The sequence below is a fragment of the Streptomyces sp. NPDC040545 genome, from assembly GCF_055595065.1.
In genome coordinates this window covers 1-225,316 of the sequence record NZ_JBVIWA010000004.1, presented here as the reverse complement: position 1 = coordinate 225,316, position 225,316 = coordinate 1, and the positions used below count along the sequence as shown (strand labels likewise).

Below are 225,316 nucleotides of genomic sequence, written 5' to 3'. Positions count from 1 at the left end.
AGGGTCGCGACCAGCGCGGTGGCCGCTATGCCACGCCGCATATGAACTCCTTCGATGATCCCGGCCGCGCCCTCGCGGTCCCGAGTTGCCAGGAACGTAACAAGACTGAAAGAGGACCGAAAGACCTTGCGCAAACTTTCTGCAAGCGGAGGCGATCGTTACATCCGTGTGTCCGTACGGTTGCCGCAGCTTGCTGTTAGTTCGAGTCACCTTCGACCGACCGGGCCCGCAACCAGGGGGCATGTACCCGCGTTGACCCCGATATGACCCACGACTCGACGGCCGTCCAGCTTGCAAGCTCTTCCAGCAACGCGACCGCGAGCGGTGCCTGGTGGCGCGATGCCGTCATCTATCAGGTGTACGTGCGCTCCTTCGCCGACAGCGACGGAGACGGCATCGGCGACCTCCGCGGGGTCCGCTCCCGCCTCCCCCACCTCGCCCGCCTCGGGGTCGACGCCGTGTGGCTCACCCCCTTCTACGTCTCCCCGCAGGCGGACGGCGGCTACGACGTCGCCGACTACCGGGCCGTCGACCCCCTCTTCGGGGACCTCTCCGACGCCGACGAGCTGGTCCGGGCCGCGCACGCGCTGGGGCTGCGGGTCATCGTGGACGTGGTGCCGAACCACACCTCCGAGCAGCACCCGTGGTTCCGCGCCGCCCTCGCCGGGGATCCGGGGGCCCGCGAGCGCTACCACTTCCGCCCCGGACGGGGGCGGCACGGCGCCGAGCCCCCGAACGACTGGGAGTCGATCTTCGGCGGCCCGGCCTGGACCCGGGTCCCGGACGGCGACTGGTACCTGCACCTCTTCGCCCCTGAACAGCCGGACCTCGACTGGGACCACCCCGAGGTCGCCGAGGAATTCGCCTCCGTGCTGCGCTTCTGGCTCGACCTCGGCATCGACGGCTTCCGCATCGACGTCGCCCACGGCATGGTCAAGGCCCCGGGCCTGCCGGACATCGGCCGCGGCGCCCAGGCCACCCTCATCGGCACCGAGCCGCTCCCCTTCTTCGACCAGGACGGGGTCCACGAGATCCACCGCTCCTGGCGCCGCCTCCTCGACTCCTACGCGGGCGGGCGCATCGGGGTCGCCGAGGCCTGGGCGCCCACCTCGGAGCGGCTCGCCCTGTACGTGCGCCCCGACGAACTGCACCAGGCCTTCAACTTCCGCTTCCTGAACTGCCCGTGGGACCCCGCCGCGATGCGCACCGTCATCGACGAGTCCCTGGCCGCCACCACGGCCGTCGGCGCCCCGACCACCTGGGTCCTGTCCAACCACGACGTCGTACGCCATGTGACGCGCTACGGCGGCGGGGCCCGCGGCCTGGCCCGGGCACGGGCCGCCGCCCTGCTGATGCTGGCCCTGCCCGGGTCGGCGTACCTCTACCAGGGCGAGGAGCTCGGCCTCCCGGAGGTGGCTGACCTCCCGGACCAGGTCCGCCAGGACCCGGCCTTCCGCCGCGGGCGCCGTCAGCTGTGGGACACGGACGGCCCGGCGGCGCCGGAGGGGGAGGCCGACGGGGCGGGGTCCCCTGCCCCCGATTCCGCGACCGCGGCGGAGCCTGAGGGACAGGACGGGCTGCGCGACGGGTGCCGGGTGCCGCTGCCCTGGTCCGGCGCGGAGCCCCCGTACGGCTTCGGGCCGGCCGGCAGCTGGCTCCCGCAGCCCGCCGGCTGGGGAGGCCTCAGCGTCGCCGCGCAGACCGGCGACCCGCACTCCACGCTGGAGCTCTACCGCGCCGCCCTGGAACTGCGCCGGGCGATGCCGGGGCTGGGCGCGCCGGAGGCGGGGACGGGGACGGGGGCGGACGGCCTGGCCGAAGCCCCGTACGGCCCGTTCGCCTGCGGAATGCGCTGGCAGTCCGCCCCCGAGGGCGTGCTCCTCTTCACCCGCCCCGGCTTCGCCTGCACCCTCAACAGCCGCCCCGGCCCGGTGGAACTTCCCGCGCCCGGACGTCCCGTGCTCTCCAGCGCGCCGGTGGAGACGGACGGCCGCACCGTCCGGCTTCCCCCGGATTCGTGCACGTGGTGGTCATGGTGAACGTCCGACCGGTACAGTCCAATCCCGTGACCGCACGGCTAGCCGACATCGCAGCCCAGGCGGGGGTCAGCGAAGCCACAGTCAGCCGCGTGCTCAACGGCAAGCCCGGTGTGGCCGCAGGCACCCGCGAATCCGTGCTGGCCGCCCTCGACGTACTCGGCTACGAGCGGCCCGTGAAGCTGCGCCAGCGCAGTGCGGGGCTCGTCGGTCTGATAACTCCCGAACTGGACAACCCGATCTTCCCGGCGCTCGCCCAGGTCATCGGCCAGGCCCTGACCCGGCAGGGGTACACGCCGGTGCTGGCCACGCAGACGCCCGGCGGGTCCACCGAGGACGAGCTGACCGAGATGCTGGTCGACCGCGGGGTCTCCGGGATCATCTTCGTCTCCGGCCTGCACGCCGACACCACGGCCGACATGGGCCGCTACGACCAACTCCGCGGGCAGGGCGTTCCGTACGTCCTGATCAACGGCTTCTCCGAGAAGGTGCAGGCCCCCTTCGTCTCCCCCGACGACCGGGCCGCGATGCAGCTCGCCGTCACCCACCTCGCCGCGCTCGGGCACACCCGCATCGGGCTCGCGGTCGGACCGAAGCGCTTCGTGCCGGTCCTCCGCAAGATCGAGGGCTTCCGGCTCGGGATGAAGGAGCGGCTCGGACTCGGCGAGGCGGAGATCGAGGAGCTGATCCAGCACTCCCTCTACTCGCTGGAGGGCGGCCAGGCCGCCGCGGCAGCGCTGATCTCGCGCGGCTGCACGGCGGTGGTGTGCGCGAGCGACATGATGGCGCTCGGCGCGATCCGGGCGGCGCGGCAGCAGGGGCTGAAGGTGCCGCAGGACGTGTCAGTGGTCGGCTTCGACGACTCCCCGCTCATAGCGTTCACCGACCCGCCGCTGACAACCATCCGCCAGCCCGTGCAGGCGATGGGGCAGGCGGCGGTCCGGACCCTGCTGGAGGAGATCGGCGGCACGCCGGCCCCGCACAGCGAGTTCGTCTTCCTGCCCGAACTGGTGGTGCGCGGCTCCACGGCCTCGGGCCCGGGCCAGCGCCGCCGGGACTAGGCCCAGGCCGCCGGGGCACGTGTCCCTGCGGCGGTGGGGCGGTCCCGGTCCCGATACTGGGCAGATGCCCATGCCCGGCCGGCTTCGTGACAGGATCCTGCCCGACCACAAGCGACGTTCCCTGGAGGACCTCCAGGAGGATCTCGATCTGTCGTCGGGCGACAGCCGGGCGAAGCAGTCGGCCTTCTGGACCATGCTCACGCTGTCCTCGGTGATCGCCGCGTGCGGGATCCTGACGGACTCCACCGCCACCGTCATCGGCGCGATGATCATCGCTCCCCTCTCCACGCCGATCATGGGGATCGCCCTCGGGGCCGTGCAGCGACGCCGCTCCACCGCCCTCGCCTTCGTGGCGCTCGGCGGTCTGCTGGTGCTCGTGATCGGCGCGGTGGCCTCCCTCGTGGTGCCTCCCTCCTACGACTTGCTGTCGGACAGTCAGATCTCCAGCCGGACCTCCCCCGGGCTCCTGGACCTGATCGCCGCTCTCGCCACGGGCTTCGCCGGCGCCGTGGCGCTGTCCCGCAAGGACGTCGCCGCAGTCCTGCCGGGGGTCGCGATCGCGATCTCCCTGGTGCCGCCGCTCGTGGTGACGGGCGTGTGCGCCGGCCAGACGTCGTGGTGGCTCGCGCTGGGAGCGCTGGTCCTCTTCGTGTCCAACCTCCTCGCCATGGTCTTCGCGGGCATGGTGGTCTTCGCCGTCCTCGGGTACACCCGGGCCGCCGGACACCCCGGCCGGGGCCGGGCCACTCGCCGCGCCTACGTGATGCTCGGGCTGCTGTTCGCGGCGGTCCTGCTCCCGCTGGGCGCCAACACGGTGACCACGGTCCTGCTGAACGCGTGGACCTCGCGGACCTGGACCGCCGCCGAGCGCTGGCTCTCGGCCAGCCCCGGCGCGGCGGTCACCGGTGTCGACGCGCAGTCCAGGACCTTCTACGTCCACGTGCGCAGCCCCGGCGGCCTCCCGCCGATCGACGACCTGCTCGACGACCTCGAAGGTCAGCTCCCCGACGGCGTCCCGATCGTGGTCGACGCCACCCGCGGGCAGCAGATCGTCGCGGGGAAGGTGGGTGGCTGACGCGGCGGCGTAGTACCCAGGTCTGAGCGGCTGCGCCGAAGACCGTACCGAGGGATGATCGGAGGCGGGAAGGCATCTGGCAGACTCTGCCCATGGGTGAATCGAGCGTGAAGACACTGGAAACCCGGACGGACGTCTCATCACCCACCGTGGTCGAGACCGAGACCCGCCCGGGGTCCGAGCGCACCCTGCTCTCCCGGTTGCGTGCCCCGCGCCGGCCCCGGATCTGGTTCGAGGTCCTGCTCATCGCGATCAGCTACTGGACGTACTCGCTGATCCGCAACGCGGTGCCCGAGCAGAAGGCGGCGGCCCTCGCCAACGCCGACTGGATCTGGAGCGTCGAGCGGACCCTCGGCATCGCCGTCGAGCAGTCGGTCAACCATGCGGTGAACTCCGTGACGTGGCTGATCGTGGGGATGAACTACTACTACGCCACGCTCCACTTCGTCGTGACGATCGGCGTGCTGGTCTGGATCTACCGTTTCCATCCGGGGCGGTACGCCGCCACGCGTCTGGTCCTCTTCGCCACCACGGGCGTCGCCCTGGTCGGCTACTACTGCTACCCGCTCGCGCCGCCCCGGCTGATGAACGGGCAGAGCTTCGTCGACACCGTGCTGGTCCACCACACCTGGGGCTCCATGGCCTCCGGCAACCTCAAGCAGATGTCGAACCAGTACGCCGCGATGCCGTCCATGCACATAGGGTGGTCGCTCTGGTGCGGCCTGACGATCTTCGCGGTCGCCTCGGCCCCCTGGGCCCGGATCCTGGGCCTGCTGTACCCGACGGCGACCCTCGTCGTCATCGTGGCCACGGCCAACCACTTCTGGCTCGACGCCGTGGGCGGCATGCTCTGCCTGGCCTTCGGCTACACGGTCTCGCGGTCCTGGTACGGCTCCTTCGCCCACCACCTGCCCCGCCACCCCGTGCACACGGGTCCGCACCCGGCGTCGGACCTGCTGAACCGCGTCCTCGCCCGCCGCTAGGGCGTCTCGCTGTCCGTCATGCCGGTTACTGCTGCCCGAGGGCCATCCACTTCCCGGGCGTGGTGAGGGGCTCGAAGCCGGCCCGGGCGTAGACGGCGTGCGCGTCGGCGGTGGCGAGCAGCACCCGGCGCAGCCCGTACGGCTCCAGGTGCGCGCACACCGCGTCGACGAGGGCTCCGCCGAGGCCCTTGCCGCGGGCGCCCGGATCGACGTAGACGTCGCAGAGCCAGGCGAAGGTGGCCCGGTCGGTGACGACGCGGGCGTACGCGAGCTGGGCCCCGGAGGCCTGGTCGTAGAGGCCGAAGTTCAGGGAGCCCGCGATGGCGTCCTCCTGCTTCTGCCGGCTGCGCCCGATCGCCCAGTACGCGTCTTCGGACAGCCACCGGTGGACGAGCCCGACGTCCAGTCGGGCGGGGTCGGTGGAGATCTCGTATCCGTCGGGAAGGTCGTCGCTCATCCCGACATCCAAGCAGCGCCCGCTCCCCCGGAGAAGTCCGGGGGGGGCGGGCGCACTCGTCCGGTCAGGGGGTCAGCGGGGCCATCGGGTCAGGAGGACTGGTTCGTCAGGATCGCCGGGTCCGAGAGGCCGGCCGCGCCGGTCTCGACCTTGCCGGCGAAGCGGCGGCCGAAGTCCGCGATCTCGGACGCGGTGACGGTCACGTCGTACCAGCGTCGGGTGTTCTTCAGGGAGACGCTGTACGTGACGGTGGCGCCCTTGGCGACCGTGAGGCGCTTGGGGCCGCCGCCGTAGGCGTTGGTGACGGTGAGCGTCGCGGTCGAGGCCCCGGCGTTGGTGAGGGTGAGGTCGAGGTTGCCCGTGGTGGCGTTGTGGCGGGCGGTGACCTCGGGGCCGGGGGTGGTGCCCGGGTTGCGGAAGCCGCGCAGGAAGCCGTTGGGGCCGTGGACGGTCAGGTCGGTGACGCCGGCGGAGTAGCGGGTGTTCCAGGTGTCCGAGATCGACTTGCCGGCCTCGGTGGTGTACGTCCAGGGGGCGTCGGTCCGGTTGCCCGCGGTGATGTAGAACTGCGCGCCCAGGTCCGGGCCGCCGCTGAAGGTCAGCTTGAACTTGCCCTCGCCGGTGAGGGCGGCGCCGTCCACGTACGGGGCGTACTTCAGCGGACGGGTGCGGCACATGCCCTTCTCCTGGCGCGGCATGCTGCCGACGGCCGGCGGGGTGGCCCGGAAGTCGGGGTGGCGCTCGCGGTCCTGCGGCTCCCAGGAACCGGTGTCGGGCAGCGACACCGTGGCCGTGTCCCGGCGGGCGAAGTCGAAGGCCGAGGTCAGGTCGCCGCAGACGGCGCGGCGCCAGGGCGAGATGTTGGGCTCGTGCACGCCGAAGCGCTTCTCCATGAAGCGGATCACGGAGGTGTGGTCGAAGGTCTCGGAGCAGGAGTAGCCGCCGGTGCTCCACGGCGAGACGACGAGCATCGGGACGCGCGGTCCCAGCCCGTACGGTCCGGCGACGTAGCCGGTCTTGCCGGGGAAGACGTCGAGGGCGGTCGGCGTGGTGGACAGGCCCTGGTTGGCATCGGCCGGGGCGTACGGCGGGACGACGTGGTCGAAGAAGCCGTCGTTCTCGTCGTAGGTGATGAACAGCGCGGTACGGGCCCACACGTCGGGGTTGGAGGTCAGCGCGTCCAGCACCTGTGCGATGTACCACGCACCGTAGTTGGAGGGCCAGTTGGAGTGCTCACTGAAGGCCTCGGGGGCGGCGATCCAGGAGATCTGAGGCAGGGTGCCGGCGGCGACGTCGGCGCGCAGCCGGTCGAAGTAGCCCTCGCCGGTCCTGGCGTCGGTGCCGGTGCGGGCCTTGTCGTAGAGCGGGTTGCCGGGCTGGGCGCCGCGGTAGTTGTTGAAGTAGAGGAGGGAGTTGTCGCCGTAGTTGCCGCGGTAGGCGTCGTCGATCCAGCCCCAGGATCCGGCGGCGTCGAGGCCGTTGCCGATGTCCTGGTAGACCTTCCAGGAGATGCCGGCCTGCTCCAGGCGCTCGGGGTAGGTGGTCCAGCCGTAGCCGGCCTCGGCGTTGTTGAGGACCGGGCCGCCGCCGGTGCCGTCGTTGCCGGTGTGGCCCGACCAGAGGTAGTAGCGGTTGGGGTCGGTCGAGCCGATGAAGGAGCAGTGGTAGGCGTCGCAGAGGGTGAAGGTGTCGGCGAGGGCGTAGTGGAACGGGATGTCGTCGCGCGTGAGGTACGCCATGGTGGCGGGCGTTTTGGCGGGCACCCAGTTGTCGTACTTGCCCTTGTTGAAGGCGCTCTGGCCGCCCGCCCAGTCGTGGTTGAGGCCCTGGAGGAACTCCATGCCGAGGTCGTCGGACGGCGGGCGGAAGGGCAGCGTCTCCTTGCCCGCGTTATCGGCCTGGTGCCAGACGGACTTGCCGCTGGGCAGGGTCACCGGGCGCGGGTCGCCGAAGCCCCGGACGCCGCGCAGCGCACCGTAGTAGTGGTCGAAGGAACGGTTCTCCTGCATCAGGACCACGATGTGCTCGACATCGGCGATGGTTCCGGTCGTCCCCTGCGCGGGGATGGCGGCGGCGCGCGCGATGCTCTCGTTGAGCAGGCTCAGGGCGGCGGCGCCGCCGGTGAGCTGCAGGAAACGGCGGCGGTTGAGTTCTGCCATGGCGAGAGACCTCTGCTTTGTCGAGGGTGGTTGAGCGCTCCCAAGAACAGCGCCCCTGGAGTACCGGAGAGGGAGCCCGGTGTGACGGCAGCGGGTACGTAAGGCGAACGGCAGTCGGATTCTGCCGGAGTTCGCCGATGTCCGGCGGAGATCGGCGGAGTTCGGCGCGGTTCGGCGCAGTTCGGCGGGATGTCAGCACGCGCGCTCGCGTGCCACCGCGCTCGCCTGCTCCGTACGCCGTGTGCGGCGAACTCCGGATCGAAGAAGGGGGCGCAGGCCGCCTCCCAGGCCGCGGCGTGGATCTCCCCGGGACGGCGGACGGCCGCCTGCACCGGCACGGCCGGATGCCCCGCCCAGGCCGGATCCACCTCCGCCGGCAGCACCGGCACGGTGGGCTCCGGGTCTCCGGTGATCCGCCAGTACGCGTGCGCGGCGGCCACCCGGTCCACGCGCCGCCGTCCCGGCCGCAGCGGGACCGATCCGGCCGAGGACGCGCACGGCGTCGTAGGCGTACTCGGGGTCCAGGAACCGGCTCACCTCGGGCACAGGTCCGCCCGTGCCGCACGCCGAGGCGCCCGGTCGTGGGGACGTGCCGCCGGTCGTACGGTGGAGGGAGGCGCGCGCCCCCGCAGCAGCCTGCGGCGGTGCACGTGCCCGTACAGGCCGCGCAGCACCCCGGCCCCGAGAGGCGGGTGCCATGGCGGCTCCCCACGACCTCCGACGAGGGGAAAGCTCTGATGCGAACCAAGAACAGCCGGATCCGTCGTGTGTGCGCCGCTGCCTGTGCCGTCCCGCTGCTCGTACTCGGCGGCGCGGCCCTCGTCGCCCCCGCCGCCCACGCGGACATCCCCGCCTGTACGAACATGGCCGCGCAGACGGGTGCCGAGGTCACCGACGCCGTCACGGCGTCCTGCCGGCAGGGCGTGAGCGGCGATCTTCAGGGCTGCGTGAGCGGCCTGACCGCGGCCGGAGTCCCGGGTGGCTCCGCGAACGGCGCCTGCCGGGCGGCGGCCCTGGAACCGCGGTAGGGACCGAGAGATACCGGAAGCGCCCGTTTTCCTGCCGTACGGCGGGGAACGGGCGCTTCGCGCCGCATGGGCCCCGCCGGGCCACCCGGCCGGGAAACAGTGATATGCGTCACGGCCCGCACATCGGCGGCGGGCTTTCTTGACGGAGCGTTAACCCGCCGACATTTCGATATTTGTCCCTTTTGGAATTGACATTCCCCTCTCCGCCGGAAACGGAATGTGCGGTACCGGTGGACCCGCCGCCGACCGGCCAGGTCACAGCCGTTTCTGAGTACTCATCAGACGGTTGCGGGAGTGACCAAATCGTGATGATGCACGATCACGGTCCCGTTTCAAGCCACGTGCCGACCGCCCCAGGCTCGTGATCAGCGGAAACTTGCCAGGCCATTCAGAGGCTTTTAAGAATGGCGGCCTCTTCGGCGCCCTGCGATTCCGGTGCCGGAAGCTTCGCGATCACTGAATGAGGTCAGGCATGCAGAAGCATCGGAAGAAGTCGTCCTACAAGAAAATAGTCATCGGCGTCGGTGCGCTCGCCCTCGTGGGTGTTCCCACCGCCGCCATGGCCTGCTTCGACGGTCAGGACAACGGAAACGGCAGCGCCAACGGCTGGGCGCGGACCGCGAGCCACCAGCAGCAGCGCCCGTGGCAGTGGCAGCCCACGCCCTCGGCCACTCCGAGCACCCTGGCGCCCGTGGACGCCCCGCTCCCGGCCACGTCGCCGAGCAGCAGCCCCGCCGAGGCCTCCCCGGGCGGCCCCGCCGAGACCGCCGCAGCGCCCGTCGTGGAGACCACGCCGCCCGCGCAGCAGCCGAAGCCTGCGAAGCCGCCGGTCGCCACCAGGAAGCCGCAGGCGCCCGCGCCCTCGAAGCCGGCCGCCCCGCCGGCCTCCGGCGAGATCGCCCAGGTCCTCGCGCTCGTGAACCAGGAGCGCGCCGCGGCCGGATGCCAGGCCGTCTCCCTCAACGCGAAGCTCACGAAGGCCGCGCAGGACCACAGCGCCGACATGGCCTCCCACAGCAACATGTCCCACACCGGCTCCGACGGCTCGGACCCGGGCGCGCGGATCACCCGCGCCGGGTACACCTGGAGCACGTACGGCGAGAACGTCGCCTACGGCTACAGCACTCCCGAGAAGGTCATGGAGGGCTGGATGAACAGCCAGGGCCACCGGGAGAACATCCTGAACTGCTCCTTCAAGGAGATCGGCATCGGCCTGGCGCAGCCCGGCTCCTACTGGACGCAGGACTTCGGCACGGCGCGCTGACCCCGCGCCCGCCCGGCGGGGCGGCGGACCGCGGACCCACCAAGGGTCCGCGGTCCGCTGCGCCCGTTGCGGTCAGAGCCGGAACAGCACTCCGCGCCAGGTCCAGCCCGCCCTGAGGACCGTGTTCTGCAGGGGGTTCTTCATCAGCCCCGTGTCGAAGCGGAACGTCTCCACCTTGCGGCGGCGGCCGTCGGCACCCCGCTGGAACTCCCACTGCCGGTAGACCGCCTTCCCCGGCCCCCGGCCGTACTGCTCGCCGGAGTGCTCCAACGAGGGCTCCCACCGCTCTTCGAGTACGCGCACCTCGTGCTTCGCGGGGACCAGTCGCATGCTGGTCTTGAGGGTCAGGCGCATCTCGCTGATGCGGCACTCCACCACCAGCTCGGCACGTTCCCGCGGGGTGCCCTCACGGACGGCGAACAGCCCGTCCGGGCCCCCCAGCGCGAGCAGAGCGTCCCGGAGCTCCTCGGCGGCCCCCGGAGTGACGCCGCGGGCCGGGTACCTGGTGCCCGTCCGGTTGTCCCAGAAACCCACCGTCAGTTCCCCGCCCCGTCGTCCGGGCGCACCGAGCGTACGAACTCCTGAAATTGCTCCAGGACTTCGTCGTGCTGGGCCGCGGTGGCGGTGAGCGCCAGCCGGATCATCGCCCGCTTGCGCGGGTCCCCGGTGTCCACGAGGGACAGGTACACCTGGGACTGGACGAGCTCGTGGCGGACGCCGTCGGCCACGGCCGAGAAGCTCAGCCGCTGGGCCAGGGCGGGCGCGTCCTCGGAACCTACCTCGCGGCGGTGGACCACCTCCACCGACTCGGCGAACGTGCGCAGGTGCTCCACCGACGCGTCGGCGATCTCGGCCAGGGTCACCCCGTCCTTCGGGAAGCCGCCGTCGACGGTGATGTTGGCGGTGAACCCGGCGTCCGGGTGCGGATGCACCGCGGCGAAGGCCACTCCGGGGTCGAACCCCTCCGGACGGGCCGGGAGCCAGCCCTCGGGCAGCCGGAAATCGATCGGCACCGGCAGTGTCGTGGGCATCCGGGGCCCTCCTTCCATGGAATCGGACATCAGTCGAGCAACCAGTCCTTGAAGTCGCCTGCGGCGTCGCCGACCGCGTGCGCCGTATCGCCCACCGCGTCGGCCACGTCACCGGCGGTCTTGGCCACCTTCTCAGGATCGACGGTGATCTCCAGGCCTATGGAGCCTCCGAGGAGGGGCGAAGCACCGGCCTTGCCGCCGAGCTTCCACGCGCCCGTCTCCTCGTCCTTCTTGACGCCCCACCAGGCCTCGGCACCGGGGCCCGCCCATCCTTCGGCGGTCAGGCCGACGCCGATGCCGCCGGACTCCACGCCTCCGGTGAGGCTGCCCTTGGCCCCGGCGAACGCCTTCGCGCCGACGGTGAATTCCTCCTTGGTCGCCTTCGCGCTGACCCCGGCCTCACCACCGGCGAATCCCTCGGCCCGCCCGTAGGCGCTGTGGTACTCGCCTCCGGCCCGGCCCTCGGCCAGTGCCCGGATTCCCGCGGACGCCTCGGCCTTGCCGACCAGGCCCTTGTCGGTGATGCCGACGTTCGCGGTGGCCCGGGCTCCCTGGTAGATGTCGGCGACCCCGGTCAGCTTCAACGCCCCGAGGCTCCCTTCTCCCTTCGCGGTCTCGTGGAAGAAGTCGACGTAGGCCTTGACCGAGGCCTCCTTGCCGTACTGGCCCGGGCCGGTGGTGCTCACGCCGGCATCGAAGCCGTCGGTCTTCGTCCTGATCTTGGTCTCGTCGAGCTTCTTGGCCTTCGCCAGGTCGCCCTCGGCGTAGTTGTTGAAGCCGGTGAGGGTCTCGTCCGCGCCGCTGCCCTGCCCCAGGGCGTCCCTGTTGCTGTCGTTCACGGCCGCCACGAGGGCGTCCTTGACGTGCGTGTCGGCGTCGGAGGCGGCCTTGACCCGGTCGTCGATGTGCTTCTGCCACTTGCCGACCGCGGTGCGGACGGCCTCCTGGCCGTCGGGGTCGTGGTGGTAGGCGCTGCGCTCGGAGGGCGTCAGCTTCGAGTAGTCGAAGGCGACGCGCCCCTGCTCCGAGACGGTCATGCCGGCGGCGATCGCGTCGTCGCGGGCGCTCTCCAGCTTCTTCTTGAGGTCGACGAGCTGTTCGTGGGCGCCCCGCAACAGGCTCGCCACCGCCTTGGCCTGGTTCTGCGCGGCGGAGTACTCGTAGCGGGTCGCCGTGAACTTCGTCCGCGCCGCCGTGGCACTGACGCCGACCCAGTTGTCCCCCATGGTGATCTTCTGGACGGTGTCCCCGTAGCGGGTCTCGACCTTCTTCAGCTCGCCCGCCATCGCGTCCCACTTGGCGGCGGCCGTCGTCAGCAGGCCCAGGTCCGTGGTCATGATTTCGTAATAGGTCAGCACCGCAGCCCCCTACATGCCGTGCAGTTGCGACTGCGACGCGAACTGGCTGCCCGTGCTGATGTCGTTGCCGACGATGTAGCCCGACGCGCCGCGCAGCGCCATCTTCTCCCCGGCGAGACGGCCCATCAGGGTCTTCACCTGCTGGTCCCACGTGTCCGCCACCTTCTTCAGGCCGGCGGCCGTCTCCCAGCCCTCGAAGCCCTTCTGGGCGTTGCCGGTGGCGTCGTCCGCGTGCTCGGTCGCCTTCTTGGTGGCGTCCTCCAGCTCGTTCTCGATCGTGTCCGCCGCCGCCCTCTTCTGCGCGGGCGTCGAGGCGAAGTCCTTGGCGCCGCCCGGAGTGAACAGCCCCGACGACGGTGGGGTGACCCCCGGAGCGTAGGGGACCACCGACGGCGGCGCGGTGACGCCCGGAGCGTACGGACCGGGCGACACCGGGGTGACCGGAGTGACCGGAGTGACCGGGGTGACCCCCGGAACGTACGGACCCACCGGCGGCCCGCTGTTCAACCGCACGTCCACCTGGCCGAGATCATCTGACATGGTCACGCCTCCCCGTAGTTGAGGGTGATCATATGCAAATCGCGAAACCATAGGCCAGAGTTGGCGGGTCCGACGGCCCCGGCTACGCGCCGTAGAAGAGCTCGTCCACGACCGCCCGGGCCCGGCGGGTGATGCGGCGGTAGTCGTCCAGCAGCTCCCCGACCGTGCCCTCCGCGTATCCGAGGTAGCGGCCCACCGCCGCGAGTTCCCGGGCCTCGGTGGGGAAGGTGTCCCCGGCGCGCCCGCGCACCAGCATCACGGCGTTGCGGACCCGGGTCGCCAGCACCCAGGCCTCGTCCAGGATCTGCGCCTCCTCGGTCGGGATCAGCCCGGCCGCGTGGGCGGCCGCCAGGGCCTCACGGGTACGGGTGGTACGCAGGCCCGGTTCGGCCCAGGCGTGCCGCATCTGGATCAGCTGGACCGTCCACTCGACGTCGCTGAGACCGCCGCGGCCGAGCTTGGTGTGCAGCGTCGGGTCGGCCCCGCGCGGCATCCGCTCCGACTCCATGCGGGCCTTGAGCCGGCGGATCTCGCGTACGGCGTCCTCGCCGAGCCCCTCCATCGGGTACCGCAGCGGATCGATCAGCTCGATGAAGCGGGCGCCGATGTCGGCGTCGCCCGCGACCGGTTCGGCGCGCAGCAGGGCCTGGCTCTCCCAGGTCAGGGACCAGCGCCGGTAGTAGGCGGCGTAGGAGGCCAGCGTGCGCACCAGCGGGCCGGAGCGGCCCTCGGGGCGCAGGTCGGCGTCGATGAGCAGCGGCGGGTCGGTGGTGGGCAGCTGGAGCAGCCTGCGCATTTCGGCGATGACGGTCTGGGCGGCCTTGGCGGCCTCCTGTTCGTCGACGCCCTCGCGGGGTTCGTGGACGAACAGGACGTCGGCGTCGGAGCCGTAGCCGAGTTCGTGTCCGCCGAAGCGGCCGACGCCGATGACGGCGAAGCGGGTGGGCAGCGTATCGCCGTAGTGGCTGTGGACGGCGGCGCGCAGGGCTCCGGCGACGGTGGCGGCGGTGAGGTCGGAGACGGCCGCGCCGACCCGGTCGACGAGGGCTCCGTGGTCCTCCTCGGCCGGGTTGTCCTCCGTACCGTACGAGCCGATGATGTCGGCCGCGGTGGTGCGGAACAGCTCGCGGCGGCGCACACCGCGGGCGACGGCGACGGCGGCCTCGGGGTTCTCGGCGCGGCCGACGGCGGCGAGGACCTCCTGCTCCAGGGCCTCGTGCGTACGGGGCTGCAGGCCTTCGGGGTCGCCGAGCAGGGCCACGGCCTCGGGGGCGCGCATCAGCAGGTCGGGGGCGAGGCGCCCGGCGGACAGGACGCGGGCGAGGTTCTCGGCGGCGGCGCCCTCGTCGCGCAGCAGGCGCAGGTACCAAGGGGTCTTGCCGAGGGCGTCGGAGACCTTGCGGAAGTTCAGCAGGCCGGCGTCCGGATCGGCGGACTCGGCGAACCAGCCGAGCATCACCGGCAGCAGGGTGCGCTGGATGGCGGCCTTGCGGGTGACGCCGGAGGCGAGGGCTTCGAGGTGGCGCAGGGCCGAGGCCGGGTCGGCGTAGCCGAGGGCTTCGAGGCGCTGGCCGGCGGCGCGCGGGGAGAGCCGGGTCTCGCCGGGGGTGAGCTGGGCGACGGCGTCGAGCAGCGGCCGGTAGAAGAGCTTCTCGTGCAGGCGGCGGACGACGGAGGCGTGCCGGCGCCAGGCCTTGTTGAGCTCGGCGACGGGTTCGGTGCGCAGGCCCATGGAGCGGCCGAGGCGCCGCAGGTCGTTCTCGTCCTCGGGGACGAGGTGGGTGCGGCGCAGCCGGTAGAGCTGGATGCGGTGCTCCATGGCGCGCAGGAAGCGGTACGCGTCGTGCAGTTGGGCGGCGTCGGCGCGGCCGACGTAGCCGCCGGCGGCGAGGGCGTGCAGGGCGTCGAGGGTGGTGCCGGAGTGCAGGGTGGCGTCGCTGCGGCCGTGGACGAGCTGGAGCAGCTGGACGGCGAACTCGACGTCGCGCAGGCCGCCGGGGCCGAGTTTCAGCTCGCGGTCGACCTGGGCGGCGGGGATGTTGTCGACGACGCGGCGGCGCATCTTCTGGACGTCGGCGACGAAGTTCTCGCGTTCGGCGGCCTGCCAGACCAGCGGGCTTATGGCGGCGATGTACTCGGCGCCCAGGGCCTCGTCGCCGGCCACGGCGCGGGCCTTGAGGAGGGCCTGGAACTCCCAGGTCTTGGCCCAGCGCTGGTAGTAGGCCAGGTGGGAGGCGAGGGTGCGGACGAGGGGGCCGTTGCGGCCTTCGGGGCGGAGGTTGGCGTCGACGGGCCAGATCGTGCCCTCGACGGTGGTCTCCGAGCAGATCCGCATGAGGTGGGAGGCGAGGCGGGTGGCGGCCTGGAGGGCCTTGCCCTCGTCGGCGCCGGGCACCGAGTCGCCGACGAAGATGACGTCGACGTCGGACACGTAGTTCAGCTCGTTGCCGCCGCACTTGCCCATCGCGATGACGGCGAGGCGGCACAGGGCGGCGTCCTCGGGGGCGGCGGCGGAGGCGATCCGCAGGGCCGCGCGGAGGGTGGCGGTGGCCAGGTCGGCGAGCTCGGCGGCGGTCTGGGCGACGTCGATGGTGCCGCAGACGTCGCGGGCGGCGATGGAGAGCAGGCAGCGGCGGTAGGCGACGCGCAGGCCGACGGGGTCGTGCGCGTCGGCGAGGCCGAGCTCGAACTCGGGTAGTCCGGGGTGCAGGTCGGCGGCCTCGTAGGTGATGAGGCCGAGCCAGTCGCGGGGGTGGCGGGCGAGGTGGTCGCCGAGGGCCTCGGAGGCGCCGAGCACGCCGAGCAGCCGGTCGCGCAGCGGCTTGGCGCTGACGAGGGTGTCGAGGAGCCCGGGCAGCTCGCCGTCCGGCTGGGCCTCGGCGAGCCGGACGAGGCCGCGGAGGGCGAGGTCGGGGTCGGCGGTCGCGCCGAGGGCGTCGAGCAGCACGGGATCGGCGCGTACGGCCGCGAGCGCGTCGGCGTCGAGCAGCCGGGCGGCGGCGGAGGGGTCGGTGAAGCCGCTGCGGAGCAGCCGGATGAAGGTGCTGCTCCTGCGTCCCGGGACCGTCATCCCGCCGCCTCCCGCGGTTGTCGCTGCCACTGCCTGCGCTGCCCTGGCGGGCTCTGCTCCTGAGCCTAGGGGGTGTCTAGCCGATCCGGGCGCCGCGAGCCCGCCCTGATCGGCAAGACACCCCCGGACAGAACACCTAGGCCCTGGGACCGGTCGGCGGAGTCCCGCCCGGCCCGCGGCGTAGGTTTGGGCGTGTCCGGATCAAATGTTCGACCTGAGGCACTTACGATGCCAAGGATTCTCGGATCATCGGATTATTCATCGCGTCTTCGGGGTACACCCCGCCGTCCTGCCGGAAGGAGCCTCATGTCCGACTCCTGGCAGGGCCCCGGAGCCTGGGACCCGCAGGGTGCGCCGACCGGATCCGCGCGGGGGCAACAGGCCTGGCCGTCCGAGCAGGGGTACGAGGGGTACGGACACCTGGGGTACGAGGGGCGCCAGGAGCACCAGCAGCGTCCGGCACAACAGCCGCACCAGGGACACCCGCAACAGCAACCGCACGCGTACGCACACCCTCCCCAGCAGGTCCAGCAGGTCCAGCAGGTCCAGCAGGCCTCGCCGCAGGCGGACTTGACCGACGCGGCCGAACCGCCGGCCGGGGCCGGGGCCCCCGCGTCCACCGAAGCCCCCGAAGCCGCGGCCACCGACAGCCGCCGCCGGGCGCGCCGCCTCGCCCGCGGCAAGGACGGGGACGGGGACGGGGCCCGCCCCCGTCGCCGTCGCCGCCGGGCCGGCCTCATCAAGGTCGTCGCCTTCTGCGTGGTCACCGCCGCCGGGAGCCTTCTCCTGCTCCGGGGCAACGAACTCCTCGACCGCCTCGGCTCCCCCACCGTCCCCGACAAGGGGGCCGGCACCCCCACCCCCGCCCCCGAGCCGCCCGACCCCGGCCGGGTGCTCCAGGTCATCGCGCACCCCGACGACGACCTGTACTTCATGAACCCGGACCTGCGGTATTCCATATCCGCCGGCCACCCCGTCACCTCGGTCTACCTGACCTCCGGCGAGGCCGACGGCATCAACGCCGGCGCCGCCAAGGCGGCCACCACCAAGCCCGACAAGCCCGCCTACGCCGAGGCCCGCCAGAACGGCATCCGCGCCGCCTACGCCAAGATGGCCACCGGCGACCGCGACAGCCCCTGGACCCGCACCGTCGTCCCGACCAAGGGCGGCGGCCACGCCGAGGTCGACGTCCTCGTCGCCAAGCCCCAGGTCAACCTCGTCTGGTTGCAGCTCCGCGAGGCCGGCTCCGTCTACGACAACGTCCCGGACAGCCTGCACGGCCTGTGGGACGGCAAGGTTCCCCGCCTGGACTCCATGCTCGCGTCCGGCACCCCGGTCAAGGAGAGGTTCTCGTACTCCAAGGACCAGGTCGTCCAGACCCTCGTGGGCATCCTGGAGCAGTACCGGCCGACCACCGTCCGCTCCCAGGACCCGACCCCCGGCCGGCATCCCGACACCAAGCGCTACACCGACCACCAGGACCACTTCTACGGAGCCCGGTTCGTGCAGCTGGCCACCGCCGCCTACGCCAAGGACGTCACGGACCGCCCGCACTTCGCGGTGCAGAACTACTCCGGCTACATAAACGGCTCGCTCCCCAGCGCCCTGGACCCGGACGAGGCCAGGGAGAAGCTGGATATCCTGGGCACCTACGCCTGGCTCGACCGGCAGAACCACTGCAACAGCCCCGCCGGCTGCGGCGACCTCAAGGTCTCCGACCAGCCGGGCGGCAACCGGTGGTCGGACTCCATCAACTACACCCGCGGCACCAGCACCAGCTGGCTGACCTCCGACGCGGAACACGGCCTGTGGGCCTTCAAGGTGCTCGACGGCCAGGTGGCGCTCTGGCACCGGCCCGGTCCCGTCGGCCGCTGGAAGGGCCCGGACCTGCTCCCCGGCACCGGCATGGACCCGGGCGTGAGCACCGTGACCCTGGCGGACGGCCGGATAGCCGCCTTCGGCACCCGCACCTCCTTCGGCGCGAAGCCCACCGACTACAAGCGCGAGGTCGTCTACGTCGTCCAGAAGCGGCCGGGGGCCGAGGAGTTCACGGAGTGGCAGTCGCTCGGCACGCCCGAGACCGCGGACGAGACCTGGACCTCCGACGTCAGCGCGCCGGCCGTATCGGTCGACGGCACCGGACAGCTGGCGGCGTACGTCCGCGACGGTGCGTACAGCCTGCGCGGCCGGGTGCAGCGGGCGGACGGCAGCTGGGGGCCCTGGGAGAAGTACGGCGGCACCGACCTGCACGGCTCCCCGGCCACCGCGACCGACGGCGCCGGGCGGCGCATGGTGTTCTGCGCCACCTCCAAGTCGGTCGTGGGCTGGGTGCAGCCGAAGCCCGGCGCCCCGCTGGGCCAGGTCACGGCCACCGGGCTGCCGGACACCACGCTCCCGCTGACCGCGGACGGCCGCGAAGGCGGGGTACGGCTGTGGTTCCGCAAGCCCGGCTCCGGCAATGTCCGTACCGCCCTGATCACCGGTGAGGGCGGGCTGAAGGTCAGCCAGATGACCGACCTCGGCGGCCTCCAGGGCTTCGGCTCGGTGACGGCGAGCGGGCACCTGCTGGCGGGCCGTACGGCGGGCGGCCAACTGGGCTCGGAGGCCGGGCCGGGGCAGCCGTGGGAACGGTCCCCGCTGATGTTCGTCGGCGCGCCCTCCTCCACGATGACCGGCAAGAGCCTGGTCAGCCTGGCCGTGGTGGGGCTCGACGCGCGGCTGTACGTGACCTCCTCGGCCGATGCGCCGAACGCGCACCTGGCGCCGTGGCAGCCGGTGGGCCCACGCAACGCGCCTGCGTCGCCGTAGGCGGACGAACAACGTCCGCATTTTGTTCCGGAAAAGCGCCGGTCATCTGCGCATTCGGTGAACCAAGTCGGCCGATTCGCCCTCTCTCTGACTGTTCGACGCTTTCTCCCGACCAGAACACGACCCGAGGCGTGACCCGATGCCCGTGACCCGTCGCCGCTTCGCGGCCCTGCTCACCGTGCTGACAGCCGGCGCCACCGGTGTACTGTCCGTGGGCACCGGCCAGCAGACCACCGCCGAAGCCACCCAGGAGAAGAACCCGGCCACGGCCCGGCCCGCGAGCGTCACCGCCGGTTCGGTCGTCCAGATCGTCGCCCACCCCGACGACGACCTGTTCTTCATGAACCCGGACCTCAGCCGGTCCCTGCTGTCCGGCACCCAGGTCACCACCGCCTACCTCACCTCCGGCGAGTCCGACGGCCGCAACGAGGCCCACGGCGGCGCCGCCACCGACCCCCAACAGCCCGCCGACCGCGCCCACTACGCGGAGGCCCGGCAGAACGGCATCCGCTCCGCGTACGCGCAGATGGCCACCGGGGACCGCACCAGCGCGTGGAAGCGTACGGTCATACCCACCGCCGGGGGCGGTCGGGCCGAGCTCGACGTCCTCATAGCGAAGCCGCAGGTCAACCTGGTGTGGCTGATGCTGCGGGAGGCCCGCAGCACCGGCGGGGACACCCCCGAGAGCCTGCGCGGCCTGTGGAACGGCCGGATAGCCGCGCTGGACACCCAGCTCACCTCCGGCACCCCGGTCAGGCAGCCGTTCACGTACACGAAGGACCAGCTCGTCCAGGCGATAGCCGGGGTCCTGGACCTCTACCGGCCGACGACGATACGGATGCAGGACCCGACGCCGAACCGCTACGGCGAGGACGGGACCGGCCGGTACACCGACCACCAGGACCACATGTACGGCGCCCGCTTCGTGCAGGCCGCCACCGCCGCCTACGCCGCCCAGGTCAGCAGGCGCCCGCACTTCACGGTCCAGAGCTACCTCGGCTACCACAACAGCACCCTCCCGCACGCGCTGGACCCGCAGACAGCCGAGACCAAGACCGGCTTCCTGAGGACCTACGCCTGGCAGGACCACCAGAACTACTGCGGCAGCCCGTCCGGCTGCGGCGACCGCAAGGTCGCGGGCAATCCGACCGGGCGCAACTGGGCCCAGTCGCTGCGCTACACGCGCGCCGACAACACCTCCTGGCTGACGGAGGGAACGCCCGGCCGGCTGTGGGCCTTCGCCACGCTGGACGGCCAGACCGCGTACTGGACCCGCACCCCCGGCGGCGACTGGGCCGGCCCGCTCTTCCTCCCGGGCACGGGCATCGACCCGGGCGCCACCGCCGCCCGCCTCCCCGGCGGCCGCGTCGCCGTCCTCGCCACCCGCACCACCCTCGGCTCCGCGCCCGCAGAGTACCGGCGCGAGGTCGTGTACGCCGTCCAGTCCGTGCCCGACGGCCCGTTCGGCCCGTGGCAGTCGCTCGGCACGCCGGAGCGCACCGACGACGAGGGCACCTCGGCGATCAGCGCGCCCGCGGTGTCCGTGGACGCGCGGGGCCTCCTCACCGTCTACCTCCGCGACTCGCGCCGCACCCTGCGCGCGAGCACCCAGCAGCCGGACGGCGGTTTCTCCCCGTGGGAGCGGCTCGGCGGCGAGGACCTGCAGAGCGACCCGGTGACGGCGATCGACGCGGCCGGGCGGCGCCACGTGTACGCGACCACCACGACGTCCGTCCTGGCCTGGACCCAGCGCACCCCGGACACCCCGCTGCTCGGCCCCGCACCGACGGGCCTGCCCGCCACCACGGTCCCCCTGTCGGCCTGCCCGGACGGCGCGGGCGTCCGCCTCTACTTCCGCCGCCCGGACTCGGGGGTCGTCCGCACCGCCCTGGTGACGGCGGGACCCTCGGTCCGGCCCCACGTCTCCAGCGTCACGGAGGCGGGCGGCCGCGCGGGCTACGGCGCGGTCGGCGCCGCGGGCCGCCTCATGGTGGGCCGCGCGGACAGCGGCACCGTCAGCACCACGGGCCTCGGCGGCCCCCCGGCATGGGCGGAATCCCTCATGCTCTTCGCGGGCGCCCCGTCGGCCGTCCTCGAACCCTCGGGCACGACCACGACAGCGGTGCTGGGCCTGGACGCCGAACTCCACACGACGACGACCCCCACCACCCCCAACCGCCCCACCTGGCACCGCGCGGTCCACTGAAGCCGGCTGGGCGCCCGGACCTAGCCGCGGGGGCCGCGGGTCGCTTCGGCGCGGCGGAAGGCTTCTTCACAGGTGCGGCCGGAGCGGGTGGCCACCAGCGAGAGGGTGTCGATGAGGCCGCCGTTGGTGAATCGCAGACGCCAGGAGCCGCTCTTCAGGGCCACTGCCGGAGCGGGCCCGCCCTGGCGGGCCGTGACCTGCCAGCCGCGTTCCTCCAGAGCGGTTTCGAGAGCCGCCAGCCGGCCGTCGTCGGCGGGGCCGTCGCCCGTCCAGTCCGCGATGCAGTCGGCGAGCTCTCCCACCTCCGCGGGGTGCGCGGCGCCCGGGGTGAGCCCGGCGGCCGTCGCGGCGGCGGCGAGCTCCGCCGCGACCGTGCCACGCGACGGATCTCCTCCGGCGCGGCCCGGAACCTCCGCCCCGGCAGGCTCCCGAACCCAGCCGTCGAGCCCGTCCTCCTCGCCCGAAGCCAGCACGGCCCCACCGACGCCGAGCACCCCCGCAAGCGCCGCGATCCCCACAACGGCCACCCACACGCCGCCTCTGCTCCTGCTCACGCTCGTCCCCCACACCCGTATGACCCGCCACCCGGCCGGCGGCCACATGCTAGGGGGTTCCGCCCCGAGCGGACGAGACGACTCCGGGCCGGTGGTCAGTAACCACCGGCCCGGAGTGTCGTGCATGCCCCGATGGGGCTCTGACCTGCCCTTACAGCACCGGGAGGTTCTTGCGGAGTTCGAAGGCCGTGACCTCCGAGCGGTATTCCTCCCACTCCTGCTTCTTGTTGCGCAGGAAGAAGTCGAAGACGTGCTCACCGAGGGTTTCGGCGACCAGTTCGCTGCGTTCCATCAAGGCGATGGCCTCGCCGAGGTTCTGCGGGAGGGGTTCGATGCCCATCGCGCGGCGTTCGGCGTCGGAGAGGGCCCAGACGTCGTCGTCGGCGCCCGCCGGGAGTTCGTAGCCCTCCTCGATGCCCTTGAGGCCGGCCGCGAGGAGGACGGCGTAGGTGAGGTACGGGTTGGCGCCCGAGTCGATCGAGCGGACCTCGACGCGCGAGGAGCCCGTCTTGCCCGGCTTGTACATCGGGACGCGGATCAGGGCCGAGCGGTTGTTGTGGCCCCAGCAGATGTACGAGGGGGCCTCGCCGCCCGCGCCGGCGCTGCGGGAGGAGCCGCCCCAGATGCGCTTGTAGGAGTTGACCCACTGGTTGGTGACCGCTGCCGTCTCCGCCGCGTGCTTCAGCAGGCCCGCGATGAAGGAGCGGCCGACCTTGGAGAGCTGGTACTCGGCGCCCGACTCGTAGAAGGCGTTGCGGTCGCCCTCGAAGAGGGAGAGGTGGGTGTGCATGCCCGAGCCGGGGTATTCCGAGAACGGCTTCGGCATGAAGGTGGCCTGGACGCCCTGTTCGAGCGCCACCTGCTTCATGACCAGGCGGAACGTCATGATGTTGTCGGCCGTGGAGAGCGCGTCGGCGTAGCGGAGGTCGATCTCCTGCTGGCCGGGGGCGCCCTCGTGGTGGCTGAACTCCACCGAGATGCCCATCGATTCGAGCATGGTGATCGCCTGGCGGCGGAAGTCCATGCCCACGTTCTGCGGGGTGTGGTCGAAGTAGCCGGAGTTGTCGGCCGGGACCGGGCGGGTGCCGTCCAGCGGCTTGTCCTTCAGCAGGAAGAACTCGATCTCCGGGTGGGTGTAGAAGGTGAAGCCCAGGTCGGAGGTCTTGGCCAGGATGCGCTTGAGGACGTAGCGCGGGTCCGCGAAGGACGGCGAGCCGTCCGGCATCAGGATGTCGCAGAACATCCGGGCGGTCCCGGGGGCCTCCGCGCGCCACGGCAGTATCTGGAACGTGCTCGGGTCCGGCTTGGCGATCATGTCGGACTCGTAGACCCGCGCGAAGCCCTCGATCGCGGAGCCGTCGAAACCGATGCCCTCGTCGAAGGCCTGCTCCAGCTCCGCCGGCGCGACCGCGACGGACTTCAGGAAGCCCAGTACGTCGGTGAACCACAGGCGCACGAAGCGGATGTCGCGCTCCTCAAGCGTCCGGAGGACGAATTCCTGCTGCTTGTCCATGCCTTCATCCTCGCAGTTCAGACGGCCTGTGCACCACCGCCTCGACAGTCGGGGCACAGTCGGGCGGGCCCAGTATCGCCAGTCGTGGTTTCCGCCACATTACGCACCCGGGAAAGCTCGCGGCACCCCCGCACTGACCTGGGAGCCGTCATGAGCATTACCATCTGCGCCCATGGGGGGCCGGCAGCACACGCAGCCGGGGCGTCACGGACGTCCCGGGCTTCGGCGTGCCGCCCTGCTGATCGTCTTCGGGGTGCTGGCCGGCATGCTGCTGCTGTGTGCGCGCTCGGGCGAGTCGCACGTCCCGTCGCCGGGTGTGCGGGTACTGCAGGCGGGGGCGGAGGGGTCGGCGCACGCCGTCTGCGTGTCTCCGTACGACCTGCCCGGCTGCTCGCCGCTCACGCGCGTCACCCCGGGGGTACTGCCCGTGCCGCCGCCCGCCGTGACGGGCCCCATGGGCGGGCCGGCGCCCGCCGCGATCGCCTCCGGGGCGTCGCGGATCCGGCTGTACGGGGCTCCGCCGCGCGCCCCCGGCCTGTATGCCCTCCAGGTGCTGCGGACCTGAGCGGTCCGGTTCGGTTCCGCGTTCATTCCACCCCCCTCAGCAGAAGGAAACCAGGGCACATGGCCAGCAAATCCGGCAGGACCAACCAGCACACCGACCCGAACTCCCGTCAGGCCCGCATAGCCGAGATGCGCCGCGCCGAGCAGATCCGGGAGCGGCGCAACAAGGCGATCGCGATCACGGCGGCGTCGGCCGTCGTCGTCGGCCTCGTCGGCTTCGGCGCCTGGGTGCTGATCGACCAGAAGCAGGCCGAGCAGCGCAAGGAGGCAGCCGCGGCGAAGCTCCGCAAGGAGGCCGAGGAGATCCGCAAGCAGCCGGTCGAGGGCGAGCAGCTCTGGGACGTGAAGAAGCTGGGCCGCAACCACGTCGAGACCCCGGTGAAGTACGAGATGAACCCGCCGGTCGGTGGTGACCACCACCCGCGCTGGATGAACTGCAACGGTGACGTCTACAAGAACCCGGTGCCGGAGGTGAACGCCGTGCACTCGCTGGAGCACGGCGCGGTCTGGGTGACGTACAACGAGAAGGCACCCAAGGCCGACGTGGACAAGCTGGCCGCGACCGTCGGCAAGACCCCGTACACGCTGATGAGCCCGGTCAAGGAGCAGACCGGCTCGATCATGCTCAGCGCGTGGGGCAAGCAGCTGACCGTGGACAGCGCGGACGACCCGCGGGTGTCGACGTTCTTCACGAAGTACGTGCAGGGCGATCAGACCCCGGAGCCGGGCGCGGCCTGCACGAGCGGGCTGGCCGGCAAGTGAGCCGCCCGGTCCGCCCGGAACACCCGGAAAGCCTGGTCCGCCCGGAACGCCCCCTCCGCCCCGTCCCCCGTACGTACTGGGTCGCGGGCACCGCCGTCCTGCTGGCCCTGCTGTTCGCGGCGGCCGCCACGGTGGCCGCCGCGAACGGCGGCGGTTCCGCCGGCTCCGGTCCGTCGGACCCTGCGGCGGCGCCCCGCACTCCGGGGCTCCGGTCGCCGGACGCCGGCTTCGCCCGGGACATGGCGGTGCACCACCAGCAGGCGGTGGAGATGTCCTTCGTCGTCCGCGACCGCACCCAGGACGAGGCGGTACGCACCCTCGCCTACGACATCGCCAACACCCAGGCCAACCAGCGGGGCATGCTGCTCGGCTGGCTGGACCTGTGGGGGCTGCCGAAGGTGGTGGCCGGCGAGCCGCCCATGTCCTGGATGGGGACCTCGGGCGGCCACGGCGGGCACGCGGGGCACGGCGCCGGCGCGGGCGCGGACGCCGCCAAGCCCGGTGCGCTGATGCCGGGCATGGCCACCAAGGAGGAGCTGGACCAGCTGGGCGCCGCCTCGGGGCGGGACGCGGAGGTGCTCTTCCTCCAGCTGATGACCGACCACCACAAGGGCGGCGTCGCGATGGCCGAGGGCTGTGCGCAGCTGTGCGAGACCCCGGTCGAGCGGGCGCTGGCACAGGGCATGGTCGACGCGCAGCGCTCGGAGCTCACCTTGATGGCGGACATGCTGCGGCAGCGCGGAGCCGCGCCGCGCGGGTGAGGGGACACGCCCGTACCGTGGTGAGAGGCGCCCTCTCACCCGTACGGGCGTGGCTCCGCCGCACAGGACCCGTACCGGCCCGCGCAGGACCCGTACCGGGCTGGTGGGGACGCCGCCGCCGGACGCGTCCGCGCCCGGTGTCGAACGGCGTGCTCAGGAGGTTCGACGATGACCACCGCCGCAGACATCATGCACCCCGGGGCCCAGTGGATTCCCGCCACCGAGACCCTCGACCGGGCCGCCCAGCTGATGGCCCGGCTCAATGTGGGCGCCCTGCCCATCAGCGATGCCGAGGAGCGGCTGTGCGGCATCATCACCGACCGCGACATCGTCGTGAACTGTGTGGCCAAGGGCCACGACCCGGCGAAGGTCACCTGCGGTGACTTGGCCCAGGGCACCCCGCGCTGGATCGACGCGGGCGCGGACGTCGGCGACGTGCTGGAGGAGATGCAGAGCCACCAGATCCGCCGGCTGCCCGTGATCCGGAACAAGAAGCTGGTGGGCATGATCAGCGAGGCCGACCTCGCCCAGCACCTCTCCGACGACCAGATGGCCCACTTCGTGGAGAAGGTCTACGCGCGGGCCTGACCCTGCCCGGCCGTCGCCAGGACCGCCCGTGCCACCTGGCCCGGGCGGTCCAGCATGACCAGGTGGCCGGCGGGTTCGGCGACCTCGAAGCGGGCGCCGAGCAGGTCCGCGAGGTCCGCCTGCCGGGCCAGCCAGCGCAGGGCCGGGCGCCCGGCCGAGCCGTCGTGGCCGGCGAGGACGGTGGTGGGGGCGGCCAGCGGGTGCGTCCTGCGCAAGGCCTGCAGCTCGGCGGCCATGTCCAGGTAGCGGGAATTCTCCAGCAGGGCGCCGCGCCAGACCCGGCCGGTGCGGTAACAGCGGCGTACGAGGTCCGGTGCGGCCGGGTCGGGGCCGCCGGTGCGGGAGGCCCGTACGGTGGCCCGCCGGGCCAGCGGTCCCAGCGCGGCCGGCAGTCCGGCGGCGCTCACGGCCCGGCCGAGGGCGCGGGCGGCCCCGGTGCGCAGTGCGGCGGGCAGGATCGTGTGCGGGGCCTCCTCGACGCTGCCGTCGACCAGGACGAGCGCGGCGGTGCGCCGCGGGTACAGGCGGGCGAAGGCCTCGGCGTGGAAGGCGGCGATGGAGTGCCCGACGACGGTGACGGGACCGGCGGCCGGGGCGCCGAGCCCCAGTGCGTCGAGCAGCCCGGCGATGCGGTGGGCCTCCCCGGCGGTGGTGGGCGGCTCGGTGGCGGGGCCGCTGAGGCCGTGTCCGGGGCGGTCGAAGCGGACGACGGTGCGGCCCGCGGCGACGAGGGGTGCGACGACCGGGTCCCAGTCGAACCAGGCCATGGCGAGCCCGGCGCTGAGGACGCACACGGGTCCGCGGCCTTCGACGACGACGTGCAGCGGCACCCCGTCGACACGGCCGGCGGTGACGAACCGGCCGGTGACGCTCACGTACGGCCTTCCTTGTGGACGGAGTGGGCGAGCAGGCCGAGCCAGAGCGCGACGAGGAGGACCTGGAGCCGCTGGCCGGCGCCGAGGGCCCAGGTCCCGCGCCCGGCCGTGAACAGGGCGATCGCGGAGAGGGTCCAGACGGTGGCGAGCAGTTCGAGGGCGACGAGGGCGGGGCCGTAGCGGGCGAGCGGGGCGAACCAGCCGTAGCGGCGGGCGGCGACCGTGAGGGCCACCAGGCCGACGAGGGCCCCGGTCATGGCGAGGCTGCTGCTGACGGCGTGGGCCTGGTGGGTCGCGGGGACCAGTCCGGCGGTCTCCCGGGCGGCGCATTCGGGGTCCACGGTGGGCTGACAGCTCAGCGGCAGCCAGGCGTCGGCGGCGGTGGCCGCGCCGAAGAGGGCGACCCCGGACCAGCCGATGACCGCCCAGGCGCGGCGGGACTCCGCGTACTTCAGCAGCCGGACGAGCGCCAGGAGGCCTCCGCAGAAGGCGAGCAGCCCGGCGGTGAAGTCGGTGGCCCGGAAGAGGCCGCCGAGCGGCTGGTCCTGGGCGGCGAGTTCGCTGACGTACGTCTCGATCGGATTGAGGCCCGTGGAGAGGACCACTTCGAGCACCCACGCCGTGTAGGCGGCCGCGGCCAGACCGATCAGGGTGGCGACCGGCCAGGCGGTCCGCGGCGAGAGTCCATGTGGGGACATAGTGTGACTAATCCTAAGCAGACGCGGGGTCGGTCCTGCGATCGGATACCCACCCCCGGTAGGGTTCCCGTCATGACGCGCAGTGCTCAGCGAGCCGCCCCGGGGTCCCGGTTGCTGCTGCTCGCCGCGCTGTTGCTGGGCATCGTCACCATGCACACCCTGGGCCATCCGACTGAGTCCCACGCCCTGCAGGACGTGTCCCCAGCCCACTCCGTTGCCTCGGCGGGACACCCCGCCGAGGCTGGGCACGGTGGCACGGGCCACACCTCGGCCCCGGTCGCCGACGCGCCCTCCCCCACGGTCCCCGTGTGGGGGTACGCGATGCCGGCGACCGAGATGGACCCCACGTCGGTCTGCCTCGCCGTGCTCGCGGGGCTGGTCGTCCTGCTCATCGGCACCGGCCGGACCGGATCCCGTCGCGCCGCGCCGCTCGGGGGCGCGGCCCGCATACCGGTCCGGTCCGGCGGTGGTCCGGACCCGCCCTCGCCCCGCGAGCTCCTCACCCGGCTGGCGGTCCTGCGGGTGTAGGCCGACGCCGCCGCCCCCGCATGCCCGCGCATGCACGGGGCGGCGCCGAACCGTGCCCATGCATCCGTAACACCACACCCATGAGGTGCTTCCATGCGCTCTCTTCCCACCCGCCGCACCGTGCTCGGCGCATCCGCGGCCGTCCTCGGCTCCGGGCTGCTCGCCTCCTGCGCCAGATCCTCCGGCTCCGCGGGATCCGCCGGGGCCGCCGGCACCGGCCACGGACAGGGCTCGATGAACCACGGCGGCTCCGCCGCCGACGTGCCCGAGGGGTACGTGGACCCGGCCGGCCCCGAGGTGCAGGCCGCCGAGGCCGCCCGCAAGGCCACCGGCCCGCTCACCGAGCTCAAGCTGACCGCCACCGCCACCCCGCTCGACCTCGGCGCCGGCATCACCGTCCGCTCCTGGGCGTACGGGGACAGGCTGCCGGGCCAGGAGGTCCGGGCCACCGCGGGCGGCACCCTCGCCCTCACCCTGGCCAACCACCTCCCCGAGGCCACCTCCCTGCACTGGCACGGCCTCTCGCTGCGCAACGACATGGACGGGGTCCCGGGGCTGACCCAGCGGGACATCGCCCCGGGCGGGTCCTTCCCGTACAAGTTCGCCGTCCCGAACCCGGGCACGTACTGGTTCCACCCGCACACCGGGGTCCAGCAGGACCGCGGCCTGTACGGCGCGCTCGTCATCGAGGACCCCAAGGAGCCCCTCTCCTACGACAAGGAGTGGGTGGTGGTCCTGGACGACTGGATCGACGGGGTGGACGGAGCCACCCCGGACGCCGTCCTCGCCGAGCTCCGCAAGGGCATGAACGGCAACGGCGCAGCCCACGCGGCCCACGGCCGGAGCGGCTCCCCCTCCCCCTCGCCCAGCAGCACCAAGAAGCGCTCCTACGTCGCCATGGGCGGCCACAGCGACTACCTGGGCGGGGACGCGGGCGACGTCGTCTACGCGTACTACCTGATCAACGGGCGGGTGGCCGACGACCCTTCGGTGCTCACCGCCAAGCCCGGCGACCGGATCCGGCTGCGCATCATCAACGCCGGCGGGGACACCGCCTTCCGGATCGCCCTCGGCGACCACGAACTGACGGTCACCCACACCGACGGCTACCCGGTGGAGCAGACGACGACGGGGTCACTGCTGCTGGGCATGGGCGAGCGGTACGACGTCCTGGTCACCGCCAAGGACGGGGTGTTCCCCCTCACCGCGCTGGCCGAGGGCAAGGAGGGCTCGGCGCTCGCGGTGCTGCGCACCGGGTCGGGAACGGCGCCCACGGCCGCGACCCGGCCGTCCGAACTGGACGCGCCGCCGCTGATGGCGGACGCGCTGAGGGCCACCGAACCGGTCGCGCCGGCCCCGCGCGACCCGGACCGTACGGTGCAGCTCCGGCTCACCGGCTCCATGACCAACTACAACTGGGCCTTCGACGGCAAGCCGTACACGCCCGACCAGCGGCACCCGGTGAAGGCGGGCGAGCGGGTCCGGCTGGAGTTCCGCAACGCGACCCCGATGTGGCACCCGGTACACCTGCACGGGCACACCTTCGCGCTGGGCGGGCAGGAGGGCGGGCCGCGCAAGGACACCGCGATCCTCCTGCCGGGGCGCAGGCTGACGGTGGACTTCGACGCGGACAACCCCGGGCTGTGGATGACGCACTGCCACAACGTCTACCACTCGGAGTCCGGGATGATGACGGTGCTCGGCTACCAGCTGTAGGTCAGGGCCTGCCCGCCCGGCCTCCGGGCCGGGCGGAATTCGGGTGGGCTGCGGGCGCGGGCATGACACCCTTGCGGTGATCACGACTGCAGCGACAGAAGGACGACCCCGCCGGTATGACCACCCCGCCGAACCCGCCCAGCACTCCCGTCGGCGGACCGCCGGCCGAGCCGGCGGACACCCCGACACCCGAGACGGACTCCATACCGGCGCCCGCGCAGCCGCTCTCGCTGGAGAAGACCCCGGCCACCCCGGCGACCTCCGAGGCACCGCAGACCCCCGAGACCCCGGCGGCCTCCGCGTCTCCGGCGCCGGCGCCGGCCCCGGCCCCCGAGGCCCCTGCCGGGGCAGCGGCCGCGGCCGCCCCGGAGCCGGTTCCCATCCCGTCGGCCTTCGCCCCGCCGACGCCGCACGCTCCCGCCCCTGCGGCCGCAGGCTTCGGCGCACCCGGGGCCCCCGGGGCCACTCCCGGCGCCCCCGGCCACACGTGGGGTGAGCCCACCCCCGGGTTCCCCGGAGCCCGGTACCCCGCGTACCCGCAGGCCACCCCGACCGGCAACGGCCTGGCGGTCGCCGCCGTCATCACCGGTGGCTTCGGCATCTTCCTGGGCGTCATCCCGTTCCTCTTCTGGGCCGGCACCCTGATCGCCGCCGTCGGCGTGGGCCTCGGCATCGGCGGTATCGCCCGCGCCAACAAGGGCGCCCCGAACAAGTCGATGGCCGTCGTCGGCACCGTTCTCGCCGTGCTCGGCCTGCTCTCCTCGGTCGGCGGCTTCTTCCTCACCGCCCTGGTCGTCGACCGGGCCGACAGCCGCCTCGACCGGCAGATCGAGGAGGACTGGGAGGCGGACGGGCACCACCCCGGCATCGAGCCCTGGTCCTCCAAGTCCCCTTCGCCCACCCGGGTCCCCGGCCTGACCAGTGCGCTGCGGTTCGGCGAGACCTTCACCTACCCGAACGGCATCAAGGTGAGCCTCTCGGTTCCGGCGAAGTACGAGCCGAAGGACAAGTACGCCGGCGAGAGGGTCAAGAACGCGGTCGCGCTCACCGTCACCATCACCAACGGGTCGGCCACGCCGCACGAAGTGATCTACGCCGTGCCCAACGTCCGCGACGACCAGGGCATGACCGCCGAGATGGTCTTCGACAGCGGCAGAGTGCCGAAGATGATCAGCGGCTCGATCCTGCCGGGCGAATCCGCCAGCGGGATCGTGGCCTTCGAGGTCCCCGAGGGCACCGGGAGCATCACCGCGGACATCTCCGCCGGGACCGGGCTCGACAGGGTGAAGTACGCGGGCCCGATCGGCTGACGGAACGTCACAACGCAGGAAACAGGCGGGGCCCCGGACATCGCGTCAGAAAGACGATTACACTGGGCCCCGTGCCTCAACTTCGACTCGCTCTGAATCAGATCGACTCGCACGTCGGCGACATCGCCGCCAACGCCGACTCGGTCGTCCACTGGACCCGGCACTCCGCCGAGCAGGGCGCCCACCTGGTGGCGTTCCCGGAGATGATGCTGACCGGGTACCCCGTCGAGGACCTCGCCCTGCGCGGGTCCTTCGTGGAGGCCTCCCGTACCGCGCTGCGCGAGCTCGCGGAGCGGCTCGCGGCCGAGGGCCTCGGCGAGCTGCCGGTCGTCGTCGGCTACCTCGACCGCACCGAGCGGGCCACGCCCCGCCTGGGCCGCCCGGCCGGCTCTCCCGAGAACGCGGCCGCCGTGCTGCACCGCGGGCAGGTCGTCCTGCGCTTCGCCAAGCACCACCTCCCCAACTACGGCGTGTTCGACGAGTTCCGGTACTTCGTGCCGGGCGACACGCAGCCGGTGATCCGGGTGGGCGGGGTCGACGTGGCCCTGGCCATCTGCGAGGACCTCTGGCAGGAAGGCGGCCGGGTCCCGGCCACCCGCTCCGCCGGGGCCGGGCTGCTGATCTCCGTGAACGCGTCCCCGTACGAGCGCAACAAGGACGACCTGCGCCTCGAACTGGTCCAGAAGCGGGCCCAGGAGGCCGGCTGCACCCTGGCCTACCTGGCGATGATCGGCGGCCAGGACGAGCTGGTCTTCGACGGCGACTCGATCGTCGTGGACGCCGGCGGGCAGGTCATCGCCCGCGCCCCGCAGTTCTCCGAGGGCTGCGTCCTGGTCGACCTCGACCTGCCGGCCGCCCGCGCCGACGCGCCCGAGGGCGTGGTGGACGACGGGCTGCGCATCGAGCGCGTGATCCTCTCCGAGGAGCCCGTGGAGCCGTACGAGCCGGTGGTCACCGGCGGTTACGCCGACCGGCTCGACGACGACGAGGAGGTCTACGACGCGCTGGTCGTGGGACTGCGCGCCTACGTCAAGAAGAACGGGTTCCGCTCGGTCCTGATCGGGCTCTCCGGCGGCATCGACTCCGCGCTCGTCGCCGCCATCGCCTGCGACGCGATCGGCGCGCAGAACGTCTACGGCGTCTCGATGCCCTCGAAGTACTCCTCGGACCACTCCCGCAACGACGCGGCCGACCTGGCCGAGCGCACCGGGCTGAATTTCCGGACCGTCTCCATCGAGCCGATGTTCGACGCCTACATGGCCTCGCTGGGCCTGACCGGCCTGGCCGAGGAGAACCTCCAGTCCCGGCTGCGCGGCACCCTGCTGATGGCGCTGTCCAACCAGGAGGGCCACATCGTGCTGGCCCCGGGCAACAAGTCGGAGCTGGCCGTCGGCTACTCCACCCTGTACGGCGATTCGGTGGGCGCGTACGGCCCGATCAAGGACGTCTACAAGTCGGACGTGTTCCGGCTCGCGGAATACCGCAACCGTGCCGCCGCCGAGCGCGGTGAGGTCCCGCCGATCCCGGAGAACTCGATCGTGAAGCCGCCGAGCGCCGAGCTGCGCCCGGGCCAGGTGGACACGGACTCGCTGCCGGACTACCCGGTGCTCGACGCGGTCCTGGCCATGTACGTGGACCGCGACCAGGGCATGGACGCGATCGTGGCGGCCGGCTTCGACCCGGAGCTGGTGGCCAGGACCCTGCGGATGGTGGACACGGCGGAGTACAAGCGCCGCCAGTACCCGCCGGGCACGAAGATCTCCGCGAAGGGCTTCGGCAAGGACCGCCGGCTGCCCATCACGAACGGCTGGCGCGAGCGGGCGTAGCCGCGGCCGTGCGAGGGCCCCGGCCGCTCTCCGAGGAGAGTGGCCGGGGCCCTCGCGTACCCGCATCCGTCAGGGCTTCACGGTGACCCGGGCCGCGACGGGAAGGTGGTCGCTGCTGGTGCGGGGCAGGGTCCAGGAGGCCTCCGGCCGGATTCCGCGGACCATGATCTGGTCGATCCGCGCCATCGGGAACTGCGCCGGCCAGCTGAAGCCGAAGCCGTCGCCCGCCGCGCCCTGGGTGGAGCGCATCTGCGAGGTGACCTCGGAGAGGGCGCGGTCGTTCATGGTTCCGTTGAGGTCGCCGAGCAGGATGACCTTCTTCAGCGGCTCGGAGGCGAGCGCGGCGCCCAGCGCGTCGGCACTGTCGTCGCGCTGGTTGGCGGTGAAGCCGGCGTTCAGCTTGACCCGGACGGAGGGCAGGTGGGCGACGAAGGCGGCGACCTGCCCCTGGGGGGTGGTGACGGTGGCGCGCATGGCCCGGGTCCAGCCCATCCGGATGTCGACGGGCGCGCTCGCGCTGAGCGGGTACTTGCTCCACAGGCCGACGGTGCCCTCGACGGAGTGGTGCTTGTACGTGGCCGCGAGGGCCTTCTCGTAGACGGGGACGGCGCTGCCCTTGAGCTCGGTCAGGGCCAGGACGTCGGCCCCGGAGCGGGCCACCGACTCGGCGGTGCCGCGCGGGTCGGGGTTGTCGGCGTCGACGTTGTGGGTGGCGACCACCAGGTTGCCGCCGGCGCCGGACTTGTCGCTGACCAGGCCGCCGAAGAGGTTCGCCCAGACCGCGGCCGTCAGCAGTATCGCGAGGAGTGCGGTGGCCGACTTGCGGTAGAGCGCCCCGGCCAGCAGGAGCGGGACGGCCAGCCCCAGCCAGGGCAGGAAGGTCTCGGTGAGGCTGCCGAGGTTGCCCACGTGGTTGGGCAGATCCGCGTGGAAGATCATGATGAGCGAGAGCAGTGCGGCGATCGCGGCGAGGACCCAGCCCCGCCGCCAGATTCCGGGGTCCTTGCGCAGTGCGGTCAGCCGGCGCCGGAGGCGGGTTCCGGAGGGCTCGGGCTCCGAGCCGCCGTTCCCCGACTCCGTCATGTACGCCTGTGCCATCCCACTGCCCTCACTGCCGTGCTCGCGCTCCGTCCCCGCCCCTTGACCCTAGGCGATGAACCGCAGCCTTCCGTGCCGTACGTCACGACCGCCGGCGGCGGTCGTACGTCCGGGAGGACGAACGGCCGTGCGCAGGGGGTTCCGCTTGTCACGAAACGCGCACATTGGATCCCGTGGCCAGGCTCGCACTACGGACCACTTCCGCCTTTGCCCGCGCGGATGCCACCATGGGGGGTGAGTCCGGGGACGTCGTAAGGGCGCCTCGAGATGACACAAGGAGCAGTTGCAATGACGCATGCCGTTTCGCCTGCCCGCGAACACGCAGCAGCATCTCCGTCGGCCTCCCCCACCCTGTACGGAGGCACGGGCACCCGGCGCATCACCGTCCGCGACCTGACCCTCGCCAAGGAACGCGGCGAGAAGTGGCCCATGCTCACCGCCTACGACGCGATGACCGCGTCCGTCTTCGACGAGGCCGGTATCCCGGTCATCCTCGTCGGTGACTCCATGGGCAATTGCCACCTCGGCTACGAGTCCACCGTCCCGGTGACGATGGACCAGATGACCATGCTCTCGGCGGCCGTCGTACGCGGCACGAGCCGTGCGCTGGTCATCGGCGACATGCCGTTCGGCTCGTACCAGGAAGGCGCGGTGCAGGCCCTGCGCAGTGCCACCCGTCTGGTCAAGGAGGCCGGGGTCGGCGCGGTGAAGCTGGAGGGCGGCGAGCGCTCGCTGGCCCAGACCGAGCTGATCGTGCAGTCCGGCATCCCCGTCATGTCCCACCTTGGTCTGACCCCGCAGTCCGTCAACGCCATGGGCTACCGGGTCCAGGGCCGCGGCGACGAGGCCGCGCACCAGCTGCTGCGCGACGCGAAGGCGGCGCAGGACGCGGGCGCGTTCGCGGTGGTGCTGGAGCTCGTCCCGGCCGAGCTGGCCGCCGAGGTCACCCGCTCCCTGCACATCCCGACGGTCGGCATCGGCGCGGGCGCCGACTGCGACGCGCAGGTCCTGGTGTGGACCGACATGATGGGCCTGACCGGCGGGAAGATGCCGAAGTTCGTCAAGCAGTACGCGAAGCTCCGCGAGACCATGACGGGCGCGGCGAAGGCCTTCGCCGAGGACGTGGTCGGCGGAACGTTCCCCCAGGCGGAGCACGCCTTCCACTGATGCGGTGAGCAACGGCCCGACAGCCCGCCGACCTCGTGTCGGGGGGCTGTCGTATGTCTGTCGTACGTCTGTCGGTCGGCTGTCGGTGCTCTGTCAGTGGCGGCTGGTCCCATGAGGGCATGACGCGAAACGACAACAAGCCCAACGCCGTGGAGGTACGGGGGCTGGTCAAGCACTACGGCGAGACCAAGGCCCTCGACGGTGTCGACCTGGACGTACCGGAGGGCACGGTCCTCGGGGTCCTGGGCCCCAACGGCGCCGGCAAGACCACGCTCGTCCGCTGCCTCTCCACCCTGATCGTCCCGGACTCCGGGACGGCGACCGTCGCCGGCTTCGACGTGGTCCGCCAGCCGCGGCAGCTGCGCCGCACGATCGGCCTCACCGGCCAGTACGCCTCGGTCGACGAGAAGCTCTCCGGCTGGGAGAACCTCTACATGATCGGGCGGCTGCTCGACCTCTCCCGCAAGGACTCCCGCCGCCGCGCGGACGAGATGCTGGAGCGGTTCTCCCTGACCGAGGCGGCCAGGAAGGCCGTCATGAACTACTCCGGCGGTATGCGCCGCCGGCTCGACCTCGCCGCCTCCCTGATCGGCAGCCCGGCCGTGCTCTACCTGGACGAGCCGACCACCGGTCTCGACCCCCGCACCCGCAACGAGGTGTGGGACGAGGTCCAGCGCCTGGTCGCCGAGGGCGCCACCGTGCTGCTCACCACCCAGTACATGGAGGAGGCCGAGCAGCTCGCGAGCGAGCTGACGGTCATCGACCGCGGCAAGGTCATCGCCAACGGCAAGGTCGACGAGCTGAAGGCGCGCGTCGGCGGCCGCACCCTGAAGATCCGCCCGGTGGCCGCTTCGGACCTGCCGGGCATGGCCCGCGCGCTGGCCGAGGCCGGTCTGGACGGCGTGGCCGGCAGCCAGGCCGTACCGGACGAGGGCGTGCTGCTGGTCCCGATCCTCAGCGACGAGCAGCTGACGGCCGTCGTCGGTCTGCTGGCCGCCCGCGGGTACGCGATCGCCGACCTCGGCACCTACCTGCCCAGCCTCGACGAGGTGTTCCTGGCCATCACCGGCCAGAAGCCGGCCTCCGTCGAGGACTGCGTTCCCACCGAGAAGACCGAGGAGGTCGCGGCATGAGCACCGTAACCACGACGAAGCCCGCTCCCACCGCGTCCGGTCCGGCCCCGGTGGCCACCGCGCACGGCGAGGGCCGGATCGGCCTGCGGGGCAATCTGCGGCACATCGGCGCCCTGGTGCGCCGCAACGCCCTGCAGATCAAGCAGGATCCCGAGTCGATGTTCGACGTCGTGTTCATGCCGATCATCTTCACGCTGCTGTTCGTGTTCGTCTTCGGCGGCGCGATCTCCGGCAAGGGGAACCAGGCGGAGTACGTCAACTACGTGGTCCCCGGCCTCATGGCCATGATGGGCATGAACATCGCCATGGGTGTCGGCACCGGGGTCAACGACGACTTCAAGAAGGGCGTCATGGACCGGTTCCGGTCCATGCCCATCGCCCGGTCGTCGGTGCTCATCGCCAAGATCGTCGTCGAGCTCGGCCGGATGATGGTCGCCATCACCATCCTGCTCGCCGTGGGCTTCCTGCTCGGCCTGTCGATCAAGGGTTCGGTGCTGGGCCTGTTCCTCGCCATCGGGCTGTCGGCCGTCTTCGGCGCCTCGCTGATGTGGATCTTCGTCCTGCTCGGCCTCACCATGAAGACCCCGCAGGCCGTCCAGGGCATGGCGATGATGGTCCTGATGCCACTGCAGTTCGGCAGTTCGATCTTCGCCCCGCCCACCACGATGCCGGGCTGGCTGCAGTCCTTCACGGACTACAACCCGCTGTCGAACCTGGCGGACGCGGCCCGCTCCCTGATCAACGGCGTTCCGGTCGGCGACTCCGTGTGGATGACGCTGGTCTGGTCACTGGCCATCACCGCGATCACCATGCCGCTCGCGGTACGGAAGTTCCGCCAGAAGACCTGATCCGCGGACCGATCCGTTCGGATCGCGTCCCGGACGGGCACCGGCCGGGGGCCGGATCAGATGAGGGCGGTGGCCTCCTCCAGGGAGAGGCCACCGCCTTCGGCGTACGCCTTCTCGTAGACGGCGTCGCCCAGCGCCGCCCGGGCCAGCTCCTGCGCGCGGGCGTGGTCCTCGCGCTCCGTCGTGACCGGGAAGTGCGCGGGCGGCAGCAGCGCCGGGTAGGCGCCCAGCAGCCTGGCGGCGTCGTACTCCCGGCTCGAACCGCCGAGCGAGACCAGCGAGAGGGCCGCCATCAGCAGGTAGACCGCGGGCATCTGCGGGGCCACCATCCGCGCCATCGGGTCCAGGACGGTGTCCATGCCCTGGCGCAGCCGGTCGAGGGCCTCCTCGTAGCGCCCCTGGCGGTTGTCGAGCCAGGCCATCGTGCCGAGCAGGAAGCCGTCGAAGATGGCGAACGCGCCGAACGCGAACTCGTCCCGCAGGAGCTGCAGCTGGTCGCGCGCCTCGGCGATCCGTCCGGTGCGGCCGAGGATGCCCGCGAGGAACATCCGGGCGGCGGGCATGGCCTCGTTGCCGTACCGCTGCACCTTCGCGGTGATCTCCGTGAGGATCCGCTCGGCCTCCTCGATCCGGCCGGCCTCGGTCAGCGTCCCGGCCATCCGTACGCGCAGCACCGTCACCTGGGCCATGGCGCCCAGGCGTTCGGCGTAGGCGATCGCCTCCTGGTAGTCGCGGGCGGCCAGTACGTACTCGCCGCGCTTCTCCCGGGCCTCGGCGCGGGCGGACAGCGCCTCGGCGCAGCCCCAGGCGTCGCCGAGTTCGCGGAAGAGGGCCAGGCTCTCGTCGGCGTCGCGCGAGGCGTCCCCGGCCCAGTCGGCCCGGTTCGCGAGGATGTTGGCGCGCAGCTGGAGTCCGGAGGCCAGCTCCCAGCGGTAGCCGAGCTCGCGGGCGGTCCCGACGGTCGCGTCGACGACCCGCTGGAGCAGTCCGGGGTCGCCGGCGATCATGACGGCGTAGATCCACAGGGAGGCGGGGGGCCGGCAGGTCTGGGGCAGTCCGGGCCGGTAGGTGGCGAGGACCCCGTCGATCAGGGCGCGGACCGAGGGGGTGTTCCAGGTCTCGTTGGTCTGGTCGCGGGAGGCCAGCAGGACCAGGTTGAGGGCGCGCCAGCCCTCGGTGAGTGTTTCGCCGGAGTAGGGCGGCGGCGTGTCGACGAGCCGTTCGTAGACGGGCTCGGCGGCGACGAAGGGCGGATCGAAGGGGTTGGGGCCGAGGGCGGCGGTGGCTTCGGCCCAGTGCCGGGACTCGGAGCGCAGGTCGTGCATGTGCCAGTACCAGCCGAGCGAGTGGACCAGGCACAGGGCTTCGTCGGCGTCGCGCACGGCGACGGCCCGGCGCAGGGCGGTACGCAGGTTCTCGTACTCGGTGGCGAGCCGGTCGGCGGCCGCCCGCTGGCCGTGGCCGCGCAGCAGCGGCTCGGTGGTGCGGGCGAGCTCGCGGTAGTGGACGAGGTGGCGGTGCTCGGTGGCCTCGCGGTCGCCGGCGGTCTCGGCGAGGCGTTCGGCGGCGTACTCGCCGACGGTCTCCAGCAGGCGGTAGCGCATGCCGAGGCCGTCGGGTCCGGGGGCGGCCACGACGAGGGACTTGTCGACGAGGGAGCCCAGCACGTCGGCGGCGTCGTAGGAGGCGGGGTCGGACGGGTCGGCGCAGACGGCCTCGGCGGCGGCGAGGTCGCAGCCGCCCGCGAAGACGGACAGCCGGCGCAGGGCCGTGCGTTCGGCCTCGTCGAGCAGCTCCCAGGACCAGTCGACGACCGCGCGCAGGGTCTGCTGGCGGGGCAGGACGGTACGGGCGCCGCTGGTCAGGAGCCGGAAGCGGTCGTCGAGGCGGTCGGCGATCTGGCGCGGGGTGAGCAGCCGCAGCCGGGCGGCGGCCAGCTCGATGGCGAGCGGCAGACCGTCGAGGCGGCGGCAGATCTCGGCGGCCGCGGCCGGGTCCTCCTCGATGGTGAACCCGGCGCGGGCGGCGGCCCCCCGGTCGGCGAGCAGCCGCAGCGCTATGGGGTCGGGCAGCGGCTCCACCGGGCGCAGGGACTCCCCCGGGACGCCGAGGGGTTCGCGGCTGGTGGCCAGGATCCGGACGTCGGGGCAGTGCGTGAGGAGGCGTTCCGCGAGGGCGGCGGCCGCGCCGATGACGTGCTCGCAGTTGTCGAGCAGCAGCAGGAGCCGGCGCCGTGCGCAATGCTCGGCGAGCCGGTCGAGGGGGTCGTCCCCGACGCGTTCGGTGAAGGCCCGCAGTTCCTCGGCGGCGGCGCCGCGCAGCTTGGTCTCCCGGGCGCCGAGCGCGGCGAGGGTGGCTTCGGCGACGTCCTCCGGGTCGTCGACGGGAGCGAGTTCGACCAGCCAGACCCCGTCGGGCCAGGCGCTCTCGTCCTGGGCCTCGGCGGCCTCCTGGGACAGCCGCGTCTTGCCGGCGCCGCCGGGCCCGAGGAGCGTGACGAGGCGGGCCCGCGCGAGGTCGTCCCCGATGACGCGGATGTCGTCCTCACGGCCGACGAAGGTGGTCAGGCGCGCCCGCAGGTTTCCCGCGGACGCGGGGGCCGCCGCCGGGTGCACGGCGGCGCCGGGCGCGCCGGCGGCAGCAGCGGTCGGCGGATGCGCGTCCGAGGTCAGCAGTTCGGCGTGCAGGGCGCGCAGTTCCGGGCCCGGGTCGGTGCCCAGCCGGTCGGACAGCTCCCGGCGGAGGCTTTCGTACGCGGCCAGCGCCTGCGCCGGGCGGCCCGCGTCGCGCAGGGCCCGGATGCGCAGGGTGTGCAGCGGCTCGTCCAGCGGCTGCTGCGCGCACATCGCGGTCAGCTCCGGCAGGCACCGCTCCGCCTCGCCCATGGCCAGGGCCGTCGCGAGCCGCCCCCGGCGCGCCTCCATCCGTACGGCCTCCCAGCGCGCGGCCTCCGCGGCCGGGTCCGGCAGGTCGGCGAGGGCCGGTCCGCGCCACAGGGCCAGGGCCTCCTCGTACAGGGCCGCCGCCCCGGCCGGGTCCGGCGCCTGGCCTGCCGCCCGGACCAGCCGCTCGAAGCGGTACAGGTCGACGTCCTCGCGCTCGGCGGCCAGCTGGTAGCCGCCCTCCGCGGAGCGCACGGCCGGGTGCCCGAGCGCCCGCCGCAGCCGGGCGACCAGCGCCTGCAGGGCCGCCACCGCGTCGGCCGGCGGATCGCCGTCCCACACCTCGGCGACGAGCAGCCGGGAGGGCACCACCCGTCCCGGCCGCAGCGCGAGCGCTGTCAGGAGCGCCCGAAGGCGCGCTCCGCCGACGGCGACGGGGGTCCCGTCGTCGTGGATGGCCTGGGCGGTTCCGAGGATCGCGTAACGCACCGGCCCATTGTCCCCGCACCCGGCACCGGACCCGCACCCTTTTCCGCCGGGGCCGCGGGATAGGTTTCCCGGCATGGGTCATCAGGGCGGCCGCGGCGAGCGGCGCATCAGTTCGGTATTCCTCGGCATCTTCGCGATCATGGCCGTCACGGGCTGGGCGGTGTGGACGGGGTACGCGGCGAGCCCCGGACTCGCCGTGTTCCTCTTCGTGACGTCTGCGTGGATCGTCTCCCTGTGCCTGCACGAGTACGCGCACGCCCGCACCGCCCTGCACGGCGGTGACCTCACGGTGGGCGCCAAGGGGTACCTGACGCTGAATCCGCTCAAGTACACGCACGCGCTGCTCAGCATCGTGCTGCCGGTGATCTTCGTGATCCTGGGCGGCATCGGCCTGCCCGGCGGCGCGGTGTTCATCGAGCGGAACCGGATCCAGGGGCGCTGGAAGCACAGCCTCATCTCGGCGGCGGGCCCGCTGACCAACGTGGCCTTCGCCGTGGTGTGCACGGCCCCGTTCTGGCTGGACGCCCTCGACGGGGTGCCCCTGGCGTTCCGCTACGCGCTCGCCTTCCTCGCCATGCTGCAGGTCTCGGCGGCGATCTTGAACTTCCTGCCGGTACCGGGCCTGGACGGCTACGGGGTCATCGAGCCCTGGCTGTCGTACCGGGTGCGCCGCGAGATGGAGCCGCTGGCGCAGTTCGGGCTGCTGGCCGTGTTCGCGCTGCTGTGGATCCCGGGGGTCAACGCGTTCTTCTTCGGCGCGGTGGACGGCCTGATGTCCGCGCTCGGCGTCTCGGACCTGGAAACGTACTGCGGCCGCGACCTCTACAACTTCTGGCGGGACACCGACGGCGTCTGTGCCGTCCCGCAGGACTGACGGCCCGGCGCCGGGCGGAGAGCCCGGCCCGGCCCTCGGGGGCGCTCACCCGATCAAATGTCAGTGCGATCTGCTATTCCTTTCGGAAATACTGCGACTGATCCGACCGGTCAACAGCAGTGATACCAGGGGGATTTCGCACACATGCCACTCAGAACACCCTTGCGCGCCCTGCCCGCGGCGGCCCTGTCGCTGGCGCTCGGCCTGGCCGCCGCGGCGCCGGCCTCGGCCGCCGCCGACCCGGCGGCGCCCAAGGTCACGGCGCCCCGCACCGGCCCGACCCCCGGTTTCGCCGGCGAGGAGCAGTACTCCGGCTGCTACACCGACCCGTACTCAGGATCCGGAGCCGGCTGGATCGGCCTGGGCGACGTCACGACCAAGGTCACCGCCACCTCGGCGTCGCACGCCCAGCTGCAGACGACGTTCCAGCTGTGGGACACGTCGTACGGGGGCAAGCGCACCGACTTCCCGACCTCGTGGTCCACCTACCCCGAGGCCGCCACGATCCTCTCCCGCGACCTGCTGAAGGACGGCGGCCAGTACGCATGGCGGGCCCGGGCCACCGACGGGAAGCTGACCAGCCCGTACACGGCCTGGTGCTACTTCCGCGTGGACCACACCCCGCCGACCGCCGAGGTCACCACGGACGAGACCCCCAAGAAGGTCGGCGAGGAGGCCACCTTCACCCTGAAGGGCACCGACGGCGGCTCGGGAATCGCCTGCGCGCGCTGGCAGACGACCCCGGTCTTCGGCGTCGGCTGGAGCTGCGCGGACGAGGCGACCGACTCGCGCGTCGTCCGGCTGGCGGACGGCTCGGCCGACATCAAGGTCAAGCCCGCCACCTGGGGCAGCCAGGCGGTGTACGTCCAGACGATGGACAACGCGGGCAACCTCGGCCAGGCGCAGGCGTACTACTACGCGCAGGCCGCCACCAAGCCCGCCGCCTTCGGCGACATCGACGCCGACGGAAAGCCGGACGTCCTCGTCCCGGATGCGGCGGGCAACCTCCGCAAGCGGGGCGCGAACCCGCTGGACCCCGCGAACGCCCGCCGCCTGGCTGCCCCGGGCGGCGGCGAGAGCTGGGCCGGCGTCCAGTACACCCACCGGGGGTCCTTCGGTGAGCAGAGCGTCGACGACCTGATGGCCCATGCCCCCGGCGGGACCTACGTCTACCGGTTCGCCAACGACGGGGCGGGCCACTTCACGGACCAGGGCCCGACGCTCGTGGACAAGCCCACCCAGTGCCTGGACCCGGCGGGTTCGGTGATCGACTGCGCTCAGCACGGGTTCGGTCCGGACTGGTCGAAGGTCACGCAGATCGCCGCGTACGGATCGCCCACCGGCGACAGCACGGCCGACGGCCTCCTGCCCCGCACCTCCCTGCTGTTCGTCGAGAACGGGCGGCTGTGGCTCGCGAAGCGGGGCGGCATCCGGCTGCGGACGGCCACGCTCCTCTCCGGCGACGACACCCGCTGGGCCGGCTACGACCTGCTCACCCCGGGCCGGGCGCAGGGTACGGACTTCCCGACCCTGTGGGCACGCTCCCGGTCGGACGGCGCGATCCGCGCCTTCTCCGTCAAGGGCACCGCGGACGCACCGGATTTCTCCGCCTTCACGGACCCGGCCGCCGGGCCGGTCCTGTCCACCCTGACCCCGGCCGCGCACCCGCGCGTCGGCTCCGACGGCGACCTCACGGGTGACGGCCTGCCGGACCTGTGGTCCGCGGACGCCACCGGCCACGTCACCGTCTTCCCGGGTACGGGCACGACCGCCCCGCATCCCGCGGTCACCGGCTTCGGCCCGGCCGTCTGACCGGCCAGGGCAGTTCCTGGTGCTGTGGCCGGGAAGGTTCGCCGGGTCACAGCACTAGACGGCGTTGCGCGCGGCGGAGGCCTTCTCGGCCTTCGCCTTGCGCAGGTAGTACCAGGCCATGTTGGACGTGAGGCCGGCCAGCAGCACCCAGACGATCCCGAGGAAGCTGCCCTCGACGAAGGCGACGACGGCCGCGGCCACCGCACAGGCGCAGACGACAAGGGCGAAGACGGCAAGGCGGGGCATGGGAAGAGCTCCTCGAAAACACTGAACGGGGCCGAGCTCCTCCAGTGTCCCCCATGCCCCGCAGTGCTGCCGTAAGGGCGCCGTGATCGCATCCGGTCCGTTTCCCGGCGGTCAGGTCCGGCGGGCCGGGCCTGCGGGCCCGGCCCGCCGGGGGTGGCGTCGGGGCGGGTCAGAGGTCCGTGACGCGCAGGCCCGCGTGGGCCTTGTAGCGGCGGTTGGTGGAGATCAGGTTGGCCACCAGGGACTCGACCTGGTGGGCGTTGCGCAGGCGGCCGGCGAAGACGCCGCGCATGCCGGGGATGCGGGCGGCCAGCGCCTGGACGATGTCCGTGTCGGCGCGGACCTCGCCGAGGACCATCACGTCGGTGTCGATCTCGTCGATCGACTCGTCCTGGAGCAGGACGGCCGAGAGGTGGTGGAAGGCGGCCGTGACGCGGGAGTCCGGGAGCAGGGCGGCGGCCTGCTGGGCGGCGCTGCCCTCCTCGACCTGGAGGGCGTAGGCGCCCTGCTTGTCGAAGCCGAGCGGGTTGACGCAGTCCACCACGAGCTTGCCCGCGAGGTCCTCGCGCAGCGCTTCGAGGGTCTTGGCGTGGCCCTCCCACGGCACCGCGATGATGACGATGTCACTGCGACGCGCGCACTCGGCGTTGTCCGCGCCCTCCACGCCGAGGCCCAGTTCACCGGCCGCGGTCTGCGCGCGGTCGGCGGCGCGGGAGCCGATGATCACCTTCTGGCCGGCCCGGGCGAGCCGGTAGGCCAGGCCCCGGCCCTGGTCACCGGTGCCGCCGAGGACACCGACGACGAGGCCGGACACGTCCGGCAGCTCCCACGGGTCCTTGACCGGCGGCTTCTGCGTGTTGTCTGAGGAAGTCATGGGGGCGAGGGTACTGCCGGGTAGCCCACAGCCGAAGGGTGGCGAAGGGGAAGGAACCGCTCCCCGTGTCGCCCGCATGGTGCAGGATGCCGGTATGGACGCCGTGAGGGTCGCGCTGCTGCGTGAGGTGCTCGCCGGTACGCAGTGGCCGGGCGCCGCGCGCCGCTTCGCGGGATCGCTGCGCCGGTCCGTCGTGCCGGGCGGCGGTCACCTGCTGCTGGTGGGGACCGAGGGCTACGAGCCCTGGCATCTGGCGGCGCACCTGGTGGACGAGGCCGCCTGGTCGGGTCTGCCGGAGCTGGCGCCCACCCTCGTACGCCACCACGTGCGGCCCGGGGAGCCGCCGCACCTGTCGGTGGGGCTGGGCCGGCTGGCGGCGGCCCGGCACGGGCACACGCTGCTGGTGGTGGCACCCGGGGCACCGGGTGCGGGGCTGCTGGAGCGCGTCCACGACGCGCGGCGCGCGGGGGCGACCGTACTGTCCCTGGACGGCGGGGACCCGGATCTGGGCGCGCTCGCCCACGACGCGCTGTCGGTACCGGCACCGGTGCCGCAGGACGGGATGGATCTGGACACCGTGCAGCACCTGGTCAGCGCGGCGGCCGGGGAGAACACCGTGCCGGTGCGGCGCGGACCGCGCCGGTTCAGGGACCGGCTGGCGCGGCTGGCCGACCACCTGACCGCGCCGCCGCCCAGCCGCTGGTAGGGGCTACGCGCCCGTGCCGGTGGTGCCCTCTTCGTCCTCGCGGGTCTTGTCGTTCCACTTGGGGTCGTTCTGCCATTCGAGGTTGCGTTCCTGCGCCGTCTCCATGGCGTGGTTCGCCTCCTCCGGGGTGCCGTACGGCCCGAACCGGTCCTTGGCCGGGCAGTCGGGGCCTTCCTCGACCTTCTGGTGGACCAGGCAGTAGTACCACTCGCCGGGTTTGCCCACCTGGCGCTTCTTGAACAGGGCCATCGTCGTCGGGCTCCTCTCATACCTCTCTATCCCGCCATGCTGCCCCATCCCCGCTGGATACACTCGCTCGCATGTCTGGCCAGTCGCTGCTCGTACCAGGCGAGCTCTCTCCCGTCCGTTCCGTTCCCGGAAACATCCGCCGGCCCGAGTACGTGGGCAAGCCCGCGCCCGCTCCGTACACCGGACCGGAGGTGCAGTCGGCCGAGACCATCGAGGCCATGCGCATCGCCGGCCGGATCGCCGCCCAGGCGATGGAGGAGGCCGCGAAGCTGATCGCGCCGGGGGTGACCACCGACGAGCTCGACCGGGTCGCCCACGCGTACATGTGCGACCACGGGGCCTACCCCTCGACGCTCGGTTACCGGGGCTTCCCGAAGTCGCTGTGTTCCTCCGTGAACGAGGTCATCTGCCACGGCATCCCCGATTCCACCGTCCTGCGCGACGGCGACATCGTGAACCTCGACGTGACCGCCTACATCGGCGGCGTGCACGGCGACAACAACGCGACCTACCTGTGCGGGGAGGTGGACGAGGAGTCGCGGCTGCTGGTGGAACGCACCCGGGAGGCGCTGAACCGGGCCATCAAGGCCGTCAAGCCGGGCCGCCAGATCAACATCATCGGCCGGGTCATCGAGTCGTACGCGAAGCGCTTCGGCTACGGCGTCGTCCGGGACTTCACCGGCCACGGCATCAACACGTCCTTCCACTCGGGCCTGATCGTGCCGCACTACGACAGCCCGCACGCCACCACCGTCATCGAGCCCGGCATGACCTTCACCATCGAGCCGATGCTGACGCTGGGCACCCACGAGTACGACATGTGGGAGGACGGCTGGACGGTCGTCACGAAGGACCGCAAGCGGACCGCGCAGTTCGAGCACACGCTGGTCGTCACGGACTCCGGCGCGGAGATCCTGACCCTCCCCTAGCCGTTCCAGCGGTCCTTCCGCGATCGCGACCGGGCCCGGTGCACCTGTGCACCGGGCCCGGCCTGTTCCTGCAGACTGCAGACTGCAGACTGCAGACTGCAGACTGTCCGAGGACTGTCCGCGGACTCCCCGAGGGCTACGCGCTGAGCGGGAACTGCTCGCCCAGCTCCCGGAAGACCGCGCCGTTGAAGTCGAAGGCGCGCTTGCACTCGTCGATGATGCGCTGCTTCTCCAGGTCGTCCGCCGCTATGGCGTCCAGCAGCTCGCGGTAGGTCCGCTTGAAGGCCGCCGGGTTGGAGATGTCCGCGAAGACGTAGAACCGGACGCCGTCACCCTTGCGCTCGAAGCCCCAGGTGCGCTCGGCCTTGTCGCGGATGATCTGGCCGCCGGAGAGGTCGCCCAGGTAGCGGGTGTAGTGGTGGGCGACGTATCCGCCCGGCCACTGCGCCGCGCAGTGGGCCACCCGGTCGGCGTACGCACGCGTCGCGGGCAGGGCCACCACGCTCTCGCGCCAGTGCGGGCCCACCAGGTGGGCGAGGTCGCGCTCGATCTCGGCGACGCGCATGAGCTCGGGCTGGATGAACGGGCCTGCCACCGGGTCGTCCTTGAGGGATTCGGCCGCGTCCTCCAGGGCCCGGTACACGAACCACAGCTGTTCGGTGTAGCGCGTGTACGCGTCCACGCCGAGCCGTCCACCCAGCAGATCGCTCATGAAGGTCGACGTCTCGGCCTCGGTGTGCTGCTCGTGCGAGGCGACGCGGATGACCGTGGAGAAGGCGTCCAAGGCGGACCTCCTGGAAGAGGAAACAGGCGTGACGGCAGCACCGTCATGCCCGATCTTCCTACTTAGGCTTGCCTAAGTCAATGAGTTCCCGACGTCTTGTCGGTAAAAAATCCCGGCCCTCGCCCCCGTCAGCTGCCCGAGAAAGCCCACAGCGTGAGCCACCCGATGAGGAGCAGGTGGGGGTAGAGGAAGGCCAGGAGGCAGCCGGTGCTCCCCAGCGCGAGGCGCCGCCTGCGCTGCGCGTCCGTCCGGGGCGGGATCCAGGTGAAGGCCACCATCGCCAGCGGGAGGGCGTAGAAGAGGACGAACCCGGGCGGGAAGCCCGGCAGGTAGGAGCTCGCCCGGCCGCACCACACGGCCGCCGGGGCCAGTGCGGTGAGGAGCGCCGCCACCGGCAGCCACCGCTGCCGCTCGTCGGGGCGGCCGGTCACCGAAGTCTGCGTCATGGCGCCATCACACCGCGGCGCCGGCCGGCCGCGTCAGGGCCCGCGTACTCACTTCCCCCGTGCGGAATACCTAGTGCTGTGGCCGGGAAGGTTTGCCGGGTCGCGTCGTCCGGTGCGGTGGATCGCAAGGCGGAGGACCGCGGCTCGTACTGGACGTACTTGCGCGGTCCGACAACGCGGCGAGGCGCCGTGCCGGGCGTCGTGACCCGGTGAACCTTCCCGGTCACAGCACTAGGAAGGGGTGTGTCAGATCCTGACCGGGGTCGGGGCGAAACGGACGCGGCCGCCGATCTCCACGGTGCCGTCCGGGCCGGGGGCGGTGAGGATCTGGGATCCGGCGCCCTGGGTGATGTTCAGGGCGCGGTTCAGCTGGGCCGTCAGCAGGATCGCCGCCGAGCCGGTGGCCTCGTCCTCGGCGATGATCCCGTCGGGGCGGCGCGGGAAGCCCCGGGCCCGCACGCGGCCCGCGGCCTCGTCCTCCCAGGCCCAGGCGTACAGCCAGCCCTCGCCGGGCGGCGGGGCGGGCAGCGCCTCGACCTCGGCGACGGATCCGTACTGCTCGGTCCGCTTGCCCTCGACCCACTCGGGGCGGGCCGTGATCCAGGTGAACTCCCCGTCGTCACGGGCCCATACGGAACCGGCGGGCGGCTGGAGCTCCTCGATGTCCAGCAACCACGCGGCCCCGACCAGCGGGTGTCCCGCGAAGGACATGCGCGTGCCGGGAGTGCGGATGTCGACGACCCCGCGCTCGGGGTCGTCGACGAACACCGTCTCGCTGTAGCCGAGTTCGGCGGCCAGGGCCTGCCGCGACGCGTCGTCGGGGCAGGTCCGGCCGTCGCGTACGACACCGAGCAGGTTGCCGAAGCGGCCGTCACCCGCACAGAAGACCTTCAACACGTCGAGATCGTTCACGCGGGAATTGAAGCACGGCTCAGAGCTGGGCCGTACGGCGCCTGCGCGCGAAGTACACCGCGCCCGCGCCGGCCGCGATCACCACGCCGGAGGTGGTGAGCAGGGCCCCGGCCGGGATCTCGGCGCCGGTGTTGGCGAGGTTGCCGCCGACGGAGGAGGAGCCGCCGCCGACGGTGCCGCCCGTACCGCCGGTGGTGCCGCCGGTGGTGCCGCCGGTTCCGCCGGTGGTGCCTCCGTTCGAGCCGCCCGTCGAGCCGCCCGTCGTACCGCCGGTACTCGGCAAGGTGGCGTCCTTGTCCACCGCCACGGCGAAGGTGAGCGGGTCGATCGCGTCGCCCGCCTTGTACATGGAGCCGGTGGTGTCGTTGGCGAAGGCGGCCGCACCCTCGGCGGTGAAGACCGCCGGGACGGCGTTCAGCGCCAGGACGCCGTTCTTGGTCTTGTAGTCGGTCTTCGACAGGTCGAGCGTGGCGAAGCGAAGGCCCGTCTTGGTGCCGGCGGCGTTCTTGACGTCCACGTAGAGGGTGCCGGTCTTGCCGGCGGCCTCCACGCGGGGGCTGCCGAAGGTCATGTCGATGCCGTGGGCCGCGTACCGGAAGCGGAGGTTGCCCTCGAAGGAGGCGTTCAGCTTCTGCTTCTTGACGTCGAGGTCGCCCTTGCCGAAGGCGAAGTCGAAGGTGTCGCCGTTCTTGGCGGCGCCGCCCGCCGGGGTGATCGAGCCCGCGCTCAGCACGTACGTGCGGAAGGACTCCTTCACGCCCCACGTCAGCTTGCCGCTGAGCACCTTCTGCGTGTCGTCGGCCGGAGGGGTCGGGTTCTTGGTGGTGTTCTCCGGGGTGGGCTCGGGGTCGGGCTTCTTCTCGAACTCCAGCTTCGCGGTGAGCGGGTCGCCCGGCTTGTCCTTGTAGCCCGGCGAACCGAGCGCGTCCGCGGCCTCCTGGGTGAGCGTGGTCGCCAGACCGTTCATCGCCTGGCCCGTGAAGGCCACGGTGGCCATCGGCACGTCCTGGGTGGTGGCGCCGCCCTTGGTGACGTCCGCGGTGAGCTTCTTCGTGCCGGTGTCGATCCGGATGTCCGAAAGCTTGACCTCGAAGCCGTGGCCGGCCGGCGGGGCGGGCGAGGAGAAGGTGACGCTGCCCCTGAAGGCCGCCTTCACCACGTGCCCGTTGGCCGGCTCGTACGCACCGGCCGGCTCGACGAAGCGCAGGGTGCCGTCCTCGTTCTGCTTGGCGCCGTCCGCGACGGTGATGGTGCCCTTGGCCATGCCGGTCACGTAGGCGCGGTAGCTCGCGAGCACGCCCCAGTCGAGGGTGCCACCGGTGATCTTCATCGGTTCGGTGGGCGGGCCGCCCGCGGCGGTGGCGGGCAGGGCGAAGGCGGTGGCGCCGAGCGCCGCGGCGGTCAGGACCGCGGCCGCGAGGGAGATCGGGCGTCGGATGGACGACATGGCTGGGTACTCCTGAAGGAACCGGGGGAAGGGGCGAGGAGGGGGTGCCTACTGGGGCGCGTCGGTCGGGGCAGCCGAGGCGGCTGCCGTACGACGCTTGCGCACGACCAGGAACGTGCCACCGCCGGCCAGGACCAGGACGGCCACGGCGAGGGCGGCGAAGAGCCCGGCGTCCGAGGACTCGGCGGCCTTCGCGGCGGGGGCGGGCTCGGTGGACGGCGACGCGGACGCGGGGGCGGGCGAGGCCGTCGAGCCCAGGTCGGGCAGGGCGGTCAGCTGAGCGGTGGAGTCCAGGGCGACGGCGAGCGAGACGGGGTCCATCTCGGTGCCGGCCTTGTACATGGAGTTGAAGGCTTGGGAGCCGCCCTCGGTGAGGGTGGCCGGGGCTTCGGTCAGGGTGGCCAGCTTGCCTTCGGTCTTCAGACCCTTGGCGTCGAACTCCACGAGCGGGACGGCGTTCCTCGTGGCTCCGCCGGCGGTGACGTTCGCGGACAGGACGCCCTTGCCGTTCTCCACCTTCACGCTCATCTTGCCGAGCGTGAGGTCCAGGTGGGCGCCGGTGAACCGGACCGTACCGGCGAAGGCCGCGTCAAGAGTGCCCTTCGCGCCGTCGAACGAGCCCTTGCCCTGCGGGAAGCGAAACAGCGCGCCGCCGTCCTGGGCGCCCTCGGCGAGGGTCCACGTGCCCTGGCCGACCGAGCCGGTGACGTACTCGCGGAAGGTGCGGCGCACCCCCCAGTCGACGGCGGCGTCGGCGAAGGCGCCCGGCGCCTGCGGGGTCTCCGCGGCGGCGCTCGGCTGCGCGGCCGTGGCCGACGGCGCGGGCTCGGCGGCCGGGGCGGCCCTGACGTCGGCGGAGAGCGAGAGGGGGTCGAGCTGGGTACCGGCGCCGTAGTAGCCGGCGAAGGCCTTGGCGCCTTCCGCGGTGAGGGTGACCGGGAGGTTCGTGAGGGACAGCGGGCTCGCGCCGCCCTTCATGTTGATGCCGCCGACGCCGAGCGAGGCGAAGGCGACCTGCGACTGGCTGGTGACCGCGCCGCTGTCCTTGGCCTTGCTGGAGACATCGACGTACAGGGTGGCCTTGCCGCCGGAGATCTTGACGGTGGGGCGGCTGATCGTCATGTCCAATTCGTAGACGCCGTCGGGCTTCTGGTGGCCCTGGAAGGTCACCCCGCCCGAGTAGGAGGCCTCGAAGGTGCCGGAGTCGGGGTCGTAGGAGCCGGCCGCGGAGTGGAAGCGGAAGAGGCTGCCGCCCACGGTGGCCGCGCCGCTCTTCAGCTTGAAACCGCCTTTTGCCACCGGACCCGTGACATAACTCTGGAAGGACGATTTGATGCCCCAGTCGAGTCGACCCCCCTGCACGGTGCCCGCCCGGGCGGCGGTCGCCGGGAGCAGAGCGCCCAGCAGGGCCGCCAACAGGACGACGGCGAACGTACGGACGGGCCTCGTGGGCATGAATGCCCCCCTCAGGTCTAGCGAGCAAGGTTAGGCTAACCTAAGCTAGCCACGGCCGGATGAACACCCCCCGGTCTCCAGAACCTCAGTCGGACGACCAGGACGGTGCCTTCGTGCCTACGCCCGCCGCGTCAACCCGCCTTCCCCGTCTCGCAGTTGCCGTGGCAGCACTGGCGCTCGCGCTGACGGCCTGCGGAGGTACGGCCACCCCCCCGGGCTCATCCGCCCCCACCGCAGCCGCGGTCCCGGACCGGCTGGAGCCGCTCCCGGCGCCACAGCCCGCCCTGCCGGTCACCGCGCCCTCGGCCGACGGCGCCCAGGTCACGATCACGTCCGCGGACCGGGTCGTCCCGCTCAGCGGCAGCCTCAACGAGATCGTCCACACGCTCGGCCTCGGCAAGCAGGTCGTCGCCCGGGACATCACGGCCACCTTCGAACAGGCCGCCCAGCTGCCGGTGGTGACACGTGGACACGACGTCTCCGCGGAGAGCGTCCTGTCCCTCCGGCCGACCCTCGTCATCGCGGAGACCACCAGCGGCCCCGGAGAAGCGATTCAGCAGATCCGCGACGCCGGCGTCCCGGTCCTCGTCATCGCCCCGGCCAAGGGACTGGACGACGTACCGAAGCGCATCGGCGCCGTGGCCGCCGCCCTCGGCATCAAGGAGGCCGGCACGCAGCTGAACCAGCGCACCGCCGAGCGGATCGCCACCGTCCGCAAGGACATCCCGGCCGCCTCCGGCGAGAAGCCCCGGGTGGCCTTCCTCTACCTGCGCGGCACGGCCTCCGTCTACCTGCTGGGCGGTTCGGACTCCGGCGCCGCTTCCCTGCTGGAAGCGGCGGGCGCGGTCGACACCGGCAAGGACTCCGGACTCGGCAAGGACTTCACCCCGATCACCAGCGAGGCCCTGGCGGCCGCCGCGCCCGACGCGATCCTCGTCATGTCCAAGGGCCTCGAATCGGTCGGCGGCATCGACGGCCTGGTGAAGATCCCGGGCGTCGCCCAGACGCCGGCCGGCATGGACCGCCGGGTGGTCACGGTCGACGACGGCGTCCTCCTCAACTACGGCCCCCGCACCGACCAAGTCCTCTCCTCCCTGGTCACCCAGCTCTACGGCAAGGGCGCTTGAGGTGACCCTCTACGACCGGGAAGCCGAAGACCTGCCCGCCACCGACGGAACGGGAGTGCGAGCCGCACGCGGCAACGACGGCGCCAGGAGTGCGTCAGCGCAACCCGCACGTAGCTCCGAGGCGACCAGGAGCGTGCCAGCGCACCCGCCGCGCGGTTCCGGCGGGGACGGGTGTGTGCCGGGGCGCTCCCCGCAGGGCGCCGAATGCACTGCCGCCGCGCCTTCCGACCCCTCGTCACATTCGGCGCCCGAGGAGACGCCCCGGCGCGCGCCCGGCCCGGGCGGAACCGCCCCCGCCGATCCCGGCCCCGCCGAAACCGCCCCGCCCTCCGCGCCGAAGCCCCGCAGCGGCAACCGCCGACCGGCCCTCCTCACCCTCGCCCTCGTCACCGCCCTCGCCCTACTCGCCCTGCTCTCCGCAGGAGTCGGCGCCTACGACATCCCCCTCGCCGACGTCCTCGCCTCCGTCCAGTACCACCTCGGCCTCGGCGGAGCCCCCCTCGACCGGGTCGGCGAGAGCGTGCTGTGGAACGTCCGTCTCCCCCGCGTCGTGCTCGCCCTGCTCGTCGGCGCCGGCCTCGGCTGCGCGGGCGCGCTCATGCAGGGCGTCTTCGGCAATCCCCTCGCCGAGCCCGGCGTCATCGGCATCTCGGCCGGCGCCGCCGTCGGCGCGGTCGCCGCCATCGGCCTCGGCCTCAGCTTCTTCGGCAACTGGACCATCACCGTCTGCGCGTTCGCCGCCGGCCTGATCACCGTCAGCTCGGTCTACCTCCTCTCCCGCAACGGCGGGAAGACGGAGGTCGTCACCCTCACCCTCACCGGCATCGCCGTCAACGCGTTCGCGGGCGCCCTCATCGGCCTGTTCGTCTTCTTCGCGGACAGCGGCCAGGTCAACCAGATCACCTTCTGGCAGCTCGGCTCCCTCGCCCAGGCCACCTGGCCCAAGGTCCTGGCCGTCCTGCCCTGCGCCGTCGCCGGCCTGCTGACCGCCCCCTTCTACTCCCGCCGACTCGACCTCCTCGCGCTCGGCGAACGCCCGGCCCGCCACCTCGGCATCGACGTCGAACGGCTGCGCCTCTCCCTCATCCTGGTCGTCGCGCTGCTCACCGCCGCCGCCGTCGCCGTGGCCGGCGTCATCACCTTCATCGGCCTGCTCGTCCCGCACCTGCTGCGCATGGCCAACGGCCCCGGCCACCGCTTCCTGGTCCCCGGCAGCGCCCTCGCCGGCGCCGTCGTCCTCGTCGCGGGCGATCTGGCCGCCCGTACCCTCGCCCAGCCCGCCGAGCTGCCGCTCGGTGTACTGACCGCCCTGCTCGGCAGCCCGTTCTTCTTCTGGCTGCTGCGCCGCACCCGCCGCAAGCAAGGAGGCTGGGCGTGACCGACAGGCCGAACGGCAAGCCGACGAGCAAGCCGACCGACGAGCCGACCGACGAGCCGACGGGAGAGCCGACGGGCAAGCCGACCGACAGGCGGACCGCGCCGCTCACCACCGCCCTGACCCGGCTGCTCACCCGCTCGCGCAGGACCGTCCCCGCCCGCCCCGCCCGGGGCGAAGCGGTCGCCGAGGCCGTGGACCTGCACCTGCGGCTCGGGCAGCGCGAGGTCCTCACCGGGATCGACCTGACCGCCCGGGCCGGCGAGGTGCTGGCCCTGGTCGGCCCGAACGGCGCCGGCAAGTCCACGCTGCTGGGCGCACTCGCCGCCGACCTGCCGGCCTCCTCCGGCGTGATCCGGATCGACGGCCGTCCGGTGGGCGACTGGAGCGCCCCGGATCTCGCGCTGCGCCGCTCCGTACTTCCCCAGTCGGCCGCACTCTCCTTCCCCTTCCCGGTGGAGGACGTCGTACGGATGGGCCGCGCGCCCTGGGCCGGCACCCCCTTCGCCGAGGCCGACGAGGAGGCGGTGGCCGCCGCCATGGCCGCCACCGAGGTCACGGACTTCGCCGCCCGCCCCTTCTCCGCCCTCTCCGGCGGCGAGCGGGCCCGGGTCGCGCTGGCCCGCGTACTGGCCCAGCGGGCCCCGCTGCTGCTCCTCGACGAACCGACCGCCGCCCTCGACCTGCGCCACCAGGAGCTCGTGCTGCGCATCTGCCGGGAGCGGGCCGCGGCGGGGGACGCGGTCGTCGTCGTCCTGCACGACCTGGGGCTGGCCGCCGCCTACGCGGACCGGGCCGCCGTCCTGCACCACGGGCGGATCGCCGCGGACGGCCCGCCCGCCGAGGTCTTCGAGGGCGAGCTGCTGAGCCGGGTCTACCGGCAGCCGGTGGAGGTGCTCCCGCACCCGCGTACCGGGGCTCCGCTGGTGGTTCCCGTACGGGCTTGACCTTCGCTTGACCGAGCCATGGGGTTGTCGTGAAGGCCCCGTGACAGGGCCGTGTCCAGGACCCAGACGTATGAGCTGAATCACGGTACGAGGGGGTATGGGTGAGGTAAGCCTCGGTTAAGTTAGGTCCGCCTCATCGGCCTTTCCCCTCGGGACGGCCCCTTCGTCCGACGCCAGGAGCCTCTATATGCGCCCCGCCCGCCTCACTGTCATCGCCGCGGCCTCCGTGGCGGCCGCCCTGACCGCCGTCACCGGCTGCTCCCAGAAGAGTGACGCGGGCGGCAACGACGCGATCAAGGTGGCGGCGTCCGACAGCGCCTGCGAGGTGTCGAAGACGGAGTTCCCGTCCGGCAAGATGCAGATCGACGTCGAGAACAAGGGCTCCAAGGTCACCGAGGTCTACGTCCTCTTCCCGGACGCCCGCATCGTGACCGAGCGCGAGAACATCGGCCCCGGCACCAAGGCCTCCATCACCGCCGAGATCAAGGCGGGCGACTACGAGATCGTCTGCAAGCCCGGCATGAAGGGCGACGGCATCAAGCAGAAGGTCAAGGTCACCGGCAAGGGCGGCGCCGAGGAGAAGCGCAGCCCCGAGGCGGACGCCGCCGTCGCCGCGTACCGCGCCTACGTGGTCCAGCAGGCCGAGGAGACCCTCCCCAAGGCGCAGGCCTTCGCGGACGCGGTGAAGGCCGGTGACATCGAGGGCGCGAAGAAGCTCTACGCCGGCTCGCGCATCGGCTGGGAGCGCACCGAGCCGGTCGCCGAGTCCTTCGGCGACATCGACCCGAAGGTCGACGTCCGCGAGGACGGCCTGGAGGCCGGCCAGGACCTGGAGAAGGACTGGACCGGCTGGCACCGCCTGGAGAAGGCCCTGTGGGCCGACAACAAGATCGGCGACCGCGAGAAGCAGCTCGCCGACACCCTGATCGCGGACCTCACCGACTGGCAGAAGAAGGTCGGCCAGGCGGAGATCACCCCGACCTCGATCGCCAACGGCGCCAAGGAGCTCCTCGACGAGGTCGCCACCGGCAAGGTCACCGGTGAGGAGGAGCGCTACTCGCGCACCGACCTGGTCGACTTCAAGGCCAACGTCGAGGGTGCGCAGAAGGCGTACGAGCTGCTCAAGCCGATCGCCACGAAGAACGACCCGGAGCTGGTCAAGCAGCTCGACACCCAGTTCGCGGCCCTGAACACCCTTCTGGACAAGTACCGCGCCGACAAGGCCACCTACGAGTTCACCTCGTACGACAAGGTCGGCGAGCCGGAGCGCAAGGAGCTCTCGGACGGCGTGAACGCGCTCGCCGAGCCGCTCTCCAAGCTCGCCGCCGCGGTCACCAAGTAACCGGCAGAGACGGAAGGGCGGGAAACCACGATGAGCGAGTCGGAGTCGGCAGCACAGCCGCAGCCGCAGCCGGAACAGCAGGCCGTCGACAAGTCCTCGACCGCACCCTCACGACGTGCGGTGCTGGGCTGGGGCGGGGCCGGGTTCGCGCTCGGCGCCGCCGCGGCCGGCGGTGCGGTGACGGCCTTCGGCGGCGGCTCGGACATGGTCTCGGCCGCCGCGACCGGGGGCGCCGTGCCGTTCCACGGCGAGCACCAGGCCGGTATCGCGAGCGCCGTGCAGGACCGCCTGCACTTCGCGGCCTTCGACGTGAAGACGAAGGACCGCGAGGAACTGGTCAAGCTCCTCAAGGAGTGGACGGTGGCGGCCCGGCTGATGACGGCCGGTCTGCCGGTCGGTGAGGGCGGCTTCGGCGGCCTCCCGGAGGCCCCGCCGGACGACACGGGCGAGGCGCTGGGCCTGAAGGCCTCCCGGCTCACCCTGACCATCGGCTTCGGTCCGGGCCTGTTCGCCAAGGGCCGGTTCGGGCTGGAGGGCAAGCGCCCCGACGCGCTGGTGGACCTGGAGCTGTTCCCGGGTGACAACCTGGACCCGGCCCGCTCCGGCGGCGACCTCTGCGTCCAGGCCTGCGCCGACGACCCGCAGGTCGCCGTGCACGCGATCCGCCAGCTGGCCCGCATCGGCTTCGGCCGCACCGCCATGCGCTGGTCGCAGCTCGGCTTCGGCAAGACCTCGTCGACCACCCCCGACGAGCAGACCCCGCGCAACATGATGGGCTTCAAGGACGGCACCCGGAACATCTCCGGCACCGACAAGGCCGCCCTGGACAAGCACGTGTGGGTCGGCGCGGGCGACGGCAGCGACTGGCTGACCGGCGGCTCGTACCTGGTGGCGCGCCGGATCCGGATGAACATCGAGACCTGGGACCGCACCCCGCTCCAGGAGCAGGAGGACATCTTCGGCCGTGACAAGGGCGAGGGTGCCCCGGTCGGCAAGTCCAAGGAGCGCGACGAGCCGTTCCTGAAGGCGATGAAGCCGGAGGCGCACGTGCGCCTCGCGCACCCGGACACCAACAACGGTGCGACGATCCTGCGCCGCGGCTACTCCTTCACCGACGGCACGGACGGACTGGGCCGCCTGGACGCGGGCCTGTTCTTCCTCGCCTACCAGCGCGACATACGCAAGGGCTTCATCCCGATCCAGCGCAATCTGGCCAAGTCCGACGTCCTCAACGAATACATCCAGCACGTGGGTTCGGCCGTCTTCGCCGTCCCGCCGGGCGTCCGTGACAAGGACGACTGGTGGGGCCGGACGCTGTTCGCGTAGTCCCCGCCGGAGAGGAACCACCGCCGTGTTCGGCAATTATCTGATCGGCCTGCGCGAGGGGCTGGAGGCCAGCCTGGTCGTCTGCATCCTCGTCGCGTACCTGGTGAAGACCGAGCGCCGGGACGCCCTGCGCCCCGTGTGGCTGGGCATCGCGATCGCCTGCGCGATCTCCCTCGCCTTCGGCGCGATGCTCGAATTCGGCACCCAGGAGCTGACCTTCGAGGCGCAGGAGCTGCTCGGCGGCACCCTGTCGATCATCTCCGTGGGTCTGGTGACGTGGATGGTCTTCTGGATGAAGCGCACCGCGCGGCATCTGAAGGCCGATCTGCACGGCAAGCTCGACACGGCGCTGGCCATGGGCACCGCGGCGCTGGTCGCCACCGCCTTCCTGGCCGTCGGCCGGGAGGGCCTGGAGACGGCCCTGTTCGTGTGGGCGTCGGTACGGGCCAGCGGCGAGGGTTCCTCGGCGCCGCTGATCGGTGTGCTGCTGGGCATCGCCACGGCGATCCTGCTGGGGTACCTCTTCTACCGGGGCACACTGAAGATCAATCTGGCGAAGTTCTTCCGGTGGACCGGCGCCATGCTGGTGATCGTGGCCGCGGGTGTGCTCGCCTACGGGGTGCACGACCTCCAGGAGGCCCGCTTCCTGGGCGGCCTGGGCGACAAGGCCTTCGACATCAGCGGGACGATCCCGCCGGACAGCTGGTACGGGACCCTGCTCAAGGGCGTCTTCAACTTCCAGCCCGACCCGACCGTCTTCCAGCTCACGGTGTGGCTGCTGTACCTGGTCCCCGTGCTGACGCTGTTCCTCGTGGACCGCGGCCGCCCGGCGGCCGCGCCGAAGGTGCGGCCCGCGCACTCGGACTCCGCGCGCGCCAACTGAGGGCGTGCGGCCCGGGCCGCCGCCGGCAGGCTGTGGTGAGGGGCCTTTTGGCCCGTCACCACAGCCTGTCGGTGTTTCCGGGGTGGAGCGGGACGCGGACGCCCGTGAAGGCGGCGCGGTCCCGGCCCGGGTCGTCCGTGAAGAAGGCGGCGAGCACCACCTTGTCGAAGCCGGGGTCGTCGGTGGCCAGGGGATCCTCGGGGGTCCCGCCCACCAGGACCGTGCCGGGCAGCACTGCGAAGCCCGCCTTCTCGTAGAAGGCCGCCAGGGGCCGGTCGCAGCTGAACAGCGCCAGGTCCACGGCCGGGTCCGCCGCCAGCTCGGCGCGGGCCGCCGCGACCAGCCGGGCCCCGCATCCCCGGCCACGCAGCGTGGGCCGGGTCACGACCGCGCTCAGCCCGGCCGCCCGGTAGGTCCGCCCCGCGAGCCGGATCTCCTTGAACAGCAGTGCCAGCGAGGCGGCCACGGTGTCGTCCGCGGCCAGCAGGAGCAGGACCCGCGGGGCCAGGGCCGGGTCGTGCCCCGGCTCGGCCCCCGGCCAGGCCGCGTCCTCCAGCTCCGCGACCTGCCGCGCCAGCCCTGCGGGCAGGTCCGCCTCGGCGCATCCGATCACCCTCACGGGCGGACCTCCTGACTCGGCCGCAGCACCGTTGCCGGGGGCGCTGCCCCCGGCTCCCCGCGCCTCAAACGCCGGCGGGGCTGCACGGTGCTCACGGGATGCGGACGCCCTCGCCGCCCACCCTGACCCGGGGGTCACCCGCGCGCAGTTCCACCGTGAGCACCCCGGGGCGGCCCATGTCCGTTCCCTGGTGGAGGGTGAGCACCGCGTCCGCCGGGACCAGGCCACGCTCGCGGGCGTACGCGCCGAAGGCGGCCGCGGCGGCTCCCGTGGCGGGGTCCTCGACCACGCCGCCCACCGGGAAGGGGTCGCGTACGTGGAACTCCGCCGGGCCGGACCGGTGCACCAGCTGGACCGTGGTGAGGTCCAGGCGCCGCATCAGGGCCTCCAGCCGGGCGAAGTCGTAGTCCAGGTCGGCGAGCCGGGCCCGGGTGCGGGCGCCGAGCACGAGATGCCGGGCTCCGGCGTAGGCGATCGCGGGCGGGAACGCCGGGTCCAGGTCGGCCTCGGGCCAGTCCAGCGCGGCCAGTGCTTCGGCGAGGTCCGCCGCGCCGATCTCCTCGGTGTGCGGCTCGACGCTGGTGAGCGTGGCCCTCAGCTTCCCGTCCTCCAAGGTGACGGACACCGGTACGGTCCCCGCCCGGGTGGCGAGGAGGAGCTCGCCCGGCCCGATCCGCTCCCCCAGCGCGACGGCCGTGGCGACGGTCGCGTGCCCGCAGAAGGGGACCTCCGCCTTGGGGCTGAAGTAGCGCACGGTGAAGGACCGGCCCTCCTCACCGCCGAACCCCTCGGGCGGAGCGGTCAGGAAGGCCGTCTCGCTGTAGCCCAGCCCGGCGGCGATGTCCAGCATGGCGCGCTCGTCCAGCCCCGCGGCGTCGAGCACGACCCCGGCGGGGTTGCCGCCGTCCGGGTCGTGGGAGAAGGCGGTGTAGCGCAATACCTCGGTGTCGGTCATGCGGCCATGATCGTCCGCCTCCCGGCGGGCTGGCAATTCGTTTCGGCGGGGGATCCGGTGTGGCTCAGCCGCGGCCGATGTACGGCATCGAGGTCGCCATCACCGTCGCGAACTGCACGTTCGCCTCCAGCGGGAGCTCCGCCATGTGCAGGACCGTGCGGGCCACGTCGGCGGCGTCCATCACGGGCTCGACGGCCAGCTGCCCGTTGGCCTGGAGGATGCCGGTCTGCATCCGCTCGGTCATCTCGGTCGCCGCGTTGCCGATGTCGATCTGGCCGCAGGCGATCCGGTACGGCCGCCCGTCCAGGGACAGGGACTTGGTCAGGCCGGTCATCGCGTGCTTGGTCGCGGTGTAGGCGACGGAGTTCGGGCGGGGCACGTGGGCCGAGATGGAGCCGTTGTTGATGATGCGGCCGCCCTGCGGGTCCTGCCGCTTCATCTGCCGGAAGGCGGCCTGCGCGCACAGGAAGGAGCCGGTGAGGTTGACGTCGACGACCGAGCGCCAGGCCTCGTAGGTGAGGTCCTCCAGCGGGACCCCACCCGGTCCGAAGGTGCCCGCGTTGTTGAAGAGCACGTCGAGGCGCCCGTAGCGGGCCCGGACCGACTCGAACAGAGCAGTCACGTCGTCCGGGTCGCTGACGTCCGCCCGTACGCACAGCACGTCGGCGTCCTCCCCGGCGGCCTGGGCGGTCTCCTCCAGCGGTTCGGTGCGGCGGCCGGCCACGGCCACGGCCCAGCCCGCGGCGGCCAGGGTCAGCGCCACGGAGCGGCCGATCCCGGAGCCGGCGCCGGTCACCAGGGCGATCTTCTTCGTACTTTCGTCCATGGGGCCGCAGGGTACGTCACACGGCGCTCCGTTCCCCGGACGTTCCGATTGCTGAGAGCATGGGTCGGTCAGGGGTGCGTAGATCAGATGAGAAGACTGGAGTTCCGCATGTCGGAGAGAGGCCCCGCGACGGCCCCCTCGCACGACTCGTCGCCCGATTCGCCCTCCGCCCCCACCGCCACAGCGCCCCTGACGGCCGCCCGCCGTACGGGCCTTCTGGTCACCTTCGTACTCGGCGGGCTCACCGCCCTCCCCCCGCTGTCCATGGACATGTACCTGCCGGCCCTGCCGCAGGTCACCGCCGCCCTGAACAGCCCTGCCGCGACCGTCCAGCTCACCCTCACGGCCTGCCTCGCCGGCATGGCCCTGGGCCAGCTCGTCATCGGCCCGATGAGCGACAAGTGGGGCCGCCGCCGGCCCCTGCTCATCGGCATGGTCGTCTACGTCCTGGCCACCGCGATCTGCGCGCTCGCCCCGACCACCGAGCTGCTGATCTCCTTCCGGCTGCTCCAGGGCCTGGCCGGCGCCGCCGCGATCGTCATCGCCCGGGCCGTCGTACGCGACCTGTACGACGGGGACGAGATGGCGCGGTTCTTCTCCACCCTGATGCTCATATCCGGGGCCGCCCCGATCATCGCCCCGCTCATCGGCGGCCAGGTGCTGCGCTTCGCCGACTGGCGCGGGGTCTTCCTCGTCCTGACCGTCGTCGGCACGGTGCTCACCCTGATGGTCTGGCGCGGCCTCGGCGAGACCCTGCCGCCCGAGCGGCGGCACACCGGCGGTGTCGGCTCCGCCCTGCGGACCATGCGGGGGCTGCTCGGCGACCGCGTCTTCGCCGGCTACACCCTGACCGGCGGCTTCTCCTTCGCCGTGCTCTTCTCCTACATATCCGCCTCGCCCTTCGTGGTGCAGGAGATCTACGGTGCCTCGCCCCAGGCCTTCTCCCTGCTGTTCGGGCTCAACTCCGTCGGCCTGATCCTGGTCGGCCAGATCAACGGCAAGCTGCTGGTGGGCCGGGTCCGCCTGGACAAGGTGCTGGCCGTCGGGCTCGCGGTCGTCCTGACCGCCGCGGTGGCCCTGCTGCTGATGTCGACCGGGGTGTTCGGGGAGGTCGGGCTGACCCCGATCGCCGCCGCCCTGTTCGTCCTGATGTCGGCGATGGGCGTGGTGCTGCCGAACACCAACGCGCAGGCCCTGATGCGGACCCCGCACGCGGCCGGATCGGCCTCGGCGCTCCTCGGCACCTCCTCGTTCCTGATCGGCGCGATCGCCTCGCCGCTGGTGGGGATCGCGGGCGAGGACACGGCGGTACCGATGGCGCTGGTCCAGCTGGTGTGCGCCCTCCTCGCCGTGAGCACCTTCCTCGGCCTGTGCCGCCCGTGGCAGACCACACCCGCCGCATCCAGCCCCGCCGGCGTTTGAGGCGCTCTTTCAGCCCGGCCTGCGTCTGAGGCGCGGGGTCCGGGGCGGAGCCCCTACCGCCGGCGGCCCCGCCCCGGATCGGCGGCATAAACTTCGCAGGTGAACGCCTCCGCCCCCACCTCCGCCGACACCCTCCGCCGCACGCTCGGCGGGCTGCTCGACGGGCTCCCGCCGAAGCAGGCCGCGGCCGCCGTCGAGCGGCTCATCGCCAGCTACCGGGGGCAGACCCCGACCGACGTGCCCGTACTGCGTGACCGCTCCGACGTGGCGGCGTACGCGGCGTACCGGATGCCCGCCACCTTCGAGGCCGTCCGGGGCGCCCTCGACGGGCTGGCCGAGGCCGCGCCCGAGTGGGCGCCGGGTTCGCACGTGGACGTGGGCGGCGGCACGGGCGCCGCGACCTGGGCGGTGGACGCCACCTGGGACGGCCCGCGGGAGACCACGGTGCTGGACTGGGCGGAGCCGGCCCTGGCCCTCGGCCGGGAACTGGCGGCCGCCTCGACCTCCGAGGTGTTGCGCGGGGCCGCCTGGCGGCGGGCCGTCATCGGCTCGGGGCTGAACCTCCCCGAGGCGGACCTGGTGACGGTCTCCTACGTCCTCGGCGAACTGACCGTGCCGGCGCGCAAGGCCGTCGTCGCCGAGGCGGCGCGGGCCGGCCAGGCCGTGGTGCTGATCGAGCCGGGCACGCCGGAGGGATACCTGCGCATCCGCGAGGCCCGTGACCAGCTGATCGAGGCCGGGCTGCGGATCGCCGCCCCGTGCCCGCACGACGGGACCTGCCCGATCGAGGTCGGCAAGGACTGGTGCCACTTCTCGGCACGGGTCAGCCGGTCCTCCCTGCACCGGCAGGTCAAGGGCGGCTCGCTCCCGTACGAGGACGAGAAGTTCAGCTACGTCGCCGCGACCCGCTTCCCGACGGAGCCGGCCGCCTCCCGGATCACGCGGAAGCCGCAGATCCGGAAGGGGCTCGTCCTGCTGGAGCTGTGCGGCCCCGAGTCAGATGGCCTGACCCGGGTCAATGTGACCAAGCGCCACGGCGACCTCTACAAGGCCGCCCGGGACGCCGACTGGGGCCAAGCCTGGCCCCCGGCCCCCTGACGGGCGCTACGGTCGCAGCTCCTGGGTGCAGCACTTCACGCTGCCGCCGCCTTTGAGCAGCTCGCCCAGATCCATCGGGACCGGCTCGAACCCCCGGTCCCGCAGCGGGTCCAGCAGTCCGGTCGCCGCCTGCGGGAGCAGGACGTGCAGGCCGTCGGAGACCGCGTTCAGACCGAGGGCGGCCGCGTCCCGGCCGTCGGCGATCAGCGCGTCCGGGAAGAGCCGCCTGAGCACGGCCTGGCTGCCGGGCGAGAAGGCGTCCGGGTAGTACATGATCTCGTCGCCGTCGAGGACGCTGAGCGCCGTGTCCAGGTGGTAGTAGCGCGGGTCCACCAGGTCCAGGCCGATGACCGGGCGGCCGAAGAACTCCTGGGCCTCGTCGTGCGAGAGCGGACTGGAGCGGAAGCCCCGGCCGGCCAGGATGTAGTTGGCCGTGACCGCGAAGTCCCCCTCGCCCTCGTTGACGTGGGACGGCTCGTGGATGTCCGGGAAGCCGTGGGTACGGAACCAGTCGAGGTGGATCTCGGCCTCGGCGGCCCGTTCCGGGTAGGCGAACCGGGCCCCGAGGACCCGGCCGTCGACGACGAGGGCCCCGTTCGCCGCGAAGACCATGTCGGGCAGCGCGGGGTCGGGTTCGAGGGTCTCGACGATGTGCCCGAGGGAGCGGTAGCGGTCCCTCAGGTCTTCCCACTGGGCCAGTGCGAGGGGCAGGTCCACCGGTTTCGTGGGATCCATCCACGGATTGATGGAGTACGTGACCTTGAAGTGTGCGGGTGGGCACATCAGGTAGCGCCGGGGTGTGGCGTCTCTGCGCAAAGAAGGCTCCTCACGACTTTCACGACTCGGGACGAGTGCTGGAGAGAATCGTCTCTCCTCCACCTGGACAGCACAGTGAACTGATTGGGTGGTTTACGCAAACCTGTGGAAAGACGAAACGTCTCGCTTTGATAGTTTCGGGCCATGCCCAAGATCCCTGACGCCACCCGCCGCAGCGACCGCTCCCGGCGCGCCATCCTCGACGCCGCGCTCGCCCTCGTCGGGGAGACCGGCTACAACAAGCTGACCATCGAGGCCATCGCCGCCCGCGCGGGCGTCGGCAAGCAGACCATCTACCGCTGGTGGCCGTCGAAGGCCGCCGTCCTCCTCGACGCCTCCCTCGCCCTCGCCGGGGACGCGGAGACGGAGGCCGGGTGGACCGGCTTCCCCGACACCGGGGACCTCGCCGCCGACCTGAAGCACGTACTGCGGGCGACGGTCGACGAGTTCAACGACGAGAAGTACGAGGCCCCCGCGCGCGCCCTGACGGCGGCCGGGGCCACCGACCCCGAGCTCGGTGCCCGCTTCACCGAGAAGCTGCTGGAGCCCCAGCTCGCCCTGTACGAGGCCCGGCTGCACACGGCCCGGGAGGCCGGAGAGCTCGCGCCGGACACGGACCTGCGGCTGACCGTGGAGATGCTGGTGGGACCGCTGACCTACCGCTGGCTGCTGCGCACCGCGCCCCTGACGCACGCTTACACCGACGCGCTCGTGGACCGGGTACTGGGGGGTGTCCGGCCTGATCGGCAAGACACCCCCTGAGGCGGGGTGGCCAACGTCACCGCCCGATAGCGGGCAGGGAATCGAAGATCGACCGAGAAGATTTGGCCTGATTCTATGGGTATGTGGGGGTTTTAGGCCGCGCATCTCCAACCCCCCGGTCGTCAAGAGCGGTCACCCGGGGCTCAGGATGGTGGGACCATGGGTTGGTCCGCCGGGGATACGGTGAGGTGAGGGGATAGATGGGGTCTGAGTCCGGCCGCGTCAAACGCGGCGAGCAGAGCAGGATTTCCCAGTGGCTGCGCCGGCGGCAGAAACCCACCGCCGAGGACCCCGGAGCGGAGCGCGAGGCGCTCCTCCTGGCCGTCGCCGCCGCGGGCCTGCCGCTCGCCCCCGCCGCCCATCCCGCCGGTTACCGATGTTCGTGCGACCGGATCGGCTGTCCGACCCCGGCCCGACATCCCATCTCCTTCGCCTGGCAGACCCAGTCGACCACCGATCGCGCGCAGATCGAACGCTGGGCCCGCAACCAGCCCGAGGCCAACTTCATCACCGCGACCGGCATGGTCCACGACGTGCTCGACGTCCCGCTGGAAGCCGGCACCGACGCCCTCGACCGGCTCCTGCTCGCCGGCATCAAGGTGGGCCCCGTCGCCGAGTCGGGCGGCACCGGTGACCAGGCCCGGATGCTCTTCTTCACCGCCACCCGCGGCACCCCCGAGGACGAGGACGAGTGGTGGCCCTGTGCGCTGGACTGCCACCCCGAGACCATGGACGAACACCCGGGCCTGCGCTGGCACTGCCGCGGCAGCTACGTCCTGGTCCCGCCGGCCGCCCTGCCCGGTGACCAGGCGGTGACCTGGATCCGCGGCATGGAACACGCCCTCCCGGACCCGCTCACCCTCCTGGAAACCCTGACGGACGCCTGCGCCACCTACGCGGGTACCGCGAACCTGACCCCGGCCGCGGTCGCCTGGCCCCTGGGCCAGTAGCCCGGACTCCGCCCGGCCTCGGGGCTCCGCCCCGAACCCCGCGCCTCAAACTCCCCCAGCTACCGCTGGGAGGTGCCCCCTAGCGGGGCTGGAATGGAGGCGCGGGGGTCCGGGGGCAGCGCCCCCGGCGACGGCGCCGCGCCCGGCTCAGTGGTGGATCTGCGTGACCACCACATCGAGGGACCAGGCCTTCGCCGGCTTCGTGGGGGCCTCGGCCTCGACCGTGTACCCCAGGTCCCGCAGGGCCGTGACCAGTTCGGCGGGCGAAGCCGGCGCGGCCCCGGCCAGCAGCAGGTCCCGTACCAGCCGCCCCTTCGTCGCCTTGTTGAAGTGGCTCACCACCGACCGCTTCTCGACCCCGTCCACCACCTGCGAGTGCAGCACCCGGACGGTCGCGGTCCGACCCGCCACCTCGCCCTTCGGCTTCCACGCGGCCCCGTACGCCGCCGACCGCAGGTCCAGCACCAGCCCGTCCCCGGCCGCCTCCGGCATGACCTCCGCCATCGGCCCCCGCCAGTACGCGCCCAGCGCGCCCAGCCCGGGCAGCTTCACCCCCATCGAGCAGCGGTACGAGGGGATCGCGTCCGTGACCCGCACCGCACCCCACAGCCCCGAGAAGACGAGCAGCGCGTCCTCGGCCGACGCCCGCGCCGCCGCGGGCAGGTCGGCCAGGCCCAGCGCGTCGTAGAGCACGCCCGTGTAGATCTCGCCCGCCGGACGGGCCCCCGCCGTACGCAGCTCCGCGTTCTTGGCGACCTCACCGCGCAGGCCCTCGCTCAGGCCCAGCACCTCACGCGCCTTCATCTCGTCCGCCGCGCACAGCTCGACCAGCTCCTCCAGCACCACCGCACGGGCCGGGGCCAGACCGGGCAGCGACAGCGCCTCCGGCTTCAGGGGCGCGCCGGAGCCGCCGACGGCCTTTCCTTCGGACGGCGGCAGCAGCACGAGCACGGTGGTTCTCCTTCGGTACGACGTCGCAGGGGGTGCGGCCCCCGAGCCAGGGTAGACGTCCACGCCCCTCGCTCGCCGCGCCGTCCGGGCCGGGCACACCTAGGCTCGACGCATGCCACGCCGTCAGATGCACATGACCGGCGCAGACGGGGCTGCTCTGCGGGCCGCGCTGCGTGAACTGCGGACGAAGCTGGAGGTGCCCGGCGCCTTCCCGGCGGCGGTCCTCGCCGAGGCCGAGCAGGCGGCGGCGCACCCCCGCCTCCCGGACCTGGACAGTACGGACATCCCCTTCTTCACGATCGACCCGCCGGCCTCCGTCGACCTCGACCAGGCCATGCACCTGGCGAAGCGCTCCGGCGGCGGTTACCGGGTCCACTACGCCATCGCCGACGTCGCCGCCTTCGTCACCCCCGGCGGCGCGCTCGACGCCGAGGCCCACCGCCGCGTGACCACGCTCTACTTCCCCGACGGAAAGGTCCCGCTGCACCCGGCCGTCCTCTCGGAGGGCGCGGCCAGCCTGCTGCCCGACCAGGTCCGACCGGCCCTGGTGTGGTGCTTCGACCTCGACCCCGACGGCCGGGTCGAGACCGTCGACGTCCGCCGCGCGCTGATCCGCAGCCGCGCCCGACTCGACTACGACGGCGCCCAGAAGGCCATCGACACCGGAACGGCGGAGGAGCCGCTCGCCCTCCTGAAGGACGTCGGCCGGCTCCGCGAGGCCCTGGAACAGGCGCGCGGCGGCATCTCCCTCAACGTGCCCGAGCAGGAGGTCGTCGAGCGCGACGGCACGTACTCCCTGGCGTACCGAGCCCCGCTGCCCGTCGACGGCTGGAACGCGCAGATCTCCCTGATGACCGGCATGGCCGCGGCCGATCTGATGCTGGCCACCGGCACGGGCATCCTGCGTACGCTGCCCAGCGCACCCGACGGAGCGGTCGGCAGGCTCCGGCGGACGGCGAAGGCCCTGCGGATCGACTGGCCGCACCACGTGCCGTACGCCGAGCTCGTGCGCTCCCTCGACCCGCACCGCCCCGCCCACGCCGCCTTCCTCCAGGAGTGCACGGCGCTGCTGCGCGGCGCGGGTTACACGGTCTTCACCGGCGGCGAGAGCCCCGACCCGGCGATCCATTCCGCGGTGGCGGCCCCGTACACGCACTGCACCGCGCCGCTGCGCCGCCTCGTCGACCGGTACGCCGGAGAGCTGTGCGTGGCGGCGGTGGCCGGGACCGAACCGCCGCCGTGGGTGGTGGCGGCCCTTCCCGCGCTCCCGGACGAGATGGCGGAGGGCAGCCGGCTGGCGAACACGGTGGAGCGGGAGTCCGTGGACCTGGTCGAGGCCGCCGTGCTGAAGGACCGGGTCGGGGAGACCTTCGAGGCCACGGTCATCGACGTCAAGGACCGGGAGCCGCTGGTGGGCACGGTCCACCTGGAGGACCCGGCGGTGGTCGGCCGTGTCCGCTCCACCACGCTCGACCTGCCCCTGGGCGAACGGATCCGGGTCAGGCTGGCGGAGGCCGACCCGGGCACGTCGAAGATCCTCTTCGCGCCCGTCTAGGAAGTGGCGGGCTGCCGGCGCAGCGCGGTGACCAGGGCGCGCGGGTCGTCGGCGTGGAAGCGGACGGTCCGGGCCTCGCCCGTGGCGCCGAGCGGCCGGGTGAAGGGGAGCGGACGGTTGAGTTCCAGGGTGACGGTGGTCTGGCTGCCGACGGCGAGGTCGAGCACCCCGTCCTCGGACAGGGTGACCAGCCGGCCCTCGGGATAGCGCCGGTCCACGCGTACCGAGGCCACCGCGTCCGCCGGTACGGCCAGGTCGAACAGGGCCCCGTAGCGGATCCGCAGGGAACCGTCGGGGCGGACCACGTGCGGCCGGGTGACGCAGGCGGCGTGCAGGGCGAGGACGAGCAGGATTCCGTACACGTCCAGCACCAGCACCACCCGGTGCACCGCCGGCCACGGGATGAGCAGGGCCAGGCCGACGGTCTCGATCACCGACACGAAGAGCATCCCGTACATCATGGCCGTCTGCGGTCCCGTGTACGCGGCGGCGAGGTCCCCCGGGCGCACCCCGTGCTTCCCGCGCACGGCCCACCGGCCGAGGGAGGCGGTGGCGCGCAGCTCGTGCAGGAGCAGCCGCCGCACCCGCACCGGTACGACGGCCCGGACCGCCGCCCGTCCGGCGGCCCGCCGGCCCGCGCCGCGGGCGCGCTCGGCGGCGTAGGGCCCGTGCAGCGCCCAGGCCTCCAGCAGCAGCACGCCGGCGAGGAGCGTCTCGGTGGCGGCGAGCGCCCATCCGGGCAGGCTCACCCCGGCCGCCAGGCACACCACGAGCGCCAGCTCCGCCGGGACGACGGCGGTGACGGCGATCCGCGCCACCCGTATGCGGGTCATCCCCGCCCCCTCTCGATGAACGCCTCCATGACGAGGCGGACGACTTCGGCCTGCGCGGGCGCGTACTCGGCGAGCAGCGCCTCCCTGAACCCGGTCACCACCACCCCGTCGGTGGGGATCGCGGCGAACACCTCGTCGGGGACGGCCGCCACCAGCTCCGCCGCCAGGGGCGGGATCCGCGGGTCGTCCACGGGCGCGTCGGCGAGCTCGTCGAGGCGCACGTACAGCGCGAGCACGGCGGGATCGGCGGCCAGCGGCCCGAGCGCGGCGTAGATCTCCTGGCCGCCCGCGCCCGTCGCGTCGAGGAGGGTCAGGTGTTCGCGGTCCTTGGCGGCGGCCGGCGAGTCGGTCCGCGGCGCCTTCGCCAGCAGCGCGGCGAGCCCGGGCGAGAGCGGCTCGGCCTCGCCCGGCCCGGCGGCGAGCAGCACGGCGAGCCGGCGCCGCCGCTCCTGGATCTCGGCCTCCTGGCGGGCGAGGTCGGCGTCGAGTTCCGTGAGGACGTCGGCGAGTTCGCGCCCCGCGTCGTCCGCGAGGACGTCCCGCACCTCGTCGAGGCTGAGCCCGAGCTCGGTGAGCCGGCGTACGCGGGCCAGCAGGACGGCGTCCCGGAGGCTGTAGGCCCGGTAGCCGTTGGGGCGCCGCTCCGGTTCCGGGAGCAGCCCGACATGGTGGTAGTGCCGGATCGCCCGGGTGGTGAGCCCGACGACCGCGGCGATCTCTCCGATCCGCATGCCCCCCAGTAGAAACCCTGCCGCTGCGTCAAGGTCAAGCGAGGTCGGGCGAGGCCGTCGCCCCGGGTAACATGGTCGCCACGGCAGACGAGTCGGCCGGGCGGCCGCGTCGGGATCCTCGGATCCCGCCGAGGAACGTCCGGGCTCCACAGGGCAGGGTGGTGGGTAACGCCCACCCGGGGTGACCCGCGGGACAGTGCCACAGAAAACAGACCGCCAAGGGCTTCGGCCCTCGGTAAGGGTGAAACGGTGGTGTAAGAGACCACCAGCGCCTGAGGTGACTCAGGCGGCTAGGTAAACCCCACCCGGAGCAAGGTCAAGAGGATCCGTCCCCGGACGGGTCTGCGCGAACGCTCGAGGGCTGCCCGCCCGAGTTCGCGGGTAGACCGCACGAGGCTGGTGGCAACACCGGTCCTAGATGGATGGCCGTCTCCCCGGCGACCGCGAGGTCACCGGGCGACAGAACCCGGCGTACAGGCCGGCTCGTCTGCCGCTTCCACTCCCGTTCGGGGCAGTGGCGCTCCCGCCCCGGCCCCGACCGGCGGCGGCTCCGCCACCGGATCCCGGTATTCGGTGCGCACGCCTTCCGGCGGTCCCGCAGATGCGGGACGCTCAGCCACATGACCGATCACCCTGCCCGCGCGGCCGCGGCCGCCGCGCACCTACGCGAACTCGCCGAAGCGACCACCGACCCCCGCAATGCCTACGCGAACCCCGCCGAAATCGCTGCCGTGACCGGGAACCTGCGCGAACTCGCCCGCCATCTCGAAGAGGCGCTGGGCCGGCTGGAGGTCCACATCGGCCGGCGTGACGCCGGGGACTGGACCCCACCGGACGGGCAGCCGCCCCGCCCGTACGCACGGCAGGCGCGCGGCGCAGTCCAGTCCGCCCGGGCCGAGGCGGAGAACATGGGCCGCGCCCTCGACCGGGCCATGAAGGCCCTCGGTCCCTTCGAGCCCGCGCCCTGACAGGGACACAGGTGCGGACGCGGGGACGATCCCGCCCCCGCCGGCGGGCCGCCGCCGGGGGGGGCCGTTCCCGGGCGAGGGCCGTTCCCGGGCGAGGGTCTACCGCAGGTGGGAGGTGTCGTTCAGGAGGCGGACCGAGGCGTTGCCGTCCGCGTAGTAGGCCACGGCCGAGAGGGAGGCCGCCGAGAGCTCCATGCGGAACAGAGCTTCCGGCGGGGCGCCCAGGGCCAGGCGGACCAGGATCTTGACCGGGGTCACGTGGGTGACCAGCAGGACCGTGCGGCCCGCGTGGGCGGACAGCAGGCGGTCGCGGGTGGCCGAGATCCGGCGCGTGGCGGACATGAAGCTCTCGCCGCCGCCCGTGGGGGCCGCCTTCGGGGAGTCCAGCCAGGCCTGGAGGTCGTCCGGGAAGCGCTGCTGCACCTCGGCGAAGGTCAAACCCTCCCATGCGCCGAAGTCCACCTCGCGCAGGCCCTCTTCGACCGTCACGGTGAGGCCGAGGCGGTCCGCGACCGCCTGGGCGGTCTCACGGCAGCGGAGCAGCGGGGAGCTGATGACCGTCTGGATGGTGCCGCGGGCGGCGAGCGCCTCGGCCACGGCGGCGGCCTGCCGGCGGCCGGCCGGGGACAGCTCGGGGTCGCTGCCGCCGCTGCCCGAGAAGCGCTTCTGCGGGGTGAGGGCGGTCTCGCCGTGCCGCAGCAGCACGAGGGTGGCCGGCGCCCCCATGTCCGGGCCCCAGCCGTGACTGCCCGAGGCGACCGCCGGGGCATCGGCGTCGAGGCAGGGCTCGATCGCGTCCGCCAGGGCCTCGGCGTCGGCGAACAGCGTGTCGGCGAGCTCCTGGGCCGACGTGGTCGCGGCTCCGGAGGCGGAGACAAGGGCCGCGCGGACGGCCGCGGCCCCCTTCGCCGCGTCCCCCGGCGGGCCCGCCGGCGCCGGCGGGGTGGCCAGGGCGCGCGCCGCGCCGTGGTCGAGGGCGGCCGTGGACGCCGACGGCTCCCACTGCTTGCCGCGCTTGCCCGCGTCCATGGCCTCGTTCGCGAGCCGGTCCGCGTGCTTGTTCTGCTCGCGCGGGATCCACTCGTACGTCACCTGGGCGCGCGGCAGGATCCGCGCGGCCTCGGCCGCGAGCGGCTTCATGTCCGGGTGCTTGATCTTCCAGCGGCCCGACATCTGCTCCACGACCAGCTTCGAGTCCATCCGGACCAGGACCTGCGCGTCGGAGGCGAGTTCACGGGCCGCCGCGAGTCCGGCGATCAGGCCCTTGTACTCGGCCACGTTGTTCGTCGCGATGCCGATGTACTCGGCACGCTCCGCCAGCGTCTCGCCCGTTGCCGGGTCGAGCACCACCGCGCCGTAGCCGGCCGGCCCCGGGTTGCCCCGGGACCCGCCGTCCGCCTCCACGACGAACCGGGCAAGCCTCTGCATCAGATGCCCGAGTCGGCCGTACGGACCAGGATGCGGCCGCAGTTCTCGTGACGGACGACCTGGTCGCGGGCCGCGGCCTTGATCTCGTTGACCTCGGCCATGTCGAGCTCCAGCCGGCAGCCCTCGCAGCGGCGCTGGTAGAGGCGCGCGGCGCCGACCCCGCCCTGCTTGACGCGGATCTTCTCGTACAGCGCCATCAGGTCGGCGGGCATGGACGCGACGATGACCTCGCGGTCCTTGGTGACCTTCGCGACCTCGGCGTCGATCTCGGAGGTCGCCGCGTCGCGGCGCGCGGTGGCGTCCGCGGCCTTGGCCTCCAGGGCCGAGACGCGCTCGGTCAGCGCGGTGACGCGCTCCTGCGCACCCTCCAGACGCTCCATGACCTCCAGGACCACGTCCTCCAGGTCGCCCTGGCGCTTGGCGAGGGAGACGACCTCGCTCTGCAGGTTCGCCAGGTCCCGGGCCGAGATGCCCACGCCCGAGTCGAGCCGCTGCTGGTCGCGGACGGCGCGCTGGCGCACCTGGTCCACGTCCTGCTCCGCCTTGGTCTGCTCGCGCGCGGTGTCGCTCGCCTGGGTCTGGGCGGCGACGAGCAGGTCACGCTGCTGCGCCAGGTCCTTGGTGAGCGAGTCGAGCTCGGCGTGCTCGGGCAGCGACTTGCGCTTGTGGGCGAGCTGAGACAGCCGGACGTCCAGCGCCTGGACGTCGAGAAGTCGGATCTGGTCGGCGGGCTCGGCGTTCAGTTGGGGGCTCCAGAGATAGAAGGGGGTGTGACGGACGGCGCGTGGGCCGTCCACGGGTCGGTGACCGTGCGCGAGACGTGGGTACGCAGGCCCCAGCCGTGGCGCTCGGAGATCGCGTCGAGCTGGGCTGCGGCCTGCTCGCACCAGGGCCACTCGGTGGCCCAGTGGGCGGCGTCGACGAGGGCGGGCGTGCGGCTCGTCCCGCGGGCCTCGGACACCGGGTGGTGGCGCAGGTCGGCGGTCAGGAAGACGTCCACACCGGCGGCGCGGACCTGCTCGAAGAGGCTGTCGCCGGAGCCGCCGCTGACGGCGACGCGGTGGACCGGCGCGTCCGGGTCGCCTGCCACGCGGATGCCCTGGGCGGTCGGCGGCAGCCAGGCGGCGGCGCGGGCGGCGAACTCGCGCAGGGTCTCGGGGTGGTCCAGTTCGCAGATCCGGCCGAGGCCCCGGCGGCCTTCCGGGTCGCTCGGGTCGGGCACCAGCGGCCCGGTGATCCGCAGGCCGAGGGCGCCGGCGAGGGCGTCGGAGACGCCCGGGTCGGCGGTGTCGGCGTTGGTGTGGGCGACGTGCAGCGCGATGTCGTTCTTGATCAGCGTGTGCACGACGCGGCCCTTGAAGGTGCCGGCCTCGACGGTGGTGGTGCCCCGCAGGTAGAGGGGGTGGTGGGTGACGATCAGGTCGGCGCCCAGCTTGACCGCCTCGTCGGCGATCTCCTGGACGGGGTCCACGGCGAACAGGACCCGGGTGACCTCGGCGTCCGGGTCGCCGCAGACGGTTCCGACGGCATCCCACTGCTCGGCCCGCGAGGGGGGCCAGAGAGCGTCCAGCGCGGCGATGACTTCAGAGAGACGGGGCACGGGCCAAGGCTACCGTCCGGGGCGACCGTCCCGGTCAGGCCAGCCCTGCCGGACGGGGCGCTTCCCCTTCGGGGCGGACAAACCTGAAGATTCCGGCCTGCGGCTGCCCCCGGCGCGGGCCCGCGGAGCCGCGGGGACGGGCCGCGCAGCACAACCGTCTCGTCCGGCACGCGCGAATCGCCGTGCGGACACCCGTATGTGTGAAGCGGTGCTGGTGGTGTTGTTCGCCGGGAAGCCCGGAAATTAGCTTCCCCCCGGAGGTGACCACGGATGACTGTCTGTGCCATCGAAATGACGACCACGGCCGCGTTCGGCATCGCCGCGGACGGGTCGTACGCCGCCCGGCTGGCCGGCGCGGGCGACGCTCTCTACGCGGAGCGCTGGACCCTCGCCGGGCCCGAGCCCTACGCGGTACCGCTGCCGCTTGCGCAGCCGGAGGAGGCGGACAGCGAGGTGCTGCCGCTGGCCGACGGACGGGTGCTGATCCACCGGCGGGTGGCGGAGCGGCACGCCTTCGCGCTGCTCTACCCGACGGGAGCCGAGGCCGGGCCGAGCACCGGGGAGCTCCAGCTGGGCGGGGTGGACGTGCGGGAGGGCGTACGGGTCCGCCTGCTCCCGCCGTGTCCGGACGGATCCGGTGCCTTCGCCCTGGCCGCGGAGGACACCGTGAGCACGGTCTGGCAGGTGGCCGGAGGCCCGTCGGGGCTGCGGCCCGTCGCCCGGATCCCGGGGCGGTGCTCGGGCGGCGTCTGGCTGGACCGGGCGGGGCGGCTGCTGGCCCTGGACCGCGAGCTGGACGGCACCACCAAGGCCGTCGCCGTGGACCTGGGGCGCACCGAGGTGTCCCCACTGCTGCAGATCACCGAGAACAGCGACGACCGGCTGCTGCTGGCCGACCCGGACAGCGGGCTGCTGCTGATCCGCTCCGACGCGCCGGGCGAACCGCGCCTCGGCTGGGGGGTGCTGGGCAGCTCCCTGCCCCTCCGCTTCCCGGAGTGCCTGGCCCGTCTGGGGGACGCCCACCCGTTCGCGGTCCAGCCCGGCCAGGCCCTGATGCCGGAGACCTGCGGGGTGGCGCTGCGGCTGCCCGAGGGCGGCATCGGCCTGTGGCGCCCCGCCGACCGGCGCGTCTTGCGGATCGGCGCCCCGGCGGGCTGGCTCGGCGGGACCGGCCTGTGGAGCCCGCAGGGCCGCCTGCATCTCCCGTACGCGACGCCCGAGGTGCCCTGCGGGATCCTCGGCCTGAACCTGCCGGCCTCCCCTCCCCCGCCGGTGGTCCTGGATCCGCCCACGCCGACCGCCCCCCGCCCGGTCCCGCTCCAGCAGGCACCGCTGGCCGGGCGATAGGGGCGGAGGGCGGGGGCGGTCGCCTCCTAGGCGTGCTTGAGGCCCAGTACCTCGGTCGCGGCGAAGGTCTCGTTCGCCGGCCGGGCCTCGTAGTGCGGGGTCAGGAGCTCGTCGAGCTCCTCGTAGGAGAAGGACTCCTTGGCCGTGTCGAACTTGGCGGCCACCTTCGGGCGCTCCATGACGGCCACGATGCCGCCGTGCACGACGAACAGCTGGCCGTTGGCCCTGGCGGAGGCGGGCGAGGCCAGGTACCCGACGAGCGGTGCGACGTGCTCGGGCGCGAGGGCGTCCAGCTTGCCCTCCTCCGGGACCTGGAAGCCGGCGAAGACGTCCTCGGTCATCCGGGTGCGGGCGCGCGGGCAGATGGCGTTGGCCGTCACCCCGTACTTCGCGAGCGCGAGCGCGGTCGAGGTGGTCAGGCCCACGATGCCGCCCTTGGCCGCCGCATAGTTCGGCTGGCCGGCCGAGCCACCGAGGAAGGCCTCGGAGGAGGTGTTCACGATCCGGCCGTAGACCGGGCCGCCCGCCACCTTGGAGCGCTCGCGCCAGTGCACGGACGCGAAGTGGGTGGTGTTGAAGTGGCCCTTGAGGTGGACCCGGATCACCGAGTCCCACTCCTCCTCCGACATCGAGAAGACCATCCGGTCCCGCAGGATGCCCGCGTTGTTGACCAGGATGTCCAGCTTCCCGAAGCTGGACACCGCCAGCCCGACCAGTTCCCGCGCCTGCTCGAAGTCGGCCACGTCGCCCAGGTGCGCCACCGCCCGGCCGCCCGCGGCGCGGATCTCCGCGGCGACCTCCTGCGCCGGGGCGGCCGAGGCCTCCCCGGAGCCGTCCCGGCCCGGCTGGCCGAAGTCGTTGACGACCACGCTCGCGCCGAGCCGCGCGAGCTCGATCGCCTCGGCCCGGCCGAGCCCGCGGCCCGCACCCGTGACGATGGCGGAGAGCCCCTCAAGTGGGAGTGACATCCGTAGCGTTCCTCTCAGAGCGAGCGGGTCAGAGTTCGATGCAGGTGCGCAGGGCGACGCCCGTACGCATCTGGTCGAGCGCGTCGTTGATCTCGGCAAGCTGCACCCGGTGCGTGATCAGGCTCGCCAGGTCCACCCGGCCGGCCCGCCACAGCGCGATGGTGCGCTCGTAGGAGCGGAGCACGTCCCCGCCGCCGTACATCGACGGCAGGATCTTCTTCTCGTCGAAGAAGAGCGAGAACATGTCGATCTGGAAGTTGTCGTCGAGCGCGCCCGCGCCGACGATCACCACGCTGCCGCCGCGCCGGGTCATCTTGTAGGCGGTCTGCGCGGTGGCGGACTTCCCGACGACCTCGAAGACGTAGTCGAAGCCCTCGCCGCCGGTGATCCGGTTCTTGGCGTCGTCGAAGGCCTCCGGCCCCACGGCCTCGGTGGCCCCGAACCGCAGGGCCGCCTCGCGCCGCGACTGGACCGGGTCGACGGCGATGATCTGGGCGGCGCCCTGGACCTTGGCGCCCTGGATGACGGAGATGCCGACGCCCCCGCAGCCGATGACGGCCACCGAGGCCCCGGCTTCCACCTTGGCGGTGTTGATGGCGGCGCCGAGGCCGGTGGTGACACCGCAGCCGATGAGCGCGGCGATGTCGAAGGGCACGTCGTCGGGGATCGGGACGGCGCACGCGGCGTCGACCACGAGCTCCTCGGCGAAGGTGCCGGTCGCGGCGAAGCCGAAGATGTCGCCGCCCGCGCGGCGGAAGTTGGGGGTGCCCGCGTTGACCAGGCTCTCCAGGCACAGGTGGCCCTGGCCGCGCTTGCAGGACGGACAGTGGCCGCACGGCGGCAGCCAGCAGACGAGGACCCGGTCGCCCTGCTTGAGGGTGGTGACCCCGTCACCGACGTCGGAGATCACCCCGGAGCCCTCGTGGCCCGGGACGAAGGGGGCGGGCTGCGGCAGGACGCCGCTCATCGCGGAGAGGTCGGAGTGGCACAGGCCGGTGGCCTTGATCCGGATCTTCACCTTGCCGGGGCCGAGGCCGACGGCCTCCATGTCGTCGACGACCTCGAGCTTGTCCTGGCCGATCTCGCTCTGCAGTGCTGCGCGCACGGTGCGGCTCCTTGGGTCTCGTACGGTCTCGTTCTCGTCCTCGGGGTTACGCGTGTTCGACGACGGTGTCGGCGAGGACCGGTGCGTCGTCCCGTTCGGCGGCGGTCACCGACACCAGGACCCGGCCGGGCTCCTGCCACATCCGGATGCGCAGCGTCTCGCCCGGGAAGACGATCCCGGCGAAGCGCGTGCGGTAGGCCCGGACCCGGGAGACGTCCCCGCCCAGGGCCGTGTCGACGACGGCCTTGAGGGTCATGCCGTACGAGCACAGGCCGTGCAGGATCGGCTGGTCGAAGCCGGCCGTCTTGGCGAACTCGGGGTCGGCGTGCAGCGGGTTCCAGTCGCCGGAGAGGCGGTAGAGGAGCGCCTGGTCCTCACGGATGTGCCGCTCCTCGATGCGGTCGGGCGCGCGCCCGGGGAGCTCCTCCTTGGCCGAGGGCCCGCGCTCACCGCCGAAGCCGCCCTCCCCGCGTACGAAGATCTGCGCGTCGCTCGTCCACAGCGGCCCGTCGGCGTCCGCGACCTCCGAGCGCAGCACGATCACGGCCGCCTTGCCCTTGTCGTAGACGGCGGCGACCTTCGAGCGGGAGGTGGCCTGCCCCTTGACGGGGATGGGCCGGTGCAGCTCGATGGAGTGGCCGCCGTGCAGGACGGCGGCGAGGTTGACGTCGATCCCGGGTGCGGCGAGGCCGCCCAGCATGGCCATGCCGGCGCCGGCGACGGTCGCGAAGCTGGGCAGCACGTGGAGCTTGGATTCGAGGGTGTAGCGCAGCTCGTCCGGGTCGGTGGCCGGCCGGCCCGCGCCGAGGCCGAGGTGGTAGAGCTGGATGTCCTTGTGGTCCCAGCCGATGTCCCCCAGGCGGGGGTCGGCGGCGAGGGCCTTGGCGGCATCGATCGGCATGGGGGTGCTGCTCCCTGTCGTTGGAGAACCGGGGCCGTGGAAGACCTCGGTGCGGCCGTCCGCACCGTCGGCCGCACCGAGGTCGTATGCGGGGGCCGGTTCTAGAACGCGTTCTAGGCCCGGCCGGTGAGGGAATGTATAACGCACGCCCCCACACATGGGAAGACTCTTGACTTCGCGTCAGATCCACTGCGTGCGGGGCGTGTTGCGCGCCCGCCGAAAGGCGGGGCAATACGCTGCCCGCGTGGACGAAATCCCTGTTGATCACCGTGAGGCCCGCGCCCTGCGCGTGCTGCTGGAGCCGCCGAATCCGGCCCTGGCGCTCCAGCTCGGCCTCCAGCCGGACATCGAGATCGTCCGGGACCCCATGGCACGGCCCGCGGTGGCCCTGGTGGAGGAGCTCGCGGCCGTGACCGCCCTGCTGGCCGACGATCCGGAGTGCCGGGTGCTCGTCCTGACGGGGTCGGCGCACCCCGGCCTCGCGGAGGCCGCCCTCGCCGCGGGCGCGGTGGGGCTGGTGCTGCGGGACGGCCCGGTCGGGGACCTGGCGGACAGCGTCCGGCGGGCCTCGACGGGCGAGACGGTGGTGGACCCGGCCCTGGGGTGACCACCGCTGAAGCCCGGTGAAACTTCGTGAAACCCGGGTGAATCCTTTTGCGGCTCCCACGCCTCTTATGCATGTGCCGACGCAGAGGTTCGGCACCTGACCTGGAGGTTGTCGTGATCACTGCTGTCGCCGTAGGCGCCGTCGTACTGCTCCTGCTCTGCACGTGCACCGTCCTCGTGGCGCGCCGGCGGAGCCGCTCCCGTGGCTGAGTCGACCTGGCCCGCCGAGCCGCTGATCCTCGCCGCGCAGGGCGGGGACCTCGATGCCGTCACCGCGCTGGTCTCCGGATCGCACCCGAACGTGCGGAGGTTCGCGTACTCGCTGTGCGCCTCCCCCGAGGACGCCGAGGACGCGGCCCAGGAGGCGCTGATCATCCTCTACCGGAAGATCGGCATGCTGCGCGCTTCCGGCGCCCTGGCCTCGTGGATGTTCCGCATCGTCCGCAACGAATGCATGCGCCGGGCCCGGCTGGTGCCGCGCGAGCGCGCCCCGCTGCCCGACTCCGCCGTGATGTCGGCCGAGGACGAGGTACTGGAACACCTGGAGGCCGCCCGGGTGGCGCGGGCGATCGCCGCCCTCCCCGCCGACCAGCGGCGGGTGCTGATCATGCGGGACATCCAGGGCTACAGCGGGCGGATGGCGGCGGACGCGCTCGGGCTCAGCCCCGCCGCGATGAAATCACGGCTGCACCGGGCCCGCGCGGCCCTTCGGCACACCCTGTACCCGACCCCTGGAGGCGACGATGTCCCTCACTGACGGCCCCGACTTCGCGAGCTCCTCCCTGCCCCGGCACCTGCTCCGCGGCGCGGTCGGCATCGGCGCCCTGATCGGCGCCTTCGCCCTCCTCCCGGTCTACGGACCGGTCACCCTGGCCCTCGCCCCGATCGGCCTGGTGGCCCTGCGCGGCTGCCCGATGTGCTGGGCGATCGGACTGGCCCAGACGCTCTCCCGGGGCCGCCTGCAACGGGAGTGCACGGACGGCCGCTGCGAACTGAAGCCGGCCAGTTCCAGCCCCGCCGGCGTTTGAGGCGCGGGTCCGGGCAGCGCCCGGCGGGGCACGGGCGGGCCCGACGTGGGCTCAACCGTGCGGTCCCGGCCACCGATTGACGGAATCCGCCGCAGCGCGCATCCACCTGCTGGACCAGGATGAGACCCTCTCAGCCCAGCTTCCTGGAGGCAGAACCATGCGCGTATCCGCCTTGTCCGCCACCGCCGCCCTCGTGGTCGCGACCCTCGCAGGAGGCGCGGCCCCGGCCGCTGCCGACACCCCGGCCGGCCCGGTCCTCCAGGCCGACCTGGAGGCCGGCAAGGGCCTCCACCACAACGTCGGGACGGTGTTCTACGAGCGCGTCGACGGCGAGGTGAACTCGGTACGGATCATCTCGGTGCACATCACCAGCGGCGAGCGCGACTGTGCGTGGGTGTCGTGGAACGACCCGCACAACGTGAACGGCTGGTCCAACCTGACCACTGAGCCCTCCTGCAACGGCACCGGCCTGGGTGAGTACCCCGGCCTGATCATCAAGGCTCCGGTCAGCCACCCGCTCAAGGTGCGCCTGTACGCCGACCATCCCGGCTCCGACGTGGTGCACAAGGACATCGAAAAGCTCTGACCGGGGCGGGCAGGGCCGAGCCTGGCCGGGGCGCTACGAGCCGTCGCCGGCCTGCTCGTGCCCGAAGGCGGCGAGGAGCTCGCTCTCGCCCGGTGCGGTGAACAGCCGCTTGGGCAGCGCCACGAGACACGTCCGGCGGCGCGAGCGGCCCACGAACACGTGCAGCCGGGGCGTCTCGTGGTAGTAGCGCACCTCGTCCCACACCATCCGCTGCGACTCCCCGCCGCGGAACACCTCGATGCCCGTACCGTCCACGACGACCCGCTTCTCCTCGGCGGCCCTGCCGGTGCGGAAGCCCCGGCCCACCGCCCAGCGCGGCAGGACCAGCAGCACGACGAGGCCGTACGCCACCGCGATCCCGAGGGGGACGGGGTGCACGGTGAGACCGCCTGAGGACAGCGTCACGCCCGCCGAAGCGAGCAGGACCGTACCGAGGACGGCCACCACCCGGCCGCGCCGGAAGAACCCCGCCGCCCTGGCGGCCTCGTCGTACTCGTCCCTGGTCACGCTGCCGGTGGCACTGAAGGCCGTCTCACGTATCTCGCTCACGGGAGCGGAGCCTAACGCTCCGCCCCGACATGAGGCACAGGGACATCGAGCAGCTCTGGCCGGGCCGGGTCGGGTCGGGTCGGGTCGGCGAGAGTCCGCCCCTTGCCAACAACACCGTCCGCCGACACGGCCGTCAACCACTGCCACCGGACACCACAGCGGGCCCCACCGGAAATAGATCCGGCGGGGCCGCCGGTACTGCGGGATAAGGCCGGGCTACTCGTCATCACCGACTAGCCGGGCCCCTAGCCTCGGGCTTTCACGAGGTGGGCTGTCCGAAGCGTGATCGAAAACGCGAGAAGTGCTCCTGACCTGCATCGATAGGACTTGTCGAGGGTCCATATCGTGCCGTGGAAAGAAGCACTTCCCAGGTGAAGAAGCGCATCGTGTCGTACCCACGTGTCCGTATCGAGGGTCGCGGCCCGGCGCTGGCGCCGTGGCGGCCTGGACGGGGTGCTGGTGCTGGCCCACTCCGAGAAGCAGGACGCGACCGCGACCTGGAAGAAGACCTTCGGACACCATCCGTCCGGGTCGTTCCTGAGCAGGTCACACCCACAGTAGGTGGAGCGGGTTCTTATCAAATTTACGTCCGCCAGGCGCAAAGCCCGGACTCCAGGGCTGTCGCGGTGTCGGTTCCGACGCATCGGCGGTCGCAGGAGCTTCCAGCATCGGCCGGAAGTTGCCCGGCAGGAGTGGCTCTCAATCTCGCCGCCGATGGCGTGTTCGCGTCGATTCCCACCGCGCCGTGCAACATCTCTGCATCGCAGCCGGCGACGGCCTCCGAGTCGGGTCATTGGTGAGCTGGCTCGGGACACGCCCGGAGCTCCTGGACCTCGCGCAGAGAGCCGGCCTGGCACGACAGGTTGTAGTTCTGAAACAGGCTGTCAAACAGGTCGGTATGCCATTCAACGGCACGACCAGGCGAACGTTCCGATGATCCGAAAAGCACCCGGGCATTGCCCTGGTGCATTGGAGCGAACTCCACCCCCAAAGCCCGAGCCGCAATGTCCGACCCGACATCCCTTGTGCTGATGCTTGTCCGTCACATCCGGCACACACTGAGGGGCCCAGCCATGGGCCTGTCCGCCTTGAGCAGTGAAAGGTGCATGTTCGTGATTCGAGGAACAAACGGGCTGAAGCAGGGAAAGCGGCGGCTGCGCGCGCTTTCCGCACTGGGCGCGGTGGGTATCGTCGCAGGACTCGCTTCCAGCCTGCCGGCGTCACCGGCCGGTGCCGCCCCGGCCCCCGCGGCGGCTATCGCGCAGAACCCGTCCCACGGGAAGAACGGCGTTGAGTGCGACGGGAGGGTGTACGCCTCGTTCGGCAACCCGGAAGACCAGCTCTACACCGCCGACAGAGGGCCCGGAACGGTCCAGTTCACAGCGCTGGGCAACCCGACGCCGTTCCTCTACAACGCCATCGGCGTGAACCCGCGCGACCGCTTCCTCTACGGGACCACGTTCGGCAACGCGAACAACGACCTGGTCCGCTTCGACCGCAATGGCGACTTCACCAACCTCGGTGCCATTGACGGTCTGCCGCCCGCCCTCTACATCTCGGGAACGTTCGACGACCAGGGCAACTACTACATCCTGGCCGACGATACGCCGACGATCTACCAGGTCGACGTCAAGTCCCGCTCGGTCACGGGTTCCATCGACGTCCCTGAGCTGTCCGACCCGGAACTCGACATCTTCGACATCGCGTTCCGCGACGGATTCCTGTGGGGCTCGACCGACGACGGCGCCATCGCGCGTATCCGCATCTCCAATGGGGACGTGGACTTCTTCCCCGGTGTCCTTCCCGGGGGTTCGGACTTCGGCGGCGTCTTCGTGTACGGCAACGGCGATCTCGGATTCTTCCGCAATTCCCCCGGAGAGCTCTTCCGGGTGCACGTGAAGAACGCGACTGCCGTCGACCCCGAGTTCACCATCCTGTCGACGCAGGACGTGGCCCCTGAGCAGGAGCTGGTGAACCTCGACGCCACCTCCTGCTTCCTCGACTCCAAGGCCGACCTCGCGGTGGACAAGCAAGGCACCAGGGAAGTCACGTCGGGCGGCGAGATCACCTACCACATCACCGTGAGGAACGTGAGAAAAGAGGAGAGGGGGAAGGACAAGGGGAAGGGTACGGGCGGCTCCTCCGGCTGGTCGCTGACCGACTACCTCCCCGCGGAGCTCCTGTCGCCCACCACCCAGACCGAAGGGTGCGAGATCACTGACGGCCTCCTCTCCTGCACGGGTGGCCCGCTGGCGAAGGGTGACAGTGTGGAGATCGAGGTGACCGGCACCGCGGCCGACGTTTCGGAGCCCACCACCGTGTACAACACCGCCACTGTGTTCGGCGACGACGCCGACCCGCGTAAGCAGAACAACCAGGACACCGCGTCCACCCTCATCACGCCGCAGGCCCCGTAGTCCCTTGCCGCCGGCCGGGGCCGTTTCGGCGGGCCCCGGCCGGCGTCGCTATCCGCCGAGCTGCGACACTCTCGGGACCTTGTCCGTCACCTCGGAGCCCGCGCTCTTGCCCGCTTCCTCGACGCCGTCGATGACGTTCTGGAAGGAGCTGCCGTCGGCGTCACCCGCCTCGCCCTTCCGGAGCTTGCTGCCGAGGCCCTTGAGGGACTCGATGCCCGCCGTCAGCGGGCCCATGGCCTTCCACAGGAGCGGGTCGCCCTTGGCGTTGTCGGCGGCCGCCTTCAGCCGGTTGTAGTCGAGCCCGGCCAGACGGCCGCCGCGGCCGACGTTCTTCCAGGCGAGGCTGAAGGCGGTCTCGGCCTTGTCCCCGTGCAGCCGTACCGGTACGCCCCGCTCCTGCAGGAACTCCTGCGCCCAGGAGTGCAGGCTGCGGAAGTCCACCCGGTCGGCGACAGTAGCCGCCACCCGCGCGCAGTCAGTACCAACAGCTGGGCGAGGACCCGCTGTTCGCCCTCACCGACAGCGCCCCACCGCAGGGCCTGCCGGCGGGCGGCCTGCCACTGCTCCCGGAGTAACCGCTCCTGCCGCCGCGCGTCCTGCGCCCGCTGCGATGCCGCCCCGCCTGCCCCCATACCAGCCCCCTCGTACGCGGAGTGACGATCATAGGACGGAAGGCGACCACGCCGGCAGGGCGCCTCCGGGCCCGCCGCCCGGCGGACGCACCCGTGCCACGTCACTGCCGAACCCGACGATCAGGTCCCCGTTCGCGGCCACGGCCAGGCCGGTCGGCCTGGTCGGCAGCAGCAGCGGGGCGCAGAGCTCGCGACCGGTCGTCAGGTCGGCGAGCGTGACCGTCCCGTCAGCACGCCCGATGTACGCGGCGGGCCACTCCCGCACCGCCACCGCTGTCACTTCCGCCGTACCGCGCACGCCCGGCCCCACCCGGTGGCCGGCGACGTTCCACGCCTGGACCGTACGCGCTCCGCCGCGGCTGCCGTCGTCGAGATGCGATGCCGCGATGTGCGACCCCGAAGCATCGAGGACGGCGTCACGCCCGGCCTCCGGCAGGGTGCCGGGCGGCGCGGACGGATCGTCCAGCCAGATCAGTGTCATCGCCTGGCTGACGGAGGAGATCGCCGCGTACGTCCGTCCGTCGGCGACCCCCGTCGCGAAGCCTGTGACCGTGGACCGGACCCCGGTCGGGACTTCCGCGAACGGAACCTCGGCGGAGCGCCGCCACAGTTTCACCTCACCCCAGGGCCCGCACGTGACCAGGGCCTCGCCCTCCCCCAGGTGCACACGGGACATCCAGTGCAGAGAGTTCCGATGTGCGGGTACCGGTGGTCCGACGGGCTCGCCGGACCCGAGGTTCCAGTGCCGCAGAGCGCCGTCGGGATGGAACATCGAACCGGCTCCTGTTGCCGCGACGACGTCGGTGCCGTCGCTCCAGGCCACGAGAGCTCGCGTACCCTCGACACCGGTCGCCAACGGCCCGGCAGCCTGCTGTCCGCTCGAACCGTCCCGGGCGAGGATCGTCCCGCCTTCATCCACGCTGACGAGAACACCGGACGGTTCGGCGACGACGACCCGGCTCAGCCGCTGCTGATGGCCGCCGGTAGGTGCCACGGGGACGGCGACGTCCCACAGGGCCACCACGCCCTCGTAGTCCGAGGCCGTGAGGACCATGTCCCGGTCCTGCCACCGTACGGTCTGCAGCATGGCGCACGCGGCCGGCCCCGGCAGCGGCGGCCCGGCCTCCTGTCCCGTGGCCAGGTCCCACAGGTGCACCCGCCACCGGGTGGGTACCGCGAGCGTTCCCGGGAGCACAGCCGGCTTCACCACGGTCCTCGAGCCGCTCCACATGTTCATCAGACCGTCCTTCCGGCGGTTGATGTGAGCGGTGATCGGAGCACCCGTCGCGACACCGGTCCCGACGTCGAACGTGACGACCGATTTGTACTCGTCGACCGCCGTCACGCAGTCCCGGCCACCTACGGTGGCGAAGGCGACGCCCTTAACCCGTCGCAGCTCCGGCGGTGTCCGGAGCGGCAGTGGTGCTCCGCTGTCCAGGTCCCACAACGACAGACCGATGCCCCCCGTCAGCAGGACCTGCCGACCGTCGGCCAGCCGCCCCCCGGCCATGGTGTAGGTCACCGGTGCCTCCAGCGGACCCAAGCCCTGGCCACCGGGCAGGGACCAACGCCGGACGTGCCCCTGCTCGTCGAGGCTCACCACGTACGGGCCGTTCACGGACTCCGCGGCGTACAGCTCGACAAGACGGTCCTCGCCCGCGCTCACCATCCCCCGGAGCGACCAGTCGGCGGCGTCCCAGATGCGCAGCTGTCCGCCCTCGTGCCCGGAGACGAGCAAGGGCCCGCGGGCCGTCGTTGCGAAGACGAGGCACCAGACGGGCTCGGCGCACGGGAGCAGGTGAGACCGACCGGATTCCACCTCCCACACCGTCAACCGGTCGCGGGTGCCCACAGCGATCAGCGGACCCTGCCCGAGCTCGTCCCAGGCCACGGCGGTCATGGGCCCGGTGTGCAGCTTCAGCCGCAGCCGCGGATCGAGATCCGTCCCGCTCCCCCACGCCACCCGCCACGGTTCGGTGCCGAGGCCCTCTTCGGCGAGCCGCTCCGCTTCACCGGTGTCGCCCCGGCGCACGGCGTCCAGGTACTGCAGCTGACGCCGCCCGATCTCACTCAGATCCGGTCGTCCCGATGCGGACCCGATGGCTGCCACGGACTCCACTCCATGTTCCTCTCCTATAAACCAGAACCGGGTACGGTCCCCTGAAGGACCGCACCCAGCCTGTCAAAGGAAATCAGAACACGCCTTGGGACGCTCGCGCCGAATTACCGCCCAACACCCGAAACGCTTCTCATCACTTGAGAACCCTCAGCCAATTCCGAATAGCCACTCTCTCCTGTTCAGGAGTCCCCTGCCAGCCCGCCGTCCATTCGGAATATTCACGAAGCTTCCGATGCTCTTCGAAATGACTGACCAAGACAGCGCCGATCGTCGTCTGCCACTCCATGCCGCAAACGATCACGTCACCCGCCAACGACAGCATGGTGAATCCCGGAACGCCGTACCCACTGCCGAGCGGACCAGCCGCACCGGCACCCATGACGTCCCATGTTTCAGCCAAACCGACGCGCGCCCACCACCATTCCTCTTCTTGTCGCTTCACCGCCACAAAAAATTCACGGTCGGCCGAAAATAGGCCACCATCGCGAGACAGTTCGAACCAGCCCTTGTTCGCCCTGGCCACCCAGTCTTGCGCGTCAATTTCAACAGAGTAAACAGGCCACCGGCCCGACGGCGGCGGGTACCCCGCAGCCCCCGTAGCCAGCCTCGGCGGAATGAGCGGGCAGTCGAGGTCTGCCATCCCACGAAAGATCAGGCCTGCCACATGCAGCCGATCGGCGAGTTCGGTCAAATCAGTCATTGGGGGACCCTAGGGGGACGGGGTGCACGGTGAGACCGCCTGAGGACAGCGTCACGCCCGCCGAAGCGAGCAGGACCGTACCGAGGACGGCCACCACCCGGCCGCGCCGGAAGAACCCCGCCGCCCTGGCGGCCTCGTCGTACTCGTCCCTGGTCAGGCTGCCGGTGGCACTGAAGGCCGTCTCACGTATCTCGCTCACGGGAGCGGAGCCTAACGCTCCGCCCCGACATGAGGCACAGGGACATCGAGCAGCTCTGGCCGGGCCGGGCCGGCGAGAGCCCGCCCCTTGTCAACAGCGCCGTCCGCCGACACGGCCCTCAACCACTGCCACGGGACACCACAGCGGGCCCCACCGGAAATAGGTCCGGCGGGGCCACCAGTACTGCGGGACAAGGCGGGCTACTCGTCATCACCAACCAGTCGGGCCCCCAGGGCGGACGCAATTGACTCCGCCAAGTCCCAGTCATCATCATCGACGCGTCCGGATACCACTACACGCCCATGCCTCCACGAGAAGGATGCCGAAGAAGCAGAAATTCCATAAACAGGCTGCATTCCGATGTCCGCCCATCGAACAAAACCCTGGCGCTCCAGCTTCGAATTCTCTCCGGCAAGAGCCTCCCACTCCTCGCGAGCGATTGGTTGATTTTCACTCTCGGTCCACAGATCAGCTCGCGTGATATGGAAGTCGTACCCCACGCCCGGCCCCTCTCATCGAACTATCCGCTCGTCTGCCCGAAGAGGAGATTAACCCCTCTCCCCTGCGCATATTCCACAGCCCTGGACATCTGGCCTAGGTGCATATCGCTCAAAGTCCCGGACCTTACAATGACATAGACCGAGCGACTCCCGATGTTCGCCGGGTCGGTGAACGCATAAGGACCTACGCCGTTGTAATTGGCCGCATCGTCAACCGCCCCCTTGAGTCGCTGATAAAGCGTTCCCTTGAGCTGAAAACTGGGGAGGCCTGTATCCATAGCCTTAAGGCTGATCGCGTTACCCGTGTCAGGCTCAAACTGATCAAAAGCCTGATGATTTGTCGGAAGGTTCGAGAACCCCATCTGCTCCTCGAACGCAAGGCCCTTGTCCCGAGAACTCATGGTCCAAATATTCGTTTCACCACCACTCGTCATCTCGCCGAGGTCCTGAATTTCAGGACCACACGCGTTGTGGACGAGGATCGGGGTGGCGCCCGCCACAACATAGTACGTGTGCTACGCGAAGCCTTCGACCTGCTTTTTCGCAGGTCAAGTGCAGTTTGCTGGTCCGGTGACGTGCGCGGGCGTCCGTGGTTGTGCGAGGTTGTTGCCGTCGCTACTGCCGTCAGACGGTTCAGCCCAGGTACGGCTTCTCGCGCTGTTCCAGGAAGTGCTGGAGCCTGAGTCGTTGGGTGTGGTGCATCGACAACTCCTCGATCTCTTCCGGCGATACAAACCGGAGTTCGGTGGACTCGTCGGAGATTGCCAGTTGGCCGCCGGTGATGCGGGCGGTGAAGCAGACGTTGAACTGGCGGCGGACCTCGCCGTCGGTGTAGGCGATGATGTGTTTCGGGTCGGTGTAGGTGCCGACCAGGCCGGTGATCTCTACGTCGAGGCCGGTCTCTTCCTTGACTTCACGGACGGCCGTGCCTGGCAGGGAATCGGTGAGGTCCATTCCTCCGCCGGGCAGGGCCCACAGGTCGTTGTCGCGGCGGCGCTGGAGGAGGATGCGCCCGTGGTCGTCGGTGACGACGGCGGACGCGGCGACGACCATGCTGTTCGGCTTGGGCGCGTTCGGGTCGTCGTAGTACTCGGTGCGGGCCACGGTCAGCCTTCCTCTCGTACGGGGGTTGCCGTCGTCCACACCGCGTCGAAGCTCTCGGCGTAGGTGTCGAACATGCCGCCTGTCTCGTGTCGGCGAAGATGCCATACGGGGGCGGCGTACGCGTTGACGCCCCAGACGTGGGCGTTGACGAGTTGCTGGTCGTCGGCGCGGTAGAGGGAGTTGTAGAGCGTGGTTTCGTGGGAGCGGACCTCGATGCCGGGGGTGCCGGCGAGCGGCCTGTAGTGCATGAGTGCGAGGCGGCAGCGGGATTCGATGCCGTGCCCGAACCGCTCCTCCTGGCCGCGGGCTTGGACGTTGTCGCTGTCGGGGTCCCCGATCGCGATGCGGACGGTGCAGCCTTCGGCGGCGCGTTCGGTGAGGAGTTCGTTCAGCCGCGGGTACGCCTCATGGAGGAAGACGGCCGCGTAGACGAGGATGTCGATCCGTTCCCGGGCCTGGGCCATCAGGTCGGTGAACGTCGAAATGGGGAGGTCGGCCCGCTGCTCGTAGAGCGCCACCAGTTCAGGGCTGATGGCGCGGGCGGGGCGGGCCTGGCGGAGCGCCGGCCAGAGTGCGTGCACGTCTTCTCCCAGGGCCTTGGCCGCCTGTAGGGCGGTGGCACGGCGTGGGATACGCCCGAGGTTCACCCAGCGCTCGACCGACTTGGGGTCGACCTCAACCTGCTGAGCGAGGGCGGTGTACGTCCAGCCTCCGGCTGCCATGACGGCTCGTAGTCTCTCGTTCGGCACGAGTCTCCCCCTTCGTCTCAGGACGGCACCAGGGACGTTCTACACGGTGCGAGACGTCCCGGAGTGGGGTTTGGTGGAGGTTCCTTCGTCCCGGTGACCGGCGTGAGGATCGGTGCCGACCCTGCGGCACCAATAGGCCCAGGGGCCCGCATCAACGCCGCCGAGGAGCGTCAACGTGCGAATGAGCGCCACCCCATGTGTTCCCGCCCTGCGACTGGACGCCCGGTCGCGCGCCGCCTCGCCGGGGTGGTCACGATGACGGTCCCCACCCCTGATGCCGACGGGCACACCGTCTCGCCCGATGCCGGCGCCCTGGTGGTCGACCGGCGGAGCGGCAAGGTGGGCGTGGTGATGGGGCATGTGGGACCGTACGTGCAGCTTCGGCCGCCGCGCGGTGGCCGGGAGTGGGACGTGCCGCCCGAGGACGTACGTATGCCGACTCCGACGGAGGAGCTGAGCGCGAAGGTGGCCGTGGCCAACCGGAGGTGGGGACGGTGACCCCTCGCTCGGTCCTGCGCTACGAGACCTGGACGCTCCAGCCCGACCGCGAACCAGACGCGGAGCCAGTCCTGTACGCGATGCAGTGCGCCGTGGACGGAGAGACCTCACCGACGAGCGAGGACTTCGCCGAACCGCAGGAGTGGGTGCTGCGGCACTGCGGTCAGAACCCGTCCCACCACACCTACCGGGAGATCATCACCCGCCCCTGGCGGACCTGGCGCCAGACGTGATCCGCCTCGCCTCGCTCGCCCAGGCGCCGCACCGCGCTGACCACCCGACTCCCGTCCCTGCCGGGCGTAGCCGATCGAGGCTCCCCCGCACTCGTCAGCGCCGGCAGGGACGGGCCCTCACGTGCGTGCCGTGCCCATGGGGGTTCTGGCCTCAGCCACAGAAAGTCAGCCACGACGGTGGGCGCGCCAACCGACCACCCGCCACGTGTGTCTCGCTCAACCCCGCACCGGCATTAGCCCCGTTATCTCCATCGTCACGGCCCCCAGCCAGGCGGCAAGCATGGCCGTCCGGGACGGCGCGAGCCCGCCGGGCGGCCTCTCAGGTGCCCGGCCAGCCTGCTGCTGAGCGGTCGGACCGGGGCTTCCGATTGGTGGTCCGGCTTACGCTCCCGGGCTCTGCGCGCCGAGTGGTCGGCGGCCGTCGCCAGCGGGGCGGCAGACAGGAGCGGGCGGCGGTCACTGACCGCCGGCGCGCGGCGGCCCGCGTCAGCGGGACGCCCTTGATCAAGTAAAGAAACTCTGAACAGCTCACCACTGGTCGCTGGTCAAGTTCGCCGAGTCGCTGGCGCAGCGTGCTACTGCCGACGTTCCTTCGGTTCGGCAGGTGCGGTCTTCGGCTCCTCGGTCGGTGATGCGTCCGGTTCGGCATCGTCTTCGTGGAGGGGAGGGAGGGAGAGGCCGCGCCGGCGCTTTTCTCGCTGGACCTTCCGGCGCTCGCGGTATACCCGCTGGTGTTCCTCGCGGACCGTGGCCCAACGCTGGTCCAGCTCCACCTCTCGCGCCAGTAGCTCGTCGTCGCCGAGGTGCGCGAACTCGGTGGCGGCGGCGCGGGCCTCGTAGGCGAGATCATCTTGCAGCCGGTAGTTCGTAATGGGCCCGTGGTGTTTGCCCAGCTCTGGCTCCTGGCGGACGAAGACGCCGCGTCCCTTGACCGCGTACACGAGCCCGGCCTGCTTGAGGCTTCGATAGGCGTTCTGCGCCGTGGAGTTGGCGACTTTGAATCGCTCTTGGATCTCCCGGGCGGGAGGGAGCTGGGAGCCCGGAGGGTAGGTGCCTTCCAGGATCTCCCGGCGGAGGATGTCGGCGACCTGGGCGTAGGGCGGTCGGGCGTCGTCGTTGCGGATGACGTCGACCGGCCAGTCCGGCCCTTCGGTGTCAGCGTCCTCGTGATCACCGTCGGCCCCTTCGGCACTCCTGCCGACAGAGGGGCTGACGTAGCTGCCCCGGCCGAGCTGGGAGTGGACCAGCCCTTCCTGCTTGAGCACACGCAGGGCGTTTTGGACGGTGGAGCTGGAAACCCCGAACCGGTCACCGAGCACGTTGGCCGAGGGCAGGCGCTCGCCGGGGCGGAACTCGCCGTTCGAGATCGCGTCCCGTAGGGCCTCGGCGGCCTGGAGGTACGGCGGCCGGGAGTCCTCGTCCAAGGGCAGGGTCATGCCCTCACGGTATCGCCAGCAGCCTGTAGCGCTACAGGCACATCCCCGGGTTCCCCGCCTGACCGCCTACCAACCTGATCGAATTCACAACCTAATCGATCTTGCAAGTTGAGCGATCATCTCCCTATGCTCTATGTCGAGCCGATCAAGCGGCTCCATCGAACGAGGATGTGATGGCATGGCCATGACCCGGATCCGTGTTGCTCTGCTGCCGTCGGCGGTGTGCATCGCGGGCACCGAGCCAGTGCTGAAGATCAAGGACCAGCAGACCGGGGAGATCGCCACCGACCGCGAGACCGGTGCGTCGCTGCATACGGTGATGGTGATGCTCATGGAGGACGGCCGGGCCGAGGTCCTGAAGATCACCGTCCCGGAGACGGGCCTGGCCGCCGGGCTCAAGCCCGGGGCGATAGTGCGGCCGGTGGAGCTGTTCGCGACGCCGTGGGCGCGGATCTTCAACGGGCAGCTCTCCGAGGGTGTCGCCTACCGGGCCGCCCGCCTGGAGCTGGTGACGGTGGAGGCGGCCCAGTGATCCGCTTCGAAACCACCGCGCCGGAGCGGGAGTTGCACCCGCTCCGGCCCCTGCCAGGAACTGAGGGCAAGGCCACGTTCACCGTCTCAACGGTGGTGCTCGACCTCCTCGGCCTGAGCCCGGAACGGGCTGGCCGCCTGGACCTCGGCGACATGCTCGTCCTGATACGCGAAGAGGGGGTCTGACATGGAAGCCGTGACGGACTACGCGCCGTACGCGCTGCCGATCGCGACCGTGCTGGTTGGTGCGTGGCTGCTGTGGACGGTGGCGCGCTACGTGCGGGCCGACCGGGGCACGCGGGTCAGCATGCGGCAGGCCGTGCGGGTGCGCTGGGGCTGGGTACGGCTCGCGCGGATGGCGAGGCTGACGGTCACCGACAAGACCCCGAGCCTGCTCGCGCAGATCACCGCCCAGAAGGACGGTGCCACCCCCGCGCCCCGGGTACTGACGCCGAAGATCAAGGTGAAGCCCGACCAGTTCGGGGTGATCGTGCGGGCGCGGACGCTGCCGCAGGTCGGGCTGGAGGAGTACCAGAAGTCGGCGCGGTTCCTGGCGGACGCCTGGCGGTGCACGCGGGTATCCGTGCTGCCGGACGGCCCCGGCAAGGTGGTGATCCGGGGTGTGCGCTCCGATCCCCTGACCACGACCACCCGCCACCGGCCCACCGGCCGGCCCCCTGTGGACCTGACGCGCTGGGAGCTGGGGGTGGACGAGTACGCCGCGCAGGTGTGCGTGTCCTTGGCCAATGTGCCCGGGGTGACGGTGGCCGGCGTCCCGGGTGCGGGCAAGACCTCGGGGGTCAACAAGTTCGTCTGCGACTTCGCGCCGTCGGCGGCCGTGCAGTTCGCGACGGCGGACGGGAAGGTGTCGCGGGCTTCGGAGGGTGACTACGCCGACCTGGTCAAGCGGATGTTCGCGTTCTGCGGGGATGACCTGGATGAGGCGAACGCGCTGTTCAAGCGGCTTGTGGAGCTGCGTAAGCGGCGCTCGGCGACCATCCGGGACGTGCTGGGTGTGAAGAACATGTGGCATGTCGGCCCATCTCCGGAGTGGCCGCTCACGGTTCTGATCATCGACGAGGCGCATACGTACTTCCGCGAGTACAAGGGCAGCGACCCGACGACGAAACGTCTTGCCGCGCTGACAGCGGAGAACGCGCGACTGGTGGAGGACCTGGTCAAGAAGGGCCGCAGCGTCGGCATCCTGGTGATCCTTATCAGCCAGAAGACCACCGGCGACGCCATCCCGACCTTCATCCGCGACGTGTGCCCCATCGGGCTGTCCTTCGCGCAGAAGACCGTGGAAGCCGCGGTGGCCGCACTGGGCGAGGACATCCGCAACTGGCCCGATGCCAGCCCGGTGACCTTGCAGGACCCCGCCTACGTCGGCGTCGCGGTGATGGCGATGCAGGGCCGACCCGGCTACACCCGCATTCGCACCCCCTACGTCTCCGACGCCGACGCGGCCCGCGTCGCCGAGGACACCTCGCACCTGACCGCCGACCCGGACCTGTGCCTGGACGCCCTCCTGCACTCGACCGGCCGGCAACGCCCGCGCCCTCGCTCACCAAGTGATCCCGAAACACCCACGCCGGAAGGGAGGTTGAGATCATAGCGGAGGAACGGTTCACCCGGCGCACCGTGACCGTGGTCATGGCGGTCATCGCGGCCCTGGCCTTCGTCTTCTCCTTCGGCAACGTCTGGGCGCTCGCCCTGCGCCTCGGCGTACCCCACCCGATCGCGCCGCTGATCGCGCCCATGGTGGATCTGTCCGTCGTCGGGCTCTTGGTCGCGCTGCGGTTCCTGGCCCTGCGCGGGGTGTCCAAGGTGGAGTTGCGGGCCGGTACTCGGCTGCTGCACCTGTGCGGGCTGCTCACTCTCGCGCTGAACACCGCCGAACCGCTGCTGGCCGGACGCTATGGACGGGCCTGCCTGGACACCGTCGCCCCGCTCCTGCTGCTCGGCTGGGGCCACGTCGGCCCCGCCTTCCTCGCCCAGTTCCACACCCTGACCCACACCACGCCGCACCTGGAGGCCGTAGCTCCCATCTCTGAACCGGTGCCCGACGAAGCACCCGCGCCCGAGCCCCCGACGCCCGTACCGGCCGTCGTCGCCACCCCGACCGAGGAACTGAAGCCCGCTCCGAACCCGGCCGCCACTCCGCCCGTCGCCGTCACCAAGACGACTCGGCCCGCCACCGGCCCGGCCCTTCCCGTCGCCCTCTTGGACGCGGCTCAACGCATCGCGGACACCCACCGCGCCGAGCACGGAACACCGATCAGCGCCGCCCACCTGGGCACGCGCATGGGCGTCGCACTGCCGGTGGCCACCGCCGCACTCGCTCAGCTCTGAGCCCCGGCCCTCACCGGCCGCATACCCCTCGCTGAACCCACGCCCGCCAACGGGTCTGGTTCGTCATGCCCCGAGCACCAACACGCCCACAGATCCGGCTAGTTGCTGCTCGGGGCCACCCCACCCGAACAGAAGGGACACGCCCCGAATGGTCACCCTGGACCTGCGCCACGTGGCAAGCCCCGCCGTACGGGACCTGCTCCACCTCGTCAACCACCCCGACTTCGACCGCGCACAGCAGCAGATCGAACACCTCGGCGGCTGTACCGAACCCGTCCGCCTGACCGGCCGCACTACCACCGTCGACACCACAACCGGCGAGGTGCTGCGTACCTACGCCTCCTCCGACGAGCCCACGGGCAGCCTGCTCACCGCGTGCGGCAACCGCCGCTCCTCCCGTTGCCCGGCCTGCTCCCGCCTCTACGCCGCCGACACCTACCACCTCATCCGCGCCGGCCTCTCCGGCGGCAAGACCGTGCCCGACACCGTCCGCACCCACCCCCGCGTCTTCGTCACCCTCACTCCGCCATCCTTCGGCCCCGTCCACAACCGCCCCACCACCCCCGGCGGCGACATCCGGCCCTGCCGCTGCCGCAAGCTCCACGAACCTGACGACGCTCTGCTCGGGACGCCACTGAACCCCTCGACGTACGACTACGAGGGCGCGGTCCTGTTCAACGCCCACGCCTCCGCCCTGTGGGCCCGCTTCACCACCTACCTGCGCCGCGAGATCGCCACCGGGCTCGGCCTGACCCAGAAGGCCGCCCACGCGGTCCTGCGGGTGTCCTTCGCGAAGGTCGCCGAGTACCAGCAGCGCGGCCTGGTCCACTTCCACGCCGTCATCCGGCTCGACGGCCCGGACGGCAACACCACGCCCCCGCCGTCGTACGCCACCGTCGCCGTCCTCACTGAGGCCGTACGCGCCGCCGCAGCCCGGGTCCGTGTCACGGTCTCCTCGGATGCGGTCCAAAGACGCGAACTCGGCTGGGGCGAACAGCTCGACGTATCCGAGATCACGGCCTTCGGCACCGACGCCGAATTCACCGACCAGGCGGTGGCCGCCTACGTTGCCAAGTACGCCACCAAATCCGCCGACGCCTCCGGCGCCCTCGACCGCGCCCTGTTCTGCCGCCCCTGCCAGGGACGCGGCGCCACCCTCCTGCCTCACGGAACCCCACTCCCGTGCACCGCCTGCGGCGGCACCGGACAGGCCCGCCCGCTGACCCGGCTCGCCGTCGCCCACCACGTCCGGCAGATGATCCGCACCTGCTGGGAGCTGGGCAGGCTGCCGGAGTTCGCCCACCTGAAGCTCTGGAAGTGGGCGCACATGCTCGGCTTCAGGGGCCACTTCTCCACCAAGTCCCGCAGCTACTCCACCACTCTGGGCGCGCTGCGCGCTGCCCGTCGCGCCTGGCGCACCGCACAGGCCCGCGTCCACGCCGGCCTGCCCGAGTCCGACCCGGCGACCACTCTTGTCGTCGGTCGCTGGGACTACCTCGGCTCGGGTTACAGCCCCGGTGCAGCCCTCCTCGCCGCCCACGTGTGGCACCGCAAGGAACTGGAACGGCAGTTCATCGCGGAAGGCGGCTGCTGATGGTCTCGCCCCCGCCCACCGTCCTCCGCACGGAGGCGGCCCCGGTACTGGATCTGCTGACGGTGCCCCAGGTCATGGCCCGCCTCCAACTCGGCCGCTCCGCCGTCTACGACCTGCTGCGCTCCGGCCAGCTCGTCTCGATCACCCTCGGCCGCGCCCGCCGCATCCCATCCCACGCGCTCACCGACTTCATCCACGCCCGCCTCGAACAGGAAGCCGCCTGATGACCACGCCCCGCGACACCCCTGCCTCCCGCCGCGTCCGCGCAAACGGCGACGGAACCGTCTACCAGCGTAAGGACAGCCGCTGGGAGGCCGCCGGATACGTCCTCGCCCCCGGCAATACCCGCAAGCGCATCCGTGTCTATGGCCCCACCAGGAAGGAGGCCCTGGCCAAGCTCACCGAGAAGATCGCCGCCAGCAACCGCGGCGTCCCCGTCCCCTCCGCTCAGGGCAGCCTGGCCGCGTTCTTGACGTACTGGCTCGACGCTGTCGCCGTCTACCAGCTCCGTGAGAACACGCACACCCGCTACATCGCCGTCGCCCGGCTCTACCTCATCCCCGGCCTGGGACGGAAGAAGCTCGCCAAGCTCACGGCCAAGGACGTCCGCACCTGGCTCAACCAGCTCCGCACCACCTGCCAGTGCTGCACCCGCGGCCTGGACGCGGCCCGCGATGAGCCCCGCTGCTGCGCTGTCGGAAAGTGCTGCTCCAAGCGCCTCTCGCCGCTGACCCTGGCCTACGTGCACTCCGTCCTCAAGTCCGCCCTGGAGCACGCCGTACGCGAGGAAGAGATCCCGCGCAACGTCGCCCGCAACGTCCGCACCGGCACACCCCGACCCCGCCGCTTCGAACCCCTCACCGCCAACGAGGCACGCGAGTTCCTGGCCGCCACAAGCGGGCACCGGTTGCACGCGCTGTTCGAACTCGCCCTGCGCACAGGGCTACGCAAAGGCGAACTCCTCGGCCTGTGCTGGGAAGACCTCGACCTGGCCGGCGGAACCGCCAGCATCCGACGCACCCTCCAGCGCACCAACAGCGGCGGCCTGACCGCCCTGCCGACGAAGACCCAGAGCTCGGAGCGGCGGATCGCACTGCCCACCGAGTGCATGCGCTCCCTTGAACAGCACCGCGACCAGCAAGCTGAGGAACGCGAAGCAGCGGGGACCGGCTGGAAGGCGAGCGGCTACGTCTTCACCCGGCCCGACGGCTCCCCGATCGAAGGGGCCACCCTCACCCGGCACTTCAACACCCTTCTCTACCGGGCCGGGCTCCGCCGCATCCGCTTCCACGACCTCCGCCACTCGACCGCGACCCTCCTCCTGGAGCAGGGCGTCGAACTCGTCGTGATCAAGGAGCTGTTGGGCCACGCTCACATTGGCGTCACGGCCACGGTGTACGCCCACGTCCGACTCCGCCTCCAACGCGACGCCATCGACCTCCTCGGCCACGCCCTCCGCAACCCCACCGAGACCACCAGCAAGCCCGACGACGGCAACGAACCACCGCTCTGCACGGCCCCCGTCCGCTGACGTTGCCGTCAACTACTGCCGTCAGGCCATGTGAAGAGCCCCGCCGAGATCTCTCGGCGGAGCTCTTCACATGGGTCTCGATCAATTACCAGAAGGGAACCGACCACCACCAGTCTGAAACGGACATCCAATTCCAGCTGAAGTGTGGATGGTCAGCAGGTCCACGTTACAGAATTCTCACGAGGGGTGAAATCCGATGAGGTGTTCACAGGTAAGCGCTATTCAATAGCGCACCGTGCTTGATCCCGAAGCTCCACGGACAGCACCTCGGAGGTTTCCATCTCACGGAGAATCCCTCGAACGACGTCTTGATCGAAATCTTCTCGGCGAGACATCTCAATCACCCACGGAGCAGCCAGTTGCATCCAGTACGAACGGCCAGACTTCCATGCCGACTCGACCGTCAATTCAATTAGCCTCTCGGGAGCCGATACGCCACCCTGGCTAAGCTGCCCCCACGAGAGGGAAAATTCAGCCAAGGATTCAGTGAGATCGCGCTCCAGGTAGGGCCACATGGGAACGAACCCAGAGCTTACAAGCGCAGCTCGCCCTTCCGATTCCACCCCGACCCCAATACGGCCGTCAGGCATGGTCCCAATCCATGCCCCGTCCCCTCGGTACACCACCGGAGTCCAATCACTCATCTCAACCCCATGGCCTGTAGTCGAAGTCAATGCCTTGATCACTCATGAATGTCTGGAACTGCTGCCGTGTGGAATCTGTCCATCTGTGGCCATAGTGACCGCTATTTTCCGTGAACACCAGGCGCCCATTGTCCCGGAAGAGTGTGCCGCCCAGCACTGTCCCTTTATCCATGCCTGCCTTTTCGGCAAGCTGCTCATGTGGGCTGAGACCTCCGGGAATGCGCTCACGGTCACCTGCCAAAAATCTCCCCGCGCCCGAATCGAAGACAAATTCCGTCTCCGGCTTCGTCGATGTGAAGGCTTTCAGGGCGTCCGCAGTTCCCTCACCCGCCCCCAGCGCAACGTCGCCACAGGTGTTATGCACCAGGACTGGAGTGGCGCCAGCAAGTACATAGTACGTGTGGAGCTCATCGACGGTCAGGTTGTACCGGGTGGCCGTGCCAGGGGTCGGCCGGACGTTGAGCACCCGGATCTCGCGGGCGTCCGGGGTGGTCAAGGCGTGGCCGGGGGTCAACTCCGCAGCCGGCACCCAGGTTCGAGTGGTCTCGTCCCAGAAGGGGTGCTCCGCCGTGGTGTGCAGCGTCTGCTGGTCGCCGGGGGCCACCTCCACGACGAGGTCGATGAGGTCGCTGTCGTCGTGAACCCAAGTGGCCGCGACGGTGCGCCCGCCCGAGACCTCTCCCGTCTCCGGGTCCGCGGCTTCCACCTCGTCGCCCGGAGCGATGTCGGCGATCGCCTTGGTCTCGCCGTTGCCCAGCAGCACCGGCGTCTCGGGCGAGAAGCTGCACGTGCCGTCGCTTGCGGGCTCCGCCGGGCTCGGTTCCTTCGCGGTACCTGCGCCCGGCTCGCTCGGAGCCGTGGTGTCCGGGGCTTTTTCGTGCGGGGCTTCCTTCGCCGACGGGGTGGGGACGTCGTCGGTGAGGAGTTTCTTCCCCGCGGCAGCGGCTTCGGCCGCCTCCGCGGCCCTGACAGCGGCACGGTATGCCTTGATGGCCTTGACGGCTCCGACACCGTCTACGGCCAGTGAGCCGATGAAGCCCGTCCAGTAACCCTGCTCGTACCGCTCCGAGGTCGGGTCGGTACCGAAGAGTTCGGCGCCCGGGTTGTCACCCCAGAGGTTGGGGACCTCGTAGTCGCTGCCTTCCCAGCCCGTCCAGTCGTTGAAGGTCTCGTTGTCGCCGTTCCAGATGTCGACGCAGTTGTCGAGGAGCCATCCGGCCGGGTTGATCCAGGGCTCGTTCACGCCGCCGAAGGCACCGTCGAGGGCTCCGGTCAAGAAGTCGCCGACACCCTCCCAGGTCCACAGGCCGGAGGGGTCGCTCGCGTTGACGGGGTCGTTGCCCGCGTAGGCGTAGCCGCCCATCTGGTTCGGGTCGCCGGCCTCGAAGACCGGGTCGCAGGTCAGGAAGCGGCCTATGACGGGGTCGTAGTTGCGGGCGCCGAGAAGACTGAGGCCCGTGGCCGTGTCCGTGGGCTGGCCCAGGTATCCGCGGTTGTCGGCCCAGGCCGGCGGGGCCGGGCCTCGCTGGGCTCCGTACGGGTCGAAGGCCCTGCGCGTCACCTTGAGCGTGGCCGCGTCGACCTGGAGCTGGGACGTGTTCTGCGGGTTCGTTGCCTGGTAGACGACCGCGCCGGTGGAGGAGCGGGTGATCTTCGTGCCGTCCGGACCCTTGTAATTGCGCAGGCCTGAGACCGTGCGCGACGACTTGTTCAGAGTGAGCTGTTCGGCGCCTCCGAAGAGGTAGAGCGTGTCGCCGTCCGCCCCTCGCTGGATCAGCATGTCGCCGTCGGCGTCGTACAGGTAGTTGGAGGTGAGCGTTCCGCCGGCGGGCTTGGGGGTGACGACGGTGTCGGTACGGCCCTTGACGTTGTAAGTGAACGTCTGGGTCGTGGCCGCGGCCGCGCCGACCTTGGTGTCCCGGCTGGTGGTGTTGCCCACGGCGTCGTAGTGCGGGGTGAGGGTGGTCGTGCCGTCCGGCCCCGTCGTGGTGATCGTCGTCGCCGTGTTGGGCTGGGCGGCCGGCGTGGTGCCGTTGCCGGGGTAGGTGATGTTCTGGGTGACGTTCTTGAGCGGGTTGCCCGCCGTGTCGTGCTTCACCTGCTGGGTTCGGTCACCGAGCAGGTTGTACGTGTAGCTCTGCCAGTACGGGTTGGGCCCGCCGATCGTGGCGGCCTTCGGAAGCGCGGTGTTGCACTTGGATATCTGTCCGGGCTTGGCGGCTGCCAGGCCCTTGGTGTCCGTCCATGCCTCGGACAGGCGGTTCTGCCCGTCGTAGAGGAAGCACTGGGTGTCGGTGCCGGTGACCGCGCCGCTGCTGGACTGCACCGTGGACGTACCGGTGAGGTTGCCGGCCTCGTCGTAGGCGTAGGTGGTGGCGTCGATCGGGCTGCTGCCGCTGGTCTGCAGGCTCACCGTGTTGGTGGCGAGCCTGCTGGTCGCCAGGTCGTACGTCTGGGCGGTGCGGAACTGCTTCTCGTAGACGCCGTACGTGGACTGGACGACCTGGCCGAGCGGCGTGTAAATGCTCTTGTTCAGGTACGGGGTCGTGCGGGAGCCGAACTCCGTCTCGAGGCCCTGGAGGTTGTAGCCGTAGCCGATCGTCTCGGCCGGCAGCCCGCCGTCCTCTCCGAAGGAGGTGGACTGCAGCAGGCCCACGGTGGGGGTGTACTCGGCCTTCGCCGTGTAGGTACCGGCGAGCTCGCCCTCCGCCGCGGGGATGACCACGGTGGAGCCGGTGGGCTGGTAGGCCGTGTTGTAGCCGTTGACCTTCTTCGTATAGGCCTTGCCGCCCGCACCCCCCACGAACCGGGTCGAGGACGTCTGCCGCCCCTTGAGGAGGGTGTCGTACGTCCACTCGGCCAGCTTCTTGGACTGGTCGGTGGTGCTGGTGCCTTCGTACTCACCGGTCTTGCGGCCCAGCGAGTCGTAGGTGGTCGCGATGCTCTTGCCCAGGGCGTCGGTGCTCAGGGTCTGCCGGCCGAAGACGTCGTAACCGAAGGTCGAGAGGCCTGTGTCCGGGTCCGTCTGGGAGGTCTTCTGGCCGAGCAGGTCGTAGGTGTAGGTCCACTTGTTGCCGGCGGTGTCGCTGATGGACTTGACGTCGCCGGCGGGCGTGTAGGTGTACGAGGTCCTGGTGTCGGCGGCAGCCGCCTTACCGGCGGTTCCGGACGACCAGATGGCGGTACCGGCGGCGTTGTACATGCGGAAGTTGCCGTCGGCCTTGACGATGGCGTATCCGCCGGTGGCTCCGGCGGTGCCCGTGCCGGACGTCCACAGGGCCGTCCCGGTGGTGCTGGTGACGACCAGGTTGCCGTCGGCGCGGACCGTGGCGCTCGCGCCCGGGTTGCCCGCGGTGCCCGAGGACCACAGGACCTTGCCGTTGGCGATGCCCGTCAGGACGAGGTTGCCGTCCGCCTGCATGTCGAGCCGGACGCTCTTGGAGGAGAACGTCGTGCCCGACTGGATGACGGTGCCGGCCGTCAGCTTGCGGTCCGCCGTGGTGTCGAGGGTCTGGGTGGCCGTCGTCTGGCCGATGGCGTTGGTGTACCGGGCCTCCGCCTGACCGCCCTTCGGCGGCGTGTTGACCGTCTTGTCGACGCCCGGGTAGGACGTGGTGGCCTCCCAGAGCTTGACGCCCTTCGACCACTGCTGGTTGGCGATGACCCGGCCCTGGCCGTCGTAGACCTGGCGGGTCTGGTTCGGGACCGTGTTCTCGGTCTCCACCCACAGCGTGGTGCCCGGATCCGCGGTCGCGTCCGCGTACGTCGCGATGCTGGAGACCGTCCAGCCGTGGCTGTCGTACGAGGTGGAGGAGATCAGACGGCCCGCGGAGTTGTCCGCCGTGGTCGACTGCTGCTGGCGGACCCGCAGCAGTCCGTCGTAGATCGTGACGGACTTGCCGTAGCTCCCGTCCTCGCGGAGCGTCTCGGTGGTGACGGCCGAGGGGTTCGGGCTGTCGCCGGCACCGCTGACGGAGTAGGTGAACCTGCGGTCGGGGGTCTGCGTCGCCCGGTCGCGGCCCGGCGTCCAGACAGCGGTACGCCGTCCCAGGGTGTCGTAGGTGCTGCTGGTGACCCGGCCGTTGACGTCGACCGTCCGCTTGTTGAGACCGCGTGTCGGGGACACGTCCGTCGTGGCGGTCCAGTTGTACGGCTGGGGATAGGTCGTGGTGACCTGCGTCGGGAGCGTGCCCGAGGCGGGGGAGAAGGTGGTGGTGGTGCTCTGGGAGGCCACGTCGTTCTGCTTGGTGACGCGACCGTAGTCGTCGTACACCAAGCCGCCGTTCACCTGGAAGACGGGATTGCCCGCACCGTCGTACTTGGTTGCGACCTGCACGGCCGTCATCCGGCCGACCGAGTGCGTCTTGCCGTCGGCGGCCCAGCTCTGGCCCAGCTTCCCGTAGGTGCCGGGGCTGGTCACGGAGCCGTCGCCGTCGTAGAAGATCCGCTTGTGGCTGAGGGTCGTGTCCTTGCCGGGCTTGGTGCCGCACGGGCCGGAGACCGCGAGGACCTCGCTCGGGTACATCAGCATCATCGGGTTGTCGGACGGCGCCGATGCGTACTCGGTGGTGGTGCAGTTCTCCTGCTCGGGCGCGGTGACGTCACCCTTGTCGTCGACCTGGTGCACCCGGCCAAGGCTGTCGTAGGTCGTGACCTTCTTGGACGTACGCCAACCGCCGGTGGACAGGAGGCCCATCGACCGGTTGGTCACCTCCGTCGAACGACGGGACACCAGGTCGGGCAGCGTCGAGAGGGAGGCCGGTGCCGGGTCCTTCGAGGTCCAGGCCTTCCGGGTACTGGAGCTGGTGTCCACCGTGGTGAGCGGCCCGTTGAGGGATTTCGCCGTCACCGTGCCGCCGGCGGCGGTGAAGGTCTGGGACTCCAGAGTGGCGCCGGCCAGCCAGTCGCTGTCGGGGAAGGACTCGCCGAGCGAGTTCGTCACCGACACGGACCGCTTGGTGCCGTCCTGCTTGTAGTCGCCGTCCATACCCTGCAGGTACGTGGAGACGCTCTGGACGACCGGTTCCGGAGCCACACCGGAGGTCGTGGTGACGCTGCGGTATCCCCGGAAGTCGTTCCACGTCCGGTACTGGTCGTCGGTGAGCTCGGAGTCGTCACGGTGCCATGCCGCGCCGCCGTCGTAGGCGTAGCTGGTGACCTTGGCCGGCGAGCCGGCCTTCGTGAGGTCGCTGCTGACCACCTGGGTGACGAGGGTCTTCACGAACCAGTCGGCCACGGGCTCGGCCGCGCCCGGCGGGTACCAGTTGACCGGATAGCAGGCCATCGTGTTGGTGTCCGCCGACGCCGGCATCGTGTTCTTGGTGCGGGAGCACTCGGGCTCGCGGTAGGTGACCGCCGAGGACTCGCCGGATTCCGTCCGGACGCTGGAGATGCGGGGACGGTACAGGGGCGGGGCCGCCGGTTCCAGACCGTCGACGCGGTTGTCCATCTCGATGCCGGTGAAGGTGACCGGGTCCAGCGTGATGGGCTTGTCGCCGCCACCGGTGGTGTCACGGCCGGTGTGCTGGATGGAGGACAGCCACATCACCGCCTGGAGCATGCCGGCGCTCTCCGTCTTGCCGGTCTTGCCGGTGACGGGGTCCATCACACCGCCCGCGTCCGAGAAGACGTGGGTCAGGCTGTAGGAGTCGACGTCCTGCCAAGCGGTACCGATCTTGACCTGGGTGGTGATGTCCTTGAGGCGGTACGTGGACCAGAACGTGGGCGAACCGAAACGGCAGACGTCGTCGCCCTCGCCCTCCGTCTTGTAGTCGGAGGGGCAGTTGATGTCGTACGGGACGTCCGGCCAGTTCTTGGCCGTGTCCTTCGACAGGTTGCCATCCGCGCACACCGTGTCCGACGTGGTGCACCGCTGCTTGGTGTCGAAGGCGATCCGGGCCGCGGGGTCCTTGCCGGCGACCGCGTCGGCGAGCTTGTAGCCGTAGGAGATGCGGGTCAGGTATCCCGAGCGGGTGTACTGCGTCAGGGTGCCGCCCTTGCCGTCCTTGACGACCTGGCCGTAGCCCATGTTGTAGTAGTTCGACTCGGTCTTGTAGTCGTACCGCTGGACGTTGCCCTGCGGGTCGACGACGAAGTCCAGGTTGAAGCGGTAGCCGACCTGCTTGTCGCACTGGGACTCGTTGCCCTTGGCCGAGGTGTGGCACGGGTCGTCCGACTTGGGGTGGTAGAGCGGCACACCCCAGGCGCTGTTGGTCGCGGTGTCGCCGGCCGTGCCGGGCGCATGGTTCAGACCGAGGTAGTAGGCGGTGCCGTCGGTCGTGGTGACCTTGAAGTACTCGCCTTCCCAGAGGTCGTTCGTCGCGCCGGTCAGCCGCTCGACCTTGGTGCCGTCGTCGGACTCCAGCCGGTAGGCGCCGTCGCTGCCGCGGACCAGCTGGCCGGTGTGGTCTCCGAGTGACAGCGTCGCGTTGTAGCCCGCCCAGCACTGGTCGCCGGAGTCCTCGATGCCCGAGTACTTGCAGGGCTTGTAGGAGCGCTCGATGAAGCCGGGGGTGTAGCCCCAGCCGTCACCGATCCAGGAGGACTGCGAGTTGCGGGCGGACGTCTTGCCGTCGACGGACTGCGAGTTGTAGGTGAGCGCCACGGACGGTGCGGCTCCGCCCAAGGAGGGCGGGACCGCCACCGGGTAGCTGTACGTGAAGGCGCCGGAGGCCGACTGCGCCCACGATCCCGAACCCGAGAGGGAGGTCGCGCCGTAGTCGCCCTGCGAGCCGGCCGAACCCGACACCGCCGCGACGGCTACGGCCTGGCTGCCGGAAGCCGCTGCCATCGTCCGCCGCTGACCCGACAGGGCCGCGTCCTTGAACGGTGCCGCGCTGGTGCCCACGTTCACGTCGGCGGTGAGCCGCTGGGTCTTCGGGTCGTTGACCGTCTGCAGCGGCTGCTGGACGCGGCAGGCCGCGACGGCGGGGGTGGTGAGCGCGCACCCCGGCATGGTCACGAGGTGCAGTCGAGAGGCCCAGCCGCCGCCGTAGGCGTCTGCCAGCGCGCTGTAGTCGAGGCCCACGGAGAGCTTGCCGCCGGTGGCGGCGCCGTCTGCGGGGGTGAGGCCGACCAGCATCCCGTTGACATTGGCCGCGGCGGCCTGCTTCCGGCCGGCCGTCTCCACCCGGACCATGGTCGGGCGGCTGTCGACGGCGGGTGCGTTCGCTGCCCCGGTCGCCGACCGGGGGGTGGGCACCGAGGCGGCCGGCGCGATCCAGACGGGTGACGTGCCGGCCTGAACAGGCGCGCCTGCTGGGGCCATCCCGCTGTCCGCCGACCGGCCCATGTCGCGTACTTGCTGGGACGGGTGGGCCACCGTGACGGTCTCTGTCCGTGCAGCGGGCCACTTGGGCGTCTTGGGTTGGTGCACGCGCATCTCACGCGCACCCTGGGGTACGCGAGGAAGCGCCGGCTTGGTCGCCTGGCCGACTGGGTGCCCCTTGACCACGGGCAAGTCCGGCAGTTCACCGTCACGCCAGGATTTACCTGCGTAACGATAGCCACCGACCGTGTCCGCACTGGCCAGCGGTACGACAAGTGACATCGCAGCCGTCATGACCACGACAACAACGGCCCGTCTCCGCCAGCCTCTTACAGGCATACCGGCAGGCCAGTGCATCGATGAACGCACCTCGACAGTCCCCACCCCAAGTGCGCGGCCCGGATGGGCCGAAAAAGAGAAGGGGCCACAACCGGCCCCACAAGATCAGCGGAACAGTATTGCTGTGTACATGCAAACGCAATAGCCTTCCCCGCGGATCCACCCCCGCCTCGTTCGCCATGAGTCGACAAGGCCGCCTCGAATCCCGCGAGTTGGACACAGGGACGCCGGGGTGGAGCCTTCAGTAAGCCTTTCTTGGGGGGAATCAACACGTATGCGCCACCATCCACGTCGACACACCAGACGCACTGTCGGCTTGATCACATCCGTGGGCATCATGCTCGCCGTACCTGCCGCAGCACTCGCCGCCCCGGCGAGCGCCTCGCCCACCCCGAGCCCCGCCATGGCAGTTCAGCCACCGGCCAGCGGCCCGCTCCCGACGGCCCTGCGGCAGGCCAAGCTCAAACAGAGGCCGGTCCCGGTCACCGAGCTGACCACCACGACCACGGAGACCATCGCGAATCCGGACGGGACGCTCAGCACCACGTCCTACATCAAGCCCGTTCGCGTGCTGAAGTCGGAAAAATGGACCCCCCTCGATGCCACCTTGCAGCGCAATGAGGACGGTACGTACAGCCCCCGGGCCACGCCTTCCGGCGTCTCGCTCTCCGGCGGCGGCACCGGCCCGCTGGCCACACTGACGAACGGCGCCGGGCGCCGGCTGGCCCTGTCCTTCCCCGTCGCGCTACCCGCCCCCCAAGTCAGTGGCAGCAGCGCGCTGTACCCGAACGTCCTCCCCGGGGTGGACCTCCAGGCATCCGTCAACGACCAGGGATCGTTCAGCGAGGTGCTGATCGTCCACAACGCCGAGGCGGCGGCGAATCCCGCACTGCGCAGCCTGCGGCTGGCCACCAAGGCCGACGGCCTGACAGTGGGCAGCGACGCGGCCGGAAACCTCCAGGCCACCACACCTGACGGAGCTGCGGCGTTCACCAGCGCCACCCCCCTCATGTGGGACTCCAGCACCGCGGCCGGGCAGAAGAGCCTCACGGGCAAGAGCTTCGTGGCCGGCCGCAGCATGGCGGCAGCCGAGGGCACGGGGACTCCTCCTGCGCCCCCCGCCGAAACCCGGGCGCGGTCGTCGGCCGTCAGCCCCGGAGACGGCGCCCAGGTCAAGCCGATCGGCATCTCGGCACGCCCCGACGCCGTGACCCTGGCCCCCGACCTGGAGCTGCTCACGGGGCAGAATACCGTCTACCCCGTCTTCATCGACCCCGTCGTCAACCCCGTGACCTCGGGGACCGGCCACTACGTGGTGGCCCAGGAGGGCTGCCCGGGTGCGAACACCTACGACAAGGCGCAGGACTGGGGCGAAGGCGTCGGCTACCAGCAGTACAGCTCCAGCTGCTTCGGGATGCAGGAGTCGTTCTTCGAGATCAACACGAGCGCGCTCACGCCTCAGATGGTGATCCAGAAGTCGACCCTGTACCTGACGGAGACGTACGGCGCGGACCACGGGTGCTCGAACACCTGGCCGCTGACCCTGAAGCACACGAACGGCATCAACAGCGGCACGAACTGGAACAACCGGCCCGGTGTGATCTCCACGATCGGCACCCAGCAGATCGCGAGCGCCAGCCCCGCCAACGACTGCGGCTACAGAAGTGCCAACTTCGATGTCACCGACCGCATCCGGCAGGGGGCGTCACAGGACGCCGACACCTGGACCTTCGGGCTCTATGGCGACAACCGCAAGACCGTCTCGAACCTCGGCTTCATGCGGTTCAGCACCAACCCGTACCTGGTGACGGTCTTCGACATCCCGCCCTACGCCCCGGACTCCCCGAGCACCACTCCCGACTCCGCGAACCCCGCCGACGCAGCCTGCAACAACGGCTCCCGGGGCTGGATCGGTAGAACTTCCACGAGCTACGGCGCAACCAACCTCACGCTCAACGCCCGCCTGACGACACCCATGGAGGGCGTGAACCTCCAGGCTGTCTACCAGGTCTGGGATGACATGAAGAACAACGGCAGCGGCGCCCCTGCCACCGTCTCCGAGCCCAGAAGCACCTACGTCGCGCCCGGCACCACGGCACGCACCAACATCGGGATCGCACTTTCCGACGGCCATGCGTACGGCTGGGGCGTCAGAGCCTTCGACGGCACCCTGGAAGGCCCCTGGACTTCGTACTGCGGCTTCAAGGTCGACCTGACGCCACCCACGGCTGCCGCGTTCGCCGATTCAAAGGCGTTCCCGCCGCTCGCGAGCGGCCGCACGCCCACCGCGCACGCCGGCGACACCGGGATCACCATCGCCGTCTCCAGCAAGGACATCCTCCCCACCGGGTGTGAGCTCACGGCCTGCCTCAAGAGCGACATCCGCCGATTCGAGTACGCACTCGACGCGCCCATTCCCACGACCGGCGCACAGTCGGTCACCGTCACCCCCGACGCGAACGGCGTCGCGACCGCGAACATCCCGATCAACCTCACCGCCCAGCAGTGGGGCACGCACACCCTCTACGTCCAGGCCGTGGACGGGGCGAACAACGCCCGGCCCGCCGGATACAGCTTCTACGCACCCTGGAACCCGGCAACGCCGGTCACCGCAGGAGACGTCACGGGCGACGGGATACCGGACACGCTGAGGCCGGACCGGAGCGGTAGCGGCAGCCTCCTCCTCGTCCCGGGCAACACCGACGCCTCCGCCACTGCCGTCACCGCGTCGACGGCGGCCCAGAGCCCGGACCACACCGGCTGGGACAACTACCTCGTCAGCCACCGCGGCAGCCTCAGCCAGTCGGGCGTGGACGACGTCTTCGCCTACAACAAGAACACCCATCAGCTGTACGCGTACGGAAACGACGCGTCCAACAGTGGGACGCCGGGGCACTTCAGCCTTACCCAGAACGTCATGCACATTTCGAGCAAGCCGGCGTGCAATCCGGCGGCACAGTGCACCGGGTACGTGGCGGACTGGTCGAAGGTCACCCAGATCCTCGCCCCGGGCAGCTTCGACAACCCGCGCGGGCTCGCGGACCTGATCACCATCGAGGACAACCGTCTCTGGTACTACCCCGGCACCTCCTTCGGCGGCCTGCATCTCGACCAGGGCATGCTGATCAGCTCCGGTGACTGGTCGCGTACCACCCTCATCGCTCCGGGCAAGATCGGTGGCACTCCCACGCTGTGGGCGCGCGACGACACCACCGGGCGCATCCACAGTTACGCACTGAAGTTCGATGCGACCGGCACTCCCACCGCGCTGCTGGCACCGCCGTCGGCACAGGCGCCCGCGGCCGCCATCGCGACGCTCGACGCCTCGGTGTACCCGCAGGTCGGCTCCTACGGAGATCTCAACAGCGACGGGCGCGCCGACCTGTGGGCGATCAACGCCACCCAGCAGCTCGTGGCCTTCAGCGGAACGGCCACCGGCTTCTCGCCGACCCCCCTATCGCTGGGCAATCTCAACATACCGGCGGCGCAGTGGAAGCTGACCGGCCAGAGCGGCAGTACAACGCCGAGCACCGACGGCAAGTACCCCGCGACCCCCACCGGAATCACGTGGTCCACTGATTCCGTCGGCGGCCGCCAGACTGCGTACGCCGAATTCAAGGGCGCTCAGTCGACCATCACGGCCAACGCCCCGGTCATCGACACCAAGAAGAGCTTCACCATCAGCACCTGGGCGAAGCCCGGTACCAAGACCAGCATCATCGCCAGCCAGGACATGAACCGGACCAGTTCATTCATCGTGTACGCCGATGCATCCAGTTCCCGGTGGCACTTCGCCCTGGCCAACGCGGACACCGACGGATGGCCCTTCGACTTCACGTACGCCACCAATGACGTCGCGCGGTACACCCCCAACGCCTGGACCCGCCTGACCGCCGCCTACAACGCCGAAAGCGGCCTGATGAGCCTCTACGTCAACGGCGTCCTGGCCGGCAGCGGGCAGCACCAGGCCTCCAGCAGCCCGGCCTCGAGCGGCCCTCTCGTCTTCGGCCGGTTCAAGGCCGACGGGGCACCGCATGACAGCCTCACGGGCGGCATCAGCAACTTCGCCGTCTATCCCTACGCAGCCACTCCCACCGCCCCCGGAGCGGCCAGCCCGATCGCACTGACCGCTGCCCCCGCCAACTGCATGGACAACGACTACGCCAGGCCCGACGACGGCAACAGGATCCAGATCACGGACTGCAACGGCAGCCCCGCCCAGAATTTCGAGGTCCGGGGCGACGGAACCCTCGGCATCCAGGGCAAGTGCGTCGATGCCGCGTGGGCAGGGACGGCCAACAAGACCCTGCTCCAGCTGCATACCTGCCATCGTGGCCCGAATCAGCTGTTCGTGCCCCGGGCCGACGGCTCCTTGTACAACCCGGCCTCCGACCGCTGCATCGACCTCGGCAACTTCAACACCACTCCGGGCACCCAGCTCTGGCTGTGGGACTGCAACCTCTCTGACGCTCAACGCTGGAGCATCCCTGCCCTGACCACGGTCTCTCTGCCCGTCCCCAGTCCCTAGCCACCACCCTCCGGACAGGACTGCGGTCTCCCCACCCTGCTGGATGGGGAGACCGCGCAGGCGGCCCTGACGGAGTCAGCGCCGCAGCAGCGTCACCACCGCCGCGCCGCCCAGCCCGATGTTGTGCGCGAGCCCCACCCGCGCCCCCTCGACCTGCCGCGGACCGGCCTCGCCGCGCAGCTGCCAGACCAGCTCCGCGGCCTGCGCCAGTCCGGTGGCCCCCAGCGGGTGCCCCTTGGAGATCAGCCCGCCGGAGGGGTTCACCACCCACCGCCCGCCGTACGTCGTCGCGCCCGACTCCACCAGCTTCCCGGCGGCGCCGTCCTCGCACATGCCCAGCGCCTCGTACGTCAGCAGCTCGTTGATCGAGAAGCAGTCGTGCAGCTCCACCACGTCCACGTCCTCGATGCCGAGCCCCGAGGCCTCGTACGCCTGGCGGGCCGCCGCCGCCGTCATCGGCTTGCCGACCACGTCGATGCACGAGCCCGAGGCGAAGGAGGCCTCGGTGTCCGTCGTCATCGACTGGCCGACGATCTCCACCGCCTTGTCGTGCAGCCCGTGCCGCACCAGGAACCGCTCGGACACCACCAGCGCCGCCGCCGCGCCGTCCGAGGTCGGCGAGCACTGGAGCTTCGTCAGCGGTGCGTGGATCTCCTTCGCCGCCAGGATCTCCTCGACCGAGTACACGTCCTGGAACTGCGCGTTCGGGTTGTTCGCCGAGTGCCGGTGGTTCTTGGCGCCAACCGCCGCGAGCTGCGCGGCCGTGGTCCCGTACCGCTCCATGTGCTCCCGCGCCGCGTTGCCGAAGATCTGCGCCGTGGGCGGGGACATCTCGAAGCCGTGGCCCGCGGCCATGATTCCGTAGTGCCGGGCCACCGGCGAGGTCGTGAAGGATTCATCAGCGGCTCCGCCGCGGGCACCCCCGTCCGCTCCCCCGCCCAGCGCGCCGCGCTTCATCTTCTCGAAGCCCAGCGCCAGCACGCAGTCGCTGATCCCGCCCTGCACGAACTGCCGCGCCATCATCAGCGCCGTCGAGCCCGTCGCGCAGTTGTTGTTGACGTTGTAGACCGGCACCCCGGAGAGCCCCAGCTCGTACGCCGCCCGCTGGCCGGCGGTGGAGGCCTGGAAGCAGTAGCCCACCGGGACCTGTTCGACCAGTCCGTAGTCGATGCCCGCGTCCGCGAGCGCCGCCGATCCAGCCTCCCGCACCATGTCCCAGTACTGCCAGTCCCGCGACTCCGGCTTCTCGAACTTCGTCATGCCGACGCCCACGATGTACGACTTCATGCCCGACAACTCCTAGTCCCTGGGTAGGCCGAGGATCCGCTCGGCGACGACGTTGAGCTGGACCTGCGTGGTGCCCCCGGCGATGGTCAGGCAGCGGGACATGAGCATCCCGTGCACCGCCCGCTCCCCCGCCCCCTCCCGCACCGCGCCCGCCGGCCCCAGCAGTTCGAGCGCGAGCTCGGCGGTCCGCTGCTGGTGCGGGGTCTGGACGAGCTTGCGTACGGAGGCGCCCGCGCCCGGCTCCAGCCCCGACACCTGCTGGAGCGTGGTGCGCAGCCCGATGCAGGCCAGGGCGTGCGCCTCGGCGGCGAGTGCGCCGATCCGCGCCCGGTACGTGCCGTCGAGGTCTGCGGCGCGCGCGAGGAGCGCCTCCAGGCCGGTGTCGAAGGTCATCTGGTCGGCCATGTGGACGCGTTCGTTGCCGAGGGTGTTGCGGGCCACCTTCCAGCCGCCGTCCGCCGCGCCGACCAGCGCGTCCGCCGGGAGTTCCACGTCGTCGAAGTACACCTCGTTGAAGAGGGCCTCGCCGGTGATCTCCTTCAGCGGCCGGACGTCGATGCCGGGGGTGTTCTTCATGTCGACGACGAAGTAGCCGAGCCCCTTGTGCTTGGGGGCGTCCGGGTCGGTGCGGGCCAGCAGGATCCCGAAGTCGGCGCTGTGCGCGGAACTCGTCCACACCTTCTGGCCGTTGACCTTCCAGGAGCAGTCCTCCCGCCGCTCCGCCCGGGTCCGCAGCGAGGCCAGGTCGGAGCCCGCGCCCGGCTCCGAGAAGAGCTGGCACCAGGTGACGTCGCCGCGCAGGGTCGGCAGCAGGTACGTCTCGCGCTGGGCGGGCGTCCCGTAGGCGAGCAGCGAGGGCACCACCCAGGTGGCGATCCCGAGGTCGGCGACCTTCACGCCGGCCGCGCTCAGCTCCTGCTGGATGACGAGCTGCTCGACGGGGCCCGCGCCGATCCCGTAGGGCGGCGGCAGGTAGGGCGCCGCGTAGCCGGTCGGGGCCAGGATCCGCCGGGCGGCGGCCGGATCCTGCCCGCGTGCGTCCTCGATGGCGGCGCGCGCCTTCGCGCGGTACGTCTCGGCCTCCGCGGGGAGTTCCAGGCGCAGCTCGCGCCGCGCACCGCCCGCCGCGCACCGCACGGCCCGTACGCGGTGCCCGTCGCCGGGCCCGAGCAGCTGGCGGGCGACCAGCGCCCGCCGCAGGTAGATGTGGGCGTCGTGCTCCCAGGTGAAGCCGATCCCGCCGAGGAGCTGGATGCAGTCCTTGGCGCAGGAGTAGGCGGCGTCCAGGGCGGTCCCGGCGGCGAGGGCGGCGACCAGCGCGCGCACGTCGGCGGGCTCGTCCATCGCCTGCGCGGCGTCCCAGGCCAGCGCCCGGGCCTGTTCCAGCCGGACCAGCATGTCGGCGCACAGGTGCTTGACGCCCTGGAACTGCCCGATGGGCCGGCCGAACTGCTCGCGCACCTTCGCGTACTCGGCGGCGGTGTGCAGCGCCCAGGCGGCGGTGCCGCAGGCGTCGGCGGCGAAGAGCGTGCAGGCCAGGTCGCGGACCAGGGCCGCGTCCAGCGCCAGCAGCCGGTCCGGGGCGGTGACGACCCCGCGCGCCCGCACCTCGGCGGTGGGGCGGGTGGGGTCGGCGCTGTCGTGCGTACGGATGTCCAGCGCGGCGGCGTCCACGGCGAACCAGCGGGTGCCGTCCGCGGCCTCGGCGGCGAGCAGCACCAGGTCGGCCTCCCCGGCGCCGAGGACGGGCGGGGCGAGTCCGTCGAGCAGGTGGCCGCCGCCCTCGACGGCGACGGCGGTCAGGGTCCCCGGCCCGAGCGCGACCGCCCCGACCCGGCCTCCGAGCGGCTCGGCGCCGGCCCGCTCCAGCAGTACGGAGGCCAGCGCGCTCGGCAGGTACGCCCCGGGCAGCGCGGCCCGGGCCGTCTCCTCGACGACGACGGCGAGGTCCAGCAGGGTGCCGCCGTCCAGGTGCGGGTCGAGCAGCCCCTGCGCGGTCAGCGCGTCCCAGTAGGCGGGCCGCGCGCCGGTCTGCGGCGGGGTGTCGAGCAGCTTGCGGACCTCCTCGGGAGGCACGGCCCGCGCGACCCACCCGCGCACCGCCTCGGCCAACTCGCGCTGCTCCTGCGTGATTCCGATGCCCATGCGCGGCAGACTAGAACACGTTCCAATCTGACGGAAGGTCAGATGGGGGGTCATTCGGCGGCCACGGGGCGGGAACCGGAGCCGGAAGCGGCGGCGTCCATCGATGGACAAGATCGATTACGGGTTCGAAGGAGTCTGGAATGACCGGCACGGCCACCCGATACCTCTACCTCGCCCGGCACGGCGAGGCCTCACCGGACGAGAGCGGGCTCACCGAGGCGGGCCGCCGGCAGGCCGCACTCCTCGGCCGGCGCCTGCGGGACGTCCCCCTCACGGCCGTCCACCACGGCCCGCTGCCCCGGGCTCAGCAGACGGCACGCCTGATCGGCGACCAGCTGACGGACGTCCCCCTGCACCTTTCGGAGGCCGCCGGTGACTACGTCCCCTACCTGCCGGACAGGGAGGAACTCCCGGCGGAATCAGCCGACTACTACCTCGACTTCCTCGCCGGTGCGAGCGCCGAGGAGCGGGAGAACGGACCCGCACTGACCCGCCGGGCGATGGACCTGTTCACCGGGCCGGTGGACGGCACGGAGGACCGGCACGAACTGGTCGTCACCCACAACTTCCTGGTTGCCTGGCTCGTCCGGGAGGCCATGTACGCGCCGAAATGGCGCTGGCTCGGCCTCAACCACGGCAATGCCGCCCTGACGGTCATCCGATACGCGCCCGGCCGGCCAGCATCCGTCCTCTTCTCCAACGACATGCGGCACCTGCCGGCCGAACTGCGCTGGACCGGCTTCCCGGCCGAGTTGCACATCTGAGTACACCCGCAGTTGGAGGGCCCCAACGAGTCCGCTTCGCCTCAACTGGGTATTTTATACGGGCTGTTGAGTACCCATGGGCCGTTCACTATAGTCGGCGTGGACACGGCCGGCCTGGGTCCGAGCGTGCCGCTTTCGGGAAGTAACTCCCCTTCGTGGCGCCCGATTTGGCGTCGGCAAGAACGCCACTACGTAGGGGGATGAACCATGCGCATGAAGCGGACCCTGGCACTCCTGGTTGCCTCAGCCGCAGTAACGCTCGGAATGGCCACCCCGGCCAGCGCGTACGCTTGCCAGACCGGCTTTTTCTGCCTCTACTACAACTCCAACCAGGGCGGCGCCCGGTGGTTCACGGACGGCGACGTGCCCAATCTCGCCGGGGAAATATTCACCACGTGGGCCACCGGTGAGGGCGAGCCGGTGAAGAACAATGCCGCGTCGACCCAGAATGCCTCGAACTACTGCTACCGGGTCTACTACAACTCGAACTACGCCGGCCCGTACGACACAGTTCCGGCTCACACGTCCCGGAACCTTGTGAACACGTACAACAACAACGCTTCCGTCAGGGACCTGATCTGCTGAGCATCGGCACCTAATCCGGGGAAGGGTGTTTCGCAACCGCCGTCGCGGCTGCGGAGCACCCTTCCTTGCCACCTGTAGAGGAAACCTGTGAACGTGACCACCCCTTCCTCCAGAGCGTGTGCCGGTATGGCGGTGCTCCTGCTCCTGCTCCCGCTCCTGTCCGCCTGCACGGCCGACACCACCGGTCCCGGCGAAACCCCAGGCCCGACGGCGGCGCACCGGCTCGCCGACAGCAAGGCCCTCGCGCTGCCACTGGACGAATACCTGCTGACGACGAACGACGCGGGCACGCTCGCCCGCGGGCGCGATTCCCTCATGCAGCGGTGCCTTACCGGATTCGGCGTCCCATATACCCCTAAAGCTCCGGGAAACGCCGATATCGAAACGAACGAGCGTCGCTACGGCCTGGCCGACGCGGAACTCGCGAAGGAACACGGATATCACGTGCCCGACATGGACAAACGGGCCGAAGACTATCCATCGTCGGTCATGCCGCTCGTCCGGGGCGACGTGACCACGTACAACGGCGCACCCGTACCGCAAGGCGGATGCATCGGAGAGGTGCAGAGGGAACTTCACGAGGTCGAACTGCAGGACGCCTTGAACCTTCCCCACAAGCTCAACATGGAAAGCTACACGAAGTCACAGAAGGCTCCCGCGGTGGTGAAAGCGACCGAGGAATGGTCGAACTGCATGAAGGAATCCGGACACATCTACCCCGACCCCCTCGCCGCAATCAACGACAAAGAATTCAGTGGCGCATCTGCCGGCCCCCACGAGAAGGAAGTGGCGCTCGCCGACGTACGGTGCAAGCAGAAGGTGAACCTGATCGGCATATGGTCCGACGCCGAAAGTGAATACCAGCGGTTCCTGATCGAGTCCAATTCGGCCGCTTTGGCAGGGCCGTTGCTCGCCAAACAGAAAGCCATGTCCGCCGCGAAGGCGGCGACCGGCCAGTAGCCCGGCCGGGGTGCGTCGGTCGGCTTCAGCCGACCGACCGGATGCGTCCGGATTGATGGCGATTCAAACACCAGGCCGGCCAGGCGTGCGCAGATCGTGCCCGAATGGATGCCGACGCGACGCATGCCCGCACGGCATCAAGTCGATACGATCACGAACATCCGTGCGATGCGTCCTGCGGGGCACCCTGTGCTCGGACGCGCCATCTCGCGCCCTCCCACCCTGAATCGACTGCGCACGTTCGGCGCATCGGAAGGACCAGCCATGTCAAAGTCGCCGCAGGTCGACCCCCTTACGCCGCCCACCAAGAAGAAGCTTTTCGACGGACTCGCCCCGTGGCAGGTGGTCCTCTCCCTGCTCCCGCTGGGACTGCTCTTCATAGGCGGTGCGATCGGCGGTGGGCTGGGCGCGCTGGGCATGGTCACCAACGTGAAGATCGCCAAGACACAGCTGCCGACTGCCGGCAAGGTGGCAGCCATGCTAGGGGTCGGTCTCGCAGCGGTCGTCGCCTTCCTGGTGGTCGCAGGATCGCTGTCCAACGCCGTGAACGGCTGATTCAAGAGCCGATCCGCGACAGCACCGCCCAGCTGCGAGGTGGGCGGCAAAACCAACGAGATCACTGCCTTCCGGCCCCTCGGGTCAAGCCGCCCCGGCGATGCTCCGCAGGGCCGCGCTCTCTCGCAGAACACCAGGCCGGACCGCAGCGCGGATCGGTTCGCCGACCCGGTGACAGCGGATCACGTACCCCTGGCGCCCCAAGGAACAGGAGGCGGCGCGGGTCAGAGCGGATCAGCACCCAGACGTGCCGTGTGCAGACGTGGAAGAGCTCTTCTCTCGGTGATCTGTGCGGGACCGGGACGGTTCTCAGCCGGATGTGACCGGCACGGGCTTCAGCGCCGCCTTGGCGACCTCCTTGGCCTTCTGCTCACAGCCCCCGGGCTGGTAGAGACCGACCCAGACGACCAGATTGCCGTGCCGGACGGAGAGCGCGCAGGTCCATTCGGCACTGCCGGCGGGCTCCCAGTACGCCCCGTCGCCGAACCCGAGGTTGTTCACCCGCTTCCCCCCGGCCGCGGCCGTGGCGAAACCGGCCTGCTGGAGCCTCGCGTTGGCCCCGTCGTCACCGCCCCGCTTGACGTCCCACCGGACCAGCGCGGTCTGCCGACCGGCCGAGGGGTCGTACCAGGCGCACCTCGTCTGCACCCCGGTCTTGTTCGCGCTGTGGAAGTCCTCCTTGGCATCCCGCCCGGTCAGCGAGATGTACTGGGTGGCCTTCTGGCAGGCCGGTACGTCGGCGTAGGCCGCGGGATCGGCGCCCTTCGCCGCCGCATGGTCCAGGGTGTACGCAGCCACACCGACGCCGGTCGCCACCAGCACTCCGGCGGCCACCAGGGCCACGGTCCGCGACCGCCTCCGGATCGGGGTCGGCGCCGGCTCGGACGGCGGGGCGGACTCCGTGGCATCAGCCGCCCGCTCCACCACCACGGCGGGCTCGGCCTCCCGCTCCGGCTCCGGCTCGGGGAGCGATTCCGGCGGCGCCACCACGGTCGCCGTGTCGGCGGACAGCAGCCGGTCGATGTCCGCCCGTTGCGCGGCCTGCATCCGGTACACGGCGGGCGGCCACCGCAGACCTGTCGGAGCGACCGGCCCGAGGAGTTCGAGCAGCTGCGCCGGGGTGGGCCTGGCTGCCGGGTCCTTGGCCAGGCAGCGCTCCACGATCCCGCGCAGCCCGTCGGGCACGGCACTCAGGTCGGGGGTGGAGTGCACCACGTCGTAGAGCGTCCGGAGGGTCGAGGCCCCGGCGAAGGGGCTGCTGCCGGTGAACGCCATGACCAGCATCGAACCGAGCGAGAACACATCGCTCGCCGGTGTCAGCGGCTTGCTCTCGGCCTGCTCGGGCGACATGAAGGAGGGCGAACCGATCACCCAGCCGGTGCGCGTCAGCCCGGTGTCGCCCTCGGCCTCGCCCTCGGTCACCCGCGCGATGCCGAGGTCGATGACGCGTACGCCGTCCTCGGTGAGGAGCACGTTGTCGGGCTTGAGGTCCCGGTGGATCAGCCCTGCCCGGTGGATCTCCGCGAGCGCCGACGCGAGGCCGGCCGCCAGCCGGTGGACGACGGCTTCCTCCAGCACGCCGTCCGCCTTGACCACGGCCCCGAGTGAGGGCCCGGACACGAACACCGAGGCCAGCCACGGTGTCGGCGCGTCCGGGTCGGCGTCCATGACGGCCGCCGTATAGGCACCGGAGACCTTGCGCGAGGCCGCGACCTCGCGCCGGAACCGGGCCCGGAAGTCCTCGTCGTCGGCGAAGTGCGCGAGCACCTGCTTGACGGCGACGAGCCGCCCGTCAGGCCCCGCGCACAGCAGTACCCGCCCCATGCCTCCCTGCCCGAGCACGCCTGCCACCTTGAACGGCCCCACGTGCGTCGGACCGGCCGGTCCTACGCGCTCCATTCCCCCGACTCCCTCCCCGTCGTCAGGGAGCGGATCATACCGAGAGGGACTTCACGAAGGCCTCGAACGCCGCGGGGTGGACGGTGAATACGGGCCCCTCGGGGTTCTTGGAGTCCCGGACGGCGACACGGCACGGCTGAGCGGCGATCTCGACGCAATCACCGCCGGTGTCACTGCTGTACGAGGCCTTGAGCCAGCCGGTGTCACCGAGCGGCGCGCACTCGACACACTGGCCGCCGGTGTCAGAGCTGTACGAGGACTTACGCCATCGTGCGCCCGTCAGACTCTGGATGATCTCCATAGCGTTCCTCCATTACTCGGGCGATCCGGACCGCCGATGCCTCCACGGAGAGCGCGGCTGCCTGCAAGTGATCGTAACGGAGCGAACCTTCCCTGAGAGCCTGCGGATTGGCCGTCATATGGCCCTGTACGAAGTCCTCGGTATAGACAAGGTCCGGGTCATCGTCGAACCGCATGAGGCTGAATGAGCCTGGCTGCCCCGCATGGGCGCCTGCCTCGAAAGGCAGGATCTGCACCTGGACCCACTGTCGCCTCTGCTGCGCCAACAAATGGGCGAGTTGGTTCCGCATGACGTCCCGGCCGCCGATCTCCTGGTGCAGCACGGCCTCGCTCATCACCACCCACATCAGCGGCGGGATCTCGCGGTCGAGTACTCGCTGACGATCCATCCGGGCGGCCACCTTTGCGTCGAGATCGCCCTCACTCCACACCCCCAACACCGCCCGCGCGTACGCCTCCGTTTGCAGCAGTCCATCCACCAACTGCGCTTGATAGGTGGAGAGATACGTGGCCCGGGCCTCCATCTCCGCGTACGGCTGGAACCAGGTCGGCAGCACGCTTCGCAGTACCAGCCCCACCAGCCGCGAGAAGACCCCGCCGGTGCCCAGCGCCGCGTCCACCCGCTCCGAGAAGTCCCGGGTCGGGACGCGCTTCGTCGTCTCGATCTGGCCGATCAGGGAGCCCGTACAGAAGATGATCTCGCCCAGCTGCGCCTGCTTCAGGCCCGCCTGCTCCCTCAGCCGCCGCAGTTCGTAGCCGTAGTAGTCCAGCGGCGAGGCGCTGGGATCGAGCTCGCGGATCTTGACCATGAGGTGGTCACCCCCAAGTTCACGCTGTGCGTTCGGCGTTCGTTCCGCCCTGTCGCCGAGCGTAATCAGCCGGATGCGCTCCGGTGGTGGGAATCACACACTCGGTCACGGTCGGTCAGAAGCGGTCGTCGGTCGCTCCGCGCGCATGCGGCGATAATGCTCTGCCGAACTGATCTTGGGGTGACGGGGGCCTGGCAGGTGCGGGAAGTGATCGAAGACCGGTACGCGCTGGCCGAGTTGCTCGGCCGGGGCGGCTTCGGCGAGGTGTGGCGGGCCGAGGACAGCCGGGTGGGCCGCCAGGTCGCCGTCAAGATCGGATATCCGCAGACGCCGGAGGACACCCGCCGCTTCGAGCGGGAGGCCAGCCTCGCCGGGAACCTCGCGCACCCCAACATCGCCACCATCCACGACTTCGGGCGCACCGAGCGCGAGGGGCGCAACGCCGTCTACCTCGTCATGGAGCTGCTCCGGGGCCGCAGCCTGGCCGACGTGCTGGAAGCCGGCGTACCGCCGCTCGCGGACGCCCTGGAGTGGGCCGGGCGCATCGCGGACGCGCTGGGGGCGGCCCACACCGCCGGGATCGTCCACCGGGACGTCAAGCCGGCCAATGTGATGGTCACCGACGGCGGGCTGACGAAGGTGCTCGACTTCGGCATCGCCAAGGCCGGGGGCGCCGCCGGCGCCGCCACCACCACGACGGGGCTGACGGCCACCGGCATGATCATCGGTTCCTTCCCGTACATGGCTCCCGAGCGGTGGACCGGCGGGGCGAACGGCGTGCCCGTCGACGGGCGGGCCGACCTGTACGCCCTGGGCTGCGTGCTGACGGAACTGCTGACCGGCACCCGCCCCTTCGCCGCGCGCGAGATGCACGAGCTGCTCGCCCAGCACCTCACGACCGCGCCGCCCGCGCCGAGTTCGCTGCGGGCGGGGCTGCCGGCCGCGCTGGACTCCCTCGTACTGGAGCTGCTCGCGAAGGACCCGGCGGACCGGCCCGCGGACGCGGCCGAGGTGTCCCGGCGGCTGGCGGAGATCGCCCGGAGCGAGGCCCCCGCACCCGCACCCGCAGCCGCCCCCGCACCCGAACCCGTGCCGGCACCGGCGGTGTCCTTCCCGCCCCCGCCGTCCTACGCCCCCACCGTGCACACCGCGGCCGCCGATCCGGTCCGCGCGATGCTGGAGCGCAGGCTGACGCAGCTGCTGGAGGACGAACCGGCGGACGTCGTGGAACGGCTGCGCATGCTGACCGACGACCTGACCGAGGAGCTCGGCGCGCAGGACGCCCTGACCGTGCGGGCCGCCTACCACCGCGTGATGCGGGTCCCGGGACCGTCCAGGACGATCGATCTGGAACGCCTGCTGCCGCGCATGGTGCGGGTCCTGGGCCTGGACCACCCGGACACGATCACCGGGCGCGCCGCCTGGGTCGGGGAGGCTGCGGCCTTCGGGGCCGGTGACGGCCGCCGGCACGAGCAGGAGCTGCGCGAGATCGTCGAGCAGGCGGCGCGGGTGTTCGGCACGCACGCCCTGGTCACGCTGACCGCCCGCTACCACCTCGCGTCGGCCATGCACCGGGGTGCCCACGCCCGCGACGGCCAGTGGGACGCGCGCAGCCGGGAGCGCGCGCTGAGCGAGCGCGCCTGGCTGGGGCCGCTGCTGCCCGACCTGGAATGGGCGCTGACCGCCGACAGCCCGGTCCTGCTGGACGTGCGGCGCAGGCTGGCCCACGACGCCTGGCTGGTCGGCGACATCGCCGGCGCCGCGCTCCTGTACTGGCGGCTCTTCCCCGACCTCGCCGAACTCGCCGAGCGCGGCAATCCGGAAGTGGCCCACCGGGTGCTCCGCGCCATCGGCGAGGCGGGCGATCCGGCGGCCGCCCTGGCGCACTTGAACCCGTTGCTGCGCCGGCTCCCCTTCCTCCCCGGCATGCAGGAGTTGGCCCAGGAGGTCTCCGACACCCGGGCGGACTTCCGGCGGGCCGTACGGGAACAGCGGCGGGCCGAAGGGACGGGCGGGACGGGCGGCCTGTCCCGGCTGTTCGGCCGCTGACCGGGCGGCGGCGTACGAGCGCACCCCCGGCCGTAGCGTCCTACCAGCGGGTAAGGCACCATGGGCCGCCACACACGATCACCGCCGGAGGAACCATGGCCACCCCTAAGCCGGAGACCCTCGCCGCCTTCGAGGCCGCCAAGGGGTTCATGCCCGTACGCGAGGGCCTCGCCCTGTACGAGGCGGCCACCGCGGCCGGGGCGCTCGGGCTGCCGCTGCTGGAGGTCGGCACGTACTGCGGCCGCTCCACCATCCTGCTCGCCGACGCCGCCCGCGAGGCCGGCGTGGCGGCGATCACCGTCGACCACCACCGGGGCAGCGAGGAGCAGCAGCCGGGCTGGGAGTACCACGACCCGACGGTCGTGGACCCGGAGGTCGGGCTGATGGACACCCTGCCGACCTTCCGCCGGACCCTCCACAAGGCCGGGCTGGAGGACCACGTGATCGCGATCGTCGGCCGGTCCCCGCAGGTCGCGGCCGCCTGGGGCGGCAAGCTCGGCTTCGTCTTCATCGACGGCGGCCACACGGACGAGCACGCGAGCGGCGACTACGAGGGCTGGGCCCCGCACGTCGCGGAGGGGGGCACGCTCGTCATCCACGACGTCTTCCCGGACCCGGCCGACGGCGGCCAGGCCCCGTACCGGATCTATCTGCGGGCTCTGGCCTCCGGCGCCTTCGAGGAGATCTCCGTCACCGACTCGCTGCGCGTGCTGCGGCGTACGGGCGCGGGCATCTGAGCCGACAAGCGGCAGGCTGACAATCACACCACGCCCCCGGATGGCTCAGGGTCCGGCCGGGCAACCGCGCAGCGGTCTAGCATCGCGGCGTGCGCAACGACAACAGTCCCCCGCCCCCCGAGTCCGGCTCGTCCATCGACCCGGACCGGTCCTGGTTCACCCGACGCTCCACGCTCGTCGTCGGGGTTGCCGCGCTCGCCCCGGCCGCGCTGGCGGGCTGGGTCCTGACCCAGGCGTTCGCCGGGCCGGGGTCCGACGGGCCGTCCCGCTCGGCGCCGAAGTCCTCCTCGCACTCGGCCCTGTCGCCGGGCCAGCGGGACGCGAAGCCGGGCTCCACCCCGAGCGAGAGCGCGAGTACGAGCCCCAGCGCCGGTCAGAGCACCACCGCGGCGGCACCCGCACCCGCCAAGGGCCCGCTCACCGGCAGGACCGTGGTCGTCGACCCCGGCCACAACGCCGGAAACTTCGAGCACACCGACGAGATCGACCAGCAGGTCGACATCGGCACGGGCCGCAAGGAGTGCGACACCACCGGCACCACCACCAACGCCGGCTACAAGGAGGCGGACTTCACCCTCGACGTCTCCCGCCGCCTGCGGACCGCGCTGGAGGCGCAGGGGGCCAAGGTCGTCCTCACCCACCAGGCGGACCGGCCCTGGGGGCCCTGCATCACCGAGCGCGCCCGCATCGGCAACGAGGCGAAGGCCGACGCCGTCGTGTCCGTCCACGCCGACGGGGTCTCGGCGGGCAACCGCGGCTTCCACATCATCCTCCCGGCCAAGGTCAAGGGCGGCGCCGCGGACACCGCGAAGATCGTCGGACCGTCCCGGGAGCTGGGCGAGCGGATCGCCGGGAACTTCGCCCGCACCACCGGCTCCGCCCCCGCCAACTACCTGGGCAGCGGTACCGGTTTGGTCGTCCGTGACGACCTCGGCGGACTGAACCTGTCAACTCAGCCCAAGGTGTTCATCGAATGCGGCAACATGCGTGACGCCAAGGACGCGGCGCAGCTGACGAGTCCGGAGTGGCGGCAGAAGGCGGCTCAGGGCATCGCGGACGGCATCGTCGGCTTCCTCGGCGGGTAGTCCCCCTCGGGAGTCCGGCGGGACCACCCGCCGACCCGATCATCTCGGCCGTCGGAAACCTCCGTACCATGGTGCAGCCCGCCCTGCTGCAGACACGTTCTGCGACCGTGGCACCACGAGACGACGACCGAGACCGAGAAGGACACCTGAGACGTGAACATCCGCTCCCTCACTCGAGGCGACGGCGTGGTGATCGGAGCAGCGGCGCTGCTGTTCATCGCCTCGTTCCCCGATTTCTACTCCGCCACCGGTATCGACCGGCCGAGCGTGTGGGACCTTGACTCCAACCACCTGACGCTCCCCAGCATCTTCCTGCTCGGCTTCATCGCCGCCGGCCTGCTGATCGCGTCCCGCTTCCAGCCGGAGCGCAAGCTCGCCGGCCTGCCGCTGACGGCGTGGGGCACCGTGCTCGCCGTCTCCGCCGCCTGGTCTTCGCTGTGGGCGCTCATCGCGTGCCCGCAGCTGCTCGACCTGGGCGCGGGCTCCATCCTCGCCCTCCTGGCCACGCTGGCCCTGGCCGGTGTGGCCGTGGCCGGCGCGAAGATCCCGGCGCTCGCCGGCCAGCTCGTCCCGGAACCGCGCCCCGCCGCCGTCCCGCCGTACGCGGGCCAGCCGGGCCAGCCCCAGCCGGGTGCCGGGTACGGCTACCCGGGCGGGCAGCAGACCCCGTACGGTTCCACGCCGCAGCCGGTCCCGCCGTACGGCGGCACGCCGAACCCGGCCCCGGGTCCCGGTCCGCAGGACTCCCAGCACACCCCGGCCCCGGCCCCGGCGGCGGACTTCACGCCGTTCTGGTTCGCGGTGCCGGTGGCCCGTCCCCTCTACGGGGAGGACGGCTCCCCGACCCCGATCGCCGAGCTCGCCCCGGGCACCTGGTACCTGGCCGTCGAGCAGCGTGGCGCGGCCACTTTGATCGCCCAGACCCAGGACGGCCGCCGCGGCGTGCTGAACGACACCTCGGGCATCCAGCGCGGCTGACCGCCACCCGGACCGACCGAGCCGACGGCCCCCCGCCCTTCCGGGCGGGGGGCCGTTGCCCTACAGTCACCTGACGCCTCGTCAGATTCTGAAGGGACCGCAGATGCGCCTCGGACTCGCACTCGGCTACTGGGGCCGCGGCCCCGCCCCCGCCCACCTCGACCTCGCCACCGAGGCCGAGAACCTCGGCTACCACTCGGTGTGGACCTCCGAGGCCTGGGGCTCGGACGCCTTCACCCCGCTGACCTGGATCGCCGCGCACACCTCGCGGATCCGCCTCGGCACGGCCATCGCGCAGATGGCCGCCCGCACCCCGACCGCCACGGCCATGCACGCCCTGACCCTGGACCACCTCTCCGGCGGCCGGATGATGCTCGGCCTCGGCCTGTCCGGGCCCCAGGTCGTCGAGGGCTGGTACGGGCGCCCCTTCCCCTCCAGCCCGCTCACGGCCACCCGCGAGTACGTGGACGTGATCCGCCAGGTGCTGCGCCGCGAGGCCCCCGTCGCTCTCGACGGCCGCTTCCACCAGCACCCGTACCGCGGGGAGGACGGCACCGGCATCGGCAAACCCCTCAAGCCGATCACCCACCCCCTCCGCACGGACCTCCCCCTCCTCCTGGGCGCGGAGGGCCCGAAGAACATCGCCCAGACGACCCGCATCGCGGACGGCTGGCTCCCCCTGTACTGGTCCCCGACCCGCACCGACGTCTACCAGGCCTCCCTCACCGGCCTCCCCGAGGGCTTCATGATCGCGCCGATGGCCCGCGCCAAGGTCTGCGACGACGTATCGGAGGGACTGCTCCCGGTCAAGGCGATGCTCGGCTTCTACATCGGCGGCATGGGCCACGCGGCCCGCAACTTCCACGCCGACCTGATGGCCCGCATGGGCTACGAGGAGGAGGCCCGCCGCATCCAGGAGCTGTTCCTCGCGGGCCGCAAGGAAGAGGCCGTCCTGGCCGTACCGGACGAGTTCGCCGACGAGATCTCGCTCATCGGCCCCCGGGAACGGATCGCCGAACGCCTGGACCTCTGGCGCAAGGGCCCGGTGACGGACCTCCTCCTGACGGCCCCGGACCCCCACACCCTGCGCGTCCTGGCGGAACTCAACAACTGAGGCCCGACGCGGTGGCCGACCGGCGGCGTCAGGATCCGGCCTGCGGTACGGCCTCCAGCAGCTCCCGCACGTCCAGCGGCATGACGGCGATCTCGATGCTCCCGCCGCCGTCGTAGGCGCAGGTGACGATCCGTGAGCCGGGGTTGATGGAGATCCCCTCCTTCACCGAGGGGACCCGGATCCCGGTGGCCCGCCCGCCGGGCAGCGCGACGGGCTCCCCGCGCCGCGGAACCCACCGGGCCAGGCCTTCTTCGGCGTAGACCCGCCCGGCCCGCCATCGCCCCTCCCCGGCCGGGATCCGCACCATGCAGGGAATCCCGGGCACGGGCCCGGCGGCCGTCCGCGCACGATGCTTGCGCCGCAGCAGCCACCCGGCCCCCACGCCGCCGAGTACAACCCCCACGATCTCGATCACCCACCCATTGTCCCCCGTCCCGGGTGCGGGTCCCGTTCCGGGTGCGGGTCCCGTTCCGGGTGCGGGTCCCGTTCCGGGTGCGGCCCGGTGGCCGCCTTTGCCCTGGCCGGGCGGTGCGGGTCCCGTTCCGGGTGCGGCCCGGTGGCCGCCTTTGCCCTGGCCGGGCGGGGTGCGGGTTCTGTTTCGGGTGCGGCCCGGTGGCCGCGCCTCAAACGCCGGCGGGGCTGGGTTTGGCTTCGGTGTGGGGTGGTGCCCCTCCGGGGGCTCTCCTCGGCTCGCGCCAGGCGGCCGTGGTTGTGCCGTACGGCCTGGGTTGCGCGCTCGTCCTGCGGGGAGCCCCCGGAGTGTCCCCACCCCACGGCGGAGGGGCTCGGTAGGGGGGTGTCCCCGTACGCCCGCGGCGGAGGAGGCTCGGTCGGCCGGGGTGTCCCCGTACCCCCGCGGCGGAGGAGGCTCGGTCGGCCGGGGTGTCCCCGTACCCCCGCGACGGAGGGGCTCGGTCGGCCGGGGTGGGGGTGCGGGGACGGTGGGGGGTGTCCCCGCAGGACGAGCGCGCAACCACCGGGTACAGCCGAGATGGCCCGTCACGCGCGAGCCGAGGAGACACCCGCCGGCGGCCCCGTACCCCCACCCCCGGACCCGACCCCGTCCAGGCGAAGCCGAACCCAGCCCCGCCGGCGCTTGAGGCGCGGCCACCGGGCCGCACCCGGAACGGGACCCGCACCGCCCGGCCAGGGCAAGGGCGGCCACCGGCCCGCACCCGGAAAACTAGCCGCCGAGCTGCGACGCGCTCGGGACCTTGTCCGTCACCGTCGCACCCGCACTCTGGCCCGCCTCCTTCACACTGCTGATGACGCTGTCGAACGCATCGATGTCACCGTCACCCGCCTGCCCCTTCCGCAGCTTGCCGCCGAGGCCCTTGAGGGACTCGATGCCCGCCGTCAGCGGGGCCACCGCCTTCGCCAGCAGCGGGTCACCCTTGGCGTTCTGGGTCGCCGCTTTGAGCCGGTTGTACGCGAACGCACCCGCGAGGCCCGCCTTGATCAGCGCGAACGTACGGCCCTTGGCGCCCTTCTTGAACTTGCCCGCCCGGTACGGCTTGACGATCCACTGGTACGTCGCCCCTGCCGCGAGCCCCGCGTTGGCGACGAAGCGCGTCTTGGCGAACTTCTGCTTCTCCGCGGACGTACTCGGCGACGGCGTGGCGGCGGCCAGTTCATCGGCCTCGGCGGCGACGGGCTCCGCCGCCGCGAGGGCGGCCAGCTCCCCCATCGACGCGGCGGACAGCTCCTCGCGCGGGCCGTTTCCGCCACTGCCGCATGCGGTGGCGCCGACCATCAGCGCGGTGGAGAGGACCACCGCCGTGACGGCACGGCGGAATCGGACGGTCGTGGGTACGGACACGGTTTCCTCCGGGGACTGAGGCGTCCTCCGCAGCCTCACCCCGGCCCCCCGCCTCCACCACCCGGGGAACCCGTTCGGGTTTACGACACGCCGACGCGGCAACACGGGCCGTATGAGCACTCACACACGAGCACGCACCCGAGGGAGCAGTCAGGCAGGACGTGCCGTCGCACTTGTGGCGGACGTGCTCGCCTTCGTGATCGCACTCTGGATCCTGCTCTACTTCCTGGACGCCAACCAGGGCAACGCCCTGGTCGACCTCATCCACGACGTCGCCTCCTGGCTCGCGACCTGGTCCTACGACCTGTTCACCTTCAGCCGCGAATGGGTCCAGGTCGTCATCGGCTACGGCATCGCCGCCGTGGCCTACCTCCTCGTCGGCCACGCCATAGCCGGCTGGCTCTACCGCCGCTGAGCCGACCGCCCGAGCACCCGGTCACCCGCAGCAGTCCGGCTCCAGCCCGGCCGGGAGCGAGGTCCCGCCGAACACCTCGGTGGTGGCCTCGTCCCCGCCGAGCGCCGCGACGGCGAGCAGCAGCGACCCGGCCGTCCAGGTGGTCTGCTCCACCGGCCAGACGGCCTCGTCCTGGAACACGTACCCCGTCCAGTACATGCCGTTGTCGGCGCGCAGGTGGGTGATCGACCGCAGGATCTCCAGCGCCCGGTCCGACTCCCCCGTCGCCCACAGCGCGAGCGCCAGCTCGCAGGACTCGCCGCCCGTCACCCACGGGTTGGGCAGCACGCAGCGCACGCCCAGGTCCGGGACCACGAACTCGTCCCAGCGCTCCTCGATGCGCGCCTTGGCCTCCGAACCGGTCAGGGCCCCGCCGAGGACCGGGTAGTACCAGTCCATCGAGTAGTGATTCTTGTCGAGGAACCGCTCCGGGTGACGCCGGATGGCGTGCCGCAGCGCGCCCGCCGCGAGCTCCCAGTCGGGCTGCGGCTCCTCGCGGTGCTCGGCGATGGCCAGCGCGCAGCGCAGCGCCTGGTGGATGGAGGAGGAGCCGGTGAGGAGGGCGTCGGTGACGGCCGTGCCGTCCGCCTCCCGCTTCCAGCCGATCTCGCCGCCCGGCTGCTGGAGCGTCAGGACGCACTCCACGGCCGCGTAGACGGCCGGCCACATGCGGTCGAGGAAGGAGTCGTCGCCGGTGGAGAGGTAGTGGTGCCACACGCCGACGGCTATGTACGCGGTGAAGTTGCTCTCGCGGCTGGCGTCCTGCGGCTCCGCGGTGTCCACACCGTCGTGCCGGTCGGCGTAGGCCGCGTACCAGGAGCCGTCCTGGTTCTGGTGCCGGGCCAGCCACGCGTACGCCCGCTCCGCCGCCTCGTGCTCACCGGCCGCGTCCAGCGCCATCGCGGCCTCGGTGTGGTCCCACGGGTCGAGGTGGTGCCCGCGGAACCACGGTATGGCCCCGTCGGCGCGCTGCGCGGCGAGGATCCCCGCCACGGTCCGGGCGGCCTCCTCGGCCGTCAGTACGCCGTCCAGGACCAGGTGTTCGGTGCGCCCCGGCGTGCTCACTGGGCCGCGCTGACGGGGAGGTGGGGCTTGGTCGCGTAGGCCACGAAGCTCTTGCCGATGAGCGGGTTCAGGGCCTGCTCGGCGAGCCGCGTGGCCAGCGGCTTCTTCATGATGTCCCAGACCAGGAGCTTGTGGTACGCCTTGACGGGCAGCGCCTTGTCGTTGTCGACGCCGAAGGCGCACTTGAGCCACCAGTACGGGGAGTGCAGGCCGTGCGCGTGGTGCGTGCCGTACGGCTTGAGGCCCGCGGCCTTCATCTTGCCGAGCAGCTCGTCCGCCTTGTAGATGCGGATGTGGCCGCCCTCGACCTCGTGGTAGGCGTCGGAGAGCGCCCAGCAGATCTTCTCGGGGCCGTAGCGCGGGACGGTGATGGCGATGCGCCCGCCGGGCTTGAGGACGCGGACCATCTCGGCGAGCACGCCCTTGTCGTCGTGGATGTGCTCCATCACCTCGGAGATGATGACGACGTCGAAGGAGTCGTCGGGGAAGGGCAGTGCGAGCGCGTCGCCCTCCATGGCGGTGGCGGTGGCCCCGGCGGGGGCCTCACCGGCCTCCTTCATCGCTGCGAACCACTTGGCGACCTCGCGGATCTCCTCGCCGTTGCGGTCGACGGCGACCACCTGGGCGCCTCTCCGGTAGCACTCGAAGGCGTGCCGGCCTGCGCCGCAGCCCAGGTCGAGTACGCGGTCGCCTGCGGCGAGCGGGAACCGGGAGAAATCGACGGTCAGCACGGGGTCCTGCCTTCGCGGTCGCGGGGGTGTTCGGGGATGGGGAAGAAGCGGGGGAAGCGGAAGGTCAGCGCGCCGGGCGGATCCGGCCGGCGGCGGCCTGCTCGATGGCGGCGCGGTAGTGCGCGACGGTGCCCTTGGCGGCCGCGGCCCAGGTGAACCGGGTCAGGACCCGTTCGCGCCCGGCGGCGCCGAGGCGGGCCCGCAGCTCCGGATCGCCCAGCATCCGGCCGAGCGCGGCGGCCAGCGCGCCCGCGTCGCCCGGGGGCACCGCGAGGCAGGTCTCGCCGTCGGGTCCGGCGACCTCGGGGATCGCACCGCCGGTGGTGGCGACGAGCGGCGTGCCGGTGGCCATGGCTTCGGCCGCCGGGAGCGAGAAGCCTTCGTAGAGGGAGGGCACGCAGGCGATCTGGGCACTGCGGACCAGGTCGACGAGCTCGGCGTCGGTGATGCCCTTGACGAAGCGGACCGCGTCCTGGAGCCCGTACGTCTCGATGGCGCGGGCGACGGGGCCCTGCTCGGCGCGCTTGCCGACGACGACGAGGTGCGCCTCGGGCTGCTCGGTACGCAGCTTCGCGAGCGCCTCGACGAGGTACACGAGCCCCTTGAGCGGCACGTCGGCGCTGGAGGTGGTGACGATGCGGCCCGGCACCTCGGCGACGGACGGGTCCGGCGACCAGAGGTCGGTGTCGGCGCCGATGTGCACGACGTGGATGCGCTCGTCCCGGACACCCAGGTGCTGGGCGATCTCCTGCTTGGAGGACCCGGAGACGGTGAGTACGGACGGCAGCCTGCGGGCCACGCGGCCCTGCATGCGGGTGAAGGCGTACCAGCGGCGCACGGAGGCCCGCTTCACCCGGCCCTGCGCGGCGTCGAGGTCGAGCCTCCGGTCGACGGTGATGGGGTGGTGGATCGTCGTGACCAGCGGGGCTCCGAGGTCGGCGAGGAGGCCGTACCCGAGCGTCTGGTTGTCGTGGATGACGTCGAAGTCACCCGCGCGCGCGGCCAGGTGGCGGCGGGCGCGCAGCGAGAAGGTCAGGGGCTCGGGGAAGCCGCCGGTCCACATGGTGGCGACCTCGACGGCGTCGATCCAGTCCCGGTACTCGTCGCGCTTCGGCGTGCGGAAGGGGTCCGGGCTGCGGTACAGGTCCAGGCTCGGGAGTTCGGTGAGCGAGGCGCCCGTGTCGAGCACCGGGTAGGGCTGCGCGCCGATGACTTCGACGGAGTGACCCAGTTGTACGAGTTCGCGCGAGAGGTGGCGGACGTAGACGCCCTGGCCGCCACAGAACGGGTTCCCCTTATAGGTGAGGAGCGCGATGCGCAGCGGGCGGTCGCCGTCGGCGGCGGAACCCGCGAAAGGGCTCGTCACCATGGCCTCAGCGGTCACTCTCGGCCCCCTTCTCACTGCAACTTTCGCCGGAGCGTAACCGCTCGGATAATGTAGAACAAGTTTCAGACTTGATCCGTCGAAGACCATTGAATCTACCGGCCGGAAACCACACCGTAAGAGGCGGAGCAGGTGATTCGCGCCACGGCTCCGGCGCCTGCGATGCTGGCCGCGGACCAGCCCGGATTCAGCCCGCGCAACGACACGGAACGGGACACATGACAGCGGAAGTGAAGGCCGTCACCACACCGGCGTCGCCTCCCCTGACGGAGCGCCAGGAGGCACGCCGCCGCCGGATCCTGCACGCCAGCGCACAGTTGGCCAGCCGGGGCGGATTCGACGCCGTGCAGATGCGCGAGGTCGCGGAGGCGGCGGGCGTGGCCCTGGGCACGCTCTACCGCTACTTCCCGTCCAAGGTGCACCTGCTGGTCGCCACCATGCAGGACCAGCTCCAGCACATGCACACCACGCTGCGCAAACGCCCGCCGGCCGGGGACGACCCGGCGGCCCGGGTCGCGGAGACCCTGATGCGGGCCTTCCGCGCCCTTCAGCGGGAGCCGCAGCTGGCCGACGCGATGGTGCGGGCACTGACGTTCGCGGACCGCAGCGTGAGCCCCGAGGTGGACACGGTGTCCCGGCTGACGACGGCGATCATCCTGGACGCGATGGGCCTGGAGCAGCCGCCGACGGCGGAGCAGCTCTCGGCGGTCCGGGTCATCGAGCACACCTGGCACTCGGCGCTGATCACGTGGCTTTCCGGCCGCGCCTCGATCGCCCAGGTCAAGATCGACATCGAAACGGTGTGCCGCCTGATCGACCTGACGTCCCCGGAAAAGGCCTGAAGCCGCCGCTGGGATGGGGAGCCGGGCGGCTCCGGCCGGGATGGCTCCGGCCGGGATGGCTCCGGCCGGCCGGGGGTGAGACGGCGGCCGCGAGCCCCTTGGCTGGACATGGATGGCCGCCATCGATCACTACGCGCTCCTCCACGGAGGCACCGGGCGCCTTTCGCCTTGGGCCGCCGGCTATCGGCCACCGATCGACACCGGAGGTACGGATGATTGAACGGGCGAAATCGGCACCCTTATCACGTCAATCGCCTTAAATCATGCGATAGCAAACGGTGAAATATCCAGATGATGGCGCATGAATCGGACGAGATAATTTTGAGCCAACAGGTTCAATATTCCTTTGCCGACCGGTTGGGGGCTATGAAGGATCTCTCCCGTTCCCACACGGGGAATCAGGGAAGGGAATTTCATGAAGATTGCCGGTAGATCCGCCAGTTTCGCCATCGCGGGCGCAGCCGTTGCGGCCTTAGGCCTCGCGACGCCGGCCACTGCGGACGCGTCCGCAGGCGCCAGCATTTCCGGAGCCACCGTCACCGTCCACCACCGCGGCGACGGCACCCAGCCGCCCGCAGAGCTGGGCAACCCCTCCGAATGGGGAATGGTGACGTTCAAGATGGACGCTTCGGCGGGCTCTTTCAGCGCGCAGTCGCAGGCATGCCTCAGCCCGTCCACCGGCGGCACCTGGTGTTACGGCTGGTACCCGAGGGAGGTCAGCCCCGGAGTGATCAACAAGTACTGCTACTCGAATTACTATCAGGGGACGAAGGGGCACTCGTCCACGGTGAAGCTCGCGGGCAGTACGCGTCGCGTCTGGGCAGCGGCCGGCGGCACCACCAATGCCAACCTCACCGCGGGTCTCGCCTACACCTGCTCCACCTACTACAGCGTGGACTAGGTCCCGGTCGCCGTACCGAGCAGTAACTCTTCGGAGGGTGCGGTAGGTTGGTGAGCCGCTCTGGGGCTGTTCGTCGCCCGGGCAGCCCCAGGGCGGCGCCACCTCCACGTCGGGCCCACCCATCGAACGGGGGAAGAACGATCACACGCTTCACACGTGCTCGCGCCGTACCGGTCGCCGCGGCTCTCGTAGCCGGTCTCCTGCTTGGCCTCGTCGGCCCCGTTGCCGGGAAATGGGACAATCCATTTTTCGTCGCCGTGAGTATTGTTTTTTCCAGCGGCTGGCCGTGGGCCTGCTACGCGTTGATGGTGGGCTATTCCCGTCGCTCCAAGATCGAGTCGGCATTGCTGGCATCTCTGGGGTTGGCCATCGGCGTAGTCACCTACTATGTCTTCAAGGATATGAATCCCACCATTCCTGCGGGAATGGAAGCAGCCACCTCCGTTCCGGCCGGAATGGAGCCTGACACCTCCGGCCAGGGGCAGATCTTTCTGTGGGGAGCAGCGGCATTCGTGTTCGGCGCGCCCGTGGGACTCATGGGGAACGTAGCCAGAACGCCCGGAGTCGGTGGCCTTCTGTTCCGTCTGATCGTTCCTCTCACCGCCTTCTTCGAGGCGACTCGGCGATTGAGCGTGGAGGCGGACTCGGAGGGGGCGGTTTTCGCTCTGACCTGGAACGTAACTCGCGTTGCGGCATGCGTCGCCGCCGTGGCTCTCATCGGGCACACAGTGTGGAGCTGGCGCGTCCGGCATGGCCGAGTCGACGGGCCGCCGGAAGATGCCGCGCCGGTGAGGCGCCTTTGACCCAGCGCGGGAAGCCCGTGTCCGGGGGTGTCGCCCGCAATCTCGGTGGACAGGGGTCGGCGGGCTGTAGGCCCGACGGCACCGGGTGGGTGACCCTGGCCGAGCCCGAGGGCAACGCGTTCTGCGTCGAGCGGAGCGCCGCCGAGCGGAAGGAGCCCGTCGTGCGCGTCTTCGTGAACCGGGTCGTCGAGGACGGGCGGGTCGCTTTCCGCTGCACGGACGGGCACGGAAGCGCGGTCGCCCACTGGATGGGCGACCGGCTTCCCGCGCCGGGCACCGACGCCTTCGTGGAACTCGCGGTCCCCGACCCCCTCGCCGAGTGGGGTCCCGCGTCACCGACGGTCGCGTACGACCTGCAGCTCGGTCCGGCCGGCGTGGTCGTCACCGGTGAGGTGCTGGGCGTCGGCGGGCCCGGGGACCCGGTGGTGGAACTCAGGGTGGGTACGGACGTGGTGCTGGTCGAAGTCGCCCGGCGCGGCGGGGCGGGGATGAAGATCGGCCGGCGCATCTCGTTCGCGCCGCCCCGGCTTGAGGTGTACCCGTACGCGCTCTGACGGCCCCGGCCGTGGGACGGAAGCGGGGAGGCCGCCACCCCCCGGCCCCCGCCTCTACTCCTCCGGCGGGAAGACCGGTTCGCCGGTGCCGGCCAAGGTGATCATGATGGCTTCGACGGGGCAGCCCTCCGCCGCCGTGAGGATCGGCTCGTTCGCGTCCGACTCGGCGGTGCGCGGGTGGGACTGGCGTGCCGAGTCCAGGACGAAGCCGTCCGGGGCGTGGTTCACGCACATGCCCGAGCCGATGCAGACCCCCCGGTCCACCTCGACCTGCCAGCGGTCACCCATCAGGCACCCGCCTCGCCGGCGCCGGACGAATACGTGGCCGGGAGGTGGATCATCTTGTGCTCCAGGTACTCGCTCAGGCCCTCCGGGCCGAACTCCCGGCCCAGGCCGCTGTTCTTGTAGCCGCCGAACGGCCCCATCATGTCCAGGCTGAAGGTGTTCACGTTGAAGGTGCCGGTGCGGATCCGGCGGGCGAAGTCGATGCCGCGCTCGACGTCGGCGGTCCAGACGCTGCCGCTGAGGCCGAAGTCCGAGTCGTTGGCCACCCGTACCGCCTCGGCCTCGTCCCCGTAGGGGATCAGGCAGACGACCGGGCCGAAGATCTCCTCGCGTGCGATCCGCATGGAGTTGTCGACGTCACCGAAGAGGGTGGGCTCCACGTACCAGCCCTGCTCGAGGCCCGCCGGGCGGCCGCCGCCCGCCAGGACCTTCGCGCCCTCCTCCTGCCCGATCCGGATGTAGTCCAGCGAGCGCTGCTGCTGCCGCTTCGCCACCAGCGGGCCGAGCTGGGTCGCCGGGTCGAGCGGGTCGCCGACGACCAGGGCGCCGGCCGCCTCCGCGAGGGCCTCGGCCACCTCCTCGTAGCGGCTGCGGGGGGCGAGGATGCGGGTCTGGGCGACGCACGCCTGGCCGTTGTTCATCCAGGCCGCGGGCACGATCCCGGCGACCGCGGTCGCCACGTCGGCGTCGGGGAGGACCACGGCGGCCGACTTGCCGCCGAGTTCGAGGGTGACGCGGGTGAGGTTGCGCGCGGCGACCTCCATCACGCGCTTGCCGGCCGCGACCGAGCCGGTGAAGGCGACCTTGTCGATGCCGGGGTGCCCGACGAGGTACTCGCTGACCTCGCGGTCGGCGGGCAGGATCGACAGCACGCCTTCGGGAAGTCCGGCCTCGCGCGCGATGTCGGCGAGGATGTAGGAGTCGAGCGGCGCCTCGGGCGACGGCTTGAGGATCACGGTCGAGCCGGTCAGGAGGGCCGGCGCCAGCTTGGCGGCCGCCACGAACTGCGGGACGTTCCACGGGATGACGGCGGCGACCACGCCCACCGGTTCCCGGCGCACCAGGATGGGCCCGAGCACGCCCTGCCGGTACTCCTCGTACGGGTAGGCGCGGGCGACCGTGATCGCAGCGTCGTAGACCATCATCGGGCCGAGCGCCTGGGCGAGGACGCTCCAGGAGTACGGGGACCCGTTCTGGGAGCTGATGGAACGGGCGATCTCCTCGTGCCGGACGGCTATCGCGTCCTTGATCCTGGAGACGACGGCGATCCGCTCGTCCAGGGTCATCCGCGGCCAGGGTCCCTCGTCGAAGGCCTTGCGCGCGACGGCGACGGCGCGGTCGACGTCCGCCTTCGAGGCGTGCGGGACGGATCCGATGACCTGCTCGGTGTGGGGGGAGACGACCCGGATGGTGTCGGTGCCCAGCGGATCCGTCCACTCCCCGCCGATGAACAGCTTTCCGTGTTCCACGAGCTCGGTCATGGCTGAGGCCTCCTGCGGCTTGACGTTGCAGAACTGATACCAGTTCTAGTTAGAGGAGTCCACGGCCAGGACGGAACCTCCGCCGCCGCAGCGGAGAAGATCGAACGACTAGTCAGAGAGCCCGGAAAGTGGTCGACTTGGGCTACCACTGAAACACGTTCTCGTCCGCGGGCGGGAACAGGGGGAGGGCGGGCGCATGACGGAGGGCATGACGAAGGGCGGGCGCATGACGGCGGACACGCCACAAGTCACCGGCGACACGCCACAGGTCCCGGAGGACACCTCGCCGGTCACCGGCGACACGCCGCACGTCACCGATCACGGCGGCGGCGTGTGGGCGATCAAGGTCCCCATCCCCGACAACCCCCTCGGACACACCCTCGTCCACGTCCTCGACACCGACCGCGGCCCGGTCCTCGTCGACACCGGCTGGGACGACCCCGCCTCCTGGGACACCCTTGTCGCCGGCCTCGCCGCACTCGGCACCGCCGTCACCGACATCCACGGCGTGGTCATCACCCACCACCACCCCGACCACCACGGCCTCTCCGGCCAGGTCCGCGAGGCCTCCGGCGCCTGGATCGCCATGCACGCCGCCGACACCGAGGTCGTCGTACGGACCCGCTCCTGCGAACCTGGCGTCTGGTTCGACTACATGAGCACCAAACTCGCCGCCGCCGGAGCCCCCGAGGAGCACATCGCCCCGCTGCGCGCCGCCCGCGCGAGCGGCCGCACGCGGACCCTGCCCGGCCTGCGCGCCGCCGTCCCCGACCGGGAGATCGTCCCCGCCGAGCTGCTCCCCCTCGCCGGGCGCCGGCTGCGCGCGATCTGGACCCCCGGCCACACCCCCGGCCACGTCTGCCTGCACCTGGAGGAAGCACACCCGGCGCATCTCCCCGGCAACGGCCGCCTCTTCTCCGGGGACCACCTGCTGCCCGGGATCTCCCCCCACATCGGCCTGTACGAGGCTCCGGAGGACACCCGCGTCACCGACCCGCTCGGCGACTACCTCGACTCCCTCGAACGCATCGGCCGCCTCGGCCCCGCCGAGGTGCTCCCGGCCCACCAGCACGCCTTCACCGACGCGCCCGCCCGCGTACGGGAGCTCCTCGACCACCACGAGGAACGGCTGACGGGTCTGTGGACGCTGCTGGCCGAGCCACTGACCCCGTGGGGTCTGGCCGAGCGGATGGAGTGGAACCGGCCCTGGGAGCAGATCCCGTACGGCTCCCGCAACATCGCCGTCTCCGAAGCGGAGGCCCATGTGCGGCGGCTGGTGAAGCAGGGCCGCGCCGAGGCGGTGCCGGGCACGGACCCGGTCACGTACCGGGCCCTGTAAGGGGCACCCGGCCCCTGCGCCCCAGGGCCCGCCGGTTACGGGCCGGTAGAGTGAACCTGTCGTCCACACCTCTGTACGGGGGGAAGCCGGTGCAATTCCGGCGCTGACCCGCAACCGTGACCCACACCCGGCACCGCCCGGGCGGGGAGCCGGAATGCCCCGTACCGGAGGTGCGCGGCTCGTGCCGCCGGAGCCCCCGGCGGTCGGCACCGTCGAGGTAAACGGAGCCGGAGCCCGGTGCCTGTGCGTGCCTGCTGCCGGTTCCCCCGTACGAGAGGCACCACCCCCCTTATGAACGTCCGTCGCAGCGCAGCCGCGTTCGCCGCCTCCGCCGTGCTCTGCGTGGGCGCCGCCCCCGCAGCCCTCGCCGACACCGCGCCGCCCGCCTCCCCCTCCGCTCCCCCGGTCATCCCCTCCGGTCTGTACGGCAAGAGCGACCCCACGTACGACGGCGTGTGGCGGCAGTCCTTCGCGCTGCTCGCCCAGCACACGGTCGGTGTCGAGCCCGCCCGCGAGGCCGTGGTCTGGCTGCTCGGCCAGCAGTGCCAGAACGGCGGCTTCGCCTCCTTCCGCCCGAACGCCGCCACGGCCTGCGACGCGAGCACGGCGTACGACACGAACGCCACCGCGGCGGCCGTGCAGGCGCTGAAGGCGGTCGGCGGCCAGGACGCTGCCGTCAAGAAGAGCGTGGACTGGCTGAAGTCCGTCCAGAACGAGGACGGCGGCTGGAGCTACGCGCCCGGGCCCAGCTCCCCCAGCGACGCCAACTCCACGGCCGTGGTGATCAGCGCCCTGTCCGTGGCGGGCGAGAAGCCGGCCGAGGTCAGGTCCAAGGCGGGCAAGTCGGCCTACGAGGGCCTGCTCGCCTTCCAGCTCGGCTGCACCGCCGAGCCGGCCGCCGACCGGGGTGCCTTCGCGTACCAGCCGGCCGACGGCAAGCTCCTCGCCAATGCCGACGCCACGGCCGCCGCCACCCTGGCCGGCCTCGGCAAGGGCGCGGCCGTCGTCCCGTCCGCCGAGAACACCCCCGCGGCCCCGCTGGCCTGCCCGGCCGCGAACGCCGCCGACCCGGTGGCCGCCGCCCAGGGTGCGGCCGGCTACCTGGCCGAGGCCCTCAAGAAGGACGGCCACCTCATGGCCGTCACCCCGGGCGCGGAGCCCACCCCCGACACGGGTAACACCGTCGACGCGGTACTGGCCCTGGCCGCCGCCGGACACAAGGAGTCGGCGGCGGGCGCCCTGAAGTGGCTGGAGACCAACTCCGCCGAGTGGGCCAAGGGCAAGCCGGCCGCCCTGGGCACCCTCGTTCTCGCCGCGCACGCCACCGGCAACGACCCGAAGTCCTTCGGGGGCACCGACCTCGTCGCCGCGCTGAACGCGACCGGCCCGGCCCCGCAGGGCGCGGACACCGAAGCGACCAACGTGGACAGCAAGAAGGACAAGTCCTCCGGCGGCCAGAACGTCTGGTGGATCGTCGGTTCGTGCGCCGCGGCCGGCGTCGGCATCGGCATCCTGCTGAGCGGCCGCCGGAAGAAGAACCACTCCTGATGCGCCGCCGCCTGCCCGCCGTGGCCCTCGCTCTCGGGATCACCCTGGCCGCCCTGCCGGCCGCCACCCCCGCGCTGGCGGCCGGCTACCGCTACTGGTCGTTCTGGGACGGCTCGGCGGGCGGCCGGTGGTCCTACGCCACTCAGGGCCCCTCGATGGCCCGACCCGCGGACGGCGCCGTCCAGGGCTTCCGCTTCTCGGTGAGCAAGGACGCGGCGGCCCAGGCGGCCCAGCCGCGCGCGGCGGCCGACTTCGAGTCCGTCTGCGGGGCGACCGCCCCGACGGAAGGCAGCAAGCGGGTGGCACTCGTCATCGACTTCGGCGTCCCGCAGGACGCCCCGGCGGGTGACACCCCGCCCGATGCCGCCCCGCGCACGGCCTGCGCGCAGGTGGCCCCGGAGGCCACGACGGCCGAGGCGCTGGCCTCGGTCGCCAAGCCGCTGCGCTACAACAGCGCAGCGCTGCTGTGCGCGATCTCCGGCTACCCGAAGCAGGGCTGCGGCGACCAGGTCGCGGACAGTACGGCCGGGACCCCGGCCCCGTCGGCCCCGGCGCAGTCCGCCGCCCAGGATTCCGGCGGGGGCCCGTCCGCGGGCCTGCTCGCGGGCATCGCCGCGGTGGCCGCTCTGGCCGCGGCCGGCGTCTGGCAGTCCCGCCGCCGCACCCGATGACCGGCTCCGGCGCCGGGGCGCACCCCGGCGACGACGCCGAGCCGGCCACCACGGACACGGGCGCACCCCGGACCGCGCCCGCCACCGCAGCCGCACCCGACGGCGTGCCCCCGGCCCGGCGGAGCCCGGCCGCGGCGCAGGATCCCGCGCACCGGTCGACGTACGAACGGTGGAGGCCCCCGCAGGCCGCCCGGGCCACCGCCCTGCACGCGGGGGCCTGGTGGCTGTGGGCCCTCGGCCTCGCCACCGCCGCCTCCCGCACCACGAACCCGCTGCTGCTCGGGCTGATCGCCGGCGTCGCCGGGTACGTGGTCGCGGCCCGCCGCACCGACGCTCCCTGGGCCCGTTCCTACGGCGCCTTCCTCAAGCTCGGCCTTTTCGTCATCGGCCTGCGCCTGCTCTTCTCCATGCTCCTCGGCTCGCCCATCCCCGGCTCGCACACCCTCTTCACCCTCCCGGAGTTCCCGCTCCCGGCCTGGGCCCAGGGCATCCGCTTCGGCGGCCGCGTCACCGCCGAGCAGCTCGTCTTCGCCTTCTACGACGGGCTGAAGCTGGCCGCGCTCCTGGTGTGCGTGGGCGCCGCGAACGCCCTCGCCAATCCGGCGCGGCTGCTGAAGTCGCTGCCGGCCGCCCTGTACGAGGCGGGGGTCGCCGTCGTCGTCGCCATGACCTTCGCGCCGAACATGGTCGCCGACGTCGTCCGCCTGCGGACCGCCCGCCGGCTGCGCGGCCGGCCCACGGGCGGGGTGAAGGCCATCCTCCAGATCGGCCTGCCGGTCCTGGAGGGCGCTCTGGAACGCTCCGTCGCCATCGCCGCGTCGATGGACGCGCGCGGCTACGGCCGTACCGCCGAGGTCCCGCCCGCCGTCCGGCACACCACCAACGCCCTCACCCTCGGCGGCCTCATCGGCATGTGCGCGGGCACGTACGGCCTGCTGGCCGCGCAGGGCGCCGCGTACGGGCTGCCCGTGCTCGGCGCCGGCGCGGCCCTGGCCGTGGCGGGCCTGCGCCTGGGCGGGCGCCGGTCGGTGCGGACCCGCTACCGGCCCGACCGCTGGGGGCCGCGGGCCTGGCTGGTCGCCGGATCGGGCGCGGCCGTGGCCGCCCTGCTGATCCACGCCGGTTCCGTCGACCCGGCAGCCCTGCACCCGGGCGTGGTCCCGCTCGCGGCCCCCGCGCTCCCGCTGTGGCCGGCGGCCGCGATCCTGATCGGCCTGCTGCCCGCCTTCGTGGCACCCGTACCGCCCAAGGAGGCGTCGCAGTGATCCGCTTCGAGCAGGTGTCGGTCACCTACGAGGGCGCGTCCGCCCCCTCCCTGCGGGGCGTCGACCTGGTGATCCCCGAGGGGGAGCTGACGCTGCTGGTCGGCCCGTCGGGCGTCGGCAAGTCCACCCTGCTGGGGACGGTCTCCGGACTGGTCCCGCACTTCACGGGCGGCACCCTGCGGGGCCGGGTCACGGTCGCCGGCCGGGACACGCGCACCCACAAGCCGCGCGAGCTCGCGGACGTGGTCGGCACGGTCGGCCAGGATCCCCTCGCGCACTTCGTGACGGACGTGGTGGAGGACGAGCTCGCCTACGGCATGGAGTCCCTGGGGCTGCCACCTGCGGTGATGCGCCGCCGGGTGGAGGAGACCCTGGACCTGCTGGGCCTGAACGAGCTGCGCGACCGGCCGATCGCGACGCTGTCCGGCGGCCAGCAGCAGCGGGTCGCGATCGGCTCGGTCCTCACGCCGCACCCGAAGGTGCTGGTGCTCGACGAGCCGACGTCCGCGCTCGACCCGGCGGCGGCGGAGGAGGTCCTGGCGGTCCTCCAGCGCCTGGTCCACGACCTGGGCACGACCGTGCTGATGGCGGAGCACCGGCTGGAGCGGGTCGTCCAGTACGCCGACCAGGTCCTGCTCCTGCCGTCGCCGGGCGCGGCCCCGGTCATCGGCACCCCGGCCGAGATCATGGCCGTCTCCCCGGTCCACCCGCCGGTGGTCGCCCTGGGCCGCCTCGCGGGCTGGTCCCCGCTCCCCCTCTCGATCCGCGACGCCCGCCGCCAGGCCGCTCCGCTCCGCTCCCGCCTGGCCACCGCTTCCCTTCCAGCCTCGCCGGTGTTCGAGGCGCGGGGTGCGGGGCAGAGCCCCGATCTTTCAGCCCCGCCGGCGTTCGAGGCGCGGGGATCCGGGGGCGGAGCCCCCGTCGCCGGAGCCCCCGGGCTCCTCGCACGCCTGCGCCGGGGCCGCGGCAGGCCGACCCCGGGCCCCGCCCCCCATGAGGCTCCGGCCGAGGTCCACCGGGTCACCGTCCGCCGCGGCCGCGTACAGGCCCTGCACGGAATCACCCTCACCGTGGCCCCCGGCGAAACCATCGCCCTCATGGGCCGCAACGGCGCCGGCAAATCCACCCTCCTCTCCACCCTCGTCGGTACGGTCGCCCCCACCACCGGCGAGGTGACCGTCGGCGGCCGTACCCCCCACCGCACGGCACCGCCCGAGATGGTGCGCCGCGTCGGCCTCGTCCCGCAGGAACCCCGCGACCTCCTGTACGCCGACACGGTCGCCGCCGAGTGCGCCGCGGCCGACTCCGACGCCGCCGCGCCCGCCGGTACCTGCCGGGACCTCGTCTCCGCGCTGCTCCCGGACGTCCCCGACGACATCCACCCGCGCGATCTCTCCGAGGGCCAGCGCCTGGCCCTCGCCCTGGCCCTGGTCCTCACCGGCCGTCCCGCCCTGCTGCTCCTGGACGAGCCCACCCGCGGCCTGGACTACGCCGCCAAGGTCCGCCTGGTCGAGATCCTGCGCGGGCTGGCGGCCGGCGGCCACGCCATCGTGCTGGCCACCCACGACGTGGAGCTCGCCGCCGAGCTGGCCCACCGGGTGGTGATCCTGGCCGGCGGGGAGATCGTCGCGGACGGTCCGACCGCGGAGGTCGTCGTCTCCTCGCCCGCCTTCGCGCCGCAGGTGGCGAAGGTCCTCGCGCCGGACGCCTGGCTCACCGTGCGCCAGGTCGCCGAGGCCCTGGACGCGGCGGAGGCCCCGTGAACCGTCCCGCCCGGCCCGCCCGCCCCGCCCGGCCCGTCCGGCCCGCCCGCCCCGCCCGCCCCGCCCGCCCCGTCCGGATCGGTCCCCGCGCCGCCGTCGCCCTGGTCCTCGTCACCCTCATCGGCATCGCGGCCTTCGGCTGGCCGCTGCTCGCCGACCGGGGCTCGGGCCTGGCCCACGCGCAGGACGCCCCCTGGCTCTTCGCCGCGCTCCTCCCGCTCCTGGTGGCGGTGGTCGTCGCGACGATCGCCGACAACGGCATGGACGCGAAGGCGGTGGCGATGCTCGGTGTGCTCGCCGCCGTCGGGGCGGCGCTGAGACCGCTCGGCGCGGGTACGGCCGGGCTGGAGCCCATGTTCTTCCTGATGGTGCTCAGCGCGCGGGTGCTCGGTCCCGGCTTCGGCTTCGTCCTGGGCTCGGTGACGATGTTCGCCTCCGCCCTGCTGACGGGCGGGGTCGGGCCGTGGATGCCGTTCCAGATGCTGGCGATGGGCTGGTTCGCGCTGGGGGCCGGGCTGCTGCCGGGCGCGATGGCAGTCCCCCCTGCTCGAGCGAAGCCGAGAGCTTGGGGGAGGATCCGGGGCCGGGCGGAGCTGCTGATGCTGGCCGCGTACGGCTTCGTGGGCTCGTTCGCGTACGGCACGGTCATGAATCTGCAGGGCTGGGTGCTGCTGCAGGGCATGGGCCAGGGCATCTCCTTCCATCCGGGGGAGCCGGTGGCCGCGAACCTGGCGCGGTTCGGGGCGTACTGCCTGGCGACCTCGGTGGGCTGGGACCTGGGCCGGGCCGTACTGACGGTCGTCCTGACGCTCACCCTCGGGGCGACGCTGCTGAAGGCGCTGCGCCGGGCGACCCGCAAGGCCGCGTTCGACGCCCCGGTCTCCTTCGGTCCTTCCGGTTCCTCCGGTTCCTCCCATTCCTTCGATCCGGGGGCCGAAACGGGGCGCGAACCCGCCCTCGGTAGGGATACGAACGGCAGCGGAGGGTGACATTCGGGGCCTCCCCCGGTGACCCGCCCCATAGGACGTGGGTCACATACGAAGGCGGCTAGTAGGCCTCGGAGCCCCCGAACCCTCCCCCACGGGGGGCGGGTGGACCGCCCGCTGCGAGGGCCGCTAGTAAGCGGGACCTTTGCCAGGGCGTCGGGGCGTCTGTAGAACTGGATGAGTCGCAGGGCGGCAGGGGTAGTTCACCCGCCGCCGACGAACCTCTCTCCTTTGCGTGAGTGGCTCACGCATGCTCCGGCATGCCTGCGACCGCCCTTGTCCCCGTCGGAAGGTCAATCCGTGTCCAACGCCATCATCCGCCGCATCGCCACCTCCAAGAAGGCCCTCGCGGGCACCGTCGTCGCCCTGGGTGTCGCCGGTTCCATGCTCGCCACGGTGCCCGCCCAGGCGGCCCCGATGAGCGCCAAGGCGATCGCACAGCAGATGATCAAGGACCCGGCCCAGTTCGCCGCCTTCGACAAGATCATCTCCCACGAGAGCGGCTGGGACTACACCGCGACCAACGCCTCTTCCGGCGCGTACGGCCTGGCCCAGGCCCTGCCGGCCTCGAAGATGGCCTCCGCGGGCGCGGACTGGAAGACCAACCCGGCCACCCAGATCAAGTGGGGCCTGGACTACATGAACGACCGCTACGGCAGCCCTGTCGGCGCCTGGAACTTCTGGTCCGCCAACCACTGGTACTAAGCCACCAGCAGCAGCGGCAGCACCGCGCGGCGCAGCGCAGCAGACATACGAAGGCCCCGGTGGCCGGCCTCCCCAGGTCCGGCCGCCGGGGCCCTCTGCATCCCATCCCAGGGGACTCAGGGGCGCCTCACAGGCGCTGGATGATCGTGCCGGTCGCCAGCGCGCCTCCCGCGCACATGGTGATCAGTGCGAACTCCTTGTCGCGGCGCTCCAGCTCGTGCAGCGCGGTGGTGATGAGCCGGGCGCCGGTGGCGCCGACGGGGTGGCCGAGCGCGATGCCCCCGCCGTTGACGTTGACCTTCTCCAGGTCCTGGTCGAAGACCTGGGCCCAGGACAGGACCACGGAGGCGAACGCCTCGTTGATCTCGACGAGGTCGATGTCCCGCAGCGACATCCCGGCCTTGCCGAGCACGGCCCGCGTCGCGTCGATCGGCCCGTCGAGGTGGTAGTGGGGGTCGGCGCCGACGAGCGTCTGGGCGACGATCCGGGCGCGCGGCTTGAGCTTGAGGGCGCGGGCCATCTTCCGCGAGGCCCACATCACGGCGGCGGCGCCGTCGGATATCTGCGAGGAGTTCCCGGCGGTGTGCACTGCGGTGGGCATGACCGGCTTGAGCCGGGCCAGCGCCTCCATGCTCGTGTCCCGCAGCCCCTCGTCCCGGTCGACCAGGCGCCACATGCCCTGCCCGGCGGCCTGCTCCTCCTCGGTCGTCGGCACCTGCACGGCGAAGGTCTCACGCTTGAACCGCTCCTCGGCCCATGCGGCCGCGGCCCGCTCCTGGGAGAGGAGCCCGAGCCGGTCGACGTCCTCGCGGGACAGGCCCCGGTGGCGGGCGATCCGCTCGGCGGCCTCGAACTGGTTGGGGAGGTCGACGTTCCACTCGTCCGGGAAGGGCTTGCCCGGGCCGTGCTTGGATCCGGAGCCGAGCGGCACGCGGCTCATGGCCTCGACGCCGCAGGCGATGCCGATGTCCATGACCCCGCCGGAGATCATGTTGGCGACCATGTGGTTGGCCTGCTGCGAGCTGCCGCACTGACAGTCCACCGTCGTCGCGGCGGTCTCGTACGGGAGCCCCATGGCGAGCCAGGCGTTGCGGGCGGGGTTCATCGACTGCTCGCCTGCGTGCGTCACGGTGCCGCCGACGATCTGCTCGACGCAGTCGGGCTGGATTCCGGTACGGGCCAGCAGTTCGCGGTAGGTCTCACCGAGCAGGTAGGCGGGATGGAGGTTGGCGAGAGCGCCCCCGCGCTTACCGATGGGGGTGCGTACGGCTTCGACAATGACGGGTTCCGCGGCCATGAGCTCGTCCTCTCCTGCACTGCGTCAGCACGGCGGGCCGTCCCGGCGCCCCACCCGAACTAGTACGCGTTCTAGTTCTCCCCGCAGTCTTATGACCTGAGGCCCCGGCACGCAAGGGTCTTGCACGCGGCCTGCACGGATTCCACACGCAACAGTTGACGCCAGGACCCTTGTCACTTCTAGAACTCGTTACTACCTTCGAGCCAACTTCTGATGGTCCGTCAGACTTTGGAGTTGCCCGATGTCCTGCCCCGCACTGCCCGAAGGCTTCGACGCCACCGACCCAGACCTGCTCCAAAGCCGCGTCCCCTTCCCGGAGTTCGCGCAGCTGCGGCAGACCGCACCCGTGTGGTGGTGCCCGCAGCGGCGGGGCGTCACCGGCTTCGACGACGAGGGCTACTGGGCCGTGACCCGGCACGCGGACGTCAAGTACGTCTCCACGCACCCGGAGCTCTTCTCCTCCACCACCAACACGGCGATCATCCGCTTCAACGAGCACATCCAGCGTGATGCGATAGATGCCCAGCGACTGATCATGCTGAACATGGATCCGCCGGAACACACCCGCGTACGCCAGATCGTGCAGCGCGGCTTCACCCCGCGGGCCATCCGCGGACTGGAGGACGCGCTGCGGGACCGCGCCCGGAAGATCGTCGAGGAGGCCGCGGCCACGGCGGCCGACGGCAGCTTCGACTTCGTCACGCAGGTGGCGTGCGAGCTGCCGCTGCAGGCCATCGCCGAACTGATCGGCGTACCGCAGAAGGACCGCGCGAAGATCTTCGACTGGTCGAACAAAATGATCGCCTACGACGACCCGGAGTACGCGATCACCGAGGAGGTCGGCTCCAACGCGGCGATGGAGCTCATCGGCTACGCGATGAACCTCTCCGCCCAGCGCAAGGAATGTCCGGCCAAGGACATCGTCACGCAGCTGGTGGCGGCCGAGGGCCAGGGCAACCTCGGCTCGGACGAGTTCGGCTTCTTCGTGCTGCTGCTGGCGGTCGCGGGCAACGAGACCACGCGCAACGCCATCAGCCACGGCATGCACGCCTTCCTGACCCACCCCGAGCAGTGGGAGCTCTACAAGGCGACCCGGCCGTCGACGGCCGCCGAGGAGATCGTCCGCTGGGCCACGCCCGTGGTGTCCTTCCAGCGCACCGCCACGCAGGACACCGAACTGGGCGGCGCGAAGATCAAGGCGGGTGACCGGGTGGGGATGTTCTACTCCTCGGCCAACCACGACCCCGAGGTCTTCACGAACCCGGACGTCTTCGACATCACCCGCGACCCCAACCCCCACCTGGGCTTCGGCGGCGGCGGCCCGCACTTCTGCCTCGGCAAGTCGCTGGCGGTGATGGAGATCGACCTGATCTTCAACGCCCTGGCCGACACCCTCCCGAACCTCCACCTGACGGACGCTCCCCCGCGCCGCCTCCGCGCGGCCTGGCTCAACGGCATCAAAGAACTCCGCGTCACCACCGCCGCCGCCCCCTCCAACATTTGAGCCGCGGGGCCCGGGGGCCGGTGCGAAGCCCGGCAGCATCTTCCGGCCCCGCAGCCCCATCCAGCCCAGCGGGCGCTTGAGGCGGTCTTTCAGCCCCACCGCCCCATCCAGCCCCGCCGGCGTTTGAGGCGGTCTTTCAGCCCCACCGCCCCATCCAGCCCCGCCGGCGCTTGAGGCGGTCTTTCAGCCCCACCGCCCCATCCAGCCCCGCCGGCGCTTGAGGCGGTCTTTCAGCCTCGCCGGCGTTTGAGGCGCGGGGGTCCGGGGGCAGCGCCCCCGCAACGGCGCCGCACCCGTTCGAGTGGCAGCCCGGCCCGAACGGAGTGATCCTGGCAAGCAGCGGCGATCCAGCCGAAGGGGCGCCGGGGCAGCGAATGCCCCGGCGCCCCTTCGGCCTCCCCGCGCCACGCCCGGCCCGGCCAGGGCGACGGCGACCCCGGCCGGGGCCAGCCGTACCGCCCCGACCAGCGCGAAGAACGGTACGAGGATCCCCAGCAGCCCGGCGAACACCTTCCCCTTGGCCAGCGCCACCAGCGCGAATCCCGCGTTCACCGCGACCAGGCGGAAGCCCCGCAGCAGGCAGAGCAGCAGCGGCTGTTTGCCGGGTTCGACGATCTGACGCTGGTACCAGTCGCCCACAGGTCTGGCCACCCGCCCGGCGGCCTGTGCGGCCCCCGTCGGCTTCGCGCTCATGACCCGATGCCGGCACCGGGCCGGGCGCGGCGCCTGCGGGAGCCGGCACCGCGCCCGCACGAACCCCTACGAGCTCCGTGCCGGGGCGATCTGCCGCCGTTCCCCCGCGCTCGGCTCCTCTTCCTCCTCCACCGCCTCTTCCACCGCGCCCTGGCGCTGCCAGGGCAGGGTCAACTGCAGCCCCCGCGGCCCGGACAGCGCGTACACGAGCCCGAAGCCGGCGGACACGACCACGGCACCGCCCACGGCGTCCAGCACCCAGTGGTTGGCGGTGGCCACGATCGCGCACACCGTGATCAGCGGGTGCAGCGCCCCGAGCAGCTTCTGCCAGCCCTTCGGCGCCAGCACCACGATCACGATCCCGCACCACAGCGACCAGCCGAAGTGCAGCGAGGGCATCGCCGCGTACTGGTTGGAGATCGCGGTCATGGCCCCGTACGAGGGGTTGGCCAGGTCCTGCGGCCCGTGCACCGTGTCGATGAAGCCGAGGCCGGGCATCAGGCGCGGCGGCGCGAGCGGGTAGAGCCAGAAACCTATGAGGGCCAGCACCGTGGCCAGCCCCAGCGAGGCCCGCGCCCACCGGTAGTCACCGGGGCGCCGCCAGTACAGGACCGCCAGGATCGTCAGCGGGACCACGAAGTGGAAGGAGGTGTAGTAGAAGTTGAAGAACGCCTCCAGCCAGGGCGTGTCCACCACGGCGTGGTTCACGGCGTGTTCGATGTCGATGCCCAGCGCGCGTTCGATCCCGTGGATCTGGCTGCCGTTGCCCTCGGCGAGGCTGCGGCTGGTGGGCGCGGCGGCCCGGATGTGCGAGTAGAGCGAGTAGCCCACCCGTATCAGCAGGAGCTCCAGCAGCAGGTTCGGGCGGGACAGCACGCGCCGCCAGAACGGCATCAGCGGCACCCGCGCCCAGCGGGCCGCCGCGGGCCGCCCGTAGTCGGTGGGCACGGGCTCGCGCCAGTACGCCGACGAGCGCGGCAGGAACGGTACCGCGCAGGCCGCGGCCACGGCGGTGAGCAGCAGCACGTTGTCGCGTACGGGGGCCAGCGCGGCCAGGTTCGGCAGCAGCATCGTGCTCGGCAGGGTCATGGCGAGGACCACGGCCACCGGCCACACGGGCCGGTCGGCGGCCCGCTTGCCCACCTTGCCGGCGACGGCGAGGAGCACCCACACCAGCTGGTGGCGCCAGCCGGTCGGGGACACGACGACGGCCACGCAGCCGGTGACGGCGACGGCGAGCAGCAGCTGGCCGTCGCGGGCGTAGCGGACCGCGCGGCGCAGGCCGATCCAGATGACGGCGGCCGCGAGGGCGGCGTAGAGCAGGATCTCGGCGGGTCCGGTCAGGCCGAGGCGCAGCAGCGCGCCGTGCACGGACTGGTTGGCGAGGCCGTCGGGGGCTCCGCCGAGGCCGGTACCGGCCAGGTGCTCGACCCAATACGTCCAGGAGTCGCGCGGCATGGCCGCCCAGGACAGGGCGGTGGCTCCGGCGAAGGTCACGGCGGCGGTGCGCGCGGTGGGGCGTCCGGTCAGCCACAGCAGCGGTGCGAACAGCAGCAGCGCGGGCTGGAGTGCGGCGGCAAGGCCGACGAGGAAGCCGGCGGGCCGGTCGCCGGGCACCCGGAACACGGCGATGAGCACCAGCAGCACGGGCAGGACGGCGGTCCGGCCGGGTGAGGCGGCCTCGCGGACGGGGAGCGAGACCATCATCAGGGCGGTGAGCACGGGTGCGGCGAGCAGCGCGGTGCGCCGCGGCACGGGGTCGGGCAGGCCACGGGCGGCGACGAGCCCGATGGCGGCGACGCACAGCAGCGTCACGCAGGTCCAGGCGACCTCCAGCGACGGGGCGGCGAGGCCGACCAGCGGCCTCAGGACCAGCCCGGCGAAGGGGGTGTCGGAGAACTGGCCGGTGTCGTAGACCGATCCGGGCAGGCTGCCGGGGAGGTGGAAGCCGCTCAGCCACTCGGCCGGTGGCACCCGCAGCACGGCGGCGGCCTGTCTGACGGCGAGCGCGCCGGCCAGTGCCCACAGGAGAAGGCGAGCCGCCCCGAGCCTGCCGTGATCGCTTATGACTCCGGCATGTCCGTTCGCACCGCTGTGCTCCGCCGCGTTAGCCACGCCTCGCCGGCCTCCCGCCATGTTGACCGCAACCCTGACTTCGCCTGGCTGCCGCGCTCCATTACCCGGACGACGATATCTCCCACGGGATGCGTTGGACGGCCCTCGCGGGCATCGCGGAGACCGACACGCCCGCCGACCTGCGGGACCTGTTCCTGGACGGGACCCCCGGGCTCTCCAGGTGCGGGCAGCGGACTTCGTGGCGAAGCTGAGGTGACAGGCATTCCGTGGAGAGGACGGCTCATGTCCATGCTTGACAAGCTCAAGGGCCTCATCAAGGGACACCCTGACCAGGCCCGCCAAGGCGTCGAGAAGGCCGGAGACGCCTTCGACGCGAAGACCGGCAACAAGTACCAGAGCCAGGTCGACACGGCGCAGCAGAGGCTCAACGAACAGATCGGCAAGCAGCAGCCGCCCACGTCCGGGGAGGGCCGGCCGCCCCAGACCTGAGGTCTGGGTCTGGCCTGAGGTCTGGCCTGAGGCCTGGGACCACGGCGCAGGGACCGCACCACGGTGCGGTCCCTGCGGCCTTCGGGAGGGGCGGATGTAGGAAACTGCACGCATATCGTCAAGGCCGGGCGTCGGCCCGGCCTGTGTTCATGAGAGGTGTGTCCTGTGCCTAGCGTCGTAAAGATCAACGCACTGACGGTTCCCGCCGAGCAGCGGGAGATCCTGGAGCAGCGCTTCGCGTCCCGGGCCGGGGCCGTGGAGAGCTCGGACGGGTTCGAGTGGTTCGAGCTGCTGCGCCCGGTGGAGGGCACGGACCAGTACCTCGTCTACACGCGCTGGCGTTCGGAGGAGGACTTCCAGGCGTGGATGGAGGGCCCGATGAAGGCCGCTCACCAGGGCGGCGGCGAGGGCGGCGGCGAGCGGCCGAAGCCCGCGGCTTCCGCGTCGACGGTGTGGTCGTTCGAGGTCGTGCAGCAGGCGGCCCCGAAGCAGGCCTGACGCCCTCCGGACGCCCTCCGGACGCGCGCGCCACGGGCCGGGGCGGGGTCGGCCCCGCCCCCGGCCCGTAGCGCGGCGGACTCGGGGACTGGGCGGACACAGGGCCTCGGAGCCTCGGAGCCTCGGAGCCTCGGAGCCTCGGAGCCTCGGGGGAGCATCAGCTCCAGAAGGCGTCTTCCTCGTCGATGTCCGCGGTGCACTGGTCGATATCGGTGATCTTGTTGCCGACGATCGTGAAGAAGAGCCCCTGGCGGATCTCGATACCACGGTCACCGCGGTCGGCGCGTACCGTGTGGAAACTCATCACGTGCCCCCGCCCGTCCGCCAGCACCGATTCCAGATCCACCTGGAAGGTGCCCTTCGTCTCCTCGCCGAGGCGGCGGTAGAAGTCGAGGACGTTCTCCCGCCCCTTGTGGTGCCCGGACAGCGGGTTGCTGCCTGGCACGTGGTGGATGACATCGGCCATCAGCAACGTGCTCATCGTCTCCATGTCGCCTTTGCCGAAGGCCTCGTAACCACGGCGGACCAGGGCACAGTCGGGATGCTCTGACATGGCGTTCCCACCCTCCGGGTACGCAGGGGATGTCCTTTTTCCTATCATCGGCCCGGCCTTGTGGATATTCCACGCGGGAGGTCCGCCGCGAACTCCACAATGACGCCATGACCACTCACAGCGAACACCGCACACCCACCCTCTCGTGGACCGTGACCCCCGAGCCGTTCACCACCCGGGACGCCACCGCCCTGCGCCGCGCGTACTACGCGGAGATCGCCGGCCGTTACTGGAAACGGCAGGTAACCGAGACCGAGATCGACCAAGGGCTGCTGGACTTCCCGGACGACGGGCTGGTCCCGCCGACGGGCCAGTTCGTCGTCGGCAGACTCGACGGCGAGCCCCTGGCGTGCGGCGGCATCCGCCTGCTCGACCCCCTGACCGCCGAGCTCACCAGGGTGTACGTCGACCGGCGCGCCCGCGGCACCGGCGGCGGGGCGGCTCTGCTTCAGGTCCTGGAGGCGGAGGGCCGTGCGCTCGGCGCCGAGCGGGTCCGGCTGGACACCCGGTCGGACCTCGTGGAGGCCCGGGCGTTGTACGCGCGCCACGGGTACGCGGAAATACCGGCCTACAACTCCGGCCCGTACGCAGAACACTGGTTCGAGAAGCGTCTGGCCTGAGCCCGTGCCCCGGCGACGGGGCCGCGCACCGGCAGAGCGGCCGCCGCTCGCCGCTAGTGGGCGGCGTGGTCCCGGCGCGGCAAGGCGTCGTAGGGCTCCTCGGCGTCGGACCCGCACAGCTCCTTGTTGATCTGCCGCACCAGCTTCACCAGGTCCGTCGGACGGTCCGGGCCCCACCAGTCGCCGAGGAGCTCGGCGAGGGACTCCTCCCGGGCCTCGGCGAGCTTCGCGGCGCACGCGCGCCCCTGCTCGGTCAGGACCAGCGGCAGCCCCTCCCGGACGGCGAGCCCGCGCTCCTCGACCTGGCGTGCGGCGTCCGTGACGACCTTCAGCGGCACATTGGTGCGCTCGGCGAGCATCGAGGGCTCCACGGAGCCGTACCTCTTGATCCGCAGCAGCAGCCAGCTGGAGGCGGGCAGCAGGTCGTAGCCCGCCTTCTCGGTGATCTTCTCGTAGACGTGGCGGCGGCCCTCCCGGGTACCGAGGACCGACAGGGCACGGGCGACCTCGTCGTGGGAGGAGCGCTGGACGGGGTTGGAGGCCAGGGTCTCCGTCACATCGGGTGCGGTGACCGAGCCGCGGAGCTTGTCCTCCTTCAGGAACCAGGCGATCACGAAGGCGATGAGGACGATCGGCACCGCGTAGAGGAACACGTCGGTGATGGCGGCGGCGTAGGCGTCGAGCACCTGCGGTTGGAGCTCGGTGGGAAGGGCGCCGATGGCCCGCGGGTCCGCCTCCAGCTGCGCGACGCTCGCACCGGCCGGCAGTGTGACGCCCGCGAGGGAGGCGGCCAGCTTGTCGTCGAGCTGAAGGGTGAAGACCGTGCCGAAGATGGCCACGCCGAAGGAGGCGCCGATGGAACGGAAGAAGGTGGCACCGGAGGTGGCGACGCCGAGGTCGGCGTAGCTGACCGCGTTCTGCACCACCAGGACGAGCACCTGCATGACCAGGCCGAGCCCGGCACCGAAGACGAAGAAGTAGATGCTCATCTCCCAGGTGGAACTGGTGCGGTGCAGCTGGTGCAGGAGGAGCAGACCGATCGCGGTCACGGCCGTGCCCGCGATCGGGAAGACCTTCCAGCGCCCGGTACGGCTGACGATCTGGCCGGAGGCGGTGGAGGTGATCAGCATGCCGATCACCATCGGCAGCATGTGGACGCCTGACATGGTCGGCGAGACGCCCTGGACGATCTGGAGGAATGTCGGCAGGTAGACCATCGCGCCGAACATCGCGAAGCCCACGACGAAGCTGATCGCCGAGCAGAGGGTGAAGGTGCGGATGCGGAACAAACCCAGCGGCAGGACGGGTTCGGCGGCCTTGCGCTCCACGAGGAGGAAGCCGGCGAGCAGTACGGCGCCGAGGACGGCGACGCCGATGGTCCGGGCCGAGCCCCAGCCCCAGGTGCCGCCGAGGGAGGCGACGAGTACGAGGCAGGTGGCGACGCAGGCGATGAGGAAGGTGCCGAGGTAGTCGATGGTGTGCCTCGCGGAGCGCGCCGGGATGTGCAGGACGGCGGCGATGACGACGAGCGCGACGAGACCGATCGGGAGGTTGATGTAGAAGACCCAGCGCCAGGACAGGTTGTCCACGAACAGGCCGCCCAGCAGCGGGCCCAGCACGCTGGTCGCACCGAAGACGGCGCCGAAGAGGCCTTGGTACTTGCCGCGTTCGCGCGGCGGGACGATGTCGCCGACGATCGCCATCGACAGCACGATCAGTCCGCCGCCGCCCAGGCCCTGCAGGGCACGGAAGCCGATGAGCTGGGGCATGTCCTGGGCGAGCCCGCACAGGGCCGAGCCGATGAGGAAGAGGACGATGGCGTACTGGAAGAGCCTCTTGCGTCCGTACTGGTCGCCGAGCTTGCCCCACAGGGGGGTGGCGGCGGTGGAGGCGAGTATGTAGGCGGTGACGACCCAGGACAGGTGCGCCATGCCGCCGAGGTCGCTGACGATGGTCGGCAGGGCGGTGGAGACGATGGTCTGGTCGAGTGCGGCGATCAGCAGGCCGAGCAGCAGGGCTCCGATGGAGACGAGTACGTCGCGGGAGGCGTGCTCGGCGGCGGGACCGGCCTTCTCCGGGTCGAGCACGGGGCCCGGGCCCTGCGCGGTCACATCCTGAGCCATCGATACCTCCTCAGGCCGGATCAACATCTCCATCCTGAGCGGTGTGTCCGGTTATGGCCTCTCGGGCGGTTGGGAGGGCCCCTGCGGGTCTGCATAATCGCAGGCAATAGCCAGGGAGGGAGTCCAGTGAGCCGTCAGCACTGTCCAGAATGCGGCGCCGCCGGCGCCGGCTGCGGGTGCGTGCCGGGTGTGGGTTTCAACCCCTTGCGCATCCGGCCGTACGTGACGTTGCCCGACCCGGGCGAGCCGGACACCCCGGTGTCCCCGCAGCCGGTGTCCGCAGTGGTGTCCCCGGACCCGCGCCCGGCGCCCGTGCCCGCGGCGGCGGCGGACGACACCCCGGCGTACGGGATACCCGTGCCGCCGCAGGACGGGCCGTGGCCCGCGGGGCCCGCGCACGCGTCACACCCGGCCGAGACGGTCCAGCTCCGGACGATCCCGGCAGCGGGCCACACGTACGGCAACGGAGCGGGAGGGGGTGGGGGCGGGGGCGGGGGCCCGGAGAAGCGAACCGGTCCGGCCGCCCGAAAGCCGCTCGCGCTGCTGATCGGCGCCGCGGCGGCGGTGGCCCTCAGCGGGACGGCCGTGGCGGTGTGGGCCCTGCCGGGTTCCACCGAGACCGAGGCCGTGCTGATGGACGCGAAGGCGTCGGCGCCTGTGACGAGCGCCGCCCCGGCCGCGCCCCCCGCGAGCCCGTCCCCGAGCAAGGGCAGCCCGTCCCCTTCGGCCTCCCCGTCGCCGAGCGCCTCGAAGTCGGCATCGCCGTCCCCCTCGCCGAGCGCGTCCCGCACATCGGCACCCCCGTCCCCCAGCCCGTCCCCGAGCGCGAGCCGCTCCTTCAGCCCGCCGCCCACGCAGGCCCCCACCCTGCGGCACGGGGACTCGGGCTCGGAGGTGGAGAAGCTCCAGCGGCTGCTCGCGGCGCAGGGCCTGTACCGGGGCAGGATCAACGGCCGGTTCGACGGGCGGGTGGAGGACGCCGTGTCGGAGTTCCAGTACGAGAGGGGCATCGACGATCAGGAGTGGGGCTTCTACGGGCCGGTGACCCGCAAGGCTCTGGAGGGATAAGGGTCACATGTCCCCTGGTGGCGCGGACCGCCCCTTGTTTTGTATCGTGAAGGAACAAAGTGGTTCCGTCCTCATTCCCTGACCGGTGGACGGAACCACTTGTTCTCTTTCCCGCCCCGTCTGGAGCCCCGCCGATGCCGGCCAGCACCACCACCGCACCCGTCGCCCTCACCGCCAAGGCCCTGCTCCTGGACATGGACGGCACGATCGTCAACTCCGACGCGGTGGTCGAACGCTGCTGGCACGAGTGGGCGGTCTCCCACGGGCTGGATCCGCAGGAGGCCATGAAGGTGGTCCACGGCCGTCAGGGCTACGCCACCATGGCCGTACTCCTGCCGGACCGCCCCATGGAGGTCAACCACGCCGAGAACGCGGTGATGCTCGCCCGTGAAACGGCCGACACCGACGGAGTGATCCCGGTCGCGGGCGCCCCGGAGTTCATGGCTGCGCTCGACGGCCTGCCGCACGCCCTGGTCACCTCCGCCGACACCGCCCTGGCCACGGCACGGATGACCGCCGCCGCCCTGCCGATGCCCGAGGTACGGGTCACGGCCGAGTCCGTCCAGGCCAGCAAGCCCGACCCCGAGGGCTTCCTCATGGGCGCCGCCGCGCTGGGAGTGGACCCCGCCGACTGCATCGTCTTCGAGGACTCGGCCGCGGGCATCACCGCGGGCCGGGCGGCGGGCATGCGCGTGATCGGCGTGGGCCCCCGCGCCGCCGCCCACGCCCCGACGGCCCACGTCCCGGACCTGACGGCACTCCATGTCACAACCACCCCGGACGGCTCGATCACCATCACGCTCCAGCCGGCGGCCTAACGGCAAACCCGCAGTCCGCCACGCCAGGAGAGCGAGGGCGGGCGGGGCGGGGCCGGGGGGCGGCGGGGCTTCGGTGTACGGGATTTGGCTGGGCGGGGGCGGGCAAGCACGGCGGGGCTCCGGAAGCCGGGATCTGCTCAGCCGGAATCAGGGATGTGTATGGGGGTTTCCCGTCAGTCCCATCGTCCCTCCGTGTCGGGCCGGTCCCTCAAGGGCGCTCCTTCGTCGCGTCGCTTCGCGATGTCGCTGCGCTCCACCCTTGACCGACCGACCCGCCCCGGAGAAACGAAAGACTGCCGGGAAGCCCCCAAAGGAACGGGCCGGCCGACACTTTCAGGGACGGGGCGGCCAGAGATGCCCCGGGAGATCTCGGCCGGCACGACCGAGAGGCGGGGCCCATGACAGCCACCTGCCGTGTCGGTGGAAGCGCGTCCAATCGCTACGCGCTCCTCATCTCCCAGCGTCTCCACACCGTCCTGGGCTGGACATAGGCCGCCCACGACCTCAGCTGTTTCCCACCCACGGCGTCCGGCGACCGTCTATGGCTGTTCATAAGCCGCCCAAGGGATCGATGCGGCGCTCGACATGCGTCCGACGGCTGGCCATCGGCCGCCCTCGACCCTTGGACGCTCTCACGGGAGGCGTCCGACGGCTGACCGGGGCGGAAAGGCATGGGACTGCGGCTATTTCGTCGTGGATGCGGGTCAGCGCTGGTGGGCGGCCCACGAGGTCGATAGATTGCCCCGATTGCCCCTGTTTGGACGCGATCCTGTGGAGTGATGCTTGCGCTGACCCGGCTCCACGACGGGATAGCCGAGCTTTCAGCCTTCCGCCCCTCCCGGCGGCTCTCATCAGCGACTGACGGGCGCCCGTCGCGGTCATGGAGAAGCCCGTAGCGGTCCGAGGCGGCCTACGGCCGGCCACAGGCGGTCGTCGGTCGCATATCGAGCGTGGGACCAGGGTCGTGGGCGGCCTATGTCCAGCCAGGGGCGGTCGTCGGACGCTGAGAGATGAGGGGCGCGTAGCGATTGGACGCGCTTCCACCGACACGGGCCCTGGTCTGTGATGGGCCCCGTCTCTCGGCCGTGCTCACCGGGACGCCCCGCGCATCACTGATCGCCCCGTCCTGATCCTTGAGTGCCCGGCCCATTCCCTTGGGGGCTTCCCGGCAGTCTTTCGTTTCTCCGGGGCGGGGCGGTCGGTCAAGGGTGGCCGAAGGCCATCGCGTAGCGACGCGACGTAGGAGCGCCCTTGAGGGACCGGCCCGACACGGAGGGACGATGGGACTGACGGGAAACCCCCATACACATCCCTGATACCGCCCGAGCAGATCCCGCTCTCCGGCAGCCCCCCGCCCCACCTCACCGATCCCGCCCCGTCGGCCCCCGCCCCCCGAAGCCCCCGTCCCTACTGCCCCACTCGCCCGTCGATGCGTTCCCGCAGGAAGTCCGCGTGGCCGTTGTGGCGGGCGTATTCCTCGATCATGTGGACCAGGACCTCGCGGAGTTCCATGGGCTCGTCGTCGTGTCCGCTGTTACCCGTGACATCCAGACTGGCCGCCTCTGCGACCAGTTGTTCCGCGAAGGCGACTTCGGCGCGCCAGGTGGCCCACGCCTCCGCGACCACCTCCGGGTCGGCCACCGCGCCGGTGAACTCCCCCGCGCGGTCCTCCTCCGAGCGGTAGTGCCGACGTATCTCCTGGCCCGCCATGACCTGTCGGAACCAGTACTGCTCGACGCCCGCGAGGTGGCGTACGAGACCCAGGAGGGACAGGTTGGAGGGTTCCACGGAGCGCTGCGCCAGGGCCTCCGCGTCGAGGCCCTGGCACTTGAGTTCCAGGGTCAGGCGCTGGTCGCGCAGGTAGCCGGCGAGTACGGCGCGCTCGCCCTGGAACCCGCCGTCGGTCCGGGTGTCCTCGTCGGGGTGGACGAACATGTTGGACCAGCCGAACTGACGGTCCTCGGGGGCCACCGGCGCGGACCCGGGTCGGGATGCGGGCTCGGCGGCGGGGCCGGTGGGGGTGGCGGGGCCGGTGGGGGCGGTGGTGTCTGTCACGCGCACGAGCGTGACCCGCGTACCGCCTCCCCGCAAGGAAATATCCGCCGCCGCGGCCCGCGCCTCCGGCGTGTCAGCCCGCGATCGCCTCGTAGAGCGAGAACGCGGCCAGTGCTGCCATGACGGCAGCCGCGATCTTGGTGATGAGTCGCAGCGGCACGTACTTCATCAGGGTGCGCCCGCCCAGGATGCCGATGCCGGCGACCGACCACAGGGCGAGGACGGCGCCGATGCCGACCGAGACGGGGTCGTCGTACCGGGCGGCGAGGTTGGCGGTCATGATCTGGGTCAGGTCGCCGAACTCCGCCACCAGGATCAGCATGAAGCCCGCCCCGGAGACCTTCCAGAAGGACTGGTCGGCGGGCGGCTTGACCTCCTCGTCACCGTCGTCCTTCTTCAGGAGCAGCATGGCCGCGCCCAGGAGGAAGAGGATGCCGACAACGGCCTGGACGAGCCGGTGCGGGAGCAGCGTGAGGACGCTGCCTGCGGCGATGGCGAGTGCGACGTGTACGGCGAAGGCGGCGGCGACGCCCGCGAAGACGTAGGAGGCGCGGTAGCGCGTGCCGAGCATCAGGCCGGCGAGGGCCGTCTTGTCGGGGAGTTCGGCAAGGAAGACGACGCCGAAGGCGATCGCCGTGATGCTGAAGCTGAACACGGGGGGTGAAACCTCGATCGGTCGGGCAGGGCGCCATCGGGACCGAGAGACCTGGGGTGTAGCGGGGGTCGCTTCGGCTCGGCGGCACCCTGGCTTGCGCGTGCGCGTACGAAACGCGCCTGCGCTGAACAGGACACTGCGGCCGAAGGTCTCGCTGGCCGGCCGCTGTGCGCGTCCTGCCTCCGGGCGCCGGCTGGTGTGACCCAGCAGTATGTCGACGGTCCGGCGAAGAGCTACTCCCCTTCTGCTCAGAACAGACTACGCGACGCCCGCGACCGGCCGGAATAGGTCTTTGGTCCCGCGTCCGCCCCGTGCTGCGGCCGCTCCCTCCCCGCCTCCGGCCTGCCCCGTCCCGGCTCTGACCTGGGCCCGGCCGGTCGCCCTTGCCGCGCCCGCGCCCTCCGGAATCCCAACCTCCGTTTAAATCGGGAGCGTTGGGTGACTTGATGTGACGTGCTCATGTCGCCAGGCTGTCATCTGGCGCCCACCCCAGCGACACCCGGCGCCACGACCATGGCCACGCCCCGCCGGGGCCGCACGGCCGCACCCCCCGCACCCAGGGAGCCCCTCATGGCACTCATACCCAGCATCTACGCGCGTCGAATTGGCGTGCTCGCGTCAGCAGCCGCACTCGCCGCGCTCACCTCCCTCCTGAACGCCCCCACCGCCCAGGCCGCCCCGCCCGCCCCCATCAGCGCCTCGGCCGCCCGCGCCTACCTGGCGACGGTCACCCCGAAGACCGAGGGGTCCACCAGCGGCTACAGCCGTGACCTCTTCCCGCACTGGAGCACCGTCTCCGGCAGCTGCAACACCCGCGAGACCGTCCTCAAGCGGGACGGCGTCAATGTCGTCCAGGACTCCGCCTGCGCCGCGGTGAGCGGAAGCTGGTACTCCGAGTACGACGGCGTCACCTGGACCGCCGCCGCCGACCTCGACATCGACCACGTCGTCCCGCTCGCCGAGGCCTGGCGTTCCGGTGCCAATTCCTGGACCACGAGCAAGCGCCAGCAGTTCGCCAACGACCTCACCCGCCCGCAGCTCATCGCGGTCACCGACAACGTCAACCAGGCCAAGGGCGACCTCGACCCCGGCAAGTGGCTGCCCTCGCGGACGGCCTACCGTTGTACGTACGCACGGATGTGGGTCAACGTGAAGCAGTACTGGGGTCTGAGCATGGACTCCGGCGAGAAGACGGCCCTGGTCAACATCCTGAACGGCTGCTGACCGAGCCGGCCGATCTTTCCCCCGTCAGGGGGAGGCGTGGCTCCCCCCACCCGTCGTACCGTGATCGAAGGGGCTACGGAGGAGGGGGAGTTGCATGGCCGGACTGCGTCTGGGGCCGCTGCTGCGCCACGTCGACTGGGACACGGGCCGGTCGGCCACGATATGGGTCGAGGCGGACCGCCCGTGCACGGCAGAGGTGCGGTGCGCGGACGGGGCGGGCGGCAGTGCGCGCACCTTCCAGATAGCCGGTCACCACTACGCGCTGGTGCCGGTGACCGGCCTGACCCCGGGCGCGACCACGGCGTACGAGGTGCTGCTGGACGGCCGGCCGGTGTGGCCGCTGCCGGAGAGCGGTTTCCCGCCGAGCACGATCACCGCTCCGGCCGTGACGGGCCCGGGCCGGGCTTCGCCCGGGCTGCGCGTGACCTTCGGTTCCTGCCGGCAGGCCGCGCCGCCCGCCGGCCGGCACGGACCGCACGGCGCGGACGCGCTCGACACCCTCGCGGCGAGGCTGGCCGCCGATCCGGAGGCGGTGCGCCCGGACGTCCTGCTGCTGCTCGGCGACCAGGTGTACGCGGACGCGCTGTCCCGGGAGACCCGGCAGTGGCTCGCGGCCCGGCGGGATCTGCGGGAGCCGCCGGGTGCCCAGGTCGCGGACTACGAGGAGTACACCCGGCTCTACTACGAGTCCTGGCTCGACCCGGAGATCCGCTGGCTGCTGTCGACGGTCCCCAGCCTGCACATATTCGACGACCACGACGTCATCGACGACTGGAACACGAGCGCGGCGTGGCTGGCGGAGATGCGGGCGACGCCGTGGTGGCGCGAGCGCGTCCTCAGCGGGCTGATGTCGTACTGGGTGTACCAGCACCTGGGCAATCTCTCCCCCGCCGAACTGGCCGCCGACACGGTGTACGAGGCGGTACGGCAGAGCCCTGACGGTACGGATGTACTCCAGGCCTTCGCGTCCGCGGCGGATACCGATCCGGGCACGGTGCGCTGGAGCTACCGGCGCGACTTCGGCCGGACCCGGCTGCTGATGGTGGATACCCGGGCCGCGCGGGTGCTCGCCGAGGACGGGCGGGCCATGCTCGATCCGGCGGAGCAGCAGTGGCTGCGGGAGAACGCCCTGGCCGGGCACGGAGGTTACGACCATCTGCTGATCGGGTCCTCGCTGCCGTGGCTGATGCCACCGCTGATCCACGACGCCGAGACGTGGAACGCCGCACTGTGCCGCGGGGAGCGGGGACCTCGGTGGGCGCGGATCGGGGAGGATCTGCGCCGGCGCAGCGATCTGGAGCACTGGGCGGCGTTCCCGGCCTCGTTCGCGGCCCTGACGGATCTGATCGAGGAGGTGGGGACGGGGCCGCGGGCGCCGGCGACGGTGTGCGTGCTGTCCGGGGACGTGCATCACGCGTATGTGGCAGAGCCTCGAATACCGAGTACGGCACGGGTGTTCCAGCTGACGTGCTCGCCGGTTCACAATTCCATCCATACCGCGGTGAAGTGGGGTTTCCGGCTGGGCTGGTCGCGGACGGGGCGGTGGCTGGGGCGCGGTTTCTCCCTGCACGGACGGACGGGGCGGCCGCCCCTGAACTGGCGTCGCACGGGTGGGCCCTGGTTCGGGAACCAGCTGATGACGCTGGCCCTGTCGGGGCGGACGGCGCGGCTGCGGCTGGACCAGGCGCGCAAGAAGCGCGAGGGGGCCGTACTGGTGCCGTTGCTGGACCGGGATCTCACGGCGGCGGAGTAGGGGATGCGGCAGGCCCCGGCGGTGCTGGGTGGTGGACTTGGCGTGGTGGTGGTGGTGCGGGAGTCGTCCTCGGCAGGCGTCCGTCCTCGGACGGCGTACCGGGCAGGCGCCCCGGGCGTCCGGGGTGCGGACGCCGGGCGTACGCTGTCTGGCTGTCAGGCCGCTCCTGCCGCTCCCCGCGACGCCGCGGCGCTTCGTGTCGCAGCACGTCAACCGGACTGGGGAGTCCCGTTTTGTTTGAGACGCTGGGATCGCTGACCGCGAGCCCATGGATCTACGCCCTCGTGGCGGTCTCCATCGTGCTCGACGTCTTCCTCCCGGTGCTCCCGAGCGGAGTCCTGGTGATCACCGCGGCGGCGGCCGCGGCGGCCGCCGGGGCGGCCGGCCCGGTGCCGGTGCCGGTACCTGAACAGGTGCCGGACATCCTGCTCCTGCTCGTGATCGCCACGACCGCCTCGGTGCTGGGCGACATGGCCGCGTACCGGCTGGGCCGGCGCGGCGGAGCCCGGCTGGACCGAGCCATCGCCCGCTCCCGCCGGCTGACCCGGGCCCACGAGCGCCTCGGTACGGCTCTGGCACGCGGCGGCGGCGCCCTGGTGGTCATCGCCCGCTTCGCCCCGGCGGGACGCTCGGTCGTGTCGCTGGGCGCGGGCAAGACCCAGCGCAAGGTGGCGGAGTTCCTTCCCTGGTCGGTCCTGGCAGGTATGGCCTGGGCCGGTTACAGCGTGGCCCTCGGCTACTTCGGTACGCAGTGGCTGGGCACCCAGTGGCTCGGTACCGCCCTGTCGATGGTCGCCCTCTTCGCCGCGGGCGCCCTGGCGGCCTTCCTCGTCCGCCGCCCGGAGGCGGCCGCGGCGACGGCGTAGGCCGTCCAGCACGACTCGGCTCCCCCGGGCGGAGCAGTGGCTCACCCGTTCACCCGGCCCCGATCGCAGCCCCCGGGCTGGGCTCCTAGCGTCCACAGCACGGTGCGCAACCGAATCCGCGTCACATCAGTGGCCTGGCCGCGCCGTTTCGACGAGCCGAGGAGTCCTCTCCATGCCCGCCAAACCGCCTGCCAAACCGCCCGCCGCACCGCCCGCCACGGCGCGCCGCCTGATGACCGTCGCGGCCGCGACGCTCATCGCCGCTGCCGCCGCGCCCGCCACACTCGCGTACGCCTACCCCTCCGCCACCGTCTCGCCCAGCGCTGTCGCCCCGGGCGGCCGGGTCGCGCTCAATGTCACGGGCTGCGGAACCCAGGTCGCGAGGGTCACGTCGACCGCCTTCGGCGAGGTCCGGCTGACCGCGGGCAACCCGGCGGCCACCAACCTCATCGGCAGCGCCACCGTCTTCAACAACGCGAACACGGGCACGCACCGTGTGGACTTCGAGTGCGGCGGCCCCGGCGGCGAGCGCACCACCGTATCCCTGCAGGTCACCACGGGTGCGGCGCGTGGCGGGACGGGCGGCAGCATCGGTTCGATGAGCCCCGGGCAGATCGCCGTGGGCAGCGCCCTCACCGCGGGCGCGCTGGGCGCCGGAGTGTGGGTGATGCGCCGCCGCGCGGCGGCCTCGTAACCCTCGCCGGGGTCACGCCGGGGCGGCCTGCCCCCGTACGTGCACCCCGTCCAGCAGCGCCGCGGTGGCCTCGGCGACGGCGTCCACCGCCGCCTCGAACACTTCGCGGTTGTGCGCGGCGGGCACCCGGAACCCGGACACCTTCCGTACGTACTGCAGGGCGGCGGCGCGGATCTCCTCCTCGGTCGCCTTCTCGGGGATGGCCGGCGGGCGCAGGGTCTTAATGGAACGGCACATACCCCTACTATCGCGCTACCGGGGCAGCTCGGCCCCGGAAAGTTTCATGATCAAACCGGCTTGGAGGCGGGCCCTGAGCCCCGGGTCCTCGACCGTGTCCAGCAGCTCGATGGCCTGCTGGGTCGTCTCGGCGGCCCGCCGGTCGTCCCGCAGCGAAGCGGTCTGGTCGGCCATGTGCTTGAGCGCGATATCGGCCCGCCGGTGGAAGAGCTGGCCGATCAGGGTGGTGACCAGGCCCGCCGAGCTCGTGACGATCCCCAGGTAGAGCTCCCCGCCGCCCTCGGCCTTCCAGACGGCCAGCCCGACCCCGAGGAGCAGGATCGCCGCCCCGACCCCGGCGAACCGCTGGCTGGTCGCGAAGCTGCTGCGCGCCTGGGTCAGTCCGTAGGCGTAGTACTCGACGAGGATCGGCGTGAAGTCGTCCCGCCGGTCGCCGAGCTGCGCCGCGGGGTGCTGGATCCCGCCGACGTCCTGGAACTTCCCCCCGCCGGGCACGGCGGACGGCCTGCCGGCCTCGCCCGGCTCGGCGAGGTGCGCGAGCAGCCGTACCCGCTCCTCGTCCCGCTTCCGCTCGAATCCCACCCCGAGGGATCGCTCCATCAGCGCCAGCGCCACGGCGACCACGGCGACGACCGACCCACCCCACGCGAGCTCGCCCATCCTCCGACGATCCCACGCCCCGAACCGGCGGCCAAGACAGCGTCCGCCTCCCCAAATGCGGATGAACCACACTGAACCTAGACTGACCGAGGCATGAACCTGTCGCCGACGAGGGAGACCACGACCATGGCGAAGCGAGGCAACAAGCGTCGGGCCCGCAAGAAGAAGAAGGCCAACCACGGCAAGCGCCCCAACGCCTGAGCGAACCACCCGCGAAGACCCCCGACCACAGCCGGCCGGGGGTCTTCGCGGGTCAACGCCGGCCGGTCAGATCGACGGTGGTACCGCCGCTGAACAGCGAGTCGTGCAGCTCGATACGGACGGGGTCCGCAGCCTTCGGGACGTCGAAGACGACGATGCCGTCGACGACGTTGCCGGGGTTGATCTGCTCAAGCCACGACTTTGCTTCCGTCGAGGTGGACCGCCGCGGCGGTGTCCGCGCTGTACTTGCTGCCGTTGCGGTCGATGAGCTTCTGGTCGGCACCGTCGAAAATCTGCGCCCGATCGCCGATGTTCTTCACGGTCATGTGCACGAGGAAGAACTGCCCTTGCGCGTTCTGCCCGTACGCCCCGGGCGGCGGACCGCACGCGACCCCTACCAACACCTCGGCCGTGAACTCCACGGCCTCCAATCGCGCATCGACGTCCGGGAACAGCACATCATCCAGCGAGCAAACCCCCACCAGCGAGACATGGCGCCATTGCTTGAGCTTGTTGATGCACCGCTCGACCGTGTTTCGCTGCTTGTAGGCCTCGCGGTCGAAGGCTGGTGGACGGCCGCCGCGGCTGCCCCGCCGCAGACGGTTGGCGGCCTGGTCCGCGGGCTGCGGGATCACTGCTCGGATCCCTCGCCGCCTCAGATGGCGGCGGATCGCCCGGGACGAATACGCCTTGTCGGCGAGGACAGCAGCCGGGGGGGTCCTAGGTCTCCCGACCCGCCGGGGCACCCGGATCCGGGCCATGACCTCCTCGAATGCGGGAGCATCACCAGCCTGCCCGGGCGTGATGGTGAAGGCCAGCGGCCGGCAGCGGCCGTCGGCCGCGAGATGGATTTTGGTCGTCAGTCCGCCGCGGGAGCGTCCGAGGGCGTGATCGTGCGGCTCGCCGGCCGGGGCCCCTTTTGACGGGCCCCGGCGGCGTTTTGATGAGCTCGCACGATCGTGGAATCGACCGCGACGACCCAGTCCAGGTCGCCTTCGGCGTCGGCCTGGGCGAGGAGGGCAGTGAACACCTTCTCCCAGGTGCCGTCGGCCGCCAGGTGCCGTCGGCCGCCCATACCCGCAGCCGGCTATGGACGCCCTTCCGCGACCCGAAGTGCTCGGGCAGGTCCATCCACGGGGTCCCGGTGCGGTACTTGAACGCGATCGCGTCGATCACCTGCCGGTGATCCCGCCACCGCCCACCCCGCCGAGGCCTCCTGACCGGCAGCAACGGCTCGATCCTCGCCCCCTGGGCATCGGCATCACTCAACGACACACATAACCAAACGATCCGATGATCCTCAGGAAACGGCCTAGGGGAAGCATGGCAAGGCGGAGGGGCGCCCGTGTACCGGACGTACTCGGGCGCCCCGACAACGCGGCCAGGTGCGGTGCAGACCCCGCGGGCCCAGCAAGATCCGAAAGAGACGGCCGAGACGACCCCCGCCGCCTTCAGGTGCGGCACGAGGGCCGCCGGCTTCAGCCCGGCGGCCCGTTCCATATCGAGGTAGGAACCGGCATGCCCGGATGCCGGCCGACTCCGGCGGACGCCTCGACGGCGGGCCTCACCTGCGCGCGAGGCCCAGGAAGGGGCCGGCGGGCGGGTAGCCCCTGCCCGGGGGAACGGGCGGGGAGGACGAATGGGTGATGGGAGTGACGACGCGTTCCACCTGACAGGCCTGAAGTGCACCCCGGTGTCTACTTTGAGCAACCGACTACTTGCACCGGGTAATCGCGTACGCACGAAAGCCATGCACGGAGGGTAAGTATTCATGCACAAGCTCCAACAGGTCATGATCGCTACTACGGCGGTGGCATGCCTGGCCACCCTTGGCGCGGGAAGCGCTCACGCCGCTGACGCAAGTAGCCGCCTTCCCCACGGCGCCGACGTGCGGGGCAGCACCCCGCGGGTCGCCCAGCTGCCTCAGCTGCCCGAGCTTCCGCGACTCCCTCAGCTGCCCCAGCTCCCGCCGATCGCCCAGCCGCAGCATGCACAGCTCGCGCAGGCAGGGCCGCAGCTGCGGGATCAGGAGGCGGCGTACGAGCCGTACGCCCCGTACACGCCCTACACGCCGTACGCGCCCTACGCCCCGTACGGGGGCACCCCCGGCACCCCGAACACCCCCAACACCCCGAACACACCCAACACGCCGAACACCCCAAACACTCCGAACACCCCGGGCGGCGGCGCAACACCGAACACCCCCAACACCCCGAACACACCCAATACGCCCAACACGCCCAACGGCACGGGCACGCCGAACACCCCCTACAAGCCGATCACCCCGATTACACCGAGCGCCCCGACCGGAATGTAGGTCCTATCGAATACCGGCCGCCCAGACGTGATCCCCGGAAAGGGTGCCTCTACGTCTTTCGTCAAGCCGTGACCGGTGTGGGCGGCTTCCCAGTTCTTCACATCACATGAAGGTGCCGCGCAGTGACTTTCTCTGCGCGGCACCTTCATGTGTTTGCGAAATTCAGCGTTCGCTTATCCCCTCAGTTAGGCGTGTTGGGCGTGTTCGGGGTGTTCGGAGTGCCACCCCCACCACCAGGGGTGTTGGGCGTGTTCGGGGTGTTCGGGGTGTTGCCCCCACCACCAGGGGTGTTAGGCGTGTTCGGGGTGTTGGGCGTGTTCGGGGCGTCACCCCCACCGCCAGGGGTGTTCGGCGTGTTCGGGGTGTTCGGGGTGTTACCCCCACCACCAGGGGTGTTGGGCGTGTTCGGGGTGTTCGGAGCGTTACCCCCACCACCAGGGGTGTTGGGCGTGTTCGGGGTGTTCGGAGCGTTACCCCCACCACCAGGGGTGTTCGGGGTGTTCGGGGTGTTCGGGGTGTTATGGCCACCACGCCCCGGGGTGTTCGGGGTGTTAGGCGTGTTCGGGGTGTTATGGCCACGTCCATGGGTGTTCGGCGTGTTCGGGGTGTTCGGCGTGTTATGGCCACCACGCCCCGGGGTGTTCGGCGTGTTCGGAGTGTTCGGCGTGTTGGGCGTATTACCGCCACCACCCGGAGTGTTCGGAGTGTTCGGGGTGTTCGGAGTGCTGTCGACAACCATGATCTGGGGTGCCGGCGCGGCCGTTGCGACGGCCGGCAGGGCGACGCCCGCAGCCAGCGTCATAGAGATAGCGGAAGCCAGCAGGATCTTGCGAGAAATCTTCATCATCGGTTTTCTCCATTCGAGGATGCGGAGGTTTTTCAAATCCATCCGCTACAGGTTGCGATATCCGACCTCCGGGGGATTCCCCGGTGAGGACCTGCTTCAAATAAACCCGATGGACGGGGGCGGGTCATGCCACAGGAGTACGTGACTTGACATCAAATTTCGATCTTGGTAGTTGTCGGAACTCGATTCCGGATACGCCTACCGGCTTGCCTCGGTGAGGTGGTCTCACCGGCGCTCAGGACCGTTTCCCGGCCGGCGTCGGCCAGCTGTTCGCCGGTCCGGGCGAGGCACGCCGTCCGCCTGTCCCGAAGGTTCGGCCCTTGCCCACCGCCCCCTGAGCCGGCCCACGCCACCCTCGTCCCCGCCCCGCACCCCGCGGAGGGGGCCGCACCCTCTGAGCACGAGAGCGATGTCCGCTCCACCGTCCTTCTGCCGGGGTGCCGATTGCGGCGGGCCCCCGCGGGTCGGACGGGGGTGACAGCCTGGGTGGCGATCCTCCCGATCCCGACCAGGGTCGCCGACGCGTACGGAACGAACCTCGACCGCAACGGCTACCTGCGGCCGTCGGCCTCATGGCATGGGCGTCCGGGGCCCCGTACCAGGGTCTTCCGCTGCAACGCCTAGCTGCAGAGGCCTTTCACGGTCGCCCCTCAATCGCTGATCCGGCTCTCCCCGCAGCCTCACGTACATGTGCCCGTGGGCGGAGGAGCAGCCCACAGTGACCTCACCTACTGGGCCGTCGATGAATGCAGACCAGCCGGACACGCGCCCGCGACAGCCACTGCAAACAACGCGGGCACACCCCATGACCGTGGTTGCGGTACTAGTAGACCCCCGCCGCCTTCAGGTGCGGCACGAGGGCCGCCGGCTTCAGCCCGGCCGCCCTCGCCGCGTCCAGGGCCCGCCGGAGGTCCGCCGCCATCGTCGGCGTGAAGTGCAGCAGTACGATGTCCCCGGCCTGCAGCCGCGGCGTCGGCGGGGTCTCGCCCCAGGTGGTGATCGGCCTCTGGCTGCCGACCGGCTCCGACTAGGCCTCGCGGATCCCGATTGTCCCGCCCCAACCTCCTCTCGGCACCCCGAGAACAAACCGGGCCCTGGTGTCACCAGGAGCGCGTCCGCGTGGGAAGTTGCAGCGCGCAGCCGACAACGGTCAGTGGGCCGACTTGGACGCCACAGAGCCGAGGTCGGGCTCGGGTATGCGCCAGACGATTCGGACCTGCTCATCGAGCGGCAGCGAGGGCCCACCCACGTAGATGCAATCGATCAGGTAGAGAATGGCGAGCCGAAACGCCTCTGGCTCGATGTCTTCCACCGTAGGCACTGTTGCCCGGCTCAGTTTGTTGACCTGACGGACGAAGCGCGGCTCGGTCTCAAGGGATCCGAGCTCGGCAACGATGTCCGATCCCAGCGCTGAGTGTCTGCGCATAGCCTGGATCGAGCGCTCGACGAGGTTCGGCTCGGCTTCGATGCGGTCAAGGATGCGTTCGAGCACATAGGTGTGGATGACATCCGCTTCGATCCTTCCGTGCTCCACGGGATCGTCGCCCGTGCAGCTCGCACACCCCCCGCACCCGTCCGGCTCGATGAAGTCGCCCTCGGGGCCTTCGTCAGCCTGACGGGTGGAGATGAAACATGCGGCCACCCACATCGTCTCGGACCTGCTCAGCTCGAGATCCTCCGCGCTGCACAGATCAGGATCCGGGGGGCCGAGGTCCACGTCGGTGGTCTGAAGTTCGGAACGCATCAGCGACTCCATGGTCACCCACGCCGGATTCCATCCCTGAGCGCTGAGCAGCAGCGTTGCCACTGCTGCTCCCGGGCTCTTCCAGAAGATGACGTCCTCGTCATCACCATTGACAAAGTGCAGAACATGATCCGCAGGGTCGAATTCGGTCCCGGACATTTCCCCGAGGTGGGTGAGGACTGCTTGGCGTCCGCGATAGCGCCCGACGTAGCGGCGGGCCTGTGTGACGAAGGAATCGATGGTCGTGTCGTTCAGCACCGCGTTGGGGCTGACGCCGATGAAGCGGGGCGGATTGAGGGGGCCGAAGCGGCGAAGCTGCTGAGTGGCGTTCGCCCAGTACAACTCCTTCGCATGCGGGTCGTACACCATGCAGTACACGGGGATGTTGCCGTCTGCCCAGGTGTCGCCGTGCCGCTCGACGGGCACCGCGTAGCCGTTTCCCCGGCGCCAGCTGTCCCCGCCCTTGACCTGCACTTTGATCGTGTCGCTGGTGATGTCCCCGTCATCGGTGAAGGTGACGTAGAAGTCCTCGCCGAAGTCGTTCTGCCCGGATATTTCTTGCACGATGTGATCGTGCTCCTCGAGCAGCGTGCGCACGGCGTTCACTGCCGCTTGCCCGACCCGCCGCCCCTTTGCGATCTTCGGCATGCCACTCCCCCCGGAGGTTTCCCCATCTGCCCGGGCGGAGCGAGAAGGTTCCGCCACCCACCACTGTGCACCATGCCTCCGACACTGATCATCCGGAGACGGGCACCCGCATGGCAGGTCAGGGGGCAGTGGCGGCCGATGAGCGGCCCGTCCGGGTGCGGGGACGTCGGCCTCGAGCTCCGGCCTCACGGGCGAGGCCGAGCCTGCCGTAGCAAGTGGCCCGTTGAACCTCCAGGTAGCCGGGGGTCCTCCTGCACGCGTTACCCCAGGGCAGATCGTCGTCCACACGGTGAATGAGCCCTCCCGCCGTGTCGATGAGACGGTCCACCGTCCTCCGATCACCCATCAGGCCGGCTCCGTGAGCCTGCTGTTGCATCGCCATGATTCGCACCTTGGGCACCAAGTGGTGGTGGTCGGAATCGTCGAGGGCGGCTTCGCACCGATCCATGACCCCATACCCGTCGCCCAAATCCGTTCGGACCTGGGCCTGGTTGACGAGGGAGTACCCGATCAAGTGCGGGTCACGGGACCGTACGGCTATCTCCTGCGTCACTCCTCGCAGAGGGTGGCGTGAATCCCAGGTCCTCCGGCCATCGGACCGTCCGGTCGGGAGATCTCGACCCCCGTCGACAACATCGAGCCCGTCTGAGACGCCGGGAGCGCCGCTCCGACACCCGCTGGCCGGAGTCGAGGCACCCGCGTCTGGCCCACACCGTTGATGTCGATCGAGGATGTCATGTGGCGTCGATGTGGCATACGAAGGCCCCCAACCGTGATCGGTTGGGGGCCTTTGTGCTGGTGGGCGCGGACGGTTTCGAACCGCCGACATCTGCTTTGTAAGAGCAGCGCTCTACCCCTGAGCTACGCACCCGTGGATGAGTGGACAGCCTACATGGCGGGCACACCCCCCACGCAAACCCGTTCCCGTGGGAGAGAATGGACCGGGGCATGGCGGACGCGGTACGGGAGAGGCATTGTGACGACGGCATCCCGGCGGTGGTTCGGCGGGCGGGACGAGAGTCGGCGGGCGGATGCGCAGGCGGCGAAGGATGCCGCCGCGGCCGCGTTCTACGAGCTGGACACGGCGCAGCGGGATCTGCGGATCTCGATCGAGACGATCGCCGCGGCGGACGGGTCGCCCGCCGCGCGGCAGGCGACCGAGGGGTTCGCCGCGCTGGGGCGGCGGATCGACGAGGTCAGTCATGTCTACATCGAGGCGGTCGACGCGCACGACCTGGACCGGGCGGAGTTGGAGGCCTCGGTCGCCACGCGCGCGCGGGAGCAGCTGACCCGGGCCCGGGACGAGCTGGTGCGGGTCCAGGGGGAGCTGGAGCGGTTCGCGCAGGGGCTGCAGCCTCTGCTGGACAAGGCCGAGACGCAGCTCGCGCGGGTGGCGCCGGCCCGGGAGCGGGCCAGGGCGGCGCTGATCGGTGCGAGTGACGCGCTGGACGCCGTACGGGCCAAGGGGATACGGGCCGATGACCTCGCGGCGCGGCTGGCGGCGCTCGGCCCGGAGCTGACCAAGCTGAACCAGGGCGCGGCGCAGCACGGTGTGCAGGAGACGGTGCAGCGTGCCGACCGGATCCTGCGTGATGCGGAGGCGGTACGGGCCGAGGTGGCGCGGCTGCCCGAGCGGGCGGCGGAGATCGACCGGCGGCTGGTGAGTCTGCGGACGCGGGCGCAGGCGTTGCGCAACCGGGCGGACCGGGTGGATCCGGTGCTCAGTGAGCTGCGGCGGCGGTTCAGTGCGGCCTGCTGGCAGGACCTGCAGCACGTGCCGGACCAGGCGGTGCAGGACGTGGCGCGGGCCGAGGAGCAGCTGCGGGAGGCCGGCCGGGCCCGGGACGAGCAGCGCTGGGCCGATGTGGGGGCGCTGATCGAGGCGGTCCGCGGCTCGCTGGACGCGACGGACGAGGCGGTGTCGGCGGCGCAGGACCGGCTGACGCGGCTGGAGGCGGTGGCGCGGGATCCGCAGGCGGAGGTGGACCGGACCCGTTTCGCGATCCGGGATGCGCAGCGGCTGGCGATGGCGGGGCGCACTGTGCCGGATCCGCAGCACGCGCGGCCGCTGGACGATGCGGTGGCACGGGTGGCCCGGGCGGTTTCGGCGCTGGAGGGGCGGCATCCGGACTACTGGGCGTTCCTGCTGGAGATGGCGGACGTCCGGGCCTCCGTGAACCGGGTGGTGAACGGGATCCGGGCCGAGCGCGGGCACGCCTAGGGCGTCCGGGCCGGGACCCGGTTGTTTCCGGGCGGTCTACGACGGATGCTGGGAGGTGCCGGGAACGGACCAGAGGAGGGCACCATGGCTGCCCACACCACCAACAAGCCTCCTGTGACCCATGAGCCTTATGTGGCTCATGCGGCGTACGGGTGCACGGAACCGCACGAGCACTACGCGCCCTACGTCGCCCATGAGCCCGATCCCGACGCGCCCGCCCCACCGCGCCTTTCCGACACGGTCTCGCGGCGCATGGCACGCGTGCTGCACCCCGTCAACGCGCAGCTCGACGATCATCTGCCCACCGACCACAAGCTCAGCCAGGTGTACCGGGTCGGGGCGGGGCTGATGGGTCTGCTGCTGGTGGTGTTCGGGGTCCTGGGGCTGGTCAACCAGATCGGGTTCTTCGACACCGGCGGGGACACGGTGCTCGCCCTGAACACCAACGGGGCGCTGAGCGTCCTGTCGATCTGCATCGGCGTGCTGCTGATCTACGGGATGGTGGTGGGCGGCACCTTCGCCTCGACCCTGAACATCGTGGTGGGCGTCCTCTTCATAGCGAGCGGGTTCGTGAATCTCGCGCTCCTGGACACAGGGCTGAACTTCCTGGCCTTCAAGATCCAGAACGTGCTGTTCAGTTTCGTCGTCGGCGTGATGCTGATGTGGTTCGGGATGTACGGGCGGGTGGGCAGCGCCCTGCCCCACGACAATCCGTACTGGCGGGCCCGTCACCCCGAGCAGGCGGCCCGGGAGGACCGGGTGCGGCGCGCTCAGGGGCAGGCCCCCCTGACCCCCGTCATGCACGGACGCTGCCCGTAGCCGCGAGGTATGCGGCCGCGCCGTACGTAGCGCCCGGGCGCCGGGCGCGCTTAGCCTGTGCGCATGCCTCGATACGATTACCGCTGCCGGACCTGCGACGACACCTTTGAGGTCAGCCGGCCCATGGCCGAGTCCTCCGCGCCCGCCGACTGCCCGGCGGGGCACTCCGACACCGTGAAGCTGCTGTCCGCCGTCGCCGTGGGCGGGACGAGCAGCGCTCCCGCGCCCGCGATGGGCGGCGGGGGCGGCTGCTGTGGTGGCGGCGGCTGCGGCTGATCCCGGGTCCCGGGTCCCGGATCCCAGACCCCGGACCCCGGATCCCCCGGCTGGAGCCTCAGCGCTTGCGCGACAGGGTCAGGCCGTCCGAGATCGCGAGCAGGACGGATTCCATGCGCGGGTCGGCCGACACGTGGTCGTTGAAGGCGCGGACTCCGGCCGCCGCGCCCGTGGCCGACTCGTCGAGGACCGTGCCGTGGAACAGCGTGTTGTCGGTGACGATCAGGCCGCCGGGACGCAGTCGCGGCACGAGCTCCTCCCAGTAGGAGATCTGGCTCTGCTTGTCCGCGTCCACGTAGGCCATGTCGATGTGCGGTTCGGCCGGCATCGCGCGCAGGGTCTCCAGCGCCGGTGCGATGCGCAGCTCGATGCGGTCCGCGACGCCCGCCTCCTCCCAGGCCTGCCGGCCGTACTGCGTCCATTCCTCGGAGACGTCGCAGGCGATGAGGCGGCCGTCGGCGGGCAGCGCCTGAGCCATCGACAGGGCCGAGAAGCCGGTGAAGGTGCCGACCTCCACGATGTGGCGGGCGCCTGTCAGCCTCACCAGGAAGGCCAGCAGCGGCCCCTGCTCCTCCGCCGACTGCATCCCGGCCACGTCCGGGAATTTGGTGTACGTCGTCGCCACCAGCCCCCGCTGGACCTGGTCCAGCGGGGGATTGTGGTCGAGCATGTACCGGTAGAGCTCGTCGGTGATCTTGGTGCTGTTGCCCTTGGTCATGCGTCCAGTCTGCCCAGTCGGGCCGCCTCCTGGGCGAATGCGCGCACGATTTCCTCGCCCGCCAGGACGCCCGCCGTGGCCAGCGCGGTCACCGTCGGCGCCGTCCACGCCGCGTCGGCCAGTTCGCCGTGGCCCGGGCGCCAGGCCGCGTCCGCCGCCAGCAGCAGGTCCGCGTCCAGCAGCGAGTCGCCGGCCGCGAGGGTGGTGGAGGCTCCCGTGCGGCGGGCGACCTCGCGCATCGCCGCGCTCTTGGTGAGCGGGCGCGGGACCGCGTAGATCTTCCGGCCCTGGAGGGAGACCGTCCAGCCGCGGTCCTCGGCCCACCGGGTCAGGGCCTTGAGCCATTCGTCCGGGACCAGGGCCCGTTCGACGACGAGGTATGCGAAGAGGTCCTCCGCCAGGCGCGTCTTGCGCAGCCATGCCGGGTCGGCCGTGGCCAGCAGGTGCTGGTGCACCTCCTCCAGGGGGGCGCACTCCTCGGCCAGGCGCGCCGCGACCTGCCGCCGCCAGTCCCGGTCCGGGACCCCGTCGACGAGGAGCTGCCCGCCGTTGGCGCAGATGGCGTACGGGGCCGGGCGGCCGGGGAAGCGGATGCGCTGGTACTGCTTGCGGGTCCGGGTGGTGGTGGGGACGAAGACCACCGAGGGGTCGGCCGTCAGCTCCGCCAGCAGTCCCGCCGCCGTCTCCGTCATGTAGGACAGCGGCTTGCTCTCGTGGACCTCGACGCACAGCAGCCGCGGGGCCACCGGGTCGGGCATGGTCAGGCCGAGGGCGGCCGTCGAGTAGATGAGCGTACGGTCGAGATCACTGGCTACGAGGACAGTCACTTCGAGGCCACAGCCTTTCCGTCGGCGCCGGTGGCGCCGCGCGTGAATCGGGGGTGGATGAGTCCTACGCACGTGTAGGGCAGCCCGTCGACCTCTTCCACCGGGACGCCGCGCTGCTCGGCGAGCAGCCGTACGTGGTCCAGGTCGGCCCCGGCGCCGCGCTGCGCCAGAATCTTCCACGGCACCCGGCGCAGCAGGACGCGGGTGGTCTCGCCGACGCCGGGCTTGACGAGGTTCACGTCGTGGATGCCGTACTCCTCGCTGATCCGCTCGACCGCCGCCCAGCCCTCCCAGGTGGGTGTGCGGTCGGCCGCGAGGAGCTCTTTGACCTCCTCGTCGACGGCGTCGGCCACCGCGTCGAAGTGGGCGGCGACGGTGTCGACGAAGGCGACGGAGACGTCGGCTCCGGCGAGCTCGCGGTAGAACTTCGCGCCGTGGAAGTCGTCGGGACCGACGAGGTCGGACCTCAGAACCGTACGCGAGATGAGACCGGAGACGGTGGAGTTGAGACAGGCGGAGGGGATCAGGAAGTCTTCCCGGGTGCCGTACGTGCCGACGCAGGAGCCGGGGTCGGCGAGGACGACGATCTCCGGATTGAAGCCGTCGAACTCGGAGAGGGCTTCGCGCAGCTCGCGGGTGATGGCGCCCTTGCCGGTCCAGCCGTCGACGAAGACGACGTCGGCCGGGTCGTGGTGGGCGGCCAGCCAGCGCAGGGCGTTGGCGTCGATGCCGCGGCCGCGCACGATGGAGACGGCGTAGTGCGGCAGGTCCAGGCCGTGGCGGGCGCGGGCCCAGCGGCGCATCAGTACGCCTACGGGGGTACCGGCGCGGGCCAGGGAGACCAGGACCGGGGACGGGGAGCGCTCGGCGAGGACGGTCTCGGTGACCGTGCCGACGGCCCGGGCCACGCGGGCGGCGGAGGCGGCGAGCGCGCTCCCGTACAGCTCCTGGTACTGGGGGGACGGCTGGTACTCGACGGGCAGGGATTCGGCGTAGTGCGCGCCGCCCGCCTGTATCGCCTCCTCACGTTCCTCCGTCGGTGCCTCCAGCTCGACGTCGGAGAAGTCCTGGAGCAGCCAGCCGACGTCCTCGGGGGCGTACGAGGAGAAGGCGGGGCCGCGCAGGGGCTCGGGCATGATCGGCTCCTGCCGGTGGGGTGTGTCTGGTATGCCGGGTACGTACGAGGGGACGACGGCGAGCACGACGCGGCCGGTGTGCGGGGCGAGGGCCGCGAGCAGCCCGGCGTGGAGTTCGGGGGTGTCGCCGGCCGAGTCGACGACGGCGACGACGGCGTCGAAGCCGGCGCCCGCGACGTTGTAGGCGTAGCGGTCGCCGGGGCCGTCGGCGGGGGCGTCGTGGGCCGGGAAGACGAGCCGGGTGCGGATGGCGTAGCCGGGGTCGTCGACGGCGAGCACCGGCGAGCGGGTGGTGGTGGAGAAGCGGACCTCGCGGGCCGCGCCCGTCTCCTCCAGGGCCTTGGCGAGGCGCAGCGGCGCGTACATCAGCTCTTCGTTGCCGAGGACGAGGATCCGGCCGGGTGCGGCGGTGCCGAGCGCGGCCGTGAGCTGGTCGGCGAGTTCCGGCAGGGCCGCCTCCAGGCGGGCGCGGTGGGCGGGGCTGAAGCCGTGGCGGCCGCCGTCGGGGAGCCCGGAGGGCCAGTTCAGGTCGACGCGCGTGACCGGCTGCGGGCCGTCTGCCGGGGCTCCGCCCCGGACCCCGCTCCTCAAACGCCGGAGGGGCTGGTCATGCCCGGCTGCGGGGTCGTCCTCGGCGGGACCCTCGGGCTCCGCTTCGGCCCGGGGCGCGGGCTGGATTGGCCCGGCTGCGGGGTCGTCCTCGGCCAGAGCCTCGTGTTCCTCGACCAGGGCCTGGCCCTTGGCGAGGACGTCGTCCGGGAGGGAGACGGTGCCCGAGGCGAGGGCGATGAGGTCCACGCGCGCGCCCAGCTCGGCAGCGAAGGCGGTGAGCCGGTCGCGATCGGCCGGCGAGCGCATGTCGACGAGGGCGACGACGACGTAGTGCGAGCGGGGGTGGCGGGCGTGCAGGTCGCGGATGGTGTTCAGGACCGTGTTGCCGGTGGAGAACTCGTCGTCGACAAGGACCAGGGGCCCGCTGCCGGCCAGCAGTCGCGGGTCCTCGGGCAGCAGCAGGTGCGAGGTGGCGTGCGAGTGCGCCTCCTCGAAGCCGCCCGCGGGCTCCACGCCCGGCACGGGGCGGCGGGTGGAGTGCAGGTAGGGGGCGCCACCCAGGCCGTCGGCCACGCAGTGGCCGAGCCCGGTGGCGGTCTCGGCATAGCCGAGGACCACGGCGGCCGCGGCGCCGTCCGCGCCGAGCAGTGCCCGGACACGTTCGCCGAGCCCGTACCCGGCCGCGTACACCGTCCGCGGGGACTGCGGGACGTGCTTGCCCAGCACCTGCGAGACCAGCAGGTGCGCCCGCTTGGGGTTGCGGCGCAGGGCCAGTCCGAGCAGCTCCGTCAGCCGCGGACCGCCTTCGGAGTCCTCCAGGCTGACGCCCAGCCGCTCGGCGACCCAGGTACCCGACCACACTGCTTCGATCGTCTTGCCTTTCCTCGTCGTCCGCGCGGCCGCCGGCGGCCGCGCGTCCTTTTCCAAGGGCCTGCTCACACCTGGAGCCCGGCCGTGAGCAGGTCGACGAAGCCGACCTCCTCCTTCGCCACACCGAAGACCTCGGCGCGCAGCATGGTGCGCTCGGCCCAGGCCCGGTGGGGCTTCACCTCGTTCATCTTGTTCGTGTAGGCGCTGCGCATCACGCCGCCGCCGCCTCGCTCGGGGCGCAGGATGTCCTGCGCGTCGCAGAACTCCTCGTGCGAGACCACCGACAGTGCGTGCACGGGCGTGACGTGGGCGGGGTGGATGCAGGTCTTGCCGAGCAGCCCGTTGGCCCGGTCCAGCTCGATCTCGCGCAGCAGTCCGTCCAGGTCGTGCTCGATCAGGGCGGTGCGCAGTTCCTCCACGCCCTCCTCCAGGAAGGGGCTGCGGCGCAGCTGGGGCTTGAAGAGGCGCTGCTGGCTGCGGAAGTACTCCCAGACGGGCCCGGTCACCGTGAAGCCGGTGCCGTCGGCCCGGCTGAGGACGTTGACGACGTCCGCGATGACGCCCGCCACGATCTGGACGTCGTAGGCGGTCATGTCGGGCGTGCGGCGCAGGCCGTAGGCGGAGCAGAAGTCGGTCACGCCGAGCCGCAGCGCGAGGACCCGCTCGCGGTGGCTGTTGACCGTGCGGGAGATGCCGGCGAGGGCCTCGACGCGGGTTTCGAGGTGGAGGAGGTCCGGGGTTTCCAGGACCGGCATGGCATACAGGCGGGGCAGTCCGCCGGCGGCCTCCGCCTCGGCGACGGCTTCGAGGAAGGCGATCCCGCGGTTCTCGTCGAACTTCGGGAGTACGAATCCGGCCAGTCGGCGCACGGAGCCGCCCAGCCGGCGCACCAGGTCGGGTATCTGCTCGGGCGTACGGACGCGGATGAAGAGCAGCGGGAGCTCCGCGCCGTCGCCGTCGAGCTCGGAGAAGTGCCGGACGAGGTTCTCCTCGGCTCCGGTGACATCGCCGTCGCTGATGGAATCCTCCAGGCAGAGCACCATCGAGACGACTCCGCGGCCGGCCTGCTTGCGGATGTCGGCCGCGAGCGTGGGCCGGGTGGCCGGGCTGTAGAGGGTGGCTCCCAGCGCCGCCGCGAGGACGCGGGAGGGTGAGGCTCCGGTGAATTCCGCCGGTTCCTGGTGGAAGAGGTCCTTACGGACGGTGGGCGATATGTGCCCAAAGTGACGCATGTGCTTCCCCCGTACTCCCTCGGCGGCCCAACTGGCATGGCCGGTAATAGTACGTACGAACGTGAGTCAAGAGTTCCTCAAGCACATGAAGTTCAGGTAACCCTCTTGCACCATGCCCAGGTCTCGCGTTCGAGACAAGGCCCTACGGGGGGCCGCATTGTCCCTGTCCACCCCGGGAGGGCAGGATGACGTGCATGACGCACGCGATGCAGAAGGGCTCGAACATCCCGGTGGCCGCCGTGGCGGTCCGGGCGGTGCTGCGCTGGACCGGCGGCCCCGAGGTGCCGGACGTCGACGCCTCGGCGCTGCTCGTCGGCCCGGACGGCCGGGTGCGTTCGGACGAGGACTTCGTCTTCTACAACCAGCCCCGGCACCCCTCGGGGGCCGTCTGGCGGCTCGGCAAGAAGCAGATCGGTGACGCGATCACGGACGCCGTCCAGGCGGACCTGCGCGCGGTGACGCCCACGGTGGACCGGATCCTGGTGGTCGCCTCCGCCGAGGACGTCCCGTTCCAGCGGGTCCACGACCTGCGGATCCTCCTCTACGACGCCGCCGCGACCGGCGGCTCCGAACCGCTGGCCTACTTCGACGTACGGCCCGAGACCGGTGCCGAGACGGCGCTGATCTGCGGGGAGCTGTACCGGCGGGGCGAGGGGTGGAAGTTCCGGGCGCTCGGCGAGGGCTACTCCGACGGACTGGTGGGGCTCGCGACCGACCACGGGATCTCGGTCGACGAGAACGCCGCCGAGGCCGAGGCGGCCCCCGCGACCGGTGCCGGCGCCGGTCCCGGCTCCGGGCCCGCTTCCGAGCAGACGGCGATGATGGCCCCGCCCACTCAGGCCCCGCCGCCCGTCCAGCCCGCCTACGGGTACCCGCAGCCGGTGTCCCCGGCCCCGGTGCCCGGTCCGGGCGGCGATCCGTCCTTCCGGCTGCCGGTACAGGGCCCGCAGTTCATCCGCCGCTGACGCAGCCGACCGGCTGACCGGCTGACCGGCTGACGCAGCCGCCCGGCCGACTTCGCCGGCGCCGGCCCGGCTCGCGCCGCGGGCCCCGCGGACGATCACCCGTCCCGGGGCCCCGGTCAGCTCTTGGTGCTCTTGTAGCCCCGCCCCCACTGGAGCCCCCAGCCGTACAGCCGGTCCAGCTCGGCCTGGAATCCGTACACGAACTTCACCTCGCGCCGGACCACGAGCTCGCCCTTGACCTTCTCCAGGGAGACGACCGCGCAGGAGCGGGCCTGCGGGTGCCGCTCGTCCAGCGGGATCTCGATCCGCGGCCCCGTGACGGGGTAGAGGGTGACCATGGCGTGCGTCCGGTCGAAGGCCGGGGTCTGGTCGTAGATGTAGACGAAGACCAGCAGCCGCTTGATCTCGTCGGCGTGGTCGAGGTTGACGTAGAGGGTCTCCCCCGACGCCGAGCCGAACCGGTCGTCCCCGCTGAGCTTGACGTACGGCGGGTCGTTGAGGTCGCCCAGCAGGTTCCCCAGCGGCTGCACCGCGCCGCGGGTGCCGTCCGTCAGCTCGTACAGGCAGCCCATGTCGAGGTCGACATTGACCATGCCCTGGGTGTGCGCCTGCACCATGTCCGGCTTGAACAGCTTGAACGGGTGCCGGAAGAGCTGGCCGCTCTGGCCGGAGCGGCCCCCGATGTCCGAGGTGCGCATGCGCCAGGACAGGTTCACGCGCAGATTGCCGTGGACGGCCCCCTGTTTGGTGAGCGACACCGTCGCATGTCGCTTGTTCAGCTCGATCGCGTTCGACGAGGCACTGCCCGACTGGAACTGCACGGCCCGGCTGCCCATGATGCCGTCGAAGAAGCCCATCCCCTACCCCCCTGGTCCCCTGATCCCCTGATCGCCCTGAGCCTACGGAAGCGGGGCGGCCCGCCGGGTCCTCGGACCCGGTGGACCGCCCCGCAATGGAGCGTTCCGCATTACCGCCGCGGTCATGCCTCGGCCGTGGAACCCTCCAGTTCCAGGCGCTTGTTGCGGCGCACCGAGGACCAGAAGGACCATCCGATGAGCAGCACGCCGACGAGACCGGTGATGATCTCGTTGATCTCGTACTGGATGGTGACGAGCAGGATCACGGCGAGCGCGCCGATGGCGTAGTGCGCCCCGTGCTCCAGGTAGACGTAGTCGTCGAGAGTGCCCTGGCGGACCAGGTAGACCGTCAGCGAACGGACGTACATGGCACCGATGCCGAGGCCGAGGGCCATGAGCACGATGTCGTTGGTGATGGCGAAGGCGCCGATGACCCCGTCGAAGGAGAAGGAGGCGTCGAGGACCTCGAGGTAGAGGAACATGAAGAAGGCGGCCTTGCCGGCCATGGCGACGGCCGAGACGGGCTTGCCGGTCCGCTTGGCCTCTTCCTCCGCCTCGTGCTCGGCCTCCTCCTCTTCCTCCAGCTTGTCCTCGAAGTAGCCGGAGAGGCCGCCGACGACCATGTAGGTGATCAGGCCGAGGATGCCGGAGATCAGGACGGTCTGCGCCTTGTCCACGTGGACGCCACCGTGCTGGTGGGCGTGGGCCCCGACGGTCATCGAGGCGACGACCAGGACGATCAGCGCGATGCAGGCGGACAGCATGTCGACCTTGCCGAGCTTGGCGAGGGGACGCTCCAGCCAGGCGAGCCACTTGATGTCACGGTCCTCGAAGATGAAGTCGAGGAAGATCATCAGCAGGAACATGCCACCGAACGCGGCGATGGACGGGTGCGCGTCGGTGACGAGCTGCTCGTACATCTCCTTGTCATTGAGGGCCAGTTCCACGGCCTCGATGGGCCCGATCTTGGCGCTGATCGCGACGATCACAACGGGGAAGACCAGTCGCATACCGAAGACCGCGATGAGTACGCCGACGGTGAGGAAGATCTTCTGCCAGAAGGCATTCATCTTCTTCAGGATTCCGGCGTTGACCACCGCGTTGTCGAAAGACAGCGAGATCTCGAGGACCGACAGGATCGCCACGATCCCGAAGGCTTGCCACCCCCCGTAGAACACCGCTGCGACCAGACCGAGCGCAGTGATTGCGAACGACCAGCCGAAGGTTTTGAGAAGCACTGGCACCCCATCGTCTTGTACGGCTTTACGAAACGTTGACCCCGAAGTCTAGAGCGATGCCCCGGAGCCCCGACGCGTACCCCTGCCCCACCGCACGGAACTTCCATTCGCCCCCGTACCGGTAGACCTCGCCGAAGATCATCGCGGTTTCGCTGGACGCGTCCTCGGACAGGTCGTAGCGGGCCAGTTCCTGGCCGTCGGCCTGGTTCACCACGCGGATGAAGGCGTTGCTGACCTGGCCGAAGCTCTGCCGGCGGGAGTCCGCGTCGTGGATCGAGACCGGGAAGACGATCTTGTCCACGGCTGCCGGCACCTTGGTGAGGTCGATGATGATCGACTCGTCGTCGCCTTCACCCTCGCCGGTGAGGTTGTCCCCCGTGTGTTCGACGGAGCCGTCGGGGCTCTTCAGGTTGTTGTAGAAGACGAAGTACTCGTCCCCCAGCACCCGGCCGCTGTTGCAGAGCAGCGCGCTGGCGTCGAGGTCGAAATCGGCTCCCGTGGTCGAGCGCGCGTCCCATCCGAGACCGATCAGAACCCTGGTGAGGTTCGGTGCGGCCTTGGAGAGGGAGACATTGCCCCCCTTGGCGAGTGTGACGCCCATGTTGTGGTCCTCCCCGGACGACGGTGTGGCGGGTGTGGTGCGGTGTGGCGGGTGTGGTGCGGTGTGGCGGGTGTGGCGCGGTGTGGCGCGGTGCGGTGTGGCGGTGTGCCGCCCGCGGCGGTGTCCGCGGGTAAAGCCGGTCCGGCGCCGTACACACAGTGCACGGCGCCGGACGGACGGACTGCTCTCAGGCTCAGACGTTGACGCCGAAGTCCTGCGCGATGCCGCGCAGGCCCGATGCGTAACCCTGGCCGATGGCGCGGAACTTCCACTCCGCACCGTTGCGGTACAGCTCGCCGAAGACCATGGCGGTCTCGGTCGAGGCGTCCTCGGAGAGGTCGTAACGGGCGAGCTCGCTGTTGTCGGCCTGGTTCACCACACGGATGTACGCGTTGCGGACCTGGCCGAAGCTCTGCTGGCGGCTCTCGGCCTCGTAGATCGAGACCGGGAAGACGATCTTGGCGACGTCGGCCGGGACGCCGGCCAGGTTGACCTTGATCGCCTCGTCGTCGCCCTCGCCCTCACCGGTGGTGTTGTCACCGGTGTGCTCGACCGAGCCGTCGGGGCTCTTCAGGTTGTTGAAGAAGACGAAGTTCGCGTCGCTGGTGACCTTGCCCTGGTCGCTGGTCAGGATCGCGCTGGCGTCGAGGTCGAAGTCGACACCGGTGGTGGTGCGAGCATCCCAGCCCAGACCGACGATGACCGCCGTCAGGTTAGGCGCGGCCTTGGTCAGCGAGACGTTGCCGCCCTTGCTGAGGCTGACTCCCACGGGTCCTCCATTGGGTTCTGTGTGTGGGGCGGTGCCCCGTCGTGCAGGGGGCCCTCCCGGCCGTGACCGGAGGAGCTACCGGATCAACGTTTCGATCCTAGTGACGGGTTCCCGCCTGTAAGCGGTTTTCGCAGGGAAAATGCGTGTACGGCCCGCTCGGCCGCGCTCAGAGACTGTCGAGTGCCTTGATGTACTCGTTCAGGTCACGCGCGTCGGGCAGTCCGTTGACGACAGTCCAGCGCACGACGCCCTCCTTGTCGATGATGAAGGTGCCGCGGACCGCGCATCCCTTGTCCTCGTCGAAGACGCCGTAGGCGCGCGAGGTCTCCCCGTGCGGCCAGAAGTCCGACAGCAGCGGATACTCCAGGCCCTCCTGCTCCCCGAAGACCCGCAGGGTGGGCACGGAGTCGTTGGAGACGGCCAGGAGCTGCACGTCGTCGTTCTGGAAGCGCGGGAGCTGGTCGCGCAGCTCGCACAGCTCGCCGGTGCAGACGCCGGTGAAGGCGAACGGGTAGAAGAGCAGCACCACTGCCTTCTCGCCCCGGAAGTCGGAGAGCCGCACGGTGGCGCCGTGGTTGTCCTTGAGCTCGAAGTCCGGGGCCTTGTCGCCGACCTCGATCGCCATCTCTCGCATCCCTTCGTTCCCGCATCCCCGCGTTGGGCTGTTCGGGTGAGTCACAGACTAGGCCCTGGACGTGGGCAGGTCATGGAACGCACACACCCCGCAGACCGGGGTCACCTGGTCGGCGGGGTGTGGTTGCGTGTCCGCTCGGCTGCGGTTGCGGCTCAGCGCTTGGCCTTGGCCGCCTTCGGCGTCACCAGCTTGGTGGACGTCCACTCCTTGCCGACGGGCAGACCCTTGGCCAGGGAGAGGCCGGCCGTCTCGGCGGCCTCGCTGATGTCACTGGCCTCGACGTAGCCGTCACGGCCCGTCTTGGGGGTCAGCAGCAGGATCAGTGCGCCGTCCTCGACCAGCTCGGTCGCGTCGACCAGGGCGTCCGTCAGGTCGCCGTCCTCGTCGCGGAACCACAACAGCACCGCGTCGGCGACGTCGTCGTAGTCCTCGTCGGCGAGCTCGCTGACGAGCTTCTCGACAGCGTCACGGAATTCCTGATCGACGTCTTCGTCGTAGCCGATCTCCTGGACCACCTGTTCGGACTGGAAACCCAGCCGGGCGGCCAGGCTCTCCGCGTGGTCCGCGGTCGCGCTCACGGGGTGCCTCCTGCTCATGTTCGGTGAATGTCTTCGGCGGCGCGCGTACGCGCAGCATTGGGCGTAGTCCACACGGGCGCGGCGGATCGCGCAAGTACCCGGCCGCCGAGACCGTCGAAACGGTGACGATTGCGGCCGTCTCGCCGCAACTTTCAGGCTTCCCGTGTGCACCTCTCGTGATTCATCCCACACCATTCCAGCTCATTCGGCATCATCGTCGACGCTTGAGGACTTTCCTACCTGTTTGAGGGACGAACGGTCTTACGAAGCCGGTGCCCGTGTTGGGCGTAAGGTTGCAGTTTGGCCGGACTCGCGACGGATCCCTGCCGATCCTTCCCTCCCGGGTTCCCTGCGGTTTCCAGGGATTACCCGGTGGTAAAGATGAAGATTTCGGCCCAGCGTAAGAGCATGGGAGGCGGCGAACCCAAGGCACGACTCCCCCGACAGCGAAGGAACAGCGTGGCTTCCGCATCCGATCGCAATCCGATCATCATTGGCGGCCTGCCGAGTCAGGTCCCGGACTTCGATCCGGAGGAGACGCAGGAGTGGCTCGACTCCCTGGACGCCGCAGTCGACGAGCGGGGCCGTGAACGGGCCCGCTACCTGATGCTGCGGCTGATCGAGCGGGCCCGCGAGAAGCGCGTGGCCGTGCCGGAGATGCGCAGCACGGACTACGTCAACACGATCGCCACCCGGGACGAGCCGTTCTTCCCCGGCAACGAGGAGATCGAGCGCAAGGTCCTCAACGCCACCCGCTGGAACGCGGCCGTCATGGTCTCGCGCGCCCAGCGTCCCGGTATCGGCGTCGGCGGCCACATCGCCACGTTCGCCTCCTCCGCCTCCCTCTACGACGTGGGCTTCAACCACTTCTTCCGCGGCAAGGACGAGGGCGACGGCGGCGACCAGATCTTCTTCCAGGGCCATGCCTCCCCCGGTATCTACGCCCGCGCCTACCTCCTGGACCGTCTCACCGAACAGCAGCTCGACTCCTTCCGCCAGGAGAAGTCGAAGGCCCCGTACGGCCTTTCGAGCTACCCGCACCCGCGGCTGATGCCCGACTTCTGGGAGTTCCCGACCGTCTCGATGGGCCTCGGTCCGCTCGGGGCGATCTACCAGGCGCGGATGAACCGGTACATGGAGGCGCGCGGTATCGCCGACACCTCCAAGTCCCACGTCTGGGCGTATCTCGGCGACGGCGAGATGGACGAGCCGGAGTCGCTGGGCCAGCTGTCGATCGCGGCCCGTGAGGGTCTGGACAACCTGACCTTCGTCGTCAACTGCAACCTGCAGCGCCTCGACGGCCCGGTACGCGGAAACGGCAAGATCATCCAGGAGCTGGAGTCGATCTTCCGCGGGGCCGGCTGGAACGTCATCAAGCTGATCTGGGACCGTTCCTGGGACCCGCTGCTGGCCCAGGACCGCGACGGCATCCTCGTCAACAAGATGAACTCCACGCCCGACGGACAGTTCCAGACGTACGCCACCGAGTCGGGCGCGTACATCCGCGAGCACTTCTTCGGCGGCGACCAGCGGCTGCGCGCGATGGTCGAGAACATGTCCGACCAGCAGATCCAGCACCTGGGCCGCGGCGGTCACGACCACAAGAAGGTCTACGCGGCCTACGCGGCGGCCAAGGCCCACAAGGGCCAGCCGACGGTGATCCTGGCCCAGACTGTGAAGGGCTGGACGCTCGGCCCGAACTTCGAGGGCCGCAACGCGACGCACCAGATGAAGAAGCTGACGGTCGACGACCTCAAGCGCTTCCGCGACCGTCTGCACATCCCGATCACGGACGCGCAGCTGGAGGGCGGGGCCCCGCCGTACTACCACCCGGGCCCGAGCTCCCCCGAGATCCAGTACATGCACGACCAGCGCAGCGCGCTGGGCGGGTACGTGCCGACCCGTGTGGTGCGCGCGAAGCCGCTGCAGCTGCCGGACGACAAGACGTACGCGGCCGCCAAGAAGGGGTCCGGGCAGCAGTCGATCGCCACGACCATGGCCTTCGTCCGCATCCTGAAGGACCTGATGCGGGACAAGGAGATCGGCAAGCGCTTCGTGCTGATCGCGCCCGACGAGTACCGCACCTTCGGTATGGACGCCTTCTTCCCGAGCGCCAAGATCTACAACCCGCTGGGCCAGCAGTACGAGGCGGTCGACCGCGACCTGCTGCTCGCGTACAAGGAGTCCCCGACCGGCCAGATGCTGCACGACGGCATCTCGGAGGCGGGCTGCACGGCCTCGCTGATCGCCGCGGGCTCGGCGTACGCGACGCACGGCGAGCCGCTGATCCCGGTCTACGTCTTCTACTCGATGTTCGGTTTCCAGCGCACGGGTGACCAGTTCTGGCAGATGGCCGACCAGCTCGCGCGCGGTTTCGTCCTCGGCGCGACCGCGGGACGGACCACTCTCACGGGTGAGGGCCTCCAGCACGCCGACGGTCACTCCCAGCTGCTGGCCTCGACCAACCCGGGCTGCGTGGCGTACGACCCGGCCTACGGCTACGAGATCGCGCACATCGTCAAGGACGGTCTGCGGCGGATGTACGGCCCGGAGGCGGAGGACGTCTTCTACTACCTGACCGTCTACAACGAGCCGATCCAGCACCCGGCCGAGCCGGCGGACGTCGACGTGGACGGCATCCTCAAGGGCATCCACCGGGTGTCGCAGGGCACCGACGGCACGATCGGGGCGCAGCTGATGGCCTCGGGCGTGGCGGTGCCGTGGGCGCTGGAGGCGCAGCGGATCCTGGCGGCCGACTGGGGCGTCCGGGCGGACGTCTGGTCGGCGACCTCCTGGAACGAGCTGCGCCGCGAGGCGGTCGAGGTGGAGCAGCACAACCTGCTCCACCCGGAGGAGGAGCAGCGCGTCCCGTACGTGACGCGGAAGCTGTCGGGTGCGGAGGGGCCGTTCGTGGCTGTCTCGGACTGGATGCGGGCGGTTCCGGACCAGATCTCGCGGTGGGTGCCGGGTGCGTACACCTCGCTGGGTGCGGACGGCTTCGGCTTCGCGGACACCCGGGGCGCGGCGCGCCGCTTCTTCCACATCGACGCCCAGTCGGTGGTCCTGGCGACGCTCACCGAGCTCGCGCGGGCGGGGAAGATCGACCGCTCGGTGCTGAAGCAGGCGGTCGACCGGTACCAGCTGCTGGACGTGACGGCGGCGGACCCGGGCGCCGCGGGCGGCGACGCGTAGACCCGCCCGCAGCGGGACGGATGACACTGGGCGGGTCCCGGCTTCGGCCGGGGCCCGTTCCCCTTTACGGGTTCCTTACGATGCTCGGCATGAAGGAACCCTCCCGCCAGCTGTTGTGGGAGCGGCGGAGCCAGACCCCGCTGCTCCTGCTCGCCGTGGCTTTCGCCGTGGCGTACGCCGTGCCCATCGTCGCCCCCGACGCGCGTGTGGAGGTGCACCGGGCCTGCACACACGTCGAGTGGGGGGTGTGGGGGGCCTTCGCCGTCGACTACCTGGTCCGCCTCGCCCTCGCGGCGGACCGCAAGCACTTCGTCCGGACCCACTGGCTGGACCTGGCCGCCGTGGTGCTGCCGCTCGTGCAGCCGCTGCGCCTGCTGCGGCTGGTCGCCACCTTGATGCTGGTGGGCCGGCGGGCCCGGATGGCTCCGCAGATCCAGCTGACGACGTATGTGGCCGGGGCCGTCGTGGGGCTGCTGATGTTCGGCTCGCTGGCGGTGCTGAGTGTGGAGCGGGACGCTCCCGACGGGAACATCAAGAACCTGGGCGACGCGGTGTGGTGGTCCTTCACCACGATGACGACGGTCGGGTACGGGGACCATTCGCCCACCACCGGTCTCGGCCGGGTCCTGGCCGTCGGTCTGATGCTGTCGGGAATCGCCCTGCTCGGTGTGGTGACCGCCAACATCGCCGCGTGGTTCATCTCCCGCTTCGAACGCGACGACCGGGCGGACATGCTCCAGCTGGCGGCCATCCGGGAACTGCGGGACGAGGTACGGGCGCTGCGCGGCGAGGTCGCCCGGCTGGGCGGCACCACGGCCCCGGCCACGAGCGCGGTCCCGGCCGCAGCCGCAGCCGCAGCCGGGCCCCCGGACGCGACCCCGGCCGACCCGCCGAACGCCCCGGCGCAGCGGGAAGCTACCTCTCCCACACCTTGAACGCCCGCACCTGGTAGGGCGACTGGGGCAGCCAGACCCCGTCGCCCGGATAGGTCTGGAACTCGCCCGTCTCGGCGCACTCGGCCGACTGGTAGGTGGTCACCGGGCGCCCGGTGCGGTTGGTGAGGGACTGGGCGCTGGTCCCGGCCGGCAGCGCGGTGCAGCTGTTGATGTCCAGGTTGCTGAGCTCGTGCGTCTGCCGCGCTCCCTTGAACTCCGGTTTCGCCCACAGGCACAGCTGTCCGGTCGCGCAGGCCCCGAGGGTCGGCGGGGCCGCGGCGTGCGCCGTGGTGGCCGTACTCGGGATGAGGGCGGTGAGGGCCAGGACGGTCGCGGCGAGGGTGGTCGTGGTGGTGGCGCGGGCGTTTCGACACGTACGCATGACGGGTCAACTCCTTGTGGACGGCGGGCGCCGGACCGTTTCCGGAAGCTCCGCCGACACCACGCTGACCTGCGGCGACGGCCGGGCGGAAGAGGCCCCGGACGGGTCCACCCGGATAGGCGACAGCCCCGGCAAAACCCTGCGGCATGGCCTTCGTACGTACGGAGTTGACGCCTCCGGCAGCCGCGGGGCCGGGCCCGCGGCCGCCCCGGCCGGGGTGCGGACCCGGCCCGGCCCGCACCCGAACGTGTCATGCGCGAGCGCTCCCGCGGGCCGGCCGAGGACCTCGGACGGTGGCGTCGCAAACGGCTTAACGCAGCGGTCGCCACCCCGTCGGTCACCGGTACTCTGACCGCCCACTCGGCGTCAGAAGGGAGCCCCGCGGTGATGACCGACGAGCGGTCGGCGACGGCCGCGCCGGTGACCGGACTGCGCGAACGCAAGAAACGGCGCACCCGGAACGCGCTGCTGCGCGCCGCCCTCCTGCTGTTCCTCTCCCAGGGGTACGAGCGCACCACCGTCGACGAGATCACCGACGCCGTGAACGTGTCCCAGCGCACCTTCTTCCGCTACTTCGCCAACAAGGAGGAGGTCGTCTTCGCCCTCCAGGGGCTGGTCGAGTCGCGGTTCGTCGCCGAACTGCACGCCCGGCCGGCGGCCGAGGGGCCCTTCGAGGCCCTGCGGGGCGCGGCGCTCGCGGCCTGGGACAGCGTCGAGCTGACCCTGTCCGAGGTGGTCCCGGTCGATCTCTACATGCGCAGCTACCGGTTGATCGAGTCCACCCCGGCCCTGCTCGCCGTGCACCTGCGGCGCTCCACGGAGCTGGAGGAACGGATCTCCCGGCTGATCGGCGCCCGCGAGGGGCTCGACGTGGACGCCGATCCGAGGCCGCGGGTCGCGGTCGCCGCGTTCTGCGGCGTGATGCGCGTCACGGGGCGGCTCTGGGGGAAGGGCGAGGACACCAGTGTGGAGTCGATCCGGGGACTGACGGAGACCTACCTCGACCGGATCGGCCCGGCGCTGACCTCCAATTGGCGCGGGTCCGCGTAGCCCGGCGGCCCGTGCCGTCCGGTCCGCCGACGGGCCGGAGGGTCCTGCGCCCGGGCCTCACGGAGTCCCACGGTCGGCCGTGAGTCCTGTCACCCGGCACGCCTGTGGCGTAAGACGTCTCATAGGCTGGTCACAGTGAACGTGCCCGGCCTTGCCCACCCCACCGCCCTCGGCGCCGACCCGCGCCCTGCCGCTTTGCGTGCCCTGCTCGCACTGGCGGTGGTCTTCATCATGCTGGCGACCACCGGCTGGACGGCCGTGCACCGGCCCGAGCAGGACACCCCGCTGCGGGTCGCAGCCCTTGGCGCCTGGGCCAAGGCCCGGGTCGACGGCCGCCCGGTGCCCCCCGCGGACGCCCCCGCACGGACGGTGGCCCGTTTCTTCGCGGGCCTCGACGGTGCCCAGCGCGCCCGGCTCGCCGACGGCTACCCGCTCGTCGTGGGCAACCTCGACGGGGCTCCCGCGGCCGTCCGCTACCGGGCCAACCAGCAGGGCCTGGAGCAGGCCCGCCGGATCGAGGAGGCCCGCAGCCGCGATGTCGCGCTGACCCCCGCCGACCGGTCCACGGCCACCCGGCGCTCCCACCGCTTCACCTCGCTCACCGAGCCGGGCCGCCAGATCCTCGCCTTCGACCCGAGCGGCAACGGCCGCGTGGCCGAGGTCTTCGGTGATCTCGCCGTGGCCGAGCGGGTCTCGGTGATCGTCCCCGGTGTCGACACCGACGTGCTCACCTTCGAGCGCACCCAGCGCCGGCTGACCTCCCCGGTCGGCATGGCCGAGTCCCTGTACGAGGCCCAGCGGGCGGCCGAGCCGGACAGCCGGACGGCGGTCATCGCCTGGGCCGGCTACACCGCCCCCACCGGCATCGGCGTGGACGCCGCCTCGGGCCGCATGGCCGCCGACGGCGCCGAGCTGCTGAAGTCCCTGACCACGGCCCTGCCCGGGGACGCGAGCGTGGCGCTGTTCTGCCACAGCTACGGATCGGTGGTCTGCGGTGTCGCGGCGCACGAGCTGCCGCACCGGGTGACCGACGTGGTGGTGGCGGGCAGCCCCGGGATGCGCGCGGAGAACGTCGCCGGGCTGCACACCTCGGCGCGGGTCTGGGCGACGCGCGACGAGGGCGACTGGATCGCCGACGTGCCGCACCTGGAGGTCGGCGGTCTGGGCCACGGTGCCGATCCGGTCTCCCCGGCGTTCGGCGCGCGGCTGCTGTCCTCGGCCCGGGCCAAGAGCCACACCGGCTATTTCGCGCCAGGTACGGACTCGATGGACAACTTCGCCAAGATCGGAACCGGCGCGTTCGCTTCCGTTGTCTGTGCGACCGGGAACGATGCGTGCCGGCGCGGGATTTCCGGGACAGAGCAGGACTGACGCGCGTAGAGGCGCGGAAACCGGTCCCCGCAACCGGGGGGACGTGCGGGGGCGCCGCCGTTTACGATGTGCCGCATGGGTGACGTACTGGCCGGAAATCATGCCGTCTGGGAGTTCGACTCGGACTCGGTGCTCATCCGCTTCGCACGGGGGATCAGAACGCCGAGGCTGCCACGACTCTGGCATGCCCTGGGCTCGCGCCGGATCCCCCTCGAAGCGGTGTCCGCCGTGACCGTGACCGTGACCGGCAACAAACGGGACACGGTGGTTCTGCGCGCCCTGCCGCGGCCGGGCGCGGATCCGCTGATGGAGGCCGCCGCCGGGCAGCTCAAGGAGGCCTGCGACCCCTACCGGCTGGTGCTGCCGGGCGACCGGGCGCCGGCCGCCACGGCCTTCGCCGACGAGCTGCGGTCCCGGCTCGGGCCGGATGCCGCCGAGCCGTCCGCGCGCTTCCTCGTCGACGTGCCGCAGCCGCCGCTGCACCTGAAGGCGTACGACGCCCGGGTGGGCTTCGACGGCTCGGCGATCACCTTCCAGTGGTCCCGTACGGGCGCCTCCAGCACCAAGTGGAAGGCAGGCGACCAGCGCTTCCCGCTGGCCGCGCTCACCGGCGTCGAGTGGAGCTCCCCCGAGAGCCCCGGCGGGCACCTGCGGCTGCTGCTGCGGGACACCACCGGTGACCCCCGCCCGGACCACGACCTGGCGGCGGCCGTCTTCGGCACGGGTTACGGGGCGGTGCACGAGTCGCTGCCGTTCGCCGCGGCCGTCCTGGCCGCCCTGCGCGCCCGTACCCCGGTCGCCTCCGTGCCCCGGGCCCGCTCCGGCGACGACCGGCTGCGGCACCTGAGCGAGCTGCACACGGCGGGACTGCTCACGGACGCGGAGTACGCGGCGCTGCGGGACCGGTTCGCCGCCGAGTCGCTCTGAGCGGGACCCGGCGGCCGGGCCGAAAGAGGCGGCTCAGGCCTCCCGCGCCGCCGAGGTGAAGCTCATGTCCGGGTAGCGGTTCCCGGCGACCTGCGCGGCGATCGGCTCCAGCAGGTCCAGCTCGGCCCGGGTGAGGGTGATCCGGGTCGCCCCGGTGTTCTCGCGCAGCCGTCCGGACTTGCGGGTGCCCGGGATCGGGACCACGGTCAGCCCGTGCACCTTCGCCCGCTGCTGCACCCAGGCCAGGGCGATCTGCCCCGGGGTCGCACCGCGCTCCGCGGCGATCTCCCGGACCGGGACCAGCAGCTCCGCGTTGGCCTTGGCGTTGTCGCCGTTGAAGCGCGGCTGGTAGCGGCGGAAGTCGTCCTGCGACAGCTCCGCGGAGGCGTCCGCGAAGGACCCGGTCAGGAAGCCCCGGCCGAGCGGGGAGTACGGCACGAAGGCCACACCCAGCTCCGCCGCCGCGCCGACCGCGCTGCGCTCCACGTCCCGGCTGAACAGCGACCATTCCGACTGGAGCGCCGCGATCGGGTGCACGTCGTGCGCCTCGCGCAGCTCCGCGCCGGTGACCTCGCTGAGGCCCAGGTGGCGGACCTTGCCCTCCTGCACCAGCTCCGCCATGGCGCCGACGGACTCCGCGAACGGCACGGCCGGGTCGCGACGGTGCATGTAGTACAGGTCGATGACGTCCACGCCGAGCCGGCGCAGGCTGGCCTCCACGGCCGCGCGGATGTAGCCGCGGTCGTTGCGCACGCCCCGGTACTGCGGGTCGTCGGTGCGCTCTATGGCGAACTTCGTCGCCAGGGTGATCTCGTCCCGGTGGGCGGCCACGAAGGGCGCCAGGAACTCCTCGTTGCGCCCCCGCCCGTAGACGTCCGCGGTGTCGAAGAGGGTGACCCCGGCGGCCAGCGCCGCGTCCAGGGTTTCCCGGGCCGCCGCCTCGTCGGTGTCCCCGTAGAACTCGCTCATGCCCATGCAGCCGAGCCCCTGGACGCCGACCAGCGGGCCGCCCTTGCCGAGCTCGACCTGTTCGAGGGTGGTGCCGTGCTCCGTCATTGCTGTGCCTTCCCCGATACCGTTTTCATGGCGTACATATCGATCTTGTAGTCCAGTACGGCGAGCGCGTCCGTGAGCTCGTTGATCCGCGAGCGCACCTCGCGGCGCGTGCGTTCCAGCAGCTCCCGGCGTTCCCCCACCGTGTGCTCGCCCTCGCGGACCAGTTCGGCGTACCGCACCATGTCCGCCACCGACATCCCCGTGGCGCGCAGCTTGCCCACGAAGGCGAGCCAGTCGAGGTCCTTGTCGGTGAAGCGCCGCTGTCCCGAGTGGGAGCGGTCCACGTGCGGCATCAGGCCGATCCGCTCGTACCAGCGCAGGGTGTGCTGGGTCAGACCGGTCCGGGCCTCGACCTCGCTGATCGTGTACCGCGTCTGCGTCAGGCTCTGGCTCATGACGCCACGCTAAAACCCTTGAGTGCACTCCAGGCAAGTAGGCTCGGCTCCATGGACAGCGTGGAGGACGGGAACGGCATGGAAAGCCTGCGGATCATCGAGACCTGGCCGGTGCCCACCGCCGCGGCGGCCGTCGTACGGGCCGACGGGAGCCTGGCGGGCTCCCACGGGCCCGTCGACCACCGGTTCGCCCTGGCGTCGGTCACCAAGCCGCTCGCCGCGTACGCCGCGCTCGTCGCGTACGAGGAGGGGGCGATCGAGCTGGACGAGCCGGCCGGGCCCGAGGGATCGACGGTCCGTCACCTGCTCGCGCACACCAGCGGCCTGGCCTTCGACGAGCACCGGGTGTCGGCCCCGCCCGGGCAGCGCCGGCTGTACTCGAACGCCGGTTTCGAAGAGCTCGGCGACCACATCGCCAAGGCCACCGGCATCCCCTTCGCGGAGTACCTGCACCAGGCGGTCTTCGAGCCGCTGGGCATGGAGCGGACCACCCTGGAGGGCTCGCCCGCCAAGGACGGCGTCTCGACCGTCGCCGACCTGCTGCGGTTCGCCGCCGAGCTGCAGGCGCCGCGGCTGCTGGACGTCCGTACGGTCGCCGAGGCCACCTCCGTGGTCCACCCCGGACTCAAGGGCGTCCTGCCGGGTTACGGGCACCAGTCCCCCAACGACTGGGGCCTCGGCCTGGAGATCCGCGACCACAAGTCCCCGCACTGGACGGGCGTTTCCTCCTCGCCGCGCACCTTCGGCCACTTCGGCCAGGCCGGCACCTTCCTGTGGGTGGACCCGGACGCGCGCGCCGCGTGCGTGGCGCTGACCGACCGCGCCTTCGGCCCGTGGGCGGCCGAGGCCTGGACCCCGTTCACCGACGCGGTGCTGGCCGAGCTGCGCTCGCGCTAGGGCAGCCCTGGGCAGGGTCCGGGAACTCCCAGATCAGCAGCTCCCCCGGGGACCCGGCGACGACCTCCAGGTCCCCTTCGGCGGTGATCCGTACCGAATCCCCGGGGCCCAGCTCCGCCCCGTCCAGGCGCACGTCCCCGCGCACCACGTGCAGGTACACCCGGTCGGCCGGGGGTACGGCGACGCGTTCGCCCGCGCCGGGCCGCCGGACGTGCAGCACGGCGCCGGCCTCGGGGACCTCGTAGGGCGTGGTGTCGGTGATCCCGCGGACGACCTCGTACGAGGGCTCGCCGCCCGCGGCGAGGGGCGCGAGCCACATCTGTACGAAGCGCAGCCGCCCGGCGCCGTCGTTGCGCTCCACGTGCCGCGCCCCGGATCCGGCGCTGAGCCGCTGCACGTCCCCGGCCCGCACCACGCTCTTCTCGCCGGTGCTGTCGTGGTGGGTGAGTTCGCCCTCGGTCACCCAGGTCACGATCTCGGTGTGGCTGTGCGGGTGCTCGTCGAAGCCGGCGCCCGGCGCGAGGGTCTCCTCGTTGCAGGCGAGCACCGGCCCGAAGCGCAGATTGTCCGGGTCGTAGAAGGCGCCGAAGGAGAAGGCGTGCCGGGTGGTGATCCCGGCGGCCGGGTCCCCGCCCTCGTACCGGTCGGCGCCGGGGCGAACATCAATCATGGACGCCACGGTAGACCCCGGCGCGGGCCGGGGCGCGGGCCGCGGGCGGGACCGGACTCCGCGTACCCGTCCCGATAAGGCAGTCTTGTCACGTGCCCCAACCCGAACGTGAGCATTCGCCCGCCACACATGCCGCGCATCCCGCTCCCGCCCATCCGCACACCGCGACTCTCCGGCGACTGGAGAAGTCCGCGGGCCGGCTGGCCGCCAACGCGATCGCGCGCATGGACGAGACCCTGCCGTGGTACCGGGCCATGCCGCCCGAGAACCGGTCCTGGATCGGCCTGGTCGCCCAGGCCGGCATCGCCGCGTTCACGGAGTGGTTCAGGCACCCGGAGACCCCGCAGGCCATCTCCACCGATGTCTTCGGCACGGCTCCGCGCGAGCTGACCCGGGCGATCACCCTGCGCCAGACCGTCGAGATGGTCCGCACCACGATCGAGGTCATGGAGTCCGCGATCGAGGAGGTGGCGGCCCCGGGCGACGAGTCGATCCTGCGCGAGGCGCTGCTCGTGTACGCCCGGGAGATCGCCTTCGCGACCGCCCAGGTGTACGCGCAGGCCGCCGAGGCGCGCGGGGCCTGGGACGCCCGGCTGGAGTCCCTGGTCGTCAACGCGGTGCTGTCCGGCGAGGCGGACGAGGGGGCGCTGTCGCGGGCGGCGGCGCTGGGCTGGAACTCCCCGGAGCACGTGTGCGTGGTGCTCGGCACCGCGCCGGAGGGCGACAGCGAGCTGACGGTCGAGGCGATCCGGCGCGCGGCCCGTCACCACAAGCTCCAGGTCCTCACCGGCGTGCTCGGGGACCGGCTGGTCGTCATCGCGGGCGGCAGCGACAACCCGATCCAGGTGGCCAAGTCGCTGATCGGACCGTTCGCGGCGGGTCCGGTGGTGGCCGGACCGGTGGTGTCCGACCTGCTGAACGCCACGAAATCGGCGCAGGCCGCGGCGGCCGGGCTGAAAGCGTGCACGGCCTGGCAGGATGCCCCTCGGCCGGTGCTGGCGGACGATCTCCTGCCGGAACGTGCCATCGCCTCCGATCCCGCCGCCAGGGATCAGCTGGTGGAGGAGATCTACAGACCACTGGAGGAGGCGGGGTCCGCACTGCTGGAGACCCTGAGCGTCTACCTGGAGCAGGCGAGCAGCCTGGAAGGGGCGGCGCGGATGCTGTTCGTGCACCCCAACACGGTGCGCTACCGGCTGCGACGTGTGACCGACGTCACCGGATGGTCTCCTTCTGATGTCCGCTCGGCGTTCACGCTGCGAATCGCCCTGATTCTCGGGCGTCTGGCCGACGGCGATCCCCAGTCCTAGACTTTTGTCGGACATCAACAATTACCCCGACGGTTCTTGGTCCCTGTCCCCACGGGCGGCAGGGACCATCCACAAGAGAGAGTGTGAGGGTGCTCGTACTCGTCGCTCCCGGCCAAGGCGCTCAGACGCCCGGCTTCTTGACTCCCTGGCTCGAACTTCCCGGTGCCGCTGACCGCGTCGCCGCGTGGTCGGACGCCATCGAGCTCGACCTTGCCCACTACGGCACGAACGCAGATGCCGACGCGATCCGCGACACGGCCGTGGCCCAGCCCCTGCTGGTCGCCGCGGGCCTGCTGTCCGCGTCCGCGCTCGGTTCCCCGGCCGTCTTCGGCGCCGTCGCCGGCCACAGCGTCGGTGAGATCACCGCCGCCGCCTACGCCGGCGTGCTGTCCGAGGCGGACGCGCTGTCGTTCGTCCGGACCCGCGGTCTGGGCATGGCCGAGGCCGCCGCCGTCACCGAGACCGGCATGGCCGCGGTCCTCGGCGGTGACCCTGACGTGGTCGTCGCACACCTGGAGAAGCTGGGTCTGACGCCCGCGAACATCAACGGCGCGGGTCAGATCGTGGCCGCCGGCACGATGGAGCAGATCGCCGCTCTGGAGGCCGACAAGCCCGAAGGCTCCATGAAGGTCGTCGCCCTCAAGGTCGCGGGCGCGTTCCACACGCACCACATGGCCCCTGCGGTCGCCACGCTGGAGAAGGCCGCCGAGGCCCTCACCCCGGCGGACCCGGCGCTGAAGTACGTCTCGAACAAGGACGGCCTTGTCGTCGCCACGGGCGCCGATGTCGTCGCCCGCCTGGTCGGTCAGGTCGCCAACCCGGTCCGCTGGGACCTGTGCATGGAGACGTTCGCCGCACTGGGCGTCACGGGAATCATCGAGCTCAGCCCCGGTGGCACCCTGACGGGTCTGGCCAAGCGCGCGCTGAAGGGCGTACCGAGCGTGGCTCTGAAGACCCCGGACGATCTCGACAAGGCCGCGGCGCTCATCGCCGAACTGACGGCCTGAGAGAAGGAGCCCACACAGCATGTCCAAGATCAAGCCGGCCAAGGGCTCCCCCTACGCCCGCATCCTCGGTGTCGGCGGCTACCGCCCGACCCGTGTGGTGCCCAACGAGGTCATCCTCGAGACCATCGACTCGTCCGACGAGTGGATCCGCTCCCGCTCCGGCATCGCGACCCGGCACTGGGCCTCGCCCCAGGAGACCGTCTCCGCGATGTCGGTGGAGGCCTCGGGGAAGGCGCTGGCCGATGCCGGTGTCGCCCCGGAGCAGATCGGTGCCGTAATCGTCTCGACGGTCTCGCACTTCAAGCAGACCCCGGCCGTCGCGACCGAGATCGCGCACCGGATCGGCGCGGGCAAGCCCGCCGCCTTCGACATCTCCGCCGGCTGTGCCGGGTTCGGCTACGGCCTGACCCTGGCCAAGGGCCTGGTGGTGGAAGGTTCCGCGGAGTACGTCCTCGTCATCGGCGTGGAGCGGCTCTCGGACCTGACCGACCTGGAGGACCGCGCGACGGCCTTCCTGTTCGGTGACGGCGCCGGCGCCGTGGTCGTCGGTCCGTCGGACGAGCCGGCCATCGGCCCCACGGTGTGGGGTTCGGAGGGCGACAAGTCCGAGACGATCAAGCAGACCGTGCCGTGGGACGAGTACCTCGGCAAGGACGGCGGCGAGAAGTTTCCGGCCATCACCCAGGAGGGTCAGGCGGTCTTCCGCTGGGCCGTCTTCGAGATGGCCAAGGTGGCCCAGCAGGCGCTCGACGCGGCCGGGATCACCGCGGACGACCTGGACGTCTTCATTCCGCACCAGGCGAACATGCGGATCATCGACTCGATGGTGAAGACTCTGAAGCTGCCGGAGCACGTCACGGTCGCCCGTGACGTGGAGACCACCGGCAACACGTCGGCCGCCTCGATTCCGCTCGCTATGGAGCGGCTCCTGGCGACCGGAGCGGCGAAGAGCGGCGACACCGCGCTCGTCATCGGCTTCGGGGCGGGGCTCGTCTACGCCGCGACGGTCGTTACCCTCCCCTAGGGCCGGGATCCACATCCCACCCTGTTCCACCTCAGTTAGCTATAGAAGGAGCGCCACATGGCCGCCACGCAGGAAGAGATCGTCGAGGGTCTCGCGGAGATCGTCAACGAGATCGCCGGTATCCCCACCGAGGACGTCGCGATCGAGAAGTCCTTCACCGACGACCTGGACGTCGACTCGCTCTCCATGGTCGAGGTCGTCGTCGCCGCCGAAGAGCGCTTCGACGTCAAGATCCCGGACGAGGACGTCAAGAACCTCAAGACGGTCGGCGACGCCGCTGACTACATCCTGAAGCACCAGGCCTGAGCCTGACGAGCGTTTGTCGCCACCTGGCGGTGGCGCCGTGACAATTCAGCACCCCCTGAGACGTGGAGAAAGAATTCCTGTGAGCCCGACCAATCGCACCGTGGTCGTCACCGGTATCGGCGCAACCACTCCGCTGGGTGGCGACAGCGCTTCGACCTGGGAAGGTCTGCTTGCCGGCCGTTCCGGCGTGAAGCCCCTGGAGGGCGAGCGCTTCGCCGAACTCCCGGTACGCATCGCCGCTCGGGCCGCCGTCGACCCGAGTGAGGTCCTGCCCCGGCCGCTGGCCCGCAAGCTGGACCGCTCGGCGCAGTTCGCCATCATCGCGGCCCGCGAGGCGTGGGCCGACGCCGGTTACACGACCCCGGCCGGCGAAGAGACGGAAACGGGCGCCTTCGTCGCGCCCCAGCGTCTGGGCACCGTGATCGCCTCCGGCATCGGCGGTGTCACCACCCTGCTCGACCAGTACGACGTCCTCAAGGACAAGGGTGTGCGCCGGGTCTCCCCGCACACCGTCCCCATGCTCATGCCGAACGGCCCGTCGGCCAACGTCGGCCTTGAGGTCAACGCCCAGGCGGGCGTGCACACTCCGGTCAGCGCCTGCGCGTCCGGTGCCGAGGCCATCGGCTACGCCGTCGAGATGATCCGTTCCGGCCGCGCCGACGTGGTCGTCGCGGGCGGCACCGAGGCGGCGATCCACCCGCTGCCGATCGCCGCGTTCGCCAACATGATGGCGATGTCCAAGAACAACGAGCACCCCGAGCAGGCCTCCCGCCCGTACGACAAGGCCCGTGACGGCTTCGTCCTCGGCGAGGGCGCGGGCGTCGTCGTCCTGGAGTCCGCCGAGCACGCCGCCGCGCGCGGTGCCCGGGTCTACTGCGAGGTGCTGGGCCAGGGTCTGTCCGCGGACAGCCACCACATCGCGCAGCCGGAGCCGACCGGCCGCGGTGTCGCGGCCGCGGTGCAGAACCTGCTCGACAACACGGGTCTGGACCCGGCCGAGCTGGTCCACCTGAACGCGCACGCCACGTCGACCCCGCAGGGTGACACGGCCGAGCTGAAGGCCCTGCGCAAGGTGCTGGGCGACGACCTCGACCACATCGCGATCTCCGCGACCAAGTCGATGACGGGTCACCTGCTGGGTGGCGCGGGCGGTATCGAGACCGTCGCGACCGTGCTGGCGCTGTACAACCGGCTGGCCCCGCCGACGATCAACATCGACGACCTCGACGAGGACATCGACGCGGACATCGTCGTCGGCGAGCCGCGCAAGCTGCCGGCCGACGGCCCGATCTCCGCGATCAACAACTCCTTCGGCTTCGGCGGCCACAACGTGACCCTGGCATTCCGCACGGTCTAGTACGTCCGAGCGTCCGAGCTACGCGAAAGGCCCACCCGGTGAATCCGGGTGGGCCTTCTGCGTGCCTGTCGTGTTCCTTCCGCGCGGGCCCGCCGCACACCTGCCGCGGGCTCAGACCACCTGGTGGAGCCAGCGGACCGGGGCGCCCTCGCCCGCGTAGCGGAAGGGCTCCAGCTCGTCGTCCCACGGCTTGCCGAGCAGCTTGGCGATCTCCGCCTCCAGGTCGGTCTCGCCGCGCGCGGAGCGGGCGAGGGCGGCGCGCAGCCGGTCCTCCGGGATCAGGATGTCGCCGTGCATGCCGGTGACGGCGTGGAAGATGCCGAGCTCCGGGGTGGAGCTGTAGCGCTCGCCCTCGGCGGTCGGGCACGGTTCCGCGGTCACCTCGAAGCGCAGCAGGTGCCAGCCGCGCAGCGCGGAGGCGAGTTTCGAGGCGGTGCCCGCGTCGGCCTGCCAGGAGAACTCGGCTCTCCAGGTGCCCGGGGAGGCGGGCTGTCTGATCCAGTCGAGGTTCACCCGCACCCCGAGCACGCCCGCAACAGCCCATTCCACGTGCGGGCAGAGCGCGCGCGGTGCGGAATGCACGTACAGAACTCCACGTGTCGTCACCGGGACCTCCAGTGTGGGACGAGGTCGGGAATAAACTCCAGAAAACGGACAGTATGTGACGTGATGTAATGTAACGGAATTTATTTGACATTGCGCTACGGGACCTGCGGCCGAAACGCCACGGGAAAAAGCTACCGTGCGCCAGGGGTCATGGTGTGACGTACGGTCGCTCCAAGACCCGTAAACACAGAGCTTTCACTCAGCAGGACCCCCCGAACGATGTGGGGACGACAAGGAGGACCCCTTCCCATGCGCACCACCGCTCCGCGCCGCCGCGCGCGCCGGACCCTCGCGGGCGCGGGCGCGGTGGTCGTCCTGCTGGCCGGGGCGGCCACCGGGTGCAGCTCGGGCGGGTCGGGCGAGCAGGGTGCAGAGCGCGGGGCGCAGGGCGCACCGCGCTGGAACACGGCGCCCGCCTCGATCGCGGCCGTGGGCGACTCCATCACGCGCGGTTTCGACGCCTGTTCGGTCCTGGCCGACTGCCCGGAGGTCTCCTGGGCCACCGGGAACGACCCCGCGGTCCGCTCCCTCGCCGCCCGGCTGCTCGGGGACGCCGAGGCGCCCGCCCGGAGCTGGAACTACGCGGTGACCGGCTCGCGGATGGCGGACCTGCCGGCCCAGCTGGCGGAGGCCGCCGCGCACAAGCCCGACCTGGTCACGGTCATGGTGGGCTCGAACGACGCCTGCCGGCCCACGGCTTCGTCGATGACTCCGGTGGCGGAGTTCCGGTCCGGTTTCGAGCAGGCCCTGGCGGGCCTGCGGGCCGCGTCCCCCGCCTCCCAGGTGTACGTCTCCAGCGTGCCGGACCTGCAGCGTTTGTGGGAGCAGGGCAAGGACCTCCCGATGGTGCGGCAGGTCTGGAAGCTGGGGATCTGTCAGTCCATGCTCGCCGATCCGCTGTCGGCGGCCTCGGGGGCGACGGCCCGGCGCGAGCAGGTGCGGGCGCGGGTGGTGGAGTACAACGAGGTGCTGCGCGAGGTCTGCGCGAAGGACGCGCTGTGCCGCTACGACGGCGGCGCCGTGTTCCAGTACCCCTTCGCGGCGGATCAGTTGAGCCGCTGGGACTGGTTCCATCCGGGCAAGGACGGGCAGGCGCGGCTCGCGGAACTGGCGCACCGCCAGGTGACGGCGGCCGAACCGCCACGTTGACGCCGGCACGCGGGCGGGTCCGGGGGCGGGTGTCAGGGCCCGCCCCCGGACCGGTTCTCAGGGGTGGTTTCCGGCCATACGGCGTGTCACGCGATGTCGAGCGTCGCGGTCAGCCGGGTGTCACCGTGCGCGTGGCTCGCGCGGACCTCGTAGGTGCCGCCGATCCGCCGCCAGCCGCGGCCCTCCTCGTCCCAGATCTCGAAGGCCCGGGCGGGCAGGGCGATCTCGGTCTCGACGCTCTCGCCGGGGCCCGCCGCGACGCCCGCGAAGGCGGCCAGCCAGCTCGCCGGGCGCTCCACGCCGTCGTGCGCGGGCGCCAGGTAGACCTGGACGACCTCGCGGCCGGGGCGGGCGCCGGTGTTGGTGAGGCGGACCCGGACCGTGTCGCCGGTGACCTCCAGGGAGTCGTACGTCCAGTCGGTGTACCCGAGTCCGTGCCCGAAGGGGTAGGCGGGGGTCACGCCGTGCTTCTCGTACGCCCGGTAGCCGATGAAGAGCCCCTCGCGGTACTCCAGTCGCCCGTCGGTGGGGACCACCTCGGTGACGGGCGCGTCCGCGAACCGCGCGGGCCAGGTGGTGGGCAGCCGCCCGCCCGGCTCCGCGTCGCCGAGGAGTACGTCGGCCAGCGCGGCCCCGCCCTCCTGCCCGGGGAACCAGGTCAGCAGGACGGCGGCCACGTCCTCGCGCCACGGGAGCTCCACCGGGGAGCCCGCGTTGACGACGACCACCGTGTTCGGGTTCACGGCGGCGACGGCACGCACCAGGTCGTCCTGGCGGCCGGGGAGGGTGAGGTCCTGCCGGTCGAAGCCCTCGGACTCCACGCGCTCGGTGGTGGCGACGACCACGACGGCCGTGTCGGCCTCGCGCGCGGCGGCCACGGCCTCGGCGATCAGCTCGTCGGCGTCGCGCCGCGGGCCGAGGTGGAGCAGCGAGAACATGATCGCCCTGAGCGGCAGCGCGGACATGTCGGGGACCTGGAAGGTCAGTGACACCTCGACGGGCTCGCCCTCGGCGAGGGTGAGGCGGGCGCGCTCGCTGGGTGCGCCGAAGAAGGCCTCGAAGGGGTCGGCCTCGTTGCCCATCTCCTGGACGCCGCTCCACAGCCGCTCGCCGCCGACGGCCAGGGCGAAGGCGCCGAGTCCGCGGGTGCCGAAGGCGTGCTCGCCGCTCTCGCGCGGCACGAACGTGCCGCGGACCTCGATGCTCGCCATGGTCTCGTAGGTGACCCCGGCGGGCAGGTCGTCGCCGATCCACTGGACCTGGCCCGAGGGCAGGCCGCCCTCGCCGAGGACGGCACCGGAGGCGTCGCGGCAGACGGCATGGAGTTCGAAGCCCTGGCCGGCGGGGGTGAGCTCGTCGGAGGGGTCGGCGCCGACGGTGTAGGTGAGGGCCCCTTCGGGGAGGGCGGCGGTGAGGCCGCCGAGCGGGGAGACGATCCGCTCGGGGAAGACGGTGGCGCTGCCCCCGCCGAGGACACGGGCGTCGCGGGCGGCGGCGCCGGAGAGGGCGACGGTGCGGCCGGCGGATCCGTCGAGCGGCAGCGCCCCTTCGTTGCGGACCAGGACGAAGCCGCGGGCGGCGAGCTCGCGGGCGAGCGCCTGGCCGTCGACCGGGGCCGGGGCGCTCTCCACGACGGCGGGGGCGCCCTCCAGGGCGCCGACGCGGGCGGCGAGGCGCAGGACGTTGCGCACGGCGTCGTCCACGGCGGACTCGGGGACCTCGCCGGCGCGGACGGCTCCGGCGAGGGCGGGGCCGTAGACGGTGGTGGGGCCGGGCATGGCCACGTCCATGCCGCCCAGGATGTCGCCGGCGGTGGAGCGGGCGGCCATCCAGTCGGAGACGTTGCAGCCGTCGAAGCCCCATTCGGCGCGCAGGACCTCGTTCACCAGGTACTGGTGCTCGGTCATGGTCGTGCCGTTGACCTGGTTGTAGGCGGTCATGATGCCCCAGGGGTGGGCATGGACGACGATGGCCTCGAAGGGCGCCAGGTACAGCTCGCGCAGCGGGCGCGGGGCGATGACGCTGTCGACGGTGAACCGGTCGGTCTCGGCGTCGTTGCCGACGAAGTGCTTGACGGTGGTGCCGACGCCGCCGTCCTGGACGCCGTTCACATAGCCGGAGCCGACGGCGCCGGTGAGGTACGGGTCCTCGGAGTAGCACTCGAAGTGCCGGCCGCCGAGCGGGGAGCGGTGCAGGTTGACGGTGGGCGCGAGGAGGACGTGCACGCCCTTGCGGCGGGCCTCCTGGGCGAGGAGCCGGCCGGCGCGGCGGGCGAGCTCCGGGTCCCAGGCGGCGGCGAGCGCGGTCGGGGACGGCAGGGCGATGGAGGGGTCGTCGGCGGTCCAGCGCACGCCGCGGACCCCGATGGGCCCGTCGGAGAAGACCAGGGACTCCAGCCCGATGGCGGGGACGGCGGGCAGGGACCACATGTCCTGGCCGGCCAGGAGCCGGGTCTTGGTGTCGAGGTCCAGTTTGCCCAGCGCCGCCTCGACGGCGTCGTTGCGGCTCTGTTCGCGGACCTGATCGGCATCGGTCACAGCCGTGCCTCCTCGTTGAGTGCGGTTGCTCGGTGCGGTGCCCTCATCGTGGACCTGATACCTGTTGAACGGTAGGGTTCGTAATGTGTTCGTGACATTTGGATGCCGTACGGTCCTGTGGGCAGGGCACAGCGCGTGAACGGGAAGGGGTGCCGGGTCGATGGTCAGGGCGAGGAGCGAGGAACGCCGCGGGGAGATCGTCCGCGCGGCCGTCGAGGTGATCGCGGAGCGCGGCTACCGGGGCGCGTCCCTGGCCACCGTTGCCGAACGCGTGGGCCTGACCCAGCAGGGGCTGCTGCACTACTTCCCGACCAAGGAGGCCCTGCTGGTCGCGGTGCTGGAGGAACGCGACCGCTGGGACACGGGCGGCGGCTCGCGCTCCGCCGCCGACACCTGGCGCCTGGACCTGCTGGACTCGCTGGTCGAGTACAACGCGATGCGCCCGGGCATCGTGCAGACCTTCTCGGCGCTGCTCGGCGAGAGCGTCACCGACGGGCACCCGGCCCGGGAGTTCTTCACCGAGCGCTACGCCCAGGTCCGCTCGGAGATGGCGGCGGTGCTGCGCGCCGAGTTCGGCGACCGCCTGCCCTCCGGCCTCACCCCCGAGCAGGTGGCCCCGCTGCTGACGGCGGTCATGGACGGCCTCCAGTACCAGTGGCTGCTGGCCCCGGAATCGGTGGACATGCCCGCCGCCTTCCGCTCCTTCCTGACCCTGCTGCGGGGCCCGCAGGCCTAGTGCTGTGACCGGGAAGGTTCACCGGGTCACAGCACTAGGGGGCAAGACACCCCCTGGGTCTAGTCGACCTGGAGCTCGCCCATCCGGCTCCAGCCGGTCGCGCCCTCGATGGTGGTGCTGACGATCTCGGGCGTACGGGTCACCAACGGCCGCATGGTCTCCAGCGCGGCGCTGAAGTGCTCGGAGGTGACGTGCGCTTCGGCGGCGCCGTCCTGGAAGGCCTCGACCAGCACGTAGGTGTTCGGCTCCTCCAGGCTGCGCGACCACTCGAACCACAGGTTCCCGGGTTCGGCGCGGGTGGCGCGGGTGAACGGCGCGACCTTGTCGGGCCACGCGTCGACGCATTCGGGCTTGACGGGGAATTTCACCACAATGAAGATCACACCGGCATTTTATGCAGGCCGAGCCACTCCGCGGGCGAACTCCCGCTGCCCCGGCCGGGTCAGGGGCGCAGGGCGGAGAGGTCCCGGGCCGCGAGGTCCGGGCGGGACGTCAGCACGGCGTGGACCGACTCCAGGACCGGCAGCGGCGCGTGGGCCGTGGCCAGGGCCACGTCCTTCGCGGCCGGGGCGACCGGGAAGTGCGAGGCGTCGGCGTACGCACGGGCCACCGCGGCCGCCGGCGGACCTCGGGCCAGCTGCGCGCGGACCAGCTCCTCCGGCAGGCCCAGGGCTCCGCCCAGCCTCAGCGCCCCGCCCACCAGGGCCGCCCCGGCCACCAGGGCCACCCCGCCGACCGCCGTGTTGATCAGCACCAGTTTCAGCGCCGCGCCCGAACCCGCAGGGCCGCACACGGTGACTTCACCGAGGGTGTCGAGGACCCGCCGGACCGGGCGGGGCAGCGGGTCGCCGCCCGCCAGCACCCACAACGCGCCGCCGGGTCTACGCCGCCACCCCGCGCGGGATCGCCCCCTCCCCCGCCGCTCTCGCCTTCCTGTCCCTGCTGAAGGAGGTCGCGGCCGGTCTGGCATCCTGACCCGGTGAAGATCGCCGCAGCGCAGCTGACCTGCGCCCCCGCCGATGTCCGGACCAACGTCGCGCGCGCCGCGGACCTCGCCGCCGCGGCCCGCGCACAGGGCGCCGAGCTGGTGGTATTCCCCGAGCTCACGCTCACCGGCTACGAGCTCGCCGCGCTGGCCGCCGACCCGGGGCTGTGGACGGCCGCCGACGACCCCCGGCTGGATCCGCTGCGCTCCGCCGGGATCGCCACCGCGGTGAACGTCGTCCTGCCCACCGGCGGCCCGCGCCCGGCCATCGCGACGCTGGTCCACGACGCGGACGGCGCGCACGTGACGACGTACGCGAAGCAGCACCTCTACCGGCACGAGCAGGAGGTCTTCGAGCCGGGCCGGGGCGACGGGCGCTTCGAACTCGGCGGGATCCGCTTCTGTCTGGGCATCTGCTTCGACAACCACTTCCCCGAACTGCCCGGCCGGGGCGCCGCCGACGGCTGCCGGGTCCACCTGGCGAGCTCCCTGTACGGCACGGGCGACGGGATCCACGAGCGGGCCACCGTGTACCCCGGGATCGCGAAGGAGCACGGCCTGTACGTGGTCCTCGCCAACCACGTCGGCCCGGCGGGCGCGTGGACCGGCTGCGGCCGCTCGGCCGTGTGGGGCCCGGGCGGCGCCCTGCTGGCCGAGGCCGACGACCGTACGCCCTCGGTGGTGACGGCCTCGGTCGCGACGGTCCCGGTGGGATGAGGTGGGCGCCATGAGCGACTTCGAGACAATCACGGTCCCGGAACGCCTCCACGGATATCCGGGGGTGGCCTTCGGCGGCTACGTGGCGGGCGTACTGGCCGCCCGGGCCGCCGCGAAGGACGTACGGGTGGACTTCCGGCGGCCCGTGCCGACCGGTGCGCCGGTGCGGCTCGCCGCGACCGCGGACGGCGGCTGCGAGCTGACGGACGGCGAACTGCTGCTGGCCGCGGCGACCCCGGCCGAAGCGCCCTGTGCCGGCTCGCCCGAAGCCCCGTCCTGGGACCGGGCCGTGGCCGCGGCCGAGGCCTTCCGGGCGGACCCGCCGGACGGTCAGGCCGACTGTTTCGGCTGCGGCCTGGACCGGACGCCCGCCACCGGGCTGCGCCTGCACTGCGGTACGGTGCCGGGCCGCGAGCTGGTCGCCGCGGCCTGGACGCCCCCGCCCGAACTCGGTGGCACGGACGGGCTGCTGCCGCCCGAGCTGGTGTGGGGCGCGCTGGACTGCCCCGGGAACGCGGCCGGGCGGCTGCTCGACGGCCGCCCGGCCGGTGCGGTCACGGCCGCGCTCGGCGCCCGGCTGCTGCGGCCGGTGCCGGTGGGCGAGGGGCTCGTCTCGTACGCCTGGATGTTGTCGTCCTCGGGCCGCAAGTACACCGTGGGCACGGCCCTGGCCACGGCCGACGGCGAACTGTGCGCCGTCGCCGAGGCGCTGTGGGTCCAGCCGCGCGCGTAGGCACTCACGCGGTGTCGGCCAGCAGGTGCTTGCCGCCCCACGCCCCCAGGGGTTCCAGGGCCGCGCTCAGGTCCTGGCCCAGCGGGGTCAGGGAGTACTCGACGCGCGGCGGGACCTCCTCGTACACCTCGCGGTGCACGATGCCGTCGGCCTCCAGCTCGCGCAGCTGGGCGGCGAGCACCTTCTCCGAGACACCCGGGACGAGCCTGCGCAGTTCACCGAACCGGTGGGGCCGCTGATCCAGCCCACAGGAGCGACACCTTCCACTTGCCGTCGATCACGGACATCGCCGCGGCGATCCCACACCGATCCGCACCAGGCCTTCCTGCCACCGCCATCGCACACCCTCCCCGCCTGCTCGCCCACCTTGGGGTAACCACCCACTCCGAGGTGCGTACAACTCGCTCACCCCGCTCGGCCTCGGCGACATGGGCACCGCCCTGAAGGACCTGGCTCCGCTGCTGTCCGAGTGGCTCGGCGCGATGGGCTTCTTCGCCGGCAACGCCGCCGAGCGGCTGACCTCGCGGGACTTCACCTCGGGGGTGGTGTCCGGCCTGGCCATGCAGGTCGCGGGCAGCGGCACGATGCTGCGCACCGCCGAGGAGCAGGGCGTCAGCGCCGAGCTGATCACCCCGTACGTGGACCTGCTGCGCCGCCGGCTGGCCGCGGACCCGGCCGCGCACGGCGGGGAGGACACGACGGGGGCCGTCCTGCTGCTGAAGCGGTAGGCGGCCGAAGCCCCGGGACCCCTAGGAGTACGCGGGCGGTGGCGGTCCGAAACCCGCGGGGGTGGTTTCGGCGGCCGGGGCCTCGTCGCTCCGCATGAGGTCGCGGGCCATCAGCGTGGCGCCGGCCACCGCGCCCGGCATCAGGAACACCGCGACCAGCGGCACCAGGAACGCCAGGACCAGCGGTACCCCGAAGCCCAGCACCAGCATCCGCCGCGAGCGCATCAGCTCCAGCCGGTCGGGCAGTTCCACCTTGCGCCGCTGCAGGGCCACGGCGGTGAGCTCGTGGGTCAGGAAGTACCCGGAGACGCAGAAGCCGAGCACCGGGATCACCGTCTGGCCGATCACCGGGACGAATCCGAGGGCGAAGAGCAGGATCCCGTACAGCAGCACCCGTGCGAGCACCTTCACGCTGTCCCGGGCCGAGACCCACAGCTCCAGCCAGAGCGGAAGCCCCGACCGCGGCACCTCGCCGCCCTCGCTGCGGTCGACCTGCTCCGAGAGGGACTCGTAGAACGGCTGGCCGATCAGCAGGGTCACGGCGGTGAAGGTGATCACCGCGAGGAACAGTCCGAGGCCGAAGAGCAGGGCGGTCAGGAAGCCGCGGAAGAGCGGGAGCCAGGGCGAGGACCAGTCGTCGGCGAAGGGGGTGGCCCAGGCGGTCAGGTCGTCGGCCCCGTAGCCGAGCCCGATCAGGGCGCCCGCGTACAGGACGAGCGCCACGAGCCCGGGCAGCAGCCCGAAGCCCAGCCACCGGCCGTGGCGGAACACCCATCGCTGTCCGGCCAGCAGATACCGGAAGCCCCCCGCAAGATCACGCATGGGGCCAGTTTACGGCGAAGGCCGCACCCCGGTCGGGGTGCGGCCTTCGCGCTGCGAGCGCCGGATCAGACGGCGAGCTCGACGGTGATGTTGCCGCGGGTCGCCTTGGAGTACGGGCAGACCTCGTGGGCCTTCTCGATGAGGTCCTTGGCGGTGGCGGCGTCCACGTTCGGGATCACGGCGGAGATCTTGACGATCAGGCCGAAGCCCTCGTCGTTCTTGCCGATGCCGACCTCGGCGGTGACCGTGGAGCCGGAGATGTCGGCGTTCACGTTCTTCGCGACGACGCCCAGGGCGCCCTGGAAGCAGGCGCTGTAGCCGGCGGCGAACAGCTGCTCCGGGTTGGTACCGGCGCCGCTGCCACCGAGCTCCTTCGGCGGGTTCACGACGACGTCGAGCTGACCGTCGTTGGTGGCGACGCGACCGTCACGGCCGTTCTCGGCGGTGGCGACAGCGGTGTAGGCGACGTCGGACTGCTGGATGGACATAAAGGAAAATCCTCCTGGTAATCGCCGTGAGTCGCGCCCACGATCACGACGGTGTGCAGTGAGCCTAACCGGTGAAAGAAACGATCATCTTTCCGGTGTTCTCGCCGCGCAGCATGCCGAGGAAGGCGGAGGTGGCGTTCTCGACACCCTCGACGACCGTCTCGTCGTACCGCAGCTCGCCGGAACGCAGCCATCCGGCGACGTCCTGGACGAACTGCTGCTGCAGTCCGTTGTGGTCGTTGACGAGGATGCCCTGGAGGCGCAGGCGCTTGCCGATGACCTGCATCAGGTTGCGCGGACCGGGGGCGGCCTCGGTGTCGTTGTAGCCGGCGATCGCACCGCACAGGGTGGCGCGGCCGTTCACCTTCATCGAGGAGATGGCCGCCTCCAGGTGGTCGCCGCCTACGTTGTCGAAGTAGACGTCGATGCCCTCGGGGGCGGCGGCCGGCAGCTGCTCGGCGACGGGGCCGTTCTTGTAGTTGAAGGCGGCGTCGAAGCCGTACTTCTCCGTGAGCAGCGTCACCTTCTCGTCCGAGCCGGCGGAGCCGATCACCCGGGACGCGCCCTTGATCTTGGCGAACTGGCCGACGAGGCTGCCGACCGCACCGGCGGCGCCGGAGACGAAGACGGAGTCACCCTCCTTGAAGGAGGCGACCTCGAAGAGTCCGGCGTAGGCGGTCAGACCCGGCATGCCGAGGACGCCGAGGTAGGCGGAGAGCGGGGCGAGCGAGGCGTCGACCTTGACGGCGTGCGCGGCGTCGAGGTCCGCGTACTCGCGCCAGCCGAAGGGGTGCAGGACGTGCTCGCCGACGGCGAAGCCCTCGGCGGAGGAGGCGACGATCTCGCCGACCGCACCGCCCTGCATCGGCTCGTCCAGCTGGAAGGGCGGGATGTACGACTTCACGTCGTTCATCCGGCCGCGCATGTACGGGTCCACGGACATGTACAGGTTGCGCACGAGGATCCGGCCGGCGGCGGGCTCGGCGGACACCGGCACCTCGCGCAGGGCGAAGTCCTCGGCGACGGGCCAGCCCTGCGGGCGACGGACGAGGTGCCACTCGCGGCTGACGGCGGGGATCTGGGACATGCGACGCTCCTGGTCAGAACGAAATTGCTTCACTAGGTGAAACAACCATGCGCCTAGATATTTCACGTTGTCAAGTAAATGGGTACGCTGGTTCCATGCCCAGTCGTCGAGTGGACCCAGTGACCATCGAAGTCGTCGAGCTCATCGGCGACGTCGTGGCCCGCTATCACATGGAGTACGAGCACGCGGCCGCCAGCCACCAGCTCACCGGCGCCCAGGCCAAGGTGCTGAACATGCTCTCCCTGGAGCCCATGCCGATGCGGCGCATCGCGCTGAAGCTGCGGTGCGAGCCCTCGAACGTGACCGGCATCGTCGACCGCCTGGAGACGCGCGGCCTGGTCGAACGCCGCCCGGACCCGGCGGACCGCCGGGTGAAGCTGGCGGCCCCCACCGAGGAGGGCATGCTGACCGCGGAGCGGCTGCGCGAGTCACTGGACTTCGCCCGCGAACCGCTGGCGGGGCTGTCCGTGGAGGAGCGGACGGTCCTGCGGGACCTCCTCAGGCGCATGCTGGCCTGACGGGGCACGCCCGCACCTGCGGCGGCAGGGGTGCAGGACCTAGAACCAGCAGAAGATCCAGCAGCTCTTGGTCGGCGTGGGCGACGGTGTCGGGGACGGCGTGGGCGACGGTGGCTGCGTGCTCGCGGAGGCGCTCGGTGAGGGCTTCCCCGATGCGGTCTTCCCTACGGACGGTCCCGGGCCGGGAGTACGGGACACCGGGACCGACGTCGTGGGCGCGGGGGCGGACGAGGCCGGACCCGGCTGCGCGACGCTCCCGGAAGGCGCCGCGGCACCGGCCGTCTTCGTACCCGCGGCGGGGGCCTTCGCCGTGGCTTTCCCCGGCCCCGTGGGCGCACCGGCCGTCGGAGCGTCGGGCAGGGCGGGCTGCTGCGGGCCGTCGTCGGTCAGCACCACGGTCGCGGCCCGGTCGGTGCGCTCCCCGTCGATGGCCATGCGGGCCACCGCCATGGAGCCCCCGACCGCGATCAGCACGCCGAGCGAGAGCGACACCACGGTCCGGCGGCGGCGCCGGTGCGTGACCCGGCGGCGGGCGCCGGCGCGCCGCTCGTTCGGTGCGGACAGCGTGACGAGCGAGTCGGCGAAGACCTCGGCCAGTGCGGTCGGCGGTCCGGGGGCGGGCGCCCCGGCGGCGGGCCCGGCGGCCGGCACGGCGCCGGAGGCGGCGGGTATCAGGTACTCGGCGGGGGTTCCGCACCCGGCGCACGCCAGTGCGCCGTTGAGGTGCCTCCGGCAGGCGTGGCAATAGTTCATGGCGCCCGCAGGCTACGTGGTCCGCGGCAACATCCGGATCCCGAGAACGTAAGGATCCTGTGTGGAATCGTTCGTTCCATGACATCTTTCGGGCCGACCGGATTCCAGTTGGTGCTCTTGCGGCGGATGGCCGACTTCCAGCCGGACCTCGCCGACGAGGCCCGTCTCCGGCTGGGCGCCTCGCTCGCGGACCAGCGGGCGGCGAACAAGCACTGGCAGGCGATGGTGCGCTCACCCCGCTCCCGCGGGGCCCTGGCCCGGTACCGCTCGGTGCTCGGTCCGCCGGAGTCCGCCGAGCACCGCACGATCGGCGATCTGGAGTGCGAGGCCCTGCTGTGGCCGCTGCCGCTCTGGCCGGACCTGCGCTTCGAGGTGCTGGCCGCGCCGGACGGGGCCGTGTGGAACGAGTGGCTGGTACGGGCCCCGGGCGCGCGGGGGCCCGTACTGGAGTCGCCGGACGATCTGCGGCCCTGGTCGGCGACGGTGGACGAGGTGGCGCGGGCCTTCGCCCCGGTCCGGCCGATGGAGGGCACCGCGCCGACCCGCTGGCGCCTGGCCTTCGCCGCGGGGGGACGGCCCTGCGTGGCGGAGTTCACCTACGGACTGCTGCAGCGGTCCTCCCTGGACGACCCCTTCTAGGAGGAGAGGAAGGCCCGGACCCCGGCCGAGGTGCCGTGGTCGCCGAGCAGGTCGTTGTGCCCCAGGCAGCCGACCGGCGTGTTGGCGGCTCCGGTCAGCGGGACGCTGTCGTCCGGGTTGACGATCTCGTCGCAGTTGGACCAGAAGGTCGCGTACTTCACCGCGCCCGGGGTCTCGTCCCCGCCGTTCAGGTTCTTCACCACGTACGACCCGGGGGTCATGTCCCGGCACGCCTGGTCCCACAGCGCGCAGGCCCAGGCGGTGGAGGTGCCCCGGTTGGGTCCGGCCAGCGAGACCCAGTGGTCCACGGCGGCCGCGCCGCCGCCGAACTTCACGTACCAGCGGCTGACGAGCGAGCCGAAGGAGTGCGCGACGACGTCGACCTTGGCGGCGCCGGTCTCCCGGCGGACCTGGTCGACGTAGGCGCCGAGCCGCCCGGCGAGGACCTCGTTGACGGACTGGTGGGTGTCGTAGCCGAAGGAGAAGAGCTCCGCGTCGGTGTACCCGGCGGCGCGCAGGTCCGCGCGCAGGGCTCCCCAGACTCCCGGGTCGGCGTTGTAGCCGTGCACGAGGACCACCGGATTGCGGGAGGAGGCCTGGGCCGGGGAGGCCGTCGGCAGCGCGAGGCACAGCGCCAGAAGTGCCAGGAGCACCGAAAAGGTCAGGAGCGCCGATAGGGGCGGGAGCGCCGGGAGCGCCTGCAGTCTCTGTCGGGCCGTCAGCATCGGGTCCCCTCTACCTTGTTACGCGCGAGTAGCGCGTGCGGTGCGGGCATGGTGCTGCCTGTCGGTACAGAAATCCACCCCCATGCAGCCACGCGACACCCCCCGGCCGGAGCATCCCAACGGGCCATGAGACCGAATTGCCCGCGATGATATGAAAAGTGACCGACATTTCCGTCGGTCCTCTTGCGTCAGCGCTCTCGGGAGGATCTGCCGTGACCGTCAGTCTTGAGCAGTTGCGCCGCTGCCACGTCGCCGTCGACCTGGGGGCGGCAAGAACCCGCGTGTACGTCAAGGGCGCCGGCCTCGTGGTCGACGAACCCAGCGTCGCCGCGGTCAACACGCGCACCGGCGCACTCATCGCCGTCGGCTCCTTCGCCGAACGGATGACCGGCCGCACGCCCGACTACATCCGGGTCGTACGCCCCGTCTCCGGCGGCACCGTCGTCGACATCGAGATGGCCCAGCGGATGCTGCGTCACCTCCTCGGCGAGAAGCTGCGGCGCGCCCTGCGCCGCAAGCCGCGGCTGCGGGCCGCCGCCTGCACCCCGCACGACGCGGACCCGCTCGCCCAGCGGGCCACCGTGGAGACCCTCGTCGGGCTCGGCGCCCGGCGCGTCGAACTGGTCGACACCCTGATCGCGGCGGCCGTCGGCTGCGGACTCCCCGTGGAGCAGCCGACCGCGACGATGATCATGGTGTGCGGGGCCGCGGCCACGCAGGTCGCCGTCCTCTCCCTCGGATCCATCGTCACCGCCGAGCGGATCCCGGTCGGCGGCGAGGCCATCGACCACGCGGTCGTCCAGCACCTGCGCCACACGCACGAGCTGATGCTGCCCAGCCAGGCGGTCCGGCCGCTGCAACTGGCCCTCCACGGCAACGGCCTCACCGCCGAGGGGCCGGCCTCCACCCTGATCCACGGCCGCGACGTGGCCACCGGACTGGCCCGCTCCGTCCACGTGGACACCGCGGCCGTCCGGGACGCCATCCACACGCCGCTGACCGCCGTCCTCGACGGCATCGGCAAGGTGCTGCGGGACTGCCCGCCGGACCTGGTGGCCGATCTGACGGACCGGGGGATCATGATGGTGGGCGGCAGCGCCCTGCTGCCGGGCCTGGACCAGATGCTGCGGGACGCCACCGGAATGCCCGTCGCCATCGCGGAACGGCCGGACGTGTGCGCCGTACTCGGTCTCGGCGCGATGCTCGAAGGGAAGATCGCCCCCATGGTCCTCAACCCGCTGGCCGAATGAGGCCCCAGGAACCGAAAGAGCCCAAGGAGACCAAGGAGACCGGGGAGACCGGGGAGACCTACGAGCCCGCGGGGCCCGACGAGGAGGCGGCGAGCCTTCCGGTGCTGCTGGAAGCCGTCCTCGACGTCGGGTCCGAGCTGGAGCTGCACACCACCCTCCAGCACGTCGTGGACTCCGCGACCGAGCTGTGCGCGGCCCGGTACGGGGCGCTCGGGGTCGTCGACCCCGAGCGCGTCCTGCTGACCCAGCTGTTCACGGCAGGGCTCACCGAGGAGGAGCGGGCCGCGATCCCGCACCTGCCGGACGCGCGCTCCGGCGTGCTCGGAGCCCTCGTCAGCGACCCGCGCCCGCTGCTCCTGGACGACGTCGCCCAGGACCCGCGGGCGATCGGATTCCCGCCGGGCCACCCGCCCATGCACAGCCTCGTGGGCGTCCCGATCCGGGTGCACACGGAGGTCTTCGGCAACCTCTACCTCACCGAGAAGCGGGGCGGCGGCCCCTTCACGGAGGAGGACCTCGCCCTGCTGCGCGTCCTGGCCTCGCAGGCGGGCATAGCGATCGGCAACGCCCGGCTCTACGAGACCGCGCGCCGGCGGGAGCGCTGGATCGACGGCGCCGCCGCCGTGACCACGACCCTGCTCGCCGGACGCCCCGCGGCGGACGCCCTGATGTGCGTGGCCGAACGGGCCCGGCTGCTGGCGGACGCCGCGGCCGGCGTGGTGCTCCAGCCGACCCCCGAGGGCGGCATGGAGATCGTGGCCGCCTCCACGCAGGGGGATCCCGGGGACCTGGTGGGGACGGCGATCGCCCCCGGTTCGCCGGTGCTGGTACAGCTCCTCGGCGGCGAACCCGTCTTCATCGACGACTCGGCGACGGACCCCCGGATGACCACGCACGTGCGGGAGCGGTTCGGGCCGAGCATGATGCTTCCGCTGCAGAGCGGCGGCCAGCTGATCGGCACCCTGGCCCTGCCCCGCGCCCGGGGCGGCCCCGCGTACGACGCGGTGGACCGGCTGCTCGCCTCGCAGTTCGCCTCCCAGGCCGCGCTGGCCCTGGTACTCGCGGACGCCCAGCACGACCGGGAGCAGCTGGCGGTGTACGAGGACCGCGACCGGATCGCGCGGGACCTGCACGACCTGGTGGTCCAGCGGCTCTTCGCCACCGAGATGATGCTCGAGAGCACCCGGCGGCGGGCCGCGAACGCCCCGTCCGGGGACACGGTGGGCGACGAGCTCAGCCGGGCCGTGGACGAGCTCGACTCCACCATCCAGGAGGTCCGGACGGCCATCTTCGCCCTCCAGCAGCCGCCGACCGACGCCCCGACGACCTTCCGGGGGCGGGTGCTGCGCGAGACGGGTGGGGCGGCGGCCGTGCTCGGCTTCCAGCCGTCGGTGCACTTCGCGGGCGCGGTGGACACCCTGCTGCCGGATCCGGTGGCGGCCGACCTGCTCGGGGCCCTGCGCGGCGCCCTGGCCGCGGCGCACCGGCGCGGCGAGATCACCTTCATCGACGTGCAGGTGGACGCGAACCCGTCACGGGTCCGCCTGACGGTGGCGGACGACGGCCGTACGGATTCGGGCGCGCGGGGCACGACGGTGACGTGGGAGTCGGCGCTGTGACCTGCCGCAGCTCCGCGGGGGCGCATCGGACATGCCTGGTCACAGACGTCTGCTCCGCGGACTGTGCTTCCATGCTCCGGTGAACGACGAGAGTGCGCCGACGCCCGGCGAACCCCCGGTCCGGCATGTCCGGCCCCGCACGGACTCCGACCTCGGCGCGTGCGTCCAGGTCCTCGCCGAGGTCCACGAGCGCAGCGGCTACCCCGTGAACTGGCCGGAGCACCCCGGCGACTGGCTGTCCGGGCCGGGGCTGCTCGCGGCCTGGGTGGCGGAGCTGGACGGGCGGATCGTCGGTCACATCGGCCTGTCCCGCAGTGCGGCGGACGACGCGGCGCCCGCGCTGTGGAGCAGCCGCGAGGGCGTGAGCGCTGCGGCAGCCGCCGTGGTCGGCCGCCTGTTCGTCGCCCCGGCGGCACGCGGCCATGGGATCGGTGCGCTGCTGATGGCACGGGCGACGCGGGAGGCGCAGGAGCGCGATCTGCATCCCGTGCTGGACGTCGTGGCCTCCGACGCCTCGGCGGTGGCTCTCTACGAGCGTCTGGGCTGGGAGTTGCTGGCCACGGTCGAGCAGCGGTGGAGCCCGGAGCGGACGGTGACCGTGCACTGCTACGCAGCAGCAGCCGGGTGACCGGCAGGGACACCCCCTAGTACTGCCCCGGCCGGGTTGCCGCGCGGAGCGCGATCCGGGTGTTGGACTGGGCCACCCCCGCCTCCCGTTTCATCCGGCGGAGCAGCCCGTCGAGGGCGGCGGGGTCGGCGGCCCGGGCGCGTACGAGGTAGTCGTGCTCGCCGGTCACGTGCACGACCTCGGTGATCCCGGAGAGCTTGGCGACCTGCCGCTCGAACTCCTCGTTGGTGGTGTCCTGGCGCAGGGTGACGTCGATGAAGACGACGAGCCCGCCGGCGGTGTCGGCCGCCGGGTCCACGATCGTGGTGAACCCGCGGATCACCCCTTCGCGGCGCATCCGCCGTACCCGGTCCGCGGTGGCGTTGGCGCTCAGGCCGACGCGGACTCCGAGGTCCCGGTACGAGATCCGCGCATCCTGCTGCAGGATCCCGAGGATTTCCCTGTCGAGGCGGTCCATACCGCGATTCTCGCAGCCGGGCCCGGTATGCGCGCTCATCCCGCGAAGGCCGGGCCCGACGCTCGCCCCATGAGCGAACTGATGACACCGACGCTGGCCGGCGCGGCCGCGGGCCTGGGCGTGGCGATGCCCATGGGGGCGATGAGCGTGCTGTTGCTGCAGGAGGCGATGCGCGACCGCCGCACGGCCGTCGCCGCGGCCGCGGGAATCGCGGCGGTCGACCTCGGCTACGCGGCCCTCGCCACCGCCCTGGGGCCCTGGGTGGCCTCCCACATCTCCCCGGTCGAGGCCTGGGTCCGGCTGGCCTCGGCGGTGATCCTGCTGGTCATCGCGGCGCGCGGCCTCGCCGGAGCCCGCCCCACCGGCGGCGCCCCCGGCTCCGGCGCGGTGCCGGACCGCAGTCCGGTCGCCGCCGACGCCGCTGCGTCCGACTCCGGGCTCGGCTCAAGTGCCAGGTCCGGGTCCGGGTCCGGGTCCGGCGCCGGGCGGGCGGGCGTGTTCGTGCAGGCGCGGCCCGGGAAGGCCTTCGCCCGGTACGTCGGGCTGACCGCCCTCAACCCCACCACCGCGCTCTATTTCGCCGCCCTCACCACCGCCCAGGGCGCCGCCCTGGGCACGGGCCCGGCCGGGGGCGCGTTCCTCCTCGGGGTCGGCGCCGCCTCGCTCCTCTGGCAGCAGGCTCTCGTGGCCCTAGGCTCCCTCGCCGGAACCCGCATCCCGGACCGCGCCCGCCTCTGGACCTTCCGCCTCGGCTACGGCCTCGTCGCCGCCTACGCCCTCAAGATCGCCTTCCCCCTGCCGACCCTCGGGTGAGGCGCCGGGGAGGCGTCAGGGGCGGCTCGGGGTGGCCTCGGGGTGATGCCGGATACGGGTCGGCGCCCCGGCCGAAATGATCAGTGCATGACCAATCAGCCGCCGAGCCACCGCCCTGCGGCCCTCACCCGGGCCGCCTTCGTCTCCGCCCCCCTGTGCATGCTGGCCTACGGCGTCGTCCGGCTCAGCGACCCCGACCACGGTCCGGGCCCCGCCTGGACCGCGGGCCACGTCCTCCTGCTGGCCGGGGTGGTGCAGTTCGCCCTGATCCTCCCGGCCCTGCACCGGCTGACCGGGCCCGCCCGCGGGGCCGGCCGCCTCGGCGCCGGCGCCGCCACCCTGCTCGGGCTGACGGGCACCCTGGCGGTCGCCGCCCAGGCCTCCATCGACCTCGTCGTCGGCTTCCGCGCCGCCGACCGCCCGGAGATGGCGCGGCTCTTCGAGGAGATCCAGGCCCACCCCGGGGTCCTCCCCGCCGTCTACACCGTCGGGCCGATGCTCTTCTACGTCGGCCTCCTCTGGCTCCTGGTCCACCTCGCCGTCCAGCGCCGCGTCAGCCCCTGGCGACCCGTCATGGTGGTGCTGGGCACGGCCACCACCGCTGTCAGCCTCGACCTGCTCCCGCTCGGCGCACTCTTCTTCACCGCGGCCCTCCTCCCCCGGTCCCTCCCCCTGACCGCCTCGCAGGTGCACCCCCTAGGGTGACCCCGTGACGACCCGCCTCTCGGCCCGCGCGGCCATCGCCTCCGTGACCGACCCCGGCAGCTTCACCGAACTCCCCGCGCCCCGGCGGGAGTCCCCCGCCGACGGCCCCCTGGAGTGGACCGGTTACGACGACTCCCGTGCCCGCGCCGCCGAGCGCACCGGCGAGCAGGAGTCCGTGGTCACCGGCACCGCCCGGGTCGGCGGCCACGAAGCCACCGTCATCTCCTTCGAGTTCGGCTTCCTCGGCGGCTCGCTGGGGCAGCGCACCGGGGACCGGCTCGAAGCCGCGTACGCCCACGCCCGCGAGCACCGGCTCCCCCTCGTCTCGCTCATCGCCACCGGCGGCTCCCGGATGCAGGAGGGCATGGTCGCCCTCACCCAGCTCCAGCGCGTGGCCCGCCAGTGCGTCCTGACCCGGGCCGCGGGGCTCCCCCAGCTCGCCGTCCTGCGCGATCCGACCACGGGCGGCGGCTGGGCCACCCTCGGGGCCGGCGCCGATGTCGTCCTCGCGCTCCCCGGGGCCCAGGTCGGCTTCGCCGGGTCCCGGGTGCGTCCGGCGGACGCGGATCCGGCGGCCTACTGTGCCGAAGGCCAGTACGCCGCCGGTCACGTGGACGCCGTGGTGCCCGCCGCCGAGCTGCCCGGCACGCTCGCCGACTGGCTCCGCGTGCTGGCCGCGCCCCGCCCCGCGGGGCCGGTCGAACCGCCGGGCGCACTGGCGGACGTGGCACCGCCGCAGACCGGCTGGGACGCCGTCCTCCAGGCCCGGCACCCCGGCCGGCCGCACGCCGCCGCGTACCTGGAGGCGTACTTCGAGCTGCGCCTGCCGCTCTCCGGGGACCGGGCGGGCGGCACCGACCCCGGCATGCTGTGCGGATTCGGGCTGCGCGGGGGCCGCGCCGTCGCCTACGCCGCCCAGTGCGGCACCGCCACCCGCCCGGCGGGCTACCGTACGGCCGCCCGCGTCATCCGCCTTGCGGACCGGCTCGGCATCCCGGTGCTCACCCTGGTGGACACCCCGGGCGCGGCCAACGACGCCGCCGCCGAACACGCGGGCGCGGGCGCGGCCATCGCCGACACCTTCGCTGCGCTGGCCGCGGCCACCGTCCCCGTCACCACCCTGCTGATCGGCGAGGGCGGCTCGGGCGGCGCCCTCGCGCTGGCCGCGCCCGGGAACACCTGGGTCACCCCGGACAGCTACTTCTCGGTGATCGCCCCGGAACTGGCGGCGGCCATCCTCAAGCGGCCCCCGTCGGCGGCGCCCCCCACGGCGGACCAGCTCCGCGTCCGCCCCCAGGACCTGGTCGCCCTGGGGGTCGCCCGCGGCATCGTCGGCCCGGCCTGACGCCGCCCGTCCCGGCGCTGCGGCAGCCGGACGTCCACCCGGTACAGCCGCGTCACCTGCCGGGCCGGCTCGTTGTCGTCGCTGGCCAGCAGCAGCCGTACGCGCCCGGTCCCGTCGTGGTCCGTGACCACCCTGCCCTCGGTGTTGTCCACCAGCGGGTGGTTCTGCGGCAGCTTCGACGGCGCCCCCAGCGTCGGGCAGTCGTCGAAGTCCCCGATCGCCGTCGTCCGGGCGACCCGCAGGCCCGCGCCCCCCGTCAGCGTCTGCACCCCGGAGGTGTCCGTCGTGCCTGGGGGTCCCCCCGGACGGAGTCCGGGGGATGGATCGGCGACGTACAGCCGTACCGTGATCGCGAGCTCCCGGGTGAAGCCGCGCTCGAGCACGATCAGCCGGCCGTCGCGCGTCGGTGCGAGCTCCACCAGCCCGTGCCCGGGACCACCGGGTAGGCGTCCTGCCGGCCGAGGACGAACTCGCCGTTCCCGCGCCGCTCCCAGGTCTGGATCCGCTGCGGGGTCCGGCCATGCGCGTCCTTGCCGTCACCGGCCGGCGCGCCCTCGACGCCCGCCACCAGGGTGCGTCCGCCGGGCAGCAGGGTCAGCGATTCGAAGGTCTGGTTCGCGGTCGCCCGCCCCTGCGGCGCGAGCCGGAAGGCGTCCGGGACCGGCAGCGTGCCCAACACCTCACCGGTCCGGCCGTAGCGCCGGATCGCGGGCGCGAACTCGTCGCAACGAACCGGCCAACTTCCCTTCACGGCCGGCCGGATCGGGCGAACCTCGCCGGGCTGGTCCCGACATACCGTCCGAAGTGCCGCGTCAGGTGCGCCTGGTCGTAGAACCCCGCCGCCACCGCCGCCTCGGCCGGCCCCACCCCCGCCAGCAGCAGCCGCCGCGCCAGCGCCACCCGCCGCCCGGTCAGATACGCGTGCGGCGGCAGCCCATAGGCCGCCTTGAAGCTCCGGATCAGGTGCGTGGGGTGCGGGTGCCCGAGCTCGGCCGAGGCCTCCTCCAGGGTGATCCCCTCGGTCACCCGCGCGTCGAGCAGCTCGCGCAGCCGTACGGCGACGCGCACGCCCGGCACCGGCCCCGGCACCAGCCCGCCGGCCGCGCGCCCCGCCAGCCGGTGGTGCAGCCGCTCCCGTACGAAGGCCAGGCGCGACCCGGCCTCGAGGGGGTCCCGTTCCGCGAGCGCCAGGTGCAGCCCGTGCACGCGCTCGCGGAGCGCGGGGTCGGCCAGCAGCGGGGTGTCGACGGCGGCCCCGGTCAGCCGCTCCGGGAGCACCGAGGTGTCCAGGTACAGCACGCGCTTGCGGAAACCGGCCTCGGTGACGGTCCGCCCGTCGTGGCTCACCCCGGGCGGCAGCAGGGCCACCGCGTCCGACACCCCGAGGCCGTGCCGCTCCCCGTCGAGGGCGAAGTCCACCCGTCCGCCGTCGAGGATCATCAGCGCCCAGGTGTCGTGCACGTGGGCCGGGTACGCGTGCTCGGTGAAGCGGGCGTGGAAGACCTCGGCGATGCCGGGCACCGACGGCTGCCAGGCGGACACGGTGCTGCGCGGGCGTATCGCGACCATGTCAGGAACGTACAAGACCGCCCGCGGGCGTGCCGACAGGCTGGCCACATGACGACACACAAGGTCAACATCGCCGAGAAACTGGCCGGCTTCACCGAGCAGTGGGCCCCGCGGCGCATCGCCCGCGTCAACGACTACGAGGTCAAGGCCGCCCGGCTCCAGGGGGAGTTCATCTGGCACACCCACGAGGACACCGACGAGCTCTTCCTGGTGGTCGGTGGCACCCTGACGATCCGCCTGCGCGACGGGGACGTGGTCCTGGGCCCCGGCGAGATGTACGTGGTCCCGCGCGGGGTCGAACACTGCCCGGCGGCGGAGGAGGAGGCGCAGATCCTGCTCTTCGAGCCGGCCGGCACCGTCAACACCGGTAGCGAGGGCGGCGACCGCACCCGGGAACCGGTGGACGCGTAGGCCGTCTCTTCCAGATCTTGCCGGAGGCGGGTGTGTGCCGGGGCGCTCCCCGCAGGGCGCCGAACGCACTACCGCCCGGCCTTGCGACCCCCCGCCACGTTCGGCGCCCGAGGAGACGCCCCGGCGCGCGCCCGGACCCGGCACGGGTCGGCGCGGGCCGGCACGCGCGTCGACCCCCACCAGCCGGCAGCAGGCAGCAGGCGCAGCGCCCGGCCACCGCCCGACGCCCTCCGGCCCAGCGGTCCCAGCGGCTACGCTTGCGGGGCGTGGGCGTCGTACCGGGCGAAGTTGCGCCACCGCAGCGCGAGCAGGCCCAGCACCAGTACGCAGGCCAGCCCGCCGCCCGTGACGGCCACGGTCGGGGAGATCAGGTCGGCGGTGGTCCCGGCGAGGAAGTCTCCGAGCCGGGGCCCGCCCGCGACGACGATGATGAAGACGCCCTGCAGACGGCCGCGCATGTCGTCGGGCGTGGCGGCCTGGAGCATGGTCGTACGGAACACCATCGAGGCGGTGTCCGCGTACCCGGCCACGGCCAGGAAGAACATGCCGAGCCACAGGTTCCGGGTGAGCCCGAACACCGCGACGGCCAGCCCCCAGCCGGCCACGGCGAGCAGGATCGCCAGCCCGTGCCGGCGGATGCGGCCCTGCCAGCCGGAGAACAGCCCGCCGAGCAGCGCCCCGGCGGCCATCGCGGCGACCAGCAGGCCGACCGTCCCGGGGCCGCCGCCGTACCAGAGCCCGGCGATGGCCGGGAACAGCGCCCGGGGCTGGGCGAGCACCATGGCGGCCATGTCGGAGAAGAAGGTCATCCGGATGTTCGGCCGGGTGCCGAGGAAGCGCAGTCCGTCCAGGACGGAGGCCCTTCCCCGGGCGCCCTCGGCCCGGTCGGGCTTCATCGACGGCAGCTTCCACATCGCGTAGAGCGCGGCGGTGAAGGTGACGGCGTCGATCAGGTAGGCCGTCTCGTAGCCCGCGACGGTGACGATGAACCCGCCGAAGGCCGGGCCGACCATCGACCCGAAGGTCATGGTCACCGAGTTCAGGGCGTTGGCGGCGGGCAGCTGTTCGACCGGGAGCAGCCTCGGGATCATGGCGGACCGCGCCGGTCCGGTCAGCGCCCCGCAGACCGCCTGGAGCGCGACGACGGCGTACAGGAACCAGACGCGGTGGTAGTCGAGCAGTGCGGCGGCGGCGAGCAGGACCGACAGTCCGGCGGCGCCCATCGAGCTGTAGAGGCCGAGTTTGCGCCGGTCCACGGTGTCGGCGATCGCGCCGCCGTAGAGGCCGAAGACGACGAGCGGGACGAGCGAGAAGAGACCGACGAGCCCGACGGAGAAGCTGGACCGGGTGATGTCGTAGACCTGGAGCGATATCGCGAGGGTGGTCATCGCCTGACCGACCCACGAGATGGTTCCGCCGAACCACAGCCGCCGGTAGTCCGCGGATGCGCTCAGCGGGGTGAGGTCGGCGAATATGCGCTGCCAGAGCTGGGGTGGGGCGGTCGTCCGGGTCACAGCGGATGATAACCACCGGCCGTCCGCCGCCCCTCCTGGATTTCCGGCCCCTTCACACACCGGCAACAGTCGCCACACCCGGCTCCGGGCTCCCGGACCGGGCGGCGTATTACCGGTAACTCGCCACTATCACCGGACATTTGACTGAATCGACGTGCGCTCCTCACCTCGGGTTCAGCTCATGATGAAAAGACTCGTATGTCCAGGGAGGCGTAGTGATCGAACCTGGCAACAGCACCACGAGCACCGGCCCGGCGCAGAACACGGTGCGCACCACCGTCCCCCTCACCGTCGGCGTCGAGGAGGAGTTCCTGCTCGTCGACGCCCGCAGCTTCCGGGTGGTTCCCGCCGCCCCGCTGGTCCTGGCGACGGCCGGCGGGCTGCCCGGCGAGCTCCACCCCGAGGGCACCCGCTACCAGGTGGAGATATCCACCCCGATAGCCCACTCGGCGGCCTCGCTGCGCGCCGAGCTCGCCGCCCTGCGGCGCACCGTCGGCCGGGCCGCCCGCGCCCACGGCTGCCGGCTGCTGGCCGCCCCCTCACCGGTCGTCGCCGTGGAGGGGCCGCTGCACCTGACCGACGACGAGCCGCGCCAGCGCGAGCAGCACCGCCGCTTCGGCGCGCTCACCGACACGCTGGTCAGCTGCGGCCGCCACATCCACATCGGCACGCTCGACGTGGACACGGCGGTGGCCGTGTCCAACCGGATCAGACCGTGGCTGCCCACGCTGATCGCGCTGGCCGCCAACTCGCCGTTCTGGGGCGGCCGTGACACCGGTCACGCCAGCTGGCGGGCGATGGCCTGGTCCGGCTGGCCCTCGGCGGGCCTGCCCCCGCACTTCACGTCCACGGCGCACTTCCGGCGCTCGGTGCAGACCCTGCTCGGCTCCGGGGCGGCCCTGGACACGAAGATGGTCTACTGGGACCTCCGCCCCTCCGGGCACTGGCCGACGCTCGAGATCCGGGCGCCCGACATGTCCCCGGACATCGACTCGGCCATCCTGCAGGCCGAGCTGGCCCGGGCGCTGGTCTCCACGGCGCTGCGCGAGATCGCGGAGCGCCGCCCCGAACCGGCCCTGCGGGACGACGTACTGCGCCTCGCGCGCTGGCGGGCGGCCCACGACGGCCTGGAGGGCTTCGGCCTCGACCCGTACACGGGGACGGAACTCCCCGCGGCGGACCTCGCGGAGGCCCTGCTGGACCTGGTCGCCCCGGAACTGGCCGCCACCGGCGACCTCGACCACGCCGCCAAGACCCTGGCGGGCCTCCTGCGCGACGGCTCGGGCGCCCACCGCCAGCGGGTGGCATTCGCCCGCCGGCAGGACCTGACGGACGTACTGCGCCACCTCACGGACGAGACGGAGGACTTCTAGCGCATTCCCCGCGGCCGCAGGGCACCTCCGCCTGCGGCTCCGGGGCCCTTGCACCCCTCGGAAAGCCGGGACCTAAGGGCTGTCCCGTAAATGATCTTTGAGTCGCCCTGGGCAGGGTCAGTCGCGGTGCGGGCCGCTTGCCTATCCGGCGAGGGCGAGGTTGTGCATGCGGGCGATGCCGAGCATGGCGTGGTGGACGCCGTCGCCTTTGAGGCGGCAGTCGCGGAGGATCTTCCAGGTCTTCATGCGGGCGAAGACGTGCTCGACGCGGGCTCGGACCTGCTTGTGGGACTTGTTGTGATCCTGCTTCCAGTCGGCCAGTTCTTCGCCCTTGCGGCGGCGGTGCGGCATGACGAGTCCGGTGCCGGGATAGCCGCCGTCGGCGATTGTGAGTGTCTTGCCGACGGCGGCATTGGCGCCCACGACGACCAGGCGGGTGTCGGCGTCGATGACGACCTGGTGGTTGGTGGAGTATCGGTAGTTCTTCGACTGCGCCGCGATGGTGTGGTCGCGGGTGGGCACCAGGGTGCCGTCCACGATGAGCACGGTGTCCTTGGCGAACCGCTTTCGGGGCTGGAGCGCGAGCATCGGCGCGAGGTGGTCGATGATGCGGTCCGCGGCCGACTTGGACACCC

209 protein-coding genes, 1 tRNA gene, 1 other RNA gene, 6 pseudogenes and 1 riboswitch (1 of these 218 cut by a window edge) are annotated in these 225,316 nt (G+C 71.7%); of the genes and pseudogenes, 116 read left to right on the top strand and 101 right to left on the bottom strand.

The genetic code is table 11. The features are described 5' to 3' along the window. Positions 1-41 carry the 5' portion of an extracellular solute-binding protein gene (locus ACZ573_RS11525; protein WP_471302269.1) on the bottom strand. 1,234 nt of this gene lie to the left of the window's left edge, so 41 of the gene's 1,275 nt are visible here — the first part of the coding sequence; it begins with the start codon at positions 39-41; the stop codon falls past the left edge of the window. A gap of 222 nt (positions 42-263) precedes the next feature. Here ACZ573_RS11525 and ACZ573_RS11520 point away from each other — a divergent pair, with 222 nt between their 5' ends. The 4 genes from ACZ573_RS11520 (at position 264) to ACZ573_RS11505 (ending at position 5,155) form a co-directional block, all read left to right on the top strand. Continuing rightward, the gene (locus ACZ573_RS11520) at positions 264-2,039 is read left to right on the top strand and encodes a glycoside hydrolase family 13 protein (RefSeq protein ID WP_471302267.1); all 1,776 of its coding nucleotides are present in this window, start codon (positions 264-266) and stop codon (positions 2,037-2,039) included. Positions 2,040-2,065: 26 nt separating this feature from the next. Continuing rightward, positions 2,066-3,097 carry a LacI family DNA-binding transcriptional regulator gene (locus ACZ573_RS11515; protein ID WP_314251245.1) on the top strand — a complete coding sequence of 344 codons (1,032 nt, stop codon included), beginning with the start codon at positions 2,066-2,068 and terminating at the stop codon, positions 3,095-3,097. 64 nt (positions 3,098-3,161) lie between these two features. Then, positions 3,162-4,172, top strand: a complete 1,011-nt coding sequence (locus tag ACZ573_RS11510) for a DUF389 domain-containing protein (protein WP_471302265.1) — start codon at positions 3,162-3,164, stop codon at positions 4,170-4,172. Positions 4,173-4,264: 92 nt separating this feature from the next. Next, positions 4,265-5,155 (top strand): phosphatase PAP2 family protein, encoded by an 891-nt coding sequence (locus tag ACZ573_RS11505; RefSeq protein ID WP_471302263.1) that lies wholly within the window; start codon positions 4,265-4,267, stop codon positions 5,153-5,155. 25 nt (positions 5,156-5,180) lie between these two features. Here ACZ573_RS11505 and ACZ573_RS11500 read toward each other — a convergent pair whose 3' ends face one another. Next, on the bottom strand, positions 5,181-5,612 hold the full coding sequence (locus tag ACZ573_RS11500) for a GNAT family N-acetyltransferase (protein ID WP_471302261.1): 432 nt from the start codon (positions 5,610-5,612) through the stop codon (positions 5,181-5,183). Between the two features lie 89 nt (positions 5,613-5,701). After that, positions 5,702-7,771 (bottom strand): phosphocholine-specific phospholipase C, encoded by a 2,070-nt coding sequence (locus tag ACZ573_RS11495; protein ID WP_471302258.1) that lies wholly within the window; start codon positions 7,769-7,771, stop codon positions 5,702-5,704. 737 nt (positions 7,772-8,508) lie between these two features. On the opposite strand from ACZ573_RS11495, the gene ACZ573_RS11490 reads away from it, so the two are divergent. Then, a complete protein-coding gene (locus ACZ573_RS11490) occupies positions 8,509-8,799 on the top strand; it encodes a hypothetical protein (protein WP_471302255.1) in 291 nt (96 codons plus the stop codon). A gap of 472 nt (positions 8,800-9,271) precedes the next feature. Continuing rightward, on the top strand, positions 9,272-10,063 hold the full coding sequence (locus tag ACZ573_RS11485) for a CAP domain-containing protein (RefSeq protein WP_471302252.1): 792 nt from the start codon (positions 9,272-9,274) through the stop codon (positions 10,061-10,063). Positions 10,064-10,135: 72 nt separating this feature from the next. Here ACZ573_RS11485 and ACZ573_RS11480 read toward each other — a convergent pair whose 3' ends face one another. The 5 genes from ACZ573_RS11480 to ACZ573_RS11460 form a co-directional block, all read right to left on the bottom strand. Beyond that, a complete protein-coding gene (locus ACZ573_RS11480) occupies positions 10,136-10,597 on the bottom strand; it encodes a hypothetical protein (protein ID WP_471302249.1) in 462 nt (153 codons plus the stop codon). Between the two features lie 2 nt (positions 10,598-10,599). Beyond that, positions 10,600-11,094 carry a hypothetical protein gene (locus tag ACZ573_RS11475; RefSeq protein ID WP_471302246.1) on the bottom strand — a complete coding sequence of 165 codons (495 nt, stop codon included), beginning with the start codon at positions 11,092-11,094 and terminating at the stop codon, positions 10,600-10,602. A gap of 29 nt (positions 11,095-11,123) precedes the next feature. Further along, positions 11,124-12,431, bottom strand: coding sequence for a hypothetical protein (locus ACZ573_RS11470; protein ID WP_471302243.1), 1,308 nt, complete (start codon positions 12,429-12,431; stop codon positions 11,124-11,126). Between the two features lie 30 nt (positions 12,432-12,461). Continuing rightward, complete coding sequence (locus ACZ573_RS11465; RefSeq protein WP_471302240.1) at positions 12,462-12,992, bottom strand: hypothetical protein; 531 nt, start codon at positions 12,990-12,992, stop codon at positions 12,462-12,464. Positions 12,993-13,074: 82 nt separating this feature from the next. Next, positions 13,075-16,062, bottom strand: coding sequence for a bifunctional [glutamine synthetase] adenylyltransferase/[glutamine synthetase]-adenylyl-L-tyrosine phosphorylase (locus tag ACZ573_RS11460; RefSeq protein ID WP_471302238.1), 2,988 nt, complete (start codon positions 16,060-16,062; stop codon positions 13,075-13,077). Between the two features lie 306 nt (positions 16,063-16,368). Between ACZ573_RS11460 and ACZ573_RS11455 the strand changes: the two genes are divergently transcribed. Both ACZ573_RS11455 and ACZ573_RS11450 read left to right on the top strand, forming a co-directional pair. Continuing rightward, positions 16,369-18,870: a PIG-L family deacetylase gene (locus ACZ573_RS11455; RefSeq protein WP_471302235.1), complete on the top strand. Its 2,502-nt coding sequence runs from the start codon at positions 16,369-16,371 to the stop codon at positions 18,868-18,870. A 139-nt stretch (positions 18,871-19,009) separates the two neighbouring features. Next, positions 19,010-21,076 carry a PIG-L family deacetylase gene (locus ACZ573_RS11450; RefSeq protein ID WP_471302232.1) on the top strand — a complete coding sequence of 689 codons (2,067 nt, stop codon included), beginning with the start codon at positions 19,010-19,012 and terminating at the stop codon, positions 21,074-21,076. Between the two features lie 20 nt (positions 21,077-21,096). Here the strand turns inward: ACZ573_RS11450 and ACZ573_RS11445 are convergent, their stop codons facing one another. Next, positions 21,097-21,630 (bottom strand): hypothetical protein, encoded by a 534-nt coding sequence (locus tag ACZ573_RS11445; RefSeq protein ID WP_471302230.1) that lies wholly within the window; start codon positions 21,628-21,630, stop codon positions 21,097-21,099. A gap of 151 nt (positions 21,631-21,781) precedes the next feature. Beyond that, positions 21,782-23,143 carry a glutamine synthetase family protein gene (locus tag ACZ573_RS11440; protein ID WP_189963779.1) on the bottom strand — a complete coding sequence of 454 codons (1,362 nt, stop codon included), beginning with the start codon at positions 23,141-23,143 and terminating at the stop codon, positions 21,782-21,784. 172 nt (positions 23,144-23,315) lie between these two features. Here ACZ573_RS11440 and ACZ573_RS11435 point away from each other — a divergent pair, with 172 nt between their 5' ends. From ACZ573_RS11435 to ACZ573_RS11420, 4 genes are all read left to right on the top strand, one after another. Next, the gene (locus tag ACZ573_RS11435; protein ID WP_471302227.1) at positions 23,316-23,708 is read left to right on the top strand and encodes a hypothetical protein; all 393 of its coding nucleotides are present in this window, start codon (positions 23,316-23,318) and stop codon (positions 23,706-23,708) included. Between the two features lie 59 nt (positions 23,709-23,767). After that, positions 23,768-24,469 (top strand): DUF3105 domain-containing protein, encoded by a 702-nt coding sequence (locus ACZ573_RS11430; protein WP_471302224.1) that lies wholly within the window; start codon positions 23,768-23,770, stop codon positions 24,467-24,469. A 107-nt stretch (positions 24,470-24,576) separates the two neighbouring features. Then, the gene (locus ACZ573_RS11425) at positions 24,577-25,230 is read left to right on the top strand and encodes a DUF305 domain-containing protein (protein ID WP_471302662.1); all 654 of its coding nucleotides are present in this window, start codon (positions 24,577-24,579) and stop codon (positions 25,228-25,230) included. A gap of 168 nt (positions 25,231-25,398) precedes the next feature. Further along, positions 25,399-25,818, top strand: coding sequence for a CBS domain-containing protein (locus ACZ573_RS11420; protein WP_471302221.1), 420 nt, complete (start codon positions 25,399-25,401; stop codon positions 25,816-25,818). Here ACZ573_RS11420 and ACZ573_RS11415 read toward each other — a convergent pair. Continuing rightward, positions 25,803-26,693: an alpha/beta fold hydrolase gene (locus ACZ573_RS11415; protein ID WP_471302218.1), complete on the bottom strand. Its 891-nt coding sequence runs from the start codon at positions 26,691-26,693 to the stop codon at positions 25,803-25,805. The genes ACZ573_RS11420 and ACZ573_RS11415 overlap by 16 nt on opposite strands. Beyond that, positions 26,690-27,391 carry a DUF998 domain-containing protein gene (locus tag ACZ573_RS11410; protein WP_471302217.1) on the bottom strand — a complete coding sequence of 234 codons (702 nt, stop codon included), beginning with the start codon at positions 27,389-27,391 and terminating at the stop codon, positions 26,690-26,692. The genes ACZ573_RS11415 and ACZ573_RS11410 overlap by 4 nt, the downstream gene beginning before the upstream one ends. 72 nt (positions 27,392-27,463) lie before the next feature. On the opposite strand from ACZ573_RS11410, the gene ACZ573_RS11405 reads away from it, so the two are divergent. From ACZ573_RS11405 to ACZ573_RS11390, 4 genes are all read left to right on the top strand, one after another. Next, positions 27,464-27,919, top strand: coding sequence for a hypothetical protein (locus ACZ573_RS11405; protein WP_471302214.1), 456 nt, complete (start codon positions 27,464-27,466; stop codon positions 27,917-27,919). A 93-nt stretch (positions 27,920-28,012) separates the two neighbouring features. Then, positions 28,013-29,635, top strand: coding sequence for a multicopper oxidase family protein (locus ACZ573_RS11400; protein ID WP_471302212.1), 1,623 nt, complete (start codon positions 28,013-28,015; stop codon positions 29,633-29,635). Positions 29,636-29,751: 116 nt separating this feature from the next. Next, the gene (locus ACZ573_RS11395; protein ID WP_471302210.1) at positions 29,752-30,945 is read left to right on the top strand and encodes a hypothetical protein; all 1,194 of its coding nucleotides are present in this window, start codon (positions 29,752-29,754) and stop codon (positions 30,943-30,945) included. Between the two features lie 71 nt (positions 30,946-31,016). Further along, positions 31,017-32,771, top strand: a complete 1,755-nt coding sequence (locus ACZ573_RS11390; RefSeq protein ID WP_471302208.1) for an NAD+ synthase — start codon at positions 31,017-31,019, stop codon at positions 32,769-32,771. Positions 32,772-32,840: 69 nt separating this feature from the next. Here the strand turns inward: ACZ573_RS11390 and ACZ573_RS11385 are convergent, their stop codons facing one another. After that, positions 32,841-33,869 (bottom strand): endonuclease/exonuclease/phosphatase family protein, encoded by a 1,029-nt coding sequence (locus tag ACZ573_RS11385; protein ID WP_471302206.1) that lies wholly within the window; start codon positions 33,867-33,869, stop codon positions 32,841-32,843. Positions 33,870-34,157: 288 nt separating this feature from the next. On the opposite strand from ACZ573_RS11385, the gene panB reads away from it, so the two are divergent. From panB to ACZ573_RS11370, 3 genes are all read left to right on the top strand, one after another. Then, a complete protein-coding gene (gene panB / locus ACZ573_RS11380) occupies positions 34,158-35,036 on the top strand; it encodes a 3-methyl-2-oxobutanoate hydroxymethyltransferase (protein ID WP_471302204.1) in 879 nt (292 codons plus the stop codon). 119 nt (positions 35,037-35,155) lie between these two features. Beyond that, positions 35,156-36,169, top strand: a complete 1,014-nt coding sequence (locus tag ACZ573_RS11375) for an ATP-binding cassette domain-containing protein (RefSeq protein ID WP_471302201.1) — start codon at positions 35,156-35,158, stop codon at positions 36,167-36,169. Beyond that, positions 36,166-37,017, top strand: a complete 852-nt coding sequence (locus ACZ573_RS11370) for an ABC transporter permease (RefSeq protein WP_471302199.1) — start codon at positions 36,166-36,168, stop codon at positions 37,015-37,017. Before ACZ573_RS11375 ends, ACZ573_RS11370 begins: the two co-directional genes overlap by 4 nt. Positions 37,018-37,073: 56 nt before the next feature. On the opposite strand, the gene ACZ573_RS11365 is transcribed toward ACZ573_RS11370, so the two are convergent. Beyond that, positions 37,074-40,388: an ATP-binding protein gene (locus ACZ573_RS11365; protein WP_471302197.1), complete on the bottom strand. Its 3,315-nt coding sequence runs from the start codon at positions 40,386-40,388 to the stop codon at positions 37,074-37,076. A 73-nt stretch (positions 40,389-40,461) separates the two neighbouring features. Between ACZ573_RS11365 and ACZ573_RS11360 the strand changes: the two genes are divergently transcribed. Together ACZ573_RS11360 and ACZ573_RS11355 are read left to right on the top strand one after the other, a co-directional pair. Further along, complete coding sequence (locus ACZ573_RS11360) at positions 40,462-41,262, top strand: site-2 protease family protein (RefSeq protein WP_471302194.1); 801 nt, start codon at positions 40,462-40,464, stop codon at positions 41,260-41,262. Positions 41,263-41,406: 144 nt separating this feature from the next. Further along, positions 41,407-43,074: a hypothetical protein gene (locus ACZ573_RS11355; RefSeq protein ID WP_471302191.1), complete on the top strand. Its 1,668-nt coding sequence runs from the start codon at positions 41,407-41,409 to the stop codon at positions 43,072-43,074. A gap of 54 nt (positions 43,075-43,128) precedes the next feature. Here ACZ573_RS11355 and ACZ573_RS11350 read toward each other — a convergent pair whose 3' ends face one another. Then, the gene (locus ACZ573_RS11350; RefSeq protein WP_471302189.1) at positions 43,129-43,320 is read right to left on the bottom strand and encodes a hypothetical protein; all 192 of its coding nucleotides are present in this window, start codon (positions 43,318-43,320) and stop codon (positions 43,129-43,131) included. Between the two features lie 169 nt (positions 43,321-43,489). Further along, a complete protein-coding gene (npdG, locus tag ACZ573_RS11345) occupies positions 43,490-44,194 on the bottom strand; it encodes an NADPH-dependent F420 reductase (protein WP_301371536.1) in 705 nt (234 codons plus the stop codon). 94 nt (positions 44,195-44,288) lie between these two features. On the opposite strand from npdG, the gene ACZ573_RS11340 reads away from it, so the two are divergent. Beyond that, positions 44,289-44,900, top strand: coding sequence for a hypothetical protein (locus ACZ573_RS11340; protein WP_471302187.1), 612 nt, complete (start codon positions 44,289-44,291; stop codon positions 44,898-44,900). Between the two features lie 3 nt (positions 44,901-44,903). Here ACZ573_RS11340 and ACZ573_RS11335 read toward each other — a convergent pair whose 3' ends face one another. Then, complete coding sequence (locus ACZ573_RS11335; RefSeq protein ID WP_471302184.1) at positions 44,904-45,149, bottom strand: hypothetical protein; 246 nt, start codon at positions 45,147-45,149, stop codon at positions 44,904-44,906. A gap of 71 nt (positions 45,150-45,220) precedes the next feature. Here ACZ573_RS11335 and map point away from each other — a divergent pair, with 71 nt between their 5' ends. Further along, positions 45,221-46,078 carry a type I methionyl aminopeptidase gene (gene map, locus ACZ573_RS11330; protein ID WP_301371533.1) on the top strand — a complete coding sequence of 286 codons (858 nt, stop codon included), beginning with the start codon at positions 45,221-45,223 and terminating at the stop codon, positions 46,076-46,078. A 136-nt stretch (positions 46,079-46,214) separates the two neighbouring features. Here map and ACZ573_RS11325 read toward each other — a convergent pair whose 3' ends face one another. The 5 genes from ACZ573_RS11325 to ACZ573_RS11305 form a co-directional block, all read right to left on the bottom strand. Next, positions 46,215-46,862 carry a biliverdin-producing heme oxygenase gene (locus ACZ573_RS11325; RefSeq protein ID WP_471302182.1) on the bottom strand — a complete coding sequence of 216 codons (648 nt, stop codon included), beginning with the start codon at positions 46,860-46,862 and terminating at the stop codon, positions 46,215-46,217. Between the two features lie 128 nt (positions 46,863-46,990). Next, complete coding sequence (locus ACZ573_RS11320) at positions 46,991-47,308, bottom strand: hypothetical protein (protein ID WP_471302179.1); 318 nt, start codon at positions 47,306-47,308, stop codon at positions 46,991-46,993. Between the two features lie 246 nt (positions 47,309-47,554). Continuing rightward, the gene (locus ACZ573_RS11315; protein WP_471302176.1) at positions 47,555-48,220 is read right to left on the bottom strand and encodes a PhzF family phenazine biosynthesis protein; all 666 of its coding nucleotides are present in this window, start codon (positions 48,218-48,220) and stop codon (positions 47,555-47,557) included. Positions 48,221-48,239: 19 nt separating this feature from the next. Beyond that, positions 48,240-49,667, bottom strand: coding sequence for an HtaA domain-containing protein (locus tag ACZ573_RS11310; protein ID WP_471302173.1), 1,428 nt, complete (start codon positions 49,665-49,667; stop codon positions 48,240-48,242). Between the two features lie 48 nt (positions 49,668-49,715). After that, positions 49,716-51,122: an HtaA domain-containing protein gene (locus tag ACZ573_RS11305; RefSeq protein WP_471302170.1), complete on the bottom strand. Its 1,407-nt coding sequence runs from the start codon at positions 51,120-51,122 to the stop codon at positions 49,716-49,718. A gap of 113 nt (positions 51,123-51,235) precedes the next feature. Here ACZ573_RS11305 and ACZ573_RS11300 point away from each other — a divergent pair, with 113 nt between their 5' ends. The 6 genes from ACZ573_RS11300 to efeU all read left to right on the top strand — a co-directional run bounded on the left by ACZ573_RS11300 (position 51,236) and on the right by efeU (position 58,122). After that, positions 51,236-52,249 (top strand): heme/hemin ABC transporter substrate-binding protein, encoded by a 1,014-nt coding sequence (locus ACZ573_RS11300; protein ID WP_471302167.1) that lies wholly within the window; start codon positions 51,236-51,238, stop codon positions 52,247-52,249. Between the two features lie 133 nt (positions 52,250-52,382). Further along, the gene (locus ACZ573_RS11295; RefSeq protein ID WP_471302163.1) at positions 52,383-53,627 is read left to right on the top strand and encodes a FecCD family ABC transporter permease; all 1,245 of its coding nucleotides are present in this window, start codon (positions 52,383-52,385) and stop codon (positions 53,625-53,627) included. 125 nt (positions 53,628-53,752) lie between these two features. Further along, positions 53,753-54,571: a heme ABC transporter ATP-binding protein gene (locus tag ACZ573_RS11290; RefSeq protein WP_471302660.1), complete on the top strand. Its 819-nt coding sequence runs from the start codon at positions 53,753-53,755 to the stop codon at positions 54,569-54,571. 187 nt (positions 54,572-54,758) lie between these two features. After that, complete coding sequence (gene efeO / locus ACZ573_RS11285; RefSeq protein ID WP_471302160.1) at positions 54,759-55,913, top strand: iron uptake system protein EfeO; 1,155 nt, start codon at positions 54,759-54,761, stop codon at positions 55,911-55,913. Between the two features lie 30 nt (positions 55,914-55,943). After that, positions 55,944-57,239 carry an iron uptake transporter deferrochelatase/peroxidase subunit gene (efeB, locus tag ACZ573_RS11280; protein WP_471302157.1) on the top strand — a complete coding sequence of 432 codons (1,296 nt, stop codon included), beginning with the start codon at positions 55,944-55,946 and terminating at the stop codon, positions 57,237-57,239. Between the two features lie 25 nt (positions 57,240-57,264). Then, positions 57,265-58,122 (top strand): iron uptake transporter permease EfeU, encoded by an 858-nt coding sequence (gene efeU, locus ACZ573_RS11275; RefSeq protein WP_471302155.1) that lies wholly within the window; start codon positions 57,265-57,267, stop codon positions 58,120-58,122. 55 nt (positions 58,123-58,177) lie between these two features. Here efeU and ACZ573_RS11270 read toward each other — a convergent pair whose 3' ends face one another. From ACZ573_RS11270 to ACZ573_RS11260, 3 genes are all read right to left on the bottom strand, one after another. Further along, positions 58,178-58,741 carry a GNAT family N-acetyltransferase gene (locus tag ACZ573_RS11270; protein WP_471302152.1) on the bottom strand — a complete coding sequence of 188 codons (564 nt, stop codon included), beginning with the start codon at positions 58,739-58,741 and terminating at the stop codon, positions 58,178-58,180. A 91-nt stretch (positions 58,742-58,832) separates the two neighbouring features. Continuing rightward, on the bottom strand, positions 58,833-59,696 hold the full coding sequence (locus ACZ573_RS11265) for a PhzF family phenazine biosynthesis protein (protein ID WP_471302150.1): 864 nt from the start codon (positions 59,694-59,696) through the stop codon (positions 58,833-58,835). 64 nt (positions 59,697-59,760) lie between these two features. Further along, complete coding sequence (locus tag ACZ573_RS11260) at positions 59,761-60,522, bottom strand: SDR family oxidoreductase (protein WP_471302147.1); 762 nt, start codon at positions 60,520-60,522, stop codon at positions 59,761-59,763. A gap of 108 nt (positions 60,523-60,630) precedes the next feature. On the opposite strand from ACZ573_RS11260, the gene ACZ573_RS11255 reads away from it, so the two are divergent. Beyond that, the gene (locus ACZ573_RS11255) at positions 60,631-61,944 is read left to right on the top strand and encodes a Bcr/CflA family multidrug efflux MFS transporter (protein ID WP_471302144.1); all 1,314 of its coding nucleotides are present in this window, start codon (positions 60,631-60,633) and stop codon (positions 61,942-61,944) included. A 99-nt stretch (positions 61,945-62,043) separates the two neighbouring features. After that, the gene (locus tag ACZ573_RS11250; RefSeq protein ID WP_471302142.1) at positions 62,044-63,042 is read left to right on the top strand and encodes a small ribosomal subunit Rsm22 family protein; all 999 of its coding nucleotides are present in this window, start codon (positions 62,044-62,046) and stop codon (positions 63,040-63,042) included. A 6-nt stretch (positions 63,043-63,048) separates the two neighbouring features. Here ACZ573_RS11250 and ddaH read toward each other — a convergent pair whose 3' ends face one another. After that, on the bottom strand, positions 63,049-63,921 hold the full coding sequence (gene ddaH / locus ACZ573_RS11245) for a dimethylargininase (RefSeq protein ID WP_471302139.1): 873 nt from the start codon (positions 63,919-63,921) through the stop codon (positions 63,049-63,051). Positions 63,922-64,002: 81 nt separating this feature from the next. Between ddaH and ACZ573_RS11240 the strand changes: the two genes are divergently transcribed. Beyond that, a complete protein-coding gene (locus ACZ573_RS11240; RefSeq protein ID WP_471302136.1) occupies positions 64,003-64,620 on the top strand; it encodes a TetR/AcrR family transcriptional regulator in 618 nt (205 codons plus the stop codon). A gap of 200 nt (positions 64,621-64,820) precedes the next feature. Further along, positions 64,821-65,570, top strand: a complete 750-nt coding sequence (locus ACZ573_RS11235) for a bifunctional DNA primase/polymerase (protein ID WP_471302133.1) — start codon at positions 64,821-64,823, stop codon at positions 65,568-65,570. 147 nt (positions 65,571-65,717) lie between these two features. Here the strand turns inward: ACZ573_RS11235 and yaaA are convergent, their stop codons facing one another. Beyond that, a complete protein-coding gene (gene yaaA, locus ACZ573_RS11230; protein ID WP_471302130.1) occupies positions 65,718-66,521 on the bottom strand; it encodes a peroxide stress protein YaaA in 804 nt (267 codons plus the stop codon). A gap of 112 nt (positions 66,522-66,633) precedes the next feature. On the opposite strand from yaaA, the gene ACZ573_RS11225 reads away from it, so the two are divergent. After that, complete coding sequence (locus ACZ573_RS11225) at positions 66,634-68,076, top strand: RNB domain-containing ribonuclease (protein ID WP_471302127.1); 1,443 nt, start codon at positions 66,634-66,636, stop codon at positions 68,074-68,076. Here the strand turns inward: ACZ573_RS11225 and ACZ573_RS11220 are convergent. Together ACZ573_RS11220 and ACZ573_RS11215 are read right to left on the bottom strand one after the other, a co-directional pair. Continuing rightward, positions 68,073-68,909 (bottom strand): hypothetical protein, encoded by an 837-nt coding sequence (locus ACZ573_RS11220; RefSeq protein WP_471302125.1) that lies wholly within the window; start codon positions 68,907-68,909, stop codon positions 68,073-68,075. The genes ACZ573_RS11225 and ACZ573_RS11220 overlap by 4 nt on opposite strands. Next, the gene (locus tag ACZ573_RS11215) at positions 68,906-69,640 is read right to left on the bottom strand and encodes a MerR family transcriptional regulator (protein WP_471302122.1); all 735 of its coding nucleotides are present in this window, start codon (positions 69,638-69,640) and stop codon (positions 68,906-68,908) included. The genes ACZ573_RS11220 and ACZ573_RS11215 overlap by 4 nt, the downstream gene beginning before the upstream one ends. 88 nt (positions 69,641-69,728) lie before the next feature. Here ACZ573_RS11215 and rnpB point away from each other — a divergent pair. Then, positions 69,729-70,130, top strand: an RNA gene (rnpB, locus tag ACZ573_RS11210) — RNase P RNA component class A. Positions 70,131-70,260: 130 nt separating this feature from the next. Continuing rightward, positions 70,261-70,608, top strand: coding sequence for a hypothetical protein (locus ACZ573_RS11205; protein WP_471302119.1), 348 nt, complete (start codon positions 70,261-70,263; stop codon positions 70,606-70,608). A gap of 99 nt (positions 70,609-70,707) precedes the next feature. Here the strand turns inward: ACZ573_RS11205 and ACZ573_RS11200 are convergent, their stop codons facing one another. From ACZ573_RS11200 to ACZ573_RS11190, 3 genes are read right to left on the bottom strand one after another with little or no spacing between them, the layout of a single operon-like run. Beyond that, positions 70,708-72,036, bottom strand: coding sequence for a bifunctional RNase H/acid phosphatase (locus ACZ573_RS11200; protein ID WP_471302116.1), 1,329 nt, complete (start codon positions 72,034-72,036; stop codon positions 70,708-70,710). Further along, entirely contained in the window at positions 72,036-72,779 is a 744-nt protein-coding gene (locus tag ACZ573_RS11195) for a zinc ribbon domain-containing protein (protein ID WP_471302659.1), read from the bottom strand. Before ACZ573_RS11195 ends, ACZ573_RS11200 begins: the two co-directional genes overlap by 1 nt. Then, complete coding sequence (locus ACZ573_RS11190; RefSeq protein ID WP_471302113.1) at positions 72,776-73,636, bottom strand: Nif3-like dinuclear metal center hexameric protein; 861 nt, start codon at positions 73,634-73,636, stop codon at positions 72,776-72,778. The genes ACZ573_RS11195 and ACZ573_RS11190 overlap by 4 nt, the downstream gene beginning before the upstream one ends. Positions 73,637-73,906: 270 nt before the next feature. Here ACZ573_RS11190 and ACZ573_RS11185 point away from each other — a divergent pair, with 270 nt between their 5' ends. Beyond that, positions 73,907-74,983 carry a hypothetical protein gene (locus tag ACZ573_RS11185; RefSeq protein ID WP_471302111.1) on the top strand — a complete coding sequence of 359 codons (1,077 nt, stop codon included), beginning with the start codon at positions 73,907-73,909 and terminating at the stop codon, positions 74,981-74,983. A gap of 26 nt (positions 74,984-75,009) precedes the next feature. On the opposite strand, the gene ACZ573_RS11180 is transcribed toward ACZ573_RS11185, so the two are convergent. From ACZ573_RS11180 to ACZ573_RS11170, 3 genes are read right to left on the bottom strand one after another with little or no spacing between them, the layout of a single operon-like run. After that, complete coding sequence (locus ACZ573_RS11180) at positions 75,010-75,951, bottom strand: 3-oxoacyl-ACP reductase (protein WP_471302108.1); 942 nt, start codon at positions 75,949-75,951, stop codon at positions 75,010-75,012. A 28-nt stretch (positions 75,952-75,979) separates the two neighbouring features. After that, on the bottom strand, positions 75,980-77,056 hold the full coding sequence (locus ACZ573_RS11175; RefSeq protein ID WP_471302105.1) for a Zn-dependent alcohol dehydrogenase: 1,077 nt from the start codon (positions 77,054-77,056) through the stop codon (positions 75,980-75,982). 46 nt (positions 77,057-77,102) lie between these two features. Further along, on the bottom strand, positions 77,103-77,957 hold the full coding sequence (locus tag ACZ573_RS11170) for a MaoC/PaaZ C-terminal domain-containing protein (protein ID WP_471302102.1): 855 nt from the start codon (positions 77,955-77,957) through the stop codon (positions 77,103-77,105). 244 nt (positions 77,958-78,201) lie between these two features. Here ACZ573_RS11170 and ACZ573_RS11165 point away from each other — a divergent pair, with 244 nt between their 5' ends. The 4 genes from ACZ573_RS11165 to ACZ573_RS11150 all read left to right on the top strand — a co-directional run bounded on the left by ACZ573_RS11165 (position 78,202) and on the right by ACZ573_RS11150 (position 80,177). Then, positions 78,202-78,564 carry a DNA-binding response regulator gene (locus tag ACZ573_RS11165; RefSeq protein WP_471302099.1) on the top strand — a complete coding sequence of 121 codons (363 nt, stop codon included), beginning with the start codon at positions 78,202-78,204 and terminating at the stop codon, positions 78,562-78,564. 201 nt (positions 78,565-78,765) lie between these two features. Beyond that, a complete protein-coding gene (locus ACZ573_RS11160; RefSeq protein WP_471302096.1) occupies positions 78,766-79,320 on the top strand; it encodes an RNA polymerase sigma factor in 555 nt (184 codons plus the stop codon). Continuing rightward, positions 79,307-79,591 (top strand): hypothetical protein, encoded by a 285-nt coding sequence (locus tag ACZ573_RS11155; RefSeq protein ID WP_471302093.1) that lies wholly within the window; start codon positions 79,307-79,309, stop codon positions 79,589-79,591. The genes ACZ573_RS11160 and ACZ573_RS11155 overlap by 14 nt, the downstream gene beginning before the upstream one ends. Positions 79,592-79,748: 157 nt before the next feature. Continuing rightward, positions 79,749-80,177, top strand: coding sequence for a hypothetical protein (locus tag ACZ573_RS11150; RefSeq protein ID WP_471302091.1), 429 nt, complete (start codon positions 79,749-79,751; stop codon positions 80,175-80,177). Between the two features lie 33 nt (positions 80,178-80,210). Here the strand turns inward: ACZ573_RS11150 and ACZ573_RS11145 are convergent, their stop codons facing one another. Beyond that, positions 80,211-80,726, bottom strand: a complete 516-nt coding sequence (locus ACZ573_RS11145) for a YcxB family protein (protein WP_471302088.1) — start codon at positions 80,724-80,726, stop codon at positions 80,211-80,213. 399 nt (positions 80,727-81,125) lie between these two features. On the opposite strand from ACZ573_RS11145, the gene ACZ573_RS11140 reads away from it, so the two are divergent. Further along, positions 81,126-81,287, top strand: coding sequence for a hypothetical protein (locus tag ACZ573_RS11140; protein WP_471302691.1), 162 nt, complete (start codon positions 81,126-81,128; stop codon positions 81,285-81,287). A gap of 443 nt (positions 81,288-81,730) precedes the next feature. Continuing rightward, the gene (locus tag ACZ573_RS11135; protein WP_471302085.1) at positions 81,731-83,143 is read left to right on the top strand and encodes a DUF11 domain-containing protein; all 1,413 of its coding nucleotides are present in this window, start codon (positions 81,731-81,733) and stop codon (positions 83,141-83,143) included. Positions 83,144-83,191: 48 nt separating this feature from the next. Here the strand turns inward: ACZ573_RS11135 and ACZ573_RS11130 are convergent. From ACZ573_RS11130 to ACZ573_RS11100, 7 genes and pseudogenes are all read right to left on the bottom strand, one after another. After that, positions 83,192-83,440: pseudogene (locus tag ACZ573_RS11130) on the bottom strand (hypothetical protein); the annotation flags it as partial. Positions 83,441-83,803: 363 nt separating this feature from the next. Continuing rightward, positions 83,804-85,885 (bottom strand): WD40 repeat domain-containing protein, encoded by a 2,082-nt coding sequence (locus ACZ573_RS11125; protein ID WP_471302083.1) that lies wholly within the window; start codon positions 85,883-85,885, stop codon positions 83,804-83,806. Positions 85,886-86,027: 142 nt separating this feature from the next. Then, positions 86,028-86,594 carry a hypothetical protein gene (locus tag ACZ573_RS11120; protein WP_471302080.1) on the bottom strand — a complete coding sequence of 189 codons (567 nt, stop codon included), beginning with the start codon at positions 86,592-86,594 and terminating at the stop codon, positions 86,028-86,030. Beyond that, a complete protein-coding gene (locus tag ACZ573_RS11115; RefSeq protein ID WP_471302077.1) occupies positions 86,587-86,793 on the bottom strand; it encodes a hypothetical protein in 207 nt (68 codons plus the stop codon). Before ACZ573_RS11115 ends, ACZ573_RS11120 begins: the two co-directional genes overlap by 8 nt. A 520-nt stretch (positions 86,794-87,313) precedes the next feature. After that, complete coding sequence (locus ACZ573_RS11110; protein ID WP_471302075.1) at positions 87,314-87,793, bottom strand: endonuclease toxin domain-containing protein; 480 nt, start codon at positions 87,791-87,793, stop codon at positions 87,314-87,316. A gap of 133 nt (positions 87,794-87,926) precedes the next feature. Then, a complete protein-coding gene (locus ACZ573_RS11105) occupies positions 87,927-88,397 on the bottom strand; it encodes an NUDIX domain-containing protein (protein WP_471302072.1) in 471 nt (156 codons plus the stop codon). Positions 88,398-88,399: 2 nt separating this feature from the next. Further along, entirely contained in the window at positions 88,400-89,119 is a 720-nt protein-coding gene (locus ACZ573_RS11100) for an XRE family transcriptional regulator (protein ID WP_471302656.1), read from the bottom strand. 282 nt (positions 89,120-89,401) lie between these two features. On the opposite strand from ACZ573_RS11100, the gene ACZ573_RS11095 reads away from it, so the two are divergent. Further along, a complete protein-coding gene (locus tag ACZ573_RS11095; RefSeq protein ID WP_471302070.1) occupies positions 89,402-89,644 on the top strand; it encodes a hypothetical protein in 243 nt (80 codons plus the stop codon). Further along, positions 89,632-89,877 (top strand): DUF7848 domain-containing protein, encoded by a 246-nt coding sequence (locus ACZ573_RS11090; RefSeq protein ID WP_109886519.1) that lies wholly within the window; start codon positions 89,632-89,634, stop codon positions 89,875-89,877. The genes ACZ573_RS11095 and ACZ573_RS11090 overlap by 13 nt, the downstream gene beginning before the upstream one ends. A gap of 575 nt (positions 89,878-90,452) precedes the next feature. Here ACZ573_RS11090 and ACZ573_RS11085 read toward each other — a convergent pair. Further along, the gene (locus tag ACZ573_RS11085; RefSeq protein WP_471302068.1) at positions 90,453-91,313 is read right to left on the bottom strand and encodes a GntR family transcriptional regulator; all 861 of its coding nucleotides are present in this window, start codon (positions 91,311-91,313) and stop codon (positions 90,453-90,455) included. A 178-nt stretch (positions 91,314-91,491) separates the two neighbouring features. Between ACZ573_RS11085 and ACZ573_RS11080 the strand changes: the two genes are divergently transcribed. The 7 genes from ACZ573_RS11080 to ACZ573_RS11050 all read left to right on the top strand — a co-directional run bounded on the left by ACZ573_RS11080 (position 91,492) and on the right by ACZ573_RS11050 (position 97,321). Continuing rightward, positions 91,492-91,845 (top strand): SCO3933 family regulatory protein, encoded by a 354-nt coding sequence (locus tag ACZ573_RS11080; protein ID WP_453767927.1) that lies wholly within the window; start codon positions 91,492-91,494, stop codon positions 91,843-91,845. Further along, a complete protein-coding gene (locus ACZ573_RS11075) occupies positions 91,842-92,030 on the top strand; it encodes a hypothetical protein (RefSeq protein WP_471302065.1) in 189 nt (62 codons plus the stop codon). The genes ACZ573_RS11080 and ACZ573_RS11075 overlap by 4 nt, the downstream gene beginning before the upstream one ends. A gap of 1 nt (position 92,031) precedes the next feature. Then, complete coding sequence (locus tag ACZ573_RS11070; RefSeq protein ID WP_471302061.1) at positions 92,032-93,459, top strand: FtsK/SpoIIIE domain-containing protein; 1,428 nt, start codon at positions 92,032-92,034, stop codon at positions 93,457-93,459. Continuing rightward, positions 93,456-94,196, top strand: coding sequence for a DUF2637 domain-containing protein (locus ACZ573_RS11065; RefSeq protein ID WP_471302653.1), 741 nt, complete (start codon positions 93,456-93,458; stop codon positions 94,194-94,196). Before ACZ573_RS11070 ends, ACZ573_RS11065 begins: the two co-directional genes overlap by 4 nt. Before the next feature lie 148 nt (positions 94,197-94,344). After that, complete coding sequence (locus tag ACZ573_RS11060; protein ID WP_471302058.1) at positions 94,345-95,790, top strand: replication initiator; 1,446 nt, start codon at positions 94,345-94,347, stop codon at positions 95,788-95,790. Continuing rightward, positions 95,790-96,014 (top strand): helix-turn-helix domain-containing protein, encoded by a 225-nt coding sequence (locus tag ACZ573_RS11055; RefSeq protein ID WP_471302055.1) that lies wholly within the window; start codon positions 95,790-95,792, stop codon positions 96,012-96,014. The genes ACZ573_RS11060 and ACZ573_RS11055 overlap by 1 nt, the downstream gene beginning before the upstream one ends. Continuing rightward, positions 96,014-97,321, top strand: coding sequence for a tyrosine-type recombinase/integrase (locus tag ACZ573_RS11050; RefSeq protein ID WP_471302053.1), 1,308 nt, complete (start codon positions 96,014-96,016; stop codon positions 97,319-97,321). Before ACZ573_RS11055 ends, ACZ573_RS11050 begins: the two co-directional genes overlap by 1 nt. Positions 97,322-97,966: 645 nt before the next feature. Here the strand turns inward: ACZ573_RS11050 and ACZ573_RS11045 are convergent. Then, entirely contained in the window at positions 97,967-105,346 is a 7,380-nt protein-coding gene (locus tag ACZ573_RS11045; RefSeq protein WP_471302051.1) for a polymorphic toxin-type HINT domain-containing protein, read from the bottom strand. A gap of 541 nt (positions 105,347-105,887) precedes the next feature. On the opposite strand from ACZ573_RS11045, the gene ACZ573_RS11040 reads away from it, so the two are divergent. Further along, positions 105,888-110,099: a ricin-type beta-trefoil lectin domain protein gene (locus tag ACZ573_RS11040; RefSeq protein WP_471302049.1), complete on the top strand. Its 4,212-nt coding sequence runs from the start codon at positions 105,888-105,890 to the stop codon at positions 110,097-110,099. Between the two features lie 75 nt (positions 110,100-110,174). On the opposite strand, the gene ACZ573_RS11035 is transcribed toward ACZ573_RS11040, so the two are convergent. Then, positions 110,175-111,386, bottom strand: a complete 1,212-nt coding sequence (locus tag ACZ573_RS11035; RefSeq protein ID WP_471302046.1) for a lipid-transfer protein — start codon at positions 111,384-111,386, stop codon at positions 110,175-110,177. Between the two features lie 12 nt (positions 111,387-111,398). Further along, positions 111,399-113,531 carry an acyl-CoA dehydrogenase gene (locus ACZ573_RS11030; RefSeq protein WP_471302043.1) on the bottom strand — a complete coding sequence of 711 codons (2,133 nt, stop codon included), beginning with the start codon at positions 113,529-113,531 and terminating at the stop codon, positions 111,399-111,401. Positions 113,532-113,671: 140 nt separating this feature from the next. On the opposite strand from ACZ573_RS11030, the gene ACZ573_RS11025 reads away from it, so the two are divergent. The 4 genes from ACZ573_RS11025 to ACZ573_RS11010 all read left to right on the top strand — a co-directional run bounded on the left by ACZ573_RS11025 (position 113,672) and on the right by ACZ573_RS11010 (position 116,395). Further along, positions 113,672-114,295 carry a histidine phosphatase family protein gene (locus ACZ573_RS11025; protein WP_471302040.1) on the top strand — a complete coding sequence of 208 codons (624 nt, stop codon included), beginning with the start codon at positions 113,672-113,674 and terminating at the stop codon, positions 114,293-114,295. A gap of 207 nt (positions 114,296-114,502) precedes the next feature. Continuing rightward, positions 114,503-114,880, top strand: a complete 378-nt coding sequence (locus ACZ573_RS11020) for a peptidase inhibitor family I36 protein (protein WP_471302037.1) — start codon at positions 114,503-114,505, stop codon at positions 114,878-114,880. A gap of 93 nt (positions 114,881-114,973) precedes the next feature. Continuing rightward, positions 114,974-115,840: a hypothetical protein gene (locus ACZ573_RS11015; RefSeq protein ID WP_471302034.1), complete on the top strand. Its 867-nt coding sequence runs from the start codon at positions 114,974-114,976 to the stop codon at positions 115,838-115,840. Positions 115,841-116,104: 264 nt separating this feature from the next. Next, positions 116,105-116,395 carry a hypothetical protein gene (locus tag ACZ573_RS11010; RefSeq protein WP_471302031.1) on the top strand — a complete coding sequence of 97 codons (291 nt, stop codon included), beginning with the start codon at positions 116,105-116,107 and terminating at the stop codon, positions 116,393-116,395. Between the two features lie 309 nt (positions 116,396-116,704). On the opposite strand, the gene ACZ573_RS11005 is transcribed toward ACZ573_RS11010, so the two are convergent. The 3 genes from ACZ573_RS11005 to ACZ573_RS10995 are packed head-to-tail and all read right to left on the bottom strand — an operon-like array spanning position 116,705 to position 119,403. After that, positions 116,705-118,294, bottom strand: a complete 1,590-nt coding sequence (locus ACZ573_RS11005; protein ID WP_471302029.1) for a serine/threonine-protein kinase — start codon at positions 118,292-118,294, stop codon at positions 116,705-116,707. Positions 118,295-118,328: 34 nt separating this feature from the next. Next, entirely contained in the window at positions 118,329-118,595 is a 267-nt protein-coding gene (locus ACZ573_RS11000; RefSeq protein WP_471302025.1) for a DUF397 domain-containing protein, read from the bottom strand. Then, positions 118,555-119,403, bottom strand: coding sequence for a helix-turn-helix domain-containing protein (locus ACZ573_RS10995; protein WP_471302022.1), 849 nt, complete (start codon positions 119,401-119,403; stop codon positions 118,555-118,557). The genes ACZ573_RS11000 and ACZ573_RS10995 overlap by 41 nt, the downstream gene beginning before the upstream one ends. 207 nt (positions 119,404-119,610) lie before the next feature. Here ACZ573_RS10995 and ACZ573_RS10990 point away from each other — a divergent pair, with 207 nt between their 5' ends. The 5 genes from ACZ573_RS10990 (at position 119,611) to ACZ573_RS10970 (ending at position 125,366) form a co-directional block, all read left to right on the top strand. Beyond that, positions 119,611-121,452, top strand: a complete 1,842-nt coding sequence (locus ACZ573_RS10990; protein WP_471302019.1) for a serine/threonine-protein kinase — start codon at positions 119,611-119,613, stop codon at positions 121,450-121,452. Between the two features lie 95 nt (positions 121,453-121,547). Next, positions 121,548-122,189 carry a class I SAM-dependent methyltransferase gene (locus tag ACZ573_RS10985; protein WP_382536382.1) on the top strand — a complete coding sequence of 214 codons (642 nt, stop codon included), beginning with the start codon at positions 121,548-121,550 and terminating at the stop codon, positions 122,187-122,189. Positions 122,190-122,278: 89 nt separating this feature from the next. After that, positions 122,279-123,274 (top strand): N-acetylmuramoyl-L-alanine amidase, encoded by a 996-nt coding sequence (locus tag ACZ573_RS10980; RefSeq protein ID WP_471302015.1) that lies wholly within the window; start codon positions 122,279-122,281, stop codon positions 123,272-123,274. 153 nt (positions 123,275-123,427) lie between these two features. Beyond that, positions 123,428-124,252, top strand: coding sequence for a hypothetical protein (locus ACZ573_RS10975; RefSeq protein WP_471302012.1), 825 nt, complete (start codon positions 123,428-123,430; stop codon positions 124,250-124,252). A 103-nt stretch (positions 124,253-124,355) separates the two neighbouring features. Continuing rightward, entirely contained in the window at positions 124,356-125,366 is a 1,011-nt protein-coding gene (locus ACZ573_RS10970; RefSeq protein WP_471302010.1) for an LLM class F420-dependent oxidoreductase, read from the top strand. A 28-nt stretch (positions 125,367-125,394) separates the two neighbouring features. Here the strand turns inward: ACZ573_RS10970 and ACZ573_RS10965 are convergent, their stop codons facing one another. Beyond that, the gene (locus ACZ573_RS10965) at positions 125,395-125,781 is read right to left on the bottom strand and encodes a hypothetical protein (RefSeq protein WP_471302007.1); all 387 of its coding nucleotides are present in this window, start codon (positions 125,779-125,781) and stop codon (positions 125,395-125,397) included. A gap of 768 nt (positions 125,782-126,549) precedes the next feature. Further along, a complete protein-coding gene (locus ACZ573_RS10960; protein WP_471302651.1) occupies positions 126,550-127,119 on the bottom strand; it encodes a hypothetical protein in 570 nt (189 codons plus the stop codon). A gap of 241 nt (positions 127,120-127,360) precedes the next feature. Between ACZ573_RS10960 and ACZ573_RS10955 the strand changes: the two genes are divergently transcribed. Then, a complete protein-coding gene (locus ACZ573_RS10955; RefSeq protein ID WP_471302004.1) occupies positions 127,361-127,600 on the top strand; it encodes a hypothetical protein in 240 nt (79 codons plus the stop codon). A 21-nt stretch (positions 127,601-127,621) separates the two neighbouring features. Here the strand turns inward: ACZ573_RS10955 and ACZ573_RS10950 are convergent, their stop codons facing one another. The 3 genes from ACZ573_RS10950 to ACZ573_RS10940 all read right to left on the bottom strand — a co-directional run bounded on the left by ACZ573_RS10950 (position 127,622) and on the right by ACZ573_RS10940 (position 130,819). Beyond that, the gene (locus tag ACZ573_RS10950) at positions 127,622-128,704 is read right to left on the bottom strand and encodes a prenyltransferase/squalene oxidase repeat-containing protein (protein ID WP_471302001.1); all 1,083 of its coding nucleotides are present in this window, start codon (positions 128,702-128,704) and stop codon (positions 127,622-127,624) included. Continuing rightward, positions 128,701-129,435: a class I SAM-dependent methyltransferase gene (locus tag ACZ573_RS10945; protein ID WP_030012203.1), complete on the bottom strand. Its 735-nt coding sequence runs from the start codon at positions 129,433-129,435 to the stop codon at positions 128,701-128,703. Before ACZ573_RS10945 ends, ACZ573_RS10950 begins: the two co-directional genes overlap by 4 nt. A 64-nt stretch (positions 129,436-129,499) precedes the next feature. Beyond that, complete coding sequence (locus tag ACZ573_RS10940) at positions 129,500-130,819, bottom strand: glycosyltransferase family 4 protein (protein ID WP_471301998.1); 1,320 nt, start codon at positions 130,817-130,819, stop codon at positions 129,500-129,502. Between the two features lie 218 nt (positions 130,820-131,037). Between ACZ573_RS10940 and ACZ573_RS10935 the strand changes: the two genes are divergently transcribed. The 4 genes and pseudogenes from ACZ573_RS10935 to ACZ573_RS10920 form a co-directional block, all read left to right on the top strand. After that, entirely contained in the window at positions 131,038-131,661 is a 624-nt protein-coding gene (locus ACZ573_RS10935) for a TetR family transcriptional regulator (RefSeq protein WP_301371478.1), read from the top strand. A 415-nt stretch (positions 131,662-132,076) separates the two neighbouring features. Continuing rightward, positions 132,077-132,562: a lactococcin 972 family bacteriocin gene (locus tag ACZ573_RS10930; protein ID WP_471301995.1), complete on the top strand. Its 486-nt coding sequence runs from the start codon at positions 132,077-132,079 to the stop codon at positions 132,560-132,562. 257 nt (positions 132,563-132,819) lie between these two features. Continuing rightward, positions 132,820-133,365 carry a hypothetical protein gene (locus tag ACZ573_RS10925; protein WP_471301993.1) on the top strand — a complete coding sequence of 182 codons (546 nt, stop codon included), beginning with the start codon at positions 132,820-132,822 and terminating at the stop codon, positions 133,363-133,365. A 68-nt stretch (positions 133,366-133,433) separates the two neighbouring features. After that, positions 133,434-133,514: pseudogene (locus ACZ573_RS10920) on the top strand (VOC family protein); the annotation flags it as partial. 459 nt (positions 133,515-133,973) lie between these two features. Here ACZ573_RS10920 and ACZ573_RS10915 read toward each other — a convergent pair. Both ACZ573_RS10915 and ACZ573_RS10910 read right to left on the bottom strand, forming a co-directional pair. Further along, positions 133,974-134,207 (bottom strand): ferredoxin, encoded by a 234-nt coding sequence (locus ACZ573_RS10915; protein WP_301371473.1) that lies wholly within the window; start codon positions 134,205-134,207, stop codon positions 133,974-133,976. After that, positions 134,207-135,685 (bottom strand): aldehyde dehydrogenase, encoded by a 1,479-nt coding sequence (locus ACZ573_RS10910; RefSeq protein ID WP_471301989.1) that lies wholly within the window; start codon positions 135,683-135,685, stop codon positions 134,207-134,209. The genes ACZ573_RS10915 and ACZ573_RS10910 overlap by 1 nt, the downstream gene beginning before the upstream one ends. Positions 135,686-135,881: 196 nt before the next feature. Here ACZ573_RS10910 and ACZ573_RS10905 point away from each other — a divergent pair, with 196 nt between their 5' ends. The 7 genes from ACZ573_RS10905 to ACZ573_RS10875 all read left to right on the top strand — a co-directional run bounded on the left by ACZ573_RS10905 (position 135,882) and on the right by ACZ573_RS10875 (position 143,962). After that, a complete protein-coding gene (locus ACZ573_RS10905; protein ID WP_471301986.1) occupies positions 135,882-137,024 on the top strand; it encodes an MBL fold metallo-hydrolase in 1,143 nt (380 codons plus the stop codon). 81 nt (positions 137,025-137,105) lie between these two features. Beyond that, a riboswitch (cobalamin riboswitch) is annotated at positions 137,106-137,175 on the top strand. A gap of 140 nt (positions 137,176-137,315) precedes the next feature. Continuing rightward, positions 137,316-138,572: a prenyltransferase/squalene oxidase repeat-containing protein gene (locus ACZ573_RS10900; protein WP_471301984.1), complete on the top strand. Its 1,257-nt coding sequence runs from the start codon at positions 137,316-137,318 to the stop codon at positions 138,570-138,572. Further along, complete coding sequence (locus ACZ573_RS10895; protein WP_471301980.1) at positions 138,572-139,243, top strand: SCO2322 family protein; 672 nt, start codon at positions 138,572-138,574, stop codon at positions 139,241-139,243. Before ACZ573_RS10900 ends, ACZ573_RS10895 begins: the two co-directional genes overlap by 1 nt. After that, entirely contained in the window at positions 139,240-140,508 is a 1,269-nt protein-coding gene (locus tag ACZ573_RS10890; RefSeq protein WP_471301977.1) for an energy-coupling factor transporter transmembrane component T, read from the top strand. The genes ACZ573_RS10895 and ACZ573_RS10890 overlap by 4 nt, the downstream gene beginning before the upstream one ends. Continuing rightward, positions 140,505-142,271: an ABC transporter ATP-binding protein gene (locus ACZ573_RS10885; protein ID WP_471301975.1), complete on the top strand. Its 1,767-nt coding sequence runs from the start codon at positions 140,505-140,507 to the stop codon at positions 142,269-142,271. The genes ACZ573_RS10890 and ACZ573_RS10885 overlap by 4 nt, the downstream gene beginning before the upstream one ends. Continuing rightward, positions 142,268-143,260 carry an ECF transporter S component gene (locus ACZ573_RS10880; protein ID WP_471301972.1) on the top strand — a complete coding sequence of 331 codons (993 nt, stop codon included), beginning with the start codon at positions 142,268-142,270 and terminating at the stop codon, positions 143,258-143,260. The genes ACZ573_RS10885 and ACZ573_RS10880 overlap by 4 nt, the downstream gene beginning before the upstream one ends. Before the next feature lie 297 nt (positions 143,261-143,557). Beyond that, positions 143,558-143,962 carry an aggregation-promoting factor C-terminal-like domain-containing protein gene (locus ACZ573_RS10875; protein WP_471301970.1) on the top strand — a complete coding sequence of 135 codons (405 nt, stop codon included), beginning with the start codon at positions 143,558-143,560 and terminating at the stop codon, positions 143,960-143,962. Between the two features lie 127 nt (positions 143,963-144,089). Here the strand turns inward: ACZ573_RS10875 and ACZ573_RS10870 are convergent, their stop codons facing one another. Beyond that, on the bottom strand, positions 144,090-145,259 hold the full coding sequence (locus tag ACZ573_RS10870) for a steroid 3-ketoacyl-CoA thiolase (protein ID WP_030390693.1): 1,170 nt from the start codon (positions 145,257-145,259) through the stop codon (positions 144,090-144,092). A gap of 241 nt (positions 145,260-145,500) precedes the next feature. On the opposite strand from ACZ573_RS10870, the gene ACZ573_RS10865 reads away from it, so the two are divergent. Next, positions 145,501-146,763, top strand: coding sequence for a cytochrome P450 (locus ACZ573_RS10865; RefSeq protein WP_471301966.1), 1,263 nt, complete (start codon positions 145,501-145,503; stop codon positions 146,761-146,763). Between the two features lie 183 nt (positions 146,764-146,946). Here the strand turns inward: ACZ573_RS10865 and ACZ573_RS10860 are convergent, their stop codons facing one another. Both ACZ573_RS10860 and ACZ573_RS10855 read right to left on the bottom strand, forming a co-directional pair. Beyond that, positions 146,947-147,456: a hypothetical protein gene (locus tag ACZ573_RS10860; protein ID WP_471301963.1), complete on the bottom strand. Its 510-nt coding sequence runs from the start codon at positions 147,454-147,456 to the stop codon at positions 146,947-146,949. Positions 147,457-147,522: 66 nt separating this feature from the next. Continuing rightward, positions 147,523-149,592, bottom strand: a complete 2,070-nt coding sequence (locus ACZ573_RS10855; protein ID WP_471301960.1) for a bifunctional glycosyltransferase 87/phosphatase PAP2 family protein — start codon at positions 149,590-149,592, stop codon at positions 147,523-147,525. A gap of 222 nt (positions 149,593-149,814) precedes the next feature. Here ACZ573_RS10855 and ACZ573_RS10850 point away from each other — a divergent pair, with 222 nt between their 5' ends. Both ACZ573_RS10850 and ACZ573_RS10845 read left to right on the top strand, forming a co-directional pair. Then, entirely contained in the window at positions 149,815-150,021 is a 207-nt protein-coding gene (locus ACZ573_RS10850) for an antitoxin (RefSeq protein ID WP_471301957.1), read from the top strand. Positions 150,022-150,186: 165 nt separating this feature from the next. Continuing rightward, complete coding sequence (locus ACZ573_RS10845; RefSeq protein ID WP_301371460.1) at positions 150,187-150,519, top strand: antibiotic biosynthesis monooxygenase family protein; 333 nt, start codon at positions 150,187-150,189, stop codon at positions 150,517-150,519. A gap of 157 nt (positions 150,520-150,676) precedes the next feature. Here ACZ573_RS10845 and ACZ573_RS10840 read toward each other — a convergent pair whose 3' ends face one another. After that, entirely contained in the window at positions 150,677-151,072 is a 396-nt protein-coding gene (locus ACZ573_RS10840; protein WP_471301954.1) for a nuclear transport factor 2 family protein, read from the bottom strand. A gap of 107 nt (positions 151,073-151,179) precedes the next feature. Here ACZ573_RS10840 and ACZ573_RS10835 point away from each other — a divergent pair, with 107 nt between their 5' ends. Then, the gene (locus ACZ573_RS10835) at positions 151,180-151,692 is read left to right on the top strand and encodes a GNAT family N-acetyltransferase (RefSeq protein WP_471301952.1); all 513 of its coding nucleotides are present in this window, start codon (positions 151,180-151,182) and stop codon (positions 151,690-151,692) included. Positions 151,693-151,745: 53 nt separating this feature from the next. Here the strand turns inward: ACZ573_RS10835 and ACZ573_RS10830 are convergent, their stop codons facing one another. After that, the gene (locus ACZ573_RS10830) at positions 151,746-153,815 is read right to left on the bottom strand and encodes a DHA2 family efflux MFS transporter permease subunit (RefSeq protein WP_471301949.1); all 2,070 of its coding nucleotides are present in this window, start codon (positions 153,813-153,815) and stop codon (positions 151,746-151,748) included. A gap of 222 nt (positions 153,816-154,037) precedes the next feature. On the opposite strand from ACZ573_RS10830, the gene ACZ573_RS10825 reads away from it, so the two are divergent. Together ACZ573_RS10825 and ACZ573_RS10820 are read left to right on the top strand one after the other, a co-directional pair. Then, positions 154,038-154,883 carry a peptidoglycan-binding domain-containing protein gene (locus ACZ573_RS10825; protein ID WP_471301946.1) on the top strand — a complete coding sequence of 282 codons (846 nt, stop codon included), beginning with the start codon at positions 154,038-154,040 and terminating at the stop codon, positions 154,881-154,883. A 134-nt stretch (positions 154,884-155,017) separates the two neighbouring features. Next, positions 155,018-155,701 (top strand): HAD-IA family hydrolase, encoded by a 684-nt coding sequence (locus ACZ573_RS10820; protein WP_301371448.1) that lies wholly within the window; start codon positions 155,018-155,020, stop codon positions 155,699-155,701. A 1,407-nt stretch (positions 155,702-157,108) separates the two neighbouring features. Here the strand turns inward: ACZ573_RS10820 and ACZ573_RS10815 are convergent. Both ACZ573_RS10815 and ACZ573_RS10810 read right to left on the bottom strand, forming a co-directional pair. Further along, positions 157,109-157,636 (bottom strand): DinB family protein, encoded by a 528-nt coding sequence (locus ACZ573_RS10815; protein ID WP_471302648.1) that lies wholly within the window; start codon positions 157,634-157,636, stop codon positions 157,109-157,111. A 193-nt stretch (positions 157,637-157,829) separates the two neighbouring features. Then, positions 157,830-158,411, bottom strand: coding sequence for a TMEM165/GDT1 family protein (locus ACZ573_RS10810; RefSeq protein ID WP_471301944.1), 582 nt, complete (start codon positions 158,409-158,411; stop codon positions 157,830-157,832). A 579-nt stretch (positions 158,412-158,990) separates the two neighbouring features. Here ACZ573_RS10810 and ACZ573_RS10805 point away from each other — a divergent pair. From ACZ573_RS10805 to ACZ573_RS10790, 4 genes are all read left to right on the top strand, one after another. Then, entirely contained in the window at positions 158,991-159,635 is a 645-nt protein-coding gene (locus ACZ573_RS10805; protein WP_393782877.1) for an HNH endonuclease family protein, read from the top strand. A 94-nt stretch (positions 159,636-159,729) separates the two neighbouring features. After that, positions 159,730-161,388, top strand: a complete 1,659-nt coding sequence (locus tag ACZ573_RS10800; protein WP_471301941.1) for an alkaline phosphatase D family protein — start codon at positions 159,730-159,732, stop codon at positions 161,386-161,388. A 233-nt stretch (positions 161,389-161,621) separates the two neighbouring features. Continuing rightward, positions 161,622-162,254 (top strand): DedA family protein, encoded by a 633-nt coding sequence (locus tag ACZ573_RS10795; protein ID WP_382540711.1) that lies wholly within the window; start codon positions 161,622-161,624, stop codon positions 162,252-162,254. A 172-nt stretch (positions 162,255-162,426) separates the two neighbouring features. Next, entirely contained in the window at positions 162,427-162,948 is a 522-nt protein-coding gene (locus ACZ573_RS10790; protein ID WP_471301937.1) for a hypothetical protein, read from the top strand. Positions 162,949-162,960: 12 nt separating this feature from the next. Here the strand turns inward: ACZ573_RS10790 and ACZ573_RS10785 are convergent, their stop codons facing one another. After that, entirely contained in the window at positions 162,961-163,185 is a 225-nt protein-coding gene (locus ACZ573_RS10785; RefSeq protein ID WP_266484671.1) for a DUF2277 domain-containing protein, read from the bottom strand. 15 nt (positions 163,186-163,200) lie between these two features. Continuing rightward, positions 163,201-163,845 carry a TRADD-N-associated membrane domain-containing protein gene (locus ACZ573_RS10780; RefSeq protein ID WP_471301934.1) on the bottom strand — a complete coding sequence of 215 codons (645 nt, stop codon included), beginning with the start codon at positions 163,843-163,845 and terminating at the stop codon, positions 163,201-163,203. A 126-nt stretch (positions 163,846-163,971) separates the two neighbouring features. Between ACZ573_RS10780 and ACZ573_RS10775 the strand changes: the two genes are divergently transcribed. Beyond that, complete coding sequence (locus tag ACZ573_RS10775; RefSeq protein ID WP_100661309.1) at positions 163,972-164,046, top strand: 50S ribosomal protein bL37; 75 nt, start codon at positions 163,972-163,974, stop codon at positions 164,044-164,046. Between the two features lie 52 nt (positions 164,047-164,098). On the opposite strand, the gene ACZ573_RS10770 is transcribed toward ACZ573_RS10775, so the two are convergent. From ACZ573_RS10770 to ACZ573_RS10760, 3 genes and pseudogenes are all read right to left on the bottom strand, one after another. Continuing rightward, positions 164,099-164,329 carry a DUF4352 domain-containing protein gene (locus ACZ573_RS10770; RefSeq protein WP_471301931.1) on the bottom strand — a complete coding sequence of 77 codons (231 nt, stop codon included), beginning with the start codon at positions 164,327-164,329 and terminating at the stop codon, positions 164,099-164,101. After that, entirely contained in the window at positions 164,235-164,450 is a 216-nt protein-coding gene (locus tag ACZ573_RS10765; protein WP_471302645.1) for a DUF4352 domain-containing protein, read from the bottom strand. The genes ACZ573_RS10770 and ACZ573_RS10765 overlap by 95 nt, the downstream gene beginning before the upstream one ends. 81 nt (positions 164,451-164,531) lie before the next feature. Further along, positions 164,532-165,321, bottom strand: a pseudogene (locus ACZ573_RS10760) (IS5 family transposase); the annotation flags it as partial. 1,164 nt (positions 165,322-166,485) lie between these two features. Here ACZ573_RS10760 and ACZ573_RS10755 point away from each other — a divergent pair. After that, the gene (locus ACZ573_RS10755) at positions 166,486-167,355 is read left to right on the top strand and encodes a hypothetical protein (protein WP_471301928.1); all 870 of its coding nucleotides are present in this window, start codon (positions 166,486-166,488) and stop codon (positions 167,353-167,355) included. 1,005 nt (positions 167,356-168,360) lie between these two features. On the opposite strand, the gene ACZ573_RS10750 is transcribed toward ACZ573_RS10755, so the two are convergent. From ACZ573_RS10750 to ACZ573_RS10740, 3 genes and pseudogenes are all read right to left on the bottom strand, one after another. Next, positions 168,361-169,602, bottom strand: coding sequence for a DUF4365 domain-containing protein (locus ACZ573_RS10750; RefSeq protein WP_471301925.1), 1,242 nt, complete (start codon positions 169,600-169,602; stop codon positions 168,361-168,363). Between the two features lie 181 nt (positions 169,603-169,783). Beyond that, positions 169,784-170,161 (bottom strand): annotated as a pseudogene (locus ACZ573_RS10745) (Twin-arginine translocation pathway signal); the annotation flags it as partial. A gap of 237 nt (positions 170,162-170,398) precedes the next feature. Next, positions 170,399-170,473 (bottom strand) — tRNA-Val (locus ACZ573_RS10740). A 105-nt stretch (positions 170,474-170,578) separates the two neighbouring features. Between ACZ573_RS10740 and ACZ573_RS10735 the strand changes: the two genes are divergently transcribed. From ACZ573_RS10735 to ACZ573_RS10725, 3 genes are all read left to right on the top strand, one after another. Beyond that, a complete protein-coding gene (locus ACZ573_RS10735; RefSeq protein ID WP_471301922.1) occupies positions 170,579-171,823 on the top strand; it encodes a coiled-coil domain-containing protein in 1,245 nt (414 codons plus the stop codon). A 252-nt stretch (positions 171,824-172,075) separates the two neighbouring features. Continuing rightward, complete coding sequence (locus tag ACZ573_RS10730; RefSeq protein WP_471302642.1) at positions 172,076-172,642, top strand: DUF4383 domain-containing protein; 567 nt, start codon at positions 172,076-172,078, stop codon at positions 172,640-172,642. A 63-nt stretch (positions 172,643-172,705) separates the two neighbouring features. Then, positions 172,706-172,918: an FmdB family zinc ribbon protein gene (locus tag ACZ573_RS10725; protein ID WP_094744670.1), complete on the top strand. Its 213-nt coding sequence runs from the start codon at positions 172,706-172,708 to the stop codon at positions 172,916-172,918. Positions 172,919-172,976: 58 nt separating this feature from the next. Here the strand turns inward: ACZ573_RS10725 and ACZ573_RS10720 are convergent, their stop codons facing one another. From ACZ573_RS10720 to ACZ573_RS10705, 4 genes are all read right to left on the bottom strand, one after another. Beyond that, on the bottom strand, positions 172,977-173,636 hold the full coding sequence (locus ACZ573_RS10720; RefSeq protein ID WP_390799544.1) for an O-methyltransferase: 660 nt from the start codon (positions 173,634-173,636) through the stop codon (positions 172,977-172,979). Continuing rightward, on the bottom strand, positions 173,633-174,463 hold the full coding sequence (locus ACZ573_RS10715) for an HAD family hydrolase (RefSeq protein ID WP_471301918.1): 831 nt from the start codon (positions 174,461-174,463) through the stop codon (positions 173,633-173,635). The genes ACZ573_RS10720 and ACZ573_RS10715 overlap by 4 nt, the downstream gene beginning before the upstream one ends. Then, entirely contained in the window at positions 174,460-177,021 is a 2,562-nt protein-coding gene (locus ACZ573_RS10710; protein ID WP_471302639.1) for a phosphoribosyltransferase, read from the bottom strand. The genes ACZ573_RS10715 and ACZ573_RS10710 overlap by 4 nt, the downstream gene beginning before the upstream one ends. Positions 177,022-177,086: 65 nt before the next feature. Next, on the bottom strand, positions 177,087-178,253 hold the full coding sequence (locus ACZ573_RS10705; RefSeq protein WP_471301915.1) for an HpcH/HpaI aldolase/citrate lyase family protein: 1,167 nt from the start codon (positions 178,251-178,253) through the stop codon (positions 177,087-177,089). Positions 178,254-178,447: 194 nt separating this feature from the next. Between ACZ573_RS10705 and ACZ573_RS10700 the strand changes: the two genes are divergently transcribed. Further along, on the top strand, positions 178,448-179,218 hold the full coding sequence (locus tag ACZ573_RS10700; RefSeq protein ID WP_471301912.1) for a TerD family protein: 771 nt from the start codon (positions 178,448-178,450) through the stop codon (positions 179,216-179,218). Between the two features lie 116 nt (positions 179,219-179,334). On the opposite strand, the gene ACZ573_RS10695 is transcribed toward ACZ573_RS10700, so the two are convergent. The 6 genes from ACZ573_RS10695 to ACZ573_RS10670 all read right to left on the bottom strand — a co-directional run bounded on the left by ACZ573_RS10695 (position 179,335) and on the right by ACZ573_RS10670 (position 183,895). Next, on the bottom strand, positions 179,335-180,075 hold the full coding sequence (locus ACZ573_RS10695; protein WP_301371421.1) for a TerD family protein: 741 nt from the start codon (positions 180,073-180,075) through the stop codon (positions 179,335-179,337). Between the two features lie 122 nt (positions 180,076-180,197). Next, complete coding sequence (locus ACZ573_RS10690; protein WP_471301909.1) at positions 180,198-181,313, bottom strand: DUF475 domain-containing protein; 1,116 nt, start codon at positions 181,311-181,313, stop codon at positions 180,198-180,200. Between the two features lie 25 nt (positions 181,314-181,338). Beyond that, entirely contained in the window at positions 181,339-181,914 is a 576-nt protein-coding gene (locus ACZ573_RS10685) for a TerD family protein (RefSeq protein WP_030715379.1), read from the bottom strand. Between the two features lie 193 nt (positions 181,915-182,107). Beyond that, positions 182,108-182,683: a TerD family protein gene (locus tag ACZ573_RS10680; RefSeq protein WP_030715382.1), complete on the bottom strand. Its 576-nt coding sequence runs from the start codon at positions 182,681-182,683 to the stop codon at positions 182,108-182,110. Between the two features lie 166 nt (positions 182,684-182,849). Then, positions 182,850-183,308, bottom strand: a complete 459-nt coding sequence (locus tag ACZ573_RS10675) for a peroxiredoxin (RefSeq protein ID WP_453422000.1) — start codon at positions 183,306-183,308, stop codon at positions 182,850-182,852. Positions 183,309-183,469: 161 nt separating this feature from the next. Continuing rightward, the gene (locus tag ACZ573_RS10670; RefSeq protein WP_189736701.1) at positions 183,470-183,895 is read right to left on the bottom strand and encodes a DUF3052 domain-containing protein; all 426 of its coding nucleotides are present in this window, start codon (positions 183,893-183,895) and stop codon (positions 183,470-183,472) included. Positions 183,896-184,354: 459 nt separating this feature from the next. Here ACZ573_RS10670 and aceE point away from each other — a divergent pair, with 459 nt between their 5' ends. Further along, complete coding sequence (aceE, locus tag ACZ573_RS10665; RefSeq protein WP_471301904.1) at positions 184,355-187,087, top strand: pyruvate dehydrogenase (acetyl-transferring), homodimeric type; 2,733 nt, start codon at positions 184,355-184,357, stop codon at positions 187,085-187,087. An 89-nt stretch (positions 187,088-187,176) separates the two neighbouring features. Then, positions 187,177-188,022 (top strand): potassium channel family protein, encoded by an 846-nt coding sequence (locus ACZ573_RS10660; protein WP_471301901.1) that lies wholly within the window; start codon positions 187,177-187,179, stop codon positions 188,020-188,022. Here the strand turns inward: ACZ573_RS10660 and ACZ573_RS10655 are convergent. Next, positions 188,003-188,404 (bottom strand): peptidase inhibitor family I36 protein, encoded by a 402-nt coding sequence (locus ACZ573_RS10655; protein WP_471301898.1) that lies wholly within the window; start codon positions 188,402-188,404, stop codon positions 188,003-188,005. The two genes, ACZ573_RS10660 and ACZ573_RS10655, sit on opposite strands and share 20 nt — an antisense overlap. Before the next feature lie 387 nt (positions 188,405-188,791). Here ACZ573_RS10655 and ACZ573_RS10650 point away from each other — a divergent pair, with 387 nt between their 5' ends. The 3 genes from ACZ573_RS10650 to ACZ573_RS10640 all read left to right on the top strand — a co-directional run bounded on the left by ACZ573_RS10650 (position 188,792) and on the right by ACZ573_RS10640 (position 191,752). After that, a complete protein-coding gene (locus ACZ573_RS10650; RefSeq protein ID WP_471301895.1) occupies positions 188,792-189,454 on the top strand; it encodes a TetR/AcrR family transcriptional regulator in 663 nt (220 codons plus the stop codon). Positions 189,455-189,673: 219 nt separating this feature from the next. Then, on the top strand, positions 189,674-190,825 hold the full coding sequence (locus tag ACZ573_RS10645) for an alpha/beta hydrolase (protein WP_471302636.1): 1,152 nt from the start codon (positions 189,674-189,676) through the stop codon (positions 190,823-190,825). Between the two features lie 66 nt (positions 190,826-190,891). After that, positions 190,892-191,752, top strand: a complete 861-nt coding sequence (locus tag ACZ573_RS10640) for a DUF4429 domain-containing protein (RefSeq protein ID WP_471301893.1) — start codon at positions 190,892-190,894, stop codon at positions 191,750-191,752. Positions 191,753-191,785: 33 nt separating this feature from the next. Here ACZ573_RS10640 and ACZ573_RS10635 read toward each other — a convergent pair whose 3' ends face one another. Further along, positions 191,786-192,808, bottom strand: coding sequence for an aldo/keto reductase (locus ACZ573_RS10635; protein WP_471301889.1), 1,023 nt, complete (start codon positions 192,806-192,808; stop codon positions 191,786-191,788). Further along, positions 192,805-193,203 (bottom strand): MerR family transcriptional regulator, encoded by a 399-nt coding sequence (locus tag ACZ573_RS10630; RefSeq protein ID WP_351149291.1) that lies wholly within the window; start codon positions 193,201-193,203, stop codon positions 192,805-192,807. The genes ACZ573_RS10635 and ACZ573_RS10630 overlap by 4 nt, the downstream gene beginning before the upstream one ends. 78 nt (positions 193,204-193,281) lie before the next feature. On the opposite strand from ACZ573_RS10630, the gene ACZ573_RS10625 reads away from it, so the two are divergent. Further along, the gene (locus ACZ573_RS10625; protein ID WP_390799579.1) at positions 193,282-194,100 is read left to right on the top strand and encodes a serine hydrolase domain-containing protein; all 819 of its coding nucleotides are present in this window, start codon (positions 193,282-193,284) and stop codon (positions 194,098-194,100) included. Here ACZ573_RS10625 and ACZ573_RS10620 read toward each other — a convergent pair. Continuing rightward, positions 194,063-194,770, bottom strand: a complete 708-nt coding sequence (locus tag ACZ573_RS10620) for a pirin family protein (protein ID WP_471301886.1) — start codon at positions 194,768-194,770, stop codon at positions 194,063-194,065. The genes ACZ573_RS10625 and ACZ573_RS10620 overlap by 38 nt on opposite strands. A gap of 92 nt (positions 194,771-194,862) precedes the next feature. On the opposite strand from ACZ573_RS10620, the gene ACZ573_RS10615 reads away from it, so the two are divergent. From ACZ573_RS10615 to ACZ573_RS10595, 5 genes are all read left to right on the top strand, one after another. Further along, entirely contained in the window at positions 194,863-196,080 is a 1,218-nt protein-coding gene (locus ACZ573_RS10615) for a PucR family transcriptional regulator (protein ID WP_301371398.1), read from the top strand. A gap of 89 nt (positions 196,081-196,169) precedes the next feature. After that, complete coding sequence (locus ACZ573_RS10610; RefSeq protein ID WP_471301882.1) at positions 196,170-197,087, top strand: ACP S-malonyltransferase; 918 nt, start codon at positions 196,170-196,172, stop codon at positions 197,085-197,087. A gap of 19 nt (positions 197,088-197,106) precedes the next feature. Next, entirely contained in the window at positions 197,107-198,111 is a 1,005-nt protein-coding gene (locus ACZ573_RS10605; RefSeq protein WP_030009996.1) for a ketoacyl-ACP synthase III, read from the top strand. A 57-nt stretch (positions 198,112-198,168) separates the two neighbouring features. Continuing rightward, positions 198,169-198,417: an acyl carrier protein gene (locus ACZ573_RS10600; protein ID WP_030009997.1), complete on the top strand. Its 249-nt coding sequence runs from the start codon at positions 198,169-198,171 to the stop codon at positions 198,415-198,417. A 79-nt stretch (positions 198,418-198,496) separates the two neighbouring features. Next, a complete protein-coding gene (locus ACZ573_RS10595) occupies positions 198,497-199,774 on the top strand; it encodes a beta-ketoacyl-[acyl-carrier-protein] synthase family protein (protein WP_471301879.1) in 1,278 nt (425 codons plus the stop codon). Between the two features lie 111 nt (positions 199,775-199,885). Here the strand turns inward: ACZ573_RS10595 and ACZ573_RS10590 are convergent, their stop codons facing one another. After that, positions 199,886-200,380, bottom strand: a complete 495-nt coding sequence (locus ACZ573_RS10590; protein WP_362168811.1) for a DUF3145 domain-containing protein — start codon at positions 200,378-200,380, stop codon at positions 199,886-199,888. 249 nt (positions 200,381-200,629) lie between these two features. Here ACZ573_RS10590 and ACZ573_RS10585 point away from each other — a divergent pair, with 249 nt between their 5' ends. After that, positions 200,630-201,529 (top strand): SGNH/GDSL hydrolase family protein, encoded by a 900-nt coding sequence (locus tag ACZ573_RS10585; protein WP_471301877.1) that lies wholly within the window; start codon positions 200,630-200,632, stop codon positions 201,527-201,529. Between the two features lie 86 nt (positions 201,530-201,615). Here ACZ573_RS10585 and ACZ573_RS10580 read toward each other — a convergent pair whose 3' ends face one another. Then, on the bottom strand, positions 201,616-204,066 hold the full coding sequence (locus ACZ573_RS10580) for a beta-glucosidase (protein ID WP_471301874.1): 2,451 nt from the start codon (positions 204,064-204,066) through the stop codon (positions 201,616-201,618). Positions 204,067-204,226: 160 nt separating this feature from the next. Between ACZ573_RS10580 and ACZ573_RS10575 the strand changes: the two genes are divergently transcribed. After that, positions 204,227-204,802 (top strand): TetR/AcrR family transcriptional regulator, encoded by a 576-nt coding sequence (locus ACZ573_RS10575; protein WP_471301871.1) that lies wholly within the window; start codon positions 204,227-204,229, stop codon positions 204,800-204,802. 59 nt (positions 204,803-204,861) lie between these two features. Here ACZ573_RS10575 and ACZ573_RS10570 read toward each other — a convergent pair whose 3' ends face one another. Together ACZ573_RS10570 and ACZ573_RS10565 are read right to left on the bottom strand one after the other, a co-directional pair. Beyond that, entirely contained in the window at positions 204,862-205,185 is a 324-nt protein-coding gene (locus ACZ573_RS10570; protein ID WP_471301869.1) for a putative quinol monooxygenase, read from the bottom strand. A gap of 59 nt (positions 205,186-205,244) precedes the next feature. Next, positions 205,245-205,670 (bottom strand): NAD(P)-binding domain-containing protein, encoded by a 426-nt coding sequence (locus ACZ573_RS10565; RefSeq protein WP_471301866.1) that lies wholly within the window; start codon positions 205,668-205,670, stop codon positions 205,245-205,247. Positions 205,671-205,781: 111 nt separating this feature from the next. Between ACZ573_RS10565 and ACZ573_RS10560 the strand changes: the two genes are divergently transcribed. Together ACZ573_RS10560 and ACZ573_RS10555 are read left to right on the top strand one after the other, a co-directional pair. Continuing rightward, a complete protein-coding gene (locus ACZ573_RS10560) occupies positions 205,782-206,504 on the top strand; it encodes a carbon-nitrogen hydrolase family protein (protein ID WP_471301863.1) in 723 nt (240 codons plus the stop codon). Positions 206,505-206,514: 10 nt separating this feature from the next. Continuing rightward, positions 206,515-207,237, top strand: a complete 723-nt coding sequence (locus ACZ573_RS10555) for a PaaI family thioesterase (RefSeq protein WP_471301860.1) — start codon at positions 206,515-206,517, stop codon at positions 207,235-207,237. Between the two features lie 4 nt (positions 207,238-207,241). On the opposite strand, the pseudogene ACZ573_RS10550 reads toward ACZ573_RS10555, so the two are convergent. Continuing rightward, positions 207,242-207,575: pseudogene (locus ACZ573_RS10550) on the bottom strand (winged helix-turn-helix transcriptional regulator). Positions 207,576-207,665: 90 nt separating this feature from the next. On the opposite strand from ACZ573_RS10550, the gene ACZ573_RS10545 reads away from it, so the two are divergent. After that, complete coding sequence (locus tag ACZ573_RS10545; RefSeq protein ID WP_471301857.1) at positions 207,666-207,965, top strand: imine reductase family protein; 300 nt, start codon at positions 207,666-207,668, stop codon at positions 207,963-207,965. A gap of 21 nt (positions 207,966-207,986) precedes the next feature. Here ACZ573_RS10545 and ACZ573_RS10540 read toward each other — a convergent pair whose 3' ends face one another. The 3 genes from ACZ573_RS10540 to ACZ573_RS10530 all read right to left on the bottom strand — a co-directional run bounded on the left by ACZ573_RS10540 (position 207,987) and on the right by ACZ573_RS10530 (position 210,362). Then, positions 207,987-208,787, bottom strand: coding sequence for an EI24 domain-containing protein (locus ACZ573_RS10540; protein WP_471301854.1), 801 nt, complete (start codon positions 208,785-208,787; stop codon positions 207,987-207,989). A 65-nt stretch (positions 208,788-208,852) separates the two neighbouring features. Next, entirely contained in the window at positions 208,853-209,275 is a 423-nt protein-coding gene (locus ACZ573_RS10535) for an organic hydroperoxide resistance protein (protein ID WP_030011104.1), read from the bottom strand. A 64-nt stretch (positions 209,276-209,339) separates the two neighbouring features. Then, positions 209,340-210,362: an NADP-dependent oxidoreductase gene (locus tag ACZ573_RS10530; RefSeq protein ID WP_266391159.1), complete on the bottom strand. Its 1,023-nt coding sequence runs from the start codon at positions 210,360-210,362 to the stop codon at positions 209,340-209,342. A gap of 95 nt (positions 210,363-210,457) precedes the next feature. Here ACZ573_RS10530 and ACZ573_RS10525 point away from each other — a divergent pair, with 95 nt between their 5' ends. Next, positions 210,458-210,880, top strand: a complete 423-nt coding sequence (locus ACZ573_RS10525) for a MarR family winged helix-turn-helix transcriptional regulator (protein ID WP_471301851.1) — start codon at positions 210,458-210,460, stop codon at positions 210,878-210,880. 39 nt (positions 210,881-210,919) lie between these two features. Here ACZ573_RS10525 and ACZ573_RS10520 read toward each other — a convergent pair whose 3' ends face one another. Further along, positions 210,920-211,633, bottom strand: coding sequence for an SCO2400 family protein (locus ACZ573_RS10520; protein WP_471301847.1), 714 nt, complete (start codon positions 211,631-211,633; stop codon positions 210,920-210,922). A gap of 78 nt (positions 211,634-211,711) precedes the next feature. Here ACZ573_RS10520 and ACZ573_RS10515 point away from each other — a divergent pair, with 78 nt between their 5' ends. Continuing rightward, positions 211,712-212,272, top strand: a complete 561-nt coding sequence (locus ACZ573_RS10515; protein ID WP_471301845.1) for a hypothetical protein — start codon at positions 211,712-211,714, stop codon at positions 212,270-212,272. Here ACZ573_RS10515 and ACZ573_RS10510 read toward each other — a convergent pair. After that, complete coding sequence (locus ACZ573_RS10510) at positions 212,269-212,997, bottom strand: esterase/lipase family protein (protein ID WP_471301843.1); 729 nt, start codon at positions 212,995-212,997, stop codon at positions 212,269-212,271. The genes ACZ573_RS10515 and ACZ573_RS10510 overlap by 4 nt on opposite strands. A 212-nt stretch (positions 212,998-213,209) precedes the next feature. On the opposite strand from ACZ573_RS10510, the gene ACZ573_RS10505 reads away from it, so the two are divergent. From ACZ573_RS10505 to ACZ573_RS10495, 3 genes are all read left to right on the top strand, one after another. Beyond that, positions 213,210-214,247, top strand: coding sequence for a rod shape-determining protein (locus tag ACZ573_RS10505; RefSeq protein ID WP_471301841.1), 1,038 nt, complete (start codon positions 213,210-213,212; stop codon positions 214,245-214,247). Continuing rightward, on the top strand, positions 214,244-215,866 hold the full coding sequence (locus ACZ573_RS10500; RefSeq protein WP_471301839.1) for a GAF domain-containing protein: 1,623 nt from the start codon (positions 214,244-214,246) through the stop codon (positions 215,864-215,866). Before ACZ573_RS10505 ends, ACZ573_RS10500 begins: the two co-directional genes overlap by 4 nt. 79 nt (positions 215,867-215,945) lie before the next feature. After that, positions 215,946-216,494, top strand: a complete 549-nt coding sequence (locus tag ACZ573_RS10495; RefSeq protein ID WP_471301836.1) for a GNAT family N-acetyltransferase — start codon at positions 215,946-215,948, stop codon at positions 216,492-216,494. Positions 216,495-216,510: 16 nt separating this feature from the next. Here the strand turns inward: ACZ573_RS10495 and ACZ573_RS10490 are convergent, their stop codons facing one another. Continuing rightward, positions 216,511-216,951, bottom strand: coding sequence for an Lrp/AsnC family transcriptional regulator (locus tag ACZ573_RS10490; RefSeq protein WP_030012642.1), 441 nt, complete (start codon positions 216,949-216,951; stop codon positions 216,511-216,513). A 69-nt stretch (positions 216,952-217,020) separates the two neighbouring features. Here ACZ573_RS10490 and ACZ573_RS10485 point away from each other — a divergent pair, with 69 nt between their 5' ends. The 3 genes from ACZ573_RS10485 (at position 217,021) to ACZ573_RS10475 (ending at position 219,814) form a co-directional block, all read left to right on the top strand. After that, complete coding sequence (locus ACZ573_RS10485) at positions 217,021-217,764, top strand: hypothetical protein (protein ID WP_471301833.1); 744 nt, start codon at positions 217,021-217,023, stop codon at positions 217,762-217,764. Positions 217,765-217,851: 87 nt separating this feature from the next. Continuing rightward, positions 217,852-218,469, top strand: a complete 618-nt coding sequence (locus tag ACZ573_RS10480; RefSeq protein WP_471301830.1) for a hypothetical protein — start codon at positions 217,852-217,854, stop codon at positions 218,467-218,469. A 4-nt stretch (positions 218,470-218,473) separates the two neighbouring features. Then, complete coding sequence (locus tag ACZ573_RS10475; RefSeq protein ID WP_471301827.1) at positions 218,474-219,814, top strand: carboxyl transferase domain-containing protein; 1,341 nt, start codon at positions 218,474-218,476, stop codon at positions 219,812-219,814. 131 nt (positions 219,815-219,945) lie between these two features. On the opposite strand, the pseudogene ACZ573_RS10470 reads toward ACZ573_RS10475, so the two are convergent. Beyond that, a pseudogene (locus ACZ573_RS10470) lies at positions 219,946-220,493 on the bottom strand (esterase-like activity of phytase family protein); the annotation flags it as partial. Positions 220,494-220,561: 68 nt separating this feature from the next. Further along, positions 220,562-221,383 carry a helix-turn-helix transcriptional regulator gene (locus ACZ573_RS10465; RefSeq protein WP_471301824.1) on the bottom strand — a complete coding sequence of 274 codons (822 nt, stop codon included), beginning with the start codon at positions 221,381-221,383 and terminating at the stop codon, positions 220,562-220,564. Positions 221,384-221,431: 48 nt separating this feature from the next. Here ACZ573_RS10465 and ACZ573_RS10460 point away from each other — a divergent pair, with 48 nt between their 5' ends. Next, on the top strand, positions 221,432-221,794 hold the full coding sequence (locus ACZ573_RS10460; RefSeq protein WP_471301822.1) for a cupin domain-containing protein: 363 nt from the start codon (positions 221,432-221,434) through the stop codon (positions 221,792-221,794). A 251-nt stretch (positions 221,795-222,045) separates the two neighbouring features. On the opposite strand, the gene ACZ573_RS10455 is transcribed toward ACZ573_RS10460, so the two are convergent. After that, complete coding sequence (locus ACZ573_RS10455) at positions 222,046-223,308, bottom strand: MFS transporter (protein WP_471301819.1); 1,263 nt, start codon at positions 223,306-223,308, stop codon at positions 222,046-222,048. A gap of 215 nt (positions 223,309-223,523) precedes the next feature. Between ACZ573_RS10455 and ACZ573_RS10450 the strand changes: the two genes are divergently transcribed. Then, positions 223,524-224,681 carry a carboxylate-amine ligase gene (locus tag ACZ573_RS10450; protein WP_471301816.1) on the top strand — a complete coding sequence of 386 codons (1,158 nt, stop codon included), beginning with the start codon at positions 223,524-223,526 and terminating at the stop codon, positions 224,679-224,681. Positions 224,682-224,822: 141 nt separating this feature from the next. Here the strand turns inward: ACZ573_RS10450 and ACZ573_RS10445 are convergent. After that, positions 224,823-225,316, bottom strand: a 494-nt coding sequence (locus ACZ573_RS10445) for a transposase (RefSeq protein ID WP_471301814.1), incomplete at its 5' end; no start/stop codon positions are given.

Bases quoted from the DNA above. Each gene is read 5' to 3' on its own strand.
- ACZ573_RS11520 (WP_471302267.1), top strand. From the start codon at position 264: ATGACCCACGACTCGACGGCCGTCCAGCTTGCAAGCTCTTCCAGCAAC.
- ACZ573_RS11510 (WP_471302265.1), top strand. From the start codon at position 3,162: ATGCCCATGCCCGGCCGGCTTCGTGACAGGATCCTGCCCGACCACAAG.
- ACZ573_RS11505 (WP_471302263.1), top strand. From the start codon at position 4,265: ATGGGTGAATCGAGCGTGAAGACACTGGAAACCCGGACGGACGTCTCA.
- ACZ573_RS11500 (WP_471302261.1), bottom strand. From the start codon at position 5,612: ATGAGCGACGACCTTCCCGACGGATACGAGATCTCCACCGACCCCGCC.
- ACZ573_RS11495 (WP_471302258.1), bottom strand. From the start codon at position 7,771: ATGGCAGAACTCAACCGCCGCCGTTTCCTGCAGCTCACCGGCGGCGCC.
- ACZ573_RS11490 (WP_471302255.1), top strand. From the start codon at position 8,509: ATGCGAACCAAGAACAGCCGGATCCGTCGTGTGTGCGCCGCTGCCTGT.
- ACZ573_RS11485 (WP_471302252.1), top strand. From the start codon at position 9,272: ATGCAGAAGCATCGGAAGAAGTCGTCCTACAAGAAAATAGTCATCGGC.
- ACZ573_RS11475 (WP_471302246.1), bottom strand. From the start codon at position 11,094: ATGCCCACGACACTGCCGGTGCCGATCGATTTCCGGCTGCCCGAGGGC.
- ACZ573_RS11470 (WP_471302243.1), bottom strand. From the start codon at position 12,431: ATGACCACGGACCTGGGCCTGCTGACGACGGCCGCCGCCAAGTGGGAC.
- ACZ573_RS11465 (WP_471302240.1), bottom strand. From the start codon at position 12,992: ATGTCAGATGATCTCGGCCAGGTGGACGTGCGGTTGAACAGCGGGCCG.
- ACZ573_RS11460 (WP_471302238.1), bottom strand. From the start codon at position 16,062: ATGACGGTCCCGGGACGCAGGAGCAGCACCTTCATCCGGCTGCTCCGC.
- ACZ573_RS11455 (WP_471302235.1), top strand. From the start codon at position 16,369: ATGTCCGACTCCTGGCAGGGCCCCGGAGCCTGGGACCCGCAGGGTGCG.
- ACZ573_RS11450 (WP_471302232.1), top strand. From the start codon at position 19,010: ATGCCCGTGACCCGTCGCCGCTTCGCGGCCCTGCTCACCGTGCTGACA.
- ACZ573_RS11440 (WP_189963779.1), bottom strand. From the start codon at position 23,143: ATGGACAAGCAGCAGGAATTCGTCCTCCGGACGCTTGAGGAGCGCGAC.
- ACZ573_RS11435 (WP_471302227.1), top strand. From the start codon at position 23,316: ATGGGGGGCCGGCAGCACACGCAGCCGGGGCGTCACGGACGTCCCGGG.
- ACZ573_RS11430 (WP_471302224.1), top strand. From the start codon at position 23,768: ATGGCCAGCAAATCCGGCAGGACCAACCAGCACACCGACCCGAACTCC.
- ACZ573_RS11420 (WP_471302221.1), top strand. From the start codon at position 25,399: ATGACCACCGCCGCAGACATCATGCACCCCGGGGCCCAGTGGATTCCC.
- ACZ573_RS11410 (WP_471302217.1), bottom strand. From the start codon at position 27,391: ATGTCCCCACATGGACTCTCGCCGCGGACCGCCTGGCCGGTCGCCACC.
- ACZ573_RS11405 (WP_471302214.1), top strand. From the start codon at position 27,464: ATGACGCGCAGTGCTCAGCGAGCCGCCCCGGGGTCCCGGTTGCTGCTG.
- ACZ573_RS11400 (WP_471302212.1), top strand. From the start codon at position 28,013: ATGCGCTCTCTTCCCACCCGCCGCACCGTGCTCGGCGCATCCGCGGCC.
- ACZ573_RS11395 (WP_471302210.1), top strand. From the start codon at position 29,752: ATGACCACCCCGCCGAACCCGCCCAGCACTCCCGTCGGCGGACCGCCG.
- ACZ573_RS11385 (WP_471302206.1), bottom strand. From the start codon at position 33,869: ATGGCACAGGCGTACATGACGGAGTCGGGGAACGGCGGCTCGGAGCCC.
- panB (WP_471302204.1), top strand. From the start codon at position 34,158: ATGACGCATGCCGTTTCGCCTGCCCGCGAACACGCAGCAGCATCTCCG.
- ACZ573_RS11375 (WP_471302201.1), top strand. From the start codon at position 35,156: ATGACGCGAAACGACAACAAGCCCAACGCCGTGGAGGTACGGGGGCTG.
- ACZ573_RS11370 (WP_471302199.1), top strand. From the start codon at position 36,166: ATGAGCACCGTAACCACGACGAAGCCCGCTCCCACCGCGTCCGGTCCG.
- ACZ573_RS11360 (WP_471302194.1), top strand. From the start codon at position 40,462: ATGGGTCATCAGGGCGGCCGCGGCGAGCGGCGCATCAGTTCGGTATTC.
- ACZ573_RS11355 (WP_471302191.1), top strand. From the start codon at position 41,407: ATGCCACTCAGAACACCCTTGCGCGCCCTGCCCGCGGCGGCCCTGTCG.
- ACZ573_RS11350 (WP_471302189.1), bottom strand. From the start codon at position 43,320: ATGCCCCGCCTTGCCGTCTTCGCCCTTGTCGTCTGCGCCTGTGCGGTG.
- npdG (WP_301371536.1), bottom strand. From the start codon at position 44,194: ATGACTTCCTCAGACAACACGCAGAAGCCGCCGGTCAAGGACCCGTGG.
- ACZ573_RS11340 (WP_471302187.1), top strand. From the start codon at position 44,289: ATGGACGCCGTGAGGGTCGCGCTGCTGCGTGAGGTGCTCGCCGGTACG.
- ACZ573_RS11335 (WP_471302184.1), bottom strand. From the start codon at position 45,149: ATGGCCCTGTTCAAGAAGCGCCAGGTGGGCAAACCCGGCGAGTGGTAC.
- map (WP_301371533.1), top strand. From the start codon at position 45,221: ATGTCTGGCCAGTCGCTGCTCGTACCAGGCGAGCTCTCTCCCGTCCGT.
- ACZ573_RS11320 (WP_471302179.1), bottom strand. From the start codon at position 47,308: ATGACGCAGACTTCGGTGACCGGCCGCCCCGACGAGCGGCAGCGGTGG.
- ACZ573_RS11310 (WP_471302173.1), bottom strand. From the start codon at position 49,667: ATGTCGTCCATCCGACGCCCGATCTCCCTCGCGGCCGCGGTCCTGACC.
- ACZ573_RS11305 (WP_471302170.1), bottom strand. From the start codon at position 51,122: ATGCCCACGAGGCCCGTCCGTACGTTCGCCGTCGTCCTGTTGGCGGCC.
- efeO (WP_471302160.1), top strand. From the start codon at position 54,759: ATGCGCCCCGCCCGCCTCACTGTCATCGCCGCGGCCTCCGTGGCGGCC.
- efeB (WP_471302157.1), top strand. From the start codon at position 55,944: ATGAGCGAGTCGGAGTCGGCAGCACAGCCGCAGCCGCAGCCGGAACAG.
- ACZ573_RS11265 (WP_471302150.1), bottom strand. From the start codon at position 59,696: ATGACCGACACCGAGGTATTGCGCTACACCGCCTTCTCCCACGACCCG.
- ACZ573_RS11260 (WP_471302147.1), bottom strand. From the start codon at position 60,522: ATGGACGAAAGTACGAAGAAGATCGCCCTGGTGACCGGCGCCGGCTCC.
- ACZ573_RS11255 (WP_471302144.1), top strand. From the start codon at position 60,631: ATGTCGGAGAGAGGCCCCGCGACGGCCCCCTCGCACGACTCGTCGCCC.
- ACZ573_RS11240 (WP_471302136.1), top strand. From the start codon at position 64,003: ATGCCCAAGATCCCTGACGCCACCCGCCGCAGCGACCGCTCCCGGCGC.
- ACZ573_RS11235 (WP_471302133.1), top strand. From the start codon at position 64,821: ATGGGGTCTGAGTCCGGCCGCGTCAAACGCGGCGAGCAGAGCAGGATT.
- ACZ573_RS11225 (WP_471302127.1), top strand. From the start codon at position 66,634: ATGCCACGCCGTCAGATGCACATGACCGGCGCAGACGGGGCTGCTCTG.
- ACZ573_RS11220 (WP_471302125.1), bottom strand. From the start codon at position 68,909: ATGACCCGCATACGGGTGGCGCGGATCGCCGTCACCGCCGTCGTCCCG.
- ACZ573_RS11215 (WP_471302122.1), bottom strand. From the start codon at position 69,640: ATGCGGATCGGAGAGATCGCCGCGGTCGTCGGGCTCACCACCCGGGCG.
- ACZ573_RS11205 (WP_471302119.1), top strand. From the start codon at position 70,261: ATGACCGATCACCCTGCCCGCGCGGCCGCGGCCGCCGCGCACCTACGC.
- ACZ573_RS11200 (WP_471302116.1), bottom strand. From the start codon at position 72,036: ATGCAGAGGCTTGCCCGGTTCGTCGTGGAGGCGGACGGCGGGTCCCGG.
- ACZ573_RS11185 (WP_471302111.1), top strand. From the start codon at position 73,907: ATGACTGTCTGTGCCATCGAAATGACGACCACGGCCGCGTTCGGCATC.
- ACZ573_RS11180 (WP_471302108.1), bottom strand. From the start codon at position 75,951: ATGTCACTCCCACTTGAGGGGCTCTCCGCCATCGTCACGGGTGCGGGC.
- ACZ573_RS11170 (WP_471302102.1), bottom strand. From the start codon at position 77,957: ATGCCGATCGATGCCGCCAAGGCCCTCGCCGCCGACCCCCGCCTGGGG.
- ACZ573_RS11155 (WP_471302093.1), top strand. From the start codon at position 79,307: ATGTCCCTCACTGACGGCCCCGACTTCGCGAGCTCCTCCCTGCCCCGG.
- ACZ573_RS11150 (WP_471302091.1), top strand. From the start codon at position 79,749: ATGCGCGTATCCGCCTTGTCCGCCACCGCCGCCCTCGTGGTCGCGACC.
- ACZ573_RS11135 (WP_471302085.1), top strand. From the start codon at position 81,731: ATGTCCGACCCGACATCCCTTGTGCTGATGCTTGTCCGTCACATCCGG.
- ACZ573_RS11120 (WP_471302080.1), bottom strand. From the start codon at position 86,594: ATGACTGATTTGACCGAACTCGCCGATCGGCTGCATGTGGCAGGCCTG.
- ACZ573_RS11100 (WP_471302656.1), bottom strand. From the start codon at position 89,119: ATGGCAGCCGGAGGCTGGACGTACACCGCCCTCGCTCAGCAGGTTGAG.
- ACZ573_RS11095 (WP_471302070.1), top strand. From the start codon at position 89,402: ATGACGGTCCCCACCCCTGATGCCGACGGGCACACCGTCTCGCCCGAT.
- ACZ573_RS11085 (WP_471302068.1), bottom strand. From the start codon at position 91,313: ATGACCCTGCCCTTGGACGAGGACTCCCGGCCGCCGTACCTCCAGGCC.
- ACZ573_RS11080 (WP_453767927.1), top strand. From the start codon at position 91,492: ATGGCCATGACCCGGATCCGTGTTGCTCTGCTGCCGTCGGCGGTGTGC.
- ACZ573_RS11070 (WP_471302061.1), top strand. From the start codon at position 92,032: ATGGAAGCCGTGACGGACTACGCGCCGTACGCGCTGCCGATCGCGACC.
- ACZ573_RS11060 (WP_471302058.1), top strand. From the start codon at position 94,345: ATGGTCACCCTGGACCTGCGCCACGTGGCAAGCCCCGCCGTACGGGAC.
- ACZ573_RS11055 (WP_471302055.1), top strand. From the start codon at position 95,790: ATGGTCTCGCCCCCGCCCACCGTCCTCCGCACGGAGGCGGCCCCGGTA.
- ACZ573_RS11050 (WP_471302053.1), top strand. From the start codon at position 96,014: ATGACCACGCCCCGCGACACCCCTGCCTCCCGCCGCGTCCGCGCAAAC.
- ACZ573_RS11045 (WP_471302051.1), bottom strand. From the start codon at position 105,346: ATGCGCGTGCACCAACCCAAGACGCCCAAGTGGCCCGCTGCACGGACA.
- ACZ573_RS11035 (WP_471302046.1), bottom strand. From the start codon at position 111,386: ATGAAGTCGTACATCGTGGGCGTCGGCATGACGAAGTTCGAGAAGCCG.
- ACZ573_RS11030 (WP_471302043.1), bottom strand. From the start codon at position 113,531: ATGGGCATCGGAATCACGCAGGAGCAGCGCGAGTTGGCCGAGGCGGTG.
- ACZ573_RS11025 (WP_471302040.1), top strand. From the start codon at position 113,672: ATGACCGGCACGGCCACCCGATACCTCTACCTCGCCCGGCACGGCGAG.
- ACZ573_RS11020 (WP_471302037.1), top strand. From the start codon at position 114,503: ATGCGCATGAAGCGGACCCTGGCACTCCTGGTTGCCTCAGCCGCAGTA.
- ACZ573_RS11010 (WP_471302031.1), top strand. From the start codon at position 116,105: ATGTCAAAGTCGCCGCAGGTCGACCCCCTTACGCCGCCCACCAAGAAG.
- ACZ573_RS11005 (WP_471302029.1), bottom strand. From the start codon at position 118,294: ATGGAGCGCGTAGGACCGGCCGGTCCGACGCACGTGGGGCCGTTCAAG.
- ACZ573_RS11000 (WP_471302025.1), bottom strand. From the start codon at position 118,595: ATGGAGATCATCCAGAGTCTGACGGGCGCACGATGGCGTAAGTCCTCG.
- ACZ573_RS10995 (WP_471302022.1), bottom strand. From the start codon at position 119,403: ATGGTCAAGATCCGCGAGCTCGATCCCAGCGCCTCGCCGCTGGACTAC.
- ACZ573_RS10985 (WP_382536382.1), top strand. From the start codon at position 121,548: ATGGCCACCCCTAAGCCGGAGACCCTCGCCGCCTTCGAGGCCGCCAAG.
- ACZ573_RS10970 (WP_471302010.1), top strand. From the start codon at position 124,356: ATGCGCCTCGGACTCGCACTCGGCTACTGGGGCCGCGGCCCCGCCCCC.
- ACZ573_RS10960 (WP_471302651.1), bottom strand. From the start codon at position 127,119: ATGGTCGGCGCCACCGCATGCGGCAGTGGCGGAAACGGCCCGCGCGAG.
- ACZ573_RS10935 (WP_301371478.1), top strand. From the start codon at position 131,038: ATGACAGCGGAAGTGAAGGCCGTCACCACACCGGCGTCGCCTCCCCTG.
- ACZ573_RS10930 (WP_471301995.1), top strand. From the start codon at position 132,077: ATGAAGATTGCCGGTAGATCCGCCAGTTTCGCCATCGCGGGCGCAGCC.
- ACZ573_RS10915 (WP_301371473.1), bottom strand. From the start codon at position 134,207: ATGGGTGACCGCTGGCAGGTCGAGGTGGACCGGGGGGTCTGCATCGGC.
- ACZ573_RS10910 (WP_471301989.1), bottom strand. From the start codon at position 135,685: ATGACCGAGCTCGTGGAACACGGAAAGCTGTTCATCGGCGGGGAGTGG.
- ACZ573_RS10905 (WP_471301986.1), top strand. From the start codon at position 135,882: ATGACGGAGGGCATGACGAAGGGCGGGCGCATGACGGCGGACACGCCA.
- ACZ573_RS10900 (WP_471301984.1), top strand. From the start codon at position 137,316: ATGAACGTCCGTCGCAGCGCAGCCGCGTTCGCCGCCTCCGCCGTGCTC.
- ACZ573_RS10895 (WP_471301980.1), top strand. From the start codon at position 138,572: ATGCGCCGCCGCCTGCCCGCCGTGGCCCTCGCTCTCGGGATCACCCTG.
- ACZ573_RS10890 (WP_471301977.1), top strand. From the start codon at position 139,240: ATGACCGGCTCCGGCGCCGGGGCGCACCCCGGCGACGACGCCGAGCCG.
- ACZ573_RS10870 (WP_030390693.1), bottom strand. From the start codon at position 145,259: ATGGCCGCGGAACCCGTCATTGTCGAAGCCGTACGCACCCCCATCGGT.
- ACZ573_RS10865 (WP_471301966.1), top strand. From the start codon at position 145,501: ATGTCCTGCCCCGCACTGCCCGAAGGCTTCGACGCCACCGACCCAGAC.
- ACZ573_RS10860 (WP_471301963.1), bottom strand. From the start codon at position 147,456: ATGAGCGCGAAGCCGACGGGGGCCGCACAGGCCGCCGGGCGGGTGGCC.
- ACZ573_RS10855 (WP_471301960.1), bottom strand. From the start codon at position 149,592: ATGGCGGGAGGCCGGCGAGGCGTGGCTAACGCGGCGGAGCACAGCGGT.
- ACZ573_RS10850 (WP_471301957.1), top strand. From the start codon at position 149,815: ATGTCCATGCTTGACAAGCTCAAGGGCCTCATCAAGGGACACCCTGAC.
- ACZ573_RS10840 (WP_471301954.1), bottom strand. From the start codon at position 151,072: ATGTCAGAGCATCCCGACTGTGCCCTGGTCCGCCGTGGTTACGAGGCC.
- ACZ573_RS10835 (WP_471301952.1), top strand. From the start codon at position 151,180: ATGACCACTCACAGCGAACACCGCACACCCACCCTCTCGTGGACCGTG.
- ACZ573_RS10830 (WP_471301949.1), bottom strand. From the start codon at position 153,815: ATGGCTCAGGATGTGACCGCGCAGGGCCCGGGCCCCGTGCTCGACCCG.
- ACZ573_RS10820 (WP_301371448.1), top strand. From the start codon at position 155,018: ATGCCGGCCAGCACCACCACCGCACCCGTCGCCCTCACCGCCAAGGCC.
- ACZ573_RS10815 (WP_471302648.1), bottom strand. From the start codon at position 157,636: ATGTTCGTCCACCCCGACGAGGACACCCGGACCGACGGCGGGTTCCAG.
- ACZ573_RS10800 (WP_471301941.1), top strand. From the start codon at position 159,730: ATGGCCGGACTGCGTCTGGGGCCGCTGCTGCGCCACGTCGACTGGGAC.
- ACZ573_RS10790 (WP_471301937.1), top strand. From the start codon at position 162,427: ATGCCCGCCAAACCGCCTGCCAAACCGCCCGCCGCACCGCCCGCCACG.
- ACZ573_RS10785 (WP_266484671.1), bottom strand. From the start codon at position 163,185: ATGTGCCGTTCCATTAAGACCCTGCGCCCGCCGGCCATCCCCGAGAAG.
- ACZ573_RS10780 (WP_471301934.1), bottom strand. From the start codon at position 163,845: ATGGGCGAGCTCGCGTGGGGTGGGTCGGTCGTCGCCGTGGTCGCCGTG.
- ACZ573_RS10750 (WP_471301925.1), bottom strand. From the start codon at position 169,602: ATGCCGAAGATCGCAAAGGGGCGGCGGGTCGGGCAAGCGGCAGTGAAC.
- ACZ573_RS10730 (WP_471302642.1), top strand. From the start codon at position 172,076: ATGGCACGCGTGCTGCACCCCGTCAACGCGCAGCTCGACGATCATCTG.
- ACZ573_RS10725 (WP_094744670.1), top strand. From the start codon at position 172,706: ATGCCTCGATACGATTACCGCTGCCGGACCTGCGACGACACCTTTGAG.
- ACZ573_RS10720 (WP_390799544.1), bottom strand. From the start codon at position 173,636: ATGACCAAGGGCAACAGCACCAAGATCACCGACGAGCTCTACCGGTAC.
- ACZ573_RS10705 (WP_471301915.1), bottom strand. From the start codon at position 178,253: ATGCGTCACTTTGGGCACATATCGCCCACCGTCCGTAAGGACCTCTTC.
- ACZ573_RS10700 (WP_471301912.1), top strand. From the start codon at position 178,448: ATGACGCACGCGATGCAGAAGGGCTCGAACATCCCGGTGGCCGCCGTG.
- ACZ573_RS10695 (WP_301371421.1), bottom strand. From the start codon at position 180,075: ATGGGCTTCTTCGACGGCATCATGGGCAGCCGGGCCGTGCAGTTCCAG.
- ACZ573_RS10685 (WP_030715379.1), bottom strand. From the start codon at position 181,914: ATGGGCGTCACACTCGCCAAGGGGGGCAATGTCTCCCTCTCCAAGGCC.
- ACZ573_RS10675 (WP_453422000.1), bottom strand. From the start codon at position 183,308: ATGGCGATCGAGGTCGGCGACAAGGCCCCGGACTTCGAGCTCAAGGAC.
- ACZ573_RS10660 (WP_471301901.1), top strand. From the start codon at position 187,177: ATGAAGGAACCCTCCCGCCAGCTGTTGTGGGAGCGGCGGAGCCAGACC.
- ACZ573_RS10655 (WP_471301898.1), bottom strand. From the start codon at position 188,404: ATGCGTACGTGTCGAAACGCCCGCGCCACCACCACGACCACCCTCGCC.
- ACZ573_RS10650 (WP_471301895.1), top strand. From the start codon at position 188,792: ATGACCGACGAGCGGTCGGCGACGGCCGCGCCGGTGACCGGACTGCGC.
- ACZ573_RS10640 (WP_471301893.1), top strand. From the start codon at position 190,892: ATGTGCCGCATGGGTGACGTACTGGCCGGAAATCATGCCGTCTGGGAG.
- ACZ573_RS10635 (WP_471301889.1), bottom strand. From the start codon at position 192,808: ATGACGGAGCACGGCACCACCCTCGAACAGGTCGAGCTCGGCAAGGGC.
- ACZ573_RS10630 (WP_351149291.1), bottom strand. From the start codon at position 193,203: ATGAGCCAGAGCCTGACGCAGACGCGGTACACGATCAGCGAGGTCGAG.
- ACZ573_RS10625 (WP_390799579.1), top strand. From the start codon at position 193,282: ATGGAAAGCCTGCGGATCATCGAGACCTGGCCGGTGCCCACCGCCGCG.
- ACZ573_RS10620 (WP_471301886.1), bottom strand. From the start codon at position 194,770: ATGATTGATGTTCGCCCCGGCGCCGACCGGTACGAGGGCGGGGACCCG.
- ACZ573_RS10605 (WP_030009996.1), top strand. From the start codon at position 197,107: ATGTCCAAGATCAAGCCGGCCAAGGGCTCCCCCTACGCCCGCATCCTC.
- ACZ573_RS10600 (WP_030009997.1), top strand. From the start codon at position 198,169: ATGGCCGCCACGCAGGAAGAGATCGTCGAGGGTCTCGCGGAGATCGTC.
- ACZ573_RS10585 (WP_471301877.1), top strand. From the start codon at position 200,630: ATGCGCACCACCGCTCCGCGCCGCCGCGCGCGCCGGACCCTCGCGGGC.
- ACZ573_RS10575 (WP_471301871.1), top strand. From the start codon at position 204,227: ATGGTCAGGGCGAGGAGCGAGGAACGCCGCGGGGAGATCGTCCGCGCG.
- ACZ573_RS10555 (WP_471301860.1), top strand. From the start codon at position 206,515: ATGAGCGACTTCGAGACAATCACGGTCCCGGAACGCCTCCACGGATAT.
- ACZ573_RS10545 (WP_471301857.1), top strand. From the start codon at position 207,666: ATGGGCACCGCCCTGAAGGACCTGGCTCCGCTGCTGTCCGAGTGGCTC.
- ACZ573_RS10540 (WP_471301854.1), bottom strand. From the start codon at position 208,787: ATGCGTGATCTTGCGGGGGGCTTCCGGTATCTGCTGGCCGGACAGCGA.
- ACZ573_RS10535 (WP_030011104.1), bottom strand. From the start codon at position 209,275: ATGTCCATCCAGCAGTCCGACGTCGCCTACACCGCTGTCGCCACCGCC.
- ACZ573_RS10530 (WP_266391159.1), bottom strand. From the start codon at position 210,362: ATGTCCCAGATCCCCGCCGTCAGCCGCGAGTGGCACCTCGTCCGTCGC.
- ACZ573_RS10525 (WP_471301851.1), top strand. From the start codon at position 210,458: ATGCCCAGTCGTCGAGTGGACCCAGTGACCATCGAAGTCGTCGAGCTC.
- ACZ573_RS10520 (WP_471301847.1), bottom strand. From the start codon at position 211,633: ATGAACTATTGCCACGCCTGCCGGAGGCACCTCAACGGCGCACTGGCG.
- ACZ573_RS10515 (WP_471301845.1), top strand. From the start codon at position 211,712: ATGACATCTTTCGGGCCGACCGGATTCCAGTTGGTGCTCTTGCGGCGG.
- ACZ573_RS10510 (WP_471301843.1), bottom strand. From the start codon at position 212,997: ATGCTGACGGCCCGACAGAGACTGCAGGCGCTCCCGGCGCTCCCGCCC.
- ACZ573_RS10500 (WP_471301839.1), top strand. From the start codon at position 214,244: ATGAGGCCCCAGGAACCGAAAGAGCCCAAGGAGACCAAGGAGACCGGG.
- ACZ573_RS10490 (WP_030012642.1), bottom strand. From the start codon at position 216,951: ATGGACCGCCTCGACAGGGAAATCCTCGGGATCCTGCAGCAGGATGCG.
- ACZ573_RS10485 (WP_471301833.1), top strand. From the start codon at position 217,021: ATGAGCGAACTGATGACACCGACGCTGGCCGGCGCGGCCGCGGGCCTG.
- ACZ573_RS10480 (WP_471301830.1), top strand. From the start codon at position 217,852: ATGACCAATCAGCCGCCGAGCCACCGCCCTGCGGCCCTCACCCGGGCC.
- ACZ573_RS10465 (WP_471301824.1), bottom strand. From the start codon at position 221,383: ATGGTCGCGATACGCCCGCGCAGCACCGTGTCCGCCTGGCAGCCGTCG.
- ACZ573_RS10460 (WP_471301822.1), top strand. From the start codon at position 221,432: ATGACGACACACAAGGTCAACATCGCCGAGAAACTGGCCGGCTTCACC.